General features: G+C 59.3%; 174 protein-coding genes and 3 pseudogenes (1 of these 177 only partly in view). 111 read left to right on the forward strand and 66 right to left on the reverse strand.

Features of this window, described 5'->3' with window-relative positions:
- On the forward strand, window positions 1-883 hold the end of the coding sequence (locus tag HB676_RS06330) for a glycosyltransferase (RefSeq protein ID WP_213736846.1). The gene continues 1,754 nt to the left of window position 1, outside the view; 883 of the gene's 2,637 nt are visible here — the last part of the coding sequence; its start codon lies beyond the left edge, outside the window; it ends in the stop codon at window positions 881-883.
- Between the two features lie 26 nt (window positions 884-909).
- Here the strand turns inward: HB676_RS06330 and HB676_RS06335 are convergent, their stop codons facing one another.
- Window positions 910-2,139, reverse strand: a complete 1,230-nt coding sequence (locus HB676_RS06335) for an MFS transporter (protein ID WP_213736847.1) — start codon at window positions 2,137-2,139, stop codon at window positions 910-912.
- A gap of 260 nt (window positions 2,140-2,399) precedes the next feature.
- On the opposite strand from HB676_RS06335, the gene HB676_RS06340 reads away from it, so the two are divergent.
- Window positions 2,400-2,798, forward strand: coding sequence for a DUF302 domain-containing protein (locus HB676_RS06340; protein ID WP_213736848.1), 399 nt, complete (start codon window positions 2,400-2,402; stop codon window positions 2,796-2,798).
- Between the two features lie 51 nt (window positions 2,799-2,849).
- Here the strand turns inward: HB676_RS06340 and HB676_RS06345 are convergent, their stop codons facing one another.
- A complete protein-coding gene (locus HB676_RS06345) occupies window positions 2,850-3,395 on the reverse strand; it encodes a nucleoside 2-deoxyribosyltransferase (RefSeq protein WP_213736849.1) in 546 nt (181 codons plus the stop codon).
- Window positions 3,396-3,629: 234 nt separating this feature from the next.
- Between HB676_RS06345 and HB676_RS06350 the strand changes: the two genes are divergently transcribed.
- The gene (locus tag HB676_RS06350; RefSeq protein WP_213736850.1) at window positions 3,630-3,827 is read left to right on the forward strand and encodes a hypothetical protein; all 198 of its coding nucleotides are present in this window, start codon (window positions 3,630-3,632) and stop codon (window positions 3,825-3,827) included.
- 539 nt (window positions 3,828-4,366) lie between these two features.
- On the opposite strand, the gene HB676_RS06360 is transcribed toward HB676_RS06350, so the two are convergent.
- From HB676_RS06360 to HB676_RS06370, 3 genes are all read right to left on the reverse strand, one after another.
- Window positions 4,367-4,963: an intradiol ring-cleavage dioxygenase gene (locus HB676_RS06360; protein ID WP_213736852.1), complete on the reverse strand. Its 597-nt coding sequence runs from the start codon at window positions 4,961-4,963 to the stop codon at window positions 4,367-4,369.
- Window positions 4,964-5,236: 273 nt separating this feature from the next.
- The gene (locus HB676_RS06365; RefSeq protein ID WP_213736853.1) at window positions 5,237-6,163 is read right to left on the reverse strand and encodes an NAD(P)-dependent alcohol dehydrogenase; all 927 of its coding nucleotides are present in this window, start codon (window positions 6,161-6,163) and stop codon (window positions 5,237-5,239) included.
- A 208-nt stretch (window positions 6,164-6,371) separates the two neighbouring features.
- Window positions 6,372-7,571 carry a serine hydrolase domain-containing protein gene (locus HB676_RS06370; protein ID WP_249780087.1) on the reverse strand — a complete coding sequence of 400 codons (1,200 nt, stop codon included), beginning with the start codon at window positions 7,569-7,571 and terminating at the stop codon, window positions 6,372-6,374.
- 198 nt (window positions 7,572-7,769) lie between these two features.
- On the opposite strand from HB676_RS06370, the gene HB676_RS06375 reads away from it, so the two are divergent.
- Complete coding sequence (locus tag HB676_RS06375) at window positions 7,770-8,684, forward strand: LysR family transcriptional regulator (RefSeq protein ID WP_213736854.1); 915 nt, start codon at window positions 7,770-7,772, stop codon at window positions 8,682-8,684.
- Window positions 8,685-8,795: 111 nt separating this feature from the next.
- On the opposite strand, the gene HB676_RS06380 is transcribed toward HB676_RS06375, so the two are convergent.
- The 3 genes from HB676_RS06380 to HB676_RS06390 all read right to left on the reverse strand — a co-directional run bounded on the left by HB676_RS06380 (window position 8,796) and on the right by HB676_RS06390 (window position 12,107).
- Window positions 8,796-9,833, reverse strand: a complete 1,038-nt coding sequence (locus HB676_RS06380) for a hypothetical protein (protein WP_213736855.1) — start codon at window positions 9,831-9,833, stop codon at window positions 8,796-8,798.
- 391 nt (window positions 9,834-10,224) lie between these two features.
- Window positions 10,225-11,187 carry a VOC family protein gene (locus HB676_RS06385; protein WP_213736856.1) on the reverse strand — a complete coding sequence of 321 codons (963 nt, stop codon included), beginning with the start codon at window positions 11,185-11,187 and terminating at the stop codon, window positions 10,225-10,227.
- Window positions 11,188-11,222: 35 nt separating this feature from the next.
- Window positions 11,223-12,107 carry a fumarylacetoacetate hydrolase family protein gene (locus HB676_RS06390; RefSeq protein ID WP_213736857.1) on the reverse strand — a complete coding sequence of 295 codons (885 nt, stop codon included), beginning with the start codon at window positions 12,105-12,107 and terminating at the stop codon, window positions 11,223-11,225.
- Between the two features lie 141 nt (window positions 12,108-12,248).
- Here HB676_RS06390 and HB676_RS06395 point away from each other — a divergent pair, with 141 nt between their 5' ends.
- The 7 genes from HB676_RS06395 to HB676_RS06425 all read left to right on the forward strand — a co-directional run bounded on the left by HB676_RS06395 (window position 12,249) and on the right by HB676_RS06425 (window position 18,440).
- The gene (locus HB676_RS06395; RefSeq protein WP_213736858.1) at window positions 12,249-12,977 is read left to right on the forward strand and encodes a GntR family transcriptional regulator; all 729 of its coding nucleotides are present in this window, start codon (window positions 12,249-12,251) and stop codon (window positions 12,975-12,977) included.
- Between the two features lie 33 nt (window positions 12,978-13,010).
- A complete protein-coding gene (locus tag HB676_RS06400; protein WP_213736859.1) occupies window positions 13,011-13,967 on the forward strand; it encodes an ABC transporter substrate-binding protein in 957 nt (318 codons plus the stop codon).
- Between the two features lie 7 nt (window positions 13,968-13,974).
- A complete protein-coding gene (locus tag HB676_RS06405; RefSeq protein ID WP_213736860.1) occupies window positions 13,975-14,793 on the forward strand; it encodes an ABC transporter ATP-binding protein in 819 nt (272 codons plus the stop codon).
- A 104-nt stretch (window positions 14,794-14,897) separates the two neighbouring features.
- Window positions 14,898-15,545 carry an ABC transporter permease subunit gene (locus HB676_RS06410; RefSeq protein ID WP_213736861.1) on the forward strand — a complete coding sequence of 216 codons (648 nt, stop codon included), beginning with the start codon at window positions 14,898-14,900 and terminating at the stop codon, window positions 15,543-15,545.
- Window positions 15,542-16,300: an ABC transporter permease gene (locus tag HB676_RS06415; RefSeq protein ID WP_213736862.1), complete on the forward strand. Its 759-nt coding sequence runs from the start codon at window positions 15,542-15,544 to the stop codon at window positions 16,298-16,300. Before HB676_RS06410 ends, HB676_RS06415 begins: the two co-directional genes overlap by 4 nt.
- A 35-nt stretch (window positions 16,301-16,335) precedes the next feature.
- Window positions 16,336-17,661, forward strand: a complete 1,326-nt coding sequence (hisD, locus tag HB676_RS06420; protein WP_213736863.1) for a histidinol dehydrogenase — start codon at window positions 16,336-16,338, stop codon at window positions 17,659-17,661.
- The gene (locus HB676_RS06425; protein ID WP_213736864.1) at window positions 17,658-18,440 is read left to right on the forward strand and encodes an SDR family oxidoreductase; all 783 of its coding nucleotides are present in this window, start codon (window positions 17,658-17,660) and stop codon (window positions 18,438-18,440) included. The genes hisD and HB676_RS06425 overlap by 4 nt, the downstream gene beginning before the upstream one ends.
- Before the next feature lie 100 nt (window positions 18,441-18,540).
- On the opposite strand, the gene HB676_RS06430 is transcribed toward HB676_RS06425, so the two are convergent.
- Window positions 18,541-19,422, reverse strand: a complete 882-nt coding sequence (locus HB676_RS06430; RefSeq protein ID WP_213736865.1) for an IclR family transcriptional regulator C-terminal domain-containing protein — start codon at window positions 19,420-19,422, stop codon at window positions 18,541-18,543.
- A 63-nt stretch (window positions 19,423-19,485) separates the two neighbouring features.
- On the opposite strand from HB676_RS06430, the gene HB676_RS06435 reads away from it, so the two are divergent.
- From HB676_RS06435 to HB676_RS06445, 3 genes are read left to right on the forward strand one after another with little or no spacing between them, the layout of a single operon-like run.
- Window positions 19,486-20,094: a YceI family protein gene (locus tag HB676_RS06435; RefSeq protein ID WP_249780088.1), complete on the forward strand. Its 609-nt coding sequence runs from the start codon at window positions 19,486-19,488 to the stop codon at window positions 20,092-20,094.
- Window positions 20,091-20,654 (forward strand): cytochrome b, encoded by a 564-nt coding sequence (locus HB676_RS06440; protein ID WP_213736866.1) that lies wholly within the window; start codon window positions 20,091-20,093, stop codon window positions 20,652-20,654. The genes HB676_RS06435 and HB676_RS06440 overlap by 4 nt, the downstream gene beginning before the upstream one ends.
- A gap of 11 nt (window positions 20,655-20,665) precedes the next feature.
- The gene (locus HB676_RS06445; RefSeq protein ID WP_213736867.1) at window positions 20,666-21,214 is read left to right on the forward strand and encodes a YceI family protein; all 549 of its coding nucleotides are present in this window, start codon (window positions 20,666-20,668) and stop codon (window positions 21,212-21,214) included.
- A 468-nt stretch (window positions 21,215-21,682) separates the two neighbouring features.
- On the opposite strand, the gene HB676_RS06450 is transcribed toward HB676_RS06445, so the two are convergent.
- Window positions 21,683-22,465: an enoyl-CoA hydratase-related protein gene (locus tag HB676_RS06450; protein ID WP_213736868.1), complete on the reverse strand. Its 783-nt coding sequence runs from the start codon at window positions 22,463-22,465 to the stop codon at window positions 21,683-21,685.
- Between the two features lie 107 nt (window positions 22,466-22,572).
- On the opposite strand from HB676_RS06450, the gene HB676_RS06455 reads away from it, so the two are divergent.
- A complete protein-coding gene (locus tag HB676_RS06455) occupies window positions 22,573-23,769 on the forward strand; it encodes a glycoside hydrolase family 88 protein (RefSeq protein ID WP_213736869.1) in 1,197 nt (398 codons plus the stop codon).
- Here the strand turns inward: HB676_RS06455 and HB676_RS06460 are convergent.
- On the reverse strand, window positions 23,766-24,869 hold the full coding sequence (locus HB676_RS06460) for a LacI family DNA-binding transcriptional regulator (protein WP_213736870.1): 1,104 nt from the start codon (window positions 24,867-24,869) through the stop codon (window positions 23,766-23,768). The genes HB676_RS06455 and HB676_RS06460 overlap by 4 nt on opposite strands.
- A gap of 200 nt (window positions 24,870-25,069) precedes the next feature.
- Here HB676_RS06460 and HB676_RS06465 point away from each other — a divergent pair, with 200 nt between their 5' ends.
- The 9 genes from HB676_RS06465 (at window position 25,070) to HB676_RS06505 (ending at window position 34,431) form a co-directional block, all read left to right on the forward strand.
- Window positions 25,070-26,263 (forward strand): CoA transferase, encoded by a 1,194-nt coding sequence (locus tag HB676_RS06465; protein WP_213736871.1) that lies wholly within the window; start codon window positions 25,070-25,072, stop codon window positions 26,261-26,263.
- Between the two features lie 70 nt (window positions 26,264-26,333).
- The gene (locus HB676_RS06470) at window positions 26,334-27,629 is read left to right on the forward strand and encodes an extracellular solute-binding protein (protein ID WP_213736872.1); all 1,296 of its coding nucleotides are present in this window, start codon (window positions 26,334-26,336) and stop codon (window positions 27,627-27,629) included.
- A gap of 51 nt (window positions 27,630-27,680) precedes the next feature.
- The gene (locus HB676_RS06475; protein WP_249780089.1) at window positions 27,681-28,535 is read left to right on the forward strand and encodes a sugar ABC transporter permease; all 855 of its coding nucleotides are present in this window, start codon (window positions 27,681-27,683) and stop codon (window positions 28,533-28,535) included.
- A gap of 5 nt (window positions 28,536-28,540) precedes the next feature.
- Window positions 28,541-29,344, forward strand: coding sequence for a carbohydrate ABC transporter permease (locus tag HB676_RS06480; RefSeq protein WP_249780090.1), 804 nt, complete (start codon window positions 28,541-28,543; stop codon window positions 29,342-29,344).
- 26 nt (window positions 29,345-29,370) lie between these two features.
- Window positions 29,371-30,468, forward strand: a complete 1,098-nt coding sequence (ugpC, locus tag HB676_RS06485) for a sn-glycerol-3-phosphate ABC transporter ATP-binding protein UgpC (RefSeq protein ID WP_213736875.1) — start codon at window positions 29,371-29,373, stop codon at window positions 30,466-30,468.
- 49 nt (window positions 30,469-30,517) lie between these two features.
- The gene (locus tag HB676_RS06490) at window positions 30,518-30,964 is read left to right on the forward strand and encodes a MaoC/PaaZ C-terminal domain-containing protein (RefSeq protein WP_213736876.1); all 447 of its coding nucleotides are present in this window, start codon (window positions 30,518-30,520) and stop codon (window positions 30,962-30,964) included.
- Between the two features lie 81 nt (window positions 30,965-31,045).
- Entirely contained in the window at window positions 31,046-32,212 is a 1,167-nt protein-coding gene (locus HB676_RS06495; RefSeq protein WP_213736877.1) for a glycoside hydrolase family 88 protein, read from the forward strand.
- A 39-nt stretch (window positions 32,213-32,251) separates the two neighbouring features.
- The gene (locus HB676_RS06500) at window positions 32,252-33,181 is read left to right on the forward strand and encodes a dihydrodipicolinate synthase family protein (RefSeq protein WP_213736878.1); all 930 of its coding nucleotides are present in this window, start codon (window positions 32,252-32,254) and stop codon (window positions 33,179-33,181) included.
- Between the two features lie 77 nt (window positions 33,182-33,258).
- On the forward strand, window positions 33,259-34,431 hold the full coding sequence (locus tag HB676_RS06505; protein WP_213736879.1) for a fumarylacetoacetate hydrolase family protein: 1,173 nt from the start codon (window positions 33,259-33,261) through the stop codon (window positions 34,429-34,431).
- Between the two features lie 53 nt (window positions 34,432-34,484).
- On the opposite strand, the gene HB676_RS06510 is transcribed toward HB676_RS06505, so the two are convergent.
- The 4 genes from HB676_RS06510 to HB676_RS06525 are packed head-to-tail and all read right to left on the reverse strand — an operon-like array spanning window position 34,485 to window position 38,768.
- Window positions 34,485-34,874: a hotdog domain-containing protein gene (locus HB676_RS06510; protein ID WP_213736880.1), complete on the reverse strand. Its 390-nt coding sequence runs from the start codon at window positions 34,872-34,874 to the stop codon at window positions 34,485-34,487.
- Complete coding sequence (locus HB676_RS06515) at window positions 34,871-35,683, reverse strand: enoyl-CoA hydratase/isomerase family protein (protein ID WP_213736881.1); 813 nt, start codon at window positions 35,681-35,683, stop codon at window positions 34,871-34,873. The genes HB676_RS06510 and HB676_RS06515 overlap by 4 nt, the downstream gene beginning before the upstream one ends.
- Window positions 35,680-37,761, reverse strand: coding sequence for an acetate--CoA ligase family protein (locus HB676_RS06520; RefSeq protein ID WP_213736882.1), 2,082 nt, complete (start codon window positions 37,759-37,761; stop codon window positions 35,680-35,682). Before HB676_RS06520 ends, HB676_RS06515 begins: the two co-directional genes overlap by 4 nt.
- 14 nt (window positions 37,762-37,775) lie before the next feature.
- Window positions 37,776-38,768, reverse strand: a complete 993-nt coding sequence (locus tag HB676_RS06525) for a tripartite tricarboxylate transporter substrate binding protein (protein ID WP_213736883.1) — start codon at window positions 38,766-38,768, stop codon at window positions 37,776-37,778.
- Between the two features lie 152 nt (window positions 38,769-38,920).
- Between HB676_RS06525 and HB676_RS06530 the strand changes: the two genes are divergently transcribed.
- Window positions 38,921-39,835: a LysR family transcriptional regulator gene (locus tag HB676_RS06530; RefSeq protein ID WP_213736884.1), complete on the forward strand. Its 915-nt coding sequence runs from the start codon at window positions 38,921-38,923 to the stop codon at window positions 39,833-39,835.
- Window positions 39,836-40,080: 245 nt separating this feature from the next.
- On the opposite strand, the gene HB676_RS06535 is transcribed toward HB676_RS06530, so the two are convergent.
- Complete coding sequence (locus HB676_RS06535) at window positions 40,081-40,518, reverse strand: hypothetical protein (protein WP_213736885.1); 438 nt, start codon at window positions 40,516-40,518, stop codon at window positions 40,081-40,083.
- Between the two features lie 488 nt (window positions 40,519-41,006).
- On the opposite strand from HB676_RS06535, the gene HB676_RS06540 reads away from it, so the two are divergent.
- Complete coding sequence (locus HB676_RS06540; protein WP_213736886.1) at window positions 41,007-42,590, forward strand: CoA transferase; 1,584 nt, start codon at window positions 41,007-41,009, stop codon at window positions 42,588-42,590.
- A gap of 74 nt (window positions 42,591-42,664) precedes the next feature.
- Here HB676_RS06540 and HB676_RS06545 read toward each other — a convergent pair whose 3' ends face one another.
- Window positions 42,665-42,826, reverse strand: a complete 162-nt coding sequence (locus tag HB676_RS06545) for a hypothetical protein (RefSeq protein WP_213736887.1) — start codon at window positions 42,824-42,826, stop codon at window positions 42,665-42,667.
- A 155-nt stretch (window positions 42,827-42,981) separates the two neighbouring features.
- On the opposite strand from HB676_RS06545, the gene HB676_RS06550 reads away from it, so the two are divergent.
- Both HB676_RS06550 and HB676_RS06555 read left to right on the forward strand, forming a co-directional pair.
- Entirely contained in the window at window positions 42,982-44,580 is a 1,599-nt protein-coding gene (locus HB676_RS06550) for a carbohydrate porin (RefSeq protein WP_213736888.1), read from the forward strand.
- 342 nt (window positions 44,581-44,922) lie between these two features.
- Entirely contained in the window at window positions 44,923-46,386 is a 1,464-nt protein-coding gene (locus HB676_RS06555) for a CoA transferase (protein WP_213736889.1), read from the forward strand.
- Window positions 46,387-46,410: 24 nt separating this feature from the next.
- Here the strand turns inward: HB676_RS06555 and HB676_RS06560 are convergent, their stop codons facing one another.
- The 3 genes from HB676_RS06560 to HB676_RS06570 form a co-directional block, all read right to left on the reverse strand.
- Entirely contained in the window at window positions 46,411-49,260 is a 2,850-nt protein-coding gene (locus HB676_RS06560; protein ID WP_213736890.1) for a winged helix-turn-helix domain-containing protein, read from the reverse strand.
- A gap of 247 nt (window positions 49,261-49,507) precedes the next feature.
- Window positions 49,508-49,762: a hypothetical protein gene (locus HB676_RS06565; RefSeq protein ID WP_213736891.1), complete on the reverse strand. Its 255-nt coding sequence runs from the start codon at window positions 49,760-49,762 to the stop codon at window positions 49,508-49,510.
- A 297-nt stretch (window positions 49,763-50,059) separates the two neighbouring features.
- Window positions 50,060-51,847, reverse strand: coding sequence for an adenylate/guanylate cyclase domain-containing protein (locus HB676_RS06570; RefSeq protein ID WP_213736892.1), 1,788 nt, complete (start codon window positions 51,845-51,847; stop codon window positions 50,060-50,062).
- Window positions 51,848-52,235: 388 nt separating this feature from the next.
- Between HB676_RS06570 and HB676_RS06575 the strand changes: the two genes are divergently transcribed.
- Window positions 52,236-52,502, forward strand: a complete 267-nt coding sequence (locus HB676_RS06575; RefSeq protein ID WP_218625660.1) for an oleate hydratase — start codon at window positions 52,236-52,238, stop codon at window positions 52,500-52,502.
- Window positions 52,503-52,543: 41 nt separating this feature from the next.
- On the forward strand, window positions 52,544-52,990 hold the full coding sequence (locus HB676_RS06580) for an MgtC/SapB family protein (RefSeq protein ID WP_213736893.1): 447 nt from the start codon (window positions 52,544-52,546) through the stop codon (window positions 52,988-52,990).
- A gap of 130 nt (window positions 52,991-53,120) precedes the next feature.
- Here HB676_RS06580 and HB676_RS06585 read toward each other — a convergent pair whose 3' ends face one another.
- Window positions 53,121-54,026, reverse strand: a complete 906-nt coding sequence (locus HB676_RS06585) for an AraC family transcriptional regulator (RefSeq protein WP_213736894.1) — start codon at window positions 54,024-54,026, stop codon at window positions 53,121-53,123.
- Window positions 54,027-54,625: 599 nt separating this feature from the next.
- On the opposite strand from HB676_RS06585, the gene HB676_RS06590 reads away from it, so the two are divergent.
- The 5 genes from HB676_RS06590 to HB676_RS06610 all read left to right on the forward strand — a co-directional run bounded on the left by HB676_RS06590 (window position 54,626) and on the right by HB676_RS06610 (window position 57,982).
- Entirely contained in the window at window positions 54,626-54,931 is a 306-nt protein-coding gene (locus HB676_RS06590) for a DUF2282 domain-containing protein (RefSeq protein WP_213736895.1), read from the forward strand.
- A 34-nt stretch (window positions 54,932-54,965) separates the two neighbouring features.
- Window positions 54,966-55,892 carry a DUF692 domain-containing protein gene (locus HB676_RS06595; RefSeq protein WP_213736896.1) on the forward strand — a complete coding sequence of 309 codons (927 nt, stop codon included), beginning with the start codon at window positions 54,966-54,968 and terminating at the stop codon, window positions 55,890-55,892.
- Complete coding sequence (locus HB676_RS06600; protein ID WP_213736897.1) at window positions 55,879-56,685, forward strand: DNA-binding domain-containing protein; 807 nt, start codon at window positions 55,879-55,881, stop codon at window positions 56,683-56,685. Before HB676_RS06595 ends, HB676_RS06600 begins: the two co-directional genes overlap by 14 nt.
- The gene (locus HB676_RS06605; RefSeq protein WP_213736898.1) at window positions 56,682-57,200 is read left to right on the forward strand and encodes a DoxX family protein; all 519 of its coding nucleotides are present in this window, start codon (window positions 56,682-56,684) and stop codon (window positions 57,198-57,200) included. The genes HB676_RS06600 and HB676_RS06605 overlap by 4 nt, the downstream gene beginning before the upstream one ends.
- A 143-nt stretch (window positions 57,201-57,343) precedes the next feature.
- The gene (locus tag HB676_RS06610) at window positions 57,344-57,982 is read left to right on the forward strand and encodes a DUF1109 domain-containing protein (protein WP_213736899.1); all 639 of its coding nucleotides are present in this window, start codon (window positions 57,344-57,346) and stop codon (window positions 57,980-57,982) included.
- Between the two features lie 52 nt (window positions 57,983-58,034).
- Here the strand turns inward: HB676_RS06610 and HB676_RS06615 are convergent, their stop codons facing one another.
- Window positions 58,035-58,622: a sigma-70 family RNA polymerase sigma factor gene (locus tag HB676_RS06615; RefSeq protein ID WP_249780094.1), complete on the reverse strand. Its 588-nt coding sequence runs from the start codon at window positions 58,620-58,622 to the stop codon at window positions 58,035-58,037.
- Between the two features lie 90 nt (window positions 58,623-58,712).
- Here HB676_RS06615 and HB676_RS06620 point away from each other — a divergent pair, with 90 nt between their 5' ends.
- Window positions 58,713-59,738 (forward strand): LysR family transcriptional regulator, encoded by a 1,026-nt coding sequence (locus HB676_RS06620; RefSeq protein ID WP_213736900.1) that lies wholly within the window; start codon window positions 58,713-58,715, stop codon window positions 59,736-59,738.
- On the opposite strand, the gene HB676_RS06625 is transcribed toward HB676_RS06620, so the two are convergent.
- Window positions 59,724-60,368, reverse strand: a complete 645-nt coding sequence (locus HB676_RS06625) for a redoxin domain-containing protein (RefSeq protein ID WP_213736901.1) — start codon at window positions 60,366-60,368, stop codon at window positions 59,724-59,726. The two genes, HB676_RS06620 and HB676_RS06625, sit on opposite strands and share 15 nt — an antisense overlap.
- Window positions 60,369-60,518: 150 nt before the next feature.
- On the opposite strand from HB676_RS06625, the gene HB676_RS06630 reads away from it, so the two are divergent.
- From HB676_RS06630 to HB676_RS06640, 3 genes and pseudogenes are all read left to right on the forward strand, one after another.
- Complete coding sequence (locus HB676_RS06630; protein ID WP_213736902.1) at window positions 60,519-61,847, forward strand: NAD(P)/FAD-dependent oxidoreductase; 1,329 nt, start codon at window positions 60,519-60,521, stop codon at window positions 61,845-61,847.
- 326 nt (window positions 61,848-62,173) lie between these two features.
- Window positions 62,174-62,419: pseudogene (locus tag HB676_RS06635) on the forward strand (transposase); the annotation flags it as partial.
- Window positions 62,420-62,644: 225 nt separating this feature from the next.
- Window positions 62,645-63,100 (forward strand): DoxX family protein, encoded by a 456-nt coding sequence (locus tag HB676_RS06640; RefSeq protein ID WP_213736903.1) that lies wholly within the window; start codon window positions 62,645-62,647, stop codon window positions 63,098-63,100.
- A gap of 13 nt (window positions 63,101-63,113) precedes the next feature.
- On the opposite strand, the gene HB676_RS06645 is transcribed toward HB676_RS06640, so the two are convergent.
- From HB676_RS06645 to HB676_RS06665, 5 genes are all read right to left on the reverse strand, one after another.
- Window positions 63,114-63,845 carry an ABC transporter permease subunit gene (locus HB676_RS06645; protein ID WP_213736904.1) on the reverse strand — a complete coding sequence of 244 codons (732 nt, stop codon included), beginning with the start codon at window positions 63,843-63,845 and terminating at the stop codon, window positions 63,114-63,116.
- Between the two features lie 5 nt (window positions 63,846-63,850).
- Complete coding sequence (locus HB676_RS06650; RefSeq protein ID WP_213736905.1) at window positions 63,851-64,567, reverse strand: ABC transporter permease subunit; 717 nt, start codon at window positions 64,565-64,567, stop codon at window positions 63,851-63,853.
- A 29-nt stretch (window positions 64,568-64,596) separates the two neighbouring features.
- Window positions 64,597-65,454: an ABC transporter ATP-binding protein gene (locus HB676_RS06655; RefSeq protein ID WP_249780095.1), complete on the reverse strand. Its 858-nt coding sequence runs from the start codon at window positions 65,452-65,454 to the stop codon at window positions 64,597-64,599.
- Window positions 65,451-66,383: an ABC transporter substrate-binding protein gene (locus HB676_RS06660; protein ID WP_213736906.1), complete on the reverse strand. Its 933-nt coding sequence runs from the start codon at window positions 66,381-66,383 to the stop codon at window positions 65,451-65,453. The genes HB676_RS06655 and HB676_RS06660 overlap by 4 nt, the downstream gene beginning before the upstream one ends.
- 276 nt (window positions 66,384-66,659) lie before the next feature.
- Window positions 66,660-67,517, reverse strand: a complete 858-nt coding sequence (locus tag HB676_RS06665; RefSeq protein ID WP_213736907.1) for an FRG domain-containing protein — start codon at window positions 67,515-67,517, stop codon at window positions 66,660-66,662.
- 296 nt (window positions 67,518-67,813) lie between these two features.
- Between HB676_RS06665 and nadC the strand changes: the two genes are divergently transcribed.
- The 3 genes from nadC to pncA are packed head-to-tail and all read left to right on the forward strand — an operon-like array spanning window position 67,814 to window position 71,373.
- On the forward strand, window positions 67,814-68,647 hold the full coding sequence (gene nadC / locus HB676_RS06670) for a carboxylating nicotinate-nucleotide diphosphorylase (RefSeq protein ID WP_213736908.1): 834 nt from the start codon (window positions 67,814-67,816) through the stop codon (window positions 68,645-68,647).
- A gap of 1 nt (window position 68,648) precedes the next feature.
- Complete coding sequence (gene phnN, locus HB676_RS06675) at window positions 68,649-70,691, forward strand: phosphonate metabolism protein/1,5-bisphosphokinase (PRPP-forming) PhnN (RefSeq protein WP_213736909.1); 2,043 nt, start codon at window positions 68,649-68,651, stop codon at window positions 70,689-70,691.
- 55 nt (window positions 70,692-70,746) lie between these two features.
- The gene (pncA, locus tag HB676_RS06680) at window positions 70,747-71,373 is read left to right on the forward strand and encodes a bifunctional nicotinamidase/pyrazinamidase (RefSeq protein WP_213736910.1); all 627 of its coding nucleotides are present in this window, start codon (window positions 70,747-70,749) and stop codon (window positions 71,371-71,373) included.
- Window positions 71,374-71,427: 54 nt separating this feature from the next.
- Here pncA and HB676_RS06685 read toward each other — a convergent pair whose 3' ends face one another.
- A complete protein-coding gene (locus HB676_RS06685) occupies window positions 71,428-72,180 on the reverse strand; it encodes an SDR family oxidoreductase (RefSeq protein WP_213736911.1) in 753 nt (250 codons plus the stop codon).
- Between the two features lie 542 nt (window positions 72,181-72,722).
- Here HB676_RS06685 and HB676_RS06690 point away from each other — a divergent pair.
- The 11 genes and pseudogenes from HB676_RS06690 to HB676_RS06740 all read left to right on the forward strand — a co-directional run bounded on the left by HB676_RS06690 (window position 72,723) and on the right by HB676_RS06740 (window position 83,509).
- Window positions 72,723-73,583, forward strand: coding sequence for a branched-chain amino acid ABC transporter permease (locus HB676_RS06690; protein ID WP_213736912.1), 861 nt, complete (start codon window positions 72,723-72,725; stop codon window positions 73,581-73,583).
- Window positions 73,576-74,574, forward strand: coding sequence for a branched-chain amino acid ABC transporter permease (locus HB676_RS06695; protein WP_213736913.1), 999 nt, complete (start codon window positions 73,576-73,578; stop codon window positions 74,572-74,574). Before HB676_RS06690 ends, HB676_RS06695 begins: the two co-directional genes overlap by 8 nt.
- Window positions 74,517-75,347, forward strand: a complete 831-nt coding sequence (locus HB676_RS06700) for an ABC transporter ATP-binding protein (RefSeq protein WP_213736914.1) — start codon at window positions 74,517-74,519, stop codon at window positions 75,345-75,347. The genes HB676_RS06695 and HB676_RS06700 overlap by 58 nt, the downstream gene beginning before the upstream one ends.
- Complete coding sequence (locus HB676_RS06705; RefSeq protein WP_213736915.1) at window positions 75,340-76,047, forward strand: ABC transporter ATP-binding protein; 708 nt, start codon at window positions 75,340-75,342, stop codon at window positions 76,045-76,047. The genes HB676_RS06700 and HB676_RS06705 overlap by 8 nt, the downstream gene beginning before the upstream one ends.
- Before the next feature lie 101 nt (window positions 76,048-76,148).
- On the forward strand, window positions 76,149-77,057 hold the full coding sequence (locus HB676_RS06710; protein WP_213736916.1) for a 3-keto-5-aminohexanoate cleavage protein: 909 nt from the start codon (window positions 76,149-76,151) through the stop codon (window positions 77,055-77,057).
- Between the two features lie 44 nt (window positions 77,058-77,101).
- Complete coding sequence (locus HB676_RS06715) at window positions 77,102-77,941, forward strand: SDR family oxidoreductase (RefSeq protein ID WP_213736917.1); 840 nt, start codon at window positions 77,102-77,104, stop codon at window positions 77,939-77,941.
- An 81-nt stretch (window positions 77,942-78,022) separates the two neighbouring features.
- On the forward strand, window positions 78,023-79,213 hold the full coding sequence (locus tag HB676_RS06720; protein WP_213736918.1) for an ABC transporter substrate-binding protein: 1,191 nt from the start codon (window positions 78,023-78,025) through the stop codon (window positions 79,211-79,213).
- A gap of 64 nt (window positions 79,214-79,277) precedes the next feature.
- Window positions 79,278-80,567: an ABC transporter substrate-binding protein gene (locus HB676_RS06725; RefSeq protein WP_213736919.1), complete on the forward strand. Its 1,290-nt coding sequence runs from the start codon at window positions 79,278-79,280 to the stop codon at window positions 80,565-80,567.
- A gap of 19 nt (window positions 80,568-80,586) precedes the next feature.
- Window positions 80,587-81,573 carry a LysR substrate-binding domain-containing protein gene (locus tag HB676_RS06730; protein ID WP_213736920.1) on the forward strand — a complete coding sequence of 329 codons (987 nt, stop codon included), beginning with the start codon at window positions 80,587-80,589 and terminating at the stop codon, window positions 81,571-81,573.
- A gap of 406 nt (window positions 81,574-81,979) precedes the next feature.
- Window positions 81,980-83,145: pseudogene (locus HB676_RS06735) on the forward strand (NnrS family protein).
- A gap of 130 nt (window positions 83,146-83,275) precedes the next feature.
- On the forward strand, window positions 83,276-83,509 hold the full coding sequence (locus HB676_RS06740; protein ID WP_213736921.1) for a hypothetical protein: 234 nt from the start codon (window positions 83,276-83,278) through the stop codon (window positions 83,507-83,509).
- A 124-nt stretch (window positions 83,510-83,633) separates the two neighbouring features.
- Here the strand turns inward: HB676_RS06740 and HB676_RS06745 are convergent, their stop codons facing one another.
- The gene (locus HB676_RS06745; RefSeq protein ID WP_346347271.1) at window positions 83,634-85,979 is read right to left on the reverse strand and encodes an HAD-IC family P-type ATPase; all 2,346 of its coding nucleotides are present in this window, start codon (window positions 85,977-85,979) and stop codon (window positions 83,634-83,636) included.
- 133 nt (window positions 85,980-86,112) lie between these two features.
- Here HB676_RS06745 and HB676_RS06750 point away from each other — a divergent pair, with 133 nt between their 5' ends.
- The 3 genes from HB676_RS06750 to HB676_RS06760 are packed head-to-tail and all read left to right on the forward strand — an operon-like array spanning window position 86,113 to window position 91,110.
- Window positions 86,113-87,237, forward strand: a complete 1,125-nt coding sequence (locus HB676_RS06750) for an HlyD family efflux transporter periplasmic adaptor subunit (RefSeq protein ID WP_249780096.1) — start codon at window positions 86,113-86,115, stop codon at window positions 87,235-87,237.
- Window positions 87,234-89,975 (forward strand): ribosome-associated ATPase/putative transporter RbbA, encoded by a 2,742-nt coding sequence (gene rbbA, locus HB676_RS06755; RefSeq protein WP_213736922.1) that lies wholly within the window; start codon window positions 87,234-87,236, stop codon window positions 89,973-89,975. Before HB676_RS06750 ends, rbbA begins: the two co-directional genes overlap by 4 nt.
- Before the next feature lie 10 nt (window positions 89,976-89,985).
- Complete coding sequence (locus HB676_RS06760; RefSeq protein ID WP_213736923.1) at window positions 89,986-91,110, forward strand: ABC transporter permease; 1,125 nt, start codon at window positions 89,986-89,988, stop codon at window positions 91,108-91,110.
- 102 nt (window positions 91,111-91,212) lie between these two features.
- Here the strand turns inward: HB676_RS06760 and HB676_RS06765 are convergent, their stop codons facing one another.
- Window positions 91,213-91,515 carry a hypothetical protein gene (locus HB676_RS06765; RefSeq protein ID WP_213736924.1) on the reverse strand — a complete coding sequence of 101 codons (303 nt, stop codon included), beginning with the start codon at window positions 91,513-91,515 and terminating at the stop codon, window positions 91,213-91,215.
- Window positions 91,516-91,684: 169 nt separating this feature from the next.
- Here HB676_RS06765 and HB676_RS06770 point away from each other — a divergent pair, with 169 nt between their 5' ends.
- On the forward strand, window positions 91,685-92,209 hold the full coding sequence (locus HB676_RS06770) for a hypothetical protein (RefSeq protein ID WP_249780097.1): 525 nt from the start codon (window positions 91,685-91,687) through the stop codon (window positions 92,207-92,209).
- Window positions 92,210-92,223: 14 nt separating this feature from the next.
- Here HB676_RS06770 and HB676_RS06775 read toward each other — a convergent pair whose 3' ends face one another.
- From HB676_RS06775 to HB676_RS06795, 5 genes are read right to left on the reverse strand one after another with little or no spacing between them, the layout of a single operon-like run.
- Window positions 92,224-93,342: an alpha/beta fold hydrolase gene (locus HB676_RS06775; RefSeq protein ID WP_213736925.1), complete on the reverse strand. Its 1,119-nt coding sequence runs from the start codon at window positions 93,340-93,342 to the stop codon at window positions 92,224-92,226.
- A 24-nt stretch (window positions 93,343-93,366) separates the two neighbouring features.
- Window positions 93,367-94,569 carry an acetate/propionate family kinase gene (locus tag HB676_RS06780; protein WP_213736926.1) on the reverse strand — a complete coding sequence of 401 codons (1,203 nt, stop codon included), beginning with the start codon at window positions 94,567-94,569 and terminating at the stop codon, window positions 93,367-93,369.
- Complete coding sequence (locus HB676_RS06785; RefSeq protein ID WP_213736927.1) at window positions 94,566-95,960, reverse strand: bifunctional enoyl-CoA hydratase/phosphate acetyltransferase; 1,395 nt, start codon at window positions 95,958-95,960, stop codon at window positions 94,566-94,568. Before HB676_RS06785 ends, HB676_RS06780 begins: the two co-directional genes overlap by 4 nt.
- A gap of 27 nt (window positions 95,961-95,987) precedes the next feature.
- Window positions 95,988-96,797, reverse strand: coding sequence for an enoyl-ACP reductase FabI (fabI, locus tag HB676_RS06790; RefSeq protein WP_213736928.1), 810 nt, complete (start codon window positions 96,795-96,797; stop codon window positions 95,988-95,990).
- A 46-nt stretch (window positions 96,798-96,843) separates the two neighbouring features.
- Entirely contained in the window at window positions 96,844-99,261 is a 2,418-nt protein-coding gene (locus HB676_RS06795) for a phosphoketolase family protein (RefSeq protein ID WP_213736929.1), read from the reverse strand.
- A gap of 350 nt (window positions 99,262-99,611) precedes the next feature.
- Here HB676_RS06795 and hemN point away from each other — a divergent pair, with 350 nt between their 5' ends.
- Together hemN and HB676_RS06805 are read left to right on the forward strand one after the other, a co-directional pair.
- Complete coding sequence (hemN, locus tag HB676_RS06800; RefSeq protein WP_213736930.1) at window positions 99,612-100,964, forward strand: oxygen-independent coproporphyrinogen III oxidase; 1,353 nt, start codon at window positions 99,612-99,614, stop codon at window positions 100,962-100,964.
- A 118-nt stretch (window positions 100,965-101,082) separates the two neighbouring features.
- Entirely contained in the window at window positions 101,083-101,259 is a 177-nt protein-coding gene (locus HB676_RS06805) for a hypothetical protein (RefSeq protein WP_213736931.1), read from the forward strand.
- A 13-nt stretch (window positions 101,260-101,272) separates the two neighbouring features.
- Here the strand turns inward: HB676_RS06805 and HB676_RS06810 are convergent, their stop codons facing one another.
- The 4 genes from HB676_RS06810 to HB676_RS06825 all read right to left on the reverse strand — a co-directional run bounded on the left by HB676_RS06810 (window position 101,273) and on the right by HB676_RS06825 (window position 103,895).
- Entirely contained in the window at window positions 101,273-101,650 is a 378-nt protein-coding gene (locus HB676_RS06810) for a hypothetical protein (protein ID WP_346347272.1), read from the reverse strand.
- 307 nt (window positions 101,651-101,957) lie between these two features.
- Window positions 101,958-102,614, reverse strand: coding sequence for a BON domain-containing protein (locus HB676_RS06815; protein ID WP_213736933.1), 657 nt, complete (start codon window positions 102,612-102,614; stop codon window positions 101,958-101,960).
- Between the two features lie 129 nt (window positions 102,615-102,743).
- Window positions 102,744-103,142 (reverse strand): translational machinery protein, encoded by a 399-nt coding sequence (locus HB676_RS33720; RefSeq protein WP_249780098.1) that lies wholly within the window; start codon window positions 103,140-103,142, stop codon window positions 102,744-102,746.
- Window positions 103,143-103,166: 24 nt separating this feature from the next.
- The gene (locus HB676_RS06825; RefSeq protein WP_213736935.1) at window positions 103,167-103,895 is read right to left on the reverse strand and encodes a CBS domain-containing protein; all 729 of its coding nucleotides are present in this window, start codon (window positions 103,893-103,895) and stop codon (window positions 103,167-103,169) included.
- A 264-nt stretch (window positions 103,896-104,159) separates the two neighbouring features.
- Here HB676_RS06825 and HB676_RS06830 point away from each other — a divergent pair, with 264 nt between their 5' ends.
- Complete coding sequence (locus HB676_RS06830; RefSeq protein ID WP_213736936.1) at window positions 104,160-105,110, forward strand: TIGR00730 family Rossman fold protein; 951 nt, start codon at window positions 104,160-104,162, stop codon at window positions 105,108-105,110.
- A 118-nt stretch (window positions 105,111-105,228) separates the two neighbouring features.
- Complete coding sequence (locus HB676_RS06835; RefSeq protein WP_213736937.1) at window positions 105,229-106,566, forward strand: MBL fold metallo-hydrolase; 1,338 nt, start codon at window positions 105,229-105,231, stop codon at window positions 106,564-106,566.
- An 89-nt stretch (window positions 106,567-106,655) separates the two neighbouring features.
- Here HB676_RS06835 and HB676_RS06840 read toward each other — a convergent pair whose 3' ends face one another.
- The 8 genes from HB676_RS06840 to fixL all read right to left on the reverse strand — a co-directional run bounded on the left by HB676_RS06840 (window position 106,656) and on the right by fixL (window position 113,145).
- Window positions 106,656-107,891 (reverse strand): cyclic nucleotide-gated ion channel, encoded by a 1,236-nt coding sequence (locus HB676_RS06840; protein WP_249780099.1) that lies wholly within the window; start codon window positions 107,889-107,891, stop codon window positions 106,656-106,658.
- Entirely contained in the window at window positions 107,888-108,721 is an 834-nt protein-coding gene (locus HB676_RS06845; RefSeq protein WP_213736938.1) for a universal stress protein, read from the reverse strand. The genes HB676_RS06840 and HB676_RS06845 overlap by 4 nt, the downstream gene beginning before the upstream one ends.
- A 175-nt stretch (window positions 108,722-108,896) precedes the next feature.
- Complete coding sequence (locus HB676_RS06850; RefSeq protein ID WP_213736939.1) at window positions 108,897-109,109, reverse strand: hypothetical protein; 213 nt, start codon at window positions 109,107-109,109, stop codon at window positions 108,897-108,899.
- Window positions 109,110-109,134: 25 nt separating this feature from the next.
- Entirely contained in the window at window positions 109,135-109,539 is a 405-nt protein-coding gene (locus HB676_RS06855; RefSeq protein WP_213736940.1) for a DUF6455 family protein, read from the reverse strand.
- 142 nt (window positions 109,540-109,681) lie between these two features.
- Window positions 109,682-110,371: a helix-turn-helix domain-containing protein gene (locus tag HB676_RS06860; RefSeq protein WP_213736941.1), complete on the reverse strand. Its 690-nt coding sequence runs from the start codon at window positions 110,369-110,371 to the stop codon at window positions 109,682-109,684.
- Between the two features lie 131 nt (window positions 110,372-110,502).
- On the reverse strand, window positions 110,503-110,901 hold the full coding sequence (locus HB676_RS06865; RefSeq protein ID WP_213737023.1) for a response regulator: 399 nt from the start codon (window positions 110,899-110,901) through the stop codon (window positions 110,503-110,505).
- A 101-nt stretch (window positions 110,902-111,002) separates the two neighbouring features.
- Entirely contained in the window at window positions 111,003-111,620 is a 618-nt protein-coding gene (gene fixJ / locus HB676_RS06870) for a response regulator FixJ (RefSeq protein ID WP_213737024.1), read from the reverse strand.
- Window positions 111,610-113,145, reverse strand: coding sequence for a sensor protein FixL (gene fixL, locus HB676_RS06875; protein ID WP_213736942.1), 1,536 nt, complete (start codon window positions 113,143-113,145; stop codon window positions 111,610-111,612). Before fixL ends, fixJ begins: the two co-directional genes overlap by 11 nt.
- Window positions 113,146-113,440: 295 nt before the next feature.
- Here fixL and HB676_RS06880 point away from each other — a divergent pair, with 295 nt between their 5' ends.
- The 3 genes from HB676_RS06880 (at window position 113,441) to HB676_RS06890 (ending at window position 115,475) form a co-directional block, all read left to right on the forward strand.
- On the forward strand, window positions 113,441-114,271 hold the full coding sequence (locus HB676_RS06880) for a universal stress protein (RefSeq protein ID WP_213736943.1): 831 nt from the start codon (window positions 113,441-113,443) through the stop codon (window positions 114,269-114,271).
- A 93-nt stretch (window positions 114,272-114,364) separates the two neighbouring features.
- Window positions 114,365-114,802, forward strand: a complete 438-nt coding sequence (locus tag HB676_RS06885) for a CBS domain-containing protein (protein ID WP_213736944.1) — start codon at window positions 114,365-114,367, stop codon at window positions 114,800-114,802.
- Window positions 114,803-114,863: 61 nt separating this feature from the next.
- A complete protein-coding gene (locus tag HB676_RS06890; RefSeq protein WP_213736945.1) occupies window positions 114,864-115,475 on the forward strand; it encodes a LysE family translocator in 612 nt (203 codons plus the stop codon).
- Window positions 115,476-115,483: 8 nt separating this feature from the next.
- On the opposite strand, the gene HB676_RS06895 is transcribed toward HB676_RS06890, so the two are convergent.
- The gene (locus tag HB676_RS06895; protein WP_213737025.1) at window positions 115,484-116,212 is read right to left on the reverse strand and encodes a CBS domain-containing protein; all 729 of its coding nucleotides are present in this window, start codon (window positions 116,210-116,212) and stop codon (window positions 115,484-115,486) included.
- Between the two features lie 171 nt (window positions 116,213-116,383).
- Between HB676_RS06895 and HB676_RS06900 the strand changes: the two genes are divergently transcribed.
- The gene (locus tag HB676_RS06900; RefSeq protein WP_249780100.1) at window positions 116,384-116,749 is read left to right on the forward strand and encodes a hypothetical protein; all 366 of its coding nucleotides are present in this window, start codon (window positions 116,384-116,386) and stop codon (window positions 116,747-116,749) included.
- Between the two features lie 53 nt (window positions 116,750-116,802).
- Complete coding sequence (locus HB676_RS06905; protein ID WP_213736946.1) at window positions 116,803-118,683, forward strand: alpha/beta fold hydrolase; 1,881 nt, start codon at window positions 116,803-116,805, stop codon at window positions 118,681-118,683.
- A gap of 29 nt (window positions 118,684-118,712) precedes the next feature.
- Here HB676_RS06905 and HB676_RS06910 read toward each other — a convergent pair whose 3' ends face one another.
- On the reverse strand, window positions 118,713-120,269 hold the full coding sequence (locus tag HB676_RS06910; RefSeq protein WP_213736947.1) for a bifunctional aminoglycoside phosphotransferase/ATP-binding protein: 1,557 nt from the start codon (window positions 120,267-120,269) through the stop codon (window positions 118,713-118,715).
- Window positions 120,270-120,281: 12 nt separating this feature from the next.
- Window positions 120,282-121,265 carry a zinc-dependent alcohol dehydrogenase family protein gene (locus HB676_RS06915; protein WP_213736948.1) on the reverse strand — a complete coding sequence of 328 codons (984 nt, stop codon included), beginning with the start codon at window positions 121,263-121,265 and terminating at the stop codon, window positions 120,282-120,284.
- 184 nt (window positions 121,266-121,449) lie between these two features.
- Between HB676_RS06915 and HB676_RS06920 the strand changes: the two genes are divergently transcribed.
- Together HB676_RS06920 and HB676_RS06925 are read left to right on the forward strand one after the other, a co-directional pair.
- Window positions 121,450-122,292, forward strand: coding sequence for a universal stress protein (locus HB676_RS06920; protein WP_213736949.1), 843 nt, complete (start codon window positions 121,450-121,452; stop codon window positions 122,290-122,292).
- A 66-nt stretch (window positions 122,293-122,358) separates the two neighbouring features.
- Entirely contained in the window at window positions 122,359-125,061 is a 2,703-nt protein-coding gene (locus tag HB676_RS06925; RefSeq protein ID WP_213736950.1) for a bifunctional acetate--CoA ligase family protein/GNAT family N-acetyltransferase, read from the forward strand.
- A gap of 35 nt (window positions 125,062-125,096) precedes the next feature.
- Here HB676_RS06925 and HB676_RS06930 read toward each other — a convergent pair whose 3' ends face one another.
- The 3 genes from HB676_RS06930 to HB676_RS06940 are packed head-to-tail and all read right to left on the reverse strand — an operon-like array spanning window position 125,097 to window position 126,151.
- Window positions 125,097-125,330 (reverse strand): hypothetical protein, encoded by a 234-nt coding sequence (locus HB676_RS06930; protein ID WP_213736951.1) that lies wholly within the window; start codon window positions 125,328-125,330, stop codon window positions 125,097-125,099.
- A gap of 49 nt (window positions 125,331-125,379) precedes the next feature.
- On the reverse strand, window positions 125,380-125,874 hold the full coding sequence (locus tag HB676_RS06935; protein ID WP_213736952.1) for a phage holin family protein: 495 nt from the start codon (window positions 125,872-125,874) through the stop codon (window positions 125,380-125,382).
- Between the two features lies 1 nt (window position 125,875).
- A complete protein-coding gene (locus tag HB676_RS06940; protein ID WP_213736953.1) occupies window positions 125,876-126,151 on the reverse strand; it encodes a hypothetical protein in 276 nt (91 codons plus the stop codon).
- 166 nt (window positions 126,152-126,317) lie between these two features.
- Here HB676_RS06940 and HB676_RS06945 point away from each other — a divergent pair, with 166 nt between their 5' ends.
- Genes HB676_RS06945 through HB676_RS06955 form a run of 3 tightly spaced genes read left to right on the forward strand, consistent with a single transcriptional unit; the run spans window position 126,318 to window position 129,346 of the window.
- The gene (locus HB676_RS06945; protein ID WP_213736954.1) at window positions 126,318-127,454 is read left to right on the forward strand and encodes an MlaE family lipid ABC transporter permease subunit; all 1,137 of its coding nucleotides are present in this window, start codon (window positions 126,318-126,320) and stop codon (window positions 127,452-127,454) included.
- A 2-nt stretch (window positions 127,455-127,456) separates the two neighbouring features.
- On the forward strand, window positions 127,457-128,236 hold the full coding sequence (locus tag HB676_RS06950) for an ABC transporter ATP-binding protein (RefSeq protein WP_213736955.1): 780 nt from the start codon (window positions 127,457-127,459) through the stop codon (window positions 128,234-128,236).
- Between the two features lie 3 nt (window positions 128,237-128,239).
- Entirely contained in the window at window positions 128,240-129,346 is a 1,107-nt protein-coding gene (locus HB676_RS06955; RefSeq protein WP_213736956.1) for an MlaD family protein, read from the forward strand.
- Window positions 129,347-129,360: 14 nt separating this feature from the next.
- On the opposite strand, the gene HB676_RS06960 is transcribed toward HB676_RS06955, so the two are convergent.
- Window positions 129,361-129,678, reverse strand: a complete 318-nt coding sequence (locus tag HB676_RS06960) for a cytochrome c (RefSeq protein WP_213736957.1) — start codon at window positions 129,676-129,678, stop codon at window positions 129,361-129,363.
- A 181-nt stretch (window positions 129,679-129,859) separates the two neighbouring features.
- Here HB676_RS06960 and HB676_RS06965 point away from each other — a divergent pair, with 181 nt between their 5' ends.
- Entirely contained in the window at window positions 129,860-130,573 is a 714-nt protein-coding gene (locus tag HB676_RS06965) for a helix-turn-helix domain-containing protein (protein ID WP_213736958.1), read from the forward strand.
- An 84-nt stretch (window positions 130,574-130,657) separates the two neighbouring features.
- The gene (locus HB676_RS06970; protein WP_213736959.1) at window positions 130,658-130,801 is read left to right on the forward strand and encodes a hypothetical protein; all 144 of its coding nucleotides are present in this window, start codon (window positions 130,658-130,660) and stop codon (window positions 130,799-130,801) included.
- 375 nt (window positions 130,802-131,176) lie between these two features.
- Here HB676_RS06970 and HB676_RS06975 read toward each other — a convergent pair whose 3' ends face one another.
- From HB676_RS06975 to HB676_RS06985, 3 genes are read right to left on the reverse strand one after another with little or no spacing between them, the layout of a single operon-like run.
- Window positions 131,177-131,566 carry a cytochrome c family protein gene (locus HB676_RS06975; RefSeq protein ID WP_213736960.1) on the reverse strand — a complete coding sequence of 130 codons (390 nt, stop codon included), beginning with the start codon at window positions 131,564-131,566 and terminating at the stop codon, window positions 131,177-131,179.
- Window positions 131,553-131,813, reverse strand: a complete 261-nt coding sequence (locus tag HB676_RS06980) for a hypothetical protein (protein WP_213736961.1) — start codon at window positions 131,811-131,813, stop codon at window positions 131,553-131,555. The genes HB676_RS06975 and HB676_RS06980 overlap by 14 nt, the downstream gene beginning before the upstream one ends.
- Window positions 131,814-131,872: 59 nt before the next feature.
- Entirely contained in the window at window positions 131,873-132,079 is a 207-nt protein-coding gene (locus tag HB676_RS06985) for a hypothetical protein (protein ID WP_213736962.1), read from the reverse strand.
- 191 nt (window positions 132,080-132,270) lie between these two features.
- Between HB676_RS06985 and ccoN the strand changes: the two genes are divergently transcribed.
- The 8 genes from ccoN (at window position 132,271) to ccoS (ending at window position 140,202) form a co-directional block, all read left to right on the forward strand.
- On the forward strand, window positions 132,271-133,938 hold the full coding sequence (gene ccoN, locus HB676_RS06990; RefSeq protein WP_213736963.1) for a cytochrome-c oxidase, cbb3-type subunit I: 1,668 nt from the start codon (window positions 132,271-132,273) through the stop codon (window positions 133,936-133,938).
- Window positions 133,939-133,948: 10 nt separating this feature from the next.
- On the forward strand, window positions 133,949-134,683 hold the full coding sequence (gene ccoO / locus HB676_RS06995) for a cytochrome-c oxidase, cbb3-type subunit II (protein WP_213736964.1): 735 nt from the start codon (window positions 133,949-133,951) through the stop codon (window positions 134,681-134,683).
- Window positions 134,684-134,692: 9 nt separating this feature from the next.
- A complete protein-coding gene (locus HB676_RS07000; RefSeq protein ID WP_213736965.1) occupies window positions 134,693-134,857 on the forward strand; it encodes a cbb3-type cytochrome c oxidase subunit 3 in 165 nt (54 codons plus the stop codon).
- 7 nt (window positions 134,858-134,864) lie between these two features.
- Window positions 134,865-135,737, forward strand: coding sequence for a cytochrome-c oxidase, cbb3-type subunit III (gene ccoP / locus HB676_RS07005; protein ID WP_213736966.1), 873 nt, complete (start codon window positions 134,865-134,867; stop codon window positions 135,735-135,737).
- Window positions 135,738-135,845: 108 nt separating this feature from the next.
- Window positions 135,846-137,306, forward strand: a complete 1,461-nt coding sequence (ccoG, locus tag HB676_RS07010) for a cytochrome c oxidase accessory protein CcoG (protein ID WP_213737027.1) — start codon at window positions 135,846-135,848, stop codon at window positions 137,304-137,306.
- Window positions 137,307-137,325: 19 nt separating this feature from the next.
- On the forward strand, window positions 137,326-137,826 hold the full coding sequence (locus tag HB676_RS07015) for a FixH family protein (protein WP_213736967.1): 501 nt from the start codon (window positions 137,326-137,328) through the stop codon (window positions 137,824-137,826).
- A gap of 13 nt (window positions 137,827-137,839) precedes the next feature.
- The gene (locus tag HB676_RS07020) at window positions 137,840-140,032 is read left to right on the forward strand and encodes a cation-translocating P-type ATPase (RefSeq protein WP_213736968.1); all 2,193 of its coding nucleotides are present in this window, start codon (window positions 137,840-137,842) and stop codon (window positions 140,030-140,032) included.
- Window positions 140,032-140,202: a cbb3-type cytochrome oxidase assembly protein CcoS gene (gene ccoS / locus HB676_RS07025; RefSeq protein WP_213736969.1), complete on the forward strand. Its 171-nt coding sequence runs from the start codon at window positions 140,032-140,034 to the stop codon at window positions 140,200-140,202. The genes HB676_RS07020 and ccoS overlap by 1 nt, the downstream gene beginning before the upstream one ends.
- On the opposite strand, the gene HB676_RS07030 is transcribed toward ccoS, so the two are convergent.
- Window positions 140,199-140,351, reverse strand: a complete 153-nt coding sequence (locus HB676_RS07030; RefSeq protein ID WP_213736970.1) for a hypothetical protein — start codon at window positions 140,349-140,351, stop codon at window positions 140,199-140,201. The two genes, ccoS and HB676_RS07030, sit on opposite strands and share 4 nt — an antisense overlap.
- Before the next feature lie 179 nt (window positions 140,352-140,530).
- Between HB676_RS07030 and HB676_RS07035 the strand changes: the two are divergent.
- Window positions 140,531-141,769, forward strand: a pseudogene (locus HB676_RS07035) (SulP family inorganic anion transporter); the annotation flags it as partial.
- A gap of 235 nt (window positions 141,770-142,004) precedes the next feature.
- Here HB676_RS07035 and HB676_RS07040 read toward each other — a convergent pair.
- On the reverse strand, window positions 142,005-142,907 hold the full coding sequence (locus tag HB676_RS07040; RefSeq protein WP_213736972.1) for a LysR family transcriptional regulator: 903 nt from the start codon (window positions 142,905-142,907) through the stop codon (window positions 142,005-142,007).
- Window positions 142,908-143,124: 217 nt separating this feature from the next.
- Here HB676_RS07040 and HB676_RS07045 point away from each other — a divergent pair, with 217 nt between their 5' ends.
- The 5 genes from HB676_RS07045 to HB676_RS07065 are packed head-to-tail and all read left to right on the forward strand — an operon-like array spanning window position 143,125 to window position 147,165.
- Window positions 143,125-143,943 (forward strand): creatininase family protein, encoded by an 819-nt coding sequence (locus HB676_RS07045; RefSeq protein ID WP_213736973.1) that lies wholly within the window; start codon window positions 143,125-143,127, stop codon window positions 143,941-143,943.
- A 28-nt stretch (window positions 143,944-143,971) separates the two neighbouring features.
- A complete protein-coding gene (locus tag HB676_RS07050; RefSeq protein WP_213736974.1) occupies window positions 143,972-144,391 on the forward strand; it encodes a cupin domain-containing protein in 420 nt (139 codons plus the stop codon).
- 3 nt (window positions 144,392-144,394) lie between these two features.
- A complete protein-coding gene (locus HB676_RS07055; protein ID WP_213736975.1) occupies window positions 144,395-145,231 on the forward strand; it encodes an isochorismatase family cysteine hydrolase in 837 nt (278 codons plus the stop codon).
- Window positions 145,224-146,579 carry an FAD-binding oxidoreductase gene (locus tag HB676_RS07060; protein WP_213736976.1) on the forward strand — a complete coding sequence of 452 codons (1,356 nt, stop codon included), beginning with the start codon at window positions 145,224-145,226 and terminating at the stop codon, window positions 146,577-146,579. Before HB676_RS07055 ends, HB676_RS07060 begins: the two co-directional genes overlap by 8 nt.
- A gap of 1 nt (window position 146,580) precedes the next feature.
- Window positions 146,581-147,165, forward strand: coding sequence for an NAD(P)H-dependent oxidoreductase (locus HB676_RS07065; RefSeq protein ID WP_213736977.1), 585 nt, complete (start codon window positions 146,581-146,583; stop codon window positions 147,163-147,165).
- On the opposite strand, the gene HB676_RS07070 is transcribed toward HB676_RS07065, so the two are convergent.
- Window positions 147,162-147,557: a RidA family protein gene (locus tag HB676_RS07070; RefSeq protein WP_213736978.1), complete on the reverse strand. Its 396-nt coding sequence runs from the start codon at window positions 147,555-147,557 to the stop codon at window positions 147,162-147,164. The genes HB676_RS07065 and HB676_RS07070 overlap by 4 nt on opposite strands.
- Window positions 147,558-147,882: 325 nt before the next feature.
- Here HB676_RS07070 and HB676_RS07075 point away from each other — a divergent pair, with 325 nt between their 5' ends.
- The 5 genes from HB676_RS07075 to HB676_RS07095 are packed head-to-tail and all read left to right on the forward strand — an operon-like array spanning window position 147,883 to window position 152,937.
- Window positions 147,883-148,878, forward strand: a complete 996-nt coding sequence (locus HB676_RS07075) for an ABC transporter substrate-binding protein (protein ID WP_213736979.1) — start codon at window positions 147,883-147,885, stop codon at window positions 148,876-148,878.
- 8 nt (window positions 148,879-148,886) lie between these two features.
- Entirely contained in the window at window positions 148,887-149,741 is an 855-nt protein-coding gene (locus HB676_RS07080; RefSeq protein WP_249780101.1) for an ABC transporter ATP-binding protein, read from the forward strand.
- Window positions 149,738-150,538: an ABC transporter permease subunit gene (locus HB676_RS07085; RefSeq protein WP_213736980.1), complete on the forward strand. Its 801-nt coding sequence runs from the start codon at window positions 149,738-149,740 to the stop codon at window positions 150,536-150,538. The genes HB676_RS07080 and HB676_RS07085 overlap by 4 nt, the downstream gene beginning before the upstream one ends.
- A complete protein-coding gene (locus HB676_RS07090; RefSeq protein WP_213736981.1) occupies window positions 150,535-151,896 on the forward strand; it encodes an amidohydrolase family protein in 1,362 nt (453 codons plus the stop codon). The genes HB676_RS07085 and HB676_RS07090 overlap by 4 nt, the downstream gene beginning before the upstream one ends.
- A gap of 15 nt (window positions 151,897-151,911) precedes the next feature.
- The gene (locus HB676_RS07095; protein ID WP_213736982.1) at window positions 151,912-152,937 is read left to right on the forward strand and encodes an aromatic ring-hydroxylating dioxygenase subunit alpha; all 1,026 of its coding nucleotides are present in this window, start codon (window positions 151,912-151,914) and stop codon (window positions 152,935-152,937) included.
- 51 nt (window positions 152,938-152,988) lie between these two features.
- Here the strand turns inward: HB676_RS07095 and HB676_RS07100 are convergent, their stop codons facing one another.
- Window positions 152,989-153,762, reverse strand: a complete 774-nt coding sequence (locus HB676_RS07100; protein WP_213736983.1) for an enoyl-CoA hydratase-related protein — start codon at window positions 153,760-153,762, stop codon at window positions 152,989-152,991.
- 18 nt (window positions 153,763-153,780) lie between these two features.
- Complete coding sequence (locus HB676_RS07105; protein ID WP_213736984.1) at window positions 153,781-154,224, reverse strand: MaoC family dehydratase; 444 nt, start codon at window positions 154,222-154,224, stop codon at window positions 153,781-153,783.
- A gap of 23 nt (window positions 154,225-154,247) precedes the next feature.
- Between HB676_RS07105 and HB676_RS07110 the strand changes: the two genes are divergently transcribed.
- The 8 genes from HB676_RS07110 to HB676_RS07145 all read left to right on the forward strand — a co-directional run bounded on the left by HB676_RS07110 (window position 154,248) and on the right by HB676_RS07145 (window position 162,040).
- Window positions 154,248-155,684 (forward strand): ABC transporter substrate-binding protein, encoded by a 1,437-nt coding sequence (locus HB676_RS07110; protein WP_213736985.1) that lies wholly within the window; start codon window positions 154,248-154,250, stop codon window positions 155,682-155,684.
- Window positions 155,685-155,696: 12 nt separating this feature from the next.
- On the forward strand, window positions 155,697-156,578 hold the full coding sequence (locus HB676_RS07115; protein WP_213736986.1) for a branched-chain amino acid ABC transporter permease: 882 nt from the start codon (window positions 155,697-155,699) through the stop codon (window positions 156,576-156,578).
- Between the two features lie 22 nt (window positions 156,579-156,600).
- The gene (locus tag HB676_RS07120) at window positions 156,601-157,584 is read left to right on the forward strand and encodes a branched-chain amino acid ABC transporter permease (protein ID WP_213736987.1); all 984 of its coding nucleotides are present in this window, start codon (window positions 156,601-156,603) and stop codon (window positions 157,582-157,584) included.
- Window position 157,585: 1 nt separating this feature from the next.
- Window positions 157,586-158,332 carry an ABC transporter ATP-binding protein gene (locus HB676_RS07125; RefSeq protein ID WP_249780102.1) on the forward strand — a complete coding sequence of 249 codons (747 nt, stop codon included), beginning with the start codon at window positions 157,586-157,588 and terminating at the stop codon, window positions 158,330-158,332.
- Window positions 158,329-159,042 (forward strand): ATP-binding cassette domain-containing protein, encoded by a 714-nt coding sequence (locus tag HB676_RS07130; protein WP_213736988.1) that lies wholly within the window; start codon window positions 158,329-158,331, stop codon window positions 159,040-159,042. The genes HB676_RS07125 and HB676_RS07130 overlap by 4 nt, the downstream gene beginning before the upstream one ends.
- A 25-nt stretch (window positions 159,043-159,067) precedes the next feature.
- Complete coding sequence (locus tag HB676_RS07135; protein WP_213736989.1) at window positions 159,068-159,829, forward strand: glucose 1-dehydrogenase; 762 nt, start codon at window positions 159,068-159,070, stop codon at window positions 159,827-159,829.
- Between the two features lie 6 nt (window positions 159,830-159,835).
- Window positions 159,836-161,329, forward strand: a complete 1,494-nt coding sequence (locus HB676_RS07140; RefSeq protein ID WP_213736990.1) for an AMP-binding protein — start codon at window positions 159,836-159,838, stop codon at window positions 161,327-161,329.
- Between the two features lie 111 nt (window positions 161,330-161,440).
- Window positions 161,441-162,040 (forward strand): TetR/AcrR family transcriptional regulator, encoded by a 600-nt coding sequence (locus tag HB676_RS07145; protein WP_213736991.1) that lies wholly within the window; start codon window positions 161,441-161,443, stop codon window positions 162,038-162,040.
- A 117-nt stretch (window positions 162,041-162,157) separates the two neighbouring features.
- On the opposite strand, the gene HB676_RS07150 is transcribed toward HB676_RS07145, so the two are convergent.
- The 3 genes from HB676_RS07150 to HB676_RS07160 are packed head-to-tail and all read right to left on the reverse strand — an operon-like array spanning window position 162,158 to window position 165,753.
- Complete coding sequence (locus tag HB676_RS07150; RefSeq protein ID WP_213736992.1) at window positions 162,158-163,636, reverse strand: AMP-binding protein; 1,479 nt, start codon at window positions 163,634-163,636, stop codon at window positions 162,158-162,160.
- Window positions 163,637-163,639: 3 nt separating this feature from the next.
- Window positions 163,640-164,617 (reverse strand): NADPH:quinone oxidoreductase family protein, encoded by a 978-nt coding sequence (locus HB676_RS07155; RefSeq protein ID WP_213736993.1) that lies wholly within the window; start codon window positions 164,615-164,617, stop codon window positions 163,640-163,642.
- 8 nt (window positions 164,618-164,625) lie between these two features.
- Entirely contained in the window at window positions 164,626-165,753 is a 1,128-nt protein-coding gene (locus HB676_RS07160) for a CaiB/BaiF CoA-transferase family protein (RefSeq protein ID WP_213736994.1), read from the reverse strand.
- Window positions 165,754-165,915: 162 nt separating this feature from the next.
- Between HB676_RS07160 and HB676_RS07165 the strand changes: the two genes are divergently transcribed.
- From HB676_RS07165 to HB676_RS07215, 11 genes are all read left to right on the forward strand, one after another.
- Window positions 165,916-167,043 carry an acyl-CoA dehydrogenase family protein gene (locus tag HB676_RS07165; protein ID WP_213736995.1) on the forward strand — a complete coding sequence of 376 codons (1,128 nt, stop codon included), beginning with the start codon at window positions 165,916-165,918 and terminating at the stop codon, window positions 167,041-167,043.
- A gap of 50 nt (window positions 167,044-167,093) precedes the next feature.
- Window positions 167,094-167,873 carry an enoyl-CoA hydratase-related protein gene (locus HB676_RS07170; protein ID WP_346347275.1) on the forward strand — a complete coding sequence of 260 codons (780 nt, stop codon included), beginning with the start codon at window positions 167,094-167,096 and terminating at the stop codon, window positions 167,871-167,873.
- A 13-nt stretch (window positions 167,874-167,886) separates the two neighbouring features.
- Window positions 167,887-168,642: an N-acyl homoserine lactonase family protein gene (locus HB676_RS07175; RefSeq protein WP_213736996.1), complete on the forward strand. Its 756-nt coding sequence runs from the start codon at window positions 167,887-167,889 to the stop codon at window positions 168,640-168,642.
- A 17-nt stretch (window positions 168,643-168,659) separates the two neighbouring features.
- Window positions 168,660-169,796 carry an acyl-CoA dehydrogenase family protein gene (locus HB676_RS07180; RefSeq protein WP_213736997.1) on the forward strand — a complete coding sequence of 379 codons (1,137 nt, stop codon included), beginning with the start codon at window positions 168,660-168,662 and terminating at the stop codon, window positions 169,794-169,796.
- 13 nt (window positions 169,797-169,809) lie between these two features.
- Window positions 169,810-171,024, forward strand: coding sequence for an ABC transporter substrate-binding protein (locus HB676_RS07185; protein WP_213736998.1), 1,215 nt, complete (start codon window positions 169,810-169,812; stop codon window positions 171,022-171,024).
- 129 nt (window positions 171,025-171,153) lie between these two features.
- Window positions 171,154-172,719: a 4-hydroxyphenylacetate 3-hydroxylase N-terminal domain-containing protein gene (locus tag HB676_RS07190; RefSeq protein WP_275944923.1), complete on the forward strand. Its 1,566-nt coding sequence runs from the start codon at window positions 171,154-171,156 to the stop codon at window positions 172,717-172,719.
- 1,001 nt (window positions 172,720-173,720) lie between these two features.
- Window positions 173,721-174,140 carry a helix-turn-helix domain-containing protein gene (locus tag HB676_RS07195; protein WP_346347277.1) on the forward strand — a complete coding sequence of 140 codons (420 nt, stop codon included), beginning with the start codon at window positions 173,721-173,723 and terminating at the stop codon, window positions 174,138-174,140.
- A gap of 153 nt (window positions 174,141-174,293) precedes the next feature.
- Window positions 174,294-174,515, forward strand: a complete 222-nt coding sequence (locus HB676_RS07200; protein WP_213737000.1) for a hypothetical protein — start codon at window positions 174,294-174,296, stop codon at window positions 174,513-174,515.
- Between the two features lie 504 nt (window positions 174,516-175,019).
- Window positions 175,020-176,066, forward strand: coding sequence for a sugar ABC transporter substrate-binding protein (locus tag HB676_RS07205; RefSeq protein WP_249780104.1), 1,047 nt, complete (start codon window positions 175,020-175,022; stop codon window positions 176,064-176,066).
- Window positions 176,067-176,399: 333 nt separating this feature from the next.
- On the forward strand, window positions 176,400-177,758 hold the full coding sequence (locus tag HB676_RS07210; protein WP_213737001.1) for an HlyD family type I secretion periplasmic adaptor subunit: 1,359 nt from the start codon (window positions 176,400-176,402) through the stop codon (window positions 177,756-177,758).
- Between the two features lie 30 nt (window positions 177,759-177,788).
- Window positions 177,789-179,375, forward strand: a 1,587-nt coding sequence (locus HB676_RS07215) for a VCBS domain-containing protein (protein ID WP_213737002.1), incomplete at its 3' end; no start/stop codon positions are given.

Below are 179,375 nucleotides of genomic sequence, written 5' to 3' on the forward strand. Positions count from 1 at the left end.
CATGGTCGAGCGCAACGAGTTCAACGCCATCATCGTTCACGGCACGATGTGCCTGATCCGCCGCACCGCGATGGGGGCTGCCGGCGGCTGGTCGAGCGACACGATTTGCGAGGACAGCGACCTTGGCCTGTCGATCATGGAACTCGGCTGGCGCGTCCACTACACCAACCGGCGTTATGGCTGGGGATTGCTGCCGCAGGATTATCAAGCTTTCAGGGTTCAACGCGCGCGCTGGGCAACAGGCGCGGTGCAGATCGTCAGGAAGCATTGGCGCAAGTTCCTGCCGGGGATCAGCCGGCTCGACCATCACCAGAAGCGCGAATTCCTGTTGGGCTGGCTCAACTGGTTCGGCGCCGAAACCGTCGCGGTCGGGGCGGCGCTGCTCAATTTGATCTGGGTGCCATTCATTGCGCTGGATATCGTCGCTATACCCGACGTCCTGCTGACATTTCCGATCATCGCGGCGTTTCTGGTCACACTGGTGCACTTTGCCTGTGCCTACCGGATGCGCGTCGCGGTTTCATACTGGCAGATGCTGGGCGCGATGATCGTCTTCATGTCGGTGCAATGGACGGTCGCGAGTGCGGCCTTCAAAGCCATGCTTCCCGCAAGCCACAGCTACTTCCATCGCACCCGGAAGGGCGGCGGCGCGGGGGTGAGCACGCGCATTCTGGCGATGCCGGAAATGTGGCTCGGCGTGCTGCTGGTCGCCGGCGCCGCGGCGGTCTATGCGGCCAACATCTACCGTCATATCGAGGCGGATCTATTTGCAACGATTCTGCTGCTTCAGAGTCTGCCGTTCCTGTCGGCCGTGGCGTTGGTCTGGCTGGAACGCTTCGGCGAGAACAAGTTGAAAGTCGCAGCCACGCGCGCGGCGACTTAAGGCAAGAAGCTCAGGGCGAGAAACGTCTACGAAGCAGCCGTCTTCGCCTTGCTGAAGGCAACCCCCTTGGCTTCGGTACCGACGGCTGTCAGTCCCGCGATAATGATCGCCACGGTGCCAGCCACGAGCGCGAGTGCGAGACCGTAATTGCCGCCGAAATGCGTGGCAATGCCGGCCTGCAGCGTCGCGTTCACGGATGCCAGGAGGTTGCCGAGTTGATACACGAAACCGGGAAACGTCCCTCGCGCGGTGTCGGGTGACAATTCGTTCAGATGCACGGGCACCACGCCCCATGCGCCCTGTACGGTAAATTGCATCAGGAACGCGCCGATCGCGAGCAGTACCGGGCTATCCGAGAAGGCCCAGAGCGGGATCACCGGTAAGGACAGCAGCGCCGCGATGATGATGCATCGACGCCTGCCGAAACGCTCCGACAGCGTGCCGAACAGAATGCCGCCGCAGATCGCGCCGATATTATAGATCACCGCGATGATGCCGACCGCGTGCGGCGACAGCTTGTGTTCCACCTGCAGGAATGTCGGGTAGAGATCCTGCGTGCCATGGCTGAAGAAATTGAACGCGGTCATCAGGACGACCGCGTAGATGCCAAGGCGCCAGTGCGATTTCAAAACCTCCAGCGTACTGCCGCGCTCGACCGCCGCCTCTTTGCTCCAGCTCGGCGATTCCGGCACGTTGCGGCGAATGTACAGGACCAGCAGGGCAGGGATCACGCCGATCATGAACATGCCGCGCCAGCCGATATAGGGAAATAACGTGCCATAGACGATCGATGCCACGAAGTAGCCGGTCGGGTAGCCCGACTGCAGCAGGCCCGACACGAAACCGCGGGCGTGCGGCGGGATGGTTTCCATCGTGAGCGATGCCCCGACGCCCCATTCGCCGCCCATCGCGACGCCGTATAGTGCGCGCAAGATGATCAGCACCGTCAGGCTCGGTGCAAAGCCTGATGCGAATTCAAGGATCGAGTAGAGCAGGATATCGACCATCAGGGTCGGCCGGCGGCCCCAGCGATCGGCGGCGCGGCCGAAGATGAAAGCTCCGATCGGGCGCATCGCCAAAGTCAGGAGGATAGCCAGCGTCACGACTGAAATGTCGGTCTGGAATTCCGCAGCAATGTCCTTGAGCACGAACACCAGAAGAAAGAAATCAAAAGCGTCCAGCGACCATCCGAGAAAGCTGGCGGCGACAACGTGCTTCTGTTCGCTGGTCCAGCCGGACAATGCTGCAATTGCCATTCCATCCACCTTCAGGGTACGCGAGCCGATATGTGTATGCGTCGAGGATAATTGATTGATGCGGCGGCGATAGCAAGTGAATTGAAGGTAACTGGCGCACCGATTGAGTATACTAAGATATGCAATGGATCATCCCTGTTGGTGATCAGTGGTGCTGGTGTTTATCTGTGCGCTTGTCTTGAAACTGGTATTGTCGTTTAGTTTTGAAAGCTGCCGACAACCGGCCTGACATCGGCGCGGTTCACATTGGGAGTAACGCCATGACGACGCCCGGGATTGTTACGGATGATTACGTCGAGCACAAAAGCAGCGTGGGCTTTCAGCCCACGGTCGGTCGCCTGGTTGCCGCGATCGAAAAAGCCGGCATGAGCGTGTTTGCCACGATCGACCACGCCGGTGGCGCGAAAGCCGTTGATATGTCGATGCCGCCCACGATCGTACTGATCTATGGGCAGGCTCGCGGCGGTACACCCGTGATGCAGGCAAATCCAGCCGCGGCCCTGGACTTGCCGCTTCGCGTTTTGATCAGGGAAGATGCCAAGGGGGAGACGCTGATTGCTTTTCATCCAATTCAGCAGACCCTCGCGCCCTACAAGGTTCCAGCCGAGTTCGCTGAACGTCTAGCCAAAGCTCAGCAGCTTCTCGTCAACTCAATCTGACGCGCTTTGTCCAATGCCGTGCAGACGAATCCCGTCGCGCGCTTCGATCATTTACGCCTTCCCGGCAAAATACCGTGCCGCCGCCTCGACGCAGGTCTCGAACACGTCGAGCGCATCGAGGCCGCGCGCTTTGCCGTCGGTTGGAAGAAAGATCGGGTATCCGCCGCTGCGGACCGCGCCGACAATCATCAGATTGTCGGGTAGATGGAAGCCCTCGATGTCGAAATCCGTCTGCGTTGCGCCGAGCTGTCTGCGCATCCGGGATTCAAAATTTTCCGGCGTATTCGAATAGCCGAAGATCGGTTTGCCCTGGCCGAGAAACCAGCCGACCTCGATCAACGTCCCTGAGTCGGCGGAGGCGCCTCCGAACGGTGTAAGGTTGGCGATGATGAGGTCGCTTTTCTCCATCATGGCGATGTCTTTTTCATAAATTACTTGCCAGAATTCCGGTTGCGTCGTGGCCGCTGCGGCATCATCGTTGAGCGGCGGCAACCCGCGCAAACCGGCTCGCCGGCATATCTCCACTTTTGTCGCGGCGTGTGCGACCGCATTGGGAAGAAACACGTCAGGTCCCGCCAGATAGGCTGTTGCTGTCATAACCGGTCTCACCAAGTGGATTTTGAGCGGATGAACATAAGTGGAATCAGACGGTTCGGATAGCTGCTTCATGCTGACGCAGGCCGACAGACCCGCGTCGGCCTGGCGGAACCGTTCTGCACGGCAGGTCCCATTGTCCTCAATTAATCTTGAACTCGCTTCAAGGTGTGACCTAACTCATAAAGATTGGTGTCTACCCGGCGCACGCTCCCGATCTCTAAAAAGGAGGACGCCATGAAATTCATTTGGCAAAGGCAGAGGACACTCGCGATTGCGGCAATCACCATCGTTGCGGCCGGTGCCGCTGTAGCCGTCGGTCGTCCACAGGTGGTATCTGACCCGTTCCTCGGAGCGGAATGGCAATGCAGCCGGATGGCCTTCCTGGTTACAATCTGCTCGCAATCCAACGAGAAAATAAGCGAGACGGAATAGCTTCAGGGGCCTCGATTTAACGTCGTGCCGATGATGGACTGGGTAGAGAGTTATTTGAAATAAAATAGTTAGATAAGGGGGCGTGTGCAAATCCTGTGCACGAAGTTTCTACTATTCTTCTCCTTTCGTTCACACGCGTTGGCTTGCCACAGCTTGCTGCCGCATTCAAAAGCACGCTTCGGCTGGTGGTGTTGGTCCGGCGAACGCAATTGGCCTGGCGTTGTGGCTGTTCGTGCTATCGACGGGAAGCAGAACTCGACAAAGGCTTAGCTTCAGCCACTGAGACGGCGTTCGATAAGTCGCCGGGTGTATTTGTTGTAGGCCTCGCCAGACAATCGAGTGCCATCGAAAGTTACAAGCAGATTGCGCACCACTGAATTGAAAGTCCCAATCGAGTCGCTCCTTAAATACGCGGTACCGAAGACGATGCATTTCCGTATCGCGTCTATAAAATTACCGTAGTGGTCAGCTACGGACCCTTGGGTTGACGAAATTCACGCCACCGTCCCTCTTGCGTGGGGCCTCGCCAATCAGTCACCCTAACGAACATCGAGCACGAAATCAAAACGACCGGTGAGTGCAGCGTTATTGCTGGCTGTCCGCATCAAGAGCTCACTACGGAAAAAGCCGTCCGAGCCATTCTTCGGCTCGCCGGGGAAATATAGCTGCGTAGTGAGTAAACGCCCGCCTGGTGGCTGAACCTTTACATGAATGTGTCGTGTGCGTCGTTCATACGCTCCTGGAACAATGCTGCGCAATCGATAGCGACCGCCAGCGTCGGTGAATTGATGGCCGCGCAAGCGGAATCCCGAGCTATCATAATCACCTGTGTCATTCGCTTGCCAAAAATCAAGTAGCGCTCTTGAAACTGGTTTGCAGTCCCGGGAAAGTACGAAGCCAGAGAGCTCGAACAGGCGTCCGGCGATTCCGACTTCGTAGAGATCGGCATTCGCTGGTGACGATGGCTTGAAGAAGGGGCCTTCGGTCTCTCTTGGCGTAGCGGCCATATCGCTGTCGCGGCATTCCGGCGTGATGGACGGCTGGCTTTCTGCAAAGCTCCTGCTGGGCACCAGCAACGAACCGAGGCCAAACACCCCAGCCTCAAGTACACGCCGACGCGATTGATAATTAGTCACGGAAATCCCCTTTGTGAGGCAATCTTGGTTCACACGGCTCAAGCACGCATAGCCGCGCCGTTGATACATGCATTATTATAACAGGCCGAGATCCGATCGATTGCCGCAGATTAGGAAAGACTTATTTTACTGACGATACGAGATCGGCCACGCTCGAGCGGTACCGTTCGCTGAGGCCTGCTTCTCAATGAGATTACTGCATCCGGATATCGGCGGGGCTCGCACAGACCCGTACGACCCTCACTCTGATGAGTTTGCGCCAGTTCTGCCAAGCTATGCCCGGATATCAACCACGACTTTGCCGAAGTGCCGGCCCATCTCAAGATATTCGTAGGCGGATGGCGCCTCGTCGAAAGGAAAGACCTTGTCGATATTCGGAGTGATCTCATTCACGTCGACGAAACGGACAAGCTGCTCGAGCATAGAACGGCTGCCGGCCGTGATGCCGACCAGACGCTTTGCGCCGGCGATCAGCGCGCCCGGCTCGATCGAGACGCCGCCGCCGCCGCTGACCCGGCCGATAACGACGATCGTCCCGCCTGGACCTGTGGCCTTCAGTGATCGCGCCAAAGTACCCTCGCCACCGACTTCGACGACGAGATCGACCCCTTTGCCGCCCGTGAGTCGCAAGACCTCCTCCTGCCATTCCGGCGTCTTGCGATAGTTGACCGTTGCGCTGGCACCGAGCGAACGCGCGCGTTCGAGCTTTTCGTCCTGCGACGAGGTTATGATCGTGAAGAGACCGGCGGTTCGAGCAAGCTGCAGTGCCCAGAGCGACACGCCGCCCGTGCCCAACAGGAGAACACTCGCGCCTGGCTTGATCGCGCCAGCAACGAACAGCGCATTCCACGCCGTGACGCCGGCGCATGAAAGCGTTGCAGACGCGATCGCGTCGAGGGTGCGAGGTGCGTGGGCGAATGCTTCCTCGCTCGCTGTAAGTTCTTGCGCAAGCGTGCCGTCTGTCTGGGCACCGAAGGAAACAGCCGTCTTGCCAAACGACAACGGACCGTCGATCCATCGCGGATAATAGCTCGTGATGACGCGATCACCCAGCTTGAATCGGGTTACCGCCGTGCCCACGGCAACAACATCTCCACACCCGTCGACGAGCGGGATGAGCGGATAATCGGGAGGATTGAAAAATTGGCCCTTTGCGAAGCTGAGATCGCGATAATTCAACGCGGCGGCATCGATGCGCACGCGGATTTCGTTCGCATCGGGCTTGCGGCTGGCACGCTCGACGCGTTCAAGTCCGGCAAGACCGGCGCCGGCCTTGATTTGAAAAGCCTTCATCAATTTCTCCTGGAAGTTTGTCGACGGGCCGGTCCATACCAGCCCGCCATTTGAATTTTCCGGATCATTCTCGATTGCCGAATCCGGCGGCAGCCAGGTCTGCGAAACAGACGGATCACGCACCGTAGACTGCGCGGCGAAGGGACATTGGAAAATCGCCGGTCATTCCCGCGACTGCGGTGTTCGTCAGTACGATGACGGACAGCCCGGCGGCCGGGTCTACCCAAAAATTCGTGCCGTACACTCCTGCCCACATCCAGGCTCCGGCCATCATCGGGGACTTTGCCGCGACCGGGTCCTTGAGAACCGCCACGCCAAGCCCCCAACCGAAACCAGGTCCGGCTGCACCTACCGTCAGGTCGCCAACTGCATTGCTCGTCATCGCGGCGACGGTTTCCGGGCGGATGATCCCCGAACCTCCGGTGCGAATTGCTTCTGCGAAGCGCAGGTAGTCCATGGCTGTTCCGACCATACCGACACCACCCGAAGGAAATGCCTTTGGGTCGAAAGCGCGGGCGGGTGAATAGTCGATGGCGCTTTGACCGAACTTGAGTGAAAATGGCTCTGCCATACGTTCCGGGCGCGGGGAGGCATCGCCGTAAGGGGTGGCCAACCCGTTGCCCTCCGGCGAACTGACGAAGCTGACGCTGGTCATGTTCAGCGGTCGCGTGACGATGTTTCGGACGGCGTCAGGCAATTTCGAGTCCGTCGCACGCTCTATGACGGCTCCGAGTACATCGATCGCAACGGAATAACGCCAGCTGGTGCCCGGTTCAAAGAGCAAGGGCGCGGAGGCTATCCGGTGCAGATTCTCTTCGAGCGTCAGGCCGGAGGCGTCCAGGCCATCGGAAACACCCAAGCGATGGTACGGACCATCCCGGGGCTCAAGAAAGCCATAGGTCAGGCCTGCGGTATGGGTGAGAAGGTGGCGAACCGTTATGAGCGGCTCGCGACCGTCGATGAGCTTCGGCCGAAAGTCCGGAAGCCAGCGCGTTACCGGGTCTTCCAGGCGGAGTTGACCGCGATCAACGAGGGCCAGCGCCGTCACGCAAACGATCGGCTTTGTCATTGAAGCCAGTCTGTAGACTTCGCCCTCGTCGATCCGGCGTTGAGATTCCCTGTCGGCAAAACCAACGGCGCGCTGATAGGCGATCTCGCCATTTTTTGCAGCGATGACCGTTGCGCCGACGATATGATCGCCGCTCACCGCATCGTTGATGATGGCATCCAGCGCCTTTGTCCGGTCCCAAGGACGCGCGGCTGTTTGCAGTGTCGACCCGTCCCCAATGGCGGGGCTTGCAAATGCTGCCGTCAATCCTACGGCCGACGCTGCAGCCAGAAATTCGCGCCTCGATACTTCTATGGAGCCTGCTGCGGGCTTCCGGGGGACGGTGGCTTCATTTCCAGCTTCCGCAAACGATACAATCAAGAGATGGATAACTTACGGCTCTCCCTGAGAGGTGATAATATGTCAATTGGGCAATTCAGTTCTCATCCTGGGTAGGAAATTCTCATGCTCGATCGCATTACGGGAATGCAGGTGTTTTCGCGCGCCGCTCACACGGGAAGTCTCTCGGCCGCCGCCCGGCAACTTTCAATTTCTCCGGGGATGGCAACCAAGCACCTCGATGCTTTGGAAGGGCGGTTGGGGGTGCGCCTGTTTCACCGGAGCACGCGCAAGCTGAGCCTCACCGAACCCGGCCGGCAATATCTGGAGACATGTATCCGGCTGCTACCCGAATTGGAGGAAGTGGAGGCGATGATCGCGTCGCAGCGAGTGGACGCAACCGGTCTCCTTCGATTGAATACGCCCCTTTCATTCGGTGTACGTTATGTGGCGCCACTCATTTCGGCCTTTAGCGCACAACATCCGAAGGTCACGGTTGATCTCGGTTTGAACGATCGCATCGTGGATCTGGTGGATGAGGGGTGGGACTTGACGATCCGCGTCGGTCCCCTCAAGGACAGCCGCCTCGTGTCTCGAAGGCTGGCCGAAAGCGCCATGATCGTTTGTGCGGCTCCGGCCTATTGGGCGGCACGTGGCCGCCCGAAGCTGTGGGCAGACCTTAAGGACCATAATTGTTTAGGCTCCTCCATTTCCGCCGTATCGCAACCCGATGAATGGCTGTTCGGCGAGCATCGCGACAAGCGGGTTGCCGTGAAGGGGACGATGCGAACCAATAATGGCAACGCTCTTGTCAACGCCGCGATTGCGGGCCTCGGAGTTCTATATGAGCCGGAGTTTGTTGTTGCCGATGCGATCCGGTGGGGCGAACTTGAAAGTGTTACGCTGGAGGCTCCTGCGGCGAGCCTGGGAGGCATACATCTTATCTACCTGCCTGATCGGTCGCCCACGGCAAAGGTCAGGGTTATGATTGACTTCCTTGTCGCAGCTTTCAATCCGAATCCGCCATGGGCAATTCAATAAAGCTGAGCGGCTTCACGCAAACAAATAAATCTGGATAGCATCTCGCATGCTGCCCGATGAAAAGTGCAACGCCGCGTGGACTTCCTCCGCGCGGCGTTGCACAATCTATGTTTAGGCGATCACAACGGCGCTGAGCGGCCGACGTCCGCTCGCCGGTGCGGTCCCGCCGGCATACCCGGCCCGGAAGCCAAAAATCGGCTCCCATCCCGTCCAATTTGTACCGAGGTTCAAACGGGCAGCGACCGAAGATTTGCTTTCGGTCGACGTTTCATAGTCGATGACTTCGATGTGATGGTTCATCGGCTGCATGGCCAAACCGCGCAAGGTGGCCTCAAGGTGAGTCCGCTGCCACAACCGGCCGGCTTCCATGTGCAGGCGGTGATCGGTTCGCGGTCCACGGACCATAATCAACCCGAACGCCGCAGCCGTTCCGCAAGCCACTGTCCGCGTCATCTCAACCCACGCCGCATCAGCTTTTTCAAGTGCCTGATCATTCGTATCCGTGCCGCTTGGCGCGTTTATCGTAATGCCGATGTGACGACCGTCGCGCAGGCCTGGAACACTGAGAATGCGTTGCGACGACTCCATCACCAGTCCGCTGAAATTCTTTCCCTCGCTCCCGCGAGCATCGATCAGCAGAAGCTTGACGTCAGGGTTGGTCGCCTGGGCGGACAAGGCATCCACTACGTCGCTCTCGACCTGGCGGTCGAGCTGATAGGGCCCGCGATGGGTGTGGCGGAGCGAGATCGCGTTGTGATGCCGATGAGGTGCCGCAACCGTCGGTTCGAACTCCACAACTGCGGCGGTGTCGGCATCGGGACCATTGGGCAGGAGCGAAACCTTGGCTGCCAAACCCTGGGATGGCGCCGCGACGCAGGTGTTTTCGAGCGCGCAGCCGAGACCCATATAGAATTCGCGGCGATATGGATCGAGGTTGGCAAGATTTCTGGTTTTGTTGGCAATGATTTCGAGCCGGTTGGCGTTGAGCCGAAACAGCCAGGGCTGCGTGTTGTACGGATTCGCTGACAGGATAGCGGCGGAGGCGACCCGAAGCACGCCGCTGCCCTCGTTCGACTGCCAATAGTCCCAAGGCGCCGTACCACCTTTGTCAGGCAAAGCCGACACGGGCCCGCTCTCGGCCCGCGCCACATTTCCTACGCCTCGAAGTCCGGCCGCAGCGACGATCCCGCCAGCAACGAACGCACGCTTGGAAATCCAATGAGCAGTCATAAAAGGCTCCCGAAAATGAAGATAGTGAGCTGGTATAGTCCGACCGCAGCGACACGCGCCGCTATCCGGCTACCATATAGATGAGCATCGAAGAGCGGACAGGGTCTGTAATCGATCTCGCAGCGAATTCTGTATTTTCTGTCGGTGCGAACAGGGTGCCCATATTTTCATAGCTCGCCCGTGAAATGCCATCCGCGGCGCTCCGAACGTTCTTCTCTTCCGAAGTAAATAAAGAGCGCTAAAATTCCTCAAGCCGCCATCTCGGCTTGGCCGGTCACGCGCATGAAGCCTCGCGCGAGAGAGCTCCCTCTCACTCATCGCTCACTTCGTAGTTCCTGGCGAAATCGATGGGCGGGGTGGGCCCCCACACATAGAAGGCGTCTTCTGCCTTGTTGTCGTGCGCTTCCCAATCGTAATCGGCGGCCACAAAATCCATATCGCAGGAGTATTCGGCGTAACTTCCCCAGGGGTCGCGGACATAGTGGAAATAGTTGGAGCCAAGGACGTGCCGGCCCATGCCCCAGCCACGTTGGTGTCCTTTGTCGGCCATTGCTTTGGCCCCCAGCCCGACGGCTTCGAGGGAGGGGACGTCGAAACTGCAATGATGAAGCCCCGGTCCCTCCGATTTGACGAAGGCGATAAGGTGGTGATCGCTACCATGGACCCCGTGCATGAAGGCGATCTCGTCGCCGGCCCGGTCGGACAATCGAAGCCCGATAACCTGCGTGTAGAATTTCACGGCCCGGTCCAATTCCGGAGTGAAAAACAAGATATGCGACATCCTCGTCGGAGGGGGTTTGCTTGCTCCGGTCCTCGATGGCGCGCGCGCGGAGTTCGCGGTACTGGCGGGCCAAAGCGCGGGCGTCTTCCGATCAGGCGTAGTCTTGAGTGCGACACAGATCTCCACCAGCATTCCATCGGGGTCACGAAACCACAGACCGTTGGATTCGAAGCCCGGTGGCGGCGCCAATCGCTCGACTCCGCATTCCCTCAAATGCGAGGTGAATCGGGGAATGTCGTCTTCGAAGGCCGCCAAAGAGAGGTGATGGATCCGTTTCCGAGGTCCATCGGCTATTGTGATGCAGGGCGCGGCTTGCCCCTGGATGGAAACGTCGAGGTTAGCGCCTTGCGCGACCGTATCCAGGCCGAAATCCGAATAGAACCGGCGCGCTACTTCTACATCGGGAACGGTCATCGCTAATCGCCGTACCGAGTGAACTCCTAAAACACCGGGTCGTCGCGTCGCAGGAATAAAGCCGCCGGTTTGCGTCATGACTGTTCCTCCCCATGGATATTGTTGGCCGGCGTTTACGCGGCAGCGGTTTGCGAATTCAAGACCTCGTCTTCGATCGGGTTGCAAAGCACGCCGATCCCGTCGACCTCGACCTCGCACACGTCTCCTGCATGCATATAGAGGCGAGGCATGCGGGCATGGCCCACACCGCCCGGCGTTCCACTGACGATCACGTCTCCCGGAGCCAATGTGATCGCGTCGCTGACCACGCTGACGAGCGTGGCGATGTCGAAGACCAGGTCGTCCGTCGACGCCGATTGTACGACCTTGCCGTTCAATCGGGTCACCAGCCGCAGGCCGCGGATACCGGGCGGAAGTTCATCCGCACTCACGAACCAGGGTCCGAAAGGCCCGGTCCCGTCGAAGTTCTTGCCCACAGTCCATTGCGGGGCCTTGAACTGGTATTCGCGCACGGAAGCATCGTTGAAAAGAGCGTAGCCGGCGACATGATTCAAAGCCTTGGCTCTCGGAATATGTCTCCCGCCCCTGCCGATTATCGCGGCGATTTCGCCCTCGAAATCCAGTGTATCTGACGCGAGAGGTCGCACGATCGCTGCGCCGTGCCCCACCAGCGATGACGCGAACCGCGGAAAGAGAGTCGGATAGTCCGGCTGTTTGAAACCGCTCTCGGCCGAATGGTCCGCATAGTTCAGGCCGGCGCAGATGATCTTTTCCGGAGCAGGCAGAACCGGCAGGAATGTTATTTCTGAGGGATCGATTTCGGGCGCCCCGGCGAGCGTTCGTTCCGCATTCTTCAGCGCATCCGGTCCTTCTCGAAGCAAATCGAGAAGGCCGCCCAGCCATGGCGACCTTTCCTGGAATAGCGCCCGAACGGCACCCGTACTCGTCTTCAATCCCAGGCCGACACCCTGAGAAGTCTTGATCGTGGCAATGCGCATAACGCGATGTCCCTTTTCGGTTTCGGTGGCGAGGGTGCCAGCGGACAAACGATATTGCAATAAAAAAATCTATTTTACTAATACAAAAATCTATTTTATATGCGATCTGCTTCGCTCAGAAGCGAGAGGAGGCGCTACCCAATGCCAAATTCCACTTCTGTTAGATCGCGAAGCCTGACCCAAGACGTGTATGAGCGCATTCGCGCTGACATCTTGACCTGTCGGCTCGGCCCCGGCGTCAAGCTGCGTATCGCTGATCTCTGCGAGGCTCTCGGTGGAGTCAGTCTGGGTGCGGTGCGCGAGGCGCTTTCGCGGCTCGCCGCGGATGGATTGGTCATATCCGAACCCCAGCGGGGCTTCACCGTTGCACCGGTGTCGGGGAGTGATCTCGAAGAGCTTACTTTAGCACGTATCGAAGTCGAAGGCTGGTGCTTGCGTGCCGCCATCGCGAAGGGCGGTGTGCGATGGGAGGCTGGGGTCGAGGCCGCCTTCCGCGCGCTTGGACGCACTCCGTATTTCGCCCCGGACGACTCCGATCGGCTGTCGGATGCCTGGGTCGCCTCTCACGCGGCTTTTCACGAGGCCCTCGTCGCGGCAGCCGGTAATAGCTGGCTTCTCCGAATCCGCGAACAACTTTACGGGCAAAGCGAGCGCTATCGGCGCTTGTCCGTACCGGTCAATCCCCAGCGGCGCGATGTAGAAGCCGAGCACCGCGACATCATGGAGGCCACTCTCGCGCGCGATGCCGACCGTGCGGTCGAGACATTGTCAATGCATCTGCGGCTCACGACCCGCATCCTTCTGGACGCTCATCTCGCGGAGAGCACGCAGCGTTTCCGGCTAACGTCGATCCATCTCAACTGCGGCTGAACGCAGGCAGGTATTATCCACAGGGAGGCGAAGATGACGACTTCAACGGGAATCGACCGGCGTAAGTTTCTCGCCTTGGCGGGCACCATTCCACTTTGCGTTGGTATCGGAACCGCGAATGCGACCGAGCAAAAGATCACGGTCGGCTTCACGGCCATCAACGAATTTACCGGTCTTTTTGTTGCGAAAGACAAAGGCATGTTCAAACGGCGCGGCCTCGATGTCGACGCAACACTGATTGCGAACAATGCGACTATTCCCGCGGCTCTCTACTCGAGAAGCATCCAGATCGGCACGCCTTCCGTGACGACGCTCCTGCAGGCGGTAGATGGTGGCCTGGACCTCCGATTCGTTTGCGGAGGGGGAGTGCTTTCCTCGGCCAGGCCAAGCGTAGGCATCATCGTTCGCGCGGATAACGGTCCGGATTCGGCGTCCGTCCTCGCAGGAAAGCGGATCGGGGTGCCTGGGCTGAACGCGCTGTTTCACGTGATCGCACGTCGATGGCTGTCTCAGAACGGAGTCGATCCACGCAAGGTCAACTTTGTCGAGACACCGTTCGCGCAAATGTACGATCTGATGCGCGGCGGTCAGTTGGATGCCGTGGTCGCAGGCGACCCCGTCCGCAGCCGTATCATGGCGGACAATGTCGGTAAGGCACTGGGAAATATGCTGAGCTCGATACCCGAAGGCGCGCTTTCCGGAAATTACGCATCGACCGCGGCTTTCGCTCAAGAGAATTCTTCGGCTTTGTCGGCGTTCTCGGATGCGATCGCCGAGGCCGACGAACTGGCCACCAAGGATCCGGCCGGTGTTCTCGACATCGTTTCTCGTTATCTGCGGCTACCCGTCGATGTGCTCGCGAACCTTCCGCCACCGATCCTTCGTACCCGGATCGATCGTGCCCAGATCGAGTTTTGGGTGCAGGTGGCCCGCGAGCAGGAAATGGTTCGCCAGCCGGTTTCCATCGACAAACTGCTCCCGGTTTCGTGAGGGCATGATGGCGACTCTTGCGACAATGAGTTTGGGCCCACCACCCGCACGAGTGCCTTCGCACTCCATTCAACTCGCCGTCACCAATGCCGGTTTAAGCATCGGTTCCAAGTGCATTCTCCAGGAAATCGATCTCGAAGTACGAGCCGGAGAGGTGTTGTGCATTATCGGTCCGTCGGGATCAGGCAAGACGTCGCTGCTTCGGATGATGGGCGGATTCATCAGGGCGAGCGAGGGGGCGGTCATGGCCCAGGGACGGCAGGTCGTCGCGCCTTCGCGTCGTTTCGCCTTTGTGTTTCAGGATTATGGCCGCGCGCTACTGCCGTGGCGCACGGTTCGCGGCAATGTCGAGTTGGCTCTTGAGGCTTGTGAGACGCCGCGGGCCGAGCGCAAAGCGATTGCCGAACGCCTGCTGTATCAGGTGGGTCTTGCCAACGTCGCCGACGCCTATCCGCGGCAGCTTTCGGGTGGCATGCAGCAACGCGTGCAAATCGCCCGGACCTTGGCTCAATCGCCGGATATGCTCTTAATGGACGAACCGTTTGGTGCGCTGGACGCAATGACGCGAGAGACCCTTCAGGACGAGCTTCTTAAGCTCGCCGCGGCTCGGGAGATGACCGTCGTCTTCGTTACCCACGATCTCGAAGAAGCAATCTACCTCGGCGATCGCGTGGTGGCGCTCAGCGCGAATCCCGGGAGAGTCGCCGAGGTGGTGGATGTCGATCTTCCCCGTCCACGAGATCAATTGACCACGCGCGAGGATTCTCGTTTTCTCGCTCTGCGCCATCGTCTGAGAGGCTTTCTTACGGAAGAGGGCAGACGATGAGAGCTTTGGGGTTCGTCCCGCCTGCGCTCATTCTCTTTGCCTGGCAGCTTTGCTCTCTCCTGCCCGGATTTCCGGTTCAGACGTTCTCAACCCCTGCTGACGTCATGAGCGCGCTTCTTTCCTCTCTGCTGGACGGCTCGCTGCTGCAAGCAACCGGGGAAACCTTTCAAGCGACTGTCTGTGGTTTGAGCCTGGCGATCCTCTTCGGCGTTCCGTTCGGCTTTCTGGTGGGATCGCTTCCTCGTGCCGATCGTCTGGCCGTCGGGGTCGTGGAGGTCTTGCGACCGGTGCCGGCGGTCGCCGTTATTCCTCTCGCGCTGTTGATGCTTGGTTTCGGATCGTCGATGGAATCGGTCGTCGTCGCCTTCGCCGCGTTCTGGCCAGTGATGATCGTTGCGCGCACCGCCGCGCGCTCGGTCGATGAGAGACTTGTCGAGGTGGCGAAAGCGCTGGAATTCAGTGCTCCGGAACGCTTCCTGAAATTCCTGCTTCCTGCCGCCCTTCGCCAGTTGTTCGTGGGTTTCCGGTTGGGCCTCGGCGTCGCATTGGTCGTCGCGGTTACGGTCGAGGTTGCGGTCAATCCGCAAGGCCTGGGTTATTTGATGACCGGCGCGCAGGCCGCGTTGCGACCGGATCAGGTGCTCGCTTTTCTGGTGTGGGTCGGTCTCGTCGGATGGATGGCCAATGCCGTCGTGGCACTCGCTGAAGTTCGTTTATTTCGATGGGATGTCGTCGATGGAGCCGGCCGATGAAGCACGCGGTCTTTCGGATCCTCGAAACCATCCTGTTGCCGGCGATTATCCTGACGCTGTGGCAATTCGCATGGTCCAGAGGTTGGTTGCCGCGGCTCTTTCTTCCGGCGCCGGGTGAAATCTGGATGTCGCTGACGAGGATCGCGGAATCGGGAGAGCTTGCGCTCGCCGCCACCGATACCGCGTTGCGGTTGCTGCTCGGGTGGGTCGTGGCTTCCTTGCTCGGCATCGCGCTGGGTATCCTGGTCGGCTCCAACCGCTTCGCGCATCGCTTGCTTAATCCTACGCTCGAGTTTGTTCGGTCCCTGCCGGCCTCCGCCTTGATTCCGCTTCTGATCCTCGTCATGGGCCTGACCGATCAGATGATCGTCGTCGTGATCGCTCTGGGCTCGCTGTGGCCGGTCCTGCTCGGCACGATCGCAGGCGTGCGGGCGGTAGATCCGCGCCTGCGCGAAGTCGCGGCGGGATTGGAAATGAGCCGCGCGCGCATCATTACGAGGATAGCACTTCCGGCCGCGCTGCCGGACATGCTTGCCGGGTTGCGCCTCGGACTGACGCTTGCCCTGGTCCTGTGTGTCGTGGCGGAGATGATCACCATGAGCCGGGGTCTGGGCGGTCAGATCCTGCTGGCCAGTCGTAATTTTCGCGCAGCAGACCTTTTCGCCGGCATCCTCGTTATCGGCGCTACGGGGCTTGTCCTCGATATCTGCATTGGTGCCATCGAGCGTTGGTGCCTGCGCTGGCAACGATCGTAACCGAATTCTGTCAACGACCACTGGGATGTAGAATAATGGCCAAGTATCTAAAAAAGGGCAGGGACGCGGATCAAGTAGCCGCGGACGATGCCAAAATTCGCACGACGGTCGAAGGAATTCTGGGCGATATCGCGAAGCGCGGGGATGTCGCGGTCCGTGAGCTCAGCGCGAAATTCGACGGCTGGGACCGGGACGACTTCCGCTTGACGGACGCGGAAGTGCGGGACTGCATGTCTCAACTCCGGAACCAGGATATCGACGATATCCGCTTTGCCCAGGAGCAGGTTCGCAACTTCGCTCAAGCGCAAAAGGAAGCGTTGCGCGATATCGAGGTCGAGACGTTGCCGGGCGTGATCCTGGGGCACAGGAACATTCCCGTTCAGTCGGTCGGTTGCTACGTGCCAGGTGGAAAATACCCGCTGTTGGCGTCGGCCCATATGAGTGTCATTACGGCGAAGGTCGCCGGCGTTCAGTACATTGCGACGTGTGCGCCCCCCTTTCAGGGCAAGCCGGCTCCCGCAATCGTCGCGGCGCAGAAACTGGCGGGAGCCGACGTGATCTACGCGCTCGGCGGAGTACAGGCGGTCGGCGCGATGGCGCTCGGGACGCAGCGTATCGCCGCGGTCGACATGTTGGTCGGACCCGGCAACGCCTTCGTGGCTGAAGCGAAGCGCCAGTTGTTCGGGCGCGTCGGGATCGATCTATTCGCCGGACCGACCGAGACCCTGATCATCGCGGATGAAAAGGGCGCCGACGCCGAGCTGTGCGCTACCGACCTGCTCGGTCAGGCCGAGCATGGACCCAATTCTCCGGCCGTCTTGCTCACGACATCGGAGCGCCTGGCGTGCGAAACGATCGCTGAAATCGAGCGGCTCCTCGGAATTCTCCCGACCGCCGAAATCGCCAGAAAGGCCTGGGAAGACTACGGCGAGATCATCATCTGTGCGGATGAGGATGAAATGATACGGGAGGCCGACCGTATCGCGTCGGAGCATGTGCAGGTCATGACCGCAAATCCCGACCGGTTCCTTCGCGAGTTACGAAATTACGGGGCATTGTTTCTGGGATCCCGAACCAATGTCGCCTATGGCGACAAGGTCATCGGTACCAATCACACCCTGCCGACAAAAAAGGCGGCTCGTTATACGGGCGGCTTGTGGGTCGGGAAATTTCTCAAGACCTGCACCTACCAGAGGATTCTCACCGACGAAGCTTCAGCCCGCATCGGGGCGTATGCGTCGCGTCTATGTATGCTGGAGGGCTTCGCCGGACATGCCGAACAGGCGAATGTGCGCGTGCGCCGATACGGCGGTCGAAACGTTCCCTATGCCCATGCGGCCGCCATCGAGGCGGCGGAATGAATGAATCTGCCGAAACGCGCCTCCCGCGTATGCCTTCGATCCGTCTGGAAGGAAAACGTGCGCTGGTCACCGGTGCAGGCAGAGGAATCGGCTTGGGTTGCGCCGCGGCCCTCGCGGAGGCTGGTGCGCACGTCGTGCTGGCGGCCCGAACGGAAAGCGAAATAGAGACGGCCGCGGCCGCGATCCGTCGGGCAGGGGGCAGCGCCGATCCTTGCGTCCTCGATGTGCAGGACGTTGCTGCCGTGCGCCGCGTCGTTTCCGACCACGGCCCCTTCGATGCATTCGTGAACAATGCCGGAGGAAGCCGCCACCAGCCGTTCCTCGAAGTCGAGGAGAAGGCGTTCGATGATGTGGTCGCGCTGAATCTGCGAGCGGCATTCTTCGCGGGGCAAATCGTCGCGCGCAGCATGGTCGATGCGGGCAAAGGCGGCAGCATCGTCAATATCTCTTCTCAGATGGGACATGTTGGCGGTCCGGGCCGATCGGTATACTGCGCGACCAAATTCGCCATGGAGGGCTGGACGAAGGCCGCCGCCATCGAGCTCGGCCTCCACCGCATTCGGATTAACACGCTTTGCCCGACCTTCATAGATACGCCGATGACCCGTCCGTTCTTCGACGATCCGGCGTTTCGGCTTTGGCTCGGGGACAAGATCAAGCTCGGCCGCGTCGGGCGGTTGGAGGACATCATGGGGGCCGTCGTATTTCTTTGCTCCGATGCCAGTGCGCTGATGACCGGATCCGCCGTGCTGCTGGACGGTGGATGGACCGCGGAGTGAACGATGACCCGCTGATCTATTGTTGGTCTTCGCTGCCGCGCCAGCAGCCCGTGTCTCTCACCCCTGCGAGGGCTCATACCCGGAAGCCTGCGTCAGCCCTCTATGAGGATCGACGCCGCCCCGCCGAACGAGGCTCACCATCGACTGTCGCCCGTTCTGGTTTCCAGGCATCGAGGCGTCGTGTGGTATCGTGTGCGGCAGTCGAAACCTGGATGATCGCACGGCTTACGTTTTCTTCGGTGGCGGCTGCCTCCGATAGAACGATGCTGATGCATCCCGTCAATCCAAATCGCTTCACTGCGAATGGTGAAGATATGCCGACGCGGCCGCGGTCCACCTCGCCGTGGGCGACGTAGTAGCCGGCTCGCTGGATCGCCTTCACATTGGCGAGGAACGCCTCGCGATCCCCGCCGAAGCCTGCCTTTCGAATCTGGTTCGCATCCCGAGTGTAGAGCTTCAACAGGCGCGGGCGCTCCAGCACCGCCAGAACGGTCTTGGAAGACGAGCCGTGATAGAGCGGCATCGGTCGTCCAATCTGATAGCTGACGATCTCCTGAGGACCCGGCGTCCTCTCTTGATGAACGCACATGACTCCATCGAAATAAGACCGACAAAGAATCACCGCGCTTCCCTGAGGAGCGATGGCGGCCAGTGCCGCACAGACTGGCCGCGCCACCTGCAGCAATGGATCGCCCAGTTGAAGCTGGCGATAGAGCTGGAGGATGCGAGGCCCTAGTGAATAACCCTCGTCGGAGACGCGATCCAGGAAGCCGGCCCCGGCAAGGGCGCTCACGGTGCGGTAGGCGGTACTTCTAGGCAATTCGAGTTCGGTCATCACCTGCTCGATGGTCACGAGCCAGCGGTCGTCCCCGAAGAGATCCAGAAGACGCGAGAGGTGTTGAATCGAGCCTGTGCCCGCCATGTGACAGGGGCCTTTCATGAATACGCGGGCAACGATATGGGATTTATTACAAATAATCAACTTTTAAATCCCACATAGTGAGATTATAGCGAGATATCGCGATATTTTTGCGAGGCCAAAAAGTTGATCCGCACCGTTTCCCGAAAAAGAAAGAGGGCTCTGATGTTCAAAATAATTCGAAATAGCGTTCTCGTGCTGGCGCTGGCGACGTTGCCCGCTCGAGCAGAAACGTTCGACCTGGACTCGACCCACACGTCGATCATGTATTCGCTCAACCACCTCGGATTTTCCACGAGCAGGGGTATTTTCCGCGAGGCCCAGGGACGCCTCGTGCTGGATGAGACGTCTCCCGAAGCCGGCCGGCTGGAGGTCGTGGTTAAGACGGCGAGCGTCGATGCGTTCGATGTGGGCCGGTCGAATTCGGTGAAGGGCGACAAATTCCTCGACGTCGAGCACTTCCCGGAGATGCGCTTCGTCTCGACGAAGATCGAGCGGACCGGATCTACAACCGCCAAGGTCACCGGTGATCTAAGCCTGCACGGTATCACCCGTCCCGTGACTTTGGACGTGGTCCTGGTGAAGAAGGGCAAGCACCCCATCACGGGAGCTCAACGCGGGGGATTCTCCGCTACCGGGCTGGTGAAGCGCAGTGACTTCCAGATCCTCGGATTTCTGCCGATGGTTGGCGACGACGTCACGATTACGATCGACGCCGAGTTCGGTGCGTCATGAGCGCACGGTCGTCCGAGCGATATGGCGGGACTGCGATTGCCATCCATTGGGTGACCGCAGTCCTTATTCTTGCGCTATTCGTTATCGGCTGGCGCATGGTCGGCATGCAGCTCAGTCCGGCGAAGATGGAGGCCTATGCTCTTCACAAATCGATCGGGCTTCTCGTTCTCGCCGCCGTGATATTTCGGTTGCTGTGGCGTGGATTCCGGACGCCGCCCGCCCTTCCAGATGCGCCGCGCTGGCAACAGCATGCGGCTCGCGCGACGCACGTACTTTTCTATCTGCTGCTGTTTGCTCTGCCCTGCAGCGGGTGGATGTACAATTCGAGTGTCGGATTTCCGCTCTCGTTCTTCGGTTTCGCGAGCATGCCTCCCTTGATCGAGGCCGATCAGGTCGCGAAAGACACCTGGCGGGCGATGCACTGGTTGCTCGGATGGATGCTCGCGGGCCTGATGGGGATCCACATCGTGGCCGTACTTTATCACCAATTCGTGCAGCGGGATTCGGTCTTGCAGAGGATGTTGCCCGCCTTTGATATCTGGAAACGGAGGCAGGCATGATCAGGAAATCGTTGCTTATCGCGATGCTGTTGTTGGCATCGCTCGATCGAAGCTCCGCCGCGCCTGGTTGGACGCTTGAGCCGGCGGCCAGCAAGCTGACATTCGAGGTCACACAAGCCGGCGGAGAGGTCAAAGGCGAATTTCGGCGTTTCGATGCAGATATCGTGTTTGATCGTAACGACCTGCCAGCGTCAAAGGTTCGCGTCGTTGTGGACATCCTCAGTGTAACGACCGGCGCGGCGGATCGCGATCAGGAACTTCCGAAACCGGACTGGTTCGATGCCGCTCGTTTTCCCAAGGCGGTTTTCGACGCCGACCGTTTCGAGGCAGTCGACGACAGGCATTTCGTTGCAAAGGGGACCTTGGCTCTGCGGGATTTGAAACAGGTCATCTCCTTGCCGTTCACCCTCGACCTGCAAGACGATACGGCCGTGATGGATGGTCGTCTCGAACTGGACCGCAATGCATTCGGCGTCGGACAGGGGGCCTGGGCTGCTTCGGACATCGTGGGGCGGAAAGTCGCGGTTATCATACACCTCCAGGCCCGCCGAAAGACCTAGGTATACGATTGCGCGCGCAAAAGCGCTCGCGGCTAATCAGCGCTATGTCCCCATGACATTCATTGGTTGCCAAGCGATAGCAGCAAGGGTGGAGCATCGCCCTCCTAAATCGACATCGTGGTCGAGGGTGATGGCTTTTGAGCCTCTAAATAGAAAGCTGTATCAAAGGACGTTGGCGGTCAATCCGTTCGAACCCGGGAAAGGCGCTGAACGACGGCACCGGGCGCAACCAACACCGAACGCGCCTCGATCAGTTGGCGAACGCAAGCAACATTCAGTCTGTCGTGCTTCGTCCCCTTTTGACGGTGGGACAGTCGGCGGCCGACCGCGTGGCGAAATCAAGACCAATGCTGATGGCCCCCTTCAGTGAATCGATGACTATTCACCTTGGTACAACCGATACAGGAAGCAGACGCCATCCAAAAAGGCAGGCGTGTAGCGCTTAACCCGTTTCAATGTTTCAGTGCACTATCGCCCCGAATATTTGGGCGGACGCTTTTCGAAGAATGCATTCATGCCTTCCGTCTGGTCTTCGGTCGTGAACGCGTATCGAATGGCCTGGCGTTCGAACTCCAGGCCGGTATCGAGCGTGGTGTGATAGGCCGCCAGCACGGATGCCTTGGCAAGTTCGGCCGAGCGAGGTGGCTTCGTGGCGATCAACTCAGCGATCACCATCGCCCTTGAAAGGGCTTGGCCTTTTTCCACGACTTCGGCAACAAGCCCGGCCCGCAACGCGGTAGCTGCGTCTATTGGCTCGCCGGTCAGCATCATGAGCATGGCGAGAGATTTGCCCGCGACACGCGTCAGGCGCTGGGTTGCTCCATCGCCGGGCAGAATTCCGATGTTGATTTCCGGCTGACCGAAGGTCGCGCCGGCGCCGGCGATGATGATGTCGGCGAGCAAAGCCAGTTCATGCCCGCCGCCGTAGCAAACGCCGTCGACCGCGGCGATCAATGGTTTCGCGAAGCCGGAAATATCCCTCCATGCGGCGCGGCGGACCGGGTTGTCGATTGCCTCGAAACCTCGCTGCTGCATTTCCTTGATGTCGGCGCCGGCGGAAAAGAATCCGTCACCGCCGCAAATCACGACGCATCGAACGGAGTCGTCCAGCGCGGCGGTGCGCAATGCGGCGGCAAGCTGCACGATAAGTTCGTTGCTCAACGCGTTCCGCTTCGAGATCCGATTCAGTGTGAGCTGGACGACATGCGGAGAGGGGGAGCCGCGAAGCACCAGCTCGGGAAGATCGCTCAATTTCGCCTCCTAAATCCTGTTCGAACAGTTTACACTGAAATCGATTTCTGCAATAGCGATTTTGGGAGGCGGCCCATCGGGTGGTTGCCGGGATGCCAGGTGAGCCCATGGATTTGGAACCGACCGCTCAGAACGCTTTCCTGCAGGCGCTGGATCTTTGTGCGAGGAAAGTCCTCGCGGACGAGCCTGCCCTCGGCATCAACTTTCCCTATGTCACGTCCCCCTCCGGAGCCTGGAAAGTTCTTCCGGCCTCGGTGTCGGCCGGCTACAGCGGAGCGAACTGGAGTCACGGCAACTGGTTTTGCGGTTTTTGGGTTGCGCTGCTGCTGGTGTCTTATCTGCGAACCGGCGACCGAAAGTATCTCGACATCGCGACCCAGCGGCTTTTGCTGGTGGCCCCGCGCGCCGCGGATGGCAATACCCACGACATCGGCTTTATATTCTACCCGAGCGCGGTGGCGGCCTATCACATCACTGGCGACTCCGCCCATGCGGAGATCGCGGCCAAGGCGGCCGACCGATTGCGGCGGCGGCTGATCATGACCCCGCAGGGCAGCTATATTTCGGCGTGGGGACCGCTTGACGATCTGCGGGGCCGTCGCTCGTCCGCCATCGATACGATGGCCAACTTGCCGCTGCTGTACTGGGCGGCGCAATATCGGGACGACGCCAGCTTCACGCTGGCCGCCGAAGCCCACGCGTTGATGACGCAAAAGGCCTTCATCCGCCCCGACAACTCCACCTATCACGCAGTGGAATACGACCTCGCAACCGGAAGCCGCGATCGCGGATTTACGTTTCAGGGGTATGCGGACGAGTCGGCTTGGTCGCGCGGTCAAGCCTGGGCGATCTATGGTTATGTCAGGACCGCGGAAGCCACCGGCAAGCGGAGCTACCTTGATCTCGCGGAACGGCTGGCCGACTATTATGTCGCCCGGACCGGACCGACGTTGGTTCCGTTCTGGGACTTCGACGATCCATCGATCCCCAATGCGCCGCTCGATACATCGACTGCGGCGATCGTGGCTTCCGCGCTGCTCGACATGGGCGCGCTGCATCCCGACGTGCAGAAGGGCGCGCGTTGGCGACAACACGCGCTCGATATCCTGACTGAGCTTTGCAAGCACCATTTGGCGACGGAGGATGCGCACCGCGGGCTTCTTCGCCACGGATGCTATTCCAGGCCGCACGACGAAGGTGTGGACAGCGCGGTGATGTTCGGCGATTTTTTCTTTGTAGAGGCGTTGTGCAGCGCGGTGCTTCCCGGAAAGCTGAGAGCGGTACCAAAAGTCCTTGTATCCTAGGCTTTCTCGGCCTTCTTTTTGCCGATCAGTTTTCGGGACGTCGTCCCGAAAGTGCGCGGCTTGGAGGTCGAGGATCGGATGATCAGCCGGTAGGGGACCTGGACGCTGCGCGGAATCGCCATCCCGGCGATCGCATTAATAAGATAATCCGCCGCGCCGCGGCCGATTTCCGCGGCCGGAACGCTGATCGTCGTTAGCGGCGGATCAACCTGGGCTGCAAGTTCGACGTCGTCGAACCCGGTAATGGACAGGGATTGCGGTACGCTCAGTCCCATTTTTCTGGCTTCGGCCATGGCCCCGATGGCCAGGGTGTCCGTGGTGCAGATGATCGCCGTCGTATCCGGATGCTCGGTGATGATCTGGCGCAGGGCGCTGCGACCCTGCGCCAACGAGTGATCCGCCCGTATAATCTGGCTTGGCTGCAGCGTGATTCCGGCGCGCGACAATGCGCGTTGAATTCCCTCGAGACGGGCCCGCGATCGATCGTTGGACGGCGGAATGTTCACGATCGCGCTAAAACAGACGTGACCAAGTTCGAGGAGGAATTTTGTCAGTTCCTCCGTCGCCGCCTCGTTGTCGATGCCGATGGCGGGTATTCCGGCCTGTCCCTTGGTGACGTAGGTCGTGATGACGGGAACGTCGGCCTGTTTGATCAGGGCCCTTAATTCCGGACCGTGCGACCCGCCGACCAGCGCGATTCCATCGACGCCGCGCTCGATCAGGCTCTGCAACTCCTGCAGCTCGCGTCGCTGGTCGTATTGGGAGTTGGCGATCAATAGCGTGTATCCGCTTTCGCTGAGCCGGTTTTGCAGGGCTTCCACGCCTTCGGCAAAGATGCTCAATCCCAGGGTCGGCACGATGGCGCCGATGGTTCGCATGCGGCCGGATTTCAGGGCACGTCCGGCGCTGTCGCGGGTGTAGGAAAGCGTGGCGATGGCCCTCGCGACCTTGTCGCGCAATTCGGGCCGTACGATATCGGGATGATTCAGAACGCGCGAGACCGTCGCGGGAGAAACGCTGGCTTCCCTGGCGACGTCCTCGATCTTGGCCTTCGCGGCATGACGACTGGCCGGAGCGTCAGGGCGCTGCTTGTTGCTCATTCGAATTCGGGTTTCAGAAATTGAAAGGCTCGGCTGCGACTATGTACGATTGATCGTGCCGGGTCCATGATCCCCGCCGAAATCGGACGGTGCGCGACCGCGTCTGCTTGACTCCGCAAACAAGACAGCTATTCTGAAATCGATTTCAGAAAACGAGCGGGCGGTTATCGCGCGCCGGGCAGGGAAAGTTCAAGGCAATAATGGTCGATCTCCTGAAGGGCGTCAGGGTGCTGAGCTTCAACCATTTTCTGATGGGACCGGTCGGCGTTCAATTTTTGGCTGATCTCGGCGCCGATGTGATCGCGATCGAGCCGCCGGACGGTGCGTTTCAGCGAAAATGGGGCGGCGCTGACAAGCAGGTCGACGGTCAGACCATGCTGCTTTTAACCGGCAACCGGAACAAGCGAAGCTTGACGCTGGACCTGAAGCAGCCCGAAGCGGTGGCCATCGCCAGGAAGCTGATCGCAACGTCGGACGTGATCGCCGAAAATTTTAGGCCGGGCGTGCTGGACAAGCTTGGCCTGGGATACGAAGAAGCGAAGCGGATAAAGCCGGACATCATCTACGCCGCGGCGTCAGGATATGGCGCGGACGGCCCTTACGTTAATCGGCCGGGTCAGGACCTGCTGGTGCAGGCGCTGTCCGGACTTGCAACGATCACCGGGAGCCGGGAACATGGACCGCGGGCGGTCGGCGTGTCGGCCGTGGATCATCACGGCGCCGCGCTATTTGCAGCCGGAATTCTTGCCGCTCTGGTCGGCAAATCGAAAACCGGGAAGGGCTGCCGCGTCGATGTGAGCCTGCTCTCGGCCGCGCTCGATCTGCAGATGGAATCCTTTACCTGTTATCTCAACGGCGAGGTTCCGGACGACGTCCGGCAGCCCGGGCCGATCGCCGGGTGGTATTACGGCGCGCCTTACGGAATCTATGCCACCAAGGATGGTCACGTCGCGATCTCGCTGGGTTCTCTCGATGTGCTGGGCGATGCGCTCGGTCTGTCGTCGGAGCAGCGCATTCCCGACAGCGCGGCCTTCAGCCGGCGCGACGAGGCAACCCCTGCGATTGCGGCGAATCTCGCAGCGCGAACCACCGCCGACGTATTGGCCACCTTGTCGGCCAAGAACATCTGGCACGCCCGTGTCAACGATTACTCCGATGTCGTGGTCGATCCGCAAGTCATCCACAATCGCAGTTTTCAGACCGTGGCGGGCGCGACCGGAACTCCGGTCACATTAGTGAGCCATCCGATCCGTTATGACGGCGAGGTTCCTTCGATCCGGCTGCCGCCGCAAAAACTTGGTGCGCAGTCGGACGATATCCTCGGTGAACTCGGCTACGACGCCGATCAGCGTCGGGCGCTCCGGGCGAAGGGTGTGATCGGCGCCGTGAATTGAGGCGCACCGGCTCAAACAAAAACCAGTCGACTGCCGAACTAATCGGCGGCGCGCAACGGGAGAAAAGTCTATGAGCATCGAGACCGGTATACGGCGGACCCTCGCGCTGACGGGGATTTTAGCCTGCGCGGCGGTGGCGTCGCCAGCGCGAGCCGAAACAACTCTCAACGTCTGCTACATCAATCACCCGGTCCAGGTCGCAAACGTCGCGATCCTGGAGAAATGGGCGGCCAAGCAGGGTATCAAGATCAACAAGACGCTGACTTCCTATTCGGTGTACCTGCCGAAGATTACCCAGATGCTATCGTCGGGCGCCACGGATCAATGCGACATCGTCTGGAACAATGACGATTGGGGCCAGGATCTCGCGCAGTATCTCGAGCCGCTGGACGATGTGACCAACGCACGCAACGCCGCCGAAGGGCAGTTGGAGCCGTTCCACAACGCCGATGGCAAGACCACCGCGGTTTCGATCACGACCACGGCCGGCATCCTGTTTTACCGGACCGATCTGATTCCCGAGGCGGACCTGCCGAAGACCTGGGCCGACCTGGTTAAAATCAGTCAAAAGCTGCAGACAGAAAAGAAGGTCAAATGGGGTTACGTCGGCGGCATGAGCTACACCAACACGTTCTTCAGTTTCTGGTGGACGCTGTGGAACAACAATTGCGATATCTACGGCCCGGCCTACGAGCGCGACAACAAGAAGCTCGCGGCGAGCGGATGGAAGCCGATGATCGATTCCACCTGCCAGATCCAGACCGCGGAATTCTGGTGGGATGCTCTGAATAAAGACAAGATCAGCCCGCCGGGAATGACGACCTATTCGCGCGACGAGGCCAACGCGATATTTCAGGCTGGCGATTCCGCCTTTACGGTCGCCGATACCACGTTCCTCGGCACCTTCAATAATCCGGAGAAGTCCACCGTCGCCGGCAAAGTCGGCATCGCCCGCTTCCCGGAGGGACCGATGAGCACCGGCGGCCGGACCTGGATCGATATCTGGGGATGGTCGATTCCGAAGACGATACCGGATGACCGCAAAGTGGCTGCCAAGAAGCTGTTGGGCGCGATGCTGAGCGATGCCGACGGCCAGATCGAGCAGTGGAATCAGACCGGTGGCCCGCCGCCCAACACCGAAGTGTGGGCGACGCTCGAAAAGAACGATGCCGGCTGGCGCAAGCTATACGATATCCTGTTCAAGTCGGCTCACGTTCACGACGCCTATTATTTCCGGAACTGGTCCACGGTGCACAAGATCTATTCGGACACCATGATCCGCGCGATGAAAGGAAGCCGCGCGGACATTCCCCAGGTGCTGAAAGCGTCGGTCGACGCCATTCAAGCCGGCGCCGCGACCAAGTAGCCGATGGAAAAGCCTGCCACGAGGCGCCGATTGGATGAGCAGGAGCGTTTCATGCTTCTGCTCATCGCTCCGGCGGCGGTCGTTCTTGTTTGCTTTCAAATCATTCCGATCCTTGTCGGCATGAATGCGAGCTTTCGCGACTGGTCGCTGGTCAATCCGCTGAAGACCTGGGTCGGTCTCAGCCAGTATGTGGCGGTCTTTACCGATCCGGTTTTTCTCAAGATCGTACTGCCCAATACATTTATTCTGATGGTGAGCTCGGTATCCGTATCGCTGGTTCTGGGGCTGGGCCTGGCGTCGCTTCTCAACAAGTCCTTCTTCGGCAGGCCGCTCGTCCGCACCGTCATTCTTTTGCCGCTGACCATCGCGCCGGTCATCACCGCGACCATGATCCGCTGGTCGTTCAACGACCAGTTCGGCGTGATCACTACGTTCCTGGCGTATCTCGGATTACCGGAAGTCGCCTGGCTGTCCGATCGTTGGCCCAGCTTTACGCTTGTCATCCTCACCGACATCTGGATATGGGCGCCATGGTTCACGATTATCCTTCTGGCGGCATTGCAGGGATTGCCGCCCGAGCAGTTTGAGGCCGCCAAGATCGACGCTGCGACGCCGTGGCGCACCTTTATCCATGTGACGCTGCCGATGTTGCGGCCCGTCATCACCGTTTGCGTTCTGATCCGCTCGATCGACGCGTTCCGGACCTTCGATCAGGTCTACATCCTGACCGGCGGCGGTCCGGCGCGCAGCACGGAGGTCTTCAGCGTCTATGTCTATGTGCAGGCTTTCGTGAATCTCGATTTCGGCCGGGGTGCGGCCGCGGCAGGCGCTGGCGCCATCATCATGCTGCTCGTGGGCGTCGGTCTTTATCGCCTGGTCAACCGAACCATGGTCAGGTCGCGATGATCGGGATGCTCGCAGCCGCTTTTCGCCGCGGCGTATTTTCAATCGGCATACTGGCGATCTTCGTGCTGTTCGTGGGACCGGTGGCGATACTGGTTCTGACGTCTGTGCGGCCGGCATCGGGCGCCTATTATATCTGGCGCGGGACCGCCTTCACCCTGCATAATTTCGTCGACGTGATGCAGCAGTCGCAAGTCGTGAAGGCGATGTTCAACAGCTTCGTGCTATCGAGCCTTGCGACCATTTTTTCGTTGGGCATCACTGTTGGCAGCGGCTACATGCTGTCGCGATTCTCAGGCTGGATTCAGCGTAGCTGGTTCGCGACGATCTATATTTTCCGGACCGTTCCCTACATTTCGTGGGTGCTGCCGCTTTATCTCGTCAACACCCGCCTTGGCATCTACGATACCTATATCGGGCTTCTGCTCCCGCATATCGCCGTCCATGTCTGCTTCTTTTCCTGGCTCATGAAAGGGTTTTTCGACGGCATCAACCCGTCGATGGAGCACGCGGCGCTGATCGACGGATGTACGAGGTGGGGAGCCTTCTATCGCGTCGCATTGCCGTCGGCGATGCCGGGAATAGCTGCGCTCGCGATCCTGTGCTGGCTGTCGACCTGGAACGAATTCCTGTTCGCTCTTATCCTGACCGGCCAGAGAACCCCGATGATCACTTCGACCATGGCCCAGTTCGTCACCGAGACTGGCACCGAATGGAATCTGATGAGCGCCACGGCGGTCATTGCGATGCTGCCGGCGTTGCTCGTCACGATATTCGGTCAGAAATACGTCATCCGCGGACTTCGTATGTGACCAGGCGGCTCAACTAGAGGATTACGATGACAGAAGTCATCTTGCGCGACGTTGCAAAGAAGTACGGCCAGCTGTCCGTCGTCCATGGGGTCAGCCTGACGATCCCGGACGGGGAGTTCGTCGTACTTGTCGGTCCTTCCGGCTGCGGCAAGTCCACCACGCTTCGGATGATCGCGGGACTGGAAAGCATCAGTTCCGGCACGATTTCGATCGGCGGCAAGATCGTCAACGATCTGCCTCCGAAAGATCGCGACATCGCGATGGTGTTTCAGAACTATGCTCTCTACCAGCAGATGACCGTTTACGACAATTTGGCCTTCGGTCTGCGCAACCGAAAGGTTCCCGAGGACGAGATTCGCAAGGAGGTTGCGCGCGCGACTCAGATGCTCGGCCTTGAGCCTTTGTTGACCCGCAAGCCATTTCAACTGTCCGGAGGGCAGCAGCAACGCGTCGCATTCGGCCGCTGTATCGTCCGACACCCCCAGGTGTTCCTGTTCGACGAGCCGTTGTCGAACCTCGATGCCAAGCTTCGGGCGCAGATGCGTCTGGAAATCAAAAGCCTCAGGGAGCGCGTTCCGACCACGTCGGTTTACGTCACCCATGACCAGGTCGAAGCGATGACGCTGGGCGACCGCGTGGTCGTCATGAAGGATGGCTGGATCCAGCAGGTTGGAACCCCGCTCGAGATTTACAACCAGCCGGCAAACCGCTTCGTGGCGAGCTTTATCGGATCGCCGGCGATGAATTTCATCGACGTCGACCTTGTCGAAGAGCAGGGCAGGCTGCGCGCGAAAGCCAGGGATTTCAGCATCCGGATCTCCGACCAGACCGCCGCGTTGCTGCGGAATTGCAAGGCGACGTCCGTGACGCTGGGCGTGCGGCCGGAAAGCATCCATCTCGGTTCGCCGCCGGCGGACATCGACACCGCTTTTACCGGCGACGTCGCGGTCACCGAGCAATTGGGCGCCGAACTGGTCGTCGGCGTAAATGCGGCGGGGGCCACCATCATGGCGTCGCGCATTGCGCCGGATACCCCGATCGCGGTTCACGAAAATGTCTCGATGTGGATGAATCCGAAATCCCTGCATTTCTTCGATGCGAAGACGGAGGCCGCGCTGCGGTAACCGAATCTTTCCGCGTTATGTTTCCAAAGTATTCTGAAAGGTGAATGAAATGACTGCCATGCATGCGAAAATCGGCGACACCGTCACGTTCTCCAAGACGGTCGGCGAGTCGGACGTCTATATGTTCGCCGGGCTCACTGGCGACCTCTCGCAAAATCATGTCGACGAACAATTCATGAGCCATTCAATCTACGGGCATCGTATCGCCCACGGCGCGCTGATGGTCGGCTTCATGTCGACGGCTTCAACCCGGATGATCGAAGAAAGCCTCAAAAAGGGCATCGACTCGACGCCGGTTTCGCTCGGTTACGACGGCGTTCGGTTTTTGAAGCCGGTGTTCTTCGGTGACACGGTGACGGTGACTTACGTCATCGCCGAGATCGAAGAGGAACGCCGCAGGACGCTTGCCAACATCGAAATCAAGAATCAGAACGGCGACCTTGTCGCCGTCGGCAAGCACATCACAAAATGGACACTCAATGTGAGCCAGCGCTGACGGCGCAGACCATGCGTCCGCCGCGTTGGGGCGGCGGATTCCGCGTCGGGAAGTATCAAGGGAAACGCCGGAGCAATTCAGATGAGCAATGTAACCAACGGCAGCCGATGGTCGGCGGCGATTGATCAGGTCCGGAGCCGGATCGACCAGACTTTGACGAGTCTCGACGGCCGGTTTCCACATTGGGCTGATGCAAAGACCGGGGTCTGGACCACCACGGCGGACGGCGACTGGACCGGCGGTGCATGGCCCGGAATGCTGTGGCTGGCCTATCGGCGAACCCGGGATCCGAAATATCTCGAGGCGGCGAGATTGTGGAGCGGGCGGCTCAAACCCAGGGCGAAGCTGCAGACCGCCTTCAAGGGCTTCGGCTTTTATTACGGCGCGGCGCTGGGAGATATCCTCTGCCATGACGAGGATGCAGCCAAACTTGCGCTCGAAGCCGCGACGTCGCTGAAAGGGCAATTCGACGAGAGGCTGGGGCTCATTCCACTCGGCGGCGATGCCGAGGAATCGGAAGACGTCGGCGGATCGTTCAGCAGTATCGATTCCCTGCAGGCCATCCCATTGTTGTTTTGGGCCGCCAGAAAAACCGGCGACTCGAGCTTCGCGACGTGTGCGGCGAAACACACCACCCGTGTTCTCGACGTTCATATGCGTCCGGACGGTTCGATCGTGCAGTCCAGCGAATTGAACCCGAACGACGGCAGCATCGTTCGACATTTCACTCACAAGGGCTTCAGCGACAGCAGCGTATGGGGAAGGGCGCAGGCCTGGGGCCTGGTCTATGCCGCCATCGCGCTCGCGCACAGGCCGCAGGAAAAACGCTGGATGGAGCAATTGATCGCGGGAGCCGATTGGTGGCTTGCGAATGTTCCGGACAGCATGATCGCGTTTTGGGATTTCAACGACCCCGCGATTCCGAACACCGAGACCGACACCGCCGCGACGGCGATCGTCTGCTCTGCGCTGCTCAAACTCGGCCAGATTGCGCCTTCCGAAGAACTGCGCGCCAGATATCGCAGCGCCGGCGAGCGGACCGCGGCTGCACTGGTGGACGGCTATCTCACGCCGGTCGGCGACCATGAAAGCAGGCCGCGCGGCATGCTGGTGGGCGCCTGTTTCAACAAGCGGCGCGACGCCCGCGCCCAGGATTCCGCCACCAGTGCGGAAACCATCTTCGGCTCCTATTATCTGTTCGAATCGCTGAACGTGCTCGATGGTCTGGTCGAAGCGGATAAAATATAGGCCCGGACGTCATCGCGTCCTGATTGCGGAGTTAAGCCCATGACGAAAGCTGCGACGCCGGTCTACCACGGCCTGTTTCCGGTCGCGCCGACGCCATTCGCGGAAAACGGCGATCTCGATCTTGAGAGCCAGCGCCGCGTGCTGGATTGCATGATCGATCAGGGCGTCGATGGCATCTGCATATTGGCGAACTACTCCGAACAATTCCTGCTATCGGATGAGGAACGCAATATTCTGGTCGATCTCTGCCTGTCACATGTGGCTGGACGGAAGCCGGTAATGGTGACGTGCAGCCATTTCAGCACCCGCATTGCCGTCGAACGTGCCCGCCACGCCGCGCAACGCGGTGCCAACCTGCTGATGCTGATGCCGCCCTATCACGGCGCAGGCCTGAAGGCTGACGAGACCGGGATGCTGGAACACTTCAGCCGCGTCGCCGAGGCCGCTGGCATTCCGATCATGGTGCAGGACGCTCCGCTTAGCGGCGTGACGCTGTCAGTGCCATTTCTCGCGCGCCTGGCGCGCGAGGTGCCGTTGGTGCAATATCTCAAGATCGAGGTGCCGTTCGCTGCGGCGAAACTGCGGGCGCTGATCGAGGCCGGCGGCGATACGATCGTCGGCCCTTTCGATGGCGAGGAAGCCATCACCATGATGGCCGATCTCGATGCCGGTGCCACCGGAACGATGCCGAGCGCGCTTCTGCCCGATCTGCTGCGCCCGGTGATCGACAACCATCGGGCGGGCCGACGTGCGCAGGCGGCCGAAGCCTATGCGCGCGTGCTGCCGCTGATCAACTACGAAAATCGCCAGTGTGGTCTGCGCGCGACCAAAAGCGTCATGGCGGAGGGCCGGGTCATCAGGTCGGAAGTGGTCCGCCATCCGCTGGACCAGATCCATCCCCGCACCCGCGCCGGACTGATCGAGCTTGCCCGCGAGGCCGATCCGATCGCCTTGCGATGGGGACGTTGATTCCACCCGTGGCACTGGCGACTGCCGACCCGAAAATGCTATGAAACCCGCCAACAACACGAGGGGGAGGACCGGCGATGATATCCTTGAACGCAGCATCCATACTGCCGGATGATGGAACCGCCGGCGCGCTGGTCGGTCGTGTATGGCTTGCCTCTGCGTCAGGTCCCTCCGTTGTGACGGTCCGGGACGGCGGTGTGTATGATGTGACATCGCGTTTTCCGACCGTGAGCACACTTGCGGAGGAAGCTGATCCGGCCGGCGCGCTACGGAATGTCGAGGGTACCAGGATCGGCGATCTCGACGGCATCGCCGCCAACACGCCGCCGGACAAGCGCGATTCCGCAAAGCCCTGGCTACTGGCGCCGATCGACCTTCAGGTGCTCAAGGCCGCCGGCGTGACCTTCGCGGTATCCATGCTTGAGCGGGTGATCGAGGAGAGAGCCCGCGGTAATCCGGCATCGGCGGCCGCGATCCGGGCGGAAGTAGTGCGGCTCGTCGGTGACGATTTATCGAAGTTGAAGCCAGGGTCCGCCGAGGCGATGCGCCTGAAGGATATGCTGATTTCGCAGCAGGCATGGAGCCAGTATCTCGAAGTCGGAATTGGCCCGGACGCGGAGGTCTTCACCAAGGCGCCGGTTCTGTCGTCAGTCGGCACCGGGATGGATGCCGGTCTTCACCCGAAATCAAGCTGGAACAACCCTGAACCCGAAGTCGTGCTTGTCGTATCGAGCGGCGGCCGTATCGTCGGCGCGACACTCGGAAATGATGTCAACCTTCGCGATTTCGAAGGACGGTCCGCACTGCTGCTCTCAAAGGCCAAAGACAATAACGCATCCTGCGCGATCGGGCCATTTCTTCGCCTGTTCGACCAGAGTTTCAGTCTCGACGATGTGCGCGGGATGGATGTGGCGATGACGGTCGTCGGCGAGGATGGCTTCACTCTTGATGGTCATTCCTCCATCAGCAAAATCAGCCGGGATCCGGAAGACCTTGTTTCACAAACGATTGGACCTACGCATCAGTATCCGGATGGATTTGCGCTCTTTCTCGGCACCATGTTTGCCCCGATCAAGGATCGGGATGTGGCGGGCGAAGGGTTTACTCACAAGCGTGGCGATATCGTTACGATCATGACGCCGAAGCTTGGTAAGCTGACCAATCGTATGCTTCCAAGCGACGAATGTGAACATTGGCAGTTCGGTCTCGGCGCGATGATGAAAAATCTCTCCAGCAGGAAGTATCTCTGAGTCGTATTGAGACGGCGTATTGAAGAGGGTCTCCTCCTGCGTCTGCTGGCAGGTCATACATTCAGCCTCCTGATAAACTCGGCCGCATTCACGATGGCTCGCTCATGCGTTCCACGTGCAATCACCGTATCGCGGCAGCGCGCTTCGACTTTGAACGCGAGCCGCCGCCCCCTGACGGCAGTGAGCTCGGCATAGGTCTCGATCCGTTCGCCCGTCTTTGCGGCGCCGAGATGAAAAACATGAACCTCTGTTCCGACCGTGAGATAACCCTCATCGAGGTGAGGTTGTGTGGCAAACACGCAAGTATCTTCCAGCATGAAGATCAAATGGGGCGTCGCCAGAACCGGGAGGTCCACCGCCCCGTGTGCGGCTACCGTAACGCCGGCTTCTACGATCCACTCGCGCGTAATGCTTGTGCCGATCGGCAAGGCCGCAGGTATCACCGCGATGTGCCTCCGTCTTTATCTTCCATCCGTGCGGCCTGGCGATCGCGCCGCTTTTGCAGGAACGCCTGCATCGTCTCTTGTGGTTCGCCTTTGGCGTAACATTCGAGCTGCGAACGAATGCCGAAGATGCAGGCCTCTTCGAATCCCGGCTGCGTGAGCGCACGGAAGCGCTCTTTGGTCATCCGGATGGCCGTGGGAGGAAGCGCGGCAAGCTGCTTTGCCCGCTGCAACGATACCGCCAGAGTGTCCTCGCCCGCAGGCGTCAGTTCCGTGAGCAGGCCGATTTCATAGGCGCGTTGGCCGGTAATGAGATCACCGGAAAGCGACATCTGCGCATTGTGCGTCATGCCGACATACATCGACATGAAGAACGAGCCGACGATGCTGCCCAGCCCGACCTTAACCTCAGGTTGCCCCATGCGGACGTCGGGTGCAGCGATGCGCCAGTCCGTGCAGAGCGAGACCTGAAAGCCCTGGCCAGCCGCGAGGCCATTGATCGCGGCAATGCACGGCTTGTCGAGATCGCGTACGGCCTGATAGGTCGCCTGATGGACGTGATGACGTGCCGCGATCTGGGTCCAGTCGAGCGAGCCGGCCTCGTCGAGGTCCTGCCCGGCCGAAAAGGCCCGTGGTCCGGTGCCCGTGATCACGATCGCGCGGATGGCGTCGTCGCGATTGAGGCGGCCCAGTTCCGCGATGAGCGCCTCGCGCATCGCCTGGTTGAATGCATTGAGTCGGTCGGGCCGGTTCAACGTGACGACGGCCACGTTGCCTTCGATATCGACGAGAAGTGGCGCGGCGGTCATGGGCGCACCTTGAATTCAACGACAGCGTCGAGTGCCATGACACCCTTTCCGGCTGCCAGCGCGACGATCGGATTGATGTCTACGGACAGCAGTGAATTCCGGTGGGCGAGCGCGAAGTCGCCCAGAGCCACGGCTGCCTTTGCCAATGCGCCGATATCGAGCGGCGGCATGTTGCGGAAGCCGGCGAAGAGCGGTGCTATTCGCAGTCGCTGAAGCGCTTCCACGGCATCCTCCGGCGTGAATGGCGCCAGCAATGACACGATGTCTTTGCGCACCTCTACCAGCGTTCCGCCGTCGCCCATCAAAACGACGACCCCGAACGTGGGATCGACGAGGACGCCAAGCACAAATTCATGCAGCCCCTTGATCATGGGTGCAACGAGCACCTGCTGTTGCTTGACGCCCAACGCGGCCAGCTTCGCAAGACAATCGGCCGCCGCTGTCCGCACCGTCTCTGCGGTGGCAAGATTGAGATGTACAAGCCCGTGTTCGGTCTTGTGCGCCACCTCTGCCGCGCAGCCCTTGACGGCGACACGGCCGCCGAATTTGCTGAAGGCCGCCACGGCATCCTCCGCGATGCCGCAGACGGCATGTGGCACGACGGGTACTCCCGCTTCCCGAAGCAGGCGTAGGCTGTCGGCTTCGTCGAGAAGGCCATGATGTGAAGCCGTATTTGCTGCGCGCGAGACCTCGCTGTCAGGCCTTGGACGCCAGCGCATGTGGGCCGAGTACTGGCCCAGCGCATTGATGGCGTCGATCTCATTGCGAAAGATCGGGACGCCGCGTCGCTTGAATTCGTTGCGCACGGAGTCCTGCGGGGCGCTCGCCGCGAGCGGCTTTCTTTGGCTTTCCGAGAACGCCTTGGTGGCATCGACGATCGCAGGCACGTCGTAGCCGGGTCCCGCGACCGGAATGCTGATGAGAAACATGTCGCCTTGCGGATCCCGGCCGAGGACATCGAGCGCTTGCGGGAACATCTCCGTTTTGCCGAGCATCGCCGCAGTGAGATCGAGCGGGTTGCTGGCGGTGCCAAAATTCGGCAGTACCCGGTCAACATTCGCAAGGGTCTCCGGCGACAGTTCCGCCAGCGCGAGGTCCGCCCGCTCTGCCGCGTCTGCGCACATGACGCCCACGGCGCCTGAGTGACTCATGACGATAGTGCGCCCGCGTCCGGGATCGAAGCCTGCGAGATAGAGCGGCGCCGCATTGACCATTTCGTGGATGTCGCGTGCACGCCAGATCCCGTGGTGACGCAGGAATGCGTCGAACGCACCGTCATCCACCATCAATGCGCCGGTGTGCGTTGCCGAAGCAAGGGCCCCACGTTTGCTGTTGCCGCCTTTCAAAAGGACGATTTTTGCTCCGTGGCTGCCGGCGATGCGGGCCGCGTCGGCCAGCATCCCAGGATTGTTCACGGCTTCCATGTAGACGAGGATGAGTTTGATTTCGCGGTCGGCCGCAACCGTCCGCGTCAATTCGGACACGCCGAGATCGGCATCGTTTCCCGTTGCGATCAGGTAGCGCACACCCATCCCTGACTGACGCAGATTGGCATAGGGCATCACGCTTGCCGCACCGCTCTGGCTGACCAGCGCGATCGGCCCGTCCAAGGGCTCGATATCCATAAACATAGTGCTGAAGTTGAGTACCGAGCCGGTAGCGAAATTGGCGATGCCCTGGGCATTCGGTCCGACGATGCGCATGCCGTGCGCGTTGGCGTCGTCTACCATCCGACGTTGCGTCCGCGCACCTTCCTCTCCCATTTCGGCAAAGCCGGCGGTCATGACGATCGCCGTGGCAATCCCGCGCCGCGCGCATTGGGCCACCGCACCCACGGCCATACTGCTTTCGACCGCGATGATGGCGGCATCCGGCTTTTCCGGAAGGTCATCGACGCCAGCGAAGCAGCGCAGGCCTTGCACCTCGGTGCGGGCTGGGTTTACGGGAAAGATATTTCCCTTAAACCCGAACTTGCGCATGTAGTAGATCGGACGACCACCGGGCTTGTTGTGGTTATCAGATCCGCCGATGACCGCGACGGACTTCGGTGTAAGAGACGAGAGCGAAAATTCGTTCATAGTACTGCGTGACCTCATTCAATCGCGACGCCGGCTGCTTTCACCAGGTCGCTCCACTTCACCGAATCCTGCTTCATGAGTTCCCTGAAATCCGCAGGCGTGCCGCCAGGGAACGGCGCGACTCCGTAGACGGCGAGCTTTTTCCGCACGTCGTCCTGCGCCAGGACGCGCTTCATTGCGCCGTTGAGCTTGTCAATGATCGCGACCGATGTGCCTGCTGGTGCGGCCAGCCCGTACCATGTGGTCACCTCGAAGCCTGGCAATCCGCTTTCTGTGATGGTCGGAACGTCAGGCAGCGCGTCGTTGCGCGCTGCGCCGGTGACCGCAATCGCCTTCACCTGATTGGACTTGATGTATTGAACGATGCTGCCGGAAATGGTGTCGAACACCATCGAAATCTGCCCACCGAGCAGATCGGTGAGAGCCGCGGCGGTTCCCTTATACGGTACGTGGGTAATGGCGATGCCCGCCTGCATCTTGAGTAGTTCACCCGCGAGATGCGTGGTGCTGCCGGGGCCTGCCGAGCCGAACGTCAGGGTCCCCGGCTTTTCCTTCGCGAGTGCGATCAGATCCTTGATGTTGTTCGCTGGAAACGAGGGCATGGTGACCAACACGTTGGACGATTGTGCGATGGTCGCCACCGGATCCAGAGCCTTGAGCGGGTCAACCTTCGCTGACTTGTACAGGCTGGGGTTGATGGACATCGTTCCGGTGGTCGCAAAGAACAGCGTATGGCCGTCTGTGGCCGAGGTCGCGGTCCACTCCATGGCGATGAGACCGCCGGCGCCGCCGCGATTGTCGATGATGATTGGTTGCCCGAGATCTTTCTCCAGCGCCTGCCCGATGACGCGGGCGAGCGCATCGGTCGGGCCGCCCGCGAGGAACGGAACGAGCAATTTGATGGGCCTGCTTGGATAGTCCTGCGCGCCCGTATTGGCGGGCAACGCCAGCAGCGCGGTCACCGCCAGCAGGGCCGCTATTGCGGAATTCCGGAGCGGATGCCGCATCATTTCCTCCCCTGATTATTTATTACTTCCCAGCATAGGAGGGTTTCGCTATTCGAAAAATGCGCCGGCGCGACTTTCACTAATGAACCAAATTCACTAATGTAAGTCTGCAAGGCGGGCGCTTCCTGCGTTTCCGGCTGGGCTGCGGATCAATGGAAAACCTCAACGCATTGCGAGTCTTCGTTCGCGTGGCGGAAGTCCGAAATTTTGCGGAAGCCGGTCGCCGGCTTGGGCTGACCGCATCAGCGGTGAGCAAGGCTATTCTGCGACTCGAACGCGATCTTGGCGTTCGCCTGTTGAACCGGACGACGCGACGTGTCGGTTTGACGAATGATGGCCTTGAGTTCTTCGAGCGCTGCCGGCAAATTCTCGTTGATGTCGAGGCTGCGGAGATGCGGCTTGCACACACAACGGCCATTCCGCGCGGACGATTGCGCATCCATATGCCGGTCGGGTTCGCGCGAAGAGTTGTGCTTCCGGTACTTGCTGAGCTGATGGACGAGCACCCTGATTTGCTGATCGATGTTGAACTCGGCGAACGTAACGTCGATCTGGCGGAGGAAGGAATGGATGCCGTTATCCGTTTTGGCGATCTTCCAAATTCCGGACTGCTTGCACGGCGCCTGTGCGGTGTTCGCTTCGTTGCCTGTGCCGCGCCCGCTTACTTGCAACGGCATGGTATCCCTCAGACGCCCGACGACCTTAACGCTCATTCCTGCATTGGCTATGCGACGCGCTGGAGCGGTCACTATCGCGAATGGCGTTTTGCTGCAGAAGGCGGATCAGGTTCAAAAAATGTGTCCGGCCGCCTGAACATCAACAACGTGGAGGCTATGTTCGACGCTGCTGTCGCAGGGCATGGAGTTGCGATGCTTGCAACCTACATCGTTTGCGACGCTGTTCGTAACGGCGCGCTTCAGATCGTTTTAAAAGATCACATTGCTCCCGCAACTCCGATATGGGTCGTGTATCTGCCCGGACGGCAGAACACACCGCGTGTCCGATGGTTGCTGGAAACGCTACAGAATATCATTTCATCTTCGCCGCCGTGGGATAATATCATTTAATTGTAAAGTCAGTCGTATTCGGCATGCCACGCCATGCCGTCCATGCTTGCACCCAAAGATCGCCGAAGAGTTGGATGTCGCGAGATTGATGTGTCGTTGTTGTTTTCTGGCGTTCGATCCGGCGCTCGATACCGACGCCCCATTCTTCCGCGTCCTTTCTGCGGAGAAATGTCTCGTTGGCATATTTCCCTTTTCGTCGGACTTGGACTCTTCACAACCAGCCGATACGTCTCTGCGTTGCCGCATCAGGTGCCTGCCTTGTCGCCGCGCTGAATCTGAACGGAAATCGCTTCGGTTCGGGCCAGCAGCGCCCGGACAATGATCATTTCGGCCTGGTCCATGGCCAGCAGTGCGATCTCGACCGCAACGGCTGCGCAACGTTCGCAGCGATCAGCGCGCGCGTGCAACTGGCCGCTCTGACGTTTCTGCTTCCATTCGGCGAGCCTTTCGGCCGATTCGTTGCGTTCCTCGTCCATCCATCGCTCAAACTCGCTGTGCGCGGCGATGGTCCGCGCGCGGTTTTGCTCTGCGCCATCCTCGATTTGGCCCAGTCGCTCGCGCAATTGTGCCTCGTCGTTGCTTTCGCTCTCATAGATCAGAAAATTGAAGCGATCGAAGCTTGCTGCAATCCCGGAAACGTTCAACCAGAGATCCTCGCGAAGTTTTTCGATATTGCCGTTCATGGGCTATCCGCCTTCGGTGTGCGTCTTCCGCAGGGCAGTCTCGATCATTGCAACAGCCCGGCCGAATAAATCGCGCCAAATCCTTGCAAAGGCCGCCGCATTCGGCCGACGCATGTGGCAATTGCACAGCCGTGGAGGTTCGAGCTTACGGTCAGGCTGGATGCTCGGTTGCTGCCGGCGATGAGGCGACCAGCTTTGCCTCCGAGAACCCGTTGCGGCCGGAAGTATGGTTCAGCAGCATTTGGTGCGATTTGGCGATCTTTGGCTAGCTTAACTCGAAGCGGTGCATTCAAGATTGTAGCAACGCAACGGGAAGCAGCGAACTGGGGACATACGAGCGGCGTTGAGGATCGACGTTACTGTTTGTGGCGTCTGTCGACCTGCTCCAATCCGAGAGTTTCCATGACCGCTCCGAGCCGGACGTCCACCGGTCCCAATTGACTGGTGTTGAAGCTTCGTATGTTTCGTTGGAACCGTAGAGTAATCGGATGATCAATAATACCTTCCAGAGGATCGCATTCGAGTCGGTCGCAAAAGCGCTGCCGTTTTCAATCGACCCCGCAAAAATTACTGTTGAAGCCGGGCTGTCCTATACGATCAGCCCGGTCAAGGCGCACGATTTCGCGGCCGGCATCATGGCCGCCTTTGGCTCGGTGGTTGAACGTATCGGTGTCTTGCGCGGCCTCCCGGCGCAAACGATGAAGCTGAACCGTCGCCGCTGTGGGCTGCTTCTTAATTCGGGCCAGCTGCAATTCCTGAACGGCTATGGCTGCCTGATGGACACCTGGCCGATCGGGCCTGACAACGGAACCTATCGCGCCAAGGACGGCCGTCATGTCACGGTCATCGGACTCCATCCGCATTTGCGCGACGCCTTGCTGGAGTATTTTCAATGTCCAAACTCGGCCCGCGCGTTGCAAGCCGCCATCGAGAAAAAGCCGGCGCAGCAAATCGAAGACGAGATGGCCGCACTCCGTCTTCCGGCAGGGATCGTGCGCAGCCCGGACGAATGGCTGGCGCATCCGCAAGGTGCCGCGACAGCTAAGCTTCCCATGATCGATATCAGCCAACGCGGAAATGCGGGCAATCGACGCCTTGGCAACGCAAGGCACCGACCGCTCGAAGGCGTTAAAGTGGTCGAACTCGCGCATCTCGTTGCCGGTCCCACTGTCGGACGCCTGCTGGCGGAGCAGGGCGCCGAGGTGATCAAGGTGCAGCCCCCAATCGGCGACTGGGTGCTGCCGCTGTGGCTGGATGTCAACTGGGGCAAGAAGAGCATTCTGCTGGATATCAAGAGCGGCCGAGGTAAAGCGCGTCTGATCGAACTGCTCAGTGGCGCCGACGTGCTTGTCAACAGCAATTCGCCGGGCGCGCTGGAACGCCTTGGTCTGGATGAAGCGGCGCTGCGCCAGATCAATCCCGGTCTGATTTATGCCGGTGCTTCGTATGCTTCCGCCTCGACGCCGTGGCATGACCGAAAAGGCTTCGAGCAGATCGGTCAGGCCGTTTCCGGCCTGATGCACGCCAATTCCGAGGGCATGACGGCGCCGACGCTGATTTCCGTGCTGATCAACGACTATATGACCGGATATCTCGCCGCGATCGGCGCGATTGCGGCACTCGCCGAGCGCGAAGAGAGGGGCGGCTACTGGAATGTGAGCGCATCGCTGACGCGCTGCGCCGCAATGGCCGTCACACTCGTCGAGCCGCGCAACGCCGAAGCATACGCGCCGGTATCGGTGCAGGATATGATCGATCACGGCGTCGATCAGGTGACGCCGCTGGGGACGTTCACCCGGCTCGCATCGGCTGTCGAATTCAGCCACACACCTTCAATGGCGACGCTGCCCACGGGAATTCCCGGAAGCCATCCGGATACAACGACGTGGTCGGAGGTGACGGGTGCCGGCGCATCGGATGACCTGCCGCATTACCCGTCGCGTGTCGCCCGACTCGGAGGCATTAGAAATCTGGTGCCAGGACACGGCATCGAGGATCGCGGTGACGGCGGAGGCGGGCTCAGCCTCGCCTCCAAACAGTTGTTCGAAATTATTGCTGCGAGCCGCGCCTGAACGGGGTTTGGCCGCGGCGGCAATGAGAAAACAGCATGGCCCGATCGGCTTCTTTGCCCTCATTCTTTCTCCCATTATGCGAGGAGCACCTTTGCTCGCCGCAGGTCGGTGGTGTCGAATTTCTTCGGTGAATTTCGCGCGTTGAGGCGCGCCTGCTCGTTGCGCCAGTCGAGTGGCGCTGCAGCGATATCAGCTTTGAGATTGCCGAGTTCCCGTTCGACCGGCTCGCGATCCAACGCTTGCCGCCGCTCGATCGCATCTGTGCGGAAGTGGCTAGAGTTGTTGGAGATTTGGAATGATTTATCGAAATTTGTAGCTCTTGATTCAGAACCCCGCTCCGCGCGCAGTAGACCCCGAAAAAGCGAAAGCAGTGTCGAACGGGGTGGCGTCAATGAAAGAAAAATATATCGGGCTTGGCCTTTCGGTTGGTCTGCTGTTGTGTGCAACGGCGGCTCGCGCCGACGAGGGGCTGAACGGGTTTGGCCGTCTCGCCGGTGAAACGCCGGGTCAATCTCAGAAGCCGCCGCTGCCCCCCCGCAAGGCTCGGAAGCCCGCGGTGTCCTCCGGTAAAATCGTTCCCGCCGCGGCCGACCCGTTCGGGCCTGTTCCGACGGACAAGGTGTCGCTGGCGAACGTGGCGCCCGCCCTGATTCCTTTTTTCAACAACGCGCCCGTCTTCGGACTGCCGGGAACCGTCACCGGCGACATCTGGAGCCGCACGCAATTACTCGGCGATTGGGGCGGCGCGCGAACGGATCTGGCGCGCAAAGGCTTCTTCTTCGATATCTACTCGACGAGCTACTATCAAGATGTCACCTCCGGCGGCCTAAAGACCGGCGGCGCATTCGTTCAGAACACCCAGATTTCGATAAATGTGGACACCGGCCGGGCCGGTCTCTGGTCCGGCGGTTTGATCCATTTCACCGCGCAGTCCCGCACCGGAGACAATCCGCCAAATACGTTCACGGCGGGTTCGTTCGTGCCTCAATACACCGGCCTGGTATTGCCCGATCCGCTGCTCGCCAACAACATTCTTCCGTCCGAATATTTTCTGGTCCAGGCGTTGAGCAAGCAATTCAGCGTCGTGTTGGGGAAGATCAGCGACGTCTTCATCCCCGATCAGACGTCATTCGCGAACAGCTACAAATATTATTTTTCGAATTTCAACTTTAACAAGAACCCGATGACGACCAATTTCTACGATCCGACGGCGCTCGCCGCGTTGGGCGTGTGGGCTTTCAGTCCGCAGTTCGCGATCGCCGGCGGCGTGCTCGATCCCAATACCAAGGCGGACAATCTCGCCTCCAACGCCTTCGACCGCGTCAATCTCTATTTGACGTCGGTCACGTCGTATAATGTCGGGGGACTGCCGGGGCAATTTTCGCCCGCGTTCAACTGGTCCAACAAGCCCAAGCTTGATCTGGAAATGCCGTTCGGTCGTCTGACTTCTTTGCCGGCGGTGACTCAGGCCGTCGGCGGGCTGCTCGGCGCGAATTCCTTCGTTGGCTTACCGACCAACTTCAAGGGTGAAAGCTGGTTCGCAATCGCCAATGTCTCGCAATATCTTTTTGTAAAGGACGATCCGGCAACCGTCGCGGCAAAACTCAAGAGCGGGCAGGTGGTCAACGGCATCGGCGTCTTTGCGCGGGTCGGATATGCGCCTGAGGAAACCAACACCGTCACGCGCGATGCCAGTATCGCCCTGTTTGCTCATGGACTGTTCGAGGCGAGGCAATACGACAGTTTCGGCATCGGCGTTTACTACAATCAGATCAGCAACGACTTCAAGAATGACATCGTGCAGCTCACGCGGGGCACTTCCTCCGCAAGCGACGAGACCGGGATGGAAGTCTTCTATGATTTCGCCATCACGCCGGCTGTGCGCCTGATCCCGAGCTATCAGCATATCTGGCATCCGCTGAGCGCCGAAGTCGCGCAGCAACACACCAGCGCCGACGTATTACAGACCCGCCTTACTGTGGCGTGGTGAACCAAGCCATGCCCTACGAACCTTAATTCATTCCCCACGACAAAACGAAGCTTGGGCTGTATCGGCCGCATCATTTCATCGTCTTTGCATTCCTGGTCATCCGACGGTTGCCGCTCGACTGGATTGGTCAGCGGCGCCGCAATCACGATCATGATTGCGCTGGGTATTGTCGTTCATGGTCGGAAAATATCGACAAGGTGTCGAAATCGATTTTGGCAAATTCGTTGGCTATCGCGGAGTGACCGGCATTTGCGGCGATTTGGAACGATTTACTGGGTTTGACACAACGGCGCTGCCAAGGTTGTCGCACGGTGCCAACCAATAGTAGCGAGAATGTACGTTATGGATGAAGTGAAATCGTCGCAGGGAGCTTCTGCTACCGGCAGTGAATTTAATATCAACGGCGCGCTGGATCGATTCCTGGACGGCATTGGTCTCTCTTGTGCCGGCACCGGTGGGGCCATTGAGTTTATCGGTGCAGATCCGATCTTCGAAAGCCGCCATCGGATCGGCGCCTGCATGGCGATTCCGATGATGGGCGCGGCGGTCGGCGCCGCAACAGTCTGGGAAATGCGTACGGGACGCGGTCAGGATCTGTCGCTCGATTTGCGAAAGGCGATCCACGGCGTCAATCCCGTCTACAGGTTCAAGCCGACGGTCAATGGCAACGCCTACCAAGCGCCCTACACCCAGGGCAATCATATGCTCTTCGATTTATATCTCACCAAAGATGGGCGCTGGGTGCTTCCGACAGGTGCATATCCGCACATGACGGCGGAGTGGTGCGCATTGCTCCGTTGTTCTCACGAGAAGAACAGCATCGCCAATGCAATCCTGAAATGGGACGCATTGGAGCTGGATGAGGTCGCAGCAGAAAATAACATGATCTTCGCGGTGTGCCGATCCGAGGAGGAATGGGCCCGTCATCTGCAAGGCGAATTATTGGCATCCAAGCCGTTGATCGAGATCGAAAAAATAGCTGATAGTGATCCAGAGCCATTTGGTCCGGCCGATCGTCCGTTTTCGGGGCTGCGCGTATTGTCGGCAACCCATGTGATTGCCGGCAATGTAACTTCGCGGACGCTGGCCGAGCAGGGGGCTGAAGTTTTGCAAATTGCCCATCCTCAGGAGTTTGAACACGAGTTCTTCGCGATCGACCCGACGGCGGGGCATCGATCAACATGGCTTGATCTTAAATCGCCGGAGGGAAACAAGCGTGGTCACGCCTTGGCTGCCAACGCTGACGTGTTCGTCGACAGCTATCGTGGACGAAGCATGAGCAATCTCGGCTTTTCGCCGCAGGAACTGGCTGCGAGGCGTCCAGGCATCATCTATTGTTCCGTCCGTTGTTATGGTTATGACGGGCCATGGGCCAATCGCGGCGGTTTCGATATGGAAGCGTTATGCGTGAGCGGCTTCACCTTCCACGAAGGTACGCCCGACCGGCCGAAGTTTCCGCCTACCTACGTCATGAACGATTATATCGCCGGCTATATGGGGGCCGCCGGCGTGACGGCAGCGCTGATCCGCCGCGCCCGAGAGGGTGGCAGTTATCACGTCAAGATTTGTCTGACCCGTAATTCGATGTGGTATCCGACGCTTGGTCTGCTGGATCGCGGCGATCAAGATTTCAGCGGCGAGCAGCACAAATTACTGGCGCCGGACGCGATCACGCGGCAGACGCCGTATGGCGAGGTTTTTCGGCTTGCTCCGGCGGTGCATTTCTCGGAGACGGCAGGCGATTGGAACGAGCCGATCCTGACGGTGAGGGGCTCGTGCAAACCGGAGTGGTTGGCGGCGCGGTAGCAAACAAGGAGGTTTCGTGTCGATTCAAACGGCCCATTCTTCGAGCAGCGATCTTGCATGCCGAAGAGTGGCCGTCCCGAAACCCTCGGTGAACTTTCGATAGACACGGTCCAGTTCGGCATATGCGTCGCCTCGGCGATATTGCCCGGCGTAAAGGTGACCGAGGCTCACCGCGGCTCGCAATTCCCAGGCGAGCCCGCGCTGCCGGCTCCCGAGATCGAGGGATCGACGAAACAGGTGCTCGGCTGCGGGAGCGTTGGCTGCACCCGCCAGAAGGAGAATTTCTCCTTTGATCCGCATCGCTTCCGGCATCCACCAAAACGCATCGTTACGCTCCGATCTCCTCAGGGCTTCATCGGCTGCCGCGAGAGCCTCCTCGAAGCGGCCGCGGGACGCGACCACCTCGGCCAGATAGTCGAGGAACGGCACATAGACATTGTCGTATTGTGCCTCGCGAAATCTTTCGAGGCCGCTACGAAGCATTTGCTCGGCCAGCGCCAAATTACCGCGTGTGGCATGCAGCCGTCCCTCATATGCAATCCCGCTGGCAAGATAGCTCTCCAGACTACCCTTTTCGGCGGTCGCCTTGAGCTCGGAAATAGCCGATTTCACGCCCTCCAGGTCTTCAAGGACGATGGAAATAGGGCACCCGCACCAGGTCAGCGCCTGACACAGCGAGGTGGGATTTCCGGTCGCAACTGCGTCCGCGTGAACCTTCTGGAGCGCCTGCTGCGACTGGTCGAACAATCCCTGATGCAGCAGCGCCCGCCCGCTCGCGCACTGAGCGTAGATCGAGTGATCCAGACCCCAATGGACTATCGTGCGTTGGGCCGCGACGGTACGGCGCTGCGCTTTGCTCGAATATCTGAGAGCCTCATCATACTCACCCAAAAAGAACAGCGAGGCGGCATTGATGCTGTCTGCTATGGAAATGGCGACCGCGTCGTTGCTTTTCTGCGCGAGCGCGTCGCATTGCCGCGCCAACACCGTCGCGCGCCGGAAATCTCCGAGCCGATGATGAAATACCATAAGGCCGACAAGCGCGCGCAACTGCCAGGTTGGAGCGTCGAGCTGCTCGGCGAGCTCGCAGGCTCTCGTCAGCGCGGTACCGACCTGGCTGTTCATTCCTTGTGTGAACATAAGCGAGAGCCCGAAGGCCGTCTGCAGCACCATTTCGGCATGCGTGCCGAGATCGGTGGCATCGAGTATGTCCAGCACTTTACTCGTCCAGCCGCGGCATTCGGTCAACAGCGACCTCTCAAGCCAGATCGGCACGCAGCCTGCCGCCAATGCGACGGCGATTGAACTGTCGCCGCCGGAACTCAATACCCAATTGAGTGCCGCGCGCACGTTATCGAGATCGTATGGATAGTTGACCGCAAGGGTGCCTTCGCTGCCGGCGCGCGAAATGGCATCAATGGTCGTTCGATAATAGACCGCGTGGCGCCGCGCGATCAGGTCGGCGTCTTCGCTCTCATTGAGTTTGACCCAGGCGAAGGCTCGTGTGATCTCGAGCAGACGGAAGCGAGCGCCCAAATCGCTGGCCTCGGCGGCAACCAGCGATTTCATGACCAGGTTCGCGATGCTGCTGGCGATGTCAGGACTGCTGCCGTCATCTTCGAGCACAACGGCGGCAGCGGCCTCCAGGGTGAAGCCATTTGCAAAGATCGCCAGACGCCGGAAGATCGTTCGCTCGGCCGGACCAAGAAGCTGATAGCTCCAGTCAAGCGCCGCGCTGATGGTCCTGTGCCGTGGCAGCGTGCGCCGCTGAGTTCCGTCCAACAGATACAGGTGGTCCTCGATACGCTTCGCCAGCCCCTGGACGCCGAATGTATCGACGCGACTCGCCGCGAGTTCGATGGCGAGGGGATTTCCGTCCAGCTTGCGGCAGATGCGGGCGGCGTATGGTGCGTCGGCGTCATTCAATTCGAAATCGCTTGCCGCGGCTGCTGCGCGTTCGGCAAACAGTTGAACCGCCGAGAATTGGAGTGCCTCGGCTGCGCGTAGCCCGATCAGGGAGTCGGGAAGTTCCAGCGCTGACAGCCGGTAGACGTGCTCGCCTTCGATGCGCAACGGCTCGCGGCTGGTCGCCAGGATACGGACGCCACGCGAGCCTTTCAAAATCGTGCTGGCGAGATCCGCCGTGGCTTCGATGACGTGCTCGCAATTGTCGAATACGAGCAGCATTTTCTTGTCGCGCAGCGCGGTGATCAGCGTGGGAAGTACCTCGTCGGAGCGAATCTCCAGTTGCATTTCCGAGGCTAGTGCGGCGGGTACGAGCGAAGAGCTGACGACCGGTGCCAGATCGATAAACCAGATTCCATGGTCGTAGGCAGGGAGCAACTCCTCGGCTGCGCTGAGGGCGACCGCGGTCTTCCCGATGCCTGCGGCCCCCGTCAGGGTAAGGAGCCGCTGTGTCGAAAGACGATGCGTAACTTCTTTCAGAATCGTGGCTCGGCCGATCAGGCGTGTTAGCTGCACGGGCAGGTTATTCGGCGCTGTCTTCACTTGCAGGTCGGCTGGCGCGGGTGCGTCGGCAAATGTGATGGGAGCGACGAACCGATAACCTCGACCGGGGCTGTTGACGATATACCGGGCGGCCGACTGTCCGTCGCCAAGCGTGCGACGCAAGGCGGCGATGTGCACGGTAAGGTTGGCTTCCACCACAAGCGTATCGGGCCAGACGATGTTCACGAGATCGCGTTTGCTGACCAGGTCACCGGCCCGATCCGTCAGCGCGACCAACAGGTCCAGCGCTCTGCTGCCGAGGCGTACGGGCTTGTCGCCTTCGAAAAGCAGTCGTTCGGAGGCAAACAAGCGGAATGGCCCAAACAGCAGAGCACGTCCCTCGGGAACCGCAGCTTGGTCGCTCACGCCTGCCTCGCTCTCGGCATGTCTAAATCGTCTGATTTCAGGCGTTCTTCGCGCGGGCTGGGTGGACCGCAAGACCATGGGTACCTCCGACCGGACGATGTCGATTGTCCCCGCCCGGGTCTTTTACGATTCGGACCAATTTTGTCTAAGAGTCACAAACAGGGGCTACTCTTGCCTCGTTTGGCCTCGCGCCGGCTGTGGGACGCGCCGGCCGTTGAATTGCGACGCGCTCAGCGTTCTCGGCTGCTTATTTTGGCTTCGCTTCAAAAACGGCCCTGCAGTCCGGGTTTAGATGTGCTGTGTTGCGTTGAAGGCACGCCGTTATCGCCGCATGATCCGGAATGAATTGCTGGCAAAGGCGAAAAACATCCGGTTTGCAGGCATTGCGCTGTGCCAGCGTGCCTTCCTCGGCATGCAACGTTGCATTTGTAGCGATAAGAATAACGGCAGCCGAAAAGCAGCAAATCGAGGTCGCGTAAGACGGCCTGGCGTGAGATTTCATGGAATGTCTTCTCGCTAGTGGAATCAGCCAACACAGAGCCTGCAAACGGGACGTGAGCTGGTAGATATCCGCTTGTCAGCCTGCTTTATGTGGTGACCATGCTCGCCGGTGACCGACGCGGCCAATAAATCCCGGCAAAGTGTTGCTAATCTTTACGAACGGCTGGGGTCTGTCGCCGGCGCGAAGCTCCAGAGCCGGATAACTCGAGGGGGAGGGTGACTTTTCTCAGCGGCAAACAGATCGCGATCGGCTCAGCGCGCCAGGCGGAAGTCGCCGGGATTTCACTGCGCATATGCGCTATTTCTCCGGAAGGCCGGCTTTGCGCAGACCGTCCAGAAAACGCTCGCGGTCGGCCGGGCGACGGAACGGCCGTATCAGGCGCTCATCTCCCAGCGTCAGCCCGGGCATCAGGCGTATGAATTCGTCGAGACCGGCGCGTGCGTCGGCCTGGCGCCCAAGGTGGGCCGAGGCTGCGGCAAACGTTCCATGCGCGTCGGGAAACGCTGGATTGCAGTCGATCGCGCGTTTCCCGCACTCCGCAGCTTGTTCGAATTTACCGGCGCTCAAATACGCCCAAGCGCTTACCGTGAACCACACGACCATCAGGAAATCGCGCGGGCTCAGTCGCATGGCCTCCTGCAGATTTTGAATCGCAGGATCGCATTCCCCGGCAAATGCGTAAGCGGTACCCAGGTATCCGCGCGCGAAGGTCGAGTTCGGGTCGAGGTCGATCGCCCGTAGCAGCCGCCGTATAGCGTTGTCGTGCTGGCCCGAGAACAGCTCATGGATGCCAAGCGACGTATGAGCCGCGGCGTTCTGTTCATCGGATGTTACAGCGCGGCGCGCCATCTCGCTCATCCGCGTCCTGGCTTCCTCCGGCGAATCCGTCCATCCGAAGAGAGCGGCGAAGTGCAGCGAAAAGGCGAGATCGGCGAGTGCCAACGCGTGTTCGGGCTGGCCCCGTAGCAATTCGTCGAGCAAGCCGATCGCCTCCTTGGAATCGTTGCGCGTAAACCGCCGGATGTGCCAATGGGCGCGCATTAAGCGCTCCCATTGGCCTAGTTCAGCCGTTTCCTTGCCTTGCGAACGCTGGATCTCGGCGGCGAGGATACCCGGTGCGATGGCGCCGATAATGCTGTGGGTGATCTCGTCCTGAACTGCGAAAATGTCGTCGAGTGCGCGGTCGTATCGCTCGGCCCACAAATGCGTTCCCGTGGCGGCCTCAATAAGCTGTCCAGTGATACGAAGGCGCTTGCCGGCCTTTCGTACGCTGCCTTCGAGCACATAACGTACTCCGAGTTCGCGGCCGACCTGCTTGATATCGACGGCATGGCCCTTGTAGGTGAAACTGGAGTTTCGAGCGATCACGAAGAGCCAACGCGATTTGGAAAGTGCAGTGATAATGTCCTCGGAAATTCCATCGGCAAAGTATTCCTGCTCGACGTCGCCACTCATGTTCTGAAATGCAAGAACTGCGATTGAAGGTTTATCGGGAAGGGCGAGAGCTTGAACGGTTACCGCGGAAGAGTTTAATGGAAGCAACGAAACGGCGTCACTTCCAAGCCGCATCCGCCAGGCGCGCATTGGTTCATTGATGTTTTTCAGTGCCTGCAGGCCCATATCATTGTAGGAGAAATCGACCTTGCCGCGGATTTGCCGGTGTGCATCATCCGAGATGCAGACGCAGCCCGGCTCCGCTATTCCCTCGAGGCGGGCTGCGATATTGACGCCGTCGCCGAAAATATCATCATCATCGATGATGATATCGCCGACGTGAACGCCGATACGAAATTCGATCCTGGTGTCTTGTGGCACGTCGGTGTTCTGCACGGCCATATCGCGCTGAATCTCGACCGCGCATCTCGCTGCGTCCACCGCGCTGGCGAACTCAACCAGCATGCCATCGCCCGTGGTCTTGACGACGCGACCTCGATGCTCGACGATCTTGGGATCGACAAGGGCTTTTCGAAGTGCCTTCAACTTACCGAGCGTGCCCTCTTCATCGGCGCCCATGAGCCGACTGTAACCGGCGACATCCGTTGCCATTACAGCGGCCAATCGCCTTTCCACCCGTTTGTCGGTCAAAGGGTTCTCCAATCTCGAACTTCAAACCCAAATCTATCAAAGCATACAGAATACGCACCGGCAGAATGCGTAAGGGCTCGACCAATGTCGGAATTGGGTCCAGGCAGGTCGTGACGATGCTCCCCAGCGACGGCCACGGCCAATAAATCGCGGCAAAGCATTGCTAATCCTTACGAACGGCTGGGAGCTGTCGCTGGCGCGAGCTGCGAAGCCTACCTGACGCAGACCGGCGCGGGATCGGTTTGCGAGGATTCGTACCGTTTTGGAAGTGTTCACTTCGTCTCTCGCATGGCGCCATCTAAACGTCTCCGAACGCTTGGATATCAGTATCGAGCTCATCGAGCTCTAGGAGACCGCCACGATTATTGCAAGCAGCCGCAAGGCCCATCTGGCAGGTGGAGGCATCGCCGCCCTGGCCGACGCCGCCTATTTGATCAGAGACGGCGGTCTGTTGGGCGCGAACATCAGCGCGTACGAGGAGGGCGAGTTCGTCGGCGGCTGCCTGGACGCGGGCAGCGTTGCAAAGCAGGGTTACAGCATGCGCGGCGAGCGGATGTTCGAGAACAACTATGTCTACATGTACGACCCGCTCTCCTTCATCCCTTCGGAGGATGATCCGACCAGGTCGATCAAGCAGGACATGCTGACGGGATGAACGATGGCTGAGTACCTGGACTTGCTCAACAGAGAACCGTCATGGATACGTTAGAGCTTGCCATGCGGCTTGGCGCGGCGGTGCTCGTGGGCATTGCACTGGGTTTAAATCGCGATCGTCACGGAAAGTCGACGGGGGTACGTACCCTCGGGCTCGTCGGCCTCGGCTCGGCATTGTCCGTGCTTGCTTTCGGCGAGGCCAGCAGCGCCGACGCGAGCCGTGTTCTTCAGGGCATTGCGACGGGAATCGGGTTCCTGGGTGCAGGTGTCATCGTGCGCAGCAATAACGGTGATCATGTGCACGGGCTTACTACCGCCACCTGCGTCTGGTTGACCGCCTGTATCGGTGCAGCTTGCGGGGTCGGCGAATGGCGAAGCATTCTGCTCAGCTTTCCCTTCGTTTTGGTGTTACTGTTTTTCGGTGGGCCATTTGAAAGGGCAATGAACCGGCGCTGGCGTCGCCCGGCGAAGGTTGAAACCGATCCATAAATAAAACGAAAGCCGCGCACGCCGGGAGGAAGCTTGAAAGCCGGGCCGAGCGGACAGAAGGCGACGCCGCATAAACATTGGAACGATTCGCGCTGGAGCTACAGCGAGCTGAAGGTGCCAGGGACTATAGTCAGGAGCAGCGCAGGCGTCGCCATTCGCCGGGCGGAATACTAACAGCAGCAGTAAATACTTTTGTAAAATGGCTTTGGTCGGAAAAGCCGCAGACGCCCGCGATCTCCGCGAGCGGCAAATCGGAATTCAAGAGCATGCCTTTGGCCCGCTCAATGCGCTGCTCCACAAGCCAGCGGTGCGGTGGCCGACCTGTTGTTTTGCGAAACGCACGGGCAAAATGGCCGCGCGAGAGCTCGCACTCTCCTGCAAGCTCCTCTAGCGTGATCTCGCCGTCGAGACGAGCCATCAACATTTCCTTTGCCCGACGCATTTGCCAGGGCGCGAGCCCCCCGCGCACCATCAGGGGCGCCGTCGCCGATCCCCCATATGCCTGCAGCATGTGTGCGAGCAAGGCCGCAGCGATATGGTCTATAAACAGCCTGTTGGCTCGCTCCGGGTGTTCAAATGCCGGCAGAAGGCAGTGGCCTAGACTCCGGACGACGACATCGTCGTGTGCATTTAGAAAATCCAAGTCGAGTGTGCCTACTTCGCGCACTCCCTGTTCCACCGCGATCGCGTTAAGAGCTGTTCGAGGGAAGTACATTTGTATGCTGTCGAATTGGAGGTTCATCTCGACGACCGTTTCGACATTGAAATTGACGAGTGAAAAATTGCCGGTCTTGGTACCGCCCTTGCGATAGTGGCGCCCATCGAGCCAAATATTGACCTCCGGAAGGGCTCGTAGCTCCAGGCTCACGAGAAAAGCATCCGCGATCGGCGTTGGCAAAGTGCCGTTATCGGTGCGTTGAGAAGCAATTCGTGAGAATTCGACCACCGATTTGCGCAGCGGCTGCGCCTTTATCGTCGGTGGCGCTTCAAGGTCCATGACCTCGCAGATCCGTTCGGCATAACTACGCTCCGCCATTGTCGCCCCGCCTCATTCTCGATGCTGTGTCACGGCTCAGCTCAAGTTATTGAAACCGCCGGCGCGCACCAAGGCTCAAGTTGCCAGATTCAATTACCCTACATCGTACACCGAATAAAACCATGACTACTAACGGCAGCCGCATTTTTGCGGCTGCGCATCAGCTTTCGACTGTCTGAAGATTTTGAAATAACAGAAATTTTTTCGGCGTGCAATTTGGGCTCAGTCCGCGACCGCGGCAGCGTTTTGCTTATTTGCGCGCAGCCGAGGTCACTTCAACACCGCCCTATGAGCGGGAAATGTCGCACCGAGATGTGACGCGGGTACGCGGCCTGCATACCTTCACGCGCTGGCGTCGATCCCGCCATTCCGTGACGGTCGACAGAAAATGCCAGTGGATTCTGATTTTTGGGCGCCGCGATGCGGGTCGTGGGCCGATGTCTTGTCCAAAATTCCAGATGGATTCGAATGCGCGGTCTCGCGCGGGTCAATGATCACGAACTGGTGACCCGGTCGCCTGTAACTCAGACCGGAAGCGGCGCGGAGTTGTCCGTGTGCACCGGAAAACTGCTGCACTCAAATTCAATCGGAGAATCTTCATGTCAGTAAGAACGATAGTTACGACGGCGTTGCTCGCGAGCGCCGTCACCACCGCGTTTGCCTCGGTTTCATTCGCTGCTCCCTTGACGAAGGCCGAGGTGGACGCCGCGACCGCTGCCCACAAGGAAAAATGCTTCGGCATCGCGCTCAAGGGACAGAACGATTGTGCGGCAGGACCAGGAACGACCTGCCAGGGCACCTCGACCACCGATTATCAAGGCAATGCCTGGAAGTTCGTCCAGCACGGGACCTGCACTTCTATCCAGGTCCCGGGCGGCAAGACCGGCTCGCCGACCGCGCTGTAAGCCGATAACGATCCGACGGAAAGCGGAGAAGACGATGAATGCGATCATCAAATTTGCGGACCCGCAAGCTTCGCGCTTGCTCCGCTTTCCGGCTCACCCGATCGCCGGTTTGGCCGGCACGAGCTTCAAGCACGAACACTTCAGCGCAATTCTCGCTGAGCGACCGGCGGGCGGCTTCTTTGAGGTTCATGCTGAAAATTATATGGGAGCGGGAGGACCGTCCCATCGTGCGCTCGAAAGCATCCGGCGCGACTATCCTGTTTCGCTGCATGGCGTCTGCATGTCGATCGGCGGCCCGCAGCCGATCGACGTGGCCCATCTGGCGAGGTTTGCGGCTCTTGTAGAGCGCTACGAGCCGGCCCTTGTCTCCGAACATCTCGCATGGTCGACGCATGAGACGACCTACTTCAACGATCTGCTGCCTCTTCCCTACACGGAGGCGACCCTCGCCCGGGTCGCCGATCACATCGACGAGGTCCAGGAAGCGATCCGTCGGCCTATTCTGCTCGAAAATCCTTCCACTTACGTGCTGTTTCGCGATTCCACGATGAAGGAAACCGATTTCATTCGCGAACTGGCCAGACGGTCCGGCTGCGGACTGCTGCTCGACATCAACAACGTCTTCGTTTCCGCCACCAATCATGGCTTCTCCGCGCACGACTACCTGTCGGATTTCCCGCTCGACCGGGTAGGCGAAATCCATTTGGCGGGGCATGCCGAACAGGCGGACGACGAAAACGAGCCGCTTCTCATCGACAGCCATGACGGCCCGGTTGCCGATGCGGTGTGGAGCCTCTTCGACATCGTCGCCGGCCGGTGCGGGCCGATTCCAACTCTTGTGGAATGGGACAGCAATATTCCCGACTGGCCCGTACTCAAGGGCGAGGCGATGGCGGCACAAGCTATCCTGAATCGTTACGCGCAGACATTCGCTTTCGGCTCGACCCATGCTGTCCGCTGACCCCTCATCGCTCGGCGGCAGAGCAAAGCCAAACTATGGAGCGATGTTCTCGTCCGCCTTGTTGAAGCCGGAACAGGCCGTACCGGATTGCGTCGCGGGCCCCCACGGAAGGACGGCATCCAGGCGCTACAGCGTCTACCGCAATAACGTCACGTTCAGCCTGATAGAGGCTTTGGCTTCGATTTATCCCGCGGTCCAGCGCATCACAGGCGTGGAGTTCTTCAGGGCCATGGCTCGCTTTCATGTCCGCGCAAACCCGCCGCGCTCTCCGCTGTTGTTCGAATATGGCCGCGATTTTCCCGATTTCATCGAGCAATACGAATACGCGCAACCGCTGCCATGGCTGGCCGACGTGGCTCGGATCGAGCGAGCATGGCTTGATTGCTATCATGCGGCTGACGCCGAGCCTCTCAGCGCAACGGCCCTGGCGTCTGTCCCGGCCGAGCGGCTTGCGAAACTCGTGTTCGTGCCACATCCGGCGGTCCGGATCGTCCGTTCCGGTTTTTCCTCCGTGTCGATCTTCGCCGCCAATCGCAACGCAGGGCCGATCGCTCCCGTCCACGCGGTCGATCCGGAGGATGCGTTGATCATCCGGCCCGGCCAGGACGTGGTGGTTCGGCATCTTCCTGCCGGCGGGGCAGCGTTCCTGACCCGGTTGATCGAGGGAGCCGCTCTTGCCGTCGCCGTGTCGGCCGCGCTGGAGGCGACCCCAAGCTTCGATCTTTCCGCCAACATCGCCGGCATGATCGAGGCCGGCGTATTCGCAACAATCCAGGATGGAGATCCGCAATGATAATCGACAATGACAGGCCGTCGACCGGAAGCCTTCACCGGAATGTCGTCGCGCTGGTGGAACTGGCGAACGGAATTGTCCGATTCATTGCGCATCCTGATCTGGTCCAGTTTGTCTTGCGTCTCGCTCTCGCCGTCCCCTTCTGGAAATCCGGCATCCTGAAGTGGAGCGGCTTTCTCCAACTCAGCGACACGGCCGTTACGTTGTTCACCGACGAGTTCATGATCCATTTGCCCGGAGGCCCTTACCCGTTTCCCGCGCCGGTCGTTTTTGCGTTCCTGTCCGGATCGGGCGAGATCCTGTTCCCGATCTTGCTTGTACTTGGTCTGGCGACCCGCTTCGCGGCATTGGGGCTGCTGTTCATGACGGCCATCGTCGAATTGACCGTGCCGGACGGCTGGCCGATCCACATCACCTGGGCAGCGATGGCGCTCGGCATCATGGCCTGGGGACCCGGCCGGGTTTCGATCGACCATGTGATCGGTCTCCTGTCAGGTCGCGATAAGGCTGCGTGATCAGCTACTAAACTTCGGCACCCACCAACATTCGATATATTTGCCGTGGATATCCTGTAACCTTCTGCTTATGCGCGCGGATAACAGGAAAGTGCTGCTTTCTCTCCGGTTTCGCCGGCCCGGCAATTTGAAAGTTGATTAACGTGAAGAGTTCAGACCTCATTCGGTCGCTTGCCAGTGAACTTACACCGGTTCATCCGGGGAAGACACGCAACGACATGCTCCTTGGCCTGGGCCTTGGTGCAATGGTCTCGCTCGCCGTTGTGATCGCGATCTATGGCGTGCAGCCCGGCCTTGTCAGCGTCGCCCATGGCGGCCTGATGGCGATGAAGGCATGCTATGTGCTTTCGCTCGCGGCGATCGCCGGTTCGATGCTGATGCCGATGCTTCGGCCTGGAAACCTCGTGCCGGATCGCAGAAGCTTCTTTTTGCTTCCGGTGCTTTTGCTTGCCGGGGGCGCCCTGTGGCAGACGGTGACTTCAGATACTGGCGCCGCGTCACTCTGGCTGGGATCGAACTGGCCGCAATGCCTGCTCCGTATCGCAATCCTGGCGGTGCCCATATTGACGGGCGCATGCTGGGCGATCAGGCCGCAGGCACCGCTGCGCCTCCGCGCAACCGGAGCTTTAGCCGGACTGGTATCGGGCAGCATCGCGGCGGCCATGTTTGCTCTCGCTTGTCCCGAGAACGGTTTGGGCTTCGTTCTGGTCTGGTATACGGTCGCAATCGCGATCAGCACAGTTGTAGGCGCCATGATCGGCCCCTCAGTCCTGCGCTGGTAGCTGTCCGGGCCGCTGCCGGTCGAACTTCAGGCGCGTTCGAGCATCGCTCTATTCAAGTCACGTCGGTCGCGACGATATGGCTTAGTCTTGTCAAGCCGCGATGCATGTTCACCTTTACCAGCGAGGCGGATTGGCCGGTGCGTTCGGCCGCTTCCTCTATGCTCAGCCCCTCAAGTTTTACCAGCCTGATCACTTCCGACTGCGCGGGTTTCAGTTGGTTCAAAAGCTCGTGAAGCAGTAGCGCGCTCATGACCGCAGGGCCATGATCGTCGATCGCGATGTCCTCGGATATATCCTCGGCGCCGTGGCCTGCGGGGTCACGGTCCAATGCACGGAGCCGGTCGATCCATTTGTAACGCGCTATGCCGGCAAGCCATGCCTTGAAGGGACGACCGGGCTCGTAGGTGTGCCGACGGGTGTGGAGGGTGAGAAGCGTGTCCTGCGCGGCATCCTCGACCATCGAAACCGGCAGACGGCGAGCATAATAGCGGCGGAGCCAGCCGTCGACTTCGGTCAGGAGCCGGGTATAGGCGCCGGCGTTCCCAAGCTGTGCGGCAGCCATCAGATCGCCCCAGGGATCGTCGGTCGCGGCGGATGCGGCAGACCGGTTACGCCGAAGGCTCGGGACGGTGGCGAGCATTTAAGCGGGTTCCTTCGGCGCAGCGATTGCTTCGCCTTTCCAACCCAAAGCTCGCCCAGACAGGAATGTAAGTGAACGTCACCAGTGCTCATGAGTTCGATACGCGCCGGCTATGTCTATGAGCTGGCCATTTCTCTGAAACGCAGCTCGCAAACTGGCTGTGACGACGCGTTTCGCACCTGGCCGGCGGGTGCAACGCGCCCTGATCTGTGGCATAAACCGCGCATGGAGATGCATCAGGTCCGATATTTTCTTGCCATGGCGCGGAGCCTGAATTTCACGCGCGCAGCAGAAGAATGCAACGTCACTCAGCCGTCGCTCACCCGCGCGATTCAGAAGCTCGAAGAGGAATTTGACGGCCCGCTGTTCCGCCGCGAGCGTTCGCGCACCCATCTGACCGACCTCGGCCGCGAGATACTGCCGCATCTTGAGCGTACTTACCAAGCCGCGCAGGCCGCCAAGGTCTTGGCGCGCGAGATAGGCAAGGCTCAGGTGGCGCCGCTGACCCTCGGAATTGCGAACACGATCGAGAATGACGGCCTGGACGCGGTGCTGGCGGAGATCGGTGCCGGTCTGCCCGGATTCGAACTCGCGCTACAAAGTGGCTCGTCCGAAGAATTGATCGAACTCGGGCTGAACGGCGCACTCGATCTTTTCATTGTCGAAGTGCCCGAGGATGCGCCCGACAGGTTCGAAGCCTGGTCGTTGTTCGAGCATGTCTATCATATGATCACGCAGGCGGGGCATCCGCTGGCGAGCCGGGATGTGGTGACGCTCGACGATATACGCGACGAAGTTTGGATCGAATATTGCGGAGACGGTGCTCGGGCGCTGCGCGATGCTGCTAAAACGGCAGGTTTCGAGCCAACATTCCGGCATCGCGTGGACAGCGCAGTCCAGCTCCGTACACTGTTGTTGGCCGGATTTGGAAGCGCCTTCCTTCCACCGCCGCTCGATCGCACCAGGCTGGCGGTGCTCCGTCTCGCCGGCGTCGATGCATCCCGCGGTGTCGTGCTCGCGGCAATCGCCGGGCGGCGTCGGTCTGTTGCGGCCGATGCTTTCGTGCGAGCGTCGCGCGCCCGCGCATGGGACGTGGAGCCGTCAGCGCGTCAATGAGGCGACGATGCGCACGACATCCTCGGGCTCCGCACGAAGCCTGAAATCGGGGTCCACGAACGCATATTCGATAATGCCGTCCGTTCGCACAACGAAGGTCGCGGGCACGGGGAGCAGGCCGGCCGCTCCTCCGTAAAGTTCGTTCAAATCGATCCCGAACTCACGATAGGCCGCAATCAAGGTCGGTCCGACGTGGAATGCCAATCCAAGTTCCAGCGCCAGGCCGTGATCGACGTCGCAGAGTACTACCGCGTCCGGCCCAACGATATCGCCAAGGGCCTGGCTTCGACCACCTAGTTCTGCCGTTACAATGGCGAGTTGTCCTCCGGCGTCCTCAAGTCCGGCAAGCGCTGCGCGCCAACTCTCCAACTCGCTGACACAATAGGGACACCAACCGCCTCTGTTAAAGCTGAGCACGAGTGGGCCATCGACCAAAAGGCCGGCCAGCGTGCGAAAGCGCCCGCGATAATCGGGCAGTGCGATTTTAGGAAAATGATCGCCGACGCGTGGCGCGCGCGCGCCGACCTCCAGCGTGCGGAGCCGCGCCACGAATTCATCGTAACGCTCGCGCCACTTGGGTGAGACGCCGCGGAGATAATCCAGTTTCTCTGAAAGGGGTGGCGTGGTCATCATATTTTCATATTGGGCCGGCTCTGGGCTGAACGGAAGCCATCGCGCGGCATGAACTTCATGCGTCCTGCGTATCCGTTTGTCTGTAACCGGGCGGCCAGATTAGGCGGAGTAGGGGTGAGCATCAATGTTCGTCTGAAGGAATCGATCATGTCGCCCGTCTCTCAGCTACCCAGCCATAACACCAAGCCACGCGTAATCATCATCGGCGCGGGCTTTGGCGGCTTGTCGGTGGCGCGCGGGCTTGCACATTCGGGCGTCACCATCACGCTTATCGACCGTCAAAACCACCACGTCTTCCAGCCGCTTCTCTATCAGGTAGCGACCGCGGGGTTGTCGCCTGCTGACATTGCGGCACCGATCCGCTCCATCGTCAAGCGCCAGAAAGAGACGCGCGTTCTCCTTGCCGAGGTGAAGGGCGTCGACGCCGATCAGCGCCGCGTTCTCCTCTCGGACGGGGGGACACTTGATTACGATGCTCTCGTGATCGCGACTGGCGCCCGTCACGGCTATTTTGGCCGCGACGAATGGGCGGAGCACGCCCCCGGCATCAAGACGATCGACGACGCGACGCGCGTCCGGCGGAGCATTCTGCTCGCCATGGAACGTGCCGAGACGATCCGCCAGGAAAGTCTGCCCGATCGGGACGAATATCTCACCTTCGTTGTCGTCGGCGGAGGACCCACGGGCGTGGAGATGGCGGGCGCTATCGCTGAGCTCACCCGCCATGCTACCGACATGGACTTCCGCTTCATTACCCGCCGTTGTCTCAGGATCATGCTTGTCGAAGCGGGTGACCGGCTGCTGCCCACCTTTCCGGCAAAGCTCGGAGACGCCGCACGCAAGGCGCTCGGCGGCCTAGGCGTGATTGTCCGGTTGAATGGCCGCGTGACCGATATCGGTGACTACGGCGTGACGATAGGCGACGAGAGGATCGCAACCGCGACCGTCATCTGGGCGGCCGGTGTACAGGCGTCCGATGCTGCCAAATGGCTCGATGTCGAGGCCGACAGGAGCGGCCGCGTGAAGGTCGAGCGGGATCTGAGCGTTCCCGGTCATCCCGATATCTTCGTGATTGGCGATACCGCAAGCCTTGTCGATGCAAGCGGACAGCCGGTACCCGGCGTCGCGTCGGCCGCCAAGCAGGAGGGTATGCATGTCGCTCGTTCCCTGCTCGCACGATTCACCGGAAGCCAGGCGCCACCGCCCTTCCACTATCGGAACTGGGGCAATCTCGCGACGATCGGGCGGAAGCGTGCCGTCGCAAAGATCGGCTCGCTCCAGATCACGGGTTTAGCCGCATGGCTGCTGTGGTCGACCGCCCACATCTATTTTCTTGTCGGCTTCCGCAACCGCATCGTGGTCGGCGCCAACTGGCTGTGGAACTATCTCACCTTCGAACGTGGCGCGCGACTGATCACGGGGATGACACACGTGGTGCGCCGTGACGCCGAAACTCACACGCCAACTTCCGATTGAAACGTCCTGATCAATCACACCCATCCTGAAAGCGTGGCGAACAAATTGCGTCGTTGATGCCGTTTGCCCGACCGCCCTGATAAGGTCTGCAAAGACAAGGAAGGGCGCCATCTATGTACTTGGCAGACCGATCTTGCCAAAGCCGGCGGCGGACTCGAGCACTCCAATGAGCTGCTCGTCGCGCTTGGCCCACAGCCGCATCATGGTCTTGCGTTAGCGATCGAGGTCAGCCTGCCTGCAACGATCAAGCCTGAACTTGCGGTAGCGCAATAAGCAGGTCCCGCAAATCCCGTTCCCTTTGATATGGATTTGGATAGGGGATCGCGATGCGGGGAAGTGACGAACGGTCGGGCTCGCTGTTCAGCTATGTTGACCTGGAGGCTCGGGTTCGTGCCGACCATCCGCTACGGGTGATCCGGGGCTTGTCGAATACGGTGCTCGGCGACCTGTCTGGGGCGTTCAGCAAGCTCTATACGGACTTCGGTCGCCTTTCGATCGCACCGGAGAAGTTGCTTCGGGCGATGTTGCTGCAGGTGTTCTATGGAGTTCGCTCGGAACGGCATCTGACAGACTGGAACTAACGGCGTAATGAATGCGCTCGTCGCGCGTCTCGAACAAGCTTCAACACACGAGCCGCTCATACGTTGGTGTGACCAGAATTTCCCAAGGTTGGATGGCAGCGCGCGCGGAAGACCTGCAGCCTGGAGCCTAAGTGGCTTACCTGTCCAATTTCACGGCTACCGGCCGTTTCGTACCGTGCGTCGATATCCCGGTCAGGCTGAGCACTGGAGGTTCGCATGATCAGGTATTTTTTCGAAGGTCTAGGTTCGCCGGACACGGCACTCGCCATCAGCCGTGTTGCCGCCGGCCTTTTTTTCCTGCTGTCCGGTTACCATAAGCTATTTAACGCCGAGCGCCGCGCCGCGCTGGTCCTGACGTTGCAAAGTGTGGGCCTGCGACACGTCAACGTTCTTCAGTGGTTTTTACCCGCGGCGGAGTTTTCGGGCGGATTGGCGGTCGCGATGGGCCTGCTTTCCGTGCCCGCAGCTCTCGGGCTGCTGATCATTTCAATCGGCGCAACGCTGACCGACGGCATCAAGCGCATCGCCGATTGGCGGCCCATAGACAAGTCAGACTGGCTTGATGACATCCTTTATTTGCCCGAGGTGCTCTACGCTTTATTGCTGTTGTCCGTCATACTGGCCGGACCCGGGCCTTTCAGCCTGGACGCCCTCCTGGCGAGATATTTTTAGCGCTGTCGCGGCTCTAGCGATGCGCCAGGTGACGATCGAACATCATCATCAGGGTGTTGCAAGCAATCGCGAAAACGGTCAGGAGCAGGGCGATCGCCATGATCGTATCGATCTGGCCAAGATTGATGGCACTGGTCAGCAGAAAACCGAGCCCGCGCTGCGAAGCGAACATTTCGCCGATCAATACGCCAAGCAATGTAAGCGAGAAGCCGAGCCGCACGCCCGAAATGATCTCCGGCAGGATCGCCGGGACGATGACCGTCAGGGCCGTCTGCAAGGTGGTCAGTCGCAGGACCTGCGAGGTGCGTCGATAGACCGGTTTCATCTGCCGGATCGCATTCATCGAAAACAGCGTAATGGGAATAAGGCCATGCATGACGCCAAAGGCCACCTTGGCGGACATGCCAAGGCCGAAGCAGAGCAGGACCAGGGGATAAAGAACGATTTTGGGGATTGAGTAGAGTGTGACGAGAATCGGTTCCGCGACGTCGCCTGCCAGCCGGCCGAGGCCGAGAATTACGCCAAGAGCAATCCCGCCGAGAACGGCAATCAGCAGCGCCAAAACAAAGGCGCGGCCTGTTTCGCTGACATGGATCCAGAAATCGCCGGTTCGCAACAGGACCGAAAGCTTTTCGACGGTTTGCAGAGGCGAGGCGAGCGCTGAGTCTCCGACGTAAAGATAAAGCAATTGCCAGATGGCAATGCAGGCCAGGATGACGATAGCGGTTCCGCCAAATCTGCGCATGTATCTCACCGCCGCCGCTGCGACTGCAGTCGCCTGTCGACGCCGTTAAGCAATGTGTTCACTCCTGTAACCAGCAGGATGATCAGCAGCATCAGTGCATACATGCGAGGGGTCTCGAAATTGTTGTATGCGTAAGCGATGGCATAACCGACGCCGGATCCTGAGAGAATGAATTCCGAGGCGATCACGCCGATAAAGGAATACGCGACGGAAAGCTTGATTCCCGTGAACAGAGAGGGCGCTGCCGAGGGCAGTTCGATCATGACAGCGGTTTTGATGCGGGACATGCGATAGATCCGTCCGGTCTTGCGCAGCACGCGGGGAATGCGGTCGAGGCCGTTCAGTGTCGCCGTGATCATCGATACGACAGCAAGCAGCACGGCGATGGCGATGATCGCACCCGAACCGACGCCGAAAAGACTGATGAAGACCGGGTAAAAAATGAAAGTCGGCACGGCATAATAGCTGGCGAGCAGGGGTTCCAGCGCAGCTCTGAGGCCTGGTGCGGAATAGATGATCAACCCGGCGACGAACCCCAGTGTCACCGACAACACGGTTGAGGTCAGCACGTTGACGATGCTTGAGATGATGTCAGCCGAAAACTCGCCGGAGACGAGTATCTTGGTCAATTCCACCGCCATTTGCGACGGTGCGATCATGACACCGACCGGAATGACATGAAGCCGGCACAGAATCTCGACGGTGGCGACGAGGAGCGCCACGATGCCAAACCTGAGTACAGCCTCCGTTCTCACGATGAACGCGTCTCGCTGGTGGACATCATCTTCAGGGCCTCGACGCGAAGCTTCTCCCAGAGTCTTGCAGTGATGTCGCCGAAATGCGGCGTGGATACCACGCGGCTATCGCGATTTCTGTCCCAGCCGGTCTCGACGATATCGATGAATGTTCCAGGCCGGGTCGACATCACGCCAACCCGATCGGAAAGCATTGCAGCCTCATCCAGCGCATGCGTGATCAACAGGATGGTAGCGGACGTCTCCCGCCAGAGACGAAGCAACTCGTCGCCCATGATCAGCCTGGTCTGCTGATCCAGCGCGCCGAAAGGCTCATCCAGCATGATCAGGCGGGGTTGCAACACCAGTGTGCGCGCGATGCAAACACGCTGGCGCATACCGCCCGATAGTTGGGCAGGATAGGCCGCAGCGAAATCCTTCAATCCCATGAATCCGATGGCGTAGTCGACCCGTCGCTTGATCTCGGCTGGATCGACGCCGGCGCGGCGCAGACCGAATGCCACGTTGTCGTGAACGTTGAGCCAGGGAAAGGAAGCGTCTTCCTGAAAGACAACGCCCACGCCGTCAGGCACGCCCTGGATTGGCTTGCCCTCGAACTGGGCCGTTCCCGTTTGCGGAGGATTGAGGCCCGCCAGAATGTCGAGCAGGGTGGACTTGCCGCAACCGGAGGGACCGACGACGGAAAAGAATTCGCCTTTGGTCAGGGAAAGATCGACCGGGCCAAGCGCGTGCAGGCTGCGACCTCGCGAGTGAAAGACGCAGGTGATTCCGCGAAGCGCGACGTGTGGTTGCTCGACAGGCATCTGCTTTACAGCATCACTTTTTACCGTGATCTCGGATGCTGCTGCGCTCATTGCTTGCCCTGCAAATCTGCCGGCAGAAAGGATTTGTCGATCAACTTCGACCAGTTCACATCTGCCTTGATTTCGCCCGTCAGCTTGAGAGCGTCTACCATGCGGTCGAGTTCAACCTGGTTGAATCCTCCTTCGCTCCACATATGCGGAGCGATCATATTGTTCACAGCTTCGGCCGCAATATCGGGTTGCAGATTATACGACTTCTCCAGAATGCGGCCGGCTTCCGCCGGGTCTTTGTAGATGGCTTGCACGCCAGCCCGCCGCCCGGCAATGATGGCGCGGAGCTTGTCGGGATGTTCCCTGGCGAACTCCCGGGTCGTAATGCCAACTGAAGTCGTCATCGGCTTGAGGACCTCGCCGGCGTTGTAGACGGTGCGATATTTGGCTTTGCGGATGATCGAAAGCGGCTCGATCAGCACCGCAGCCGCCACCCCGCCATTTTCAAGCATCGTGAGACCAGGCATGTAACCGCCCGCCGCTACGCGGGTAATCTTGCTTGCGTCCAAACCTTTCTCGCGCAGGACCAGCAGAAACAACATCTCGGAAACAGAGCGGGGTGAGGTGACGGCGATCTTCTTGCCCACCAAATCCTCAACGCTCTTGATGTTGGAATTCGGCATCGTGACCATCGAGGCTTCGGCGACGCTATGGGTTCCGACGTTCACGAAAACAAGATCAAGTCCCTGCGCCTGGGCCGCCAGAGCTGCGCCGATCGCGACTTCCCCGTAAGGTGTGGGACTGGCGAGAATGTTGCGCACCGTCGTACCGCCACCGCCCGAACCAAGAATTCCGGTGATGTCGATGCCCGCCTGCTTGAAGAGTCCTTTTTCCATCGCCACAGCATAGGGCGCGCCATACAGGCTTGCTCCCCATTGCGTGACTGAAATCTCCTCGGCTCGCACCGGCGTGTGAACAGATAAGAGCATCGCTGCGGCGACAACCGCTGCGCGGCAGAAGCACTTCAACCTAAGCGGAACTATCATCCGAGCCCCTTTGCTTTCGCGCGATAACGATTGCTGTTGCCTATGGTCGGGTCAAGAGGAGCAGTTTGTTAGTATACGAATGATAGTTTCAACGCCGGTAGTTCTTGTCAAGACGAATCCGGGACACGCGCCTGCGACACGCTGTTTTCAAATGCTGCTTTTCGGGGCGACGTTGACCGCTATTTGCGCAGGTCCGGCTTGTGGAGCGAGACGTCTAACCTAATCCTGGATCGGGGGAATTTCCTGTTGGGCGCTCCATCCATCGTCATGTGCCCGCAGATGAACATTGTCCGGGTTGACGTAATGGCGGCCGAGCCAACGGCTCAAGCCGTCGAGCCCCGGGAACAGGACGCGTTCGGTCATGTTCGCCTGATCGAGCTTGTCACGTACCTCCCACTTCAGGTCGGCTTTCAAAATCAGCTTGCGGCCGATGGCCGGCACATCGGCGAGCCAGGAGTCAAACGAGAGTCTGGCGTTGGACATGACCGAGAAAACCGCAAACTGGTTGGTAATGCGCTCGTCGAGGGACGGTGGTTCAAAGAACAGCACGAACGGATCGGTTCCGTTGAGCTTGTCGAACTCCTTCAACGTCGAAGCATACTGCCGCAGCATTTCAGCCGTGAATACGTGCGAACCCGCCTCGGAAAGAATCGACTTGAGGCGATCGGGAAGCGTTTGCGCCGCTTCGTGATAGTCGACGATGATGATTGCGCCATCGCTGTCGTAATGCGCAAGTTCTGCCGTTGCGAAGTGCATGGCGACATAGGGCGAATAAGTCCAGTCCAGGAGGCGGGTCGGAAGCCCGTGATGCTGTCCGAGCGCGATCCAGTTCCAATCGTCATCAAACGGGACCTGCTCGCGGGTTGCATATTTCCGGAATGCCCGGAGGACATGATATTCGAGTTCCCAATATTGTCCGCCGAGCCGCGCCAGCGAGGTGCGCGTATCGAAATGAGCCTGGCCGACGCCGCGGAAAAGGGCCTTTGAGCGGTGCCGTCGAAGACTTGGATCCCAGGAGCCTCCGAAGACTTCCGCCTGGAGTTGCTCCCAACTGGTAATCTCGACGATCTCGTACACAGGGATGCCTCGCGCGTTAATAGATGTGCGTCTAGAGCTAGATAGCGTCTTAAACACGGCGCCGCAAAGCCCGCCGGACGAACTGTAATGTGTTTCAAACTGTGCTGCTTACAATTCGGAAAATATTCGAAAACCGCGACGGTTCTGCGTAGACGCGCGCGTGATCCGTTGTGGTTGGCGTCAGCCATATTGACAGAAGCGGCATATCTTATATCATTAGTGTACTAACGGATTTCCGCACATGGCGACAGCGCAGTAAATCTGCGATCGGGCGCAACATTTGGGAGACGGTCTCGATGTACGATACCTTTGCCGTTGATCGTCTTATCGACCTCTGGCTGACGGAGGACATCGGGTACTGCGATCTGACCGTTCAGGTCATGATCGAGCCCGATGAGGTCGGCAACTTCGTGATGAACGCCCGTGAGTCCATGATCGTTTCTGGCAGCGAGGTCGCGGCGCGAGTCTTCAAACGTTATGATCCCACACTCGATGTCGTGCTGAACGCGAAAGACGGCGACAAGGTCGAGAAGGGTACCATCCTGCTCAAGGTCAAGGGGCCCGCACGCAGCGTGTTGACGGCGGAGCGCACAGCCCTGAACATTGCGCAGCGGATGTCCGGCATTGCCAACGAGACAGCTCGCTATGTCGAGAAGATTGCCGGCACCAAGGCCCGTCTGATCGATACGCGCAAGACGACGCCGGGTTTGCGAATGTTGGAAAAGCATGCCGTCACCAGCGGCGGGGGCCTCAATCATCGCCTCGGTCTCGACAATGGCGTGATGATCAAGGACAATCACATCGCGGTCTGCGGCAGCATCGCGGCGGCAGTAGAGCGCGCCCGCAAGAAATTGCCGGTGCTGACGAAGCTCGAAGTCGAATGCGATAGTCTGGATCAGGTCCAGCAGGCCGTGAAAGCTTCCGTCGATGTCATCATGCTCGACAATATGTCGGTTGCTGACATGACCGAAGCGGTGCGCATCATCGCGGGCAGGGCGAAGGTCGAAGCGTCAGGTGGAATAAGGTTCGATACCATTCGCCCGATCGCCGAAACCGGCGTCGATTACATCTCGACCAGCAAGATCACGCAGGCGGCGCCCGCGGTCGATATCGGCCTGGACGAGGCGTGAGTTGCGCCACGGCACGCTCTTTTTTGTTGTCGGGCCGAGCGGTAGCGGAAAAGATTCACTCATCGATGGTGCAAAAGCTGTTTTAGGTTCAACCGGCCGGTACGTATTTGCCCGGCGAGTGATTACGCGTCCCGCTGGTTCTGCCGGCGAAGACCACGAAGCTACGACAGAGGAAGAGTTCGCCCGTCGTATCGCTCTTGGAGGCTTTCTGATCTCCTGGAATGCGCATGGCCTGCGCTATGGAATACCTGCCAGTTTGATGGCCGCGCTTGAGAGCGGACAGAATGTCATAGCCAACGGATCGCGTGCCGTGATCGCCGAATTGGTGACGCGTGTGCCGCGCCTCATCGTCGTTGAGGTGGTGGCGCCTCCCGAGCTTCTTACCGCGCGCATCGCCGGGCGTGGCCGGGAGACGGGCGCCGCAATTGACAAGCGCGTTGCCCGAAATGTCGCGCAATGGCCATCTACCGTGAAGACCGTGACCGTCCGCAACGACGCAACCATTGCAGCCGGAGTCGAGCGTTTTTTGGCGGCCCTGGAATCCTCAGGGAAAACCATGCAGTTGCGGCGGATACCGATTTTTGGCGGCCGGGATCATTGCGCTTACTTGCCGGCCAATAGCAATATCGTCAGTGCATTTGATTATCTGGGTTCCGCCAAACTTGAGATCAGTGCCGGGGCCGCGAGCATCCGGACCCGCGTCCAGATTATCGATCTGCCGGACGTGTTGGGTCCGGGTGGCATTGGATTGTCCAGTGAAGCCTTTACCGAGTTGGGTGCTCCGGAAGGCTCTGAAGTAACCATTCGGCGCACGCCGTCGCCTGAAAGCCGCGCGGCGCTGACGCACAAGATTCAGGGCGGCGCACTGTCTGAGGAGCAATACCATACGCTCATTCGTGACATCGTTGAATCCCGCTATCCTGAGGGCGAAGTGGCTGCCTTCCTTGTCGCGGCAACCCAGAATCTGAGCGATGATGAAGTCGTTGCGCTGGCCCGTGTGCGTACGCGGTTTGCCCCGCGAATTGCATGGCCGGATAAAATCGTCGTCGACAAACACTCGATGGGCGGCATTCCCGGCAGTCGCATCACGCTGATCGTCGTTCCCATCGTCGCCGCCCATGGCGGCTTTCTGATGCCGAAGACGTCCTCGCGTGCGATCACTTCGGCTGCCGGCACCGCCGATGCGATGGAAACGCTCGCGAATGTCGAACTGGGGCCGGCCGAGCTTCGTGTTTGCCTGGAACAGGCGCGCGCTTGTATCGCCTGGAACGGCCGGCTTAACCACTCGGTGGTCGACGATGTGATGAATGCCATCACGCGTCCGCTGGGCATCGATTCCAACCGTTGGTCCGTGGCTTCGATTTTATCGAAGAAATTCACCGCGGGTTCAACCCACGTCATTGTCGATCTGCCGTTCGGGAAAAGGGCCAAGCTCAAGACCGAGGAGGATGCGCTCGAACTCGCCGCGCTGTTCGAGAGTGTCGGCTGCGGCCTCGGATTAACCGTGCAGGCTTTCGCCACCGACGGCAGCAAACCAATCGGCCGCGGCATCGGCCCGGCGCTGGAAGTGCGCGATGTGATGTGGGCTCTCGATAGCCATCCGGAAGCTCCAGCCGATCTGGTCGAAAAAGCGCTGTTTTTCGCCAGCCGCATTTTGGCCTGGGATCCCGCTATCGGATCCGTCGAAGCCGGGCGAGCGCGCGCCGAGGAATTGCTGCGCTCGGGCGCCGCCCGCAGTGCGTTCGACCGCATCATCGATGCACAGGGCCGACGATCACCGCCGGTCATGCCGGGACGGCTGATGCACACCGTTCATGCGGACCGCGCAGGCGCAATCACGGAGATTGACGGCTGGGCGATAACAGAAATTGCGCGCCGCGCCGGGGCGCCACTCGACAAGGCGGCCGGAGTGGATATCCTGCGCACTGTCGGCGACACCGTCGCGCGCGGTGAGCCGCTTTTCGTGATTCATGCCAGCGCGCAAGGCGATCTCGAAGAGGCCGCACGGCTCGCTGGAAGCAGTCAATGTTACGTCATTGACTAGCTCTGGTCCTTAACGTGGTCGTCACGCACGGCGACCCATCAGTCCGGGTTAAGACATGCACGTTCAGCCCGCCAACAATGATGTACTGCTGGTCATCGACGTGCAGAACGATTTCTGTCCGGGCGGAGCGTTAGCGGTTACTGACGGCGATGCGGTGGTGCCGGTCATCAATCGCCTTGCCCAACGCTTTGATCACGTGGTCCTGACTCAGGATTGGCATCCGGCAGGCCATAGCTCCTTTGCCACGTCGCATCCGGGCTCCAATGTTTTCGAAGCGATCGACATGCCGTATGGCCGGCAAACCCTGTGGCCCGATCATTGCGTGCAAGGCACATCGGGAGCAAGTTTTCATCCGCAATTGGCAACCGATCGGGCGGAACTCGTCATCCGCAAGGGTTTCCGGCCGGCCATCGATTCCTATTCGGCGTTCTATGAAAACGATCGCCGCACGCCCACCGGGCTGGCCGGTTATTTGCGCGAACGCAGTTTTGAGAAAATCTTCCTGGTTGGCCTCGCGACCGACTTTTGCGTCCGTTACTCGGCCATCGACGCGCGCCGGCTCGGCTTCACCACCGTCCTGATCGAGGCCGGGTGCCGGGCCATCGATCTCGCGGGTTCGCTCGAGGCCGCGTGGGCGGAGATGAATGCAGCCGGCGTGCAGCGCGTCGATGATCTCTGTTAGTGTGGCACCCCGCCGCTGCTGTGCAACGTAAGCTGTCTGATGTGAGTCCGGCCGTCAGACGATTGTAATACCACTGTCCACTCTCAGAATTTGACCGGTGACCATTCGAGATTCGTCGGAAGCCAGATATAGCGCTGCTTGTGCGATATCGATCGGTTCGGCCAGACCGACGAGGTGGGCTGCCGCCATTTTTTGTACGGATGGGTCGTTCTCAAGACGCTTGCGCAATCGATCTGTCAGCGTGACGGAGGGCGCGATCGCGTTCACGCGGATGGTAGGTGCGAAATCAACGGCCATGGCGCGGGTGAGGGACGCGATGCCGCCTTTGGCTGCAGTATAGGCGCTCATTTTGGCAATCCCCATCAACGCGACGTTTGAAACCATGTTGATAACGACGCCACCACCCGCCTTCTTGATTTCCGGAATAGCGAAACGGCAATTTAACCAGGTACCGAACAGATCGACATTGATCGCCCGCCAGAATTCGTCGATTGACGCGTCGATGACTGTACCGTCCCTTGGAGTGGAGCCGCCGGCATTGTTGTAGAGGACATTGATCTTGCCGAATTTCGCGACGATCTTGCCAACGGTCCCTTCAACGTCCTCCGGCTTAGTGATGTCGGTTCGAACGAAAAGAGCTTCTCCCCCCTGCGCTTCGATAGCCTTTCGTGTGGCGTCGCCTGCTTCGGCGTCGATATCGACAATGGCGACACTTGCGCCTTCCCGGGCAAAAAGCAGTGCTGCTTCTCTGCCGATGCCCTTGCCCGCGCCCGTGATCATCACAGCTTTGCCGTTCAGTCTGCCCATCTCTTTTATCCTTTTGGTCATACCGAACGTCCGCACGTGACCTGTTCGATCCCGTGGTGGGACAAATTCTTGTATGCGTTTCCCAAAAAACCTTATCCGCAGGGCAGCACGGCAAAAAATGGTAATTTTCCATGACCATGAGCGACGGCGTCGATAGTCTTTGATGGTTTCGTCAGCGCGAACGAGACACGCTATCGCCTTAGCCGATTGCTCATCCCGCACTGCAATTGCTGCACCTGCTCACGCTTTCAAGTGCCGGTATCCCGACGCAAACCGATGATCGATGGCGTCGATCATTTTGATGAAAAACTATCACTTTGCAGATACCGCGCGGCTTCCTATTCTGGCTCCAGAAAAGAGACACTCCGCACCATCAGGGCGTAGGAACGTGTCCATTGACGCCAATCCATAATTGGACGGCGTTGGCCGATGGGAGGAGTTTTGATGTCGCGTCACATGCCTGCGGTACCGGGCAGTAGGCCATTCTGCTTTCACAGCATCATAGATGAACGATCGAGGCTTTCATGCCTTTAGGAGTCTATGTGCAGCTTCTGGCAAGCGGACTTTCCACGGGAAGCATTTATGCCCTCGTTGGGCTCGGTCTGATGCTCGCGTTCAAGGGAACCGGCGTGCTCAATTTCGCGCAGGGCGAACTCGTGACCCTAGGCGCGTATACGGCGCTCTTTCTCTCGCTTACCACTTCTCTCCCATATTGGGCCATTTTCATCCTGACCATACTCGTAGCGGGGGTTGTCGGCATCGTCTTCGAGCGGCTGCTCGTTCGCCCACTTATGCGGGCACCCGAGTTCACCGTGGTCGTCGCGACGCTTGCCGTCGGACTGATGATCAAGGATGCGCTGAGGATCGCCTGGCAGGAGAGTGTCTCGTCGATCCCGTCCCCGTTCGCCGATGTGTCGGTGCGGTTCGGGGATATCAGCATCAATGCCCAATACTTATGGGTCACTTTCTGCGCTCTTGCGATCATGGGCATGCTCGCTCTGTTCTTCAACAACAACCTCGCTGGCAAGGCAATGCGGGCTGTCGCCCAGAATCAGACCGCCGCGCGGCTGATGGGGATACGAGTCAATCGCGTCTTCTCGGCGACCTTTGCCTTAAGCTCGGCGATTGCAGCGCTGGCGGGTATCCTGATCGCTCCGATCCACGGCATAGAGCCCGAAATGGGTAACGTGCTGATGAAAGGTTTCGTTGCCGCTGTTCTCGGTGGTTTCAACAGCCTTGTCGGATGCGTGATCGCGGCTTTCATGCTGGGTGTCATCGAGACGTTTGGCGGCGCGTTCTTCGGAGGTCTGTTCAAGGATGTAACGGCATTTGCGCTGTTGATTCTTGTGTTGCTGGTCCGCCCGAACGGTTTGTTCGGCAGTGCAGAGGCTCGACGTGTTTAGATTACTACGTACCATCGGGCCGGTCGGCGTCATTTCCATTGCCACGCTTGTCATTGCGATCGTCGTGCAGCCGTGGCTTGGCTCCTATTTTCACTACATCGGCATGCTTGCCCTCATCAACGCGATTGCGGCAATCGGCTTGAATATCCTGACCGGCAGCGCCGGCCAGATTTCGTTGTGCAATTCGTCGTTCATGGCGATCGGCGCTTATGCGACGACCTACTTCTATACGCAGCTGGGAATTGTCTATTGGCTGTCGTTGCCGATCGGCGCGATTCTCGCCGCCGCTTGTGGCTTTATTCTGGGTTTTCCGGCGCTACGCTTGCGCGGATTTTATCTCGCAGTTGTGACGCTCGGGTTCCTCGAGCTCACGCAGGTTCTGATCGAGCAACTGCCTGACATTACCGGTGGCGTGCGCGGTATCGGTTCGCCACGGCCCTACCTCTTTCAATATAAGCTGTCTAACGATCTGGCTTTCTATTATGTCGTTCTCGCCATCACGTTAGTGGTGATCTTCACCGCAGTGTCTTTGTTGCGCTCGCCGACCGGGCGCGCCTTCAACGCCATCCGTAACAACGAGGCGGTTGCCCAGACACTCGGCATTCCGGTAGCCCGGATGAAAATCCAGGCCTTCGTTCTGTCGGCTTTCTACGCTGGATTGGCTGGCGGACTCTACTCGACGGCCGTCGGATTTATTGATCCGCTTGAATTCGGTCTGGGAACGTCTGTCCGTCACGTCATTTACATCGTCGTCGGTGGGGTCGGATCGGTCGGGGGCTCCGTCGTGGGCGCCGTTCTTCTTACCTTCCTTCCGGAACTACTGCGCTCGTTCAAGGAGTACAACGATTTCGTCTTTGGCGGGATCTTGCTGGTTTGTCTGCTCACGATGCCAAAAGGGCTCGCAGGTCTTTTGCCGAAAGTCACGGGACGTCTGTGGCCGCGTTCGAAGGCAGTCGATGCATTGGGCACGACAGTGAAAGCGGTGCCATGAGTTTCTTTGAACTCCAGGATGTCGGTGTGACTTTCGGCGGTCTTCGCGCCGTATCCGGCGTGTCGCTGAAGCTCGATGCTGGGCGGATCCATGGCCTGATTGGCCCCAATGGTGCCGGGAAGACCACCCTGATTAACGCCATTTCCGGTCTCGTTCCGATGTCGTCTGGCCGCGCCGAAATCGACGGCGTCGCCATACAGCGACTTCCGGCTCACCGCATTGCCGCCGCAGGCCTCGCCCGCACATTTCAGCATGCCGAAATCTTCGGAGATCAGACGGTGCTGGAAAATGTCATGACCGGCAGCTTCGGCCATCGCAAATCGAACTTTATCCAGGATCTCCTTGGCACGCCCGGCAAACGAACCGCCGAACGGGAAGCGGCTGATGAGGCCCGCGCCATGCTGGATCGGTTCGGGCTCTTGCATCTGAGTGACACCTATGCCGTCGATCTTCCGTTCGGGCTCTTGAAGAAGATCGATCTGGCCCGTGCTCTTGTCCGCAGTCCGAGGCTGCTGATGCTTGACGAGCCGGTCTCGGGAATGAACGAAACCGAGTCGCGGGAGGCTATTGTCACCTGCCGCCAGATCGCCGACGAACTCGGTGTCACGCTGCTGATCGTCGAACACAACATGCGCGTGATCATGGAGTTGTCGGAAATCATTTTCGTTCTGGACCACGGCGTGAAGATAGCTGAAGGCGTCCCAGCGGACATTCAGCGCGATCCCGCTGTCATCGAAGCCTATCTTGGTCGGAGCGCGCTTCAACATGCTTGAGGTCAGCCATTTGACGGCCGGTTACGCGCGTACGGATGTCCTTTTCGACATCAGCGTTCGCATCGACGCCGGCGGCTTTGTTGGTGTTCTCGGCTCCAACGGCGCAGGCAAGACGACGTTGTTGCGCTCGATCTCGGGTCTGACGCGCGTAAGTGGAGGAGCGGTACTGTTCGACGGCAAGTCCGTGAACGGTTTGGCTGCCGAGGCCATTGTCGATTTCGGACTCATTCATGTTCCCCAGGGCCGCATGCTGTTTCCCGATCTCACGATCGAGGAAAATCTGCAACTAGGCTCGTATCGATCGGGTGCACGGAGCGTCTACAGCGCCAATCTTAAGCGGGTCGAGCATTATTTCCCCATCCTCAGCCAGCGTAAGACGCAACGCGCTGGCGTTCTGTCCGGCGGTGAGCAGCAAATGCTGGCGATCGGGCGAGCCCTGATGGCCGAGCCCCGGCTGCTCATCCTCGACGAGCCATCGCTCGGGCTGGCGCCTCGCATTATCGACGACATCTTCGACGTCCTTACCCACATCAACGCGGAGGGTGTCACGATCCTGGTCGCAGAGCAGAATGCAATGAAAGTCCTCGAGCATGCGCGGTTCGTCTATGTGCTCGAGAATGGCAGAATTTCGCATTCGGGGCCGAGTGAGGAACTGGCAAGAAGCGAAGCGATTCAGAAAAGTTATCTGGGGCTTGCTTGAACCGAAAAACATAATGGCGCCGCCGACCCAAAATTCCAGGCGGGCAAGGAAGCAACCGGGCTCGTTATCCGTATCGGTCATTTTAGATGGAGAACTGCAACATGAGTAAGAAGAAACTGATCGTCCTCGTCGCTCCGACCGGAAACCAGATCGAACGCGAAGGCGTACATTTGCCGACTTCACCGGAGGACATCGCCGAAGAAGCCTATCGTTGCTATCAAGCAGGTGCTTCGGTGGTTCATATTCACGCCCGCGACCCGCAGACGAAGCGGGCGACCGGTGACAAGGCGATATTCGGCGACATCGTCAAGCGCATCAAAGAACGATGCGACATGCTCGTGCAAACGACGACCAGCCTTGGCCTGAAGATGGACCCGGAAACCAAGCAATGGGTCTGGCATTCGAATGACGACAGAATGGGACTGTACTCAATCGAGCCACGGCAGGACCTGCTGAGTTGCCCGATTGGATCCTGGGAGTTCATCCACCCGGAGGGCGGTCAGCCCAACGCTACCACCTCCGTAAATGGTTTCGATTTCCTCAGAAAGAACATTCGGGCGATCGTGGAATCGAATTTGTCTTGGGAGATGGAGATCGCCGAAGTGGGCTTCCTTCACAATGCGGCCCGCCTCGCTGATGAAGGCGTGTTTGACCGCAAACGCGGGAACTTCTGGGTCGATTTCATTATGGGGTTCGGTGGTCAACCGGCGACACCGCGTCAGCTCGTGTACATGGTGGATGAGGCGCAGCGCCTGTTCCCGAACATCCGCTGGGAGGTGAATGCCACCGGGCGCGATCAGTTCCCGATGAACACGTTGGGCGCCGCCATGGGTTGCGACATCGTTCGCGTCGGTTTCGAGGATAGTGTGTATCTGCCTAACGGAAAGCCGGCCAAGCATAACTTCGAGGTTGTCGAGGCCATGGTACGCATCGCCAAGGATGTCGGGCGTGAAATCGCCACCGTGGAGGAAGCGCGCCAGATGCTCGGCGTCGGAACCAAGGCGGTCTAGGTGTCGGTATTACGAAAGTTTGGAAAGCTTGTAGGGGAAGCGAAGTGAGTACTGATCTGAAGGGAAAAGTGGCCATCGTGACCGGCGGCGCGGGTGGCCTTGGACGTGCCATCGTAAAGGCCTTCGTTGACAACGGCGTGCGCGTAGGAGCCTGCGATATCGACGCGGACGCCGTTGCAAGCATGGAGGCCGCTTATGGACGCGACAAGGTGATCGCTCTGCCGGCGGACATCGCCAATCCGGCTGCGTGTTCGGCGCAGATCGACAAGATCGCCGATCATTTCGGCGGACTCCACATCCTGATCAACAATGCTGCGCTCGGCATGTGTGCCGTGCGCAATGATCATTTCACTCGAACCGTTCAGATCGAAGACATCGATGTCCCGGTCTGGCAGAACTTCATGGCCGTGAACATGAGCGGCGCCTTCTACCTCGCCAAGGCCGCCGTGCCTTTGTTTCGTTCCCAACGCTTCGGGCGGATCATCAACGTAACTACCAGCTTCTACACGATGCTCCGGCCGGGCTTTTCGCCTTATGGGCCGGCCAAGGCCGCGCTCGAAGCCTGGTCCTCAAGCCTGGCGGGCGAGCTGGAGGGCACCGGTATCACGGTCAACGTCGTGGTTCCCGGTGGTCCGGCCGACACGACGATGGTCCCGAAGGAAAGTGGCTTTGATCGCAGCAAGCTCGTAGCGCCGGAGCGGATGGCGCCGCCGATGCTGTGGCTTTGTACCGACAAGGGCGCGTCAATCACCGGCGCGCGCTTCATCGCTGCGGATTGGGAAGAGGCCGACCCGTCGCGAGCCGTCGCCCGTGTGGCATGGCCGGAACTTGGCCTGACGCCAGTTTGGCCCGAGGACGGGCCTCGCCCAGCGAAGCTTGATTAAGTCCGGTCACGCCAAGGCGTGATCTTGAAAATTATCAATGAGGAGGGGGGTCTCGTGAAAACTTGCTGGAAAAAATTGACGATGATAGCCGTCGCATTGGCGGCGTTCTCGGCTTCGGCGCTGGCCGAAGATGGCGTGACGAACGATACGATCGTGATCGGCGCCTATGGTCCGCTGTCCGGCCCGTCTTCCGGATTAGGCCTGGGAGCGCGCGCCGGGTTAGAGCTTGCCGTCGAACAGATCAACAGCGCCGGCGGCGTCAACGGTCGCAAGCTTGCCGTCATATTCGAAGACGATGCCTTCTCGCCGTCAAAGGCGCTTGCCGCGGTCAAGAAGCTCGTCGAGCAGGACAAGGTCTTCATGATATTCGGACTGTCCGGCAGCAACCCGACGGTCGGCACGCTCAACTATGTCAAGGACCTGAAGATCCCAAATTATTTCTCGATCGCTTCGGCGCCGCAGGTAACCCATCCGTTCAACCGGTATTTCTTTCGGGGGACGGCGAATGAATCAAGCAGATATGGCGAGCTCTATTCGGAGTTCATCACGCAGTTCTTGCAGTTGAAGCGCGTCGCCATACTCAGCGGCGTCGACGAAAACGGCAAGAACGAAGGCGATAATCTCGCCAAATACCTCGACAAATGGTACGGGATCAAACCCGTCATGCGGGCCGAGCTGAAGATCGGCGACAAGGACTTCACGCCTCAACTGCTCCAGGCAAAGGCTGCGGATCCGGATATCATCGCATTGACAACCGCAGCTCCTGAAGCGTCGATCATCATTCGTCAGGGGCGCGAGTTGGGCATCAAGCAACCGTTCTTTGGCGGGGGCTCGACCGTCGACAATGTCGTCATCGCCAATGACGGATTTGTCGCCGAAGGGTTTATGGGGCCATGGTCGGTCCCGCTGTTTCCGGACTCTCAACATCCAGACATGGTGAAATTCCGCGAGGCGTGGTCAAAGCGCAATCCGAATGCCCCGAAAGGACGGCCAAACCTGTTCGATCTGTGGGCCTATGGTGACACTTACGTCATCGCGGAAGGTCTCAAGCGCGCGGGGCCCGACCTCACCCGCGAGAAGTTCATCGACGCGCTCGAAACCATCGACAACTACAGGGTCAGTGAGGTGGCGAGCCCGCGCACGTTCACGTCATGGCATCACATCGGAAGCTCAAAGGCGAGAATTCTTGGGGTGCTGGGACAGCACTGGGTGCCGCTCGCCTGGGATCCGGAGCGGACCAGCGAGATATTTGACGATCTACGAAAGCACTAGGCTTGGAATGTCGTATTCCGGCTGAACGGCGAGCGTGTCAGTTGGCGCTACGGGGCCTTGCCGGATGCCTGCGGCTCCCTCAGAATGGCTCCAGGCAGCTCTAAAGCAAAAGAAAAGAAGAGCAGGAGAGGAAAACAAGATGAAATCCCGGTCGATATGGCTTGTAGCCTGTATGGCGGTAATGCTGCTGACAGGTAGCGGCGCGCGTTCCGAGGACGGAGTGACCGATACGACGATCCGGATCGGTGCTTATGGCCCGGTTACCGGACCCGCAGCGTTCCTCGGTTTGGGGTCGCGCGCGGGAATGGAATTGGCCGTCAAGGAAATCAACGAGGCGGGCGGCATCAACGGACGCAAGCTGGAGGTTCTGTTCGAGGATGACAACTTTTCTCCGGCCAGAGCGCTGGCCGCGGTGAAGAAGCTTATCGAGCAGGATAAGATTTTCATGATCTTCGGATTGTCGGGGAGCAATCCGACCGTCGGAACATTGGAGTACGTCAAGGATCTGAAGATCCCGAACTACTTTACGGTAGCGTCGGCGCCTCCGATTACGCACCCCTATAATCGCTACCTGTTTCGGGGAGCGACGGTGGAATCCGGACGGTACGGAGAGGTTTACTCCGAGTTCTTTACGCAATTTCTGAAAGTAAAAAAGATTGCCATCGTCAGCGGCGCGGACGAGAACGCCAAGAACGAAGCAGACCATACCAGCCGCTATCTCGAAAAATGGTATGACGTGAAGCCCTTGATGCGGGCCCAGTTCAAGGTCGGCGACAAGGATTTCACCTCGCAACTCATTCAGGTGAAGGCGGCCGATCCCGAACTCATTATGGTGACGGGACAGACGCCGGAGGCATCAATCATCATCCGCCAGGCGCGCGAACTTGGGCTGCGTCAGCCCATCTTCGTGGGCACGGCATCAGTCGACAACGCTCTGATCGCCAATGACGGCTATGCCGCGGAGGGCGTGATTGGAGCCTGGCCGCTGCCGCTCTTTCCCGATTCCAATGAGCCCGACATGGTCAAGTTTCGGGATGCTTGGTTGAAGCTCAATCCCAATCCGCCGAAAGGGCGTCCAAACCTCTTTGACGTATACGCTTATGGCGACACTTACGTGCTCGCCGAGGCCCTGCGCCGCGCAGGCCGCGATCTGACGCGCGAGAAGCTTGTCGATACGCTTGAAAGCATGAAAGATTATCGGATCAGCGGGGTCGCAACGCCGCGGACATTCACCCAGCGCCATCACATCGGTAACAATCTGCTTCGGGTGCTCGTCGTATCTGCGCAGCATTGGGTTCCATTCGGCTGGGAGCCGACGCGGCCAAGTGAGCTCATGTCCGAGTTTCAGCAGTAACAAGTCAGGTCGGGAATCGATGGAACTGCGTCATCTTCGCTATTTTGCTGCATTGGCCGAGGAGTTGAGCTTTACGCGTGCGGCCGCGAAGGTTCACGTTACGCAGTCTACGCTCTCCCACCAGATCAAGCAGTTGGAGGCTGAACTCGGACAGCCACTTTTCTCGCGTATCGGCAAGCGCGTCGTGATCACCGAGGCCGGCGAAATGCTCCTGGCCGGCGTGACACGCGGCTTGCGTGAAATCGACGACGGCGTTCGGTCGCTGAAAGCAACACCCGGGCAGCCCCAGGGAACCCTTAGGGTCGGCTCGACCTACACGTTCAATGTCCAGTTCGTCCCGTCATGCGTTGCGGCTTTTCTTCGGCGCTACCCCAGGGTCAGTATTACGGTTCTTGAACTGCCGGTCGATGAGGTCGAGGAGCAACTGGATCGGGAAACCATAGACGTCGGTATTGCCTATCGGCCGGCTCTGCGGCCGGGGTTTATCTTTGAACCGCTCTATATCGATGAAATGGTGCTGGCTGTCGGGCTCGACCATCCCTTCGCGGGACGCAAACGGATCAGGCTCGCGGAACTGCATCGACAGGAACTGGTTCTGCAGACAAAGAGCTCCGATACGCGGCATATCCTCGACGGCAACTTCAAGTCGGTCGGCGCAGAACCCGTGATTGTGGCCGAGATGAATGCCGCAGCACCGATGATCAGCCTTGTCCAGGAACTGAATATCGGGGCCATCGTATCCCAGCACTTCGCCTCGTTATTTCCAAAAGTTCGCTTTATTCCACTGGAGAGCCCGACGCCGCTCCGGACCGCAGGTATCCTTTCCAAGTCGTCGCGGCCGAAATCTCTGGCTTGCTACTCGTTCATCTCGGAGATCCGAAATGCGATCATCGAGGCGAAGATGCATGTTCCGAGGAAAGGTCAGGGGACTTCGTTGTCGTTGCCGTTCGCGGGCGAGTCGGATGACGGACCAGGGTGCCTCCCTGCTGAAAATGTCCGAGGATAAGAGACCCCCATCCTGAAAGCGTAGTGGGCAAATTGCGTCGTTGACGCCGTTTGCCCGACCGCCCTGATAAGGTCTGCAAAGACAAGGAAGGGCGCCATCCCTATACTTGGCAGAGCGATCTTGCCCAGGCCGGCGACGAAGTCGAGCACTCCAATGAGCTGCTCGTCGCTTGGCCCGCAGCCGCATCATGGTCTTGCATCGGCGATCAAGTTCAGCCTGCCTGCAACGATCAAGCCTGAACTTGCGGTAACGCAACAAGCAGATCCCGCAAATCCCGTAAACTGTCGTTGAAACCGGGGGCGTGCCTCAGGTCAGCAAGGATAAACAGGTGAGGGCGGCCCCGCTTGAAAAGCTCGCTTCACAGACTGCGCAAAAATAATCCCGGCAGCAGCTAAAGGAGGCCGCTATGAGCGCACGAACCTATGACGGGTGTCCGCTATTCTCCTACGGCTTCAGGCCTTTTTTTCTGCTGGGCTCGGTCTATGCCGGCCTGGCAATACTCGTCTGGCTACCGGTATTCATGGGGGAATTGAGCCTGGTTTCTGCGTTCATTCCGCGCGACTGGCACGTCCATGAAATGCTCTACGGCTTCCTGCCGGCGGTGATCACCGGCTTCCTCTTCACCGCGATTCCGAATTGGACTGGCCGGTTGCCGTTGCGTGGAAGACCGCTGATGTTTCTCGTTGCGCTGTGGGCTGTAGGTCGCGTCTGCGTGACTTTCTCGGCGTATACTGGCTGGCTGGCGGCTATGCTGGTCGATATCAGTTTTCTCCTGCTTGTGGCTGCGGCTTTGCGCGCGAAATCATCGCGGGGAAGAAGTGGAACAACCTCGGTATCGTCGTGCTGATTTTTGTGCTGCTGGCTGGCAACGTCGCGTTCCATCTCGAGGCCCGTTTTTGGGGCGCTGCCGAACTCGGCATCCGCGTCGGCATCGCAGTCGTCGTGCTGTTAATCTCGCTGATCGGGGGTCGTCTCATTCCGAGTTTCACCCGCAACTGGCTCGTTCGCGAAAATACAGGCCGGCTGCCGGTCCCGTTCGCACGATTTGATGTGGTATGCGTCGTCGTTGGCGCCGTCGCGCTGGTGGTTTGGATCCTTTGGCCGACCGGTACAGGGACTGGCGACGCGCTCGCCATCGCTGGCGTCATGCACCTCGTTCGTTTGGGACGCTGGGCCGGCGATCGAACGGTTCGCGACCGGCTGCTGCTCATCCTTCATATCGGCTACGCATTCGTGCCGCTCGGATTCTTGCTCAACGCCTGCAGTGCGTTCGGTATTGTTCCGCCGGACGCCGGCGTTCACGCCTGGATGGCCGGAGCCGCAGGCGTCATGACACTCGCGGTAATGAGCCGGGCGTCGTTGGCACACACCGACCAGCAACTGATTGCGTCGGCTGCGACCCAGGGTATTTACGCTGCGGTTGTTGTGGCGGCCCTCGCGCGCATCTGCGCAGTTATCGATCCGGTCCACAGCGTGCCGCTGCTCCATGTTGCGGCATTCGCCTGGGCTGGAGCGTTCCTCGGATTTGCCCTGTATTACGGGCCGACGCTAATTGGATTCAAGAAGTCGTAAATGAAGCGACGGGAAACCAAGCTGACGTAACCGTCACCCGAACGAATTTGCGCTGTCGGCCTGTCGTCATTTTTTCATGAAAATGCAATATCCAGCGTGGCATTGGTTCAATCTATCATGAGGGAATAAAATGGACGAGCATCACTCCAATCTTGACGAACTGCAGGCTGCCTACAAGGCCGCGGTTGAGCAGTGGATTTCTGCCATTCGCAAGGAAGAGGCGCTAGCTTCCGTAAATCATTCAGTAGCCGAAGTTGATTTGTGGGAGGATGCTGGGTTTCAGGAGGATGAGATGCGCAAGGCTGTCAAGGAACTAAAGAAGAAATACGAAGATGCGTTGCGCGAGAAGTTCTTTGGATTCTAGTGACCGAAGCAGCATCGACCCGAGAGGAGCCGGATCGCGAGGGCGATCCGGAAAAATACGGAGGCGCGCGATCAGTTTTGGTTGGCGGATAAGCTACTGATAGCAATTCTGCGCCATCTTAATTCTACGCCATCTTCAAGTGTGCAAAGAGCAGGCCCTTTACCTGGTCCATCGTTAACGCGAGCACGATGGCGGCGGCCAGAATACCGGCGATGATCGAAGGCGCGAGCGGGGCCGTTAGGACTCCCCCAAGCGCCAACGAGCCAATGATCAAAATATCCAGAACGCTTGATACGATCACCAGCAGACTCGGCCGCGAAGACCACAAACGCTTGCGTTCCCGGACGACATAAAAGACAGCCTGTCCATTAAAAGCGAGTATGACGAGCGTCATGGTGCGCAATGTATCGATGTCGAGATGCAGCACCAATGAACCAAAACTCAACAGGCCGACGCAGAAGACGAGATCGAAGAGACCGAGGGCGATGCCGACAATGGTGAGGGCATCTATCCGCCAGGAGTTTGGCTTCGACGAGGGGTGGACGTTGTCGGTGGTCGACGACATTGCCAGAAAATCGCCGGTAATCATCGAAATGACCATAAGCATCGGCGTCAGGATCGCGTGCTTGGTCAGTATCAGGCCGAAACCGAGAAACAGTACCTGCCGCGATTTGTGAACAATGGATCGCAGCGCATAGGTCAGGATGCGCTGGAATGTGATTCGGCCCTCCCGGACCGACGCGACGATCCCGGCGAGCCCGGGCTCGGTCAGAACAATGCCCGCGGCCGATTTAGCGACGTCGGTGGCGGTCGAAACTGCGATGCCGATCTGTGCCTGGCGTAACGCCGGTGCATCATTGGCGCCGTCGCCGCACATGCCGACCGTATGGCCAGCATTCTGGAACGCTTTGACCAGACGAAACTTGTCTTCGGGGAGCACGCCAGCGAAGACGGAAAAGTCGTCCGGTCCGACCCGATCCGGAATCTCGCCCGGACGACAAACGGCACCGGGAAGCCCAACTGTCTCAGCGACGAAGGCGGCCGTCGTGGCCGCATCTCCTGTTACCATGACGGTGTGGATCCCAAGTCTCCGCAACTGATCGATCATGGACTTTGAATCGCTACGCGGTGGGTCGCTCAGCGCCACGATTCCGGCGATACGCATGGCGCCGTCGGTACCGATCGCGACGCCCAGAACCCGGTGGCCGCGCTTTTCCAGTTCGTTTGCAGCTAATTCCGCCTCGGGCGAGGGGTGCGAAATCCCGTGAACCACCGCAAAGGCGCCTTTGACGATGCGCAACGCGCTGCCATCGCGGTCGATCGCGCGAGCTTCCGACATCTTGATGGCCGGATCGAACGGCACGAACTTGGTAACCGTCAAAGCCTCCGCGTTCGGCCTTTGGGACACCGCGGCAGCCCGCACCGCGGCGTCGACAGGATCCTGGCCTCCGTCGGCGCTGGCAAGGGCCGCCAGTGCCAGGACACGGTTCTCATCGAAGCCGGGCATTGCGCGTATGGCTGCCACGGCCAACTCGTTGCGCGTCAAGGTACCGGTCTTGTCGATGCACAGGACGTCGAGGCTGGCGGCTTCGTCTACCGCGGAGAGACGGGTGGGCAGCACGCCAGCCCGCGTCAGGGCTCGCGCGCCGATGGCCGTTGCCAGTGTAAATGTCGCCGGCAATGCGACCGGCACCGAGGCGAGAACAGATATCAGCACCAGCGGAATGGCTTCGGACAGCCGCATACCGATTTCGAGGGCGTAGACCATCAGCAACAGCGTGACGGCACCATTAAAGCCAGCCAGATTGCGTACCACGCGAAAGACTGCCTTCTGCTGGGTACTAACCACGTAGGCGGTGCGAACGAGTTCAGCCGTGCGTCCGAATTTGGTCCGCACGCCGGTGGCGCACACTTCGGCAACAGCTTCGCCGCGCCGGACCAGCGCGCCGGCGTAGCTCTCAAGGCCCGGTCCGGCCTCAACCGGCAGGGACTCGCCGGTGAGCATGGATTGATCGAGCAGGATCGAGCCCTCGCGTATCAGCACATCGGCCGCGACTACCGTGCCCAGCGTCAGTTTTACAATATCTCCGGGGACCAGTTCGGCCGCGGGACACATCGTCCAGACCCCGTCACGCAGAACCGATGCGTTCAGCGCAAGCCGCGATTTCAACGCCGCGATGGTCGATTGCGCACGGCTCTCGTGAAAGAAGCCAAGGGCCGTGTTGAATATCAGAAGTGACGCGATGATCGCGCCCTCGACGTATTCGCCGAGCGCCAATTGGAGGACGATCGCGATCTCAAGCAGGATTGAAACCGGTGCCAGGAATTTTCCCAGCACCAGCCGCAGTGGATGAATGGCGACATCGGGCGTCGCATTCGGTCCGATTTGGCCTAAAATTCGGTTCGCCGCGGCACTGGTAAGCCCTTTAAAAGGCTTTTCTATAGGTTTTCGCGGGGATGGTGGGCTCACGGCGGCTCCAGCGGGAAGGTCAAGCCGCCATCTAAGGTCTGCAACGCCGGTGCCGTTTGATATCGCTCAATACTCGCCCGTCTGACCAATGCCAACGTTAAATCAGAAGCGGCATGAGTTGGCGGAGAAGACCTTGCAACGGCCAATGGAAGATATCGACGAGAAGCCGACGGTAATCGCGCGGGCGGGCGATGATGCCGCGCTCAAACATGACAATCCAGCCCCGGTTGCCGGTACCGGTCACTTACCAGTCACCGTGCCTTTTGTGCGCGCCCGGAATGCGCGGCGGCTGCGGTTCTCGATCGGGCTTGTTGCCATCTTTTTGGCCGCAGGCGGCGCCGGCTTCTATTGGTGGAAGCAGTCTCAGGCGCAGCTTCTCGCAGGCATAAGCTACGGCAATGGCCGGTTGGAGGCCGACGAGATCGACATCGACACGAAATTTCCGGGCCGGGTCGCGGAATTGAACGCCGAGATCGGTGACATGGTGCGCGCGGGGCAGGTGGTCGCGCGCATGGACACCAGGGATCTTCAGGAGTCGCTCAAGAAAGCGCAAGCGCAAGTCAAGCAGGCCCAACGCGCGATCGAGGAAGCCAACGCCAATCTGGAGCTGCAGCGCACGCAACAGACACTGGCCGCGCAGGAGCTGGAGCGTACCCAGACGTTGCTGAAACAAGGCTATGCGACAAAGGAACTGTTCGATCAGCGGACGCAAACCATGAACGCGGCGAATGCCGGATTTAACGCCGCGGCGCAGCGGGTAGCGGAAACCGAACGCGCACTCGAAGCATCCGAGCACGATGTGGGTCTCTACACGGTCAACATCAACGACAACGATCTGGTGGCGCCACACGACGGCCGGCTTCAATATAGAATGGCCAACATCGGCGAAGTGCTTCCGGCCGGCGGCAAGGTTTTCACGATGCTGGATATCTCCTATGTCTATATGGATATTTACCTGCCGACTCCGGAGGCCGGCAAGATCAAGGTCGGAACGGAAGGCCGGATCCTGCTCGATGCTTACCCGAACACACCGATACCGGCAGCGGTCTCCTTTATCGCAAGCCAGGCGCAGTTCACGCCGAAAACGGTGGAAACCCAGAGCGAGCGCGACAAATTGATGTTTCGCATCCGGGTGCGCATCGATCCCAATCGTTCGCGCGCTCACGCCCCATCGGTGCGTAGCGGATTGCCCGGGGTCGCCTATCTTCGTGCGGACCCGGCGGCGGCCTGGCCCAAAAACCTGCAAGTCGCGCCATGAACGCGGCGGATCAATCCGTCGCCGTTCTGGAAAACCTCACCCAAAGCTACGGCAAGGTCACAGCACTGGATGGCGTCACCATCAGTATCCCCGCCGATTGCATGGTCGGTCTGATCGGTCCCGACGGGGTGGGAAAATCCACGCTGCTTGCCATCATCGCCGGTGCCCGGCAAAACCAGTCCGGCAGCGTCACTGTGCTCGGTGGCGATATCTCGGATACCAAGCACAGGGCTTCGGTATGTCCGCGGATCGCCTACATGCCGCAAGGGTTGGGCAAGAATCTCTATCCTGACCTGAGCGTCCGCGAGAATATCGAATTTTTTGCCCGCCTGTTCGGGCAAGCCCGCGACGAGCGTACATGGCGGATCGCGGAATTGCTTGATAGCACCGGGCTGGCTCCCTTCGAAGATAGGCCAGCGAAGAAACTGTCGGGAGGCATGCGCCAGAAACTTGGTCTGTGCTGTTCGCTCATTCATGATCCCGATCTTCTCATCCTGGATGAGCCCACGACAGGGGTCGATCCGCTTTCCCGCCGCCAGTTCTGGGAACTGATCGACCGCATACGTGCCCGCCGCTCGGGCATGAGCGTCATAGTGGCGACCGCCTATATGGAGGAAGCAGAGCGCTTCGACTGGCTCGCGGCCATGAATGCGGGAAAAGTGCTGGCGACCGGGTCGCCGGCCGAGTTCAAGGCCAGCACCGGCGCTGCGACCATCGAGGACGCTTTCATTGCGCTATTGCCCGAGCAGCAGCGCAGCGCTCATCGGGTGCTGCAAATTCCGCCGCGCCATTTTTTTGACGGCGAGCCGATCATCACCGCGCACGATCTGACCTGCCGGTTCGGCGATTTTACCGCCGTCGACCGGGTTAACTTCACCATTGAACGTGGCGAAATCTTCGGTTTTCTTGGCTCGAACGGCTGCGGCAAGACCACTACCATGAAGATGCTGACGGGCCTGCTGCCGCCCACCGCCGGCGAGGCCCTGTTGTTCGGAAAGCCCCTCGATGCCGGCGACGCGAATTCGCGCTACCGCGTCGGTTACATGTCGCAGTCGTTTTCCCTTTATACCGAGCTAACGGTCCGGCAGAACCTTGATCTTCACGCGCGAATTTTCCATCTGCCGGCACAAAAGGCGGCGCTACGCATTGCCGAGCTGGCTTCATATTTCGGTCTTGAGGCCTATCTCGATCAGCGCACTCTGGATCTGCCATTGGGGATTCGCCAGCGGCTCTCGTTGGCTATCGCCATCGTCCATGAACCCGCGATCCTTATCCTCGACGAGCCGACATCAGGTGTCGACCCATTGGCGCGGGACCGCTTCTGGGAAGCGCTGATTGATCTTTCGCGCAACCAAGGTGTGACGATCTTCGTCTCGACCCACTTCATGAACGAAGCCGAGCGCTGCGACCGGATATCGTTGATGGATTCCGGCCGCGTGCTGGCGACAGGTACGCCCGCCGAGCTGGTCAAGGCGCGCGGCGCGGCCAAGCTCGAAGACGCCTTCGTCAGTTATCTGGAAGCGGCCACCGCGCCGCGGATACCCATCATTGAGCACCGCGGGGCGCCGGATCGAGCAGACCATCCGCCGCAAGGCCGGGCTGCTGCGCGTTCTGTATTCAGTCTGCAGCGCCTGCTGGCCTATACCATCCGCGAGGCGCTCGAGCTTTTGCGCGACCCGATCCGATTGGGATTCAGCCTGCTTGGCACGACGCTTCTGATGCTGGTGTTCGGTTTCGGAGTTTCCACCGACGTCAACAACCTGTCGTTCGCGGTGCTGGACCGCGATCAAAGTCCGGAGAGCCGTGCCTATCTCGAAGAGTTGAGGGGCTCGAGCTATTTCGTCGAGAAGGCGTCGCTTGCCAACGATGCCGAGCTCGACTCACGCCTCAAGAGCGGCGACATTTCGGTTGCGATCGAAATCCCGCCCAGCTTCGGTCGCGATATCAAGAGCGGACGTCCGGTCTGGGTCAGCGCCCTGGTCGACGGCGCTATGCCGTTCCGGGCTGAAACCATCCGCGGCTATCTGCAGGGCATGCATCAATTGTATCTGGCGGATCCGGCGGTGAAGACCACGCAGCCCTCGGCGTCGCCGCCCGCCGACATCGAGCTCAGGTTCAAATACAATCAGGATTTCGACAGCATCTACGCGATGGTGCCTTCAAACATGTCGCTACTGCTGGCGCTGTTTCCGGCGATTCTGATGGCGTTGGCCATCGTGCGGGAGAAGGAACTCGGCTCCATCACCAACCTGTATGTGACGCCGGTGAGCCGGCTCGAATTCCTGCTCGGCAAGCAGTTGCCTTACATAGCGGTGGCGATGACCAATTTCACCTTGATGATGCTGTTGGCGCTGTTCGTATTCAAAGTTCCCCTCAAGGGCAGCTTTTTGACGCTGCTTGGCGGTGTGCTGATCTATGTGACGACCATGACCGGCTACGGCATGCTGATTTCGACGTTCACCAAGACCCAGATCGCGGCCCTGTTCGGCACTGCGATCCTGACGGTGCTGCCGGCGACGCAGTTTGCCGGCATGATGACTCCGGTGTCCTCACTGGCCGCGGAGGCGCAGATCATCGGCCGAGCTTTTCCCATGACCTATTACGTGCCGATCAGTGTCGGTACCTTCACCAAGGGGCTGGGTTTTACCGATCTCAGCGGGGATTTGCTGGCGCTCGCCATCTTTGTTCCGATCATGACGATGCTGAGCGTTGCTTTGCTGCGTAAACAGGAACGCTAGGTGCGATATGATGAAAAAGGCCGCCAATATCTACTGGCTGGGAGTCAAGGAACTGCGCAGTTTCTCGCATGATTTCGTTCTGCTGGGTCTGGTCGTTTATGCATTTTCACTGGCGATCACCCTGCAGGCGCGCAGCAACTCGCAGGAGCTGCATAACGCGTCAATCGCAATCGTCGATGAAGATCACTCTGAGCTTTCGCGCCGGATCGCTCATGCGTTCTTCCCGCCGCTGTTTCAGCCGCCGCAGTTGATAGCCGAGCGGGATATCATTCCTGCGATGAACAAGGGACGCTATACTTTCGTCATCGATATCCCGCCGGATTTCGAACGCTATGTACTGGCCGGTCAGCAACCCGGGCTGCAGATCAACGTCGATGCCACCGCCATGGTGCAGGCCGGATTAGGCTCCAGCTATGCCCAGCAGATTGTTACCACCGAGATAGCGGATTTTCTCTCCCATGCCGAGGGCGTAAAGCCGTCCACCGTAAATCTCGATGTGCGAATTGCGTTCAACCCGAATCTGACCACCGCGTGGTTCACCAGTGTGATGGCGGTCATCAACAACGTCACCATGCTGGCTATCATTCTCGCAGGCGCGGCCGTGGTACGGGAGCGCGAGCATGGCACCATGGATCATCTCCTCGTGATGCCGCTGACGCCATTCGAGATCGCCTTGTCCAAGGTCTGGGCGAATGGCCTGGTGATCGCGGTCGCGGTCGGCCTTAGCCTCTATTTGGTGCTGCGCGGGATGCTTGGAATCCCCGTGGCAGGTTCGCTACCGTTGTTTATGGTGGGCGTGGTGATCTACCTGTTCTTCGCAACCGCAGTCGGAATTTTCCTGGGCACCGTTGCCCGGTCGATGCCGCAACTCGGCCTGTTATACATGCTGGTCTACCTGCCCATGAATATGCTTTCGGGCGGCAATACGCCGCTGGAGAGCATGCCACCCTGGCTCGCCAAATTCATGCAGGTATCGCCATCGACACACTTCGTCGCTTTCGCGCAATCGATTCTCTATCGTGGCGCCGGACTGGATGTGGTGTGGCCGCAATTTCTCGCAGTCGCCGTCATCGGCGCACTGTTCTTTGGTCTCGCCATCCTGCGCTTCCGCTCCGTTGTCGCACAGGCAACCTAGCGGACGTGGTGCACGCGACTGCCAGGCAGCCGCTTCCGGCGTGCCTGGCGATCGCTCTCACGTCACTTGATGGGATAGTACCGTATACGAGATGTCCGCAGATTATTTGGATGATTTCTTAACGTCTCTGGCCATTTCCAGGCACGTCAGCAATTCAACGTAGCTGGGCGTGCTGTCCATGCTGGTTTCGCGGAGGCAGACGGTCTTGTCGCGGGGAGTGAATTGGGCCCATTGCGGCTGCAATTGATCGCGCGCGGCGGCTTCGTCCGCGGCGCATCGCTCCAAGGTCGCCGCCGAGCCGCCTTCGGACCGGCATTCGCGCACGATATCGAAACTAGGCACGGTGTCAGCGACTTTAGTGAAGGGTAGCGAAGCAAGAATGACGATCGGGAGGTGCGTCAGCATTTGGGTTCTCCATGCTCGGGCATCGTGGTTGTTTCCGGAGAGCAATCTCTCATGCGAGTTGTGCCGGCATATTGATCGGCATCAAGCGCGGCGGCTGCGCTGGAACGCCCCCGGCAGGTGGCCTTGATCGAGCGCAAGGCAACCGAGGGTCGCGAATACTATTGTGGGGATGAGTATCGTCTCGGGTCATCCTGGCGGCACAAATAACAAGCGAACGGAGTTCCGGATGAGATTACTTGGATATATGACGGCGCTGTTTATGGTTTGCGCGTCGACGCCACTTGCCATTGCCCAATCCGGAATGAATGCGGCAATCGACGATCCGTATGTCCCGCGGCTGGCCGATATCATGAGCATAGTCCAGTTGCGTCATATGAAACTGTGGTTTGCCGGCTCATCTCCAAACTGGGAACTCGCGGCGTACGAGCTTCGCCGGCTCAAGGCCAGCCTGGTGGATGCCGCGTCGCTGTATCCAGGCATTCCGGCGACGAGCGTCACGACAATGGCGGCGCCTGTTCAGTCCATCGCCGAGGCGATCGAGGCAAAAGACAGCCAAAAGTTCGCGACCGCATTCGGCGATCTGACAGTCGCATGCAACGCCTGCCATCAGTCGATCGGACGCAGCTTTATTGTCATGCGGGTACCGACGGCATCGCCCTTCAGCGATCAGGTGTTTCCGCCGCAGCCAAAATAGGCGCGGGGACGTGATCAACTATTGGACGCGATCCACCGAACGATCGGGGGCCAATGCTCTTTCAAGGTACGGGCTCCCATGAAGAGACCGACGTGACCGCCGGGCACGGTCTTCGTCATGAGCTGCGGCGCGGGCGTCCCGAGATATTTGGCGGCGTCGAGAACCTGCTCGGGCGTGGTGATGTCATCATCCGCGCCGGCCAGTAAATAGGTCGGGCAAACAATATTGTGGAGATCGAGCTTTCGTCCGAGCCCGATGAATTGCCCCTTGGCAAGCCGGTTCTCCTTGAAGAGCTGGGTGATCACCTGGAGATACCACCGGCCTGGCAGATCGATCGGATTTTCGTACCAGCTATTGAATGTTTCTTCTTTATCAAGGTAGACCGGGTCGTCGATGTGCTCATAGAGATCGATCTGGTCCTTAATATAATGCTGCTCCGGGTGCATGTTCTTCCAGCCTTGCAGCATGAATTTGCCCTTCATCAGGCCGCCGCCGAGCGCCACCAGTTCCTTGTAGAACGACGCGGGAGACGCGTGGGCCATGCGCTTGATCGGCCCATTGCCAGCGTCGGTGTCGATCGGCGCGCCGGCCAGCACCAGTGAATTGACCTTTTCCGGAAAGCGCGCCGCCACCATGGCCGCGACCCAACCGCCCTGGCAAAGGCCGACCAGATTGACCCGACCTCCGAGATCATCGATCGCGACAATCATATCAGCGAGATAATTGTCGATATCGAGATCCTTCATGTCTTCCGTCGCCGACTTCCAGTCCGTCAACGCAACATTGGCGATCCCGTTGGCCAGAAGTGTCTCGATCAGACTCTGGCCGTGGTGATAGTCAGCGATCATCGCGGTATGACCGGCATAAGGCGCATTGACGAGCGTTGGAATTCCGCCTGACGTACCGTAATCGCGCAGCACCATGGTCCGCAGATCGAGACGTACCCGGTTTGGCGTCGCGAGCTTGGGTCGCAGATTATCGTGAATCCTGATTTCCTCGTCTACGAATTTGAGGTTCCTGGCGTAGAGTTCCGATCCCTGCTCGAACATCCTGGTTGCCATCGCCATCGGCCAGAATGCCGGTACACTCGGGAAGAACGCATTAGCAGGCTTGGTCGAAACTTCATTGGGCATGGTGGACCTGTCTGGTTCGGATTGTCAGTTTTTTTCTGTTGCGCCGTCGTCTGTCAGACGCCACGTATGCCGGGCGATCATCAAATCTTCGTTGGTCGGTATCACCCAGGCCGAGGTTCTGCTGTCAGGTGTCGTGATCCTTGAAGCGCCCGCGGTATTCGCCGCCTCATCCAGTTCGATACCAAGCCATGCAGCTTGCTGGCATGCCTGCCGGCGGATTTCGGGCGCATGTTCGCCGATACCCGCTGTGAAGACGAGCGCGTCCAGGCCGCCGAGACTGGCGGCAAGCGATCCCAATTCGCGACTAATCCGATAGACGAACAGGGCAATGGCCCTGGCGGCCAGCGGATCATCGCTGGCGAGCAGCGCCCGCATGTCATCGCTGACGCCGGATACGCCCAACAGACCGGAGGAATGATAGAGCAGGTCGGTTACGGCCTGCGGTGTCATGCCCTTCTCCCGGAGGAGGTAGAGCACAACGCCCGGATCGAGATTGCCGCATCTGGTGCCCATCGGAAGGCCATCGAGCGCGGTAAAGCCCATGGTCGTTGCAACGCTCTGCCGCCGGTGCATCGCGCACATGCTGGCCCCGTTGCCGAGATGGGCAACGACAACGCGGCCCTCGGCGGCCGCCGGACCAAGGACATCGGGAAGAATGCTGGCGATATACTCATAGGACAGGCCGTGGAATCCGTACCTTCGGATACCTTGATCCGTGATCGCACGTGGCAACGCAAAGGCCGTCGCGATTTCGGGCTGGGTATGGTGGAAGGCGGTGTCGAAACACGCGACCTGCGGTAGTGCCGGATGAAGCTTCGAGATAGCCGCGATGGCGGCGAGATTATGGGGTTGATGAAGTGGCGCGAGCGGAATGAGTTTATTCAATTCGCCGATCACCGTGGGATCGATGCGTACGGGGCTGGAATAGACCGATCCGCCATGCACCACGCGATGCCCGGCGGCGACCAGGTCGCTGTTCGAAAACTGCCGCTCCACCCAACGGAGGAGAGCGGCGAGGGTGTTTTCGTGGGTGGCGGCATCCGTCAAATACTGATCCGCCAAAGTTGCTCCCGAGTTGTCCTTGGCGACGAAATGCACCCGATGTCCAATGCCGTCGAGCTCGCCGTCGCAGATCAGTCCCTTGGCTCCCGGCCGTACATGCCCTTCGAAGAGCGAGAACTTGATGCTCGATGAGCCCGCGTTCAGGATGAGGATGGCGTCGCTCACGATACCACCCTCGTTTTGTGGCGTGCGAGTAGCAACGCGATGGCGCAGGAGCCCAATCGCGCCAGCGTCTTGTCGGCGCGGCTCGTTAGAATGATCGGCACCCGTGCGCCGAGTACGATTCCGGCCATTTGTGCCTCCGCAAGATATTCAAGCTGTTTGGCGAGCATGTTGCCCGCTTCGAGGTCCGGCACCACGAGGATGTCGGCCCGGCCTGCGACGGGAGAAACGATTCCCTTCGTCCTGGCCGCTTCCAACGAAACGGCGTTGTCGAAGGCGAGCGGCCCATCGAGAATGCCGCCCGTGATTTGACCCCGGTCGGCCATTTTGCAAAGAGCCGCCGCGTCAAGCGTCGAGCGAATGCCTTCCGTAACCGTCTCGACCGCCGAGAGAATGGCTACTCTCGGTTCCGGGATACCCAGGGAATGTGCCAATTCGATCGCGTTCTGGACGATGTCGCGCTTGTCGGGCAAAGTTGGGCTGATATTGACCGCAGCGTCCGTGATAAGAAGCGGCCGGGGATAGCTGGGCGCGTCGATCGCGTAGACATGACTGATGCGCCTGGCAGTTCGCAGGCCAAGGTCGTGGTCGACGACGGCGTGCATCAGCTCTTCGGTGTGGAGCGAGCCCTTCATTAACGCTTCGACCCTGCCGGTGCGGGCCATCGCGACGGCTTTTGCGGCAGCCGCCTCGCTGTGTTCGGTTGCGACGATTTCATAAGGCGAGAGGTCGAGTCCCGCCTGGGTGGCGGCGGCGCGAATTCTGGTTTCCGGACCAACCAGGATCGGCACGATAAGCCCGGCGCGCGCCGCCTCGACGGCGCCGAGCAGAGAGACGGTATCGACCGGATGGACGACCGCTGTGGTGATCGGGGCGAGACCGCGGGTCATCTCGATCAGGTTTTCGTAGCGGCGTCCTTTTTGCCGCAATTCAATTTCGGGAAGAACAACGCGTGGTCGGCAGATTTTCTCGGCCGGGGCGATAACCTCCGCCGTGCCGGAAATGACCTCTTCGCCATGCTGGTTCGATACGCGGCATTCGAAGATGACGCGATGCGTTTTTTCGACTTTCTCCTTCACTGTTACCGTCACAGTGATTGTGTCCCCCAGACCTACCGGTTTGAGGAAATGCAAGGACTGATCCACATAGATCGTCCCCGGACCCGGCAATTGCGTTCCAAGCACCGTCGATATCAGCGCCGCACCCCACATGCCGTGGGCCACAATCCTGTGGAAGAAGTCGCTCTTCGCGAAGGTCTGGTCGACATGGGCCGGGTTGACATCGCCGGACATGATCGCAAATACTTCAATGTCCTTATAGGTGAGCGTCCGGACCAGACTGGCGGTGTCGCCCAGCTTGATCTCGTCAAATGTCCGGTTTTCGATTTGCTCCATCCAATTCCTCCAGGCGCTCGCTAACGCTCAGCCGACGATGTGATATCCCGCATCGATGTATTCGATGTTTCCAGTCAGTCCCTTCGCGGCGTCGCTGACCAGAAAAACCGCGAGATTTCCCACATCTTCGATGCTGACGAGCCGGTGCTCAGGTGTGCGGGCGCGGGTCCGTTCCAGCAGTTCATCGAAGCGCTCGATGCCGGATGCGGCGCGCGTTTTCAACGGCCCTGGAGAGAGCGCGTGAACGCGAATATGCTTCGGGCCGAGTTCGGCCGCCATATAACGTACCGAACTCTCGAGTGCGGCCTTCACCGGCCCCATCAGATTATAATCTTCAACGACTTTTTCTGAACCATAGAAGGTGACAGTCAGCAGGCAGCCTCCCTGCTTCATGAGAGGTTCGGCCAGCCGCGCCATGCGAATGAAGGAATGGCAGGACACATCCATCGCCATTGCGAAACCGGCTTGTGAGCAATCGGTGATGCGGCTGTGCAAATCCTCTTTCGGCGCATAGGCGATCGAATGCAGCAGGAAATCGAGACATCCCCAGTCCTCACGGATATGCGAGAACACTGTATCGAGCTGACCTGGCTCACGAACGTCGCAGGGAACTACGATCGGGCTTTCAAGTTTCTCGGCGAGCGGCCTGACGTAAGGTTCGGCCTTTGCATTGAGATAGGTGACCGCAATCTCCGCGCCGGCATTGTGAAGCATCCGGGCGCAGCCATAGGCTATGCTGCTTTCGTTGGCGATGCCAACGATCAGGCCTTTCTTGCCACGTAGCGAAACAATCCCTTCGCTGTCCGAACCGTCGGAGGAAACATCTTGCACAGGCATTGTGTCATCCGTTCTCACGTTACTTGTACGGCTTCGATCGACCAGATCACGTTTCGCGGATCGCAGGGTCCGCAGCGGAGCCGTAAGGCCATTTCCAGTCCCGGATTTGCGGCATGTCTTCGCCGTGTTGGCGGACATATCGCGTATGCTCGAGGAGGGCGTCACGAAATTGCTGCTTGATATGAGCGGCGGCGACGCTCAGACCGGGCACCCGCTCGATCACTTCGATCGCCAAATGAAACCGGTCGAGCTCGTTCAGTACGACCATATCGAAGGGGGTCGTGGTGGTACCCTCTTCCTCAAAACCACGAACGTGCATTCCGGCGTGGTTGGTCCTGTTGTAGGTGAGGCGGTGGATCAGATGGGGATAGCCGTGAAAGGCGAAGATCACCGGCTTGTCGCAGGTGAATATGCCGTCGAAATCGCGGTCGCTGATGCCATGCGGATGTTGTTCTTCCGGCTGCAATGTCATCAGGTCGACGACGTTGACGACGCGAATCCTTAAATTGGGCAACGCCTTTCGCAACAGATCGACCGCGGCCAGGGTTTCGAGCGTCGGCACGTCGCCGGCGCAAGCCATCACAACGTCGGGCTCAAGGCCTTCGGTTTCGGTACCGGCCCAAGGCCATATTCCGATGCCGGCGTCGCAGTGGGGGGCGGCCTGTTGCATGGTCAGCCATTGTGGGGAGGGTTGCTTGCCGGCAACGATCACGTTGATGCGATCATATGTCCGAAGACAATGGTCGGTAATCCAGAGCAGCGTATTGGCATCGGGCGGAAAATAGACGCGAACGATGTCGGCCTTCTTGTTGACCACGAGATCGACGAAACCGGGATCCTGATGGCTGAAGCCGTTGTGGTCCTGTCGCCAGACGTGTGACGACAAGAGATAGTTGAGGGAGGCGATCGGGCGTCTCCACGGCAGGCTACGCGAAACCTTCAGCCATTTGGCATGCTGGTTGAACATCGAATCCACGATGTGAATGAAGGCCTCGTAGCAGGAGAAAAAACCGTGCCGACCGGTAAGCAGATATCCCTCGAGCCAGCCCTGGCAGAGATGCTCGCTCAGGACTTCCATCACCCGACCGTCCTGGGCCAGATGGACGTCGTAGGGTTCGACGCGCTCCATCCAGGCCCGCTCGGTGACATCGAACACTGCATCAAGCCTGTTCGATGCTGTCTCGTCCGGCCCCATCAGGCGGAAATTCCGTGCCTCAGCATTGAACGCAATAACCTCGCGGAGGAACTGCCCCATGACACGCGTTGCTTCGGCTTCGACGCTGCCGGGGTGTGGTACGTCCACGGCATAGGAATGGAAGTCCGGTAGCTCAAGTTCGCGCTTGAGCAGTCCGCCGTTGGCGTGCGGATTGGCACCCATGCGACGGCTGCCGGCCGGCGCAAGCGCCTGTATTTCGTCGTGCAGCCGGCCTCTCTCATCGAAAAGCGTTTCCGGCTGATAGCTTCGCATCCACTGCTCAAGCAGTTCCAGATGGCCTGGATCGCCGCGGGGGTTGGCGATCGGCACTTGGTGCGCGCGCCAGAAGCCCTCGACTTTCAAGCCATCGACTTCTTTCGGACCGGTCCAGCCTTTGGGACTTCGCAACACGATCATCGGCCATTTCGGGCGCTCGCTCGTCGCGCGTCCGTCCCGAGCGGCTGTCTGGATGGCGCGGATCTTGTCCAGCGCGCTATCCAGCGTTGCCGCCATCAGACGGTGCATTGTGGCGGGGTCGTCGCCTTCGACGAACAGCGGTTCGTGGCCGTAGCCGAGAAACAGACTTCGTACCTCGTCATCGCTCATTCGGCCGAGGACCGTCGGATTGGCGATCTTGTAGCCGTTAAGGTGCAGGATCGGCAGTACGGCGCCGTCATGCGCCGGATTCAGGAACTTGTTGGAATGCCAGGAAGCGGCGAGGGGACCGGTTTCGGCCTCGCCGTCGCCGACCACGCAGGCACAGATCAGATCGGGATTGTCGAATGCGGCGCCATAGGCATGTACCAGCGCATAACCGAGTTCGCCGCCTTCATGGATCGAGCCCGGCGTTTCCGGCGCGGCGTGGCTTGGAATCCCGCCTGGGAACGAGAACTGGCGAAACAGTTTGTGGAGGCCATCGGTATTGCGGCCGATATCGGGGTAGATCTCGCTGTAGCTGCCCTCGAGATAGGTATTGGCTACCATGCCCGGTCCGCCATGTCCGGGACCGCAGACGTAAATGACGTTGAGGTCGCGCGCGCGGATGGCGCGATTAAGATGTGCGTAGACAAAATTCAGTCCAGGCGTCGTGCCCCAGTGTCCAAGCAGTCGCGGTTTAATATGCTCCGGCCGTAGCGGCTCACGCAGCAGGGGATTGTCGAGCAGGTAAATCTGGCCCACCGAAAGATAGTTCGCGGCGCGCCAGTAACGGTCAAGCAGATCGAAATCACCGGTGTTCCCCTGACTATCGTTTGCGACTGTCGTTTGCATGTGACGCCTCCAGGAATGGACCGATGAAGAACACAGGTGAGGTCCAATCGATCCACCGTGTCGTGAAATCAAAGCCGGGGCCGCGAATGTGCGCCGATCGCACCACCAACGTCTCCTTTGGCTTCTGCATCGCGATCCCAACTCTCGAACTTATTGGTGCCTTAACCGGGCCGACGGGTTGATCTGTCTCAAGCAGCCAGTTTCTTGGGCATAGGTGTCCTCCGTGTGACCGTTTTCGGCGCCAGATTTGAGCTAGCGCAAAGTCGCTCCTGCCGTTGAGGTCATAAATACGTCGTCAGGCACGAGAAGCCCGGTCGACGGCGGCTCAATCCATTCGGGAACGGTACGAAATGAGACCAGATCTCGCGGTTTGCTACGGACAGGAAAGGTTACCGAGATATACGAGCTATCCCACCGCACCGCATTTCTCAGCTGAGATCGGCCCGGATATCTACGCCGAATGGCTGAAGACGATTCCGCAACACGCCAGCACGTCGCTCTATATGCACGTTCCGTTCTGCCGGTCGATGTGCTGGTATTGCGGCTGCCATACCTCGGTCGTTCGCCGCGATGAGCCGGTGGCCCGATATGCTTCGGCTCTGCGCTGTGAAATCGATCTGGTATCGCGACAAGTCGAGCGACGCATCCAGGTTGACCATATCCATTTTGGCGGCGGCACGCCGACCATCATGACACCCGAGACCTTCGCGGATCTGATCGGCTCGATCAGGCATTCGTTCCTTGTCACTCCTTCCGCCGAGATTGCCGTCGAAATCGACCCGCGTACGCTTTCGGACGCGATGATCGACGCACTGGCCTATGGTGGTGTCAATCGGGTGAGCCTCGGTGTGCAGAGCTGCGATCCGATCGTCCAGCGTGCAATCCACCGGGTACAAAGTTTCGAGGAAACCGCCGCCGCAACGGCAAATCTGCGACGCGCGGGTATCCACGGTGTCAATTTCGATCTGATCTACGGACTGCCGCATCAGACGGTAGCCTCGTGCCTCGATACGGTCCGCCAATGCATCGAACTTCGCCCCGATCGCTTCTCGGTGTTCGGCTACGCACACGTTCCAACCTTCAAGAAGCACCAGCGCAAGATAAATGAGGCGTGGCTGCCCGACAGCCTCGAACGCCATGAACAATCATATGCGATCACCAATGCGTTGAAGGAGGCTGGATACTCGCAGATCGGGCTGGACCACTTTGCGCTGCCCGACGATGCCATGGCCGCCGCGTTACGGAACGGGGCACTTCGCAGGAACTTCCAAGGTTACACCACCGATGACAGCAATATATTGCTGGGCTTCGGTGCCAGTGCGATCGGACGCATGCCACAAGGCTACGTGCAGAACGAAGTTAACACGCACGCTTATCTGGAATCGATTGCCAATGGCAAGTTGGCGACCGTCAAGGGCTACGCGTTGACCGATGACGACCGGCTGCGCGCGGAGATCATCGAACACGTCATGTGCGACTTCGGCGTCGATCTCGATCCAATTTGCGCCCGGCACCGTTCGGCACCGGAAACGATACTGAACGCGTCGCCTCGTTTGAAAAAACTGATTTCCGACGGCGTTGTCCAACGCGAAGGTACCACGTTCAATCTGGCGCAAGACTCCCGATTTCTCGTTCGCAGTCTGGCAGCGGCATTCGATGCGCATCTGGACGGATCGAAGCAACTCCACAGCAGGGCAGTTTAGGTCGATTGGCGGAGCCGGCCAGCGGCACAATCGCGGAATATTTCGATTTTCGCCGCCGCGAGCAGCTGAATTTGACTTGGATCAAGGTGAGGGCGGCCCGGTCTCGGATATTCATGCCATGAGTTCCATGATCGTATTTCGATGCCCCCGGACGGGCATGAAGGTGCAGACACCACTCTTCAAGCAGGCGGCGAACGAGCCGAAGCTTTACGAGCTCGTGACCTGTCCGGCGTGCACCCAATTCCACTTCATCAATAAAGCCACCGGTAAAGCGCTGGGTGACAGCAGCGAATAGAGCTGCTCTGTTGCTAGGACGTGACAGAATCGTCCGCTCGCGTTCGCGCGAAGATGCCAGCGACAATTTGCATCATTGCTCCGATCGCCCAACCGCCGCCGATCAGAAGAGTCCCGCTCGCGCCCATCGAGTCGTCCAGAATGATGGCGCAGACGGATACGACAGCCGCTGCCGAGGCGAGGAACGTACCAGCGGCGCTGAGTAATTCTACCGCATCCGCTCTTGATGTGCCCTTGCGCCATAGCGGCAGTTGCACCCGGTGAGGGGGTGGCGGAGGCAGATCTATTCCGAGATAGAAGCCGGCGGCCCCGCCAAGCATCATGGCCAGGATAGGGCCGCCTGTACCGAGCAAGTCGATGTTGGTCTTTGCCACCTCGGCTGCAACGAACAACCCGCATGCTCCACCGGCCAAGGCGAGCCCGCTTCGTTCAAAGACGTGCGCCCACCTGCTGACGGCGGAGCGGGTATTCCATGGATCAGAACGCATGATCATTTGAAGTTCCCGTTCAAAGGAATGTGGCTATCCATGCCAGGCGGCAGAGCGGACGAATTCGATTCCACAATGCTGCTAGGCATAGGCGACAACCTCGCCATCGGCGGCAGCAGACTCAACAAATTAGGCTGCTGACTTTTGGCTTCTGTTTAAGACTCCCGCCGGCTCTTCCAACAGCATCCATGCCATCAATCGCATCGGCTTCTTACGACAGGCCGATCGTCAAGCGGTCATCGACAGATTCAACCCCGGGAGTTGACCAGGCCGCAGTTTCGACCTTGTAGCGCTCATCCCAGTTGTCGACACGTCCTTCCAAAAGCACCTTGTTGCCGTCCTTTACGGTGACGCGTATCGCGTCCGCTTCGACCTCCGCATGCCGCTTGAGCGCGGCCTCGATCTTGGTCCTGATGTCGGATGCGTCGATACGGGGCTTTATTTTGATCATGTTTGTCACAGAAACGACGCCCGAGAGCTTGCGCATATCGTCTTCGGCTGCACGGCGCTGATATTGCCAGTCGACGGTGCCACTTAGCGTAACAAATCCGTCGTGTACCAGCACATCGACTGAATCATTCGGGACGAGAACGTCCCATTTCAAAAGATCGGAAGCGCGTTGGGCAATTTGATCGTCCGCGGTCTTGCTCAGATAGGGATAGCGAACCTCGATATTTTCAGCGATGGCGTGCACCCCATCTACACGCCGCGCCGCCGCTATTACAGCGAGTTTTTCTGCATAGTTGTTTACGTGCCCGCTCAAAGTCACGACATTCTTGTCGACCAGCACGCCAATATGCTCGCCATCAAAGCTGGGATCGAATTCGAATTCGTCGATAATGTCTTGACGAAGTTTTGCTTCTTTCATGGTGTGCCTCGATAGTGTGGTTATCTTTAAATGCATCTTCTGCGGTCGCGCGCCGAGCACATTGATCCGGATCAAGGGCGCGAAGCTCGCGTGAAATTTCAGCTCAGGCAGATCAGAACGATGGAAGCATTACGCCCGATCAGCCGCGGCGCGCGGGATACCGATCTTGAAGTGCAGCTTTGCATGGGCAATAATTTGGGGGTCGCTGGGATGGTCGGCGGCTTCAACCGCCACTATTCGATCGCCGATTTGCGGATTATGTTCGCGAATATATTTGGCGAGTTCGACTTTAGCGCCGGATGGCCCAAGGATCAGGATTTCGCCGGCATCGCTGACGGCGTCCAGCACCTGTTTCAGAAATTCCCCGCTTTCATGGACATGACCGCTGCCGATCGAATTGGCCTTGTGATGAATATGCCGCGTCGGCAAATGGGGGTGCAGGATGACCTCGTTGAGGCCGGATAGGCCAAGATGGAAGACCCTGGCTTCCAAATGGTCGATCCAGATGACGGCGTGGAAATGCTGCATTGCTTTGGTCCTTTCGTTGGCGAACTAAATCGCTCGTCTCAATTGGTCGTCTTCGGGGGAGTAAAGGTGCGCGCCTGTGACGGGATCGAACCAGCAAAGATGATCGTGAACTTGCCTGACGCCGGAAATATTCTCGGCTGCGACAATTGCTGCCTGCCTGGACCGTTCGTTGAGGATAGCGCCGCCGAGGTGCACGATGCCGTTTCGCACGGCAACGCGAAGCGCAATCGGCTTCCAGTCGTTTTTCTCGATCGCGGCGAAAACGCGATTACGGATATGGTCATCGTCAGCAGTCGGGTCCGGGACATCGCGCGCCAGTCCCGCGAGGGCCTGAAGCAGGTTGGCGCGGGTTACGATCCCGACCAATTGATCTCCGCGCACCACTGGCAGGCGTTTGACATGATTTTTTTCCATCACCTCGACGATATTTTCGAGTGTGGCGTCTTCCGTCACGGTGAGTGGATCGGGAGTCATGATCTCTCCAACCTTACGGCCTTGCTCGTGCACAAAGTCGGCCGCAGCCCGGCCTGGTCCGAACAGGAGATTTAGCCACCGGCGGTGTTTCCGCCCGGTTCCGATCTCCACGCGGCGGAGAAAATCGCCTTCCGAGACGATGCCAACCAATTTGCCGGCTTCATTGACGACCGGAAGCCCACTGATGTGCTGCTGCAGCATGGTGTTGGCAGCCTCGACCACGGAAGTATCGGGGCTGACTGAGATGACCTTACGAGTCATGATGTGATGAGCGCGCATCGATATGTTCCGGATGTCGAGTGGCTGAGAATATTGCCAAAGAAAGTTACGCCACCGCACTTTTTGCGTGCTTGATGCAGGTCAAGTCGTAAATCGATGAAGGAATCTGGCTTGAGCTTGATCCGCATCAAAGTCCCATCGGGTCCGATACTCCAATCAAGTCTTGCCGAGATTAATTGAAGACAAGGCGAGCCGCCGGAGGGCTCGAATACCGAGGTATTTCACGAACGATGCCGCCGGCAAGCTGGAATGATTGAACGGCCAATGAAAGAAATTCCGGATATTCCCGGGCCCGCTCATCCCGACGAACGTCGCGAAGCGTTGCCTTGGCAGCGGCCGAAAGCGCTAGAGGAAGATCCTCAGGCCTTTCAGCGCGTACAGGCGATACTGAATAACCCAAGCTATCGACCTGCCGATACGGATATTGACTTTCTCGCGGAAGATGACTTGCGCGGCGTGCGGTTGCAAATTGATTACCTCAAGTCCGAGCTGCAGCTTCGCAAGCATGACATTGAGAAAACTATCGTGGTCTTTGGCGGCACCCGGATATGCGAACCCGCCGCCGCGCTTCGCCGGGTGGAGGAATTACGCTCGCGCGTGAAGGCCGATAGGGACAACAATGAACTTCGACGCCAACTGGCGGTTGCGGAGCGAATTCAGGCCAAAAGCCACTATTATAACGTGGCCCGTGAATTTGGACGGCTGGTCGCGATGGAAAATCATGGTGCGCGCAAAAGCCACACGGTCATTATGACCGGCGGTGGCCCCGGGATGATGGAGGCCGCCAACCGCGGAGCATTCGACGTCGGAGCCAAGTCCGTTGGCCTCAATATCAGCCTGCCGCACGAGCAATATCCAAACCCCTATGTCACGCCTGAGCTCTGTTTCAGCTTTCATTATTTTGCCCTTCGCAAGCTTCACTTCCTGCTGCGGGCCAAGGCGCTGGTCGCGTTTCCCGGAGGATATGGCACGCTGGACGAACTCTTCGAGGTTCTAACTCTCATACAGACACGGAAAATAAAGCCGATTCCGGTGGTGCTGGTGGGTGAAGCTTATTGGCGTCGGGCTGTCGACGTGGATTTCCTCGTCGATGAAGGGGTGATTGATTCCGAGGACCGGGAATTGTTCTGGTTTGCCGAGACGGCCCACGAAGTATGGAACGGTATCCTGCACTGGCATGCGGCGAGTGGCGAGCCTTTGCGTGCCGCGCGATGATCAACGGCTACACGTCGGTCCTGTCATCTCCATTTGGTCGGAATGAGCGAACTCAAGGGAGAATAACCTGAAAATATCCTTTCACGGAGCGGATCGCAACGTCACTGGCTCCTGTCATTTGGTTGAATGTGCCGGGAAGCGGATCCTGGTTGACTGCGGGCTGTATCAGGGTAGCCGCGAACTGGATCAGGAAAACGCCGGGTCTTTCGGCTTTGATGCCGCCAGCATCGACTACGTATTGCTGACCCACGCACATCTGGATCATTGTGGACGTCTGCCCCTGTTAACCAGGCGCGGGTTTCGAGGAGAGATCATTACGACATCCGCTTCGCGCGAGTTGACGAAACTGGTCGTACTGGATGCGGCCTATCTGATGGAGGAGAATGCGCGTCGCCGTGCGCACCGGGGCGGTCACGCTGGTGCAGGCGGCGACGAGAAAAACCCGCTCTATTCGACCCTCGACGCGCTGAACTGCCTCGACAATTTCGGGCGGACCGCCACCTACTCGGAGGCTCTTGACGTCACCCCGGGGGTGAGCGCCACTTTTATCGACGCCGGCCATATTCTGGGCTCCGCCAGCATCTTTCTGCAGCTTTCGGAGCAGGGCCATTCTACCAGTGTGCTGTTTTCCGGTGATTTGGGTAATGCCGGCCGCCTGTTGCTGCGCAGTCCCGCCGCGCCGCCCCGCGCGGATAATGTCGTAATGGAAACCACATATGGAGACCGGCTGCACAAACCATTAGGCCCTTCCATCGACGAGCTGTTTGAAGCTATCACCGAGAATTTCAAGCGCGGGGGAAACGTCATCATTCCGACCTTCGCGGTCGAGCGGGCACAGGAGCTGCTCTATTTTCTGAGCGATGGCATCAAGAAGGGGAAGCTTGCGAAATCGACGCAAGTGTTCCTCGATTCACCTATGGCGATTTCGGCCACTGAGATATTCCGGCATCATCCTGAATGTCTTGAGCCTGATACAGCAAAACAGTTTCAAGACGGACACGATCCGTTCGGCCTGTCTGGATTGCATTTCACCCGGGAAGCCGCCGAGTCCATGGCGCTGAACAATATCGCTGGCGGCGCCATCATCATGGCCGGTTCAGGCATGTGCACCGGCGGGCGCGTCCGCCATCACTTGCAGCACAATCTAGGTCGCAACAAATCAGCTATTGTCTTCGTTGGCTATGCAGCCACCGGCACCCTCGCGCGTCGTATCATTGATGGCGCCAAACAAGTGAAAATCTTCGGTGAAGAGGTTCCGGTCAGAGCGCGCATCTACACAATCAATGGCTTTTCCGCCCATGCCGATCAGGCGGAATTGCTGGCCTGGCAAAGCCAGACCGGTGCAAAACGCACCTTCCTGGTCCATGGCGAACAAGACAGCATGACCAAGTTCGCGGCCCATCTCCGCGACACCCATGTTGAAATGCCAGTCCAGAACCAGAGCTTTGAACTGTGAGAACTTAGACCTTCAATATCAAGGCTATGCTCACGAAACACGATACCGCTTCAATTTCGAGCGCCGCGAAGCATTTTCGCTGAACCAAGCTAGCCGGGAGGATGCTCGTACAGTTCTTCGGTCACGATATCGCCGCCTTGCGCGTTGAGCTCGTGTCCAAGCTTTGCGCGCGCCGCCTCCTCGATCCGGGCGGCAAGCGCGGGCTGGCGGTCCATCAATCCGTGCAGATCCAGCGCATCCAGTATCAACAGCCGGGTCGGCGTTACGGCCGTCACCGTCGCCGAGCGGCGGGTGCGGCGCAGCGCCGCGATCTCGCCAAAGAATTGACCGGTGCCAAGCCGCAGATGCTTGTGCCGCAGCTTTACTTCCACTTCGCCGTCCGCAATGAGGTACATCGCATGGGCCGGCTCGCCGCGGCGGACGATGACCGTGCCGCCGTCCACCTTCTGCGCGCGCAACATCGTCATCACATCCGCGATCTCGCTCGCGGTCAGGGTGCGGAATAGCGGAATCCGCGCGACAAGTCCCCAGGTAATGATGAAATCCCTGCGATGTACTTCATTGGCGAAAGCGGTCGCGAAAATGCCCACTGGCAGCGCCATCATCAGCAATCCGGCGAATATCGTAAAGCTTGCCAGAATGCGTCCCAGCATGGTCACCGGAACGACATCGCCATAGCCGATGGTCCCCAGCGTCACGATCGCCCACCATAGGGCGTCCGGGATCGTCCCGAATCGTTCGGGTTGTGCTGCACGCTCGGCCAGATGCATCAGGGCAGCCGCGATCAGTGCGGTGCCGAGCAAAATGACGAAGCATCCGGCCAGCGCCCGGCGTTCGGAATACAAGGCGTCCAACAGCGAGCGCATCGCCGGCGAATAGCGCGTCAGCTTGAAGAAGCGTACGAGGCGCAGAACCAGCAGCACTCTGAAATCGGAAGCGATGAACATGCTCAGCCAAAACGGCAGGATCGCGACAAGATCGACGATTCCGGAGAAACTCAGCACGAAACGGAGCCGTCCGAACAACGCGCCCCGCTTCAACAGCGGATGTTCAGCCGCGCTCCAGATACGGGCCGCATATTCGAGTGAGAAGATGAGTGTCGCAGCCCACTCGATTACGCTCAGCGGTAAGGCGTAAGTCCTGGCCATCTCCGGCACGGATTCGATCACGGTCGCGGTGAGCGTAATACCGATCAGCACGATCAGGAATCGATTGAGAGCGAGACTTGCGCCGCCGGCACCTTGCTCAAGAACCACGTAGACGCGACGCCGCAACGCCTCGATGTGCTTGTCCGGCTGTGGCGCAGTGTCCAGTACAGGAGTCAATGCGACATCAGTGTCGGCACGGTCATGGATTGCAGCATGCCGCGCGTGACACCTCCCAGGATACGCTCGTTCAGCCGCGAATGCCCGTAGCCGCCCATCGCGATCAGATCGAGACCGGCATCGGCCGCCACGGACAAGATCGTCGGCTGAATATCGGTGCGGTCGGCTTCCATGCGCTCGACTCGCGCGGTAAGGCCGCGCCTCGTCAGGTGTGTCTGCAGGGCGGCCACGGAGGCATCTGCGGCTATCTCTGCGTCGTTGACGCTGATGACGGTGATGGTTTGCGCATGAGTCAGAAACGGCGCGGCATCGCGAAGGGCCCGCGCTGCCAGGCGACTTCCATCCCAGGCAATGCCGACATGCTTCGGCTCCCAAGGACCTTTATGAATATAGGGAATAAAAAGAACCGGGCCGCCAGACTGAAAGAGTATTTCCTGCGGAAGGGTGTTGTCGAATGTTTCGCGGTCGGGTTCGGGCTGCAGCACGATTGTCAGATCGTAGAGTCGCGCCATGGCGCTCACGGTTGCTGCCGATTCGGCCGGGATGCCGGTAAGAGGTCGCAGGCCGTAACCGATACCGGTGTTTCGAACTTCGGCTTCAAACACGGCCAGCGCGGCATTTGCCCGCGCCAGCGCGTTTTCGCGGTCGAGTTCGAAAATGGCTGCGACCGCTGCAGCACCGTCGGTAGCCAATCCTATATTTGTGATTTCATAACCGACCGAAACCGCATCGAGATGCGCGCCACGCGACACCGCGAGCGAGATCGCCGCGTCGACGACCGGGCGTATCGATCGTTCGGAGGGGATGTGGACGAGAAGATTTTTCAGCATGACAACTCTCCGCGCATTCCGAGAAGACGTCCGCCGCTGCGGTCCGTGCGGCCATTGAAGATTAAAAGCGCGGGCGCGATTTGATCCACCGCAACGTCATGCCATCTTTCTGCGACCAATTGACGGCGTACTCAGATCGCGACTGGTTCTCGATGGCGTCTGGTTGCGTCGTGCCTCAGGACAGGAATTCCGCTTCGGCTACATGAACTCGGTCTGCACGAAGGAACCAGTCCTTTACGTTTTCAGTCTCGCAGAACTTGACCTTGGCTGCGTCTGCCGCACCAACCCTGTTGTCAGCCTCGATCTCGACCGTGCGTTGGCAGATTTCGGCTTCATGTCCATTCTCTCCGAGGACTTTCTTCATAAATCGAGCAACGTACCGAGTCATGGTGTCCTCCTGATTGTCTACCTGTTCAATCCGCCTTCGTTCTCAGCTCGTCGATTGCCGACGCATTAGGACAGTAATCCTCAAAGTGTTGTGCGGAGGTACCGCTACTGAGATCCCTGTCACACCTGCGCTTTTGCTGGCATGAGGTACATACGCGCGTCATGTCGCGCAACACGACCGGCTGTTTCTCTGCAAGCGCTTCCTTGTCGACACCGAGAAGCGTCAGCAAAGTTGGCAGTTCATCGGCCGCGTGCGGTCCCTGATGGACCAACGTATCGAGATCCGCGGTCGTAACGTTCAGTTCGCTTGCGACTCGTGTAAGCTCGTCGCTGTTGAACTCGCGCATTTCACGGATATCTCTCCTGCGTTTGAGCCAATTGCCAAATGCGTCAGCTATGCTGTCGACCATGGGATGATGTCGCTTGCTCATTGTCCACTCCGTTGTCGGTGCAACTGTCATAAGCGTGATGGCCTGGCAACGCCCCGTCATTGCGATGGATCAAAAGACGCACATTCGTCGCGGGCGTATCCGGATGGTGCGAAGATCGGAGCAGGGCGCCTGAACGCCGCCTTCAGGCATCCATGCTGCGCAGGCGTTGACGATCGCGCAGCACGATCTGGCGCGCGCCGGAGAAGCCGAGCACACCCTCGCTATGCAACTGCGACAGCGCTCGCGAAACCGTTTCCAGCGTCAGCCCCAGATAGTCGCCGATATCGCGGCGGCACATCGGAAGCGCCATCAGGCCGGCAATGGCGAGGCGACGATCCATTTCAAGGAGGAAATTGGCGACGCGCTCCATCGCGCTCTTGCGGCCCAGCAGCAACATGTGATCTTCCGCATGCCGCAGGTCGCCGGCCGTCATCGTCCAGAGCTTTCGCGCGACGCTGACGTCGGTTCCCGCCGCCTGCTCAAGGCTGCGGCGCTTCACCAGGCGCACGGTGGTATCGATAATAGCTTCCGCCGCCAGCCGGTGGCTTTTTCCTAGTTCGAGGCCGAACACATCGCCTGCCAGATGAAATGCGCCGATCTGACGCCGCCCGTCCGACAGCAGCTTGTAAGTCCTAACTGCACCTCGAATGATCTGATAGACATATTCCGCAGGCTCATCTTCTCCGTAAATCTCTTCATCTTTCCCGTAGGAGTATTCTGTGGTGATGAGGCCGGCATGACCCGCAAGCAAACCGAACTGATCCGCGGTCGGGCAGTTAGACGGGTTGACTTTGGTGCCGATAACCGACGGAGCGAGTAGTTGGGTATGCATTTGCCATCTCCTGTGCAGCGAATGGCCAATGCTTACGCAGAACCGTCGAGGCTGGATATTTCGCTCGATATCTTAAGGGGAAGTACCTACGTAGTTTACCGGAGGTCGTCGTGGCCTCAGGCCGCCGGTACTCAGGGGTGAGCGACTGGACCGGCTTCCTGAAGGACGCCCCGAATGCGGGCGACAAGGCTCTCCTCGATGTGAGGCTTCAGCAGGACGTCGTACACGCCAGCGACAACTGCTTTCGCCCGTATGTTATCGTCGGGATAGCCGGTAATGAGGATAATTGGTGCGGCGATATCGCGGCTGCGCAGTCGGCTTGCGAGATCGATACCGTCAATATTGGGCATTTTATAGTCGATCACAAAGCAGTCGGCCTCTTTTGCTGCGGCTGCATTCAGCAGCGCTGGCCCGTTCCTGAACGTCTCGACGTCGAATCCGTCGGTTTCAAGCAGAAACCGCAGCGAGCCGAGGACGCCCGGGTCGTCATCGACAACGTATATGACCGGTCTTGCGGATGATGAGGACATCACGAAACTCTGCGCATCATTGGACGGCCTGGCTGATTCATGCTGTACCAAAAGCGCATATCAGGTAGACGCGTATTGACTTGGCTCAATCTTTACTTGGCTCAATCTTTGACCGCGCCGCCGCGCATCGCCAGCCGCACGAGTTCCGACAGGCTGGCTGCCTGCATCTTGGTCATCACATTGGCCCGGTAAACCTCGATCGTGCGCGGGCTGATATCGTACTCTTTGGCAATCTGCTTATTGGAAAGACCGGCGATGAGGCCGTCCATCACCTGGCGTTCGCGAGGGCTGAGATTCGCTATCCGCGATTGTATTTCGAGTGTGGCCGCGTCGTTTTTGAAGCCTGGTTCTGCCCGACTCAGCGCCGTCTCGATCATTCCGATCAACCGGTCATCCTCGAATGGCTTTTCGAGGAAATCCATGGCGCCCAGCTTCATCGCCTCGACCGCGAGCGGAACATCGCCGTGTCCGGTCATGATCACCACGGGAAACGGGCTGCCGGCCGCCTTGAGGCGTTTCAGGAGTTCAATGCCGTCAATACCGGGCATGCGTACATCGGACACCACGCATCCGAAGTCGAGGGTGGAGAGCGCATCGAGAAAATTCAGTGCGGATTCGAACAGCGAAACCTGAAAATCGGCGGCACCAAGCAGAAAGTCGAGCGAATCGCGCATCGCCTCATCGTCGTCGATGACGTAAACCTTTCCCCTATATGCCACTGGCCAAACTCTCATTTGATGCCGCAGGCAGCGTGAAGCGAAAGGTCGCACCGCCCGATTCGTTGCTTTCAGCCCACATCCGGCCGCCATGCGCCTCGACGATCGAACGGCTGATGGATAACCCTACACCCATTCCCGTTTCCTTGGTCGTAAAGAAGGTTTGGAACAGGTTGGATTTGACGTCATCAGGGAATCCGGAGCCGGTATCCGAAACCGTGACTTCGATCATGTCGTCTGCCACTTTGGCATTCGACGCGGCGAGTTCTCGCCGTGGCGCCTGCGCCATCGCCTCCAGGGCATTGCGAAACAGGTTTACCAGTACCTGCTGAATCTGGACGCGATCTACCAGCACCAGATCGTGCTCTGGATTCAGGCTGAAAAGAAGCTTTACACCTTGCTCGCGGGCGCCGGCCAGTCCGAGTGCCCCGGCCTCTTCCATCAATTTAGAGAGGCTTTCAACGCGTTTCTCCGATTCTCCGCGTGAGACAAAGTCTCGCAGACGGCGAATAATCTGGCCTGCGCGAATGGCCTGTTCGGCAGCGCGATCGAGGGCATTCTCGATTTTAGGCTTGTTGGGGTCAGAGCTGGCCGTCAGGAGGCGGCGCGAACCCTTCATGTAGTTGCTAATAGCAGCGAGAGGTTGATTGAGTTCGTGCGCTAGTGCAGATGCCATTTCTCCCATCGCGCTCAAACGCGAAACGTGCACGAGTTCCGACTGGAGTTCCTGAAGCCGGGTCTGGGTCTGCTGATGTTCAGTCAAATCGTGGACAAATCCGGTAAAATAAGGCTCGCCGCCGGATCGCATTTCACCGATCGACAGGTGCATCGGGAAGGTAGTCCCATCCTTGCGTTGGCCGGTTACGATGCGCCCGATGCCGATGATATGCCGCTCGCCGGTGCGAAGATAACGAGCCAGATACCCGTCATGGTGAGAACGATCCGGATTAGGCATGAGGATGCTGACGTTCCGACCGATAGCCTCTTGTTCCGCGTATCCGAATTGCCGTTCAGCGGCGCTGCTGAAGAATTGTATAATGCCGCTTCCATCGATGACGATCATCGCATCGGGGATCGTCTCAAGTATCGAACGAAGGTGGCTTTCCCTCGTTCTAAGTGCCTCTTCGATTTGCTTCTGGTCGTCGATATCGATCACGAGCCCGCTGAGGTGCCTGGCCACTCCTTCCTGGTCTCGCACGATGCTGCCACGTGCGCGAACCCATTTATGCAGGTGCGATCGGCCGCCGACATGGTACTGCATGTCAAAACTGCAGCCGGTTTCGGCTGAACGCTTGATTGCCTGATCGGTTTGTTCGCGGTCTTGTGGTTCGAGCAGCGAGAGGAACAGCTCGTAGCTGAGGGGTAGCTCGTCCGGGACGCCAAACAGCTTCCTGGTCGTCTTGGACCAAAGCAACCTGTGCGTGGAAAGATCGAGATCCCATATCCCGATGCCGGCCCCTTCGATGCCCAACCGAAAACGCTCGTCTCGAACCGGATCGTCAGACGCTGGATGTGGGGTGGTGGTCACGTTTCTCCTGCGGTGCAGAGTAGCAGCACCCGCGAAGATACCAACGTGCCCGATAACAGGCTACCCCTTTCGCCGTCGTTTTCCGGTTAATGCTCGGGGGACATCGATCGCGCCGACCTTAATCACCCCGGCGAAAAGCAGCTTTGGAAAACCACAAGGGCCGCCCCGTATGCAAAGCAGTGCAAGGGCTATTTGGAAGCGTCCTGTGAATCACCGATTCCTTGATCTGTCTCATTCTCCGTCCCAGGAACCGGCCTAAAGATCGGTCCGCACCCATCGTATTCGGGAGGAAATGATGACCTATGCGACGGTAATGGTCAGCCTGGCGCTTGATCAATCGAACGATGCCCGCCTGGAGATCGCTGGACAACTGGCGAAGCGGTTCGGCGCCTGTGCGATCGGCATAGCCGCTGGAGAATTCAGTCCGCCGCTATATTTCACAACAGGCGAACAGGCCGAGCGGGTGATTGATCAGGGGCAGGCCGCGGTCAGGAATCGCCTCGCCGAGGTCGAAGCGCAGTTCCGCGCGGCGATGCAGAGCCATGCGGTGGTCGCGGAATGGCGGTGCGCCGAAGATTTCCCGACCAGATTTATCATCCAGCAGGCACGGGCAGCCGACATCATTGTCGTCGGCGAGAATGGGAACGACGGCCTCGCTAATCCCTTCATGCAAGCCAACCCAAGCGACCTTCTCATGCAGACAGGAAGACCGCTCCTCGTTGTCCCCGATGCCTGCGAATGGCTCGATTTGCGGAGTGTTTTGATCGCCTGGAAAGATACGCCCGAGTGCCGGCGAGCTATCGCCGATGCGTTGCCGATCCTGCGCGAAGCCAAGGACGTGATTGTTGCCGAGATCGTTGAGGACGAGGCCGATAGATCGGCGGCATTGTCAGGGGTGGAAGATCTGGTGGCCTGGTTGTTGCGCCATGGCGTAGTTGGCTCCCAATGGGTGCCGGACGAATGCGGCAATGCCGCAGCGCAACTCGACAGGATCGCGTCGGAGGTTGGTGCGGGGGTGGTAGTCGCGGGCGCCTACGGTCATTCGCGATTTCGCGAGTGGGTTTTCGGAGGTGTGACAAAACGTCTCGTCAATCCTTCAACGCGCTGTTCGTTGCTGTCGCGCTGAGATCGGCAGGCTTGACCTTGATCAAATCCGTATCTGTCGATGCGTGGTGCAATAAATTTTACGTTTTAACCTATTAATCGAGCGGATTGCGCCTTGTACAGATTTCTCGAACAGATTGTCGCCGACTCCATGACGCGTAACGCCAAGACGGTGTCGCGCGGTCTCACGCTGCGGAAACTTGAAGAGCTATTCGAACGGGATGACTTCAACGCCTATCCGGTCGAGGAGGCCTCGCAGATCGTCGGGCTGGTCTCGAAGTTCGATTTTTTGGCTCGCTTCGTTTTTACTCCGGCTCACATGACGCCGCGTTATGAGGATTTAATGGGGCAAACCGTTGCCGACATCATGACGCCGGATTTCATCTATGTCCGGGGGGAGACCCGGTTGACGCGGGTGCTTCAGCTCATGGTCGATCATCGCATCAGAAGCATGCCGGTCATCGAAGGTGACCAACGGCTCCTGGGTATGATCTCGCGCGAAGACGTGATGAGGGCGCTGCGGCGCTGCACCGGCGATAAAAATATAAGCTAAAGCGCGTTCTCTGAGGCGGACTGCTGACGGTTAGTCGCCCTTCGAAAGGGAGCAGTACAATTTGCCTGAATTTGTCCTTGCAGTCCTTCTTCTCGAGCTTACACCGGGACCGAATATGGCGTATTTGGCTACGCTCACGATCGATCGGGGGCGGGCTGCGGGTCTGCTGGCGACAGGCGGCGCTGCCGCGGGTCTCTCGGTTCACGCGATCGTCGCCGCGTTTGGACTGGGGGCGCTGATTGGTAGCTCTCCATTAATATATGAACTGCTTCGTTGGATTGGAGTTGGATATATTCTTTTCCTTGCGTGGGAGACTTGGCAAGTAGACGACAAAAGTCACGGGTATCAGGTCGGTACTGTGGCGGGCTCATTGTTTTGGCGCGGTTTCCTTTCGAATGTGTTCAATCCGAAATCGATCCTGTTCTTTGTTTCTGTGGTTCCCGGTTTTGTTCGCTACGGTTCAGATGATCCCGGTCTGCTTGTTCAGCTTGCGCGGCTAGGTGCAGTTTACGTGGCGATTGCGAGCACCATACACGCGAGCATCGTGTTGCTCGCGGACCAAATTCGGCCGTGGCTAATGACGGCAGCCCGTCGAAGTCCAATTCGACGGCTGATGTCTTTTGCATTGCTGCTGGTTGCGGCATGGCTCGCATGGACATCGCGCCTCGGGTAAGGCCTGGATTAGCTTGCCTTTGCCAGATTATCGTCCTCCGGAGAGTTCAGATACATCCCCGACATCGTGTCGACCCAGCAGAGGTGGTCGTGGACCTTCTTCACGCCGGCGACGTTCTCCGCGCCAACGATGGACGCCTGCCGCGACCGCTCCTCGGTGATAACGCCGCTCAGGTGGACGATACCGTCTCGCACCGTGACGTTGAGGCCGATCGGGCACCAGTCGTTTTTCGCGAGGGTGTCGATGACACGGTTGCGAATATGGTCATCGTCGGCGGTTGGATCGGGAATATCGCGTGCCAGGCCTGCCACGGCCTGCAGCAAGTTGGAGCGCGATACGATGCCTACCAGCTTGTCGCCCCGCGTCACGGGAAGTCGTTTCACATTGTTCTTTTCCATGATCTCCACGATCTTCTCAAGATCCGTATCCTCGCTGACGGTGAGCGGTTCGGGCGTCATGATTTCGGCGATCTTGCGGCCGTGCTCGTGAACGAAATCGGTCGCTTCTCTACCCGCGCCCAGAATGAATTTCATAAATCGGCCGCGCTGGCGCTGTGTGCCGATTTCGCTGCGGCGAAGGAAATCGCCTTCCGAGATAATGCCGACGAGGTGGCCAGCCGAATTGACGACGGGGAGACCGCTGATGTGCCGCTGCAACATGAGGTTCGCGGCTTCGACAACTGAAGTCTCGGGTGTCACCGTGATAACGGATCGGGTCATGATTTGATGTGCGCGCATGGCTGCCTCCACGACTGGGAATGAATGTCTATGACAGGAAAGCTATCCCAATCCGCATGCCGCGATTTGACTCAAGTCAACTGTCCAGCGTGTTTCCGTTTGATGCAGCTCAATGTGGGCTTTGGGACAATCTCGTATCGTTTTAAAAATAATGTAAAGCCGGAGGCTGCCATGCTGGAATTCTACGAACCTGGTGCCGCGATTATTGAAGACTCCGTAGCCAAGACCGTTGCGCGCCTGACCAAGACGAACAAGAGCGCGCTGGATTTCATGATCAATGCACAGAAAGTCATGTTTGAAGAGATGATCTTCGCCAGCAACGAAATCTCCGACCGCATCCGAACCGAAACCCAGCTGTTCAACGAATTTTCCTCGAAACTTGGCGGCGCTCATTCCGTCAAGGATTTGAAAACGATGTACGAAGAATGCGGCCAGCACCAGATCGATTTTATCCGCCGTGACTGTGAGCGCCTGTTCAAGCACGGCGAACGGATGATCGGAAACCTGTCGAGCCTGGTCAACCGGCAGCAAGACTGATCGGTATTTCATTCGAATTGTGGGGCCCGATCGCATTCCCTGAGGTGAGAGATATGGATTCTGCGCAGGCAATATCGGACTTGCCAATATCGGATTTGCCTGGGTTTGACACGCCGAAATTGCCGTGTCGTGCCCATGCTGCAGACCACGATGAAGGTCGCAGCTCTTCGGTGGCGAAGCTTGGTGATGGTGCAGCCGTTTCTGTCAGCGGCGAGCGGCAAGCGGAGCCGTATCAGGCCGATCGCGCGTTTCACGCAATACTGGCTCGCTTTACCGGCGGCATATCGCCGATCGCGCTGTCGCTGGCTTACATCGACTGGGCCGCGCATTTGGCTGGAGCTCCGGAGCGACAAATGGAGCTGGGCCGGGATGCGTGGTCCGGTGCGAGGCAGTCCCTCGAAGCTGCACTCCACTTTTTCGCCCCCGAACACGGTTCCTGGTCCCTGATCAGGCCCCAGCCGCAGGATCGACGTTTTGTTGATCCGGAGTGGGAGCGCCCCCCGTTCAATTTGCTCGCGCAAGCGTTCCTGCTGAGTGAGCGATGGTGGCACAACGCCACCATGGATGTCCGCGGCGTTGCGCCACGAAACGAGGCAATCGTCGAGTTCTCGGTGCGGCAGGTGCTCGATATGCTGGCGCCGTCCAATTTCGCCGTTACCAATCCGGAAGTGTTGCACAAGACATTCCAGAGCGGTGGTGAGAATTTCGTACTCGGCTGGCAGAATTGGCTTAGCGACTGGATGCGCTTGGTGTCAGGCAAGCCTGGTGACGCGAAGGAGTTTGTCGTCGGCGAAACCGTCGCGGCAACTAGCGGCAAGGTCGTGTTCCGCAACGAGCTCATCGAGCTGATCCAGTACTATCCGTCCACCGGCAAAGTGCATCCGGAACCGATCCTGGTCGTGCCGGCATGGATCATGAAATATTACATTCTCGACCTGTCGCCGCAAAACTCGCTGGTCAAGTTCCTCACCGATCAGGGCTTTACTGTTTTCATGATCTCCTGGCGAAATCCGGGGGCAGGGGATCGCGATATCGCTTTTGACGATTATCGCAAACTCGGTGTCGAGGCCGCGGTTACGACCATTGGCGATATCATGCCAGGCCGCGGAATTCATGCGCTCGGCTATTGCCTGGGCGGAACGTTGCTGTCGATCGCCGCGGCAACAATGGCGCGGGACGGGGACAGCAGGCTGAAATCGATTACCTTGCTTGCGGCGCAGACGGATTTTACCGAGGCGGGCGAGCTGACATTGTTTATCAACGAGAGTCAGGTCGCCTTTCTCGAGGACATGATGTCGGAACGCGGTGTTCTCGAAACCACCCAGATGGCTGGAGCATTTCAGTTGCTGCGCTCGAATGACCTGATTTGGTCGAAGCTTACCCACGACTATCTGATGGGGGAGCGGGCACCGCCCAGCGACCTGATGGCCTGGAATGCGGATGCAACACGTTTGCCATACCGGATGCATTCCGAATATTTGCGTAAGCTGTTCCTCCACAATGACCTGGCCGAGGGCCGCTATGTCGTGGAAGGAAAGCCGATCGTGCTGTCGGATCTTCGTGCACCCATGTTCGTCGTGGGAACCGTTCGCGACCACGTCGCGCCCTGGAGATCGACTTACAAGATTCATTATCAGGTGGAAGCCGACGTTACCTATCTGTTGACCAGCGGCGGTCATAATGCGGGCATTGTGGCGCCGCCGGGCGCGCAGGGTCATTCCTATCAGGTCAAGACCAAGGCGGCACGAACCGCTTACGTCGGACCGGACGAATGGTTGAAGACAGCCCCAAAGGTTGAAGGTTCCTGGTGGCCGGAATGGACGAGATGGCTGACCGCCCTGTCTGGCGAGCCGTGCGAGCCGCCGCAAATGGGTGCCGGGCACCTCGACAGCCAGGTTTTGCCGGATGCGCCGGGCGACTATGTTCGTCAATAGTGATCACCGCGGGCCTGCGCTCACCTGCTTCAGGTTGAAACCGCCTCATCGTGGGCGATCCGGATTTGGCTTCGTCTCAGGGTTTGCTCCGGCGTTCCGGAAGCATCCATGACGGCCCAATCGAGCGTGCCGATATCGTATTTTTCCTGAAGCCCGGCGATCTCGGGCGTCGCATCGGATGCATCGCCCTTGCGGCGGCCGACGCGGCTCAGCCGGGTCGCAAGATCGGTCTGAAGAAACAGGCCGACAAACCCGACATTCAACCGGCGCGCGGCATCGCGGATCGCGGTACGCTCTGATTCCCGCGCAAATACCGCGTCGACCACGACGGAATGGCCTTGTGAAAGAATTCGCAGCGCCTGTTGCATGAGGAGATCGTAGATCCTCTGCGTCATCTCCGGCTGGTACGCTTCTTCGGGCAATGGGTCCGTTTCACGGACCCCGAATTGCTGTTTTCGCAGGACATCCGTGCGTAACACAATGGCTCCCGGCTGCGGCGGGATACCGGGCGCAAGGGCACGCGCCAGAACCGACTTTCCTGTTCCAGAGAGTCCTCCAACGGCGACGAGTGTGGGTGCAGCAGGGTCGATCAACCGCCGCGCCAGCTCGAAATAGGTTTGAGCCGACGACGCGACATCAGGCTTGCAGTCAGCATTACGGTCCAGGCGGGCCAACAGCACGTTGGCGCGGATCGCTGCGCGCAGCGACATAAACAGCGGCATCGCTGCGAGCGCATCGAGATTGTCGCTGGATGTCGTCTTCAGGTATCCGTTGAGGAGCGCGTTCGCGGCGGCACGCCGGTCATAGCGGATGAAATCCATGATCGGGAAAGCAAGATCGTACAGCACGTCAATGGACGCGATCACCGGGTCGAACTCGATCGCATCGAACAGGACGGGCCTGCGTTCGATCAGCACGATGTTGCCCAGATGCAGGTCTCCGTGGCAGCGTCGCACATATCCCTGCCTGCCGCGTTGTTTCAGTAGTTCCTGGATCCGGGAAAACGATCTGACGGAGTTGTCCCTGAGGTTCGCGATGTCATTTGCGGGGAAACGGGCGGCATCCCGGAATGCCTGATCGTTACCCTCGATGAAGGCGGGGATCGACGCGATCCAGGGTTCAACCGGCGCTGGCGATGCGATGGCGTGGGAAGCCGCGATTGCATCGGCAATGGCCTCCACGAGATCGCGGCCGGGCTCACCGGATTCAGCCAGATGATCGATGGTCTGACGCTCGTCGAAGCGGGCCATTTCAATCGCGAATTCGACCGGTGTGCCATCGCCGTCGATGCTTAGCGATCCGGCACTACTTTGCGTAATCGGGACCACGCGACGGTAGATTTGTGGCGCGAACCGGCGGTTGACGTTGATCTCCTCTTCGCAGGCGGCTTTGCGCTTCTCCAACGTCGAATAATCCAGGTATGGAAACCGGATGGCGCGCTTGATCTTCAGCGCGCGGTCGCCTTCGAGAAAAACCGATGCCCCATGCGTATCGATCCGATCGACATGCGAATGTGTGGCCGGGTCTGTCAGAAAAGCAAAGACGCGCTCCTGCATGCTGGAAGCGGCTGACGATGAAGCTGTCATGCGGTGGCGGACCTAGGGTTTGAGGACTGCGGCACCCAGGATTTGCCCCGTCCGGAGTTTTTGAAGAACCTCATTGGCCTCACTGAGCAGAAACGCCGTGGTCTGGGTCCGGATTCCAGCCTGAGGCGCTATCTTGAGGAAATCCAGACCGTCCTGCCGGGTGAGATTGGCAACCGATATCAGTTGTCGCTCTTCCCAGAGAATATCGTAAGGAAAGCCTGGAATATCGCTCATGTGAATCCCGGCGCACACTACCTTGCCGCCCTTGCGTACCGCGCGGAGTGCCGCAGGCACTAATTCTCCGGCGGGCGCGTAGATGATGGCGGCGTCGAGCGGGGTGTCCGGCCGTTGGCCCGACCCGCCGGCCCACACCGCGCCGAGCCTTCGGGCGAAATCCTGCGCCGCGGTATCACCCGAACGCGTAAAAGCGTGGACAGACCGGCCCTGCCAGCGTGCGATCTGGGCGACGATGTGCCCGGCCGCACCGAAACCGTAGATACCGAGCCGCTCGGCATCGCCCGCCATCACCAGCGATCGCCAGCCGATCAGGCCCGCACATAACAGCGGTGCAATTGAAACATCGTCGCCATCTTCGCCAAGCGGGAACGCATAGCGGGCATCGGCGATAGTGTGCGTGGCGAATCCACCATCGCGCGTATAGCCGGTGAACAGCGGATGATCGCACAGATTTTCCATGCCGTCCTTGCAGAAACGGCAGACACCGCAGGTGTGTCCAAGCCAGGGGATTCCGACACGATCACCAATCTGATGCGTTGTGACGTTGCCGCCGACGAGATCGACGCGGCCCACAATTTCATGCCCGGGAATGATCGGATAGTTGATATTGGGAAGCTCCGCATCGAGGACATGAAGGTCGGTCCGGCAGACTCCACAGGCGCTCACCTTGACGCGAATTTCTCCGGCGCCGGGGATGGGGTCCGCGCGCTCCTGCATCTGGAGAGGTGCTCCCGCGGCGGTCAACACCATTGCTCGCATTTGTTCCTCCGGAATGAACCCCACGGCATACAACGCATATCGCCGCGGGCAGGCTATCTCTTGACTTCAATCAAGTGCGGAATGACGGGATCGCCTGGCAGCCGGGGAACTTTTACCTTATTGATAAAGATCAATAGCGGACGTCTCCGGGTGTTTATCGTTACCACGATCAAGGAGATCACAGATGGCGATCAAGGATATTTTCTTGCCGCTGGTCGGCGAGCCCGACGCGGTCGCAATCGCGGCGATCGATAAATGCGTGGCGGTGGCCGGCGATCTAGGTGCGAGGGTCAGCGCAGTGGCGGTCGAGGAGAGTATTCCAGTCCGGCCGACGGTCATGATCTCGAACGATCTGGACAATACAGCGGCGGTTGAGGCGCTACGCAGCGTATCGGATGCGCGCGGCTTGCTGAAGGCGTTCGACGATGCCGCGATCCGCTTTGGCGTTCGCAAAGAGCAAACGCTGATCCGACCCGTCGCGGAAGACATTCCGGAACACTTTGCGGTATGTGCGCGGATCAGGGATTTGTCGATTGTCCCGGTCAAGACCAATGACGACCGTTCGGAAAAGATTGTCGAGCGGTTGATATTCGAATCCGGGCGCCCAATTCTGATGTGCCCGGAGGAGTTGGCTGCCGATCTGCCGGTAGCGTTCGATGACGTCGTGATAGCCTGGGATCATACGGCACCGGCCGCGCGAGCCGTCGCCGATGCTCTGCCGATCCTTCAGTCGGCGACCAACGTCCGCATCATCACCGCAACTGACGATAAAACAACGGCGGAAATGGTATCGGGGGCCGCGCTGGTGAGCCATCTCGCGGAGCATGGCATCAAAGCCACGTTCGAAACGGTGAGTATCGACGGCAGCTCGGTCGGAAAGGTCTTCGAGGCCTACGTGATCGCCAATGCGATGGATATTCTGGTGATGGGCGCCTATCGTCACTCCCGGCTAAACGAGATCATGTGGGGCGGTGCGACCAAGACCATCATCGGACAGCCACCGTGCTGGGTTATGATGTCGCACTAGCGACCCTGATTGCGCCACGCTCAAGCTGCAATATCCAGTCCGGTCCCAGCCCGAGCGGTTGATCTGATGTCGACGTATCGCCTGAAAAATCTGCTCGCCCCCCGATCGGTTGCGCTGGTCGGGGCTAGTCCGCGCCAGGGCTCCGTCGGTCGGGCCATTCTCCGGAATATGCGCGACGCGAAATTCAAAGGCGAATTTGGGCTGGTGAATTCGCATTATGCGGAGATCGACGGCGTCGCCACGGTGGGTTACCTCCGTAAACTGACTTTTGTTCCCGAACTGGTGGTGATCACTGCGCCGGCTACGGCGGTCGCAGGACTCATCGACGAAGCGGGTAAGATCGGCGCGGCAGGCGCTCTCATTATCTCGGCCGGGCTCGGGCACGGTGCGGGATCGCTGGCGGAAGCCGCCGAACGCAGCGCGCATAAATACGGCATGCGACTGATCGGACCGAATTGTCTGGGCATCATGATGCCCGGCGTCGCCCTCAACGCAAGTTTCGCCGCGCACATGCCGTGTCCGGGAAATCTGGCGCTGATTTCGCAATCCGGCGCTATCGCCGCAGGCATGGTGGACTGGGCCGCGCAGCGCGGAGTGGGGTTCTCGGGAATCGTTTCCATCGGTGACCAGCTCGATGTCGATATCGCTGATCTGCTCGATTATTTCGCGTTGGACGGCAAGACGCGCGCGATCCTGCTTTATGTCGAAGCGATCAAGGACGCCCGCAAGTTCATGTCGGCAGCGCGTGCCGCCGCCAGGATCAAGCCGGTCGTGGTGGTCAAATCCGGACGCATGGCGCAGGGGGCGAAGGCGGCTGCGACCCATACTGGCGCGCTGGCAGGTTCGGACGCGGTCTACGACGCTGCATTCCGTCGCGCCGGCATCCTGCGCGTATCCGATCTTCGCGAGTTATTCGACTGCGCCGAGACGCTTGGACGCGTCGACCAGCCCGCGGGGAAGCGGCTGGCCATCCTCACCAATGGCGGTGGCATCGGCGTGCTTGCCATGGATCGGCTGGTCGAACTCGGCGGTATCCCTGCTGCAATCGAAGCTGCTGCTCGGGAGAAACTCGATGTGATCCTGCCGCCAACATGGTCCAAATCGAACCCCGTGGATATCGTGGGCGACGCCGATGCCGCGCGATATGCGGCAGCGCTCGAGGTGTTGCTGGCCGACGAAAATAATGACGCGATCCTGGTCCTGAATGTTCAGACCGCGATCGCGCCGGCTGATGAGATTGCAGCCGCGGTGACAGGTGTTGTGAGCAAGTACCGCGAGCGCCGCCTTGGTTCGGCGAAACCGGTGCTCGCGGTCTGGGTCGGCGCGGACCAGAAAATTATCGACATGCTCAGCGGGGCCGGGATTCCGAACTACCCGACCGAAGACGATGCCGTGCGCGGCTTCATGCATCTCGTGAGACATCGTGAGGTCGTTGCAATGCTGGCGCAGGTTCCGCCGGCGATGCCCGGTGAATACACGCCCGATTCCGATACGGCCCGGCAAATCGTTGCGGCAGCGCTTGCCGACGGTCGCCAGTGGCTTGATCCGGTTGAGATCGCGCGGTTATTCCAGGCCTATCAAATCCCGATGGTGCAGACGTTTGCTGCTGCCGATGCGGAGCAGGCCGCCACTCACGCCTCCGCGCTGTTCTCTCAGGGGGCTACCGTCGTACTCAAGATCATGTCGCGAGACATTATTCACAAATCCGATGTCGGTGGCGTGGTTCTCAATCTTACCAACATCGATGCGGTGCGTGCGGCAACAGCCGATATCCTTGCACGCGCGAAGGCGCGGCTCCCGGAGGCTCGGATTGCCGGTGTCATCGTGCAGGCAATGGTGCTTCGGCCAAAGGCGCGTGAGCTCATTCTAGGCATCGCAGACGATCCTACCTTTGGCACCGTCATTGTGTTCGGCCGCGGCGGCACGGCGGTCGAGATCATCAACGACAAGGCGCTGGCGCTTCCGCCGCTCGATCTGCAACTGGCCCGCGACCTGATCGAGCGTACCCGCGTCTCGCGGCTGTTGGGCACTTACCGCGACGTACCCGCGGTCAAGCAGGACGCCGTCGCGATGGTGCTGATCAAGCTGGCGCAGATGGCGGCGGACATTCCCGAGATACGCGAGCTGGACATCAATCCGCTGCTGGCGGATGAAGCCGGCGTACTGGCGGTGGATGCGCGCGTCGCCGTTGGACAGGCGAAACGAAAGTTCGCAGGCTCAGGTCCCGCCAACTTCGCAGTGCGGCCCTATCCCTCACAATGGCAACGGCACCTTGAGATCAAGGACGGCTGGCGGATCTTTGTGCGCCCGATTCGCCCCGAAGACGAACCGCTGATCCATGAATTACTGCGGCACGTCAGCAGCAGGGATCTGCGGTTGCGCTTTTTCGGGCTGGTGAAGGAATTTACTCACGAGTTCATTGCCCGTTTGACGCAGCTCGATTACGCCCGCGCGATGGCCTTTGTCGCATTCGATGAAGCCACCAACGAACTGGTGGGCGTGGTCCGGATTCACTCGGATTCGATCTACGAGAACGGCGAATATGCGATCCTGCTCAGATCCGATCTCAAGGGCAGGGGATTGGGTTGGGCGTTGATGCAACTGATTATTGAATATGCGAAATCGGAAGGCCTGAAACGAATATCGGGCCAGGTGCTTCAGGAGAATTCGACGATGCTGAATATGTGCCGGGAACTCGGTTTCACGGTGAAGTCCGATGCGGTCGAACCCGCTCTTTGCGACGTCACGCTGGAGCTTGGGAATATCTGAAGCAGGCGAACTGCCGTCGATTGTATCCACGACGTCTATCGTGCGAGCAATTTTCTAAACCGGTTCAACAGCGCCAAAATCATGACAAGGGCCATTCCGAATAGACCGATGTTTTGCACCGACGTTAAAAGGAAGGCGATTTGAACTTGCCAGCCCGTTTGCTCGCCGTCCGCGATCGGCACGACGTTGGGTACGATCAAGATGCGAGCGACATACGCCGCCGAGAAGGTCAGAGCGAACAACAGGAAGGATTTGAGAAAAATGCGCATTCGACCCTCTTTGACTGAGGTAATGGACTTACCAGCAGGCCGCCGCCGGCTATTTTTGTTCCGCTGCGGCCGCCCCGGTGGCTGCGGGGTGTGGCGCTGATTTTTTCAGATTCTTGATGATGATCGTGATCAGCGGCACGATCAGCAGAGGCAGGATTCCGTTCAGCGGATGGTGAATCGCACCGGATACCTGCGACTGCAGGGCTCTCGCCTCAATCTGCAGCGCATCGACAGAAGAGCTGTGGATTTCGGTCGCGAGCTCGAGTTCGCGCCCCCTGGGCGGTTTTGCCGCGATCGCGAACAGAATTGCGGCAATCATGAAATTGACCAAGCCGAGAATCGCCGCGGCGGAAATCGCGTTCCAGTACTGAACCAGTGCGAAATAGGCCGCCAGTTCCAGCATCAACAGGCCGAACGCCGCAATCAGTGCGGCAAACGCCCGCAAGCCCAGGCTCGCAAGCAGATGCCGCATTCTCAAATCAGCAATGATCCTGTCGGTGCGCCAGAGTACCCGCAGGTGTTTGACGACGTTCTCCGTATTCACCCTAGTGTCTCCTCAACATGAAGCCGACCACAACGCCCAGCGCGAAAGCCGACGCGAGCGAAGTGATCGGGCGATCCGCCATGATGTTCGTGACATGGCCTTCCTGCTCGCCCAAGGTTTCGCCGAGATCATCCAGTGCGGCCTTGATTTGATCGGCGAGGGCTTCGGCGCGGTTCTTCGAGGCATCGAAAATGCCCTCGCCGGTCGTGTTCAGCAGCCGCGTTACTTCGCCTTTAAGCGCCTGCAGTTCATCTCTCATCTCGCCTGAGTCGAACATGGGCCTCGCCTCTGTTGCGCTGTTGTTGAAATTCTATGCCAGGCCACGGCAACGCAATTGATTTGTGTCAACCGCCGGCCAATCACGACGGTTCTTGAGGCAGGTCAATTTGAGTGCCGAACCAAAGTCTAGAAGAGGCGTATTCCATTGAAGAGGAACACGGATCTTGGCGACGGCCCCCCAGCTAACGGCTACGGCATCAGGCGATGTCTTTGAATTGCGTCCCGGCGGGTCCTGGACCGCGGCCAATGTCGCGACGCTTGAGGCCCTGTCCGGCGCCGTGACGGCACAGCTCGATCGGTCGAAGACCATGAGGCTGGATATGGCCGGGGTACGCGAACTCGACACGCTCGGAGCCTGGCTATTCGAAAAGATGTCGCGGCGCTCGATATCTCATGGTCATCGCGCCGACGTGGTCGGCGTCGCCGACAATTATGCCGGGTTGATGGAAGAGGTCCGCCGGGTCAATCGGCAAGATCCGGTGCCGGTGCCGGCGCCAAATCCTGTTCTGGCTGGAATAAGCGACGTCGGCCGCACCGCGGTCGGTGCGACGGAAGATCTGACGATTTTCCTGCAGATGCTGGGTTCGCTTTTTGCAGCCTTGTTCAACGTGCTGCGCAAGCCAAGATCGTTGCGCGTGACGTCTTTGTTTTATCAGCTCTATCGGGTCGGCTTTCAGGCGATCCCGATTGTCGTGCTGATCACTTTCCTGATCGGCGCCATCATCGCGCAACAGGGCATCTTTCACTTTCGCAAATTCGGTGCCGATTCCTATGTCGTCGACATGGTCGGCATCCTGGTGCTGCGCGAGCTTGGCGTGCTGATCGTTGCCATCATGGTCGCCGGCCGCTCCGGCAGCGCCTATACCGCCGAACTTGGCTCGATGAAAATGCGCGAAGAGATCGACGCGCTGTCAACCATGGGCCTCGATCCGGTCGAAGTGCTGATCCTGCCCCGCATCGTCGCGCTGGTTTGCGCACTGCCGATCCTGACCTTCATCGGATCGATGGCCGCGCTCTATGGCGGCGGTCTGGTGGCATGGTTCTACGGCGGCATGGGGCCGGCGATCTTCATTGCGCGGCTGCACGACGCCGTATCCGTGACCAGCTTCGAGGTCGGCATGATCAAGGCGCCGTTCATGGCGCTGGTGATTGGCGTGGTCGCCTGCAGCGAGGGCCTTCAGGTCAAGGGAAGCGCGGAGTCGCTCGGCAAGCAGACCACGACTTCCGTGGTGAAGTCGATCTTTCTGGTGATCGTGCTCGACGGGCTGTTTGCGATCTTTTTCGCTTCGGTCGGAATGTGACAATGCCGGAAGCAACCATGCCGTTGGCGATCAGCGTCAAAGAGCTTGTGGTCGGCTTTGGCCGGCATGTCGTGATTGACCACTTGTCGCTGGATGTGCGCCGAGGCGAGATCCTCGGCCTGGTCGGCGCTTCCGGCGGCGGCAAGTCCGTCCTGATGCGAACTATCATTGGCCTCATCCCACGACAGAGCGGGGAAATCGAGGTAATGGGGGCGGAGATCGGCGGCAGCCATGGTCGGGTGACCCAGAGTGCTGCGGGACGATGGGGCATTCTGTTCCAGCAGGGCGCGCTGTTTTCATCGCTCACCGTGCGGCAAAATATCCAGTTTCCGTTGCGCGAGAATCTGGTGCTGTCGGACGCGCTGATGGACGAGATCGCCACTGCCAAGCTCGAAATGGTCGGGCTGAAGCCGGAGGATGGCGACAAGTTCCCCTCCGAATTATCCGGAGGCATGACCAAACGTGTGGCGCTGGCCCGCGCGCTTGCGCTCGATCCCGCGATCGTGTTTCTCGACGAGCCGACCTCAGGGCTGGACCCGATTGCAGCGGGCGATTTCGACGTCCTGATCAAGACATTGCAGAAAACACTGGGACTGACGGTGTTCATGGTCACCCATGACCTCGCCAGCCTGAATACCGTCTGCGATCGCGTCGCAGCACTGGCGGACGGCAAGATCGTCGCCATCGGACCGATGCGCGAGCTGCTTCAATCTGAACATCCCTGGGTGCGGGCCTATTTTCACGGCAAGCGCTCCTTGATGTTGCAACCAAAAGCGAGTTAAGAGATGGAAACCCGCGCTCCTTTCGTCGTTGTCGGCGCTTTCGTGCTGGCGGCCATCGCCGCCGTGTTCGGTTTCGTGTACTGGCTTCACAATACCGGCGGGCTCGGCCCTCGCGTGACCTATCACCTTCAGTTTGATGGCTCGGTACCCGGGCTACTGGTTGGCGCCGCCGTGCTGTTCAATGGCATCCGTGTCGGCGAGGTGACGGATCTCGGGCTTGCGCCGGACAGTCCGCGCCGTGTCAATGCGACGATTTCGGTGGCTTCGACCACCCCGGTTAGATCCGACACCAAGGTCGGTCTGGAGTTTCAGGGTTTGACGGGCGTTCCGGTAATCGCGCTGGAAGGCGGCAAGCTGCTTTCGAATTCCGGTGCGGTACCGACGCTGATTGCCGAGCCCGGGGCCGGCGAGGGCATGACGCAGGCCGCCCGCAGCGCGTTGCTGCGGGTCGACACGGTGTTGGCCGACAATGCGGAGCCGTTGAAAAACACGATCGCCAATCTGCAGGTTTTCTCGGAAGGCTTGGCGCGGAATACCGGAAAGCTCGACGGCATCGTCGCCGGGCTCGAAAGGATGACGGGCGCCAGCGCGCCGGTACAAAAAATTACCTACGATTTGCAGGCCCCGCGAAATCAGGGACCGGCGGCCAAGACCATCAAGGGTCAACTGGCTATTCCCGAGCCGACGGCGGTTGCCATGCTCGAGACGCAGCGAATGCTGTTTTCGCCAGCGAGCGAGATTCCAGGATTTTCCGAGTTTCTTTGGGCCGACACGATTCCGAAGCTGTTCCAGGCCAGATTGATCGAGAGCTTCGAGAATTACGATATCGCCCATGCGCCGCTCCGCACAACCGATGTCGGGCAGGCGGACTTTCAGCTTCTGATCGATGTCAGGCGGTTTCGGGTTGCGGTGGATGCAGGGCCGGAGGCTCAAATCGGACTATCGGCGCGAATTGTTGACAAGGACGGAAAGGTCGTGGCGTCGCGGCTGTTCGACGAGAGCGAAAAATTTGACAAGGTCGAGCCACAGACGGCCGTCGCGGCCTTTGATGCTGCATTCGGCAGAATTGCCAGGAGTATGATCGACTGGACGCTGCAGTCACAGCCGTGACGGTGGAAGTGAAGTTATTCGAGGGTCTTCAGATAGGACAGCAGATCGTGGATCTGGTCAGGGTCGAGTTGAAACTCGGGCATGGTCGGATGGCCGGTGACGATACCTTCGGCCAAAGCCTCGGCAAGGGTTTCGACGGGATAGCGCAGGTGCAGGGTCCGGAACGGCGGCGCAATCTTGAGCGGACTTTCGGTCACGCGATCGATGGAATGGCACCGCGCGCAATTGTTCAGCGCAAATGTCCGGCCGCGCTGTTCGGCAGGGGACGCGGCCAATACCGGTGTCGTCAGCAACAGCGTAACGATTGCATGGCGCAGGCCTGTTCGCAGCATTCTGGACGAACCCTCGTAAAGTTGCGGGACACGATTACCGACAACAATCAATGATGAGTTCGTCAAAGCCGATCGTCATTGATCTGCATCAAGAAGCAAGCAGGAGATTCGCTAGAATGCGGCTCACCCGGCAGCCATGCACAAAGTGCGGTTGGAAGCCGGCATTGTCCTGGGGTGCCGCATGAAGATTTCCCTGGCCGAAGGTGAGCCAAACGAGCAGGCCTGTGCCGACTGCGCAGTGCGCTCACTTAGTATTTGCGCGGCACTCGATCGAACCGAGCTGCGAGAGCTGGACCATCTGGGTCGTCACGTCCATTTCAGGCCACGTGAGACCGTGTTTGCGCAGGGGGAATTGACGGAGTCATTCTACAATCTGCGTGAGGGGGTCATGCGCCTCTACAAATTGCTGCCCGACGGACGCCGGCAGATTGTCGGATTTGCACTGCCCGGCGACTTCCTGGGAATGGCAACCTCGGCACGCCACGGCATCTCTGCTGATGCGGTCGGACCGGTTGCCGTATGCCGCTTTTCCAGAAGTTCTTTCGCGCGATTTATCGAGGATAAACCGCACCTCCTGCGCCGCGTCAATGAATTGTTGGTTCGTGAGTTGAGCCAAGCCCAGGACCACACGGTTCTGCTCGGACGCCGCTTGGCGGAAGAAAAAGTCGCGAGCTTCCTGATCGGGTGGCGCGATCGACTGGCCCGGCTCGGGGAGGCGACAAATAGGGTGCCATTGCCGATGGGCCGCCAGGACGTCGCGGATTTTCTGGGCCTTACCATCGAAACGGTCAGCCGTACCTTCACCAAGCTTGAACGCGACGGATTGATCGAAATCCTCCCGGGAGGCATCTGCCTGACGGACCTCGAGCGTGTCGAGGCCCTGGCCGCGGCCTGACAAGTCGTCTCCAGATTTGATCCGTATCAACGACCGCGATCGTTTGTGGAGAATAATGCCTCCAGTTCAAAGGAGATCATCATCATGCCTTTCGATTCAATGCTGGTAAGTGCGGCCGTGCTAGCCATGTTCGTGGTGTTTGCGGGTGTGCTGATGTGGGGTGAAATTCAAACACGCCCGGCGCATCTTAAGGCCGAGGCGCGTTCTAAAAGGCATGGCGGCAACTAAACCGTATTGGAAACCACGGTGCGTGCCATTCGAGAGAATCAGCCGGGGAATCCTGTCGGAACAGTCATACTGCCCCGCTTGCCGTTGCGGGCGGCGATTAGGCAAAGCGATCCCACACCCGTGTTTATTTGGATCGCTTCACGGAGTCTGACGCCGGACGGCGTGGTGCGCCGGCGCCGTCGCTTCCGGGGATTATCTAAAATCTACAGACTTTATCGATTCTCTCGTCGCCGCACCCGGAGATTTCTACAGTCTGTTATCTCGGTGATAGATCTTGATCATTTCCCGGGCTCCTGTTGCGGATAATCATTTTCGCGGGGAACGGCCGGCGGATTCGATAGCAATAAACGCCGGTGCTGCGCGCGAAACGTTTCGCTACTTCGGTTGGCCGTCACGACCGAACTGCCTCAAATAGGCCCACAAATTCCGCGCCTCGGTCTCGTCCTTTATGCCGGAAAATAGCTTCTTTGTGCCTGGAATTTTCAGTTTTGGATCTTTGATGTAGTCCATAAAGACAGCCTCGTTCCAGGTGAGGGGGCAATTCCTGTTCGCATCTGAATAGTTGTATCCGTCGAGGCTTCCACACCTGCGTCCATCTATTCCGTTCAACAGCGGTCCGATTCCGTTCCGGGCGCCCACGCCGACGGAATGGCAGGCTCGGCATTTCCTGAATGATGTCTCGCCGGCTGATAGATCCTGAGCGAGTGCTGCTGATGTGGACAGGCAAAACAGCAACGCGGCGATCTGGAATTCATTCGCCATCATTTTGGCCCAGGTATTCGTCTGGCACCTGCCCAAACCGGCGCAGTACATGCCTGCGATTGTATTTTCCCTTTTCAAAATCGTTGGTGCGGCTGAACGCAACGGCGCCTGCGTGGCCAAAGAATTTCCACTGCCCCTGCGCAGTTTGTATCGCGAGTGCAGGACTTGCGCAGACAATGGGTTCGACAGCAACAAAATCGCCGTCGACAAGATCAAAGGGCATTGCGACAAATTGGGTAATTTCGGTCATTAATTCCCGCTTTCCTGGGAACAGGGACCGCGCGCGCGGTTTCGAATTGACCGGATGGTTTAAGCGAAGACAGCTTCCTCATGGATTCGCCGATTGCCTTCGCCAATAACCGCAATGGACAGTCGCGGCCGGGCAGCGGGTTCCAGGCAGCGCAGGTCGGCAGCCAGGTATTTCGCATACAGGATCGCATCCGAAACCGTCTTCAAATCGCGGCCGACCTCGTCACGGATGGCAAGCCTGTCGCGGATATCGAAATAGAATCGCATCTGGCGTCTCCCCGTCTGTTTATCCAGCCATAAGGCGGACCTCGGCCTTCGCTTTGATATTCGTCAAGGCCAGAAATCGACAGCGAACGGGCCGCCGCCGGCAGCAAACCTGCGAAATTTGATTTCGATCAAATCACGCGCGGCGAAAACAGGGTTGATAGGGCGGACGCTGCTGCGAAGAGAATCAACCAATGAATCAAGTTCAATCGACGAAATGGATGTCCCACGGCGAAGCCGGCTTGGCGATTTTTTTCTCAGCTACTGCATTTCTTTGTCTGATCGCGGCGGCAAAGGCCCTGGATACTGCCTTCGCATTTCATGCCATGCTGGGGCTTGCCGTCAGTCTCTGGGCAGTGTTCGCCATCATTAATCGCTATTTCGACCGCCCGTTCGCGTTACCGCCTCAGGAAATCAACGGCCGGCCCAATTATAATCTGGGGCCGATCAAGTTTGCCGCGGCGATATCGGTATTCTGGGGAATCGCCGGATTCACCGTCGGGCTATTGATTGCGAGCCAGCTTGCCTGGCCGGCGCTCAATTTCGATCTGCCGTGGACCAGTTTCGGCCGGCTGCGGCCGCTGCATACATCTGCGGTGATATTCGCGTTCGGCGGCAATGTATTGATCGCAACGTCGTTTTACGTCGTCCAGAAAACTTGCCGGGTCCGGCTTGCTGGCGATTTGGCGCCGTGGTTTGTCGTGCTGGGCTATAATTTCTTCATCCTGATCGCGGGTACCGGCTATCTGCTCGGTGTCACGCAATCGAAGGAATATGCGGAGCCGGAATGGTACGCCGATCTGTGGCTGACGATTGTCTGGGTCACCTATCTGCTGGTGTTCCTGGTAACGCTCATCAAGCGCAAGGAGCCGCATATTTATGTGGCAAATTGGTTTTATCTGGCCTTCATCGTCACGATCGCCGTTCTTCACCTCGGGAATAACCCGGCGCTGCCGGTATCGGTATTCGGATCGAAATCCTACGTCGTCTGGGGCGGCGTACAGGACGCCATGTTCCAGTGGTGGTACGGGCACAACGCGGTCGGTTTTTTCCTGACGGCGGGCTTTCTCGCCATCATGTATTACTTCATTCCAAAGCGCGCCGAGCGGCCGGTCTATTCCTATCGGCTTTCGATCATCCACTTCTGGGCGATCATCTTCCTCTATATCTGGGCCGGGCCGCATCATCTGCACTACACGGCGCTGCCGGACTGGGCGCAGACGCTGGGCATGACCTTCTCGATCATGCTGTGGATGCCGTCCTGGGGCGGCATGATCAACGGACTGATGACGCTGTCCGGTGCATGGGACAAGCTGCGTACCGATCCGGTGCTTCGGATGCTGGTTGTATCGGTCGCATTCTACGGCATGGCCACATTCGAAGGCCCGCTGATGTCGATCAAGGTCGTCAACTCGCTCAGCCACTACACCGACTGGACCATCGGCCACGTTCATTCTGGTGCGTTGGGATGGGTGGGATTTGTCTCGTTCGGCGCGCTGTATTGTCTCATACCCTGGATATGGAATCGCAAGGGGCTCTACAGCCTGAAGCTCGTGAACTGGCATTTCTGGGTCGCGACCATCGGCATCGTTCTCTACATCTCGGCAATGTGGGTCTCTGGAATTCTGCAGGGCTTGATGTGGCGCGCTTATACTTCGCTCGGGTTTCTCGAATATTCCTTCATCGAGTCCGTCGAGGCGATGCATCCATTCTATATCATTCGCGCGACGGGTGGCGCGCTGTACCTGATTGGCGCGTTGATCATGGCCTATAACCTCTGGATGACCGTCAGGGTGGGTGATGCAGAGGAGGTCGCGCCCATGTCCGGGTCGCGGCCCGTCGCTCTTCAGCCGGCCGAGTGAGGAGCATCTGATGTCTTTCTGGGCCCGGCACCAAATCTTTGAAAAGAACTCGATCTTCCTTGTGGTCGGGATTCTCGCGGTCATTGCGATCGGCGGCCTCGTCGAGATCACGCCGCTGTTTTATCTGAAGAGCACGATCGAAGTGGTCGATGGCATCAGACCCTACACGCCGCTCGAATTGACCGGACGCAACATTTACGTCCGCGAGGGTTGCTATCTCTGCCATTCGCAAATGATCCGGCCGCTGCGTGATGAGGTCGAACGGTATGGCCACTACTCACTTGCAGCAGAAAGCATGTACGATCATCCGTTCCAGTGGGGTTCGAAGCGCACCGGCCCCGATCTGGCTCGCGTCGGCGCAAAATATTCGGATGATTGGCATGTCACCCATCTGACCAATCCGCGCGCCATCGTTCCGCAGTCGGTGATGCCCGGGTATCCGTTCCTGGCCGAGACGGAAGTCGACGCCACGACGATTGCCGATCATTTGCGAACCAGCCGCGCGGTGGGCGTTCCATATTCGGACGACCAGATTGCCAACGCCGTCGCCGATCTGAAAGCGCAAACCGATCCCGACAATGCCGGGGTGGATGCGTTTGAAAAACGCTACCCGAAGGCGGTTGTGCGCAATTTTGACGGCAAGACGGGTATGCCCACCGAAATGGATGCACTGATCGCCTATTTGCAGATGCTCGGCACGCTGGTCGATTTCAAACTTTACAATGAAAAAGCTAATCTTCGCTGAGGCACGACAATGAGAGCGATTTTGACGGTCCAGAATTTCGTATCGGATTTCGTCGTGACGGCATGGACGCCGATCTTCGTCGGAATATTTCTGGCGATCGTGGCTTACGCCCTTTGGCCTCGCAACCAGGCGGCTTTCGACGAGGCGTCGAGACTGCCGCTGCGGGAGGAATGACGGGATCATGACTGATCACAGCGATATCGACAAAGTTTCGGGCACCGCGACGACCGGCCATGAATGGGACGGCATCAAGGAGTTAAACACGCCGCTACCACGCTGGTGGATCATTACGTTCTATCTGACGATCGTCTGGGCGATCGGATATTGGATCGTATATCCGGCATGGCCGATGTTATGGAGCCATACCACCGGCATATTGCATTATTCTTCCCGCGCGGATGTCGCCGTCGAACTGGCCAATCTCGAAAAAATACGCGGCGAGAAAATGCTGACGCTCGGTGCGGCTTCGCTTGCGGATATCGAGAAGGATCCCGCGTTGCTGGCGCTTGCGCGAGCGCGCGGCAAGGCCGTGTTTGGCGACAATTGCGCGCCATGCCATGGTAGCGGGGCCGCCGGGGCCAAGGGCTATCCAAACCTGAACGATGACGATTGGCTCTGGGGTGGGTCGCTCGACCAGATCAAGCAGACCATCGAATTCGGCGCGCGATCGGGCCATGCCAAGACGCATGAGGGCGCGATGCTCGCTTTCGGCAAGGACGGCATGCTGAAGAGCGAGGAGATCGTGACGGTCGCGAATTACGTGAGGTCCCTGTCCGGACTTCCGACCCGGCAAGGCTACGATCCGGTAGCCGGTCGCAAGATCTTCGCGGAAAACTGCGTGTCCTGTCACGGCGAGGCCGGTAAAGGCAATCAGGAATTTGGCGCTCCGAATCTGACCGACAAGATCTGGCTTTACGGATCTGACGAAGCGACGGTCATCGAGACAATTACCAATGGCCGGTCCGGCGTGATGCCGGCATGGACCGGCCGTCTTGATCCATCCACCATCAAGGCAATGGCTGTCTATGTTCATTCGCTTGGCGGTGGTCAGTAGGCCGCTGCGAACCGAACCATAGCGTGATCCGGCGCCGGTTTGAGGTGAATCAATTGCGCGTCCCGGATTGAGCCTACGCTCAGTCGAGGATGTGAGATGAACCTGCCGATGAACCAGACCGTACGTCCGATCGACCTGGAGCCAGACGATGGGCCGCTTTATGTGGCCCAGAAGAAGGTCTATCCCCAGAGCGTTTCCGGCACATTTCGGCGCATCAAGTGGGGCCTGATGGCGTTCTGCCTCGGCGTCTACTACCTGTTGCCGTTCGTGCGATGGAATCGCGGCCTGGATGCGCCGAGCCAGGCCGTCCTCGTCGATCTGCCCAATAGCCGATTCTATTTCTTCTTTATCGAGCTGTGGCCGCAGGAAGTTTATTACTTCACAGGTCTCCTGATCGTTGCCGCTATCACACTGTTCCTGATGAATTCGATCGGCGGCCGGATCTGGTGCGGCTATCTCTGCCCGCAAACCGTATGGACCGATCTGTTCTATGCCGTCGAGCGGCTGGTCGAAGGCGATCGTCGCGAGCGTATGAAAAAAGATGCCGCGCGCGGCACCATCAAGCTGCAGCGGTTTGCCGAAATTACGCTCAAACACTCGATCTGGCTTTTGATCGCGTGGTGGACCGGCGGAGCCTGGGTTCTCTACTTCAACGATGCACCGACGCTGGTGAAGCAGCTCGTGACGTTCCAGGCGCCGATGCCGGCCTATATCTGGATCATGATATTGACGGCTACGACCTATCTGCTCGCCGGGTTCATGCGCGAACAGGTCTGCGTCTACATGTGTCCGTGGCCGCGTATCCAGGCAGCCCTTACCGATGAATGGGCCCTCAACGTTACCTACAAATACGACCGGGGTGAAAAGCGCACATCGCTGAAAAAAGCGCATGATTTGCGCGCCCTTGGCGAACATGTCGGCGACTGCATCGATTGCTATCAATGCGTGGCCGTCTGTCCGACCGGAATCGATATCCGCGATGGTGCGCAGCTCGGCTGCATTCAATGCGGTTTGTGCATCGATGCCTGCGATACGGTGATGAAGAAAGTCGGCAGGGAAACCCGGCTGATCGGCTATGACAACGATATCAATATTCAGCGTCGTCAGGCCGGGAAACCGGAAATCTATCGCATCATCAGGCCGCGCACCATCGTATATTGCGCCATGATCGCAGCGGTTGGCGCGCTGATGCTGTACGCATTGCTGACGCGGTCGCTGCTCGATGTCAACGTGCTGCATGACCGCAATCCGGTCGCGGTGAGATTGAGCGATGGATCGATTCGCAATGCCTATACGGTTCGCTTTTTGAACAAGAGCGGCTTCGATCGTGTCGTGACGATCGACATCGATGGTCCGAATAACGCGACCGTTCATATCGTCGGTGCCGATTCCGTCACGCCGGACAGGCCCATGATCGTCCTCGGACGGGATCAGACCACCGAACTGAGAGTTCTCGTAACGGCGCCCTCCGAAGACAATCCGGAGAAATCTACGCCGGTTAAATTCCGGATCACCGATATCGGCCTTGGCGAGGCGGCGTCGGCGACTGACAATTTCGTGACTCCATAAGATGGCACAGGAACTTCGCATGAGTAGACCGCTGGTTTCCCCAAGACCGTTGACGGGGCGCAAGGTGCTTTTGATGCTTGTTGCGTTCTTCGGCGTCGTGATCGGGGTCAACGTCATTATGGCGAAGCTCGCGATCCAGACCTTGCCTGGCACAGAGGTCGATAGCGCTTACAGCGCTAGCCTGGCCTATGAGAACGAGATTGCAGCCGCCCGTGACCAGAACGCGCGAAACTGGAAGGTTGATGCGCATATTCAACGCGGGCCGGATGGCGGCGCCACGCTCGAGGTCGAGGCGCGCGATAGTAAAGGTCTGCCGATGACGGGTTTGAATTTTCAAGGCCATTTCGAGCGACCTGCCGACAGGCGGGCCGATCGGGCAGTTGCGTTTGCCGAAGTAACCAGCGGGATATATCGCGGGAGTGCTTCCCTGGTCGGACCCGGACAATGGGATCTGGTGCTCGAAGGCGTCGCCGCGGGACAGCGGATGTTCCTGTCGAGAAATCGCGTGCTGTTGAATTAGGAAAGGCCGCATCATGCAGGCGACACGCGATTTTTCACATTATGTGAGGGACCTGGGTTCGGGTCTTTCCCACATCGATCTTGCAGTCGAGGGCGTCAGTTGCGCCGGCTGCATGTCCAAGATCGAGCGCGGGCTTTCGGCGATACCCGACGTCACGCTCGCTCGCGTTAATTTGACGGACCGTCGCGTAGCGCTGGAATGGAAGCAGGGCGCGCTCGATCCCGCGGGCTTTATCGATCGACTGGCTGAACTCGGATACAGGGCCTATCCGTTCGAAACGGTCCGTGCGGAGGCCGTGGAAGCCGACAATTCGCGCTTTCTGTTGCGTTGTCTCGGTGTCGCCGCTTTCGCCACCATGAACGTAATGATGCTGTCGATCCCGGTCTGGTCCGGCAATGCCGGCGACATGATCCCCGAACAGCGCGACTTCTTCCATTGGCTGTCGGCGCTGATCGCGCTGCCGGCTGCCGCTTACGCCGGTCAGCCATTCTTCCGCTCGGCGTTCCGGGCATTGCGCACGCGCAACGTCAATATGGATGTTCCAATCAGCATCGGTGTCGCGCTCGCGCTGGCAATGTCGGTCGTTGAGACGTTGCGCCACGCCGAGCATACTTATTTCGATGCCGCCATCATGTTGCTGACGTTCCTGCTGGTGGGACGTTATCTCGACCAAAGCATGCGTCTGAAAACGCGCGCTTTTGCGGGCAATCTGGCCGCGCTCAAGGCGGAAACCGCGACTAGGCTCGTCGGGGTCGGCGAGATCTGCGAAGTCCCGGTTGCCGCCATCCAGCCTGGCGATATCGTTCTGCTGCGGCCGGGTGAACGCTGTGCGGTCGATGGCACGGTTATCGAAGGAAGATCCGAGATCGACCAGAGCCTGATCACAGGAGAAACCCTGTATGCGACCGCGGAGCATGGCACCGCTGTCTACGCCGGTTCGCTCAATATCTCCGGAACGCTGCGGGTTCGGGTTTCCGCAGCGTCGGAGGGCACGTTGCTGGCGGAGATCACGCGCCTGCTCGACAATGCGTTGCAAGCTCGCTCCCGTTATGTGCGGCTCGCAGATCGGGCATCCAGGCTCTATGCGCCGGTGGTACACGCCACCGCATTGCTGACGATCATCGGATGGGCTCTGATGGGGGCGACCTGGCATGATGCCATCGTCACCGGCATTGCCGTTCTGATCATCACCTGTCCTTGTGCGCTGGGCCTCGCCATCCCCACGGTGCAGACCGTCGCGTCCGGTGCGATGTTCCGAGCCGGCGTTTTATTGAACTCGGGCGATTCCATCGAGCGGTTGGCGGAGGTTGATCATATTATCTTCGACAAGACCGGCACGCTGACATTGCCGGAGCTCGACGTCGTGAATTCGGCCAGTGTCCCAAAAGACGTGTTCGATCTCGCAGGACGGCTGGCGCTTGCCAGCCATCATCCGGTCGCCGCCGCCGTGGCGCGCGCCTCAAATGCCAAATCGCCGCTTGCCGGAATTGTCGAGCTGCCGGGGCAAGGTGTCCGCGGCTTGGTCGACGGGGAAGAGGTAAGGCTGGGCAGGCCGTCATTCTGCGGGGCTGACGAGTTGGCCAATGAGATTTTAAGTCTCGATCCCGAAGTATCGGTTGTGGCTTTCAGGCGCGGCGCCGCGTGTCATGTGTTCGCGGTCCGGCAGCGTGTGCGCCCCGACGCCCAGACTGTGGTTTCCTCGTTGCGAGCGCGCGGTATCGCAATCGAGATTCTGTCCGGCGATCGGGAGTCGGCCGTGCGATCTGCGGCGGAGATGCTTGGGATCAACGAGTGGCGCGCCGGGGTCACGCCAGCCGACAAGATCGCGCGTATTGAAGATCTGAAGCGCCTGGGGTTCAAGGTGATGATGGTCGGCGACGGGTTGAATGATGCACCAGCGCTCGCTGCGGCGCATGTTTCGATGTCACCGATAAGTGCTGCGCATCTCAGTCAGGCCACCGCCGATCTGGTTTTCCTGGGCAAGCCGCTCGCTCCGGTAGTCGCGGCGATCGATTTTTCATGCAAGGCGCTCCATTTGATGCGCCAGAACCTCTGGCTTGCGGTCGGATACAATTTGCTCGCGGTACCAATTGCCGTCAGCGGAGTCGTGACACCGCTGATTGCGGCGGCGGCGATGTCGGGCTCCTCGCTCCTGGTCATGCTGAATGCGCTTCGCGCGCGACGCGGCGCGCACTGGAGACGGTGATGGAAGTACTCGTGATTCTCGTGCCTCTGGCGCTTGGCCTCGGTCTCGTCGGATTGCTCGGCTTCCTCTGGTCGCTCAAAAGCGGGCAATACGACGATCTGGAAGGCGCCGCCTGGCGCGCCATTGCTGATGACGAACCCGTTCGGGAGAAACCGGCACCTGAACGTTAGTATTGCCCGTGCGACCAGACGTAGAGCCCGATCAAGGCGATCCCGAGCAGTGTCAGGAGTGACGCTGCGAGTTGGGCGCCGTCAATGCGCTTCGCCCCTCGCCGAACGATCAGACGGCTCAACAACAGCTTGAGTGCAAACTTCTGCATGATACGGGACTTTGCCGTGGCGGGCTCGCATCGCCTCTGAATCCGCAGGCATTATGCGTTCGGAAACGGCTTTACTTTTGATCTCGATCAAACGAAAAATACAGCGGAAACGCACTCTTGACACACAGGCCTCGTGTTCAACCCTCAACTATGATCATTAATCCAGAACGGTTTGTCTCATGCCCGACGGCTCTGCTACGGCCCATCTCTATCGTCCGAAACTCGCCACGGTGTTGGTCGAGGGATACAATCTCGGTTATTTTCGCAATGATCTGTTAGCGGCACTTACCGTCGCGATCGTGGCCCTTCCGCTGTCGATGGCGATCGCCGTCGCTTCGGGCGTTTCGCCCGAGCGGGGATTATATGCCGCCGTCGTCGGCGGTTTTCTGGTATCGGCCCTGGGAGGCAGCCGCTACCAGATTGGTGGACCCGCCGGCGCATTCATTGTTATTGTCGCGGCTACCGTCGCCAAATTCGGCCTCGACGGACTCTTGCTTACGGTTTTCCTTTCCGGCTTCATGCTCACGCTGATCGGTCTGCTGCGGCTTGGTTCGCTCATTCGCTACATTCCACATGCGGTGACCGTCGGCTTCACCTGCGGGATCGCGGTTACGATCTTTGCCAGCCAGATCAAGGATCTCGGCGGCCTGAAACTGCCTGCGGCGGAGCCCGGGCAGTTGTTGCCGAAGCTCGCCATGCTCGGTCAGGCCTTGCCGACGATGAGCCCGGCCGCATTTGCGATTGGGGCGGGCTCAGCCGCCTTGATCTTTCTGCTGCGGAGCCTGCTGCCGAACTGGCCCGGAATGCTGATCGCCGTTGTGCTTGCGTCGCTGGCGGCGTGGCTGCTGCGCCTGCCTGTCGAGACCATCGGCAGCCATTTCGGCCGGCTCCCCGATGGATGGCCGGCTTTCCGATGGCCGGTGATCTCTTCTTCATCCGTGCTTGAGGTATTGCCGGCCGCTTTCTCGTTCACCCTGCTGGGGGCGGTCGAGAGTCTGCTTTCCGCCAAGGTAGCCGATGGCATGACCGGGCGTAAGCATCGCTACAATATGGAGCTGGTAGCGCAAGGAATCGCTAACGTCGCGTCCGCCGTATTCGGCGGAATCAGCGTGACGGGAACGATCGCGCGCACGGCCACCAATATTCGCGCAGGCGCGCGCAGTCCGGTCTCCGGCATGGCGCACGCGGTCTTGGTACTGCTTTTCATGCTTGTCGCAATGCCTTTGGCAAGCTTCATTCCGCTGTCGGCCCTCGCAGGTGTGCTGACGGTGGTCTGCTGGAATATGGCAGAGAAAGAAGAGTTCCTTCGTTTGCTTCACGGTTGGCGAAGCGCGAGTGTGCTGATTGCCACTTTCGGCCTCACGCTCGTGGAAGACCTTACGTTCGGGATCGTTGCGGGATGCGCGCTGGCGGCGGTATTTGCAGTTATTGAGCGTGTTACGTCTGAGTTGAAACGTTCCTCTATGTAAAAATCGTTCAGGGCCGGCTTTACAGTACCAAACAACGCCTGCTTGTCCGTTTCGTCGATCCGGGTCGGAAATACCACGCGCTACAAACCACTGAGGTCGTCACCTGTAACCTTGAACAGATTCGAAATATCGCGCGACACAATAACGACGATTTGTTCGGGCGTGGCTCACCTGCATGCGCAGCTTAAGCAGCCGCCTGCTGCATCATCGTTTTTAGCATTTCGGCGAGCACGCTGGCGATGGCGCTGGTGCCGCGCTCATGCCCGATCAGCATCAGCGCCTGGTTATCCTGGGATAATTCACGGACCGCGACATAGACGAGACGCCCGGCGCGACGTTCGAATTCGATATCGAATGGCGTGAGGAAGGTGATCCCATTTTCCAGGATCGCCGCGTGCCGCATGATTTCGATCGCATTGGTTTCGATGATCGGCTGCGGATCGAGCGAGACGCGGGTGAATGCTGCGTCCAGGTAGGGCCTGATGGCGCTGCTGTTGTCAGCCACCACAAGCGGATAGTCTATGCAATCACTCAGACGAATGCTGACTCGCTTGGCGAGCGGGTGGTTCGGCGCCATCACCGCGCCCAGCTTGCCGACGGCGCGGGCGAGCACTTTCAGATTGCTATCCTTGGTGAAGTCGAAGCCGATCCCGAGATCCGCCTCGCCGTTGGCCACCGCGGATTGAATTTCCTCGCCGGTGGTAAAGAGCGTCAGGATCAGCTTTACCCTGGGATTGGCGAGGCGGAATTGTTTCACCGTTCCCGGCACGAGATTGGAGGCAAGGCCGCTCATCATCGCTACCGTGATCTCGCCGCGCCGCAGTCCCTTCAACTCCTCGATCTTGCCCTGCGCGCGCGACAACTCCTTCAGGGTCTGGCGGATATGGCCGATCAGGACTTCTCCCGCCGCCGTCAGAATGAGTTTCTTCGGCAGACGCTGAAACAGCGGCGTGCCCAGTTGCGTTTCCAGCGCCAGGATCTGGCGGCTGATAGCGGACGCCGCGACGTTAAGGTGAGTGGCGGCCTTGCGGATCGATCCGGTACGGGCAACTTCGTCGACATAAGTCAGCAGCCGGCTGTGCAGCATCTTCTCAAAACCAAGCGTGAGCGTTTTAAGCCTTCAGCATGGCTTCACGTTGCCTAAAAGGCAACAGGATTGCCGAATTAAAGCGCTTTCAAACCGGTGGTTTGGCGTGCTCAATCCCGCTGAAGGATCGTTTGGGCGGGATCGGCGTGCACCCTTACCCCGCGTCGAAGATGACTGACCGAGACGAGTGCACAAAGTCGCCGGAGAATGGTTACGCATGACCCTCAAATCGCACTGGTGGTGGGATCTGACGACGCAGGATTTCGCGAATCTCGATGCCGAGCGGATCGTCGCTATCCTCCCGGTCGGCGCCGTCGAACAGCACGGGCCGCATTTGCCGGTCAGGGTCGATGCGGCAATCAATGCGGGCATTATGGCACGAACGGTCGAATTGATGCCGCCGGATTGTCCGGCGCTGGTGCTTCCGATGACGCCGGTCGGGAAGTCCGACGAGCATCTCGCTTTTCCGGGCACGCTGACCTTGTCGCATGAGACCCTGGGCCGGGTCTGGTACGAACTCGGCGAATGCGTCCATCGTGCCGGCATCCGCAAAATCCTGTTCCTGAACTCGCATGGCGGTCAGCCGCAATTGCTTGAGATCGTCTGCCGCGATCTGCGCGTCAAGCTTGGCATGTTCGCAGTGACGGCGATGTGGCCGAAATTGATCGACATGAATATGCTGTACGGCGCCGATGAGAACCGGCACGGCATTCACGGTGGCCAGAGCGAAACCAGCGTGATGTTGCATCTGCATCCCGATCTGGTCGATATGGACCGTGCCGAAAATTTCGTTCCACTGTCGGTACAGATCGAGCGCGAGTCGGAACTACTGAGCCCGGAGGGCGGCGCCCGTTTCGGCTGGCAGGCCCAGGATCTTCATCCCAAGGGCGCCTGTGGCGACGCCACGAAGGCCACCGCCGAGCTTGGGAAAATCACGGTGGATCGCGCGGCGGCGCGGCTGCTCGTGCTTATCGACGAGATCGCCCGCTACCCGCTGTCACGGATCGCCACCCATACAGCCTTCGACAGGCCGTAACCGAACAAAAGATCGAAGGAGTCATGATATGGCGTTCAGCGTTGCAGATCTCGCAGAAGCGAAGGCGTTCCGCATTTCGCCAAAGGATACCAACTACTTCGTGATGTTGTTCGACAAGGACAGCGACAAGATCGACAATATCTTCGTGATCGAAATCTTCAAGACCGGCGGCGCGACGCCGCCGAACGAGCACGCCGCGGCGCATGAGTTCTTCCATGTGTTGCACGGCGAGGGCGTTGCCCGCTGCGACGGCAAGACGCTGCCGATCAAAAAGGGCGATTCACTGTTGTTGCATCCCGGCTCCGAGCACGTGATCGAGAATACCGGCGCCGGCAAGCTTTACACCCTTACCGTAATGACTCCGAACGAGGGGTTTGCCGAGTTGATCCGCGGCGGCGAGCGTGTCGAACTCGACGCCGATGATATCCGAATCCTGCAGGGAAACTGAGCCATGAACGTCGTGCCGACCTCCAGCACGGACGACGACGAGATGCGGCCGCTGGGATCGTCCGCGCGCAATCGCTGGTCGGTCTCGGAGACCCGCGCCAATCTTGTGCGTCAACCCGCGCCGCCGCGACCGATCACCGTGCAGGCCAACGGCAAGGTTGTGACGCTGGATGTCGCGCGCACCGCCATTATCATCGTCGATATGCAGAACGATTTCTGCCATCCGGATGGCTGGCTTGGTCATCTCGGCGTCGATGTCGCGCCGGCCCGGACGCCGATCGCGCCGCTGCAATCCCTGGTGCCCGCATTGCGTAGCCACGATGTTCCCGTGATCTGGCTCAATTGGGGCAACCGGCCTGACCGGCTCAATCTCAGTCCGGCACTCCTGCATGTCTACAAGCCCAGCGGTGCCGGCGTCGGTCTTGGCGATACGCTGCCAGGTTCGGGGGCCAAGGTTCTGGAGCGTGGAAGTTGGTCAGCCGCGATCGTCGATGAACTCGCCGCCGATCCCAGCGACATCCATGTGGCGAAATACCGGATGTCCGGCTTCCAGGATACCGAACTCGACAGCATCCTGCGCAATCTCGGCGTCACGACGCTGATGTTCGCCGGCATCAATGCCGACCAATGTGTGTTGTGCACGCTGCAGGACGCTAATTTCCGCGGCTATGACTGCCTGCTGCTGGAGGACTGCACTGCTACCACCTCGCCGGACTATTGTCTGGCGGCGACCATTTACAACGTCCGCCAATGTTTTGGTTTTGTCGTCAGATCGCAGGCGATTGCGGCCGAACTCATCGGCCGCGAACGTCCTGCGTTGGGGCATCCGCATCATGAATGATATGTCGTCTAATGCGCTTGACCGACTTGTCGCCGATCTCGGCGACATCCCTGTCGTGACCGAGCCCAAGATCGTGCGCCGGCGTTCGCGTGATTTCTTCTGGTACAGCCCGGTCTTGAACGAACAGCTCGACGGCAAGTCGGCCGATCTGATCGTATCGCCCCGTGACGAGGCGGATGTCGTGCGGGTCGCGGCGGCTTGCGCGCGGCATCGGGTGCCGATCACGGTGCGGGCAGGGGGCACCGGCAATTACGGACAGGCTGTGCCGCTGCAGGGCGGCGTGCTGCTCGACGTCATGGCGCTGTCCGCCACCGAATGGATCAAGCCCGGCATCATGCGTGTCGGCGTCGGCGCCAAGATGAACGCGATCGACGCTGAATTACTGCCGCTGGGATGGGAACTGCGGATGCATCCATCCACCAAACGGACCGCCACGATCGGAGGTTTTGTTGCGGGCGGCTCGGGCGGTATCGGCTCGGTCAATTATGGCGGCCTGCGCGAGCCCGGCAACATCCTGGCCGCACGCGTCGTCACGGTCGAGGAACAGCCGCGTATCATCGAACTGCGCGGAGATGCCGCGCAAAAGATCAATCGCGCCTATGGCACCACCGGAATCATCACCGCGCTCGAAATGCCGTTGGCGCCGGCCTGGAAGTGGATCGACGTCGTGATTGCCTTTGACGATTTCATCGACGCTGCGGCGGTCGGCTATGAGGCCGCGCTCGCCGACGGGATCGTCAAGAAATTGCTTTCGCCGGTGACCTGGCCGCTGCCTTCGTATTTCGGCGTACTCAAGCCCTATTGTCCTGACGGCAAAAGCATCCTGATCGCGATGATCGCGGAGCCTTCACTGGAAAGCTTCAAGTCGCTGCTGGGTGGGCGCGGCGCCATCACACTGGAAACCCCGACCGACGACGGCCCCGGTCAGGTCCCGCTGTATGAATACACCTGGAACCACACCACGCTGCAGGTGCTGAAATCCGATCGTACCGTGACCTATCTGCAATGTCTTTATCCGCATGACCAGCTCATGGAAAAGATCGCCGAGATGCGAGAACTGCTTCCGAACGAGGTACTGCAACATCTCGAATTCATCCGCTTCAACGGCCGCGTCACCTGCAGTGGATTGCCGGTGGTGCGCTACACGGGTGAAGGTCGGTTGAATGAGATCATTCGGCTGCATGAGGAGCGCGGCGTCTATATCGCCAACCCGCATGTCTTTACGGTCGAGGATGGCAGCCGTTACAAGCGCGTCGATGCCGATCAGCTCGGTTTTAAGCATGAAGTCGATCCCTATGGCTTGCTCAATCCGGGAAAGATGCGAAGCTTCGTGACTGCGAGGCTGTGACATGAACGTGCTTTATGTCTACTGTCATCCGCTGGACGACAGTTTTCATGCCGCGCTCCGCAAGGAAGCGCTGGCCGGCTTGGAAGAGGCGGGACATACGATCGATTTACTCGATCTCTATGCCGAAGGTTTCGACCCTGTACTCTCCGCCGAGCGGCGCCGTGATTACCATGATCCGGTACGCAACCGTGCCAACAATCAGGCCTACGTCGATCGGCTGATGGCGGCGAACGCGCTGGTCGTGCAATTTCCGACTTGGTCGTTCGGGCCGCCGGCCATGCTGAAAGGCTGGTTCGACCGGATGTTCGGCCCGGGGATTGCGATGGACTTGTCCGATCCCGCCCAAGCCAAGCCGATGCTGCGTCATATCACGCGGATCACGGGTATTTCGACCTACGGCCGCCCGCGCTGGCAGGCGATCGGCATGGCTGATCCGCCGCGCAAGATCATCAAGCGGTATCTGCCCTGGTTTACCGGGTCCAAAGCGGTGGCACGCTATTACGCACTGTATCACATGAACACCGCGACGCCGGCCAAGCGCGGCCGTTTTCTTGCAAAGGTCCGGCGCGAGATGGCGCGATTCTAGGCGGGTGCCGCCGCGATCGCTTCGACCTCGACGAAGAATTCCGCCCGCACGAAGCCGGATACGATCATCAGCGTCGATGCCGGCGGTGTGCCGGGAAATTGCCGGTCGCGCGAGCGCATGTAGCCCTGCATATGCTCGCGCGCCGTCACATAGGCGTTGAGCCGGACCACATTCGCCATGGTCATCCCGTCCTCGGCGAGAATAGCGGCGATATTGGCGAAGCACAGATCGGCCTGCGCCTCGCAATCCCCTGGAACTTTTTCGTCGGCACTGATGCCGAGCTGGCCCGAGGTAAACACAAATCTTTGCCCTTCGGGCAGCGCGATGCCGTGGCTGTAGCGTGCGAAGGGAGGTTTGATCGAGGGAGGTGAAAGCGAGCGCAAAGCGATCATGCCTCATGCAAGAGTGGAACAAGGTTGCAAATGAAGAAATACCGTCACCAATACTAAGTCGTTTTTTCTCGGGGCGTATTTTTAATTTCGCGATATTTCTTCCGTTCATACGAGTGGGCGCCGCTTTTTCAAGCACATTGACTAAGGAAAATCGTCGTTGCCCAAAAGGCAACGGATTGCTCGAATCAAAATGCTTTCAGGTGACAGCCCGGCTGTGCATCCTCAATTCCGGCGAGGACGGCGGTCGGTTGAGATCGATCGGTCCACGTTGAAGCTGGGGACATTGGTGGCTGGCCATGCGCTCGCCCGAAACGAGGGAACTGAGATGGCAATGAGATTTCTGCCGCGCAAGATCGCGATCGTCTTGGTTGGAATGGGTGCGTTTTTCGGTGCGGCGGCGCCGACATCTGCAGCCGATAAGGTGACTTTTCTCACGAGCTGGTTCGCCCAGGCCGAGCATGGCGGTTTCTATCAGGCCAAAGCGACCGGGCTTTACGAGAAGGCTGGTCTCGACGTGACCATCAAGATGGGCGGTCCGCAGGTGAACGGCTCGCAGCTTTTGCTGGCAGGCGAAACCGACTTCCTGATGGGCTACGACATTCAGGTGCTCAAGGGCCGCGAGCAGAATCTGCCGCTCGTGACCGTCGCGTCTTCGTTCCAGTTCGACCTGCAGGGTTTGATGACCCACGATGACGTGGCCGATATCGCGGCGCTGAAGGGCAAGCCTATTTTGATCGCCGGCTCATCGCGCATCACCTTCTGGCCGTGGCTGCGCGCCAAATACGGTTTTACCGACGATCAGATCCGACCCTACACCTTCAACTTGCAGCCGTTCTTTGCCGACAAGAATGTCGCCCAGCAGGCCTATCCTTCGTCCGAGCCCTACCAGGCGCAGGAGCAGAACGAGAAGGTGAAGTTCTTCCTGATGGCCGACGGCGGCTATCCGCCCTATGGCTCGACGATTGTCACGACCGAAAAGATGGTCGCCGAAAAGCCTGACGTGGTGGCACGTTTTGTGAAGGCGTCACTGGAAGGCTGGCGCGACTACATCAAGAATCCGGCGCCCGGCAATGCCTTGATCAAGGCCGATAACCCCAAGATGACCGATGGACAGATCGCCTTTGCAATCGAGAAGCTCCGGGAAAACAAGGCGATCGATGGCGGGGACGCGGCCACTTTGGGCATCGGCGTCATTACCGAAGCACGCTACAAGCAGATCTATGATTTCCTGGTGGCGGGCGAGTTGCTCGACCCGAAGACGGATTGGCACAAGGCTTTTGATGTGCGTTTCGTCAAAGACCTCAAGGTCGGCGTGCAATAGGAGCGGCCATGAAGGCCCTGATGCCCGGCGAGCCGCTTAGCGAGAACCCGGACCAGACCACCGCCAGCGCTGATAAGCCGCCGGCGGTGGAGGTGCTTTCGGCCGAGAAGGTTTTCGCCAACGGCACGCGGGGGCTGGCGCCGATCGATCTCACTATCGCGGATGGCGAATTCCTCACCCTGATCGGTCCATCCGGCTGCGGCAAGAGCACGCTGCTCAAATTGATCGCAAACTTGATCGAACCGTCGGACGGCCGCCTGTTGTGGTGGCGCGGTGAATTCGGGAAGGTCGGCCAGGATGGACGGCGCTTCGCCTTCGTATTCCAGGAACCGACCTTGATGCCGTGGGCGAGGGTCGATGCCAATGTGCGGCTTCCGCTCGAACTTGCCGATGTCGCGAACGCAAAAATGGCTCCGGCCGTGGCGGAGGCGATTGAGCGCGTCGGCCTGTCGAAATTTGCCCGGCATTTCCCGCGTCAATTATCCGGCGGCATGAAGATGCGGGTCTCGATCGCGCGGGCGCTGGTGACCAATCCCAATCTCCTGCTGATGGACGAACCTTTCGGCGCGCTGGACGAATTCACCCGTAACAATCTTGACGCCGATCTGATCCGGTTGTGGTGGGAACGCAAACTGACGACGGTGTTCGTCACCCATTCCATCTACGAGGCCGTGTTCCTCTCGACCCGGATTATCGTGATGGCGGCTAATCCCGGACGTATCTTCAGGACCATGACCATCGACGAGCCGCAGCCGCGCGACGAGGGATTTCGCGACAGCGCCAAATTTGCGGCATACTGCCGTGAATTGTCGACCTGGCTCGCCGAGGCCTCGCTTCCAACGGCATCGGGAGCCGCGTCGTGAAGCCGCTGCTGCAATCTGAAGCCTTTGTGCGGATCGCGGCGCCGCTGGCGGTCGGTATTTTGCTGATCGGTTTGTGGGAAGTCGGCTGCCGCCTGGCATCGATCCCCGTCTATCTGTTCCCGAAGCCGAGCGATATTTTCGCCAGCCTCGTTCACAATGGCCCGTCGTTGCTGCGCGCGCTGACGGTGACTTTGCGGGTGACCTTGCAGGCCTTCGCCGCGGCGGTCGTTATAGGCACCCTGGTCGCCTTCATGTTTGTGCAAAGCCGGGCGATCGAAGTCAGCCTGTTCCCCTATGCGGTCTTGCTGCAGGTCACGCCCGTCGTCGCCATCGCGCCGCTCATCATCATCCTTGTCAAGAACACCCAGCTCTCGCTGACGATCTGTGCCACCTTGGTGGCGCTGTTTCCGATCATTTCGAATACGACGCTTGGCTTGCGAAGTGTAGATCCCGGGCTCGCCAATTATTTCCGCATGAATCGCGCGGGACGTTTCAAAACTCTCGTCAAGCTCAGGATCCCCGGGGCGCTGCCGTATTTCTTCGGCGGGCTTCGCATTTCGAGCGGCCTCGCGCTGATCGGCGCGGTGGTGGCGGAGTTCGTGGCCGGTACCGGCGGTCGTTCGTCCGGGCTGGCCTATGAAATTCTGGATGCCGGTTTCACGCTCGATATTCCCCGCATGTTCGCGGCATTGTTCCTGATCACCCTGACCGGAATAGGATTGTTTGGGGCGATGGTCGTTCTGTCGAAGCTCGCTTTGTCCGACTGGCATGAAAGCGAGATAGGAGCCGAGACGTGACGTCATTGTTGATCGAGAATGCCACCGGGATTTTCACCGGGCGCCCGGGTGCCGAGATGCGAACCAGCGGATCGATCCGCGTTCGCGATGGCGTCATCGTCGAAATCGGGGCGCTGCAAGCGCAACCGGATGAGCGCAGGCTAGATGCCAGCGGCTGCGTGATCTATCCCGGCCTGATATCGACCCATCATCATCTGTTCCAGAGCGTCCTGAAGGGAGTGAAGTCCGGCATCAACCTTCCGCTGGCCGGCTGGCTGCGTTCGGTGTCCTATTCTTACTGGTCGAAGATCGACGAGGAGGCGCTGGCCGTCGCTGCACGGATCGGGTTGGCCGAGATGTTGCTTTCCGGCACCTCGACGATCGCGGATCACCATTATCTTTTCAGCGACACGTACAGGTTTGATCCGGCGCAGGTGATTTTCGAGGTCGCGCGCAGTCTCGGAATCCGTTTGGTATTCTGCCGCGGGGGGGCCACCAAGGGCCGTCGCTTCGATACTGACGAATTCATTCCGATGCCGGTCGAATCCCTCGACCATATGTTGAAGTCGGTCGAATCCTGCGCGCAGCGCTTTCATGATATGTCACCCGGCAGCCTTTCCCAGGTGGTATTGGCGCCGACCACACCGACATGGTCGATCGAGCCGGGCCAACTGAAGGAAGCGATCGCTGCTGCGCGGCGCATGAAACTGCGGGTCCACACCCATCTCTCTGAGAGCACGGAATATGTCGATTTCTGCCTGTCGGTTCATGGCAAGCGACCGGTCGAATGGATCGCCGACCATGATTGGCTCGGACCGGACGTGTGGTTCGCGCATCTGGTCCATCTTGATTCCGATGAAATCCAGATGCTGGCAAGCACCGGCACGGGCATGTCGCATTGTCCGCAATCCAATTGCCGGCTCGGCTCCGGCATTGCGCCGGCCGATGCGATGGCCCGCCTTGGGGGCGCCGTGTCGCTCGGTGTGGATGGCGCGGCCTCCAACGAAGCCGCCGACATGATCAGCGAAATGCATAGCTGCTGGCATACCCATCGGGCGGTCAAAGGCGCCGATGTGGTGACCGCCGAAGACGTCGTGCATTGGGCGACCGCGGGCGGTGCCCGCGTACTGGGACTGCCTCAGATCGGAACGCTGGCGCCCGGACAACAGGCCGATATCGCGATCTTTGATCTCGATGAGCCGCGACATTTCGGCATGCATGATCCCTTGATTGCCCCGGTCACTTGCGCCGGCTCCGCAAGCGTCCGCTATTTGCTGATCGGAGGCCGGATGGTGGTGGAGAATAACGTCATTCCCGGGCTCGATATTCAAAAACTCAGATCCGATGCGGCCCGGGTTGTCGCGCGGTTGGCTGCTTAAACATCGGAGACCATCATGCTCAATACCAAACAACCTGTGCTCCGCCGTTTCTGGTACGCGGTCATGCCGGTCGATCGGCTCACGGATGGACCGAAGCCGTTCACGCTGCTCGGTGAACCCATCGTGCTGTTCCTGGATGGCAAGGGTGAACCGGCCGCGCTGGAAGATCGCTGCTGCCATCGTACAGCGAAGCTTTCCAAGGGCTGGTGCAAGGACGGCAACATCGTGTGCGGCTATCACGGCTGGGAATACGACCGCGACGGCAAGCTGGTAATGATTCCGCAGTTTCCGTTCGAGCAGCCGATTCCCGACGCCAAGGCACGCTCGTTTCGCGCCCAGACCCGCTATGGCTATGTCTGGGTCGCCCTCGAAGAACCCCTCAGCGGTATTCCCGATGTGCCCGAGGATACTGATCCCGGCTACCGCCGGATCCACCAATTTTATGACAAGTGGAATACCGCCGCCCTTCGGTTGATGGAAAATTCGTTCGACAACGCGCATTTCGCCTTCGTGCACAAGGGCACTTTCGGTGACATCAACCAGCCCAAGCCTGAGAAGTACGAAATCGTCGAGACCGATTACGGATTCGACGCCGAAACCATCATCACGATCCGTAATCCGCCCAACGCGGCGCGGATCAGCGGCACAACCGATCCCACTACGAAAAGGCATCAGCGCAACAAGTGGTTCATGCCGTTCTGCCGGCGGCTCGATATGGAATATCCGTCCGGCATCCGGCACATCATTTTCAACTGCGCTACGCCGATATCCGATGGGCAGATCCAGGTCGTCCAAATCCTGTTTCGCAACGACACCGAGGCCGATTGTTCTACGCAGGAACTGATCGATTGGGATGCCGCGATCATTGCCGAGGATCGCGATATGCTGGAATCGACCGACCCTGATGCCATTGTGGACATGGGCCGGAAGATCGAAAAGCACATGCCGTCGGACCGGCCAGGCATGCTGATGCGCAAACGCCTGCTCGATTTGCTGCACGATCATAATGAAGAAGAGAAGCCCAAGCACGAAGTCGCCTGAGCCAGGACGTTCAATTCGTCTGGGGTATACGACTAAGTCGTTCGTCCTGCATTAGGTGACAACGAAACGCGGACTTCTTTTTTCAAGGAAGGCATTGAGGCCCTCGACGCCCTCGGGACTCGCGAAGACGCGCGCGGCGGCGTGGCGCTCGACCCCAAGTCCCATTGCAAGGGGTGTTTCGGCTGACGCCAGGATAGCCGCCTTCGCCATCTTGAGCGCGGAAAGAGACCCGTTGGCTATGGACGCGGCGAGCCGTTCTGCTGCGGCGAGGGCGAATCCGTCGTCCACAACTTGTGATACCAAACCGATCTGTTCAGCTCTCTCGCCGGAAATCGGCTCTCCGCAGAAGATCATACGCGTCGCGCGTGCCCGACCGACGAGACGTGTCAGACGTTGCGTTCCGCCATCGCCAGGTATTAGCCCGATGCGTGTCTCTGGAAGACCAAGCTTAGCCGAGCGGCCAGCGATCGCTATGTCCGCCAGAAGCAGAAGCTCAAGGCCACCACCCAGTGCAAGGCCTTCGGCGGCCGCCACGACTGGTTTCGTGAAGCGCTCGATCGCGGCCCAACCGGCTTTCCTCTCGGGGCGTTCGAGTGCCGAAAATCCGTGCGCGCCCATCTCCGCAATGTCGGCGCCCGCCGAGAAGGCTTTCTCATTACCGGTGAGGACAATGCACCGGACGCCTTCGTTGGTCTCGGCGTTACTGAAAGCCACACCAAGCGCTTGAATGGACTCAACGTTGAGGGCGTTGCGCCGTTCCGGTCGATTGAGACGGATCAGTTGGACGCCATGCTCCGGCGGTGAGACGAGAATCGTGTTGGACATGGGATCTTTCCTGTCGGGCTAAACGCCACCCAGTGGAGGTCTCCGCTCGGCCATGAATAAGGCTGTTCCTTCGACCACCAACCGATCGCCGACCTTGCAAACCGTATCGGTAAGTATCCTGTTCTTCGGTTGATCGATCGACCGGACGGTGACCGTCGCTGTAACGGGTTCGCCGATCCGGACCGGACTGCAGAAGCGGAGATTCTGCGTCATATAGATGCACCCCGGTCCAGGGAGTGACTTGGCAAGGACCGTAGAAATTAGCGATGCCGTGAGCATGCCGTGGACGACGCGTCCGCCGAATGGGGTGGTCTCGGCGAATTCCTCATCGAAATGAACCGGGTTGTTGTCGTGGGTCGCGTCCGCAAACGCCGTCAAATCCAGCTCGGTGAAGGTCTTCGTGTAGCTTGCCGTCTGCCCGACCAACAAGTCTTCTAGATAATTCACAAAATGCACCGTCATCGAAGTCTCCGTCGCGAACAGAGATGAATTTGCCTGAACGAGCCAGTCAGTCAACAAAAATGTACGATGGTTCACCGTTCATTTTTCTCTTGTGCGGAGTTCATCCGTGCTCTAGCATTCCCGTCCATAAGAAAAGGCGAGCGCCATTGGTAAGGGGAGGAATTGCTATGCTGAAAGACCAGAACAATAGTTTTCTGAACGCGATCAGCCGCCGAGACTTCATCTTGAAAAGCGCCACGGCGGGCGCGGCTGTCATGATGTCGCGTCACGCGCGCGCCGAGGCGGCCGAGCCCTATCGATTGGGCCTGCTGCTTTCCGCGACTGGCTCCGGCGCCAATTACTCCGAGGGCGGTATCAAAGCGGTGACAAACGCCGTAGCTGAGATCAACGGCCGCGGCGGCCTGCTGGGCAAACACCAGATCGAACTTCATTTCCGCGACACACAAAGCAAGCCAGATTCGGCGGCCCGTGAGGCGCGGGACGTCATCACGCGCGACAACGTCCGGGCAGTGATCGGAACCTGGAGCAGTGCGGAAGCGCTTGCCGTCGAGGAAATCATCGACGAACACAAGGTTCTCCATTTCGCCGCCAACAGCAATAGTTCGCGGCTCACCCACGAGAATTTCTCGCCATGGTTCTTCCAGTATTCCCCCGACACCCGAATGGAATCGGGCGCCATCGCGGTCGTGCTTGCTGAAATGGCGAAAAAGAACAACTGGAAAAGCTTCGTCAGCATCGGCCAGGACTACGAGTGGGCGCGCGCGCAGCAGGCTGGCTTCCTTGAGGCATTCAACAAGCTCGTTCCCGACGTTAAGCTTTCGAAGGAGTTCTGGTTCAAGATCGGCGAGACCAGCTTTGGGCCTTACATCTCGGGGATTATGGCCATGAAGCCCGATTTTTGCTTCGGAGCGATTGCGGGCAAGGACAACGTCACCTTCATCGAACAAGCCAGGCCGGCCGGACTCTTCAAAAGGACCGTTTACCCGGGCGGCCTGTTGTCACTGAGCGAACTCCAGCAGTTAAAGGACGCGCTGCCTCGAGGCATGATCGGCGTCGCTCGCGCACCGTTCTATGCACTGCTTGATCAACCTGTCATGCAGAAGTATCTCAAGATGTATCATGCCGCTTACGGGGCCGACGCTTACCCGTCGGATTGGGCCTGCATGCACTACGACGCGGTTTACGGTCTCGAGCAGGCGGTGACGAAGGCCGGCAGCATCGAGAACGAGGATGTCCGCAAGGCACTCACGGGCGCCACCATCGATACCTGCCGCGGGAAGGCAACGTTTCGGGCCTGTAACAACCAACTCGGCGTACCTTCGTATGTCGGAACAGTTACCGACTCCCCGGATTACAAATTCCCGATCCTCGATCCCAAGACGATGACCAAGGTCTCAGCCGAGCAGACCTGGCTTCCGTCCTGCGAAGAAGTTCAGGCCCTTCAGAAGAAGCGTGCTTGAGGGATTTTCGTCATGCCATTCGACGCCGACCTCCTCATGACGCAACTCGTCGTCGGCGTTGCTCGTGCGATGATGTTGTTCCTTCTATCCGCAGGGCTATCGCTGATTTTCGGCGTCATGAACGTCCTCAACTTTGCCCACGCGACGTTCCTGTTGCTGGGTGGCTACATCATCTATTCGGTCTACTCTCTGATCGGTCCCGGCATACTGATGTTCCTTCTCGCCGTTGCTGCCGGCTGCGTCGTACTGGCAGCAATTGGCTTTGCCTTAGAGCGGCTCGTGATTTCGCGAATGTACGAGCGTGAGCTACCGGAACAATTGCTCCTGACGTTCTCCTTTGTCCTCATCATCGGGGACCTGATCCGTCTGGTCTGGGGTGTGGAGGACAGGAGCGTGTCGTTCAATATCGAGCCGCTCGAGATCTTCGGCACGTTTGTCAACCCGTATCAGTTCGTCGTAATCGGTCTGGGATTGGCGGTGGCGCTAGGCTTATGGATGTTTCTTAAATTCACCCGGTACGGTCGCATCGTTCGCGCGGCCGTCCACAGCCGGGAGATGGTGAGCGCACTTGGTATCCGCATTCGTCTAATATACGCCAGCGTGTTCGCGCTGGGCCTTGCGCTGGCTGCACTGGCAGCGGGCGCGTTCCTCCCGACCGCACCGATGGCGCTGGGCGTCGATATCGATCTGATCGTGCAATCCTTCGCCGTCGTCGTCATCGGAGGTTTCGGAAGCATTTTAGGCACGTTCGTCGCTTCGTTGATCGTGGGCATTGTGTACGCCTTCTCGGTTCTGGTTTGGCCGAATGGAGCACTGGCGGTTGTTTTCCTGATAGTCGTCGCGATCTTGATTTGGCGACCATGGGGCCTCTTCGGCTCTGAACTGCGCACGTGATCCCGCTCTCAGAGGCAAAGCAATGAAGTTCAGTCGCATAGGCCCTGCCTCGGTGTTTTTCGCTTTCATGGCGATCGTTCCGCTTGCCGGATCGGTATTCTGGACGATGATCGCCACCGAAGTGCTGATCATGGGGCTGTTCGCCATGAGCTTCAATCTGATCTATGGGTACATGGGGCAGATATCGTTCGGTCACGCGGCATTTTTTGGCATCGGCGCGTACGCGACGGCGATGATCGGTCGTACGTTCGGTAACGACTACGGTTGGTTCTTCCTGGCGCTGGCGATGTCGGTCCCCGTGGCGGCTATCTTCGCCGCCATTATCGGGTTCTTCGTCATCCGCCGCACCGGTATCTATTTCGCAATCTTGACGATGGCCTTCGGAGAACTGATGTTCTTCCTCGTCTTTTCATCATACTCGGTAACGGGCGGCGATAACGGCATCCAAGGCCTTCTTCCCCCGCCGTTGTTGCGGGCGCCGTCCCACTACCACTATTTGGTGCTTTGCGTTGTGGCGCTTTGCTTTGTCTTGCTTTGGCGTATCACCCAGTCGCCGTTCGGATATACACTTCGCGCGATCCGTGACAACGCCAAGCGGGTACGATTCATCGGAGTGAACGTCGAGTTCTGCATGTGGGTGAATTTTGTGGTGGCAGGCGCCTTTGCCGGTCTCGCCGGCGGCCTTTGGGCGCCGTTCACCCGAAGTGTGGCGCCCACACTGCTGAACTGGCAGGAGTCTGGCATTCCGGTGTTCATGGCCCTGATCGGCGGCGCCTATACGTTCGCCGGGCCCTTGTTCGGCTCTTTGATCTACACGTTGCTTCACGCGTGGGTGACGGGCGTGACGCAGTACTGGTCGCTGGTGATCGGGCTTGTCATGGTCTTCATCGTCTTCCTGGCTCCGACCGGCGTGGTTGGATCCGTCCTGCGACAGTGGCGGACTCCCGGCATTTCCGCCCCGGCTGAACCGAAGACGCCGACGGTAGCGTCACCGGAGAGGGGATGACATGGGTACGCTGCTCTCGGTCCGAGACCTTTGGCGTTCCTTCGGCGGCCTCGCGGTTACGCAAGGCGTCTCGCTCGATCTCGAAGCAGGATCGCAGGAGGCGATCATCGGCCCCAACGGCGCCGGCAAGAGCACCTTCTTCAATCTTCTTACAGGCTACCACCGCCCAACATCGGGCAGCATCGTGTTCGATGGCGTCGAAGTCAGCCACATGCCGCCTCATCGGATCGTCAGGCGGGGTATGTCGCGCGCCTTCCAGGTCGCCAACATCTTCGTCCGGATGACCGTGTTTGAGAACGTCCGCTGCGCGGTCCAGGCGCACATGGGGCGAACGCTCGACCTGTTCGGTAACGCGGAGTCGCAGGGAACGGAAAGAAGCCGCGAGATTCTCGAAATGTGCAGTCTCGCCGACAAGGCGGAAACTGAAGCGAGCAGTCTAGCGCAGGGTGACCGCAAGAAGTTAGAACTCGCGCTGGCGCTCGCCAGCGATCCCAAACTTCTTCTCCTCGACGAACCCACTGCCGGAATGTCGCTTGAGGAGACGCACGAGACCATGAAGGTGGTCGACGGACTCAACCGAACTCTCGGCATAACCGTATTGTTCACCGAACACGACATGTCCGTTGTCTTCAACCACGCTCGCCGGATTACCGTCCTTCATCGCGGAAAGATCGTCGCCCAGGGATTGCCGGACGAGATCAGGAACAACGAGTACGCGCAGGAAATCTATTTCGGAGAGAAGTCGTGAGCGATTTTCTTTTCCTGTCGGACGTCTCGGCTCACTACGGCACGAGCCACGTCCTGTTCGGCGTCTCTTTGCGGGTCGGTTCCGGAGAGATCGTCTGCCTCCTGGGACGGAACGGGGCAGGAAAGACGACAACGATCAAGTCGGTCATGGGATTGACCGAGGTCTCCTCGGGCAAAATTACCTTCTGCGGCGACGACCTGCGACGCCGCCGCACCGATCAGATCGCCCGCCTGGGTGTTGGGTACGTCGCCGACGCCCGCATCATCTTTCCGGACTTGACGGTCCGCGAGAACCTCGAGGTTGGCGTCAAGAAGGGGTCATCGCCGGTCGGCTTCGACTGGTCGATTGAGCGTGTTTACGATCTCTTTCCGCCGCTTCGTCGACTGGACAAAAACCTCGGAGGCTATCTCAGCGGAGGCGAGCAGCAGATGTTGGCGGTCGGAAGGACTCTGATGGGAAATCCCTCTCTGCTTTTGCTCGACGAACCGGTCGAGGGGGTAGCGCCAATCATCGTCAAGGACCTTGGCAAGCAACTTCTCAAGTTGAAGGAGCTCGGACTGACAATTCTATTTTCCGAGCAGAACGTGCCTTTTGCGATGGCAATTGCGGATCGAGGCTACGTGATCGAGAAGGGGCGGATCCGCTTCGAGGGGACCATGGATGAGCTCTCGTCTAATGAAGAAGTCAAACGGAAATATCTGATGCTCTGAATGGAGCGGAACTCCGGAGAAGGCGATGCGCGGATTGAAGGACAAGGTAGTCGTAGTAACGGGCGGTGCGGGCGGTATGGGCAAGGCCATTTGCCGCCGGTTCATCGAAGAAGGAGCCAGGGTGGCCATCTTCGACCTGCACGGGGATGAGGCCGTCGCTCTAGCCAAGGAACTCGGCGAAGGGCGTACGCATGTCGAAGCGCTCGACATCTCTGACTATGCTGCTGTCGAGAATGCGGTCGAGCGGACCGAGACGGAGTTCGGCGCGATAGACGTTCTCGTCAATAACGCTGGGTGGGATCGCTTTCAGATGTTCCTCGACACCGACGCGAAATTTCGTGAGCGCGTGATCGCCGTCAATCTTGAGGGCCCGATCAACATGCACCACGTCGTGCTAAAAAAGATGTCGCAGCGCAAAAGCGGCCGCGTGGTTACGGTGGCATCCGACGCGGGGCGGGTCGGCTCGTCCGGTCAGGCGGTCTATTCTGCCTGCAAGGGAGGTCTGATCGCGTTTACCAAGACCATGGCGCGCGAGATGCTGCGGTACAACGTCATTCTCAACTGCGTTTGCCCGGGGCCCACCGACACCCCGATGCTTCGGGCGTTTCAGGACGAGGGTGAGCGAGGCAAGCGCGTTTTCGACGCGCTAAAGGACGCGATTCCGATGCGGCGCCTGGGTCAGCCGGAGGACATTCCCGGAGCGGTCCTGTTCTTCGCCAGCGACGACGCCAGCTTCATGACTGGCCAGGTGCTGAGCGTATCCGGCGGATTGACCATGCATGGCTGACGCACGATGAACATCGCAACAATCCTTCGCGACGCCGGCACCATCTACGGAACGCGACCCGTGTTTCGGTTCGGAGGCGAGAGCTACTCGCATGCCGATGTCACCGACCGCGTCTCACGGTTTGCGGGTTACCTGGACTCGCGTGGCATCGGCGCTGGCGACAGGGTCATGATCGTTGCGAAGAACAAGCCCGAATGGATGGTGACGCTGTTCGCGGCGCTCGGGCGCGGAGCCATGGCGATCCCGGTGAACCCGGCTCTCACTGGGCCGGAGATCGCCTACATGGTCGAACACGCGGGTCCGCGGATTATCGTCGTGGACGAGGATCTGGCATCGATATTGCCGTCAGGTCCCGAGGTCTTGACGATCGGAGAGGCGGGCCGAGATACCTGGCACGCGGCGCTTGCCAGCGGCAAGCCGTACGGGCAGATCGTAGATCGCGACGATTCCGAGCCCGCTCTCATGTTTTACACTTCGGGAACGACGGGCCGCCCTAAGGGTGCGGTCTTGAGCCACGGGGCGGAGGTCTTCACCGCTCGTATGGTTGCGAGTCATTTCGACATACGAAGCACCGATGTGACTCTGATCCCGAACTCGCTGTCCTTCATCTATCCGCTCGTCATCAATTGTCTGTCGGCGATTTATGCCGGCGCGACGGTCGTTCTCCAGGAGCGCTTTCACCCGGAGCACTGCCTGCGCGGTATTGAGCGCGAGCGGGCGACGGTCTTCATGGGCGTCCCGACCATGTTCGGAATGATGTTGGATTGGGCGCACAATCAGACCGTCGACGCTTCCAGTCTTCGTTTCTGCATTTCCGCCGGCCAAAATCTTTCCTGGAACGTAGCGACGAGATTTCGCGAGCGATTCGGCGTTTCGGTCTTCGATTTATGGGGCCAGACCGAAGGGACGCCAATTACCGGTTTCGACCCGGCCAAGGAGTTGGAAGGGCGCCCCGAGTCTTGCGGCCGGGCCTTGCCCGGCTGCGCCGTGCGTGTAGTGGACGGCGCCGGGAAGGATTTGGCTCCGGACGAAATAGGTGAAGTCCTGCTCACGGGACCCTGCGTGTTCATTGGTTACGACAAGAACCCGCAAGCTACCACTGAAACCCTCCGCGACGAGTGGGTGTACACGGGTGATCTCGGCAAACTGGATGCCGACGGGTGTCTTTACATCGTCGGTCGGAAGCGCGACATGTTGATCCGTGGCGGCGCGAACATCTACCCGGTAGAGATCGAGGAGGCGCTCTACGCGCATCCGGCCGTCAGTGAATGTGCGGTGATCGGAATTCCGGACGAACTTTACGGAGAGACGGTCAAGGCCGTCGTGGTCGTCGGCGAGAACTTCAAGCTAGCCGAAGGCGAGCTGATCGAACACTGTCGCATGCGACTCGCCGCTTACAAGGTGCCGGCCAAGATCGAGTTTGTCGGATCCCTGCCGAAGGGGCCGACGGGGAAGATACTGAAGCGCGAATTAAGGGAGCGGGAGGCTCGGCCTCGCTGAACGCGGCCTATTCTTTGCATTACCAATGGGATACAGGAGTCGTGGCGTCTGGCATGTGCCACGGATCTGGGGGTTAGAATTTTGGGACTTGCTCAGTTGAAGTCGAAGAGGGTGAAGCTTACCCGGGTCGAGAAAAGCGAGGAGACACGCAAGGCGTTATTCGATGCCGCTGCGAAGATCGTCGGGAGGCACGGCTACGAAGGAGCGTCGATCGCTCGCATAACCTCACGTGCCAAGGTTGCTCAAGGGACTTTCTACAATTACTTTACGACGCGGCAAGACTTGCTCGACCAGCTTTTGCCCGAGATGGGCGATCTCATGCTCGAGTATCTCCGAGTCCACATGAGTTCCGAAGCGAAGGGATGGCAGCGCGAGGAAGAGCGTCTCTGCGCCTATTTTTCCTTCCTGGAGGCAAATCCCTGGTTTCACCGTCTGGTCAACGAAGCGGAGACCCTCGCTCCGAAGGCGCACAAAGTTTATTTTTCGAAGATTTCCGCGGGGTACGTCCGGAGCCTGCGACGCGCCATCAAAGCAGGCGAGATAAAAAATTTCGATGAGAGCGATCTCGAACCCCTGAGCTATATGCTGATGTCGATGAGAACCTATCTCGCCCAGCGCTACGCCTACTCCAATGGTTCGGTTCGAGCTCCGGATGCGCAGGTCATCCGGACTTATGTCAAACTGGTGCGTTTCGGCCTCTACGCGGGCTGATCTTCGTGATCGGGCCTAGAGCGTTTTCGAGCGAAGCGGATGCCGGTTCGCGTGAAAAAAACGCGTCAAAACAAAAGACCAGAGCCCGGTTCTGATTCAATCAGAACCGATAAGGCTCTATTCACGCATCCGGTCGCGGAGCGTACGCTTGAGAATCTTGCCTGTCGGCCCCTTTGGCAATGCACTGACCACCTCGAAGATCGCGGGGATTTTGTAATCTGCGATCCGCTCCTTGCAGTGGGCGATCAATTCGCCAGTCGTCGCGACACGACCGTCTTTCAAAACCAGCACGGCTTCGACAATTTCGCCGTAGACCTGATCGGGACGGCCGATCACCGCGCATTCGGCGACCGCTGGGTGCCCGTACAGGGCATCTTCCACCTCGGTCGGATAGATATTCGCGCCGCCCCGGATGATCAGATCTTTCTTTCGGCCGACGATCGACAGGAAGCCATCGCTGTCCAGCTTGCCTAGGTCGCCTGTCCGCACCCAGCCGTTCTGCAGCGTTTCGGCCGTCGCTTCCGGATTGTTGTAGTAGCCAAGCATCACCGGAGGGCCGCTGAGAAGGACCTCGCCGACTTCGCCGAACGCGAGGTCGCAATCATCGGCGTCGATCACGCGAACGCCGCAGCCGGCGAGGGCATGCCCGCAAGAATCCTGACGAGGCGCCTCGTCCGGTGCGTAGCTGGTGATGGGCGTACCTTCGGTCATTCCCCACAGATCGAGCAGCGTCCACCCAAACTGCTCCCTCACCGACAGCAGGAGATTCCAGGGAAGGCTGGCCCCGGAACACACGGTCAGTCGGATCGAAGCCGTGTCGACTGCTTTGTCCTTTGCCCACCCGAGCATCATCACATACATGGTTGGAACACCGAGGAAGAGAGTGATGCGCTCCGTGTCGATGGTGCGCAGCACCAGTTCGGGATGAAACCGCTCGAGGAGATGAATGGTCACGCCGGCTGAGATCGACGACGTGCAATTCGTCATAATCGAGTAGATGAACGAAAGCGATCCGGTGACCAGGGTTCGATCGGAAGGCGACAAGCGATACAGCGAGCGTACGATGTTGGCGTTCGCGAGAACCGCGCCGTGACTCAGCATGACGCCCTTCGGGCGACCTGTCGTACCTGAGGTGTAGAACACCACGGCCAGGTCGGAATCGCTGCGCGGGACGACTGTACGGAGCGGTTGCTGCGATGCGACGATATCTTTCCAGCTGCCGTGTTTGCCGAGCGTGATGACGTGAGGGACCTGGCCCTGCAGATTATCGGCGGTCTCCGGATCCACCATCGCGATGGTCGGAGCGGCGTGGGAGACGATGTAGCCTACTTCATTCACCGTCAGCGCCGGATTGACGGGAACGGCGACGCCGCCGCAGGTGAGTGTCGCGAAATACGAGGCGATCCATTCGGGCGAATTTTTCGCCAGGATCATGACCCTATCGCCGGGCCTCAAACCTCTTTCCCGGAAGGCGGAAGCCAGCCCGTCGGTCAGGTCGATGAAGTCGCCATAGGACAGGTTCTCGCCGTCGAAGCGGATGACAGGACGGTCGCCGTAGAGCGGGGCCGCGGAATTGACAAGTTCGCGCACGTTCATCTGTCAGATCCGCACGACGATCTTGCCCCGCACGCGGCGGTGCTTCATATCGCCAAGGGCTGACTTGATTTCGTTCAGGCCATACGTGGCGCCGATGTTGGCGTCGAGCTTGCCCCGTCCGAGCAGGTCGAAGATCTCGGCCTGAACGCGACGCACCTCGTTTGCCATCATCGTGGGATAAAGCGCCCACTGGAGGCCCGTGAGGGTGATGTTCTTGAGCAGGATGTAGTTCATCTTGACGGCGGGGATGGTTCCGCCAGCGAAACCCACGACGACCAGCCGGCCGCGGAACGCCAAGGCGCGAAGACTCGCGTCGAACACGTCGCCGCCGACGGATTCAATGATGAGATCGGCAAGTTTACCGCCGGTCGCTTCCGCGATCTGGCCCTTCAGTTTGTCGATACTGCCTTTGTCGTCGACGCGCACGATCGCGTCCGCACCGGCTGCCTTGACGATATCGCTCTTGTCGGGGGTCGCTACGCTTGCGATCACGGTCCTGGCGCCCAACGCCTTGGCTAGCCGGATAGCTGCGAGACCGACGCCGCCGGTAGCGCCGTTCACCAGTATGACATCATCGGGCGACATCCGGCCACGCTCGCACAGGGCGAAATGGGCCGTCTGATATGCCAATCCGACCGCCGCGGCCGTTTCGAACGAAATCGCTTCCGGAATCGAGAAGCATCGTGTGGCGGGCGCGTTCAAGCGCTCGGCGAAGGTTCCAAACTCGACGCTCGCTAGTACGCGGTCGCCCACTTTGAAGTCTCTCACGTCGGGAGCGACGGCACGCACGGTACCTGCGCCTTCCATGCCGGGAGTGAAGGGCAGCGGCGGCTTAATCTGATAGGCGCCTTCGGACATCAGAATGTCGGGGAAGTTTACGCTCGAGGCACGCACTTCGATCTGGACCTCGCCGGCGCCGGGCGCTGCGATGGGCGCGTCGCCGATACGGATTTTGTCGATACCGGTTGCGGCGTCGATCAAGGCTGCTCTCATATGGCGAGGTCCTTCTTGGGCTTTGTCTCGATGGGCACGGGTATTTCGGGATAAGAGAGAACCGTCTCCGTGCGCACGAACTCTGGTGCCAGTGGCATTGGAAGTGCTGCGATAGTGTCGCCGCCGAAAGCGACCTTGCGGTCGAACAGTCCGCGTTCTGCAAAGAATGGGGAGTATCTGGCCTCCTTCAGCGTCGCCGCGATCGAGCAGCAGACGTCCCTTCCTGCGAACTGCCGTTCCCAATCAGCCGCGGTTTTCGACGCGATGATGTCGGCGACGGCATCGATCGCGCCTTCGAGATTCCGGCGGTCGTCGTGCCATTTCGGATCGAGTCCGATCGCTTCGCAGAAATTTTTCCAGAAACGGTCTTCCAGGGGAGCGGCAGCCAGAAAGCGGCCATCCGACGTCTGATACACTTGGTATCGGGGCGAGCCGCCCGACACGGGCTCCTTGCCGGAGCGGGGCCACATGCCGCCACCTTCACCTTGACCGAGAGCCCAAGACTGCCAGCACATCACGTTATCCGTCATCGAAACGTCGATCCAGACGCCTTCACCCGTGCGTTCGATCTGGCGCAGCGCGAGCAAGATGTTGACGACAGCGGGCAGGGTGCCACCGCCGATATCGGCCACCTGGGCTGAAGGCACGATCGGCCGTCCGTTGCGGTCGGCGCCAAGCGCCAGCAGCCCGGCTTCGGCCACATAATTGAGGTCGTGGGCGGCGACGAGTGCCTTCGACCCGGTCTGCCCGTAGCCCGTGATCGAGCAGAAAATAATGCGTGGATTGATCTTTTTGACGCTGTCGAAGTCCAACCCCAGTCGCTTCATGACGCCGGGCCGGAACTGTTCGACGATGATGTCGGTTTCGGCAATCATTGCGAGCACGGCGTCCAGTTGCGCGGGGTCGCGCAAGTCGACCGAAAGCGACTTCTTTCCGCGGTTGAGGAGCGCAAAGTTCGGATTGTCGCTGTCGGTGAATGGTTGGTAGCGCCGCATGTCATCGCCGGGTCCCAGCCGTTCGATCTTGACGACCTCGGCGCCGGCTTCGGCAAGCATTAGCGTCGCGAGCGGACCCGGCAAAAGGGTGGAAAAATCCAGAACCTTGAGGCCGGACAACGGCAACATGGATTTTCTCCTGTGGCATTATTTGAGGTGTCAGTTTCCATACAAGCAGGTCAGCGTCAAGAAAAATGAGTGATGGTTCATTAGTCATTTTTATTGACGCGGGATCGGCGGCGTTGCTACGTAGATGTTGAGTGCGCGCCGAACTCGGAAAATCGCTGACACATGCTGTACACGCCGGAACAGATACTCATTAGGGACACCGCGAAGGACTTCGCGCGGCAACGTATCGCGCCCCATGCGGCACGCTGGGAGCGCGACGGTTTCGATCGTCGCGAATTGCTTTCCGAAATCGGGAAGCTGGGGCTGATGGGTGTTTGCGTTCCCCCGGAATGGGACGGCGCTGGCGCCGATTTCGTCTCGTATGTCCTGGCTACCGAGGCGATCGCCGAGGCGGACTCCGGCATCTGCAACATGGTCAACGTTCACAACTCACCGGTATGCGCCGCTCTGTGCGAATATGGTACGCGCGAGCAGAAGGAGCGTTACCTGCGGCCGTTGGCGCGCGGCGAGATATTCGGAGCTTTCCTGCTGACCGAACCCGAGGCCGGATCCGATGCCGGCGCGCTCCAGGCCAGAGCTGTCCGCGTTGGGGGCGAATACATCATCAAGGGCACGAAGCAGTTCATCACGTCTGGTCGCACGGCAGACATCGCCATGATCCTGGCTGTGACCGAGCCGGAAGCCGGACGTAAAGGAATTTCCTGCTTCATAACGCCGACCAAGAACCCCGGCTATGTTGTCGTGCGCGAAGAAGACAAGCTGGGGCATCGCAATTGCGACACCTGCCAAATCGCGTTCGAGGACATGAAGGTGCCCGCAAGCGATATGCTTGGCGAGCCTGGAGCGGGCTACAGGATTGCGTTGGCCAACTTAAATTCCGGTCGGATCGGTGTTGCGGCGCAGGCCGTTGGCGTTGCGCGCGCGGCACTGGACAGCGCGGTCCGCTACTCGCGCGAACGGCACACTTTCGGCAAACCCATCATCGACCATCAGGCGATCGGTTTCAAATTGGCCGAGATGGCAACGCAGGTCGAGGCCGCTCATCAATTGACCTTGCACGCGGCGCAAATGAAGGACGCGGGCCTTCCGTGCCTCAAGGAGGCTTCGATGGCAAAGCTGAACGCTTCGGAAGTGGCGGAACGCGTCTGCTCCGAGGCAATTCAGGTGCACGGCGGCTACGGTTTTCTCAACGATTTTCCGGTCGAGAAATTTTATCGCGATGCGAGGGTATTTCGGCTCTACGAGGGCACGAGCGAGGTGCAGAAATTGGTGATCGGACGGGAGCTCTGATCCACAGACGCGAGCACCAAAGGTCGTCGCTCGATATCGGGAGAAGGGTTGTGACGCCGAGTGCAGACATCGAGATATCAAATCGGGACGGCGTCGCTATCATGGGGCTTTGCCGGCCGCGGGTACGTAATGCGATAACGCTCGCGATGTGGGAGGCTACGGCAGCGATCTTTGAGGGTTTCGGCTCCGACGACGGGGTTCGGGCCGTAATCCTGACAGGGCAGGCTCCCGACTTCAGCGTCGGTGCTGATATCAACGAGTTCCCGAAGGTAAGGGCCAGCGCGAAGCAGAGCGCCGCATACGAGGAAGCGGTCGATGCTGCCTCGGAGGCGATCGCCCGCTGCCCAAAGCCGGTCATCGCGGCCATCAACGGCTACTGCCTCGGCGGAGCATGTCATCTCGCGATGGCGTGCGATTTCCGCTTCGCGCGTCCGGACGCCCAGTTCGGAATTCCGGCCGCGCGTCTGTCGATCATCTACGGCGTCCGGAGCACGGACCGTCTCCGCAACATCGTCGGGTTGGGCCACGCCAAGCGCATATTGTACTCGGCGGATCAGTTCGATGGCATGAGAGCCCTCGAGATCGGATTTGCGGACCGCATCGCCGGTGACCCAACGGCCGAGGCCCTCGAATTCGCGCTGCGGCTGGCAAAGAATGCGCCTCTCTCGATCTCCGGCGCCAAGCTTATCCTCAACGGCCTGGCTCGAGGAATGCCGGACCTGGATCGCATGGCGAAAATCGCCATCGATAGTGCGGCCGACAGCGAAGACTACAAGGAAGGAACGAGAGCGTTCGCGGAAAAGCGGCCACCCGTATTCCGCGGTCGGTGAAAGGCAGAGACCGATGAAGATGCATGTGCTCGAAGCCGGTACCGTCAGGATGCGGAAAAGCATCTACGTTCCGGCCGAAAAGTCGGATTTGTTCGATTTGCCGGTATCGTGCACGCTCGTTCGGCACGCGAAAGGCAACGTGCTTTTCGACACGGGCTGTCACCCCTCCGTCGCCGAAGACCCTCACGGACGTTGGGGTGGTTTGGCCAAGATGATGACGCCCGTGATGCCGCCCGGCGTCAACGTGCTGAACAGCCTCAAGGCCGTCGGCCTGGAGCCGGACGAGATCGACGTGGTGGTCTGCTCGCATCTCCACCCTGATCATTGCGGCTGCAACCAGTTTTTCAAGAAAGCACAGTTCTTCGTCCATGTCCGTGAGTTGGCGGCGGCGCGAACGGAAGGCGTGAGTGCCGGCTATCTTGCTCAAGACTGGGACCACGGGCTGCCGACCACCGGAGTGGAGGGGCAGCACGATCTGTTCGGCGACGGTCGTGCCGTGCTGGTGCCTTTGCCGGGACATACGCCGGGGACAATGGGGCTTCGCATCGAGCTCGCCAATAGCGGGGTATTCCTACTGGCGTCGGATGCGGTGAGCCTGCTCCAGAACCTCGAAGAGAACTCCGTACCCAGGAACACATGGAATCCCGATCTCTATCTTCGGTCGTTCGCCGAAATCCGCACCATGCGGGAGCGGGGAGCTACAGTCATCTGCGGGCACGACGCCTTGCAATGGAGCACCCTCCGCAAGGGTCCCGACGCGTACGATTGAAACCGAACGGAAGCACAATGCTTTTGACCGAGCAGCAAATCGGAATCCGCAACATGGCCCGCGAGTTCGCGCGCCGGGAAATCGTTCCCTTCGCCGCCAGATGGGATCGTGACCATGAGGTGCCCATCGCTACGATCGCGAAGATGTTCGAGGTCGGCTTGATGGGTGTCTGCGTTCCACCGGCATGGGGCGGCGCCGGCGCCGACTTCGTATCCTACGTGCTGGCGATGGAGCAGATCGCCTATGGCGACGCCGGCGTCGCAAACATCATGGCCGCCAATAACTCGCCGGTTGCTGCGGCAATTCTCGCGTTCGGCAACGACGACCAAAAGGAGCGTTTTCTCGGGCCGATAGTCAGCGGCGGTGCGATGGCGGCATTTCTACTGAGCGAGCCGGGCGCCGGCAGCGATGCCGCGGCGATTTGTACGCGCGCCCGTCGCGAGCGGGACGGCTTCGTCATCGACGGCGCGAAATGCTTCGTGACATCAGGCGCGAGCGCAGATATCGCGATGATCTTCGCGGTGACGGATCCGGGCGCCGGCAAGGCCGGCGTGACGTGCTTCTTGGCGCGAACCAAGACAGACGGCTACGTCGTGGTTCGTCGCGAGCGAAAACTCGGCCATCGCAGCAACGATACGTGCCAAATCGCGCTCGAAAGTCTTCGTGTTTCCACAAGCGATATATTGGGCAAGCCGGGTGAAGGGTTAAAGATCGCGCTTTCCGCATTGGATACCGGGCGAATCGGAGTGGCCGCGCAGTCCGTGGGTGTCGGCCAAGCGGCGTTTGATGCGGCACTATCCTATGCGCGCCAACGCAAGACGTTCGGTAAAGCAATCATCGATCACCAGGCTGTCGGCTTCATGCTTGCTGAGATGGCGACCCGTCTCGAGGCCGCAAGGCAATTGTATCTCCATGCGGCGGTGCTCAAGGGAGCCGGGCACGAGTGCATCATGGAGGCGTCAATGGCCAAACTGTTCGCCGCCGAAGCGGCGGAGTTCGTCACATCGTCGGCAATCCAGGTTCACGGCGGTTACGGGTACTTGAAGGATTTTCCGGTCGAGAAGTTCTATCGCGATCAACGCGTATTTCAAATCTACGACGGCACCAACGAAGTGCAGAAGATGCTCATCGCGCGCGAATTGAAAAAGAAGTAACGGGAGAGGGAATATGAAGATCATTGCGATACTGGTTGCAGCCTTGGCGTTGGGTTGCTCGGAGGTACAGGCTCAAGTGTCGGACGATGTCGTCAGGATCGGAGTCTTGAACGATCAATCGGGTGTTTATGAAGACATCACCGGAATGAAGGCCGTCGAAGCGGCCAAGATGGCCGTCGAGGATTTCGGCGGCCAAGTGCTGGGGAAGCGGATCGAGATAGTCTTCGCGAACCACCAGAACAAGACCGACATCGCCACGGCAATCGTACGAAAGTGGATCGACACCGATCAGGTGGACGCCGTGGCGGACGTGACCGGCTCAGGCATTGCTTTGGCAGTCAACGAACTCCTCAGGGACAAGAACCGGGTTATGCTCGCGGCAAGTGCTGCGACCTCCGACTTGACGGGAAAGGCCTGCTCACCGACGACCGTCCAATTCAGTTACGACACCTACGCTCTCGCCAAGAGTACGGGCGTCGAAACTTTGAAACAAGGCGGCGATACGTGGTTCTTCATTACCGCGGACTACGCCTTCGGGCATGCCCTGGAGCGCGACACATCCGAATTCGTCAAGCAGGGCGGCGGAAAGGTGCTCGGCGCGGTAAGGGCGCCGCTCGGAACGACCGATTACTCGTCTTTTCTTCTGCAGGCGCAATCGTCGAAGGCAAAGATCGTCGGCCTGGCCACTGCGGGAGGCGACACGATCACGGTGATCAAACAAGCAGCCGAGTTTGGCATCCAACAGGGTGGTCAGCGGCTTGGAGGTTTGCTCATCTACATCAACGACGTCGAATCGCTTGGACTTCAGGCGGCGCAGGGCCTGGTCCTGACGACGTCGTTTTATTGGGATCTGACCGACGAAACGCGGGTCTGGACTAAACGCTTCCTCGACAGGACAGGCGGAAAGCGTCCGCCGAACATGTTGCAGGCCGGTCTCTACTCGAGCGTCTATCACTATTTGAAGGCCGTTCAGGCGGCGGGAACGGACGAAGCCAAGGCTGTATCGCGAAAGATGCGCGAGTTGCCGATAAATGACTTCTACAACAAGAATGTTGTCCTGCGCGGAGACGGCCGAGCGATGCATGACATGTATCTTGTTCAAGTAAAGTCGCCGTCGGAATCGAAGCATCAATTCGACGATTACAAGGTATTGAGCGGGATTTCAGGCAAAGACGCCTGGCGTCCATTGAGCGAGGGCGGTTGCGTCACTGCCGAAGCAAAGAAATAGGCCGCATAGGCATCTGGGTTTCTTCCAGACCTTGATGGATAATGATAGCGAAGACTGCTTTGCCGACAGGGTACGCGTGACCCAGATCGGCTGAAAAGATGCTTTGGACGAACTATTCGGAGGACTAAGATGGATCAAGAGATGGTATCGATCGCCTTAAACCCGAAATCTCGCGAACCGATCAAGTCGGGGCTGGAATATATCGAAAGCTTGAGAGGACGAAAGCTCAGGGTCTATTTGATGGGCGAATTGGTTGACGAACCGGTCGATCATCCGATCATCCGGCCTTCTGTCAACGCAGTCGCAGAGACCTACGATCTCGCAAACGAAAATCCGGAATTGGCTTCCGCCTTCTCACCCCTGACCGGAGAGCGGGTGAACCGATTTCTGCATATCTCTACCAGCCCCACGGATCTCGTCATGCAGAACAAAATGCAGCGACGTCTTGGGCAATTGACCGGTACCTGTTTCCAACGATGCGTCGGGATGGATGCATTGAACTCTCTGCATTCGGTCACTTACGATTTAGATGAGAAATTTCAGACGGATTATCACCTCAGGTTCAAGCAATTTCTGGCGCAGATGCAGAAGGCCAATTTCGTGATTGGCGGCGCGATGACCGACGTCAAAGGCGATCGTAGCAAGTCACCTTCGCAGCAGGTTGATCCGGATCTCTTTGTGCATGTCAACCGGCGCACTGCGGACGGTGTCTATATCAGTGGCGCCAAAGCGCATCAGACGGGTTGCTTGAATTCACATTGGCTGATTGTCATGCCCACGATGAGGTTAGATGCCGAAGACAAGGATTATGCGATCGTCGGCGCTCTCCCGGTAGATTCAGAGGGCATCACTTACATTTACGGTCGGCAGTCGTGCGATACGCGTAGCGCCGAAAGTGGGTCAATAGACGCGGGAAACGCGCGTTATTCCGGCCAAGAGGCGATGATCATTTTCGAAAATGTGTTTATTCCGAACAGGCACATCTTCATGGACGGCGAAACCGAATACGCCGCGTCCCTGGTAGAGCGCTTTACTTGCTACCACCGTCGTAGCTACGTCTGTAAAACCGGCGTCGGCGACGTCCTAATCGGCGCCGCGGCGACGATCGCCGACTACAATGGCGTCGAGCGCGCTTCGCACATAAGAGATAAGCTCGTCGAGATGACGCACCTGAATGAGACCATCTACGGCACCGGGATCGCTGCGAGTTATCAGGGAATCGGAATGAAGTCTGGTGCCTGTTTGCCGGACGAGATGCTCGCGAACGTCTGCAAACACCATGTCACCAAACTACCTTATGAAATCGGGCGGCTTGCACAAGATTTGTCCGGAGGTTTGATGGTCACTCTGCCTTCGGAATTGGAATTGCGTCATCCGACAGTCGGCCCGTTGATCGAAAAATATCTTAAGGGCCGCCCGGAGATCGCGACAGAGGACAGGATCCGTATCCTGCGTCTCGTGGAAAACATGACGCTTGGCAGGAATGCGGTTGGATATCTGACGGAGTCGATGCACGGAGCCGGATCTCCCCAGGCGCAGCGGATACAGATTGCGCGGTCGATGCAGCTAGAATTCAAAAAAGAACTGGCAAAATCGTTGGCCGGTATAACCTCCGCGTCGCGCGCCGAGATATCGAGGGATCTTTCTACCTACATGGCTCGGGTTTTAGCGCCCGTACCGCAGTTGAATGAGTAGCAGCGAGCCGCGGTCTGACAAAGATTTTCCGAAAATGGACGGCGCAGCCCTGATAGGGTGATCGCAAAAGGGAGTCAGCTTGCTGATTAAGGCGGTACTGCACATGCATTTTGGTACTGCCGTGCAGTACCGGGCATGGTCGAAATGAGCGAAAATAATCGAGTGGTCAGATCAAGCCGTTGAAAAGAAAGGAAAATGCTTTAGGTCTATGCCTTCGATTATTTGTCGGTCCAGAAATCGGTTGGACCGACTCAAGCCGCGAAGATCAATGAAAACAAGATGTTAGACCACCGTTTTTCCGTGGCGCCGATGATGGATTTGGTAGAGAGTCACGCGAAATCAATTAGTTAGATCGGGATCGTGTGCAAATCCTGTGCACGCACGTTCTACTATTCTTTCCTTTTCGTTCGCACGATGTTGCCCTCCGCGACCGCCGAATGGCGACGATTTTCGTCCAGGCTCGGTGCTGTTCGCTAAGAGAGCAAGCCGATGAGTGATGAAAGTCCCGAGCGTGAAATTGGACCGACGGGCATGGCCATTGTGCAAGCCGCCGTCGACTACGGCGGGTACGCTTTACGTCGAAGCGGATATTAAGCCAGAGCAGCTCCGGATTGAACTTCAGGCGTCGCTCGGAGGCAAGCACGTCCAGGAACGCGGGATCCCAGTGATCCATGGTCCCGCGAAAGCGCGTGAGCAATACCAGCGGCGGGCTGGAGCTTGCGACGCCGAAATCGCGGTAGGCGTAGATCGCCGACTTTCCTTGGATATAGCGGGTATCGACCGCGTCTGACACGAATCCCATCGCAACCCTCCTTTGGAGGCAATTGTGGGTTCGTAAATCAAACCCACTCGACCAGACACTTCTCTCTATGTCCTGTAAGTTCTCTATGTCCTGTAAGTGGATTTGAATTGCAAATCCACTCGGTGCGAGTTACAAAGCCGTGATGAGATCTCCCCGCACTGCCGACCCGAGGGTCTGTTCCATTGATGCCGCCTTGAAAGTGATCGGCGAGAAATGGGCGCTGCTCGCGCTTCGCGAGATCGCCGCCCTTGGCCAGCATCGCTTCGACGACATCGTCTTCAACACAGGTGCGCCGCGCGACATCCTCGCTGCGCGGCTGAAGTCGCTGGAGGCCGCGGGTGTTCTGCAGCGCCGGCTCTACCAGGAGCGTCCGGCTCGGTATGAGTACCATCTGACCGAGGCGGGGGAGCAGCTCTTCGCTGTTCTGCACGCGATCCGCGATTGGGGCGACCGGTTCGTGCGCGACGATCCCGAGAACGTCGTGGCCTTCCGCCACTCTTGCGGAGCCAAGCTCAGTCTCGATATGCGCTGTGCCGCCTGTGGCGAAGCGGTCGCTCCGGGAGACGTCACGAGCCACCGGGATGTGCGCCGCTCGGATATTGTCTGTACGAAAGGCTGATTGGAGCTATCGGTTATGCCGTTACGACGCGAGGCGATGAGTGAAGAACTCAAGGATTTCGTCGCGCGCTTTACGGGTCGGCTGGCCCTCAGGGACAGGAGGCGCTGTTCGAGATGACCTGCGTGACATCATCGGATCGGGGGAGGGCGGCGTATGATCACTGACGCCTATCGTCAGGTGATCGCGGCCGCACCTCGTGATCTCCTTGCACGAACGTTCTACGATTTTTTACTATTCGTTCTCACGATGCTGCCCTCTCCTGCCGCCGGTCGCGCACGGTCAAAATCCGCCCCGTCCGAAGCGCTACCGATCATGCGGGTGGGAACGCCAACACACGCTCAACTCATCGCCGTTTCGCAAACTGCGTCGATGTGATTGCGATCCCGCTTCAAAGAGTGCAGTGAACAAGGCCTTAGAGTTTCACGAAGATGATGAGCCTGGCATGGCGAGGAGCAGGGCCACGCGGGAGGGGTGGTGCTATCACCACGTCCAGGCAATCATCGTGTCGATCGATCAGTAAACGGAAGCCGCGACGGTAATGCTCGTGTACAGCTTGCATCCTTCTAGAAGTAGGTGACGCGTGTTATCTCAGTCCCGTTGAGTTCGAACGACTACTTTAACCGAGTATTCACGAAACCGGCAGCAAGCTCGTCGCTCCTGTATTGGACGCCGTATCATTGCGACCAATTAAATCCTTGAGACAGAGTACTTCCCCTGTTTGCAACCCATGACCTGGAGATTGCCAGGAGAAGGGACAAGCACAGCGACGCGGGCCACGAGATTCGTCCTACGATGTGTAGCTTGCCGAAGCCAGGCGGCCTTCTGGCATGGCTGGATCTGCGGTGCGTACAGCCGGTATGGCCGTCAAACTCTCGTGCAATGTTGGCATTGGACAAGTTCCCTACGGAGGCGAGAATGACCAACTCGTTGAACAGGAGCAGACGCGACTTCCTTATCGTCGCATCAGGCGGCGGAGCAGTAGCAGCGTTAAGCGCCGTGGGCCACAGCGCAGCATTCGGCGCCATTGGCCGTTCGGACAAGCCGCTGAGAGCGGCATTCTCCAATGGTGGGCTGCAGTCGACGTGGTGCGCCCAGGGCAAGGCGGCCGCGGAATATTGGGGCAAGTTACTGAACGTCGAGGTAAGCTGGTTCGATGGTCAGCTCGATGCCGCCAGGCAGCGCGCGGCAATCGAGGCAATGGCGTCGCAGAAGTGGGACTTTGTCGCCATTCAGGCCAACAACGTTGGCAGCGTGACGGAGCCGGTGCAGAAAATGATCAACGCCGGCATCCCCGTAATCGCGATGGATACGCTGATCGCGCCCGAGGGCGAGGTCACCGTCTATAGCCATCTGGGAGCCGATAACGAGGCCATGGGCGCGGCTATCACGGAAGCGTTGATCACGAAGCTCGGCGGCAAAGGCAAGATGATCATGACGCAGGGACCGCTCGATCATACTGGCGCGCAGGACCGCACCAAGGGCTTCGAGTCCGTGGTTCGGAGCTATCCAGGCATTGAGGTGCTTGACACGCAGCCAGGCGATTGGGACGTGGCGAAGGTTGCGCGGTTGTGGGAAGCCTATCTCGCCAAGTACCCGCAGATCGATGCGGCTTTCTTTCATAGCGACGATATGGCGCTTGCCGCCTACGATGTCATGAAAGCGCACAGCCGAACCAGCATTCTGATTGGAGGCATCGACGCCATGCCGCCCGCGATCGATGCCGTCTTCGAAGGACGCATGTTTGCGACCGTGCGCAATCCGTCCTGCCTCATTCATCAGGGAGCAATCATCGCCGGTATTGCAGCGGCGACCGCAGTGAGCAAGGGAGGCGGCGGTGTCCCCGGGCGCGTCATTACCGAAGGTCCCGTCGTCACCCTGGAGAGGGCCGCCGGCATGCGTTGGTTGCAGGACCAATTCCTGATGTGACGCACCGGCCGCGGAACTTCGCCGACGGTGGAACAAAGCGCGGAGCTGGGCTGCAATGCTTTGCTCGGCGACACGTTCCCGGTTCCCTTGGGAAAATACGGTGGCATCCGCTTACATGAAGCCGATGTCGTGCTGTTTAACATCATTTATTGTTTTTTCGTCCGATTTCATCAATCCGCTAGAATTGTAACGCGCTTATTCTGCACGCGTGTCTGAGACGGATGCTTGGAAGCGAATAGACCGTAGTTTACGCTCGTCCTTGTGAGAAGCTCGGGAGGGTTGACGCGCGAGACCGGCTGGAATTCTGATGTAGATTCCTAAGGGAGACGTAACGTGGACGCCCTGACCGACAATCAAGTCTACAAAAAGATCGCGACGCCAATCGCTCGCGACCGCCGCTCGACGACACAGATCGGCAGCGATGTGGACTATGAGCGGGTGACCAGAGGAGGACGAAATCTTCTCATTGGCGTGGCCGCACTGGTCGGGCTCGCGGTTCTGTTGTCGTTGTTCGTGAAGGTCGAGGAAGTCGCCCGGGCGCGTGGCGAGTTCGTACCGATACAACGTTTGCAGGTCATACAGACGGCCGAAGGCGGTTCCCTTCAGGAGATCCTGGTGCGCAATGATGATCGGGTCACAAAGGGCCAGATCATTGCGCGATTCCGCGCTACCGATCTCTTGCGGGATATTCAGCTCAACGAGGTGCGTATGGCCAGGCTGGAGATCGAGATCGAGCGGCTGGAAGCATTGGCCAGCGGCCACGATCTGAACCTCGAAAAATATCGGGCGAATTATGCCAGCATGGTCAATGAGGCGCTGGAGCTTCACAAGCAACAGACGCAGCACATCCAGTACGATCTTGAGCAAAAGGATCGTGCGGCCGACGAGGTCAAGGCATCGCTTGCGGCCGCAGAACAACAGATTCCGTCGGCCCAGGGCAGCATGAAGGCAACGCAGGATTTGCTGGATCGCATGCGCGAAGGTGTGCGCATCGGCGTGATCCCCGCAAACCGCCTTGCCCAGGCGCAGGAGCAGGCAGCACAGTCCGAGCGGACTTATATTACCCTGGTGACGTCGCTTGATGAGCTTAAGGCGCGCATCCGCAGCCTTGAAGCTGAGCGGTCGTCATTGGTTGCCAAATCGACGAGCGATGCGCGCAACGAGCGCGCGGAGCGCATTGAGCAATTGCGCGAAGCCAACGTGACGCTCGCAGCTTTGCGCAACCGGGCCCAGGACATTGAGGTAAAGGCGCCCGTCAACGGCATCGTGCATAAGGTGTCAGAGACGCCGATCGGGACGGTGCTTCCGGCTGGCGGAACGGTATGCGAGATCGTGCCGACCGACGGCGGCGTGCTGATGCAGGTGCGGATCGCACCGCGCGACATCGGCTTTGTGCATATCGGCCAGAAGGCCCTGGTGAAGGCAGACGCCTTCGAATACGGCCGCTTCGGCGCGATCCAGGGTGATGTGGTTCGTATCGCGCCGTCGAGCACAACGGTACAGCCGGGGCAGGAGCCGTTCTTTCCGGTGGAGGTCGAACTCGAACACGGTTACGTGGGCACCGATGAGAGTCACGTTGTGACGCCCGGAATGACCGGCGAGGCAAGTATTCTCACCGGCGAGAAGACCATCTTTCAATATTTGCTGAAGCCTATCTACACCACATTGGGGTCCGCGCTACACGAGCGTTGAGGGGCACGTGAACGGTGAGGGAGTGTGCCCATGGCAACAGAACCTGCAAAACCCGGCAGCGACACAAAGACCGTTAGCCAACCCGACCCGGGATCTGGCGGTAGGCTTCGCAAGCTGAAGAAAGCCATCGACAGGCTTATTGGTCAGCCCGAGCAGGCGCGCGAGGAAGCGCCGATCGGGTGGGATTTCGGACCGGACGGCAATCCGTTGTGGGCCGACCGGACCGCTGGCGGGCATGTGCCGGACAGCACGCCACCGCAGTCCGTGGATATTTCGTCGCGCTTAGAAAAATCGCCCGACGAAGATTTCGAGGACGGTGGCAAGACAACGGCTGACGGCCGCTCGGGGTTGGATGCGCGGCTTGCGAGCGGTGTTGATAACGGGGATGCGGGTCAAATACCGCGACCGGGAACGTCGGACTATATTCGCGGGAGTTCTGTCAATCCGCTCGATCCCGGAATTGGCGTTCCGCCACATCCGCAACGGCCAGGCCCGAGCGGTCCGGATATAGGTCATCCCGGCAGCGGTGGAGGCGGAGGCGGCGGGTCCGGTCTTCAACCAGGAGGGCCAGGAGAGCAAGGGCCAGCCGTTCCGGGACCAGGACTGCCGGGATCCGGGGGAGATGGCAGCGAACATGTGACGCCGCCTGTTTATCCGCCGATGGCCGGCGGCGACGATGCGGGATCTGTCACTGAAGATCTTGCAGTCTCGACGTCAGGGAAGTTGGTGGGCGTGTCGCCGAACGGTGATATGACCTGGACCCTGGCTGGCCTGCACGACGGCGGCGTCGGGACGTTCCAGATCGGTCCGACGGGAGAATGGACTTATACGCTGGATGACCGCTCGCAGTCTCTCCGCGAAGGCGAGACCGTACAGGAGATTTTCACGGTGCGCGCCACGGACGGAACCGGCGCGTATGTGAATCAGCAGGTGACGATCACCATCACCGGCACCAACGATGTACCACACATCGCTTCCGACAGAGCGGGACAAACAGTCACCGAAGACCAGATACTGACTGCCTCGGGCCATCTCTCTGCTGGCGACATCGACGCTGGCGACACGGCGACGTGGGGCATCGGCAATGAGCACGGCGCGTACGGCTCGATTATGATCGACCAGGACGGCAACTGGATCTACACGCTGGACAATGACTCGGCGCAGGGGCTGAAGGCGGGTGAGACCCACACGGATATCTTCCAGGTCACGGTGACGGACGGATCGGGCGCGACTGCGATCCATCAGGTCAGCGTTACCGTCATGGGCACCAACGACGCGCCGGTGATCTCTGGGACCGCGACAGGAGTGGTGACGGAAGATGAGGCGGTGACCGCCGGTGGCAAGCTCGACGCCTCGGATGCCGACATCGGCGATAGCGCGACGTGGAGCGTCGCAGACGATCATGGGTCGTACGGTGCGATCACGATCGACCAGAGCGGCCACTGGACCTACACACTGGACAATGACTCGGCGCAGGGGCTGAAGGACGGGGAGACCCGCACGGATATCTTCCATGTCACGGTGACCGACAGTGCCGGGGCCACGGCGACGCGCGAGGTCAGCGTTACCGTCACTGGCACTAACGATGCCCCTGTCATCAGCGGCACGGCGACGGGT

It is taken from the genome of Bradyrhizobium sp. dw_411, from assembly GCF_018449695.1.
Lineage (GTDB): Bacteria > Pseudomonadota > Alphaproteobacteria > Rhizobiales > Xanthobacteraceae > Bradyrhizobium.

Bases quoted from the DNA above. Each gene is read 5' to 3' on its own strand.
- HB676_RS06335 (WP_213736847.1), bottom strand. From the start codon at position 2,139: ATGGCAATTGCAGCATTGTCCGGCTGGACCAGCGAACAGAAGCACGTT.
- HB676_RS06340 (WP_213736848.1), top strand. From the start codon at position 2,400: ATGACGACGCCCGGGATTGTTACGGATGATTACGTCGAGCACAAAAGC.
- HB676_RS06345 (WP_213736849.1), bottom strand. From the start codon at position 3,395: ATGACAGCAACAGCCTATCTGGCGGGACCTGACGTGTTTCTTCCCAAT.
- HB676_RS06350 (WP_213736850.1), top strand. From the start codon at position 3,630: ATGAAATTCATTTGGCAAAGGCAGAGGACACTCGCGATTGCGGCAATC.
- HB676_RS06375 (WP_213736854.1), top strand. From the start codon at position 7,770: ATGCTCGATCGCATTACGGGAATGCAGGTGTTTTCGCGCGCCGCTCAC.
- HB676_RS06385 (WP_213736856.1), bottom strand. From the start codon at position 11,187: ATGACGCAAACCGGCGGCTTTATTCCTGCGACGCGACGACCCGGTGTT.
- HB676_RS06390 (WP_213736857.1), bottom strand. From the start codon at position 12,107: ATGCGCATTGCCACGATCAAGACTTCTCAGGGTGTCGGCCTGGGATTG.
- HB676_RS06395 (WP_213736858.1), top strand. From the start codon at position 12,249: ATGCCAAATTCCACTTCTGTTAGATCGCGAAGCCTGACCCAAGACGTG.
- HB676_RS06400 (WP_213736859.1), top strand. From the start codon at position 13,011: ATGACGACTTCAACGGGAATCGACCGGCGTAAGTTTCTCGCCTTGGCG.
- HB676_RS06405 (WP_213736860.1), top strand. From the start codon at position 13,975: ATGGCGACTCTTGCGACAATGAGTTTGGGCCCACCACCCGCACGAGTG.
- HB676_RS06410 (WP_213736861.1), top strand. From the start codon at position 14,898: ATGAGCGCGCTTCTTTCCTCTCTGCTGGACGGCTCGCTGCTGCAAGCA.
- HB676_RS06415 (WP_213736862.1), top strand. From the start codon at position 15,542: ATGAAGCACGCGGTCTTTCGGATCCTCGAAACCATCCTGTTGCCGGCG.
- hisD (WP_213736863.1), top strand. From the start codon at position 16,336: ATGGCCAAGTATCTAAAAAAGGGCAGGGACGCGGATCAAGTAGCCGCG.
- HB676_RS06425 (WP_213736864.1), top strand. From the start codon at position 17,658: ATGAATGAATCTGCCGAAACGCGCCTCCCGCGTATGCCTTCGATCCGT.
- HB676_RS06440 (WP_213736866.1), top strand. From the start codon at position 20,091: ATGAGCGCACGGTCGTCCGAGCGATATGGCGGGACTGCGATTGCCATC.
- HB676_RS06455 (WP_213736869.1), top strand. From the start codon at position 22,573: ATGGATTTGGAACCGACCGCTCAGAACGCTTTCCTGCAGGCGCTGGAT.
- HB676_RS06460 (WP_213736870.1), bottom strand. From the start codon at position 24,869: ATGAGCAACAAGCAGCGCCCTGACGCTCCGGCCAGTCGTCATGCCGCG.
- HB676_RS06465 (WP_213736871.1), top strand. From the start codon at position 25,070: ATGGTCGATCTCCTGAAGGGCGTCAGGGTGCTGAGCTTCAACCATTTT.
- HB676_RS06470 (WP_213736872.1), top strand. From the start codon at position 26,334: ATGAGCATCGAGACCGGTATACGGCGGACCCTCGCGCTGACGGGGATT.
- HB676_RS06475 (WP_249780089.1), top strand. From the start codon at position 27,681: ATGCTTCTGCTCATCGCTCCGGCGGCGGTCGTTCTTGTTTGCTTTCAA.
- HB676_RS06480 (WP_249780090.1), top strand. From the start codon at position 28,541: ATGCTCGCAGCCGCTTTTCGCCGCGGCGTATTTTCAATCGGCATACTG.
- ugpC (WP_213736875.1), top strand. From the start codon at position 29,371: ATGACAGAAGTCATCTTGCGCGACGTTGCAAAGAAGTACGGCCAGCTG.
- HB676_RS06490 (WP_213736876.1), top strand. From the start codon at position 30,518: ATGACTGCCATGCATGCGAAAATCGGCGACACCGTCACGTTCTCCAAG.
- HB676_RS06495 (WP_213736877.1), top strand. From the start codon at position 31,046: ATGAGCAATGTAACCAACGGCAGCCGATGGTCGGCGGCGATTGATCAG.
- HB676_RS06500 (WP_213736878.1), top strand. From the start codon at position 32,252: ATGACGAAAGCTGCGACGCCGGTCTACCACGGCCTGTTTCCGGTCGCG.
- HB676_RS06505 (WP_213736879.1), top strand. From the start codon at position 33,259: ATGATATCCTTGAACGCAGCATCCATACTGCCGGATGATGGAACCGCC.
- HB676_RS06515 (WP_213736881.1), bottom strand. From the start codon at position 35,683: ATGACCGCCGCGCCACTTCTCGTCGATATCGAAGGCAACGTGGCCGTC.
- HB676_RS06520 (WP_213736882.1), bottom strand. From the start codon at position 37,761: ATGAACGAATTTTCGCTCTCGTCTCTTACACCGAAGTCCGTCGCGGTC.
- HB676_RS06525 (WP_213736883.1), bottom strand. From the start codon at position 38,768: ATGCGGCATCCGCTCCGGAATTCCGCAATAGCGGCCCTGCTGGCGGTG.
- HB676_RS06530 (WP_213736884.1), top strand. From the start codon at position 38,921: ATGGAAAACCTCAACGCATTGCGAGTCTTCGTTCGCGTGGCGGAAGTC.
- HB676_RS06535 (WP_213736885.1), bottom strand. From the start codon at position 40,518: ATGAACGGCAATATCGAAAAACTTCGCGAGGATCTCTGGTTGAACGTT.
- HB676_RS06540 (WP_213736886.1), top strand. From the start codon at position 41,007: ATGATCAATAATACCTTCCAGAGGATCGCATTCGAGTCGGTCGCAAAA.
- HB676_RS06550 (WP_213736888.1), top strand. From the start codon at position 42,982: ATGAAAGAAAAATATATCGGGCTTGGCCTTTCGGTTGGTCTGCTGTTG.
- HB676_RS06555 (WP_213736889.1), top strand. From the start codon at position 44,923: ATGGATGAAGTGAAATCGTCGCAGGGAGCTTCTGCTACCGGCAGTGAA.
- HB676_RS06565 (WP_213736891.1), bottom strand. From the start codon at position 49,762: ATGAAATCTCACGCCAGGCCGTCTTACGCGACCTCGATTTGCTGCTTT.
- HB676_RS06580 (WP_213736893.1), top strand. From the start codon at position 52,544: ATGGATACGTTAGAGCTTGCCATGCGGCTTGGCGCGGCGGTGCTCGTG.
- HB676_RS06585 (WP_213736894.1), bottom strand. From the start codon at position 54,026: ATGGCGGAGCGTAGTTATGCCGAACGGATCTGCGAGGTCATGGACCTT.
- HB676_RS06590 (WP_213736895.1), top strand. From the start codon at position 54,626: ATGTCAGTAAGAACGATAGTTACGACGGCGTTGCTCGCGAGCGCCGTC.
- HB676_RS06595 (WP_213736896.1), top strand. From the start codon at position 54,966: ATGAATGCGATCATCAAATTTGCGGACCCGCAAGCTTCGCGCTTGCTC.
- HB676_RS06600 (WP_213736897.1), top strand. From the start codon at position 55,879: ATGCTGTCCGCTGACCCCTCATCGCTCGGCGGCAGAGCAAAGCCAAAC.
- HB676_RS06605 (WP_213736898.1), top strand. From the start codon at position 56,682: ATGATAATCGACAATGACAGGCCGTCGACCGGAAGCCTTCACCGGAAT.
- HB676_RS06615 (WP_249780094.1), bottom strand. From the start codon at position 58,622: ATGCTCGCCACCGTCCCGAGCCTTCGGCGTAACCGGTCTGCCGCATCC.
- HB676_RS06620 (WP_213736900.1), top strand. From the start codon at position 58,713: ATGAGTTCGATACGCGCCGGCTATGTCTATGAGCTGGCCATTTCTCTG.
- HB676_RS06625 (WP_213736901.1), bottom strand. From the start codon at position 60,368: ATGACCACGCCACCCCTTTCAGAGAAACTGGATTATCTCCGCGGCGTC.
- HB676_RS06630 (WP_213736902.1), top strand. From the start codon at position 60,519: ATGTCGCCCGTCTCTCAGCTACCCAGCCATAACACCAAGCCACGCGTA.
- HB676_RS06640 (WP_213736903.1), top strand. From the start codon at position 62,645: ATGATCAGGTATTTTTTCGAAGGTCTAGGTTCGCCGGACACGGCACTC.
- HB676_RS06645 (WP_213736904.1), bottom strand. From the start codon at position 63,845: ATGCGCAGATTTGGCGGAACCGCTATCGTCATCCTGGCCTGCATTGCC.
- HB676_RS06655 (WP_249780095.1), bottom strand. From the start codon at position 65,454: ATGAGCGCAGCAGCATCCGAGATCACGGTAAAAAGTGATGCTGTAAAG.
- HB676_RS06660 (WP_213736906.1), bottom strand. From the start codon at position 66,383: ATGCTCTTATCTGTTCACACGCCGGTGCGAGCCGAGGAGATTTCAGTC.
- nadC (WP_213736908.1), top strand. From the start codon at position 67,814: ATGTACGATACCTTTGCCGTTGATCGTCTTATCGACCTCTGGCTGACG.
- pncA (WP_213736910.1), top strand. From the start codon at position 70,747: ATGCACGTTCAGCCCGCCAACAATGATGTACTGCTGGTCATCGACGTG.
- HB676_RS06685 (WP_213736911.1), bottom strand. From the start codon at position 72,180: ATGGGCAGACTGAACGGCAAAGCTGTGATGATCACGGGCGCGGGCAAG.
- HB676_RS06705 (WP_213736915.1), top strand. From the start codon at position 75,340: ATGCTTGAGGTCAGCCATTTGACGGCCGGTTACGCGCGTACGGATGTC.
- HB676_RS06710 (WP_213736916.1), top strand. From the start codon at position 76,149: ATGAGTAAGAAGAAACTGATCGTCCTCGTCGCTCCGACCGGAAACCAG.
- HB676_RS06720 (WP_213736918.1), top strand. From the start codon at position 78,023: ATGATAGCCGTCGCATTGGCGGCGTTCTCGGCTTCGGCGCTGGCCGAA.
- HB676_RS06725 (WP_213736919.1), top strand. From the start codon at position 79,278: ATGCCTGCGGCTCCCTCAGAATGGCTCCAGGCAGCTCTAAAGCAAAAG.
- HB676_RS06730 (WP_213736920.1), top strand. From the start codon at position 80,587: ATGGAACTGCGTCATCTTCGCTATTTTGCTGCATTGGCCGAGGAGTTG.
- HB676_RS06740 (WP_213736921.1), top strand. From the start codon at position 83,276: ATGGACGAGCATCACTCCAATCTTGACGAACTGCAGGCTGCCTACAAG.
- rbbA (WP_213736922.1), top strand. From the start codon at position 87,234: ATGAACGCGGCGGATCAATCCGTCGCCGTTCTGGAAAACCTCACCCAA.
- HB676_RS06760 (WP_213736923.1), top strand. From the start codon at position 89,986: ATGAAAAAGGCCGCCAATATCTACTGGCTGGGAGTCAAGGAACTGCGC.
- HB676_RS06765 (WP_213736924.1), bottom strand. From the start codon at position 91,515: ATGCTGACGCACCTCCCGATCGTCATTCTTGCTTCGCTACCCTTCACT.
- HB676_RS06770 (WP_249780097.1), top strand. From the start codon at position 91,685: ATGAGTATCGTCTCGGGTCATCCTGGCGGCACAAATAACAAGCGAACG.
- HB676_RS06775 (WP_213736925.1), bottom strand. From the start codon at position 93,342: ATGCCCAATGAAGTTTCGACCAAGCCTGCTAATGCGTTCTTCCCGAGT.
- HB676_RS06785 (WP_213736927.1), bottom strand. From the start codon at position 95,960: ATGGAGCAAATCGAAAACCGGACATTTGACGAGATCAAGCTGGGCGAC.
- fabI (WP_213736928.1), bottom strand. From the start codon at position 96,797: ATGCCTGTGCAAGATGTTTCCTCCGACGGTTCGGACAGCGAAGGGATT.
- HB676_RS06795 (WP_213736929.1), bottom strand. From the start codon at position 99,261: ATGCAAACGACAGTCGCAAACGATAGTCAGGGGAACACCGGTGATTTC.
- hemN (WP_213736930.1), top strand. From the start codon at position 99,612: ATGAGACCAGATCTCGCGGTTTGCTACGGACAGGAAAGGTTACCGAGA.
- HB676_RS06805 (WP_213736931.1), top strand. From the start codon at position 101,083: ATGAGTTCCATGATCGTATTTCGATGCCCCCGGACGGGCATGAAGGTG.
- HB676_RS06815 (WP_213736933.1), bottom strand. From the start codon at position 102,614: ATGAAAGAAGCAAAACTTCGTCAAGACATTATCGACGAATTCGAATTC.
- HB676_RS33720 (WP_249780098.1), bottom strand. From the start codon at position 103,142: ATGCAGCATTTCCACGCCGTCATCTGGATCGACCATTTGGAAGCCAGG.
- HB676_RS06825 (WP_213736935.1), bottom strand. From the start codon at position 103,895: ATGCGCGCTCATCACATCATGACTCGTAAGGTCATCTCAGTCAGCCCC.
- HB676_RS06830 (WP_213736936.1), top strand. From the start codon at position 104,160: ATGAAAGAAATTCCGGATATTCCCGGGCCCGCTCATCCCGACGAACGT.
- HB676_RS06845 (WP_213736938.1), bottom strand. From the start codon at position 108,721: ATGCTGAAAAATCTTCTCGTCCACATCCCCTCCGAACGATCGATACGC.
- HB676_RS06850 (WP_213736939.1), bottom strand. From the start codon at position 109,109: ATGACTCGGTACGTTGCTCGATTTATGAAGAAAGTCCTCGGAGAGAAT.
- HB676_RS06855 (WP_213736940.1), bottom strand. From the start codon at position 109,539: ATGAGCAAGCGACATCATCCCATGGTCGACAGCATAGCTGACGCATTT.
- HB676_RS06860 (WP_213736941.1), bottom strand. From the start codon at position 110,371: ATGCATACCCAACTACTCGCTCCGTCGGTTATCGGCACCAAAGTCAAC.
- HB676_RS06865 (WP_213737023.1), bottom strand. From the start codon at position 110,901: ATGTCCTCATCATCCGCAAGACCGGTCATATACGTTGTCGATGACGAC.
- HB676_RS06880 (WP_213736943.1), top strand. From the start codon at position 113,441: ATGACCTATGCGACGGTAATGGTCAGCCTGGCGCTTGATCAATCGAAC.
- HB676_RS06895 (WP_213737025.1), bottom strand. From the start codon at position 116,212: ATGCGCGCACATCAAATCATGACCCGATCCGTTATCACGGTGACACCC.
- HB676_RS06900 (WP_249780100.1), top strand. From the start codon at position 116,384: ATGCTGGAATTCTACGAACCTGGTGCCGCGATTATTGAAGACTCCGTA.
- HB676_RS06905 (WP_213736946.1), top strand. From the start codon at position 116,803: ATGGATTCTGCGCAGGCAATATCGGACTTGCCAATATCGGATTTGCCT.
- HB676_RS06910 (WP_213736947.1), bottom strand. From the start codon at position 120,269: ATGACAGCTTCATCGTCAGCCGCTTCCAGCATGCAGGAGCGCGTCTTT.
- HB676_RS06915 (WP_213736948.1), bottom strand. From the start codon at position 121,265: ATGCGAGCAATGGTGTTGACCGCCGCGGGAGCACCTCTCCAGATGCAG.
- HB676_RS06920 (WP_213736949.1), top strand. From the start codon at position 121,450: ATGGCGATCAAGGATATTTTCTTGCCGCTGGTCGGCGAGCCCGACGCG.
- HB676_RS06925 (WP_213736950.1), top strand. From the start codon at position 122,359: ATGTCGACGTATCGCCTGAAAAATCTGCTCGCCCCCCGATCGGTTGCG.
- HB676_RS06930 (WP_213736951.1), bottom strand. From the start codon at position 125,330: ATGCGCATTTTTCTCAAATCCTTCCTGTTGTTCGCTCTGACCTTCTCG.
- HB676_RS06940 (WP_213736953.1), bottom strand. From the start codon at position 126,151: ATGTTCGACTCAGGCGAGATGAGAGATGAACTGCAGGCGCTTAAAGGC.
- HB676_RS06950 (WP_213736955.1), top strand. From the start codon at position 127,457: ATGCCGGAAGCAACCATGCCGTTGGCGATCAGCGTCAAAGAGCTTGTG.
- HB676_RS06955 (WP_213736956.1), top strand. From the start codon at position 128,240: ATGGAAACCCGCGCTCCTTTCGTCGTTGTCGGCGCTTTCGTGCTGGCG.
- HB676_RS06960 (WP_213736957.1), bottom strand. From the start codon at position 129,678: ATGCTGCGAACAGGCCTGCGCCATGCAATCGTTACGCTGTTGCTGACG.
- HB676_RS06965 (WP_213736958.1), top strand. From the start codon at position 129,860: ATGAAGATTTCCCTGGCCGAAGGTGAGCCAAACGAGCAGGCCTGTGCC.
- HB676_RS06970 (WP_213736959.1), top strand. From the start codon at position 130,658: ATGCCTTTCGATTCAATGCTGGTAAGTGCGGCCGTGCTAGCCATGTTC.
- HB676_RS06975 (WP_213736960.1), bottom strand. From the start codon at position 131,566: ATGATGGCGAATGAATTCCAGATCGCCGCGTTGCTGTTTTGCCTGTCC.
- HB676_RS06980 (WP_213736961.1), bottom strand. From the start codon at position 131,813: ATGACCGAAATTACCCAATTTGTCGCAATGCCCTTTGATCTTGTCGAC.
- HB676_RS06985 (WP_213736962.1), bottom strand. From the start codon at position 132,079: ATGCGATTCTATTTCGATATCCGCGACAGGCTTGCCATCCGTGACGAG.
- ccoN (WP_213736963.1), top strand. From the start codon at position 132,271: ATGAATCAAGTTCAATCGACGAAATGGATGTCCCACGGCGAAGCCGGC.
- ccoO (WP_213736964.1), top strand. From the start codon at position 133,949: ATGTCTTTCTGGGCCCGGCACCAAATCTTTGAAAAGAACTCGATCTTC.
- HB676_RS07000 (WP_213736965.1), top strand. From the start codon at position 134,693: ATGAGAGCGATTTTGACGGTCCAGAATTTCGTATCGGATTTCGTCGTG.
- ccoP (WP_213736966.1), top strand. From the start codon at position 134,865: ATGACTGATCACAGCGATATCGACAAAGTTTCGGGCACCGCGACGACC.
- ccoG (WP_213737027.1), top strand. From the start codon at position 135,846: ATGAACCAGACCGTACGTCCGATCGACCTGGAGCCAGACGATGGGCCG.
- HB676_RS07015 (WP_213736967.1), top strand. From the start codon at position 137,326: ATGAGTAGACCGCTGGTTTCCCCAAGACCGTTGACGGGGCGCAAGGTG.
- HB676_RS07020 (WP_213736968.1), top strand. From the start codon at position 137,840: ATGCAGGCGACACGCGATTTTTCACATTATGTGAGGGACCTGGGTTCG.
- ccoS (WP_213736969.1), top strand. From the start codon at position 140,032: ATGGAAGTACTCGTGATTCTCGTGCCTCTGGCGCTTGGCCTCGGTCTC.
- HB676_RS07030 (WP_213736970.1), bottom strand. From the start codon at position 140,351: ATGCAGAAGTTTGCACTCAAGCTGTTGTTGAGCCGTCTGATCGTTCGG.
- HB676_RS07040 (WP_213736972.1), bottom strand. From the start codon at position 142,907: ATGCTGCACAGCCGGCTGCTGACTTATGTCGACGAAGTTGCCCGTACC.
- HB676_RS07045 (WP_213736973.1), top strand. From the start codon at position 143,125: ATGACCCTCAAATCGCACTGGTGGTGGGATCTGACGACGCAGGATTTC.
- HB676_RS07050 (WP_213736974.1), top strand. From the start codon at position 143,972: ATGGCGTTCAGCGTTGCAGATCTCGCAGAAGCGAAGGCGTTCCGCATT.
- HB676_RS07055 (WP_213736975.1), top strand. From the start codon at position 144,395: ATGAACGTCGTGCCGACCTCCAGCACGGACGACGACGAGATGCGGCCG.
- HB676_RS07060 (WP_213736976.1), top strand. From the start codon at position 145,224: ATGAATGATATGTCGTCTAATGCGCTTGACCGACTTGTCGCCGATCTC.
- HB676_RS07065 (WP_213736977.1), top strand. From the start codon at position 146,581: ATGAACGTGCTTTATGTCTACTGTCATCCGCTGGACGACAGTTTTCAT.
- HB676_RS07070 (WP_213736978.1), bottom strand. From the start codon at position 147,557: ATGATCGCTTTGCGCTCGCTTTCACCTCCCTCGATCAAACCTCCCTTC.
- HB676_RS07075 (WP_213736979.1), top strand. From the start codon at position 147,883: ATGGCAATGAGATTTCTGCCGCGCAAGATCGCGATCGTCTTGGTTGGA.
- HB676_RS07080 (WP_249780101.1), top strand. From the start codon at position 148,887: ATGAAGGCCCTGATGCCCGGCGAGCCGCTTAGCGAGAACCCGGACCAG.
- HB676_RS07095 (WP_213736982.1), top strand. From the start codon at position 151,912: ATGCTCAATACCAAACAACCTGTGCTCCGCCGTTTCTGGTACGCGGTC.
- HB676_RS07100 (WP_213736983.1), bottom strand. From the start codon at position 153,762: ATGTCCAACACGATTCTCGTCTCACCGCCGGAGCATGGCGTCCAACTG.
- HB676_RS07105 (WP_213736984.1), bottom strand. From the start codon at position 154,224: ATGACGGTGCATTTTGTGAATTATCTAGAAGACTTGTTGGTCGGGCAG.
- HB676_RS07110 (WP_213736985.1), top strand. From the start codon at position 154,248: ATGAATTTGCCTGAACGAGCCAGTCAGTCAACAAAAATGTACGATGGT.
- HB676_RS07115 (WP_213736986.1), top strand. From the start codon at position 155,697: ATGCCATTCGACGCCGACCTCCTCATGACGCAACTCGTCGTCGGCGTT.
- HB676_RS07120 (WP_213736987.1), top strand. From the start codon at position 156,601: ATGAAGTTCAGTCGCATAGGCCCTGCCTCGGTGTTTTTCGCTTTCATG.
- HB676_RS07125 (WP_249780102.1), top strand. From the start codon at position 157,586: ATGGGTACGCTGCTCTCGGTCCGAGACCTTTGGCGTTCCTTCGGCGGC.
- HB676_RS07135 (WP_213736989.1), top strand. From the start codon at position 159,068: ATGCGCGGATTGAAGGACAAGGTAGTCGTAGTAACGGGCGGTGCGGGC.
- HB676_RS07140 (WP_213736990.1), top strand. From the start codon at position 159,836: ATGAACATCGCAACAATCCTTCGCGACGCCGGCACCATCTACGGAACG.
- HB676_RS07150 (WP_213736992.1), bottom strand. From the start codon at position 163,636: ATGAACGTGCGCGAACTTGTCAATTCCGCGGCCCCGCTCTACGGCGAC.
- HB676_RS07160 (WP_213736994.1), bottom strand. From the start codon at position 165,753: ATGTTGCCGTTGTCCGGCCTCAAGGTTCTGGATTTTTCCACCCTTTTG.
- HB676_RS07165 (WP_213736995.1), top strand. From the start codon at position 165,916: ATGCTGTACACGCCGGAACAGATACTCATTAGGGACACCGCGAAGGAC.
- HB676_RS07175 (WP_213736996.1), top strand. From the start codon at position 167,887: ATGAAGATGCATGTGCTCGAAGCCGGTACCGTCAGGATGCGGAAAAGC.
- HB676_RS07180 (WP_213736997.1), top strand. From the start codon at position 168,660: ATGCTTTTGACCGAGCAGCAAATCGGAATCCGCAACATGGCCCGCGAG.
- HB676_RS07185 (WP_213736998.1), top strand. From the start codon at position 169,810: ATGAAGATCATTGCGATACTGGTTGCAGCCTTGGCGTTGGGTTGCTCG.
- HB676_RS07190 (WP_275944923.1), top strand. From the start codon at position 171,154: ATGGATCAAGAGATGGTATCGATCGCCTTAAACCCGAAATCTCGCGAA.
- HB676_RS07200 (WP_213737000.1), top strand. From the start codon at position 174,294: ATGATCACTGACGCCTATCGTCAGGTGATCGCGGCCGCACCTCGTGAT.
- HB676_RS07205 (WP_249780104.1), top strand. From the start codon at position 175,020: ATGTTGGCATTGGACAAGTTCCCTACGGAGGCGAGAATGACCAACTCG.